The organism is Fervidobacterium gondwanense DSM 13020, assembly GCF_900143265.1.
Taxonomy (GTDB): Bacteria; Thermotogota; Thermotogae; order Thermotogales; family Fervidobacteriaceae; genus Fervidobacterium; species Fervidobacterium gondwanense.
On record NZ_FRDJ01000001.1, the window covers coordinates 1 to 230686 of the forward strand.

Below are 230686 nucleotides of genomic sequence, written 5' to 3' on the forward strand. Positions count from 1 at the left end.
AAACCTTCCAATAATGCCCTGATGGTTCCATGCCTAAGATTACGTTGTTTAACCCTTCCTTTTGCTTAATAATTCTTATTTTTTCCTCTAACATTTTAATACCATCTATGGTATTATTAATCTTGAAAGGGCTAATCAAATCAATTCCACGATAATCAGTCATCCTAACCCAATGATTTCTTTTAGCAACATCAATACCGACAATTAGAGTGTCTTGAGAAATTCTTGAAACTTTTGGATTAACATACTTTTGTTCCATGGTATCGCCTCCTGATTTTAGTGTGATGGGGTAATTATATATTATCAGGAGGCGATACTTTTTTCAAAATCTATTTTTCCTTACAGGAATGCTATTATTAAGGATATCATAAACACTATACTACAACCACAAGCTTAGAGAAAACTTAGAAAAATCCAGAATAATATTCTAAGGATTTTCTAAGAATATGGGTGTAGAATATAGTTGTGATTCTGAACGGAGGTGATAAATATGATGCGTTGGTGGTATGGATTTCCCGCTTTTGGTGCAGGTTGTGGTGGTTGGTTTGGAGCACTTTGGTGGTTGAAGCCTATAATTTCTTTCGGGCTTTTCATATTGGCTGTATACATAATTTACAGATTATTCTTTGCTAAGGGAGTGTTTTTGAGACATAAGTCAGAAGCAATCCAAATCTTAGACGAAAGATTCGCAAGAGGAGAAATCACAGAAGAAGAGTACAGGAAAATGAAATCGCTTTTGGAAGAAAATAACCACAGATAAAATTACAACTGAGACAATGCAGAACCGCCCCCCAGTACCCCTTTTACTTTCCCCTCCCAGTGGAAAAGAAAGAAAAGATGCCCCCAGCGCAAACATGGGGGCGTTTTTGTATTCAAAAACTTTTTTCATTAACGCTCTGCTTTCTTGAAACCAATTAAATCAAGCCCTTTTTGAACATATTTGTTCTTCATGACTATATCCCAAATCATACCGGTTTTGTAGTTCTCAATCATCAAGATCTCTATTCCCTTATCGATGCCTATATACATCTTAGAAACCCAACTTTTGTCGAGATTGTATGCGTCTTTAAAACCATACTCTCCCCATAGTTCAGGAACGTTGTCGAAGTAGTATTTGGCCGTGTCTTCAACGATTTCAGGTGTAAATATTATTGAACCGATTGCACCACACGGTGGAACTGTTCCATCCGTTTTGTGCTGGGTGTTGTTGTTTGCTGATGGTGGTGCACCGAAATCTCCCCTGTAACCTTGCGGTGAATCGCAAGCTGTCAACCCCCACGACTTTTCATGCAAGGTCTTGTAATGATCGTGCATGTCTTTACAGAATTCCCAGTTGGCGAGCGTTGCCTTCACCGAATTTTCAAACCAATTTACACCATCTTTGTCTGCGATTTCCTTGAAATCGATCCATGCGTGCGAGAATTGATAAGTGAAGAGAGAGCCAGTGTACGTGTAGATGAGTTCATAATCTTTGTACCTTCCGATTTTTCTTTCGAACGAATAGTACACAGATGGGTCGATCGAGTGAGTCGGTGAAGCTACTCCGAGGATATACATAATCAACTGCTCGGCGTATCCATCCCAATTCCCGAAAAATCCCCTCTCGTAAGTGTAGCCCATATAGTATTGGTTCTTCTTGATGTCAATATACCATGGAAAATCTACACGCGCGTATATATCCTCAAAAGTACTGTAAACACTTCCTCCGAAATATTCTCCGACCGTTAAAGCTCCCATCAAAAATAGTGCGGTATCGATGACGGATATTTCGGATTTCCACGCCCTCTTACCATCTTTCATGTTTACGAAGTGGATAAAGAAACCATTTTTCTGCTCAACTCTATCTCTAAACGTTTCGAGAGTTTTTAAAGCTCGTTGATAACCATCATTCTTCGAAATCCAACCACGTTCAACAGCAATTGGTATAGCGCTCAATCCAAATCCAACTGAAGCGATGCTTGATACAGACTTTTCTAAGGTGTTGTCCAGTATGAGCCCGTAACCTTCATCTGTCTGAGATACTTCATTCCAGAAAAAGTTGAACGATAATCTCTGCTCTAACTCAAGTATTTCGTTTTGTTTCATCGTCGAAATGTCCTCCCATTCCTTCAATTTTTCTTATAAACAAATCCCAAATTTTTCAGACCTTCCTTAACATATTGAATATCCATAAAAACCTTCCAAACAATTTCGTCTTTGTAATTTGCAATCATTACTAACGTGATCCCTTTATCTATGCCTATGTAATCCGTTGCGTACCAGTTTAAATCCAAGTTGAACGCATCCTTCAGTCCGTATTTTCCAACGAGATTCGGCAGTTTGTAGTAGTTTTCTACAGCCCAAAGGGTTTCCTTTGGCGTAAAGACGATCGAACCGAGCGCTCCAGCCGGCGCTAACGTTCCGTCTATCTGGTGCACCGTGTTGTTGTTTCCAGAAGGGGGGGTTCCAAGAAGCCCGTTGTAACCTCTATTTGTATCGCACGCAGTGACGCCCCAACCGATTGTAAAGCTTTTGAACTTTTCTGAGTTATCAATACAGTAATTGTAATTTGCAAGGCTTGCTTTGACAGAATTTTCGTACCAATTTACTCCAAGTTTATCATACCAGTTCCTGAAGTCTATCCATGCGTGGGAATATTGATATGTGAAAAGTGAACCGAACCAAGAGTGTATGAACTTTTCGCCCTTGTAGCTACCGTAATTTCTTTTAAATGAGTAATAAACAGCTGGATCTATTCGGTACTTCTCATTCGGAGTTCCAGCTCCAAGTATGTAGAGCATCAGCTGTTCAGCATAGAAATCCCAATGTCCTTCAAAACCTTTTTCCGGATAGTACGCCATGTAGAAATAGTTTTTCACAGGATGAACCATCTTGTTCCAGTTTATGCGTTCATAAAGTTGTCTTGCCTTATCCCAAACTTGTCCTCCAAAGTATCTTCCCGCTGTGAGCACACCACACATCAGTATCGCGGTATCTATCGTCGATACCTCACTGTTCCAAGCACGTTTTCCAGTGTTGATGTCTAAGAAGTGATAGAAGAAGCCATTGAAGTGCTCAAGTTTGAGTAGTGTCTCTAAAGTTCCTAAAGCCTTTTTGTATCCATCTTCCTTCGTTATCCATCCTTCCTCCACGCCGATTACAAGCGCTGTCAATCCAAATCCCGTTGAAGCGATGCTTGCAATCGTTGGGTTACCTGGGTACCTATCGCGCACCAAACCGTAACTAGGACTCTTTTCATTCCAGTTCGTTTGCTCAAGGAAGTACATGAACGAGCCTTTGTACTCTTGCAGCAGTACATCAGGCAGAACATTCCGAGCAAACGTTGATAAGCTCAGAATTACTAAAAAGAAAACAAGAGTGCTTTTAATCTTAGAAGCCGACATTTTCCTCACCCGCTTTCAATTAGCATCTAACTCTTCTATCTATATCTTACTCACGACATCTCACTCACCAGTTATTCCAGTCCTGTCTATACTTTCAACAAACCAGTCTTGAGCGAAGAAATAAATCAGGAGCAGAGGTACGATGCTCAAGAGCGTGCCCGCCATGACAACTGCCTCATTTATTGTTCTGCCTGTAGCAACGCCGGGCGTTGCTTGATATATCCTTCTGAACGTATCTTCGAATCTTTGAAGTTGCAGCGGCAGAGTCGTCCACTTTTCGCCCAAGTACAGCGCCGTAATAACCGTATCGTTCCAGTACCACACAAGCGAGAACAAAAACGATATCAGATATGCCGGCACAGCGGAAGGTGCGACGACTTTGTAGAAAACGGTGAAGGTTGATGCACCATCGATTTTGGCTGCCTCCTCAAGCGATTTTGGGAACATGTTGAAGAATTGGTAGAAAATAAGAATGAATATTGCACTCCTGATTCCTTGCGCAAACGTTGCGGGCAAGACCAACGACCATATCGTGCCGAGAAGATTCAAATCCTTAAACATGAGGAACTGAGGAATCATAGTTACTTGTGGCGGTAATATGAAAGTGGCAATAGCTATCGCAAGAAGGATATTCTTTCCTGGAAATTTGAATCTCGAGAATCCGTACCCCACTAACGATGCTGAGAACGTTTGGAGTACAGACGGCACTACTGATACAATTATCGTTTGAATAAGCACGTTTGCATAGTCTAAAACCTTAGCCGCATCTTTGAAATTGCCTGTGTACAATTTGGTAGGAATCCACTTCACTAAGGGGTTAACTAAATCTGAAACATCCATAAAACTGTAAGAGAGCATGTATATAACCGGATATACGAAGACGAATCCGATGAGAAGCAACAGAAAATATGTACTCGCAAGCTGAACTGAATTGACAGCTCTCTTCTTAATCAAGAGCAGTTCGTACTTGTTTGTCTTGCTCATGACACCCTAACCCTCTTTCTGTATATAGACGCTATCAACACAAAGGCACCGATTACTATCAGAATTGCGATGAAGTAAATCCAAGAAAGTGCTGATGCGTAGCCCAACCCTCTTTCCGGTCTGTACATATCTACAAGTATTTTTTGTATTATAGGGCTTGTTGCGAATGTTGATACAGTAACGATAGTGTAGATTATGTTAACGAGCGTAAAAGACGCAAGAACTGGCATAGTTATTTTCCAGAGCATCTGCCAGCTTGACGCACCGTCGATCTTTGCCGCTTCGTACATGCTCCTGTCTATCTTCTGCAAACCTGCAAGGTAGATGAGAATCTGTACACCAGAGTACCAGAGTATCATTATAAATCCTGAAATAAACATTCCAACTACCCTTGCAAACGCAGGTGGAAGGCTTGATTGCAGATCCCGTATAAACTGGAAATTAGCCAAACCAGAGAACGTCATCGCACCTTTATCCATAAGTTTACTAAAAACAGGACCGCTTGATATTACAACTGGTAGGAAATAAATCGTTCTGAAAAATCCCCTGCCCTTTATTTTCATGTTCAAAAGCAAAGATGTGACAAGTGCAAAAGATACGATGATCGGCACAAAAACAAACATCTGCATGAAATAATCTATAAGAAGCTGTGGATAATTTACGTCCGTCAAAAACGCATCTTTAAAGTTTTTTAATCCGACGAAAAACGTCCTCACACCCTCGGCTGTCACTTTCACCTCGTTGAGGCTGTAATAGAAAGTTCGTATCAGCGGTATTAAAGTAAAAATCAAGAAACCTACGATCCAAGGCGAAACAAAAATTAATCCCTTTATAGCTTCGCGCGTGCTGAGTTTCAATTTCACAGAACCACCTCTTCCTCACTGCTTATTAATTACCGCAAAGGACATAGGTTCTACGGTAATTCCATCTACATTTATAACCTTGTCCGTGTAATTGAAGACTACAACAGTTTCATTTTCATAGGTGACCTTATATACGCCTTTCGAAATCTCCTGCCTGTGCCTTGGAACAGATAAGAAAAATCCAAGCGCTTTGCTGTACAACTCTCGAGCTTCTTTGATCTTCTCGTACCAGTCAGTAAACTTAGTCGATATTAAATCTCTTGATTGCGTTTCAACAAGCTTTTCAGAATTCTCCCAAGTCAGGTAGAACGACGGAAGAACGCCGTATTCTATACATTTCAAAAGCTCGTAATTGTAATCTGAGGACAAATTAAGCGGTTTTGAAAACACAGGACCGAAATGCCTGAGAATATACGGAACAATCGGAAATTCTTCATCCTCAATTTCGTACATGGAATTGGAAAGGGGAGCATCGGATATCATACCTGCAACTTTTGTTACATACCAGTTTGTCCCATATACGATAGCCTTTGACATCTTCGAAAAAGCCTCGCTCAATACCTCGAAGACATCTTGCCGGTTATCGGTGTAAGTGGAGTACATAAGCTTACCAAAGGTTCCAATCGCAAAATTGCTTATACCGTACTCTGAAAACTCCGCCAATTCCTCATCTAAAATTCTTTTCACTGCGTACGGTGAGATTATGTAAGTATTTTCATACTCCATAAGCTGTTCTAATCTATTCTGTGCTATGTAGTTCTTTCGAACGCTTTTAGACTCTTTCGAAACACTGATATATTCAACGTAGAAATAATCTTTTGAAAGGTTATTTGCGTTATTCATAACTTTTTTCTCGAACGGAATATGGATAGGAGAATTAATCGACAAACCGCCCTTCGAATAACCGCGCAAAACAAAAATGTTTTCTTTCGATATTCTGTTCAACATCTCTTTCATCTTCGTTAAATCTTCTTCCGTCGTCATTTCGACCAAAGAGTATCCAAAAGTGGATTTTTTAGCCTCAGACATTAGGATGTCGAACTTAAACATTGGTGCTCTTGATTCTACAGCAGTTTTTTCCTCTACGTACTCTTCAACAAATCGTCTAAGTAAAGAATACTCAAGAGAGTATTCAGACGGCTGACTTATGAAGAAATATCGGACTGAAAAACTTGTCGTATTGATTTCCTCTTGAGGTATAGTTATACCTTCCCCAGCTTTGTTGAGCAACTTCTTGTGCATATCTCTCAAGACTATTCGCGGGGATATCCAGTTAAAAGGTGTAACAATACCTGATCTATACGCATTTATCTCTGCATAAAAGTCGCCTTTTTCGATAACACCCAAAAGCCCTTTCGAATTCTGGCCCTCGTTGTATATAATCCCATAAATTGGCAGAGCGTAGTTCTCGGGTGATTTTACGTTCTTGAAGTACTTGTAAGGGATAACTTCTTGGAACCCGATATCTTCACCATACATCCTCATCTTCAATGGAGCGGTAGCGGTAGTTGTTTTTGAAAGGTCAATCTTTGCCCCGACACCGTCCGCTACTAAGAAACTTCCAGCTACTGTTCCTTTTGACGCTCCAATGTATGGATATACGTAAATTCCCAAAATCTTGTATTCGCTTTCTTTGATATTATTCACGGAAATCCTTAGAGAATCATCTACGAGTTCGTAAATAACATCGAATGAGATCCCGACATTTCCGAATCTTACATGAGCTGTCAGCGATGAATCAGCATAAGAATATTTAGAAACCTCGCCATCTCTTGTCAAATACGCTCTCCTAACATTTTTAGAAGAGTCGTAAAATTCTACGCTGATACTTGAATTGAAGAACAGATTCCAAGTTTGGTTCAGTTCGCTATCTTCATTCGGCATAACGGACTTCCAGATAGCACCATTTCGTTTGTCCTCGACTATGAACGCGAGTGATCTTGGATCGATACCAACACTTAGAATGTTATTTTCGAGTTTCAGCAAATAATCCGGAACATGAAATCTGTAAGGTGCCTCCTCAAAGGTCTTTTGAGTGACCTGAGTAACAACCTCTGGTCCACTCTTAACCAAGAGTGCTATGAGCACTATTGTTAAGAACACCAAAACGCTTTTAAAGGCAATTCTTCTTATCGCAGAATACTTATCTGACTTTAGCACGGAAGATCAACTCCTCGAAGACAGAGGTGAAGAAAGAAATCTCTTCTCTCACTAATATCGAAACTATGGCTATCAAGATAGTTATCAGTATCATCGCGAAGATCGTAAGCAAAATGTTCTTAACTGTCTCACCAAATGAGAAGTTGTGTATCTGCGCTATTACGATGAAGAGTAATATGAGCGACCAACCCCAGATTACTTGCATAGAGAATGTGTAGATGAAAGACTCATTCAGTGTAAGTATGTTTGTGATTAAAGCTATAGGAACTGAGAATAGGATATACGGTAAGAACGATACTATAGTACCGATGAAGATATCCTTGAATCGCCCCTCACCTTCTGATATTTCACTCACGAGGAAGTTTCCAAGAACGAAAAGGAAGAAGAGCCTGTAAGTATCAACAAAGAGATTCAAGAAATCTATCCTCTTAGCTCCAAATCCAAAGAACAAAGGCGAACCTATGAGTCTGATAAGTATATTTTCCAAGTAAAGTATTAGATACAGGATAATCCCGGTTACAAAGGAAATGCTGTTATGTTTTTTCAATTCGTAAACGCCATCGAATGGATTTTTCAAGAATAAAATAGTGTATTTAATTTGCCTCAGTATCCAGTTGTCTTTCAATTTCTTTCTGCGTTCGCCTTTTTGTATTATCCCCTGTCTAATCAAAACCGTTCTTATCAAATCAAACAATGCGATTGCCACTACTAACACGAAAATTGGTCCAACTATTCTTTGAATCCACTGATTGCGTATGTACCAAAATGCGTCGGAATAGCCCTTTGAATCTTGTGCCAATCTGAAATATTCGAACGCTGTTGAATAATTCTCTTTCTTGAACTCTACATTTCCAAGCACCCTGTATGTAAGTGCGAATGCTGAGTTCATCTGTTTTATTTCTCGCCATATCTGTTCGCTTTCCATATACATTCCCTGGTTGTAGTAATGCACGCCTTTTAACACAAGACTGCCAAATTTCGTCGGTCTGAGTACGACAACGCTTCCATCCTCCTTATCCAGAACGAATATCTTTCCATCTTCGGAAACGGTAATGGCGGCTGGTGTTCTGAATAACCCCAACCGGTTCTCGTAGAAACTCTGCCCACCGAAGGCAAAAATTAAATTTCCAAGCAAGTCGTAAGTGTAGATCATCCCATTTGTCGAGAGCGCATAAACATTCCCGAGGCTATCAAGTGCGATATCAATGAAGTTTACGTCTGATACAGCCAGAGACGGATAGACATTCACACCGGCCACGTTGAATCTCTTAATTGCATCTTCAAATAACCCCTGTGTCACTGTCCAAACCGAATTGACCGAATCTATTGCCAAACTCGTTGGCGAAGGAGGTCTTATCCTCAGCAGCTGGGCTTTTTGAGATTCTGTAAAGACGAGCCTTTGGAGTACCATCCTGAGCGTAACCTTTGGCGTGTTTGCACCAAAAAAGCTTAGGAATCTACCTTCGCTATTGAAAACTGCAAGCCCGTTCGTCACGCCCTGACATACGACGTATATGTTCCCCCTCTTGTCAGCTGCAACTTTTAGAGGTATGAAATCGTTCGACTTTCCGTATATTGGAGACTCGGGTTTTGTAATCGTGAGCAACAATTCCCCATCATTTGAAAACTTGTAGACACTCTGTCCCCAGGAATCTGCAACGTAGACGTTGCCGTTATCGTCTACGTATATCCCCTCAGGGTTCAACAACTGTCCTTCCCCGATGTACGAATAAGTTCTGCTCCCCATATCGAACACTACAACTACAGCATTCTGAGTATCCGCAAGGTAAAGTTTGCCAAATTTCCAGAATATATCAGAAACTGAACTTGTATCGAAAATCAGCTTTTCGAAAGGTTCAAATGCGTCCTGTATGCGAACTATATTGTTACCCACACCGAGTGTGTAGGTATAATACGGCGTATTAGCAAAGAGTGTTAATGTAAAGAGTAATGAAAAGAGAAAACAAAAGATCAAGACAAATCTCATAGCTGACAACTTCATATTCTTGTCTCCTTCGTGATGGGTGATTATTATTTAATACCTGAGTGCGCCATAGTGTTCATTACTTTGCTCTGCGTGAATATGAATATTATCAAATTGGGCAAGAACATTATAGAAGCGGCTGCAGCTGCAATACCTGCACCGGCAACCGTACCGGCACTTCCACTTAGCGTCGACATGTAATACGCAAAATTCTTTAAACTCTCGTTGTTTATGTATATAAGTGATGCTTCTGTTGAATTCCACGCAGTCTGGAACGACAGAATCGCTACAGTGGCGACTGCGGGTCTTGTAAGTGGAAGAATAACCTTCAAATATATATACCAATCGCTCGCACCGTCGATCTTCGCAGCTTCGATCAACGAATCTGGAATTTGATCAATGAATTGCTTTACTAAAAACAATCCAACGGGCATTGCGAGGTTTGGCAGGATGTGAGCAAGGAAGTTATCGATGAGTCCGAGCCTCGCAATAATAACGTACCTTGGAATAGAGACTGCGATTGGGACAAACATAAGTGCTAACGTATTGATTTCAAATAATAATTTCTTTAGTCTAAAATTCTTCTTAGAGAGTATATATCCAGCCATCGTGCTGATGAGAATCGATAAAAACACTACGGCAATCGATATTAAAAAGCTGTTGAAAAGATACCGGCTGACAGGTATGCCGGACTGTGTCATCGAGCTGAACAAAAGCCTGAAGTTCTGCAGAGTCGGGTTCCTCACAAATATCCGTGGTGGAAATGCGAAGAGTTCACTGTACGGTTTGAATGCGTTTGAAAAGATGAAAACAAGGGGAATCGCCATAAAAATGGCGAGTGGTATCAAGAATACGTAAAATTTTATTTGACTCTTATCGAACCTCTCTGGATTTATCTTAGTACCTTTAAATGCCATCTACATCACCCCTTGAACAAGAAAAGCGAACCTTGTCAATCCTTCTCTAAAAACAGTGCCCAGACGAATTTTGAACTTACCCAAATCATGATTAAGAGGACGACGGAAATCGCAGCAGCGTACCCCATTTCGTACCTCATAAATCCGAAATCTTCGATGTGGTTCACTATGAGCTGACCGGAGTACTGAGGCGTCGGATTCGATCCTGAGAGCATGACTCCAATATAACCAGCCTGAAACGTCGAAACAACTGACATAACTGCACCGAATAGCATTTGCGGTTTCATCATTGGTATCGTGAGATAGAAGATTTCTTGCCACCTTTTCGATATCCCATCGACATAGCCAGCTTCGTATATCTGCGGGTCTGTGTTCAACACGCCTGCGAGCATCGCTAAGAAACCAACCCCCATACTGCTCCACAAAGTTACTATAACCATAGTGGTAAAAAGGTACTTTGGCGACTGCAGCCATTGGACGGGCTGATCAATCAGTCCAAGCCTTAACAAAAAGCTATTCAGATATCCAGACTTATCACCGCTAAAAATCGTCAACCATATAACCTGCATCGCAACGCCAACGGTCATTGATGGTGAGTATATTATTAGAGAAAGGATAGTTCTCGGCACCCTTGGAATCTGGGCTAACATCCATGCAAGGAAGAATGCCAAGAAATAACCCAACGGACCTACGATGATAGCGAATTTTATCGTATTCGGAAGAACGTACTGCATAAAGACACTGTCGGTCGTAAAAAGAGAAATATAGTTCTTCACGCCAATGAATCTTGGAAATTGTATAGTGTTGAAATTTGTGAACGACAGCAAAACAGCGAGTATCGTTGGAAGAATTATAAATATGCTGAAGAGCAAGATATAAGGAGAAAGGAATGTAATTATCCATTTGCGATCGTATTTTTTCATTCAACCACCTTCTCTATTTATACCAAGTGAGAATATCTTCCAGTTCGTAAATCTTGAACGGTCTAACCGGTTTACCGTTTTCGTAATATCCGAATTCTTCAAGCTTCCTTGCGAACTCTTTGTTAACAACATTGATGCCGTCGTCTACAGCAACCCTCAACGGTTTACCTTCGAGAACAACCTTGTTCCAGATATTACTGATTTCCCTCTCCAAGATATAGCTTGCCGGCATCTTTGGAACTTCCTGCAACCACTCAAACTGTGACTTTATAACTGACAAATCTGACTGTCTTATTGGCAACCAACTTACAGCATTCCTATTTGCAGGAATCATTAAAAACTCTATACCGTAAGTGCTCACTACTTGATTTATAAATTGCCTTTGGGTTTCTTCTGAAAGCCACCATTTTACAAATTCCCACGATTCCATAGGATATTTCGTGTCATTAAATATCGCAACCGCTTGAGCAGAACCAGTCTGCCATCTTTCGATCACACCGTTCCACTCAACACCCGGCGACGGCACTATCGACCACATGCCTTTCAATTCAGGAGCTGCGATGGTTAACTGGACATACGTTCCGAGGTTGCCAACACCGATCGGAATTTCACCTTTTCTAAAGCTTTCGAAGAAATTGGCTACTTGAGTTGGAATACCGTACATGGTGAAGAGTTCTGTCATCTCTTTTAACGCCCTTAAAGTTTTACTATCGCCTATCGCTGTTTTCAAACCATCATCTGTAAAGAGTTTACCGTGGTACTGATAGATGAACGGTGCGGTTGTCATCCAAGCTTTGAACGAAGTCGAGCCACCCAATGGTAAATAAAAATTCATCCCGTTCCTCTGAAGCTCTGGAAGTATAGTCTTTACATCTTCCCACGTGTTTGGTATCGGTATCTTCAAGTAATTAATAATATCTGTCCTGTAGAATAACACATAGAAATCGAGTGTTTCGGGCAACCCATAGCAATGTTCCTCGTACAAGTACGGAAGAAGTGATCCCGGATAGAAATTCTTTGAGTATTCCACAAAATCCGAGAACCTTCTCAAATCAAGTGCAGCTCCCCTTATTCCCATCTCAAAAGGAATCCAGTTGCTTATTCCAAGTGCGATGTCCGGTGATTTCTTCGCAGCATTCGCCAGGATCAACTTCCCTTCGTCCCGCATTATCGACAGGTCAACGTATATTCCCGTTTTAGGAGTGAACTCCTTGTCCACAAGTTGTTGGAGAATATCCACGTACTGTCTTGGCCTGTTCACCCAGACTTCCAACACCACTTTTGATTCAGCAGTTTCAGTGTACGATTTTTGCCTGATAAACGAATGTACGAACCGCTTCAAACCTTCCAAAAAGATCTTAAAAAACGAAACCTTCACAGTCCGGTCAATATCTTTCCCTTGGTAGATATAAATCTGATCGATCGTAAGTGGCATCTGCTGGAGTCCGTTGTACGCATTTGAAAGCTCTGACAATACCGACCCGGTACTTCCAACAAGCATCTCTATCCTGTTTGGAATCTTGTTTGGGTCCTTTCTCAAACGTTCCAAGAACATTTCAACTATATTCAAAGACACGTATTCGGTATTCGATGTATTTTTATTTATTTGAGCAATCTCTTTCTTTAGCTCTCTTGTCTTTGAAATCAAATATGCGAGTTTTTCATCTATATCTGGGAAATAATCTCTTATCTCCCACTCAATATTCCTATCTGTCTGCCCCCCGGATATGTATTTCACTTTTAAGGCGAGATCATTTATATAATCAATCATTGATTTCAAATCGTTTAGAACGTTCGAATAGACAGAAGCGTTAACTTCGAAAGAAACTGTATGGATCCCCTTCTTTAAATAGAAATACAATGGTTCTCCATTTCTTGCGTTCAAAGTTTCTATTTTCCAATTTGTCGTATACTTAAACGGTAAGTAAATCATATCTTCATAAAGAACTTTTCCATCGATATAAACGGTTCTAAAGCTTGTGAAGTCTGGTTTCGAATTCTGTAGATACTTCACAGCTAATTTATAATATCCATCCTGTGGCACTTCAAAAGAATACGTGACAATTTGCCCCGGCTGTTTCCAGTTATCTCCACCGAATGCGTTGAGAAGCAAGTTGTATGTGGTGTACGGAACTACCTCCGGCGTTCTTATCGATATCGCATTCGTCGAAGGATCACTCTTCATCTGTGGGCGCTCTGCCTCGATTATTACCTTACTATCTCCCGTGTTCTCTCTTGCACCTTTCGGTAATGTATAAGCCTGTGGCTTCACTGGCCTTTCCAAGACCACTCGTTTTAGATTTATACTCCCGCTTTTGAGAGTTATCTTAAGCCTCGTAATCGGCGGATCTACTTTGAAGAAAAGTGGTTCTTTCTCAATTCCCGTAGGGCTTTTCAAGTAATAAGAAAATACTTCACGAACGATATATTGGTTCGGTAAAACTTCATCGTTGTACCTGTTCTTTGGGAATTTACCTTCTTCGTATTTCCAAAATTGGATCAGCGGAATGCCTTGCGCTTCTATAAAAGGTACGCTGTCGTTTAAAGTTACAGAGATTTCTGGAGGTAATATCTGCTTTGATGTTACAACATAATCCAGTCGGATGTTCCAAACTCCGGAATTTTGACAAGGTATTTCAAACTCAATTGAACCACCGGCTTGCATATCAACAGATAACTGGGGAGAACCCCAAAGGGTTTCCCCAGTTACGAGAGGGGTCGTGAAGAATCTTGAGAGTGCTTTGTGATATGTCATATAGTTATCTATGTCACTTGCTTTTTCATAATCTTGTGCATATGTCGTTGTGAAAAAGATTATGGAAAACACTATCACTATTGCGATTAATACTTTTCTAATTATTTCAGTTCCCTCCTAAAAACTAAAGTCTGACAAATAGCTGTATGAATCGCCTGAGCTTACTTCGTCATCACAGCAATTTTCTTAACTGCATTTTGATACTGTTCGTTGGCTATTTTGTTGAGTTGTTTCACGTAATCTGCGATGTTGACGCTACCTCTCATTGCGTTCCAAATCACATCTCCGATGTTTGCATTTGGATTGTCTCCCACTTTGATACCCGTTGGTGCAGTCCATCTTGATTGGATGTAACCCGGAACGATTTTGACGCCCTCGATGATTCCAGTTCCAATCTTTGCATACGCTTCGTCAAGACCCGGGAAGAGCTTCTTCACTGCGAAGTACTTATCGAGTACGGCCTTTTCCGTTGTGAGGGGCAACGAAGACCACTGATTTTTCTTGTCTATTTCAAGTCTCTTGAGGATACCATCTCTTCCGAACGTTACGAATTTTGCGAACAAGAACGCTTCTTTTGGGTTCTTAGTTGTCTTTGATATAACGAAGAAGTCGCCGACAACCGGCGTTCTACCGCCGGGAACACCTATGAATCTGCTCTTGAAAGGCAGTGTTGCAAAGAATGTTGTATCCCATGTTCCAGACCATCTGATGGCTATCTTTCCCTGATTCCAAACATCGCCGTACCAACCTGCGTTGTACTGTTTCTTCTGCTCTTCCGGCAGAGCGTCGTAAACGTACTTACCTTGCCAGAGTTGCTTTGCAATGTTTACAGCTTCAAGGAACGACGGGTCATCCAAGTTGTACTGTTTTCCATCCCATGTGTACCATCCGAGCCTCAAGTTCTTCATCGCTGGATACCATTCAGGAATCTGTACTTCTTCGGCAAGACCGATGATTCCATCTTTTGGAATGGTGAGTTTCTTTACCGCATTCAAGAATTCTGCCCACGACGGTGCGAATTTCAATGGTTTGACGTTGTACTTCTCGAAGAGTTCGTCGTTTACAAAATATCCCATGAAGTAAAGACCTGCTGGCACACCGTAGATCTTGTTGTTGTAAACGGTAGCGTTTCTAAGAGGCGCTGGGATGTTCTTCCATTCTGGGTCAGCCAATGCCATTTTCGTGAGGTCAAGTGCCCAGTCGTTCGTCAACGCCATCGGTATGTTTGGAATCATTATCACATCTGGTAATTTACCAGCAGCCGCTTGAGCAATGAGCCAGTCTTCGTAGTTGCCTTCCGCTGTTACAATCTTCACTTCGATGTCTGGATAGAGCTTCATGAATTCCTGGACCATGTCCCTTTCGATATCAAGACCGAGGTTCCAGTTGACGTAAGTAATCGTTACTTTTCCAAACGATACTACGGCAAGAACTAAGAGTAAACCCGCCAAAAACACCTTTTTCATACAGCTTCCCTCCCTTTCATAAGGTAGTTGAAGGTAATTAACCGAGGATAACCTCAACCGTATGCTCTCTACCATCTTTAAGTATTGGAACTTTCTCAACTTCTTCTCCGTCTAATAAAAGCTTCTTAACTCCATAACTCACATTATTTGGGTTCTTCACTAAAACAGTGTAAAGCGTATTGCCAAAATAGCGCTTGTAAGTGAATCCAGACCAATTCGATGGAATGACGGGATCTATATCGAGATATCCATAGTTTGGCCTTATACCGAGAATCCAGTGAGTAGCTACTCTGTGCAACCACTGTGCAGAGCCTGTGTACCACGTCCAGCCCCCACGACCGTAGTGTGGAGATATCGGTCCGTCGGAATTGCCACACGTGACGTAGGGTTCTGCCCAGTATTTATCGATGTCCTCACTTCTGTAAGGCGGACATATACCTCTGTACGCTTTGTACATCGCCTCAACATCTCTCATCAAAGCAAACGCCCAGACAGCCCATGTTGCAGCGTGAGTATAAACTCCACCGTTTTCTCGCAATCCAGGTGCGTATCTTGTTATGTAACCTATATCGCTCCTTGGCTTCGTATAAGCTGGATATAGAAGTAGTGCACCGTAATCTTTGAGAAGATATTTCTTCACTGACTCCATAGCACGTATCTTTCTCTCTTCATCTGTAATATCGCTTATTACCGCCCATGTTTGCGCATTCAGGAAGATGAAACCTTCTTCGTTCTTCTTCGAACCTATCTCCTCCCCGTCGTCTTTCGTTGCCCTTATGAACCATTCACCATCCCATGCGTATCTATTGACCGATTCCTTTAAAACTTCCAATGTATCTTTGCATTTCGCTGCGAATCTCAAATCGCCTTTGAGTTCGATCAACGGTATGAATTCTTTAAGCAGCAAGTACATGAAGTGAGCGAGCCAGACACTCTCGCCTTTCCAGTCGGTACCAACGGCGTTCATCCCGTCGTTCCAATCGTTCTCTCCTATCAGCGGTAATCCCCTCGGTGAAAATCTTTTGAACGCTTTCTCTATTGCCCTCTTGCAGTGTTCATACAAAGTACCTTTTCCGCCATCAACGTAAGGTACAACTTCGTCGAGAATAGAATAATCCATCGTTTCCTTTATGTACTCTTGCGTGATGAATGGCAACCACAACAAGTCGTCCGAACAGTGAGTTCTTGGTCCGCCACCTCTGATAGTGAACCACCAGTGTAGTACATCACCCTCTTGGAATTGGTGCTCGGCATGTAAGAGTATCTGCTTTTTTGCGAGTTCAGGGTTAAGCGAGAAGAAAATCTGAGAGTCTTGAAGTTGGTCTCTAAAGCCATACCCTGCTGAAACTTGGTAATATCCCGACTTTGCCCATATTCTCCCAGAAATCGCTTGATACTTCACCCAATAATTCGTCATTATGTTAAGACCCTCGTCCGGTGTCTCGACCAATTCCTTTTCGAGCAAATCCAGCCAGAACTTTCTCACATTCTCGAATTCTTCCCTCGCTCTCTCCACATTTGTGTATCTTTTTGACAGTTCTTCAGCATCTTCTTCACCGATCTTAGCTGCTCCGACTGTGAAGACTATTTCTATTTCTTCCGTTGGTTCAAGCGTAAGTTCTACCTGCAAAGATGCACACGCATCGCCAAATCTATCGCACTTGTTGTCGAGCTTTTCGATCGTCATTGCAATTGGGAATTTTTCATCTTTGTACATACCAACAAAAGATTCCTTGTCGCACGTGAACGACTTTACAGGGAGGCTGACGCTGTGGAATGCTACATGGTCCCAATTCGTATTGTTCCATCTGCCCTTTTCATCGGGGAACTGACCCAAATACTTGCGCACGTATATCGTATTACCCTTGAACTCGGGGACTATAAAGAGCTTGTGAAACTCTCGATGTTCGTCTGGGAAGTTGCCAAGTACCCATTCAAAATAGGATGTAACGTCCAATCTTCGCGTCTTACTGCTGTCGTTTCTCAATCTTAGATGGATTATTTCAACTGGATCTTTAACGGTCACGAAGACTTTCATCTCTGAATAGATATCTTCTACCTTGTGTCGATAAACCGTATAGCCGATGCCGTGTGTTACTTCGTAAAGTTGATAATCCGACATGACTGGCTTCCATGCGGCGGACCAGTATTTTCCACTCTCAAGATCTCTGATGTAGAAATACTTTCCCCAGTTATCTTTTACGAGATCTTGGTAAAGTCTCGTGATCCTATTCTGACCAGCATTTCCTCTCCAAGAATATCCACTCCCCGTGTGCGAAGCTATGATGGAGTAGTCACCGTTACTTATCACATTCACCCAGGGTCGCGGTGTACGCGGGTTGGTTATAACATATTCCTTTCCATCTTCAGTGAAATACCCGTACTTACTCTCAAATAGCTTTCCCACACCAATCCAGCTCCCTTCGTTATCTTAGTTATTTATTCGCTATCCCCGTCTCAATCTTCTCTCTTAGTCCAAGTCAAGTGATATGATCTCCCCACTTCTTGCCTTTGACCTTACCTTCACATTCTGTCCATTAATCGAAACGATAGCATCTTTGTCATATTCATCGTAGTTATTTACAAATATGAAGCATTTACTGTCGCTCCTTCGAACGTACACATCCACAAAATCTTGACATTCAACCTCGAAGCTTCTTTCTATATTAAGCATTTCACAAACTCTTCTCACGACACCCAACTTGTATTCCCGTTCAAGTTCCAAACCAAATCCCAAGATAACAGCCTTCCCCTTCCCTATTTCTTTTGCAAATCCACAAACTTTTGAATCTTCATTGTGTGCAAAAGCAGTGTATTCACCTGAGAGTTTATACGTATCTACATGGAACGCGTTGATTTCTATACCGAAAGACTGAACCATATTCCATCCAGATTTTGCAATCTCTTCTATTTCAAGCACATCCATAAGCACTCTACATTCATTACCGAATTCATCCTCTACTGGAATCTCAGGAAAGATTACGAGCCTACCGCCGTGTATTATGTAATCTACGAGAGATTTTTGGATACGCAGTGGCATTCTTTTGTATGAAAATACCCAAAGGCTTTTAACCGAAGACGGATCTAACACACTTGCTGTATTACTTAAGTTAATCCCACCGAAGTTGTAATTTAACAACTTCAATCCCCTTATAACTCCATCGAATATGGACACATCCCTTTTAAATTCCAAATCAGAAATATCGAAGCCGTGTTCTTTAAAATGTTCTGTCGAATAATACTCTGGTATGAATCCAAAATAAGTATCAAAAACAGGGTTTGATTTCGCAATATCGGGCTCGAATTGCCGCACCTTAGCAATCAAATTCTTGAGAACAAAATACCCTCTTCTAAGTTCTCCGTTCAAGGATATAGGTGCTTGCCAATCGTGGTAACTTCCCATCAATGCAGAGCCTTCTGGATTAGTCCCACCAACGAACATGTAGTAATTAACCCCATTCATGCCGTTACCGATGCACTGCAACGATGTCAGTTCAAGGGTAGATGGCAAGAGCTTAGGCTTGTCCAGCTGAAACCCACTTTGGAACTCCGCTGAGAAAAGAGGCTGATTCCTATCTTGAACAGCGTACATAATGGCATTCGCTATAGCCAAATCACTGAAATTCTCATGAACTACATTCCCGATATAATAATCTCCTGATAGAAGGACGTTTTCTGACACGCCACACGAATAGAGCTGTGATACGCCGATTGGATACCTCTTGCCCCTTTTGGCGTACTCTACCATATCGAACCCGTGGATATTTACGATAACTGGCAAATCGATTCCGGATTCTTCCAGATACCGCTTAAGCGTTTCGAGGTATTCCTTGTAATACTGCCTGATAAAGACATGATACTCAATCATAAGCCTCTGTGAAAAAGCCTTGCCATAAGACCAGTTATCTATCTCATATACACATTCAACTAATCCTTTTTCTTCAAGATAATCACGAAATTTTCGAATAGTATTCTCATTGTAATCGCCATGTGTTGTGATCCACTGCAACATCCCGACCTCGTTGTCGACCTGCACTAACCAGACATTATTGAAAGCTCTTATAATCTCTGCAACGTTCTTGTACCATCTTTCAACAAATCTCAAGTAATCTGGATGGAGATATGAAAAGACTTTCGTCGGATGCTGTTTACCATCCATAGTTCTTGCAATAGCCTGCGGGACAGCATTGTAGATCCAAAATGGGAGGCCTTCGTTTTTAAGTTCCGACATTATATATGGTCCTGGCTTGAAGATTAAACCCAAATCGTATTTTTCTAACAATCGAAGAAAGCCGATTAAATTCCTTCTTGGATCAGTAACACCTGAAAAATCGAACCTTCTCTCTTCGTATTCATGCCAAAACCAAGGAACATAAGAACTTACGCTGTCAAATCCTGCGTCCTTTATCTTAATCACTCTATCTTCCCATTCTGATGGATTTACCCTAAAATAGTGGAGTTCAGCTGAGAAGAATACCCTTTCTTTCCCGTCGAGTACAAACTTTGCACCTTTAACTTCTAATCTTCGAGTTCTAACCTCTCCCAATTTTCTCAATGCTATCCACCCCATAGGCTAACCGCATGTTCAAATTGTTGAATTGAAATATCGATTAAACGTTTCACCATATTTCACTAAGATATAATAACACAATCCTTTTTATGAGCGAAAAGCAAATAGTCACTTCTGGAAAAGAATAAAGACTCGGACACTAATTATTCACCTTTTTTCTATTTTTTGCTACGATTTTCTACACTTATCCTCCTATCTTCTTTGTTGAATCTCTTATAACGAGGCTGACATCAAGGACAACGTTCGATATATCAGCTTCCTTATTTTGAATCACACTAAGAAGCATGTGGGCGGCAAATGATCCAAGCTGGTACATAGGTCTTCTGACTGTTGTTAGCGAAGGGATCACGTAAGATGCGAGCTCTATGTCATCAAATCCTACAATAGACACTTCGTCTGGTATCTTTAATCCATTCTCTTTAAGTGCTTGCATTGCCCCGATTGCCATCTCATCGTTTGAACAGAAAAACGCAGTTGGTAAGTCCTTTCTTTTCCTACTTGAAAGGTATTCAAGCATCGCTGAATAGCCAGATTCCTCTGTGAAATCACCCTCAAGCACATCGCTATCTCTTATCTCAAGCTTCAGCTCATTCATAGCCCGAACAAATCCTTTATACCTTTCCTTTGCATCCAAAGAATCCTTTGCACCTTTTATAAATCCTATCCTTCTATGTCCGCTTGAATAGAGATACTTCACAACCTCGTAAGCACCTTTTTCGTTGTCAACCCTCACACTCTTTACATTCTTTTCTTTAAGTGCCCTATCAAGTGTCACAATGCTGATTTCTTTGGACCACTTTACAATGTCCTCGTTCTTCACAGCAGGCGTCATCACCAGCAAACCGCCTACAATACCGGTTCTGAGAAACTTGTCGACATCTTGGCGCCTGTTTTCCAAAGTACAGTAAATCAAGAGGTTGTATCCAAACGAATGGAGCACGTCCTGTATGCCACGGACAAGTGCATCGTAAAAAGGACCCTTTATCTCATGAACGACAAGTGCAACCAAATCATACTGCTGTTTTTTGAGATGCTTTGCAAATTTGTTCGGTACATAATTCAGTTCTTCAATTGCTCTTAGAACCTTCTGCCGAGTCTCTTCACTTATTTTTCCCGTGTTGTTCAACACGTACGAGACTGTTGAAATCGAAACCCCCGCTCGTTTTGCCACGTCTTTTATGGTTGCCATACCTAATCCTCCCCACTGTTTTTTTCATTAAACGTTTCACTTAATTTTACCACATTGATTTGAAAAAGATTCAACAGAATTCTCATTTTCAAAAACATCCAATTCCGAAGTTTTGTAGTAGAATATGGTAAAATATATTACGAGCGGACTTAAGGAACTTCATTGAAATGTTTCAACAAACAATGTTCGAGGTTAAAACCAAATGCGAAGTTTATTAGAAATCATTAGAAAATTGGAAAAGAGGTGTGGAGATGATTAATAGGCAACAGAGGATATTGGGTGAGGAACTTATCGTATCGGCGGAGATTCATTACTTCCGCTTAGCACAAGAAGAGTGGGAAAAGAGGATAGAGCTTGCAAAAGACGCAGGTTGCAACACAATTGCATCTTACATTCCTTGGCTTGTTCACGAACAAAAGAGAGGTTCGTTCGACTTTTCTGGAAATTACGATGTAGCTAAATTCATAGACCTCGTGGCAAATTACGGCATGTATTTCATAGCGAGGCCAGGACCTTTCGTAATGGCGGAATTGAAAAACGAAGGTATACCGTACTGGATATACGAAGAGAAGCCTCACTTAATACCAGTTAGCTGGAATTCAAAGAAGGTTGAAAGTGCGATTCTTGTCTACAATCATCCCGACTTCATCTCTGAAGTTGAGAGATGGTACGCCGAGTTGTCAAAAATCATCAAGCCAAGATTGATACAAAATTGCGGCAATATAATAGCGATTCAGCTTGACAACGAGATAGGAATGTTGCACTGGGTGAACAACTCACCTGACCTTTCGGACTTCACGCTCGATAGGTTCATAGATTGGCTCACAGAAAAGTACCACGACAAGCTTAGATACGGTTTTGAACTTGAAAAGGATGATCACGTCTATTCTTTACTTAGGAGTCCTTCTCAAGAATATTCGGAAAAGTTCGTTGAAGATTATTCGATTTTCATTAGGCAGGAATATGCAATTTACGTGGAGAAACTGAAGAGCATCTTCGAAAATCTTGGAATCGATACTAACTTCATCGTAAACATTCATGGAACATCGGGTGGTCGTGGTCATACTTTTCCTATCGGCATATCACAACTAAAAGAAACATTCCCACTGTCTAATGTTTTTCCATCGACCGACATTTATCTTGGCGAGTACTCTCTACACAACTTCCACGACTTGTGGAACATAAACGAGATGATGAATGCTACCTCAGATAAGGTATACGGGAGTATGGAGTTTGAATGCGGCAGCGGTGACTACGGCGACAACTTCGGTCAGAGGATTGACCCGAATTCTACAATACAAAAGGCAGCTTTGTGCTATATTCAAGGTAACAGATTTCTGAATTATTACCTTTTCAGTGGAGGAACGAACTGGAAACTTGACACAGAACCTTTCGATGGAAATGGTAGGATAGCGTTCACAGGAGAATTGCATGGCTTTGCCGCTCCTGTATCTCCAGATGGCACACCAGACTATCCATACGAATACATCAAATTAGCAAACGAACCTTTGAAAAACATTGAGAAGCAGACAGCCGGCAATTTTAAATTGGTATACGATGACATTTACGTGGCATACTTGGACGAATATTACAGAACTGAGTACACGTTCCATAACAAAAAAAGACCGAACATAGAAATCAGAAGAGGTTACAACTTCTGGGACAGTTTCCTAAAATCTTTGTTGATTATGGGTTATAGGTACAGATTCATCGACTTAGAGAAAAAAGAACCCATAGGCGATGCACTCTTAATCATCCCTGCAGCAAGATACATGTCTTTTTCAATTCAAAAAAAGATTGTTGACTTTGTGAATAAAGGCGGCAAAGTACTCCTTTATGGTGATCTCCCGCTGTATTCTTCAGACGGTTCACCTTGCACATATTTGATCAACAATCTTGAAATATCTCCCGGCGAAGAATATAATGCTTCTCACAAGTTCTTCCTGTCGGTATATTCTCCTAAGGGGATTTTTAAAGAATTCAGAACATATTGGGCTAGAGAATTGAAATTTGAACCTACCGATAATGAAACTGAGAAACTTGCATGTATTTCACAGATTGAAAAGCCATGCGCAGTGAGAAAGGGAAACATAACAGTAATATCGACCGAATTCAATGGAAATTTGAAATTCTTCGAGTATATCTTACACAGTCTCGGATTTTATAGTAAAATAAAGCTAACAGGCACTCGAAAAGATGTTATAGGGACATTCCCGTTCTTGTTGGAGAATGAAAATAATAAGTTTTTAGTAGTCCTCAACAATGACAATTACGAGAAGAATGTTGAGATTTTGTTCGAAGGTAAAAATATAGGAAATTACAGAATCAAGCCAAAGGAAATCGTTTTTCGAGAGATCGCATTGAGGTGAAGAGGATGAACAAATACGGTTCTTTAATAAGTTGGTTGATTTTACTTCTTTCAATTCCATTGTTTGTGTTCATAACATGGGCTTACAGTCCTATGAAGGCACTACCAGAAGTCAGCGAGTATTTAAAATCATCAAATATGGTTGATGTCTTGGTCGATAAACATATTTACTTTATCCCTAAGACCGATGCACCTGAGGTAGGGGTTATAATCTATCCTGGTGGGCATGTTGAAAATAGAGCTTACACGCCAATCGGGTACAGATTAGCTGAGAAAGGTATAATTGCAGTTGTACTCGAAGCTCCGATGAACTTCGCCATATTTGACACAGAGGCCGCATCTGATGTGATAATGAAATTCCCTGATATAAAATGGTACGTGGCAGGGCATTCCTTAGGTGGCGTTGCTGCATCAGAATTTGTGTACAAGTACAAAGATGATGTTGCTGGGCTGATACTGATGGCATCCTATCCAGCGAAAGACGTTTCGAAACTGGACTTGAAAGTATTATCGATATACGCGTCAGAGGACGGACTTGCTACACCACAGAAAATAAAGGAAAAAAAGCCATTGCATCCAAGCATTACGAAGTATGTACTGATTGACGGTGGAAACCATTCTCAGTTTGGATATTACGGCTTCCAAAAAGGAGATAAACAAGCTAAAATAACAAAAGAAGAACAGATGAGCATTATTGTAAAGTCAATAATTGACTTTATAAAAGAATAACCACCAATATTGTATTTTTTTCATTCTATGCTATAATTTACGAGGTTTTCGAAAGAAAGCGAAAAAGACTTGGAAAGGGGTGTTCGAATGGCAAATATATTCAAAAAGCTGATACCCTATCAGTCACCTTTAGAAATGCTTAGTGAACACGCTGTGTTGTGCTCTCAAGCTTCTCAGATAATGAAAGATGCGTTGGGTAAATATCTCGATTTTCAGACTGTAGATGAAGAATCAAAAAGAATAGATGAGTTAGAGGATAAAGCTGATCATATCAAGGTTCAGGTTCGGGAAATATACGGAAAGCTCAAGTGGACTTATTTTAACAAATCGGATTTCTTAGATATTCTTCACAATGTTGATACAATCATAGATTTGACGGACGATATTGTGAAGATGCTTACGATGAATCGGGTTGAAAACGTTTCAGAAGAAATAAAAAATGATATTTTAAGGCTCGCAGATGTGGTTGACAAGAGTGTTGAGCACATGTCTGAAACCGTTAAAAGGCTCAGGACTATAGTTGAATCTGCATTTTCGCAAAAGGAAATAAAGCTTGAGGATGAAAGTGTTGCAGTCGTTGAAAGCGAAGAACATTCGTCTGATGAGCTTGGTTTATTGATTGGCAAGAAACTCTTTGCAAAGAAGAACGAAATGAATGCGGTGGACATAATGTTCTTGAATAGCGTCGTCATACTACTCATGAGAATAGAAGATAGGGCTAAGAATGCTGTCGAAAGGATAAGGATGATAACGCATTCTTGACACTCTTGATTATCTTCATGAACATCTTGATGAAAGTTTCTGAAATGTGAAAAAATCACTTTGCCCCCTCAAACGATTAGGTATATAAACATATAAAAACCCATAGGAGGTAAAGCAAAATGATAACATTCATTGCGATTCTCGTTGGGATGTTTATGGCTTTCGCAATAGGTGCGAACGATGTCGCTAATGGTATGGCAACTGCTGTTGGCGCAAAGGCTATAACGCCCAAGCAAGCTGCGTTCATGGCTTCCTTCCTTGAGTTCCTCGGCGCTGTTATGTTCGGTGCGGCTGTTACGAAGACAATAGCAAGCGGCATAGTCGCAATTGATCACCTTCAAGACCCAAAGCTCGTTATATACGGTGCTATATCAGCTCTATTTGCTGCTGGTATCTGGGTTATGTTCGCAACCGTTTACGGTATGCCCGTTTCGACGACACATTCGATAATCGGTGGTATGATCGGTTTCGGTTTGGCAAGTGGTGGAATGAAAGTTGTTTACTGGTCAAAGCTCCTTAAAATCGTCCTCTCTTGGTTCATATCCCCTGTTGTTGGTGGAATTCTTGCCTATCTCGTATTCAAAATCATAGTTGTGAGCATATTACACAGGAAAAGTCCACTGGAAGCCGCAAAAACTGTTGCCCCGATTATGATTGGATTTACCTTCTTCTTCATTTCCTTACTGTTCATAATAAAGACCCTGAAACAAACATACTCAGTTGCGTTCGTTTATTCGACAATTTTATTTGTTCTCTCGTTCGCAGTTTCTCTTGTCTTGATAAGGCGCTATATCAAGAAAAACTCATCCGATGAATACGATGCCGTCGAGAATATCTTCAAGAAGGTTCAAGTCATGACATCTGCGTACGTCTGTTTCTCTCACGGTGCAAACGACGTTGCTAACGCGGTTGGTCCAATCGCCCTCATATTCATGCTCGAGAAAGCGGAAATTACAAACATCCAAAGCGTCGAGATACCAAAATACATACTCTTCATTGGTGGGCTCGGTATAGCTCTTGGCGTGCTTCTTTACGGATACAAAGTCATGGAGACGATAGGGCATAATATAACCGAACTCAACAATACAAGAGGATTCTCTGTTGACTACGGTACAGCGACAACAGTGCTTCTCTCATCAATATTCGGCTTCCCAATCAGTACTACACACACCGTCGTCGGTGCTGTTACGGGCGTTGGACTTGCAAGAGGTATAGAAGTCGTTAACTTCGGTGTTCTTAAAGAAATTATCATATCTTGGTTCATCACCGTCCCATTCGCAGCAGGAGTAAGTGCGATAATTTACCTTACACTTTCAACGTTCTTCTAAGTTCTAAACCACCTTTTAACACACAATTCAGTAAAGAACTTATACTTAATTAGAAAAATCGAGGTCCCTCGCAAAAACGCAGGGACCATTTTTAACATGCTAATGTACGTATACTACTCGTATACTATGGTATAATAATCAAAGAACAGATAACAACTTCGTGCAAGGGGGAAGCATATGAAAATACTATTTCTTACCAAAATGCTTGATTACTTCAAAGAGCGGGTGATGGACCTCAAATCTGAATTTCCAAACGACGAATTTGTCATCCCAAAAGATAGGGAAGAAGCTGAGAAACACATCGAGGATGCTCATGTGATAGTAACCGGTTCACTTTCAAGAGAACAAGTCGAAAAAGCGAAGAATCTCAGATTTGTCCTCGTTCCATGGGCTGGTGTCAACGGGCTTCCGCTGGAGCTATTGAACGATCGAGGTATAATCGTAGCGAATAACCACGGAAACGGGAAGATAGTGGCTGAAAGGGCTGTTGCACTTGCACTTGCATTGCTCGGAAGGATTGTTGAGTTTCACAACGACCTGGCTGAAGGTGTTTGGCACGGATACGAGGCCGGTTCTCATCCTGAAGATTTTTGGTTTTCGCTCCAAGGCAAGAAAGTTTCAATTCTCGGGCTTGGAGCTATTGGAAGGAACATTGCAAAGCTGTTGTCCGGCTTTGACTGCCAGATTATGGGGTACAAGAAAACGGTTGAGCCCGTTGAGAATGTGCATTATGTGACGAACAACCTCGATGAAGCTATTAGCTTTGGAAAGATCATATTCGTTGCCCTACCGCTGACGAAGGAAACCTATGGACTGATAAACAAAGAACGTATTGAAATGATGCATGGAAAATTCTTAATAAATGTAGGCAGAGGACAAATTATAGACGAACACGCTCTGTATTACGGCTTGAAGAATGGAATTTTGGCAGGTGCTGGCATAGATACATGGTATCTCTACCCAGATGCTGTTCACACTGTTCAACTCCCATCTCACTACCCAATCCACAGATTTAAAAACGTGGTTATATCACCGCATGTAGGAGGATTTACAATAGAAGGGCAAGTTGGAAGGATAGATGAGACGGTAGAAAACATCCGGCTTATTCTCTCAGGTGGTCTTCCAAAGAATATCATAGACCCGAAAAGCGGGTACTGATGCACAAGTTAACTCTAAGAGAGGAGTACTTCGATGGCATTTGACGGCTTTGTCATGAGAATCACCGCTGGAAAGATTGAAGAACACATAAACGGACTGAACTTAAGAAACATATATTTAGAAGACAAAGTTCTCTACTTTTCATTTGACGCTGGTGATTTGAAGATTTCGTTGAATCCGAATTTTGCACACATCTCTTTCACAGAACATATAGTAAAAGAACCCGAAAAACAGACATTTGTAGACTTCTTGCGAAGCAGAATCAGAGGAGCAAAAGTTTCCAAATTCTCATCAATCGGATATGACCGAACGGTTGTTCTTGAATTAAAGAAGACTGACGAAATAGGTCAGAAGCACGAATATAAGCTCTACATAGACATCATGGGGAAACATTCAAATGTTATCTTAGTGGAGAACGGTGTTATATTAGACGCATACAAAAGAATTGAGACGCGATTTAGAAATATCAACCCTGGTGAGAAGTTTGTCCTCTTTGCGTCCAATAAGATGAATATAGAAGAGGTAACTGCTGATAGCCTTAGCGTTGCGTTAGAGCATTTTCCGAAACAGAAGGCAATTTCTGAGTTTATCTATTCTACCATCCAAGGCTTTTCGAGACTTACAGCTGAGGAGCTGCTTTTCAGAGCAGATTTGGATGATATGGCGCTAAGTCAGATAAGCGACGAGCATTTAAATGCACTCCTTGAAGCCATAGCCTCGATTAGACGGGAGCTCAGCGAAAACCAGCTGTATGTGTATTACGAAAACGACATGCCAATCGATATATCCGTTTTCAGATTGCACAAGTACACAGATTTCAAAAGATGCGAGAATCCCGTTGAGTGTGTAAACGAATATTTTGAATTCGTTGAGAAGAAAGATAAATTGACTCAAAAAAAGAACCAGCTGCTGAGTATAGTGAATAGCAAAATTGAAGCATACGAAAAGTTAATAGATAGCATCGAGAAGGAAGTCGAAGAGTGTAAGAATGCTGAAAAATACAGAAAATTCGGCGAGCTGCTCAAAGCGTACAGCTATCAAATAGGACACGGGCTTGAAGAAGTTACTCTCACCGATTGGGAGACGAACGAAGAAGTTAGAATACCGCTTGAAAAACACCTTTCAGCGATAGAAAACAGCGTAAAATACTTCAAGATGTACAACAAGCTGAAAAAGAAACTCGAAGGACTCAGCGAGAGAAAGGAAATACTCGAGCGTGAGCTTTCGTATTTGAGACAGCTTCAAAATACGATAGAGAACGCTGAGACACTTGACGATTTGCTCGATATCGAGGAAGAAATGGTTGAAGGTGAATTGATAAAGAAGCACAAAGGCAAGAAAAATACAAAGGTTGTGACGCATTCAGAACCAAGAAGGTATACATTCAATGGATTTACGATATTTGTCGGCAGAAACAACAGACAGAACGATGAACTCGTTAGGAAGGCGAGCGAACACGATTTGTGGCTACACGTCCAAGGCATGCCCGGTGCTCACGTAGTTGTAAAGACTAATGGAAAGCCCATTGATGATGAAACACTGCAGTACGCCGCAAAACTGGCCGCATACTACAGCAAAGGCAAATACTCGACCAAAGTACCTGTCGATTACACGCAGGTGAAGTACGTAAAAAAACCAAGAGGCTTTAAACCCGGACTCGTGCTGTACTCGAACTTCAAAACTCTCTTCGTCACTCCCACTGAATAATTGCCTGAATTAATCGAAACCAAAGAAGGTGGAAGTATGTTATACGAATTAGTGAGCGATTACAAACCTTCCGGTGACCAGCCTCAAGCGATAGAGAAGCTTGTTGAAGGCTTACGAAGAGGTCACAGATTCCAAACGCTCATAGGCGTGACTGGAAGCGGTAAAACATTTACAATGGCGAATGTGATAAAGGAGATAGAACGACCCGTCCTTGTTATTTCGCCAAACAAGACACTCGCAGCGCAGCTCTACACAGAGTTCAAATCGTTTTTCCCAAACAACAAAGTAGAATTCTTCATAAGCTATTACGACTACTACCAACCAGAAGCGTATGTACCAACGAAAGATTTGTACATCGAAAAGAGCGCAGATATAAATGACGTTATTGCAAGGATGAGAATGAGCGCGATTAAATCAATAATGACGAGAAGGGACGTAGTCGTTGTAGCGAGCGTCTCCGCAATCTATGCCTGCGGTGACCCGCGCGATTTCAACAAGCTCAACGTAAAGCTTTCCGTAGGTGAGCGCGTTAACCTCAACGAACTGCTCAAACACCTTGTAAGGATAGGGTACGAGCGTAAAGAAGACGTCGGACTTACGGGGAGCTTCAGAATCAGGGGCGATACGCTCGAAATCTTCCCAACTTATCAGGACGAAGGCATACACATTGAACTTTTTGGCGACGAAGTCGACAGGATTTATACATTCGATAGGTTGAACAGGGAAGTGCTCGAACGCCTCGACAGAATAACGATATATCCAACAAAAGAATACGTGACGACCGAAGAGAAGATTGCCGTTGCTGTGAAGAACATAGAAGAAGAGCTCCAAGAACGCATTGCAGAGTTAAGAAGGCAAGGAAAAGAACTTGAAGCTCAGAGGCTCTATCAAAGAACGATGAACGACATAGAGCTCCTCTCCACACTTGGGTACTGCACGGGTATAGAGAACTATTCGAGACACTTTGACGGAAGAAAACCTGGCGAGCCACCGTATTCGCTACTCGATTACTACGATGAAGACTATCTTGTAATAATCGATGAATCACACATAACGATACCACAGCTCAGAGCGATGTATCACGGGGAGATGTCACGAAAGAAGAGCTTAGTTGACTACGGGTTCAGACTCCCTTGCGCATACGACAACAGGCCTTTGAAATTCGAAGAGTTTCTGAGCAAAGTCAACCAGGTGATATTCGTATCCGCAACGCCGGGACCATTTGAAATGGAAGTCTCAGAACAGGTTGTGGAGCAGATAATACGCCCAACCGGATTGATAGATCCTCTCGTTGAAGTGAGACCAACAAGATATCAAGTCGACGACCTTGTGAAAGAAATAGTAGAAGTCAAGAAGCGTGGAGAGAGGGCGCTCGTAACGGTGCTTACGAAAAAGACCGCGGAGATGCTTGCAGAGTACCTTGTTGAATTCAACATACGCGCTCTCTATTTGCATTCAGAGCTCGATGCGATAAAACGCGTTGAGGTTCTTAAGAAGTTGCGTTCAGGTGAAATCGACGTTGTAGTGGGTGTTAATTTGCTCAGGGAAGGTTTGGACCTGCCGGAAGTTTCACTCGTGGCGATACTTGATGCTGATACAGAAGGCTTCTTGCGAAGCGAAACTACACTGATACAGATAATAGGTAGGACCGCTAGAAATGAAAATGGAAAGGTTCTGATGTACGCAGACAGAATCACACAGGCAATGCAAAAAGCTATAGACGAGACGAACAGGCGAAGAAAGATCCAGATGGAGTACAACGAAAAATACGGCATAAAACCGCAGACCATAATAAAACCGATGATGGAAGACATCTTTGCGCCGTTCAAAGACAAAGAAGAAGAGTACTACAAAGTTTACGAAGACAGCGTTTTCAGACTCAGAGAATCGCTTTCCTTGGAAGACTACGCTGCACTCTTAGAAGAAGAGATGTACAAGGCAGCATCGGAACTCAGATACGAAGACGCGGCTAAAATCAGAGATGAACTTTTTAAAGTGAAAGAGGAACTGAAGAACAAAAAATAAAAAGGGGCGAACGCCCCTTTATTCATTCTCAATCACATATGTATCGGTTTGTCTGTTACGCCTTCAAGTGCGCCCAAGAGTGTCTCACTCAGCGTTGGATGCGGGTGGATCGACTCTTCCAGCTGGTGTGCTTTCAATTTATTTCTCACTGCTATTACGCCTTCCATGATGAGTTCAGTTGCAACAGGCGAAACGATGGACATGCCCAGTACTGTTTCATCGTCTTTATCTGCAATCACTTTTACAAATCCTATATTTTCAAGCATAGTTCTTGCCCTTCCGTTCGCTGAGAGCGGGAATTTGTACACCTTTACCTTATCTTTGTCAACATCTTTCTCTCTTAAACCCGTCGAGGCAATTTCCGGATTCGTGAAGATAATCGATGGAATCGCCGAATAATCCATCTCTGCTTCAATTCCAGCGATATTTTTTGCAGCAACAACACCTTCGTACATTGCGACGTGTGCGAGCATAACTTGTCCGCGAATGTCACCTATCGCATAAACACCATCTATGTTAGTTCTCATGGCTAAGTCAGTTTTAACTCCCCTCTCGATTTCAACCCCGAGGTTCTTCACATCTTCCGGGATATTTGGCCTTCTGCCAATTGCAACGAGGACTCTGTCGACGGTGGAAATTTCTTCCTTACCCTCGCTATCAACAATAGTTACTTCGTAACCGTTGTCTACCTTCCTCACGCTTGTCACTTTCGACTTTTCTTTAATCTCAACGCCTCTTCTTGCGAACGACTTCTTAATCTCGTCTGCTACGTCGTCATCTTCGTAAGGTAGGATATGGTCTGCCAATTCAACTATTTTAACTTTGACTTCCAATGAGCTAAAGAACGTTGCAAACTCGACACCGATAACGCCACCACCGACTATCAACAGTGAATTTGGGAGTTCCTTCATCAAGAACACATCGTTGCTTGTCCATATCCCCTCAACATCACTGAATGGTGGGAATATCGTTGGCATAGAACCGTGTGCAAGGACGAGATTTTCTCCCTCTATCTCTTCGCCGGTTTCCTTAATCCTTACCTTGTTCTTATTTACAACCTCAGCAGTACCCTTTACAACAGTGATGCTATTTTTCTTCATCAAAAACTCGATACCCTTTCTCGACAGTGTGATGCTCTTATTCGCATGTGCCATAATTTGTGAAAGGTCGAATCCTTCAACGTTAATCTTTAGCCCCAACTTACTTGCTTTCTCTTTCGATTCATCGAGTAAATGTGTTGCTGTCAAAAGAGCCTTTGTAGGAATACAGCCCCAGTTTGTACAAGTTCCGCCGAGATTTTCCTTCTCGATGAGTGCCACTTTTTTACCATACTGTGCGAGCTTTATCGCACAGACATAACCGCCCGGTCCACCACCGATTACAATTGCATCGAAAGACATATAGCTCACTCCTTCTATTTCTAATATTTTTGCATACCACAAAATGATTATAACTTAGATGCCGGAAGTTTTCAAATTGTAAGATTTCTTAAATATCGGTACTTGCTTATAACAGAATTAACAAAACGTATTGTATAATAGATTTAGTTCGGTGATTTCATTTTTTTAAAGATAGGGGGGAGGCAAGTGAAATTCTCATTTAAAAGGTTATTGTTATTAGGTTTTGGGTTTTTCGGTATCAGCCTGCTCTGGCCGCTGTACAACTCGTACGTACCGATATTTCTCAAGGATTTCAACTTATCATCGACGGTTATAGGCTTTATTATGACTATCGACAATATCTTTGCGATCGTCATGTTGCCACTCTTGGGTGTACTCAGCGACCAGACGAGAACAAGACTCGGAAGGCGCATGCCATACATCTTCGTTGGTGCTCCGCTTGCAGCAATCACATTTTCGCTCATACCTTTGACGAGGTCCTGGCAACTGCTGTGGTTGATGATGCTCAACATCATTTTCATGAACTTCTTCATGGCACTGTTCAGATCTCCCGTCATAGCACTCATGCCAGACATAACCCCATCTGAGTACAGAAGCCAAGCGAACGGAGTTATAAACTTCATGGGCGGAATTGGCGCATTACTTGCATTTTTCGCAGGAAAACCTCTTTATGACAAAAACTACGCACTCCCGTTCTACGTTGGTGCTATCGTCATGGTCTTTTCGCAGATGTTTGTTGTGCTATTCATAAAAGAAGATGAAAAATACAGAATCAAAACGGGTGAGAAGATAAAATTCGAGAACGTTTACAAAAAGACGATGATTGAATTATCTGAGAATTTGAAAGACGTTTTCAAATCGAAAGAAAAGAGTCTTTTAATGATGCTCTTATCGATTCTGCTCTGGTTCATCGGCTACAATGGATTGGAAACTTTCTTTACAAGCTATGCGAAATTCCAAATGGGCATAAAAGAAAGCACGGGCGCTCTCGTGCTCGGGTTCTTCTCGCTAACGTTTATGCTCTTTGCAATTCCAGCTGGGTTCATAGGCTCAAAGATTGGCAGGAAGAAGACGATGACGATAGGCTTAATTGTTGTTCTTGCTATACTCGTCGGTGTTTTTGCTTCATCGTTAGTTATAAGAGATCCAGGAATGCTCACCAAGGTCTTTTTCGTCCTCTTTGCGCTCGGTGGTTTCGGCTGGGCTATGGTTAACGTGAATTCATTGCCCACGATTGTTGATATGACAGTAGAAGAAAAAGTTGGCGGATACACCGGGCTTTACTATTTCTTCTCAATGGCTGCGAATATAATAGCGCCGCCGCTTGCGGGTTTCTTCATAGACAAAGTCGGTTACAATACCTTGATTGCGTTCACTATAACATTCTTTGTATTGGCAACAATAACGCTGCAGTTTGTGAGAAGAGGGGATGTAAAGCAAAGTGGTACATACAGCACAAAAGAAACACGATAAAATGTCAAGAGGCGGTATTTTCAACCGCCTCTTTTCTTATTTAGAAATTGATATTCTCAATTCTCACTCTTTCTTCCTCAACTTCACCGCAGTACCGTAAGCCAAAATCTCGGCAGCGCTCTGCATCACCGACGAAGAACCGAACCTCAGGCCGATTACGGCATCCGCCCCGAGCCTTTCAGCCTCACTTATCATCCTTTTAAGCGCAATATTTCTGCTCTCTATTAACAAGTCAGTATAGCTCTTTATTTCCCCACCCGCAAGTGTTTTAAATGCTGCGGCTATATCTTTCCCAACGTGTTTTGAATTGACTATGCTTCCTGTAACTATTCCCAAGGTCTCAACAATCTCATAGCCGGGCACAAAATCTGTCGTTACAACCATCATTTTCTACGCCTCCCTTTTCAAATTTCCTTCTTATCGAATATAAGATATCCGAAGAAAATGAACACTGCACTCAAGATAACTATTCCTATCGTGTACTTTATATCAACTTTGTCGTGGTTGAAAATGCTCATTCCAAGAGTGTAGCTGAACGTATTAAGGAATTTCAACGACTTTATCAAACCAGCTGTCGTCGTCAAAGCAAGAAGCCCGAGCGAAGAGAGTAACGGTTTAACTTGGTCATTGAAAAGTACGGAAAAAATCACACTTAAAGTATACCATATCAACGCGCCGAAGATGTTATGAATTAGAAACTTTGGAACTACTGAGTATTCGTAAGACTTTTGTGCAATTGATGAAAAGATGGCAGGAAGAATCCCTCCTATCAATACAAGCAAGACTGTACCCACTAATCCCATAAACACCTTTGTTGAGTAAATCTCCTTTCTACTCCTTCTCACCAAAAGGAAAGCGATCGTTCCGTTTTCGTATTCACGAGCAAAGAGCGGAAATGCCATCAGTATGCCTATAATCGGAATGATCTGACCAAAATTCTTTCCGTACCATTGGGTGTTGATGTAGAAATTCCATTCTTTTAGCCTTTCAATCATAGAACCCGGCAGGAATTTTTCGACCTGCGGATTGCCCATATATCCTTCAAGCATCGAAACCGTGAATTTTTGGAAAGGTGCAAGTATGAAGAAAAGTCCGAGTATAACTATAAGAGTACCGAAGAACCTTACTTTCATATCGTTGAATTCTTTCCTAATCCCTTTAATCATAGCCAAACACCACCTTACTTATTCTGCGCTCTCTACTCTTTACTCAAATTAATATCGTTAAGCACTAGAGCCTCAAAAATTGCCTCAAAAGTTACTGGTGAACATTCGAAATTATTCGCCAGAGCGTATTCTTTATTAACTATATAAATATCTTCACTCTCAGTAGATTTGTATCTATATCCACTGATGCCTTGGAATTCTGTACTTGAAGGTACGCTTATAGCACAGTATCTTTCCTTTATATCGTCGAGATACCCAACTTCGAGGATCTTTCCTCTGTTCATAATCGCAACTTTATCAGCGACTTTTTCAACCTCACCAAGTATGTGACTTGTGTAAAGCACGCTTGCCCCTGCAATAGGAATTTCCCTTATCATGTCGAGTACCTGATTTCTCACTATCGGGTCGAGCCCCCAGGTTGGTTCATCGAAGATATAAAGCTCTGCTCTCTGTGAAAGAACTAACGCAAGGTACAGCTGAGTTGTCTGTCCGTTCGACAAGTTTGACACCTTCTCGTTGAGCGGAATTTGGAATTTATCGATATATGCACAGCATTTCTCTTTGTCGAACTCATCTGTCACATCTGCGGTGACTTCTATCATCTTCTTGACTGTATAGCTTCCATAGAGCTCTTTACCCTCAGGAACGTATGCAACGCTGCCTCGCAAGTTTATAGTCCCCTCGTCCTTTCTTCTAAGTCCAAGAATACACTTGATTGTCGTGGTCTTACCTGCACCGTTTGGACCAAGCAGTGCGAATATCTCGCCTTTTTCAACCTCAAAAGATATACCATCAACTGCATGAATGTTTCCATAATACTTTTTCAAATTCTTGATCTCCAAGACATTCTTACTTTCTAACTTCTCCATCCTCTCCACCTTCCTTACTTTCCATAGAAACTTCGTACACAGTATTGAGAATATCAATTATCTCTTTCCTTGTGATTCCAATATCTTTGCATTTGTGGAGCATATTCTCAAGTTCTCTTAGTTTTTCCGATTTCAATTTCTCGCTGTGCACCCCAACGACGATGTATCCTTCACCTCGTTCCGGCTTTATAATCCCTTCTGCTTCAAGCTCTCTGTACGCACGCGCTACGGTGTTCACATTAACACCTATATCTTTTGAGAGAACTCTTATCGAAGGCAGAAAATCGTTCTCTTTAAACTTCCCGCTCACTATTAGCTTTTTGATATTGTCTTTTATCTGGACATAAACTGGAACGTGTGAATGAAAATCAATAGCAAACCACATCCATACCTCTCCTCTTCTTCGTATTCAAGTCGAAAGGGCTGTATCCTTTATCTACTGTAATATTGTACTATTACAGTTAACACTTGTCAATATCCTTAGTTAAAAAAATAAAAAGGGCAGATAAAATCTGCCCTTCCGAACAATTTTAAAAGAGTTCCTGTCTTAATTTCTTCTGGTGATTAATCGAAAACTCGTAGTGCTTCTGAAGGTGGAATTTTCTGCGAGACATTTGCCGGTATCGATACGAATATCGTTGTTATAGCAAAAACACCCAAAAGCGTTGCGAGTACTTTCCAAACAGGAACTACGATTTTGAAAGACTGGAGCAGTGGTTCAATGAATGCGGAGAAATCTCTTACCACAAACACGCTTGCCAATATCGCAACGACTGTTGCCATAGATACTATCGCCAGTGCTTCGTAAATGAACATCCTGTAGACCACGCTACCTTCTGCTCCAACCGCTTTAAGCATACCAATTTCTTTTTTTCTCGCATACACGTTCCTGAAGGTTATTATCGCCAAGCCTGCAAATCCCGCCACAAATCCGAGCTGGAAGAGTTGGAGTGAAAGGTTAACAAGGTTGTTTATCGACGCGTAAATCTTTTCTATTTCGCCGGTTATGTAGAACGCCCCATCGAGTTTTCTCGTAACAAATTCTTGTGCTTCCAAGGCTTTCTTCGGATCCCTCACAACGCCAACATATCCGTTTATAGCTCCAAAAAATTTCTTGTTGCGCCATATGAGTACGCCATCCATGGGCAACAAAGCTTCTGTCGGATCGTATACATCTCTAATGAACAACGTTTCTACAGTTTTTGGCGAAATACCTGGTAGTACACCCTTAAGAACCATCGTTACTTCTTTTCCCGACTCTTTGACTATCTTATCAGAAAGGTACAACGATTTATCTGGAATGTTTTGTGCACTTTCTTTTCTAAGCTTTGCCATCAACTTCTCGTTTGGTAAAACAAGGTTTGCAAAAACCCGCTCGTCTGAGACTATAAACGTGTATTTCTCTTTCTTGTCTAAGAACGATGCCTCAACAAGCTGTACAGGAACAAGATTCTCAAAATAAGCCGTGAAAGATGCATCGTTGAGATATTTATAAGACCCAAAGAATGTCTTTATCGGATTTTCGATTATTATGAAGTTGTAACCAAAAGCTCCTTCTTCCTTTTTCGAAGCGATGTATTCTGAAATGCTTGTTGGAACAATTGCGCTGATCAGAATGAGTATAAGTGTGACGGAATATATGACAAACATCGTAAAATTCCTCATTTTGTGCCTGTCGATGTAGGATAAAGCAAGGACAACGGGTACACTTTTCATGCTCTCAAACAATCCTTTAATATATGGTATGAACGCAAAGATAGAATAAATACTTCCAGCAAGGATCAACCCGGCTCTCAAAAGCAGTTCTCGTGCACCACCTGTACCCAGCAGTGGATAAACGCCTGCAAGTATAGAAACGCCATAGACGAACACAACAAGATTCGTCACCGATTTTCTCAGCAACAAAGGTAATAGAGCGAGAATAACAAGCAGTGCATAAGAATAAGATATCCTTGATGTCAATCCGAGTATAATCAGTATCCCAATTATGAATAAAACTGTCTTGAATGTTATTCTCTTTCCTTTCTGTAACTTCGAACTCACATCTTCCTGACTTCTTCCAGTGTACAAGACCGATGCAGACGTCCTTGCAAAGTCCAAACTCCTGTAGATAAGGATAATCACCGGCACTATCATAGCGATAATTATCCCGATGATTATACTCCTGAAACTTATATCGAACGGTATCCTATCTTGCACAAATGCGAATAAGTCGTCTTCACGTCTGAAGCTGTTTATCTTATAAAGCAGATACCTGCCGAAGAATATCCCGGCGCCAGCACCTACTATTTCAGACGAGATTAAATACATAAATCCTTCTATGAAAAGTACGGAGAACATCTGTAAAGAGTTGTATCCGAGAGCTCTGAGAACACCAAGCGTGCGCTTTCGTTCCTCAACGATGATACCGAAGAAGGAAGAAACGAATAGGAAGCTTGATATAACGGTGAATCCGGAAAAACCAATAAACAAGTAACCTATTATCTTATTCAGCGGTGAAGTAAAAAGTCTGTATTTGCCTGCTACTACGCGCACACTACCTTCTTTTGCCAGTTTTTGTGCAAATTCTGCGTGTTTCTCAACAGGCAAATTAGATGCTATAAAAATAGCGTTCGCCTCTTTAAGCGGGTAAACACCGTATTCTTCGAACATACTTTCCGGAAGGAAGATAGTACCGTTTGCAGACGCTGTCTCACCGCGGAAATTCAGTAATCCTGTGCCGAGTGCTTGAATCTTCACTTTGAACGTTGTCTTTGCAGTTATTATCTCTATCTCTTCGCCAACATCAATTCCAAAACTCTTCGCTGTGTCAGAACTGATTGTAATTCCATCTATCCTCTTGCCAATGAATTTTTCAAGCTCATCCGTTGTTGCTATCGCAAATAAATCAACATATTTACCGTTTATCTTTGCGGTTACCGAGGCAAGTTTAACAGCTACAAATTTCTTGATCTCGGGATAATTCTTGAGAAATTCAGTAACTCGCTCCAAATCGAGAGCCTTAGGCAAGAAGATCGTATCCGCCTTGTCTTTCAGTATGAAATCAACCTCACCGAAGTTCTTGTTTATCTTCTCTTCCAAATAGCTACTGACCGAGTCATTCAAAGAAAGGCCACCGACTAAGAGCATGGTGGCCACCATCGTTCCAAGAATTGCCAATAATCCTATTTTCCAATGTTTAACAAAATTTCTAAAAGAGATTGTCCATATCATATTTTCAGTCCTCTTCACGCTATCAAATTCTTTCTCAATCTTCTTCCGTAAGTTTCTGCAACAACCTCAAGTACCTGCTTCTTGATGGATGTCTCAGTTTTCTCAACGCCTTAACCTCTATCTGCCTGATTCTCTCGCGCGTAACGCCGAAGTACTGACCGACTTCTTCCAACGTTTTCGACTTACCATCCAAAAGTCCGTATCTCATCTTTATTACCATTTTTTCCCTATCGTTGAGGGTTTCGAGCAGTTTGCTAATTTCTTCGTTCATCAACGTTCTGATTGCCTCTTTTTTTGGCGATGCGATGCTTTCGTCAGCTACGAAATCCGCCATCGAAGAATCGTCTTCTTCACCAACTGGTGTTTCCAATGATAAAGTCTCCGGTGTTGCCTGCAATATCTCTTCTATCTTCTCGACAGGTTTTCCAACCTGTTCAGCTAAGTATTCGATAGGTGGTTCTTCACCATGTTCTTGCATGTACTCTCTTTTTATCTTCTGTATCTTGTTGATCGTTTCAACCATGTGGACTGGCACCCTGATCGTCCTTGCTTGGTCTGCGATAGCTCTTGTGATAGCTTGTCTTATCCACCAAGTAGCATACGTAGAGAACTTGTAACCCTTCGACCAATCGAACTTTTCAACGGCCTTTATCAATCCCAAGCTACCTTCTTGAATGAGATCTAAGAACGAAAGCCCCTTACCGAGGTATCTCTTCGCCATGCTGACAACCAATCTTAAGTTCGAAATGATGAGCTCTTCTTTCGCCCTCTTATCGCCTTTTTGAGCTCTTTGTGCGAGCTTTCTTTCCTCAGACGGTGTTAACAATCTGATCTTTCCTATATCTCTCAAGTACATTTTGATCAAATCTTTTGGCTCGGTGCTATCGAATATCTCAGGTCCTTCGCTCAGATAAGCCTTAACCTCTTCTTCGATATTAGAAAAATCGCTCGTATCGCGAATTTCAATCCTATTCTTTTCAAGCGTTTCATAAACAACGTCTAAGACATTGCTTTCGGTCATATCTAGTTCCCCCGGTGGGAACGTGCGGTCGATATCATCGTAAGTTATATAACCCTTCCTCTTCCCAAGCTCCACCAATTTCTCGAGCTTCTTTTGAAGTTCCAAATCATCCTTAGAGAGAGTTTTAGACACCAAAAACACCTCCTCTTTATTTTGAGGACCTTTTCAATTTCTGCACTTGTTTGACTAATTCCATCCTTGCTTTCAAAAGCACCCTTTTCTCATCTTCACTCTTAGATGCAGAGATGAGATTGTCTATTTCTGCTATTCTCTTTTCAAGACGTTTCTCCTCTAAATTCCTCTTTATGTACTCCAAAACTTTATCATCAACTTCTATTTCGATCTTTTCAAATGCATCTTTGACAAAAGCTACCATATCTTTAGACAGTCCATCTAAAGAAACGTTCAAATCTTTTGCGATTAAAAAGAATTCTCTCGCTTTTCCTTCAAGTATGTCCGGCGAAAAATCAATCTGTTTGAAGAGCTCTGGGTAGTTGAAATATATGTAAACAAGATAATCTTCGGTTGTCGGTAGTTTCTTAGTTGATTTTCGTTCATTGAAGTGAGTTTGTTTATCGTATCGCGTTCCGACTTGAACACTTCTTTGAACATTCTGCTGTCCGCTTTTGCCTGATGATTCATTTCTAAGTATATCTTTAATTTGCTCACTTCTCATCCCCGAGACGTTCGAAATTTGTTCATAGAATGTTTCTAAACTCTTTGGGTTGTTAGAGAACAATTTCTCCCAGCTCTTCAGCGATTTAAAAAAGAGGTTGAATCCGCTTGGGTTCTTCAAATCGAATTGCTTGGATAGGCTTTGGACAACGAAAGTCTCAGAATTTATCGCACTTTCCAACACACTAACAAGCCCAGACGTTCCGAATTTTGAATACGTTTCGTCAGCATCTTTTGCATCTTTGAACTGCGCAACAGCAACGTTGAATCCTTCTGGAATCAGCATCTCTATGCTTCTAAACGCCGCCTTTATACCTGCACTATCGGAATCAAACGCGAGCACGATGTTTGTCGTGTGACGCTTGATTTTGAACATGTGTGAGCGCGTAAGAGCTGTCCCAAGCGTAGCTACAACGTTCTTTATACCTGCTCTGTGGAATGCGAGTGCATCGAAATACCCTTCACATATCACTGCGTAGTCCACTTCTTTGATGTGCTCCTTCGCATAGTTGTACATGAAGAATGTTGTGGATTTTTTGAAAACGAGCGTATCTTGCGAATTGAGATACTTCGGCACGCCTTCTCCTATCAACCTTCCACCGAATGCTATTACTCGTCCGTAATCGTCCTTTATTGGTATTATTATTCTTCCAGCGAACGGGTCAGTGCCGTAGAATCCGAACTTTTCGAGCTCTTCTTTTGAAATGCCAAGGCGTTGGGCAATAGATTGTGGAAGTTTAGAATTAGCTGGAGAAAAACCGAATTCGTATAGCAAAATCTCCCTGAGTGAGAAACCTCGATTTTTCAAATAATCGAGTGCTATCTGGCTTTTATTCAATTCAGACTTGTAAAGCTCGTGTAGAGATTTATAAAAATTGTAGTACTTATTTCTTTCCTCATCTTCCTCGGTGAAAGAAACGGCTATACCTACTCGCTCGCCAAGTTTTCTGATGGCCTCTACGTATGAGATATTCTCAATCTCCTGGACGAATTTTATCACATCGCCTGACGCTCCACACCCGAAGCAGTGATATATCTTTTTCGCAGGGCTTACGTAAAAAGACGGGGAAGTTTCGATATGGAACGGGCACAGACCACGATAATTCGAACCTACTTTTTGTAGGCTCACATATTCTGAAATGACATCAACAATGTCATTTTTATCTCTAATCTTTTCGACAGTATCCTTTGGGATCATGCATATTACTCCCAACACCTCATCTTCGCTGTCTCATCTTAGATGAGGTTTAATTTAAACAAAAGAGTGGGATTAAGACATGTACTTGGACTGAATTGTTGAACTCTGAGGTGAGGAGGTTGATATCTTAAAGTAACAATGAAAGATAATAAAAGGTAGCAGATGGAAACGACCATCCGCCACCTCGCGTTTGGATAATATTTGAAGACAGATTAACGTTTGGAGAATTGTGGTGCCCTTCTTGCTTTCTTAAGACCGTATTTCTTCCTTTCGACCATTCTTGGGTCTCTTGTGAGGAATCCTTTGTCTCTGAGAGTCTTCCTGAGGTCTGGGTTAAACGCGACGAGCGCTCTTGCCAAACCCAACCTAACTGCTCCTGCTTGTCCGTTCTTTCCACCACCCTCGACTCTGATCTGAACATCGAATGAACCTTCGAGACCAGTTACTTTGAGTGGTTCAATTGCATGCATTGTCCAAACTTTATTCTCAAAGTACTCATTGAAATCGTTGTAAACTTTGTCGTTTATCTCTATCTTTCCTGAGCCAGGTCTAAGGTAAACTCTGGCAGTTGACGTCTTTCTTCTACCTGTTCCCATGTAAATCTCTGCCATTTATTTCCCTCCCCATTAGAGAAGTTCTACCTTCTCAGGTTTTTGTGCTTCGTGTGGATGGTTCTCTCCAGCGTAAACTTTCAATCTCTTGAATTGGTGCGTACCAACTACCGTTTTTGGAAGCATTCTCTTAACTGCAAGTTCAATAACTCTTTCTGGGTGTTTCTCAAGAAGTTGCCTTGCAGTCTGTGCCTTCAAACCACCTGGGTAACCTGAGTGGTGATAGTAAACCTTTTGATTGACTTTCTTACCTGTTAATTTAACCTTATCTGCGTTTATAACAACAACGTAATTGCCGTTGTCGAGATGAGGTGCCCATGTTGGTTCATTTTTCCCTTGGAGTAAGAGAGCAATCCTTGTCGCAAGCCTTCCAAGAGGCTTGTCTGCCGCGTCAACAAGGTACCATTTTCTCTCTACTTTTGGAAAAGCGGTTTTTTGTATAGGTAATGGCCTTGCCATTTTCTTTCCTCCCTTCGCTTCTTTACTTATTCAATTCTATCAATTTTCGAATATCTTCGATATTCTCTCTCTTATTAACCCATTTACAACTGAATCGATCGAGAATTTGATTGCATTAAATCCAGCTATGTATGGTAAAAGTTTCACCGTTTCGCTCATCGGAATCTTCCAGTATAGCGGAACGACAAGCATGTTGAGGACCGTCATGATTCCAGTTACCGATAAGACTCCGACAACGTAACCCATGATCTCAAATACCCTATTTTTGCGTATTTTATAAATATATACAGCTGGAAGTAAAAAAGAAACGCCTGCTGCAAAGTTCATCGCTATTCCAACTATGTCGCCCGATTTTAGCAAGTAAAAGAGCAAATCTTTTATTAACAAAACGAGTATACCATCAAGTGGACCAAATATAAAACCAGAGAGTAGTGGAAGTATATCGCTTGGATCGAATTTTAAGAAATTTGCTGCCGGGAAAATTGGGAATTCTAAGAACATCAAGCCCGTTGCGAGTGCTGACATTATTCCGATCGTTGCTATCCTTGTTGCTTTTTTCATAGCTACACCCCCTTGGTCCACTTTCGATACCCATTAGAGATCCTCAAAGGTTACTCCTCAACGACTGTAACGTATCTTCTGTTGTTCTTTGCTACTATTTTGACTACACCATCTTTAAGAGCAAAGAGTGTGAAGTCTCTACCCATTCCAACGTTTTGACCAGGCCAGAACTTTGTACCCCTCTGTCTGAGAATTATATTTCCAGCTACTACTTGCTGTCCATCGTACTTCTTGAATCCCAAGTACTTTGGATTGCTGTCTCTTCCGTTTCTTCCTGCGCCGCTTGCCTTTGCAAACAATTGTATATTAATGCGCATCATCGCTCACCTCCACTCTTACATCCACCTTCACGTACCTTGGGTACTGTTCTTCGATATCTTTAAGCGTAACAACCAATTCTTCAACGAATCGCTGTGAAATTTCATTTTTCGAAATCCTCTCAACTCTTAAATACCCTTCCTCTATCTTAACTACTGCTCCTTCTACTTCTAAAACCCTTGCCGTATGCTGAGAAACACTACTCACCGCTGCACAGACTATATCTTTTCCTTTTTTCGCATATAATGCATGTCCGCTTATTTCGAATGATTTGTAGAGATTATCTTCCTTCACAAACTTGCAGCTTATCATCTCAGTCAATTACTTTACTTCAATTTTTTCAATCTTAACGGTGGTGTACCATTGCCTGTGGCCCTTTATAGTCTTGTGGCCCTTTCTTGGAATGAACTGACCAACAAGAACTTTTCTTGCTCTTGCGTGTTCAACCACTGTTCCTGTGATCGTTACATTCGTCAAGTACGGCTTGCCGACGAGCACTTTCCCATCGTCCGTCTTAACCATGACTACTTTGTCGAGTGTGACAGTTGCTCCCTGTTCTGCGTTGAGCTTTTCTGTGTGCAAGAGTTGTCCAACTTCTACCTTGTACTGCTTTCCACCGTTTTCCACGATAGCGTACACAAACTTCACCTCCCTGAATGATTTACAGGCACTAAAACAACGTAGGTTGGAGACGTGCGGGGTATCCCCAACCGTTTACGACGCGTTTTATGTGCCAATTCGTCTTACAATAAGACAATAAATTTTTACCACTTATTCTGAATTTGTCAAATAATTTTTTGTTAATCTATTTTTACTGTTCGTAACATTCAGTACCATAACATTAGACTTGAAAATTTGATTTTTCAAAAAATATGTGGTAAAATATATTTGAGAATTACCTTCAATGCTATCATATCACTTCATAGTACAAGGAGGATAGGTCTTATGGAAATTCTAAAAGTCAGCTCGAAGTCAAGCCCAAACAAAGTTGCGGGCGCTATCGTCGGTTCATTGAAAAAGAACGAAAAAGTTGAGATTCAAGCGATAGGTGCAGGGGCAGTTAATCAGGCATCTAAGTCCTTAGCGATCGCAAGAAGGTTTTTGGAGCAAGAAGGTTTGGACCTTTACGCAGTGCCAGCATTCATCGAAATCCAAATTGGAAACGAAACAAGGACAGGTATATCGTTCAAAGTCTTCTTGAAGAAGTAATCAACAAATGAAGGATGAGTGAACGTTTGGAGGAACTAAAAATCATCGCACAAACTTGTACAAACGACGAGAGAATATATGAAATCGTATCTTCCGTAGCACAGATGTCAGACGATGAATTATCACAATTTCGCACAAAGGTTATAAGCTATTTTATGACGAAGAATTCTCCGGAAGACAAGGAAGCTTACAGATTCTACAGGATCTTGCTTGAAGACCAGAACGCAAAGAAGGTTCTGGAATTTTATGAGGAGATAAAAAACAATAGCAATAATTCGATATAGGTGCCTTTCGGCACCTTTTTTCAACAGATTTTTTTATATCGATGTTAAAGAAGGTGAAAAGGATGAAAGTCGGTGGCCAAGCGGTAATTGATGGTGTTTTGATGATGGGTAAGAGAGTTGTTGTCGCTGTCAGAAAGTCAGACGGCAGCATCGATGTTAAAGAACTCGGCTATCCAAAGACGAACAGCAAATGGTTTAAAATCCCGTTCGTTAGAGGATTTATAAGTCTGTTCTATTCACTTTACTTTGGCATAAAGGCATTAAATCTAAGTGCTGAAATGTCAACAGGAGAGGAAATGAAGAAGGGAGAATCTTTTTTTTCTATCCTTACAGCTTTGACGTTGGCAATAGGTTTATTTATAGTGTTGCCAGCTTATCTGACAAAATGGCTCGGATTTAGAGATAACGAATTTATGTTTTCTTTTGTGGATGGTCTCATCAGACTTGCTTTCTTCTTGATATACGTTTACGTAATATCTTTGTTTGAAGACGTCAAGACCGTCTTCAGATACCACGGTGCAGAACACAAGGCTGTACACACGTTCGAGAACAACGAAGAATTAACTATCGAGAATGCAAGAAAATACTCGACAATCCATCCAAGGTGCGGAACAAACTTCGTAATGATATTCTTAATCATAGCTATCATTATCCACAGCCTTTTCGGCATATTTGGTCCATTGAATATGCTTTCGAGGATACTCCTGAGGATTTTAGTGTTGCCTGTAGTCGCAGGTGTGTCATATGAGCTTTTGAGAGCGTTTGACAAGTACCCAAAACTCAGACTTCTTGCATTACCGGGAATGATACTCCAAAAACTCACAACAGCTGAGCCAAACGATTCACAACTTGAGGTCGCTCTCGTCTCGCTCAGACACGCTCTCAACCTTGTCGAGGTTCCTGAACTTTCTGATACTCTTAATTTGGAAGGCGAAAATCAGAAGGGATATAGCAACGTAGAAAACCAGCCCGAATTCCTTGGATGACAACCTGCAAAAGCCAATGGTCAAGAATGCCGCGATAATCAAGAAATACGTGTGTCCAAAAAGTTTGGAACCTATGTGATGCAGATGAAACCTGTCGGGCTTAAATGGGTTTTGTTTAAATACAAGCCTCCTCAGAAATGAGGAGGCTATTTCATATAGCGGGTAACCGAAAAATACACCGATCTTAATTGCTTCATTTGGTAATCTATCGCTCGAAAGTAGCAGATAAGCTATCAAAAATGCTCCCGAATCGCCCATGAAGAGTTTTTCCGCCATGTTGAAGAGTAGTAGTATAAAGAGTATTTGAAGCATTGAAAAATTAAGAGTAAAGGCAAAGTATATCAGGGAAAGAGCTAACAACAAACCATTTATTCCATCTACCAAATTAAATGCGTTCATCAATGCTATGAACAGCAGGAAGGTTATTACCTTATCGAAAGCTACATTTCCAAATAGAACAAAGTGAGTTGATTGGATAAAAAGCAAACCAAGGAGGAACTGAAAGAGCAGTTTGGCATAGTAGTGTATCTCTAACAGATCATCTATTAATCCGATAGCAAAGGCTATATGTATCGGGAGGCTTTCTACCAAATTCCAGTTATTGATATTCTTGTAGATAACCCAAGTGTAAAGTACCAAACCTCCGACGAGCGGAACCGGTTTACTGTGGTTCTTTCTTTTGTCGGGGTATTCAAGTAATATTTTCGTTTTCTTGGAAAACATTATGAAGAAGATGGTTACTACTATAGCAAAGAAAAAATCAAACAGTATTCTGTCCATCCCATCCCTCTGAAAACGATTAAAACGTTAAGAAACTTGCAATGTAAAGTATTGCTATCGCCAAATTCCAAGCACTGAAGACTCCAACTATCTTCTCTTCTTTCCACCCGAGCAGTTCGAAATGGTGGTGAATAGGCGCCATTCTGAAAATTCTTTTATTTCTGAGCTTGAAAGAGCTTACCTGCAAGATAACGCTTATCGTTTCAAGGAGGAATATCGAAGTGAAGAACAACAGTGCAAGCTCATTGCTTGTCATGAGCGCGTAAGTTGAGATATAGGCGCCAAGTGCGAGCGATCCTGTATCGCCCATAAATACTCTTGCAGGTCTTGTGTTGTATACCAAAAATGCAAGAACTGGCATAACGAGTACGAATATAGCTCCAAGCTCAATTCTATTCTTTGCAAAGAGTGCGAAAGGTAGAGCGCTCGTTACAAAAACCCAACCTGCAAGTCCGTCGATACCATCTGTTAGGTTGGTGGCGTTAGAATAGCCGGAAATGAGGAGCATCGTGAATATGTAAAAAACCCACTTTGGCACGTCTATCCCAAAAATCGTACTTTCCCTATACTGCAAAACGCTGTATGCGACCCAGACTGAAAAAAGCATCTGCAATCCGAGTTTTTGCCATGCCTTTAATCCAAGCGACCTTTTTTTCACTATGCTCACAAAATCATCGAGAAATCCTATGAACCCGTAGAATATGAGCGTTAAGATAAGTTCCTTGGGTAAACCGAGCAAGAAACTCGTTATAATCGCAATTGAGAGGAAAACGATGCCGCCTGCAGTCGGTGTGCCTTCTTTGTAGTTGTGCAGATCCGGACCTTCCTGTCTTATGTACTGCCCGAGCTTTAGTTTTTTCATGTACTCGATGAATTTTGGATAAACTAAGAGCCCGACGATAAATTCAATAAAGAAGATTATGCTGTAAAGGACTACCATCCTTATTGCCTCCCCATTATATTTTCAACGACCTTATCAAGCTCCACTGCCCGAGATGCTTTGAAGTATACTGTTCCAGCGAAATCACTACGTAGGATCTTTTCCTCGATGAACCTTACAACTTCGTCGAAGCTTGTACTTCTAAATGTAAGGTTAGAAGGTGTAATATCTTTCGATTCTTCCTCTTTATCGTAAACTATAACACCGTCCATCCTTTCTAACAATTCTGATAGCATTTTATGATATTGCTTTGAAAATTCGCCAAGCTCTTTCATGGCACCGACCACAGCATAAATAGGTTTTGGAAAATTCTCAACCAATTCTTCAATCGCTATCTTGAAAGACTCATAGCTTGCATTGTATGTGTCGTCGATAAGATATCCATTTTGATAACGGTGGACGTTGAACCTACCCTTCAACGGTTTGAAACCGTACAGTGCAGTAGGATTGAAGAAGATATCCAGCATATCAGCAACGGAGAAGGCAACAAGAACAGACAGAGCCATAGCCTTTGTCCAGTAGCCTTTCAAAGAATAATAGAACTCACCCTCTGAAGTTTCAAATGTTAGAATTGTGGAATCGCCATCAAACTTCTTGTCTTTAAGGATGTAATCACCGCCAGAGGTTCCGAAATATCTGCACTTTTCACATCTCATTCGCTCGTCATCGTAATTCACCAAACTCTGCTTTGAATTCTCAACTATCTGCCATTTGCCTTTGAAGATGTTCTCTAAACTACCCGCAACACCAACGTGTGCACTACCAACATTGAGAAGCACCCCAATATCCGGTGGAAAGAGCTTACAAAGGTATTCAATATCACCAACAACTCTTTGAGCCATCTCAAGAACGAGCAGCGGCTCGCCTTTGTAATTATTTATTATCGCAAGAGGCAATCCTATCTCGGAATTAAGATTTCCCTCGTTTTTGAATGTTGGAACTTCCGCACCAAGAACTGCAGCAACAATTTCCTTAGTTGTTGTTTTTCCGTTCGAGCCCGTGATACCTACAATTCTGGGCTTAAAATTCTCTACAATCTTGCTCGCGTATTGTCCTAAGAATTCTACTGTATTTGGGACTACAACCTGATTTTCAAGTCCAACATCCCGTTCAACGACAACTGCAAATGCACCGGCATCGACTGCTTGCTTTGCAAAATCATGCCCGTCAACTCGGTTGCCTTTTATAGCGATGAAAACATCTCCTGGCTTAACTTCTCGGGAATCTATAACAAATCTGTGACCAACGAGTTCTTTGAGACTTATCATCTTTCTCAACTATCCCTTCCGTGATTTTTGTTGATTTTTGAAAGTATTATATCGAGCGTTACATCCCTATCCTTAAACGGTATCTTGAGCGTATCTGTGAAGATCTGATACGGCTCGTGGCCTCTACCGGTTATCAGGACTATATCTCCACGCGTTGCGAGAGTTATGGCAGTATCTATTGCCTCTCGCCTATCCATAACGGTTAAAGATAGTGAGTTCGGTTGAACTCCCTTTTCAACCTCTTTTATAATTTGCTCTGGATCCTCGCCGCGTGGGTCATCCGTTGTCAGAATTGCTATGTCTGCGAGTTTCGTGACGACCTCTGCCATCATGGGTCTTTTACCTCTATCAGCCTGTCCACCTGCACCGTATACTACTATTACCCTTCCCTTTGCAAGTTTACGAGCACTAAGAATTACCTTCTCCAGAGCATCTGGTGAGTGAGCAAAATCTATTATCACGTCAATTCCGAGTTTCTTAGCTTCAGGGACGGGTTCAAATCGCCCGTCGACCCCTCTGAAAGTCGAGATATAGCTTATTATTTCATCTATTTCATAGCCCATTTCAACCAATCCAGCAAGAACCAAGGTTACATTATAAGCATTGTACTCGCCAATCATCTGGGTGTAGACTTTTTTCGTGCCAAACGGGGAACTTAGCATGAAAGTCGTACCGTTTAGCGATGTTGTTACATCTGAAATCCTGTACTTAGCTTTTTCGCTCGTACCGAATGTTACGAGTCGCGGAACTGTCTTGGAAGCAGCCAAAGATGCGTAATCTTCGTTCACAACTGCTATTCCATCTTTTTTTAAGAGATCAAAAAGGTGCAGTTTCGCATTGACATAGTGCTCAAAAGTCGGGTGATAATCGAGATGGTCTCGAGTTATATTCGTCAAACCCGCAACATCGAATCTGATAGTTTCAACTCTCGCTTGATCAAGCGAATGCGAAGATACTTCCATTGAGTAATAACTCCCGCCGTTTTTCGCTGTTCTAACCATATTCTCCATGATCGTTAGTGCATCAGGAGTTGTGTTGTGTATGTAGAATTTATCCCCCATTATATCGTTAATCACAGTGCCAGAAAGGCTTCCAGTCAAGCCAAGTTGTTGCATCACGTGGTGGAAGAGGTGTGCACACGTCGTTTTGCCATTAGTTCCTGTTACACCAAAAACAATGAGTTTGTTGTACGGATGTTCGTAGAACGTATCGGCCAAGTAGGCCTCGGCAAGCCTCGAATCGTAAACCTGGACGTATGGAAATCTCGAATCTATCTCTTTCTCGGTAACAAAAGCCAGCACGCCGTTTTCACGATATATCGTATCAACAATCGTGTGCGAATCAAAAGACCTTCCCTGCCTACAAATAAAAAGTGAGCCAGGTTTTGCCTTAGTCGAGTTGTTGTAAATGCCCGTAACTTCAACGTTTTTAAGCTCTTCAGGAATATTCTCAAATACTATGAACTTACCTATCGATTTTAAAAGGTGCCCTAATTTCAAACTCCTCACCTCTTTGAAATACCGAGTAGTAGCTTACTCTAATATTTTATCATCCATGCTTTAATAATTCAACCAAGCTGTTGTAAAAATAAAAAGGGCAGAAAGTGTTCTGCCCTTTCTTAAAGAATATTATTCTTTTAAATACCCTATATGCACTTGATTATCTCAAAAAATCTTTTTATGTCGCCCTCATCTATCGATGTTCGTTTGTTTTCAAGAGCCTTTTGGATGTTTTCTAAATACCCGAGAGCAGTATTTTTCCAGCTGTACTTTCTTGCAGTTTCTAATGATTTTTGCGCATCGAACTGAGTTAAAGCTACATATATTTTGTGTCCGATATCGTGAGTATCTTCCGGATCTATAAGCAACCCCTCACCATTAGCGAATATTTCAGATGGACCTCCGTTCTTTGTAGCAACAACTTTAAGCCCACAGGCGGCAGCCTCGATTATTGCAAGCCCGAATGGCTCATATATCGCCGGAAGTACGAAAACAGAACCCCTCTGTGCGGTGGTTCTGTAAAGCCCTGCTAAGTTTCTTTGATCAGATATGTTCGCAAAAAATACACTAATACCTACTTCATTTCCTGCAACATTTAATATTTCCCTTAGGATCTCTGCTTCTTCGGTGCTGTGTGTGTCTACAAATTTAAAGGCATCGTCAACTCCTCGAACAACTATCAGCAAATTTGCGGAACCTCTGAGTTCTTCATTTTTCATAAACGCCTTCACGACAGCGATATGGTTCTTCTTTCTGTCCAACCTGCTTGACATGATTATAAAAGGCAATTTTTGCCTCTTTACAGGAGCCCTTGCAATTATACCATCTAAATACTTTTTCACATACTCGTCCTCTTGTTTGCTCTCAGTGTTGAATATAGAGCTATTAATCCCAGGAGGAATAACTTTAAACTTATCGCTGTACGGATCAGTATTATAAGCTTTGTGCGAATACTGGACGTATCGTTCCTGACTTGTGCTGCAAACAACGAAAGAAGCATACTTGATAGAGAGATTTTCTGCCAAGAGCCTTACAGAAAACCTGTATTTCTTCTCCGCCTCTTCAACAGAGACGCCGGAAGATAAGATTTTATCCATCTTCCAAGCGCCGAGCGAATGACCTGTAAACGAAAATGGAATGCCAGATTTTTCTAAGAACAACACTCCACTTATACCACCGTCACCGTAGTGTGTTGTCACAAAATCCGGAAATTTCCCTTCAGACTTGTAGAATTCGTATATCTTTTCAACATAGTCAGGCAAGAATTTCCACAAGTCTTCCTTCCTTAAGAACTTTTCACCGCCAAAAGGTATCCTCACAATTCGCACGTTCGGTGCATCCGGGTAGTAATCATACGGTTCTGAAAACTCTGGCCAATCTGGATCGATTATCTGCCTCGTTATGATATCCACTTCGATTCCAATGTCACCCATCGCTTTGGCAACTTCTTTTACGTATACCAGTTGTCCCCCGAAATCCGGGTGTTCGGTAAGGTGGCTGTCGTTTCTATCGAAATTACCTTGTGGATTAAAAAAAGCAACCTTCTTAATCATACTCAAACCCCTTTTCATGATAGTCCTTATCACTCGACCTTGAATTCATTCAAAGGCACATCTGCTCCTACAAATCCGACTATATGACCTGCTACCTTACTTCCAAATTCACAAGCCTTGAAAAAATCGTACCCTTTTGTTAAAGCGTAGTACATACCTGCCCAAAAACCATCACCAGCGCCCGTTGCATCAATAACCTTTTTTGCGGAAGGCGGTATATGAATAATCGTGTTTCCATCTGACGCGTAAGCTCCCATCTTGCCTGCGGTTAAAACAACATATTTCACACCTAACTGATGAAATCGCTCTATATAATATTTGACTTCGTTTTCAACAGGAGAGTTCACACTCAATTCACTCTTGAAAATCGCAATCGCATCATCAAGCGAAGGTTTTGAATATGTTGTGTACCGAAGCATATTCATTACCTTTTCGCTATCAATTTTCCCACATTCAAAAAGCTTATCACGGCAGTTTGGATCAAAACTTACCGATATCCCCTTTTCAAAAGCTGCTTTGACAATTCTCATCGTAAGCTCGTACAAATTGCACCTCGACAGCATCCAACAACTAAAATGCACTATCTTTACTCCTTCAAGGATCTTTTCGATTTCATCATTAGCCAACTCAAGATGTTGATCCGCACCACGAATAACGAAAAAGTCCGGACTGTCAGGCGTCTTCTGAACGAACACCAAAGTAGTTCCGTGGATATTATCTTCTTGAACAAAAGACACATCCACCCCGGACTCTGCGAGCCTTTTCAGAATTCTTCCTCCGATCGGGTCATTTCCCACCCTCGAAAGCATCCTTGAAGGTACGCCGAGTTGTGCACTGTATCGCGCTATATTCCCCGGAGAACCACCAATCTTCAAAACAAAATTCTCCGCATTTTGAAATCGCTCTTCCGTGATAAGGTCCGCAAGCAATTCACCGACAAATAGTACCATCAACAATCCCCCAGACTTAATCAACTCAATGTTCAACAATAGATTTTATCCTTTCACCGCACCCGAACTAAGACCGGCGATAATTCTGTTCTGGAATATAAGCACGAGTGCTACGAGCGGTACAGTGACGATAACAGCCGCAGCCATGAGCTGTCCCCACGGTTGCTCGTACTGACTTCTACCAGCGAACATCGCTATTGCGACAGGTACTGTATAAAAGTCAGGCTTTTGCATAAAGGTGAATGCAAAGAGGAACTCATTCCAAGCGGTTATAAACGTCAAAAGCCCAGTTGCAACAAGACCCGGAGCTGACATTGGAAACACAATCTGAAAGAGAGTGCGAAGTCTTGAACAACCATCTATAGCTGCAGCTTCTTCGATCTCTTTCGGAAGGTCTCTAAAGAAATTCTGCAATATCCAAGTTGTGAGCGGGAGTGTGATAGCCACATACGGCAATATCAAGCCTTGATATGTGTTTATAAACCCAAGCTTTCTCAAAATAACAAACAACGAACCGAGGATAGAAATCTGCGGGAACATACTGACTGCGAGGATCAAAGCCATTACTACAGCTTTCCCTCTCATGTGCAAACGTGCGATCGCATATCCTGCGAATGAGCCAAAGATAAGCGTCGTCAGTGTCGTTATACCTGATACAACAATGCTGTTCCATATGTTCTCGTGGAACGGTCTCTCTTGGAAGACCTTAACGTAATTAGAAAACGTTGGATTTCTTGGGAGAAACGTCGGATTAGGGTCGAAAAGCTCTATATTTGGCTTAAGTGATGAAATAATAGCCCAGTAAAACGGGAAGATACACCAGACTAAGATAAAAACAACTGATAGTATAAGCAAGAAATTCATGATATTTCTCTTTGCTTTAGTTGTCATTTTGATCACCTCTCGAATGCAAACCAATTAATCGAGCTTAAGCTTTAAAGATTTTATATATATTATTGCGAATATTGAAATCAGTAGGAATATAACCACAGAGAGTGCGGAACCGTAGCCAAACCACGCGCCAGTGAACGCCCTATCCATAAGCAGAACCCTGTTGTAGACAGCTAAGGTCTCAGTTCCGACGCTTCCGCGCGTCATTATGAACACAACATCGAATACTCTCAGAGCATCAAGCGTTCTGAATATCAGAGCAACCGCTATCGTTGAACTGAGCATTGGCAAAGTTATCTTTGTAAACCTCTGCCACAAATTCGCTCCATCGATTCTTGCCGCTTCGTAAAGCTCTTCTGGTATCAATTGTAGACCGGCTAAGATCAAAAGTGCCATGAACGGTGTTGTCTTCCACACGTCGACTGCTATTATCGCCCAAAGTGCAGTATCCGGCGAACCCAAAATCGGGAATCCGGGTTCTATTATTCGCAACGTTTCAAGCAATTTGGTCATAATGCCACCCTGGTCGTTAAACATCCACTTCCACATTTGCGAAGAAATCGCAGTAGGAATAGCCCATGGAATAAGCATTGCAGCTCTAACTGCACCTCTAAACTTGAAAGGTTGGTTAACCACGACAGCTATCAGCAACCCAAACAGAGTCTCAAGTGCAACAGAAACAACAGTAAAAACAATTGTTGTTTTCAATGCTGCTAAAAACCTATCATCGTGAAATAAATCCGCGTAATTTTTTAAACCAACAAACTCCTTCTCTATATCAGGCCTCAAACTAAATTCATAGAAACTATCGTAAAAAGTTTTAAAAAGTGGAAAAAATGCGATCACAGATATGACTATCAAAGCTGGCAGCACCATCCACCAAGCTACTACGGTTTCCTTAGTTTTGACCTTCAAAGAGATCCACCTCCCGGATTTAGAACAAAAGAACTTTTTTTGAAAAACCGGGGGTATTCCCCCGGTTATATTTTAGCACTCTTAAAGCTTTTTTTTGCAAGACTATTTAGGAAGATGTAGGATATGAGACTATCTTATTTTCCAAGCACCTTGTTAAGCTCTTTTGCCATGTCTTCAATTGCTTTTTGTGGGGTTGTCTGTTTTGTAAGTGCTGCGTGTACGTATTTCTGGATTACATCGGAAATTTCGCTGTATTTCGCTGTTCTTGGTCTTGGAGCTGCGTTAATGAACATACCGTACAATTCAACCATGAATGGAGCTGCTTTCTTGAGTGATGCGTCTTTGTAAACATCCATCATCGTTGGGTTCTGACCTGCGTTGACTGCCTTGTAGAGCTGTTGATCGTATCCTGTGAGGAACTTTACAAGTTTCTTTGCAGCTGCTTTTTCTTCTGGTGTTGCATTCTTGTTGATACCGAGCATCCAACCACCGAGCGTTGCAGCTGACTTTCCAGATGGACCTGCTGGAAGTGGAGCTACGCCGACTTTACCTGCAACTTTTGATTCTTTTGGATCGTTGAGGAGTGCCCATGCGTATGGCCAGTTTCTCATAAAGACTGCTTGACCGTTCTGGAATGCCCTTCTTGCTTCTTCTTCCATGTATGTTGTGACTGCTTGTGGAGAGACTTTGTGTGTGTAAATCAAATCGACCATGAACTGGAGAGCCTTTACAGCTGCTGGGCTGTTGACTATAACGTTTCCTGCATCGTCAAGGACATCTCCGCCAAAGGAAATCAAGTATTCCATAAAGTCACAGACTAAACCTTCGTATCTTGCACCCTGCCATACAAATCCTTGAATGTTCTTTTCCTTCGCTGTTATTGTCTTTGCAATAGTTACGAGTTCGTCCCATGTTTTTGGAGGATTCTTGAATCCATACTTCTCAAGTAAATCCTTTCTGTAGTAAAGCATACCAGCATCTGTGAACCATGGAACTGCGACGATCTTTCCGCCGACTGTTGCTGCCTTAACTGTTCCGGGGAGGAATTTACCAAGCTCGAAGTAATCCTTGTCTGCTGATAAATCTTCAAGGTATGGTGCAAACTCTGCTGGCCAGATAACGTCAAGCATAAGTATCGTTGGTTCCTTTTCACCAGAAGCTAAGTACGTGACATAAAGGTCGTGTCTTTCCGTTGATGAGTTTGGCATTGGCATGACTGAAACTTTAATATCTGGGTTCTGCCTCATGAAAGTATCGAGCTGAGCGTACAATACCTCAAGCTCCTTACCTACCGCACCCGCTGTCATTGTTATGGTTACTCTCGAAAACGCTACCACAGACAGTACCAATAGTAAAGCTACCAATAAAAACTTCTTCATACGTACACCTCCCAAAATGTGATGTGGGTAAATTCGAAATTCAAACTCAGTATATCACAGCCAATCTTGAATAACAAAATATTGCTTTTGTGAGAACGAAAAAACATTTAAAAGATTGGAAAAGATTTGTATCCTTATAGATAGTTATAAGAATTTTTTAGCCAATTTTCATCAAAATTAACCATCGATAATTTATACTAATGTGCGGTAAAATAAGATGAAAATAATATTCGAATTTCGAATATAATATGGAATATTTGAAATAATTTCCAATCTAATCACAAACAGAAGGAGGTAAGGCATATGACGGTAGAACTGCCTATTAAGAAGCTTTCAGACTACAGTATTTTTGCTAAAGAAGACGTTGATGCAATATTCGAACTTGGAAAAGAACTCAAAGGGCTCAAAGTTGTGCACGTAAACGCTACCGCATACGGCGGTGGAGTAGCAGAATTGCTCATGACGATCGTTCCGTTGATGAGAGATGCAGGAATAGATGCTACTTGGGAAGTATTGGAAGCACCTATGGAATTTTTTAACGTCACGAAGAAGTTTCACAACACATTGCAGGGCGCAGATATCGAAATAACCGATGAAGAGTGGGCGCTATATGAAAAAGTCAACGAAGAAAACGCTAAAAAACTCAATCTCGACGCTGACGTAGTGATAATTCACGACCCACAGCCAGCGTATGTACCGCTCTACAGAAATTCACCAAACACAAAATACATCTGGCGCTGTCACATTGACACAAGCACGCCGAATCTGAAGGTATGGGACAGGCTCACTTCGAAGATGACCATCTACCAAAAGGCACTCTTCCATATAATGGACTATGTAAGGGCTCCGTTCGACAAGATAGCCGTAGAATTCCCACCAAGCATCGACCCACTTAGCCCGAAAAATAGAGAGATGAGCCATGGAGAGATGATGGAGGTTGCTGACAGGTACAACATCAACACATCGAAGCCACTTATAACAGTCGTTGCAAGGTTCGACCCCTGGAAAGACCTTTTCTCATCCATCGACGTTTACAGAAAGGTCAAAGAGAAACACGATGTCCAGCTTGCAATCGTGTCTGCGATGGCAAAGGACGATCCAGAAGGATGGTTGTTCTTCGAGGATGTTCTCAGGTACGCTGGTACGGATAAAGATATACTCTTCTTAACTGACCTCAAAGGCGTGAGCCACCTTGAAGTCAACGCTATCCAAAGGCTCTCAACCATTGGCTTGCACACAGCAACGAGGGAAGGCTTTGGACTTGTAATCAGCGAAATGATGTGGAAAGAACACCCAGTCGTTGCAAGACCCGTTGGCGGAGTGAAAATACAGATAGATGACGGTGTCAACGGATACCTCAGAACCGAAGTGAACGACTTGGCGGACGCCATTTCGGAACTTTTGGAAAATAAAACGAAACTTGACGAATTTGGAAAGAAAGCGAAAGAAAAGGTCAGAAGAACATATCTGTCAACTGCCCACGTGAGGAGGTATTTGGAAGTTATAAAGTCTGTTGTTAAATGAAAAATATGATGTATAATAAACACAGCAGAAAATGAAGCAAAGTTTGTTCAAAACATATTGGAGGTATTTTGTTGAAAAACGAAGCCAAGATACTGCTGCAAATCTTGAGACACAAAAAAATAAGGCGCAAGGAGCTTGAGAAAATAATAGGTGTGAACCCCTCCACTATGACTTATCTTCTCGACAAATTGCAAGGATATATAGATATTGAGGAGGAGCTCCCTACTATAGGGAAGCCTCCTCAATTTGTTTCAATATCCAAAAACGCTTGGACTATACTTGCCGTCAGCGTAGGTAGAGAAAAGATTCGAGCAGTTGTCTACAATGGAAAAGGTGAAGAACTCGAAAGTGCTGAATATAGAGTTAAGAGTGAACACTTGAACAATGAAGCAATGAGTGAATTGCTAAAGAGAACAATAGAGAAATTCTACGACTTCGACAGTGTAGGCATCGCATTTTCTGGAAACGTTGTGGATGGAAAAGTGGAATCGCGGATACTAAAATTGAAGAATTACGACCCGGTTAAGTCACTGAAATTAAAATCACTTGGCATACCGTATGTTATAATCTCAGACGTAGAAGCCATCGCAGCGTACGAATCAAAAACCTCAGGCAAGGAAAGAGTCTTTGTTCTGAATTACGGAACGGGCATAGGTGCTTGTTACTACGAATATCATGCGCTCTTCAGCCGCGACGAGTTCAAAAACATACCGCTTGGCCACCTGTACTACGGCGGAAATGAAAAGTGCTATTGCGGAGCGGTCGGTTGTCTTGAAACTGTTGCTTCTGACTACGCGGTATTTAAGAAATTTACGAAACAAGACATTCGCTTCGTTGATTTCATAGAGCATGAGGAAGATTACTGGACAGAATTGAAGCAGATAAGAAACATTACTAAGAACGGTGATGAAAGCGCGATAGCAATTTATAGGAATCTATATAAAGAGGTTGTTGAAAAATTAGCATACGTGCTCGGCAACGCATCGATGCTTTTGGAAGTAGACGAAATTGCAATCTACGGAGAAGGCAGTTCTCCTCTTCTGGCTGAAGCGTTAGAAGAGAAGATTAATAGCCTTTCACCGAACTTCAACGTATCAGTAAGGCATGGTAGTGTTTCAGACGCTGTTGAAAGAGGCATATCCTTAGAAGCAGCGGTCAATCTCGTTAGACGGAAATTCTCAAAATAGAGACTTTGAAAGAATTTGGAGGTTTTGTTATGTACATCATCTTGGTTGGTGGCGGTACTGGTTCTGGTAAGACGACAGTTGCAAAACGCATAATGGAATCGATAGGTTCTGACAAATGCGTAATGCTCCCTATGGATAATTACTACAAAGACATGTCGCACCTTCCGTTGGAAGAAAGAAAAAAATACAACTACGACCACCCGGACATGATCGAGCATACGCTCATCGTAAAGCACGTAAAAGAACTGCTGACAGGCAAGTCAGTGGACCTTCCGGACTACGACTTCGCACAGTACACAAGAACGGAAAACAACATCAAAGTAGATCCGAAACCTATCCTTTTAATCGAAGGTATCTTCGCACTTTATTACGACGAACTACGTGCACTTGCAGACCTCAAAATATACGTCGACACTGAAGGTGACGAAAGATTCATCAGAAGACTGCAAAGAGATATCTTCGAAAGGGGAAGAACGATAGAATCCGTAATCAACCAATACTTGAACACCGTAAAACCCATGCACGATGCTTACGTTGAACCTACGAAGAAACATGCAGACATAATAATTCCACGCGGTGGTTACAACGACAAAGCGATTGAGGTAGTCGTCGAGTACATACAAAATCTCATCTGATATATAAACTAACGAAAACGAATGTGGGCAGGTTACCCTGCCCACTTTTTTCTTTAATTTATCTATTCTTATTAATCTCTTAACTTGGTAAATCATTGAAATTCGTTCGCAATTAGGCTATAATTACTTTGATAAATTGGGAGAAGTATAACGCGAGGAGGTCTTGCATGAAAGTACATATCTTCACCTACGGTTGCCAGATGAACGAAAACGACACGGAAATCGCAAAGCAATTGCTTCTAAATGAAGGTTTTGAAATAACAGACAGCGAAGACGACGCCGATGTTGTTATCCTCAATACATGTGCGGTTAGGAAGAAATCGGAAGAAAAGGTATATAGCCACATAGGCAAACTGAAGAAGAAGGGCAAGAAAATAGGAATAATGGGATGCGTTGCGGAGAAGGAAAAAGAGAACCTCTTCAAAAGAGGCGTCTCTTTCGTTCTCGGAACGCGCGCATTGGCTGAGATTCCGCAGGCAGTCCAAAATGCTAAGAATGGTAGTAGACACGCATACTTTGACGATACGTTGAGCGAAATAGAGTACCACAAAGTCGAAACGAGGAGCTCAAAACACCACGCGTGGATAACAATAATCTATGGCTGTGATAGATTCTGCACTTATTGTATAGTCCCATACACAAGAAGCAGGGAAAAATCAAGAACGTTAGAGAGTGTTTTGACAGAAGTTCGAGCACTGGTAGATAAGGGATACAAAGAATTCACATTCCTTGGCCAAAACGTAGATGCTTACGGAAAAGATTTGGGCGATGGAACATCACTTGCCAAATTGTTGAGAGAGGCTTCAAAGATAGAACGTATTAAAAGACTCTGGTTCCTCACATCATACCCGACGGACTTTTCACTCGAAATACCACAAGCCATGCTTGAGAGCGAAAAAATAGCAAGGTCAGTGCACTTGCCAGTCCAACACGGCAGCAACAAGATACTTAAGGCAATGAACAGGAGATACACCAGAGAAGAATACATACAACTTATCCAGGATATAAGGAAAATAGTTCCTGATGCCTCAATTTCGAGTGATATAATTGTAGGATTTCCGGGAGAAACCGACGAAGACTTCGAAGACACTGTTAACCTTGTGAAAGAACTAAAATTCGAAAGGCTCAACCTCGCAGTCTACTCTCCACGCGAGGGCACGGTTGCGTGGAAGTACTACAAAGACAATGTACCTTACAAAACAAAAGTTAGAAGGATGTCTTACCTTCTAAACTTGCAAAAATTCATCAACAAAGAGCTCAATGAGGCGTACAAAGATAAAACGGTGGAAGTGATTGTAGAAGCCCAAGCAAAGAACGGGCTTTTCTACGGACGAGATATCAGGAATAAAATCATCTCATTCGAAGGAAGTAATGAACTGATAGGGAAAAGTGTATTAGTGAAGGTAAACAAGATAACCGCAGGTCCTCTGTACGGCACTATCGAAAAAGTTTTGGATTTCTAAGCATTTTCTAAGTTTGTTGGTGTATCATATCTGCGGAGGTGGTAATATGCGAAAATACATCTTAAAACTCTTCCTACTACTGAACGTTCTCTTAGTTACTTCCGTATTCTTCGGTGCAGAATACGTTGCCCGCATCGGCGAAATGGAGCTTGGCAGAATCAAGACCCAGCTAACGAAGAATGGATGGGTAAGCGTTAGCGAAATACAGTACGGCGAGACGTACTTAGTTGAGACGCGAACGCTTTACGGTGCAAACGGAATGTTCCAAATCTACGAAGCTACTTTCAAAACAGGTGGAGAAATTGTTGCGAAGATACTCGCAACTCAAAAGATGATGAAGACTACAATAACGCTTTACGCTTACTATGATCCGAAGAACCCGTCGGTTAAAACGTTCAGCTTTTCGGAGCCTAATTTGGTGATCCTTGACAACAACTTCATAATACCGCACTTCGAGATGATGCTGAAAATGCCTCATCCGAAGTTCCAGATCCTCATCCCGCAAGCTCTCTTCAATCCATCGAAAACTGAGAAGGCTTCGGGCATCGCTGAACTCAAACGGTTGGAAAAAGATATTTACGTGCTGAGCTACGAAGGTACTGATATAAAGATAATAACTGATAAAGATGGCATAGTGAAGATGGAATATTCCAACGGCATCACTGTTGAAAGGGTGAAGAAATAACTGAAAACATCTGACTACTTGAAAAAGTACGGAGTAACGCTTAAAAAATCGCTCGGGCAAAACTTCTTGTCGAACGAAACATTCGCCGAAAAGATCGTTCAGCTGTCGGAAATCGAGAAAACGGATACCGTCCTTGAAATAGGAGCTGGAGCTGGAACATTAACGGTTGCACTTGCACAAACAGGTGCAACTATTTTTGCTATTGAAATAGATGAGAGGATGCGACCAATACTCCAAGAAAGATTACTCACATACGAAAACGTCCACCTCATATTTTCAGACTTTCTCGCGTTAGATACATCTTTCTTGCCTGATGGCTATAAATGCGTCTCGAACATCCCGTACTACATTACAGCGCCGATACTCAAAAAATTACTCTTCACAAATTTCAAATTCCTCACAATCATGATGCAAAAAGAAGTTGGCGAGAGATTGCTTGAAAAACCCGGTAGCTCAAACCGCGGATTTCTAACTGTCGTGCTCCAAACCGTCGCAAACGTACAAAAGGTGCTTACAGTTCCAAAGAGCGCTTTTGTGCCGAATCCAGATGTCGACAGCGTTGTACTGAAAATGACAAGAAAAGAACAGTTACCATTTTCAGACAATTATGAACTTGAATCTTACTGGAATTTAGTTTCGAACGCATTCTCTCAGAAAAGAAAGACAATCTACAATAATCTAAAGACGTTTATTGACGATAAACAAAAGATAGAGGAAATACTCTTAAAAGCAGGTGTTCAGCCGAACGAAAGACCGGAAGGACTGACTGAAGAACAGTTCGTAGCGCTGTGGAGAGAATGGAAAAGAATATAGGTGAAAATTTTTGGAGGGAAGCAGATTGAAAAGAACATTTGTCTTCGACTTAGACGGCACAGTGCTGAATTCAAAGAACGAATTTCCTCAAGAAACGAAGCGAATAGTTTTGAACATACTGGAAAACGGGGATAATGTTGTATTCGCAACTGGAAGAATGCACATCTCCGCAAAAAAACTCTTAGAAAACGTATTTGGAAAAGACATTTTCCCCATAATCTCATACAACGGAGCAGTAATATATCTTCCTGAAAAGGGATTTATATTTGAAAAAACGCTCGACATGGAAACCTCATACAGAGTCATCGATTTTCTCAGAGAAAGAAACACTCACGTTCAAACCTACGTTGATGACCTGCTGTACAGCGAAAAGGACGATGACGAAATAAAGCTCTACTCAAAACACGCGGATGTACCGTATTACGTGGTCGACGATTTGAAAGCTCTTCCACACCCTCCGATCAAAATATTGGCAGTTGGCGAGGCTGAGAAGCTTGACTTGATGATAGAACCACTGAAATCGATAGTCGATGGCAGAGCAAACGTATTCAAGAGCTTTTCCATATTCCTCGACATAGTACCGTCCGATGCTAACAAAGGTATAGCTTTGCAATTCTTGGCTGAGCATCTCAATTTCGATTTGTCGAAAACAATAGTCTTTGGTGACAATGAAAACGACATATACATGTTCAACGTAGCGGGCATGAAGATAGCGGTTGAAAATGCAGTTGAAAAATTGAAAGAGGTGGCTGATTTTGTCAGCAAGTCGAATGAAGAGAACGGTGTTCTTCACGCTTTTAATACTCTTTTCCCTGAGTATACACGGTAGGAATTTCCTGTGTACAAATAGATTGGAAGATTTCCTGAAAGACGTGAGCCTACTCACGCTCGGAAGTCTCGGGAACACTTCGTTAGCCCAAGAAGTTGGGCAGTATGTAGGAAGTGTTGCAAAACAAGATGGTTACAGCTACTATCTTATTGGACCACTCGACACACTGAGTGTTGATGACAACGACTATTTCTACCGAGTGAATAAATCGCCATTCATAACCGCTGACATATACGAAAAATTCGCAACTGGGCTTGGCAACGCAGGGATAATACCCGTATTCGACGGCAGAGGGAAAATCGACACAAACCTCGTCTCTTCCTTGGTAACACGAAAACTCACATATCCCGTCCTTGTCGAAGACGAAGGAAAGGCGAATTTGTTGCGCGCATTGGGATACAAGGCGGTATTCATTGTCGAAGAAAACGGCGAGTACAAATTTCTCAATAGTATTCCCGTGAGCTTGTACTGGAAAATCCCTGTTCAGAACCCTGAAGAGCTCCGGAAAAAAGTGTTACTGAACTCAATAATATACCTTGGACCGGGCGAGGTACAAATCAGAAAATCGTTCGTAACGTCCGGCGTTGTTGTCTTTTCAGATGAGGAATTTGTAATCTCAGAAGCTAAAAAGGCACTTGAAAAAAGAACAGCACCCGGTAGGGTGCCGTGGTGAATTAGTTTTTCTCGTTATCTTATATTGTCTATAACATACTCTATCGCACAGATGCTTGCACCGACTAAGTTTGAGCTGATATCTCGAAAGATGGAAGGCATGATGATGACTTTGGACGCAGCAGGTTTCAAAGCCTTCTTCCTGACAACAGAAATCAACTGCCGATAGAAATACTCAGGCATTCCTATAATCTCCCCGCCGAGTACTATAGCTTCTGCATTCACCGCGTTGATGATATTCACTATACCCTCACCAAGATTAGTAGCCATGTCGAGCAATATCTGTCTTGCTTCAGGCATCTTTGACAAGCTCTTAAAATCGGTGATTTGATGGTTTTTCAGTTCTTTTCTTGCTCTTCCCAAAGCGTATCTGATGGACGAGTACAGCTCCCAGCAGCCTGTCTTCCCGCAGTGGCAGGATTTATCGGAGTTAATATCCATCGTCATGTGTCCAAACTCGCCAGCCGAAAAGAACTTACCTCGGAAGAGCTTGCCGTTCAGCATAACCCCAGTACCTACACCTTCTCTTACCAGAACGAAGACTATGTCGTTCACATTGGACAAAGCCTTCGAATAATACTTTTCAGCGAGGACCGAAAGATTCGCCTCGTTGTCCGCCATTATCGGCACTTCGATATCCAAGTACTTACCAATCTCTACATCACGCCATTCCAAATTAGGCGCGGTAATTATTATACCCTTATCTGTATCGACGATACCTGGAATAGAAAGTACGACAAGCGATATATCGAACAGCTTCTTCAAATTGTGATAGTAATACTTCACTTTCTCAAAGAATTTTGAATAATCCTTTGGTGTCTTGAAAGTTTCAATAACCTTTATCGTTCCGTCGTAAAACCCGAGCGCAGCTGTTGAGTACGTAACGCCGACATCGAAGAGCAGGGCGATATGATAATCAGGATTTACCTTAAGCGATATCTTCTTTCTACCTGGAGAATCGCTCACCATAACACCCGCTTCGAAGATATGCCCTTCGGCTATGAGCTCGTTGACCAGCCTTGTGACACTGCTTGCCTTCAAGCCGGTCACTTCTGAGATGTCGTTCCTCGATATCGGCTTTCTTCTATGAAGGAGTCTCAGGATGATCTTCTTGTTCAGGATCTTTATATTACTGCTGTCGTACTTGCTGATCGACAAAGGTTATCACCTCGTTGTGTTTTCTGTTAGGTTATTCGTATGATCTTGCCACACTTTCGAACGCACCTTTCAATGAATGATAAAGCGATTTGAAAATCTCATAATTGCGCTCGTAAATCTCGTGCCTCTCCTTGTTAGGTTCTGTGCTATCTGTAATAGAAATCCACTCCTTAGCTACCTTATCGGGCGCATTCCCACTTACAGCTGAGTACGCAAGAATAGCCGCACCGTAAGCTCCGCCTTCTTTACTTGAAACTTTAACGAGTCTTTTTCCAATAACATCAGCGATTATCTGCGTCCAGACCTTGCTCTTTGACCCACCGCCCGTAATCCTAAACTCTTTTACGTTCGCTGATGGTATATGCACGTAGCAATCTTTCAATCCGTACGCAACGCCTTCATATATAGCTTTGTAAATCTCAAAACGGTTGTGCGCCGAACTCAAGCCGAAGAGCACACCCCTTGCATTTGGGTCTCTGTGCGGTGTGCGTTCCCCGTTAAGGTATGGCAAAAAGAAAAGGCCACGCGCCCCGGCGGGCACTCTATCAACCTCACTATTAATAATATCATAATCTCTGAAATCTGTGATATCGTTGAACCAGTCTAAGGAATTCGTAGCAGACAGCATAACTCCCATGTAGTAATTGACACCATCGACTACGTGTGCAAAGACGTGAACCCTACCTTCTTCATCCGGCTTTGCCGTAGGTGTTGGAACAAGCACAGTTCCAGAAGTTCCAACACTCACCATCGCCGTATCATAATCCGTAACACCTACACCCAGCGCTGCACAAGCGTTGTCTGCACCACCTGGCACTACTATAATCTCTTCATCCAACCCCAACTCATAGGCTGTTTCAGGCGTAATCTTGCCAACGATACTGTTTGATTTCTTGATTTCAGGAAGCTGTTCTACTTTTAAGTTAAGAATCTCCAAAATCTCATTATTCCATTCCCTTTTTCTTATATCGTATATCGCCGTTCCGGAGGCATCGGAATGCTCAGTTGAATACACATTCGTCAATTTGAAATTTATAAAATCCTTCGGAAGCATGAACATGTGTGATTTTGTAAAAACCTCCGGGTAATTTCTCGAGAGCCACAATATCTTCCCAGCTGTGAATCCTGTCAATATAGGGTTGCCTGTAATCTCTATAGCCTTGTGCTCCCCGCCAAGCTTTTGTGTTATCTCATCGCACTCTTTACCTGTTCTCTGATCGCACCAGAGTATCGAATTAAAGAGCGGCTCGCCCGATTTATCCACCGCAACGAGGCTGTGCATCTGCCCACTTGTGGAAATCGCACTGATTCTAATGCCGTGCTCTCTGGCATATGTCGAGAGGCTTTTCAATACAACCTTAACACCATTCCACCACTCGTTCGGATCTTCTTCTGCCCAACCTGGTTTTGGAGATATCAGCTTCAGAGGGTAATCTGATTTAGTCAATATATTACCGTCTTCATCTACCAAGATTCCCTTAATTGCGGTGGTGCCGACATCAAGCCCAACGACGCATATCTTGCTCACAGTATTACCTCCCGCCGAATATGACATCGTTAATTACCATCTCAAGCAATTCTTGCTTGAGAGATTTGACTCTCACATCGGTTAAATCCTCAACGTAGGAAGACAGCTCATCAAGAGTTGTTTTGCCTTCCAGAATCTTCATTCCGATTTCAGAATTATACTCCGAATACCTCTCTTCTATCATCGGTTTTACCTTTTCTCTCAATTTCACTGCAAGCTTTAAACCGAGTGCAAACGCATCCATGCTGCTAACGTGTGCGTAAACGATGTCTTCCGGATCAATGGAAGCGCGCCTTACCTTTGCATCGAAATTGAATCCGCAATCCAAACCGTTGTTTTCAAGAACTTCATACATTGCAAAAGTTGTTTCGTACACATCAGTTGGGAACTGATCTGTATCCCAGCCAAGCAGCAAATCTCCGCGGTTAGCATCTATACTGCCGAGTTTCCCATTCAGCCTTGCAACTCTAAGTTCATGGGCAAAAGTATGCCCTGCAAGTGTTGCGTGGTTAGCCTCTATGTTCAGCTTGAAATGCTCGAACAAATTGTGCTTTTTCAAGAAATACAGAACAGTTGATGCATCGAAATCGTACTGGTGCTTTGTCGGTTCTTTCGGCTTTGGTTCTATCATAAGAACTCCATTGAATCCTATCCTTTCTTTATACTCAACAACCATCTCCAAGAACCTTGCAAACAGCTTTTCCTCTAACGCACTATCTGTAAGCAACAAATTGTCGTACCCTTCTCTGCCGCCCCACAGAACATATCCAAGACCTCCCAATTCCTTTGTCACATCGAGCATCTTTTTCACCTGACTTGCTGCATACGAAAATACAAGAGGATTTGGCGAAGTTGCTGCTCCCTGCGCATAGCGTGGATGCGAGAAAAGATTCGCAGTACCCCACAACAACTTTACGTTGCTCGATTTCATATATTCTTTTATCTTCTCAACGACCTTGTCGAGAATCTTGTTAGATTCTCTTAGAGTTAAACCTTCGTGCGCCAAGTCCCTATCGTGAAACGTGAAATACTCGACGCCCGTCTTTTCGCAGAACTCGAACAAGGCATCTACCTTTGCAAACGCAGTGTCCATCGGATCTTTCTTAAACCAGGGTCTTTCAAACGTTGCAGAACCGAATGGGTCTTCTCCCCTGCTGTTGAATGTATGCCAATAAGCGACTGCGAACCTGAACCAATCTCTCATCTTCTTGCCAGCGATTTCTTCCTCTGGATTGTAAAATTTGTAAGCTAAAAGATTCTTTGAACTTGGACCTTCGTAGACAACTTTTTCAACATTGAAGTACATACACTTCACCTCCAATAGATATGATCAAAAATAATTAGAAAGTGTAAACTTTTGTAAAGAATACTCTATCTTCAAATACCTCTCTTCTCATTCCATCTACCTCAAAACTTCCTTTAAGCCTTATATCATCCGAAGAACTTCCAATCATGACGTTGTAAACCCCAGGCTCAACGCAGAGCTTCATATCGCGTCCGTAGAACGCGAGCACGTCCGTGTGGAGATTGAACAAAACTTTCCTCTTTTCGCCAGGTTTCAAATTCACCTTCGCAAAACCTTTCAGTTCCTTAACTGGCCGAGTTACTGAGGCACATTCTCTTCCGATGTAAAGCTGCACAACCTCTTCGCCTTCAACTTCACCAGTGTTCTCCACATAAAGTGAAATTTCGACGCTTCCTGCCATTGGCACTTTTGATGGAGAGATTTCTAACCCGCTGTAATCGAAATTAGTATACGAAAGTCCGTGACCGAACGGGAATAGTGGTTTGACACTCTCGTCAACGTAGTCACCATGCCAACTGGACCTTCCGCCAGACGGTTTGAAGTAGTGGAAGAGCGGAATCTGACCAGCACTTCTCGGGAAAGTCATTGGAAGTTTACCGGATGGATTGACTTTGCCGTAAAGCACATCGACTATTGCCTTTGCACCAATCTCACCTGGCAACCACGCCTCAACAATAGCAGAAACCTTGTCTACAACCCTGGTTAAAGAATAAGGTCTGCCATTCAGCAAAGCGAGCACCACAGGCTTGCCAACCTTTGAAACCTCAATGATAAGTTCTTCCTGAACTCCGGGCAACTTCAAATTCGCGCTGTCCCTCGACTCACCCGTTGTGCAATCCATGGTCAAACCTGACCTATCACCAACTACAACTATCGCCACATCGCTATTCTCGACTGCTTTGAGCGCCTCGTTGAACCCTTCTTTCGAATCTCCCAAGACATCGCAACCTTTCGCGTATGTGAATTGAACACTTTCTTCTTTGAGCAACATCTCTATACTCTTGATCTTGTTCATGCTCTCCTCAACCGATTTCTTCACGCTTGAAAGATTGAACTTAGGCGCATCAAAAGCCAAGTTAACGTTCTCGAGCATTATTTTTATATGTGCTAAGTACATGTAATCACCGAGCATGTTCCTGACATCCGCCGCATTTGGTCCTATGAGTGCTACTTTCATATCTTTTTTCAATGGCAAGATACCGTCGTTCTTAAGGAGCACTATTGACTTTCTTGCAACTTCAAGAGCAAGCTCTGTGTTTTTTACAACCTTCGCTTTTGAAGGTTCTACGTACGGTTTATCGAACAAGCCCAATTTAAATTTCATCTTCAAAATCCTTCTAACAGTTTGATCTAACAACTTTTCCGGAATAACCCCGCTTTTCACCAGGTCTAAGACATGTGCATAGCAATCGGTATTTGGTAATTCCACATCTATTCCCGCTTCAAGGGCGTATTTTGCTGCTTCGGCTTTATCCCTTGCTAATTTGTGATGTTCGTGGATCAACTTCACCGAGAAATAATCAGAGACAACGAGTCCATCAAATCCCCATTCTTTCCTCAGCACATCTGTTAAAAGCTCTCTGGAGGCGGCAAGAGGCACTCCGTCTATCTCGCTGTACGAATTCATAACAGAACCAACCTTCGCTACTTTCACGGCAGCTTCGAATGGGAACATGAAGATCTCTCTCAACTCGCGTGGCGGAATGTTAGTTGGAGCCCAGTTCCGCCCTCCTTCAGACGCGCTGTAACCGACAAAGTGCTTTGTAGTGGCAATGACTCCGTCTTTCAAGTCTTCTCCCTGCAGACCTTCGACATAAGCACACCCCATACTTGCGACAAGATAAGGCGACTCTCCGAATGTTTCCTCAACCCTTCCCCATCTTGGGTCCCTTGCAACGTCAAGTACAGGAGCGAGCCCTTGGTGAATTCCCATATTCCTCATCTCTTGCCTTATCACTTTCGTAACTTCCTTTACCAGTTCAGGCTCCCACGTACTCGCCATCGCGATAGGCACAGGAAAATTCGAACCGTTGAGTCCCATATATCCAGTTAGGCATTCTTCGTGCATTAATGCTGGTATTCCAAGTCTCGTATTTTCTATCAAGAATTTCTGTACTTTATTGTCGAATTGAGCAACTTCTTCGGGTTGAAAGTTTGTTGCTCCACCCGGTCTTGAGATTTGACCTATGCCGTCCTTCAACAGCTCAAATGCTTTCCCTTCATCGAAATTCCCGTTCTCGTCGAGTAATTGATAACTCCAAACAGAACCGAGCTGGCTAACCTTTTCTTCCAGCGTCATTCTCGAAAGCAGGTCCTCAACTCTCAATTCAATAGGCTTAGAAGAATCCTTATATATCTCCATAGCGCTCTCCCCCAATCTTTATCAAAATCATTTGTAAAGATAGCACATAACCTTACTACCATTTACATCAAAATAAGGCGGTCTTTCTTTTCTGCATATGTCCATTGCGTACGGGCATCTTCCCGCAAACTTGCATCCAGTCGAAACGTACTCAACCTCTTCTAAATCTGAGAGCTTTATCCTCGTGCTCCACTTTTTCTTTGGGTCTGGCTGAGGTATCGACTCCTTTAGCAGTTGCGTGTACGGATGTTTTGGTTCAGACAGCACTCGCTCTGTACTACCCGTCTCCACTATGTTGCCCCTGAACATGATGGCTATCCTGCCACCGAGGTAATAAGCCGTCATTAAGTCGTGAGTGATGTAGAGGATGCTTATTCCGAGCTCTTCGAGTTTCTTAAATAAATTAACGATCGACATTCTCAAAGAAGCATCGACCATCGACACCGGTTCATCGGCAACTAACAACTTTGGGTTTGTAAGCAAGCTCTTGGCTATCGAAATTCGCTGCAGCTGTCCACCGGAAAATTCGCTTGGATACTTGTGGTAAAATTCGTCGAACTCGATGCCCACCGTTTTCAACTTCTCTGTTATTATCGCAGTCGCTTCTTCCTTGCTTTTTGAAATCTCAAAATTCTTCAGCGTATCGTAGAAATAGCTCTCAACTCTCCTGAGCGGATTAAACGTTGTGAACGGATTTTGGAAAACAGCCTGTATCTCCTCAAAAATCTCACTTCTTTTCTTGAGGTTGTCTATCCTCTTTCCAGAATAATACACTTCACCGCGAGTAACATCTTCAAAACCCAAGACTATCTTTGCTATAGTAGTTTTTCCACAGCCACTCTCGCCGGCTAATGTAAAGATCTCACTTCCGTTTATTTCAAAAGAAACATCATCTACAGCTGTTATCTTCGTTCCGCCTATTATACTGCCTATCCTGTAGACCTTCGTTAGGTGTTCAATCCTCAAAAGACTGTTGCTCATACCTTCACCCCCGAATGCAACCAGCATGCCACTTTTTGTCCACGTTCAACCTCTGCAAGCTGCGGTACCGAATCTCTACACTGCTGCATTGCAAACGGGCATCTGGTATGAAATGCGCAACCTGAAGGCAGAGATGCCAAAGATGGCGGTGAACCTGGTGCGCTCTCCCTTTTTCTCTTTTCACCAAATTGAGGGAGAGATTCGATAAGGAACTTCGTGTACGGATGGAGCGGCTTTTCAAATATCTCTTCCGTTTTTCCTTCTTCGACGATCTTGCCGGCGTACATTATGCCTATTCTGTCAGTCATGTTAGCGTGAACACCCATATCGTGCGTCACTAACACAATAGTATTTTTGTACTTCGCTTGAACATCTTTCAAAACTTGTATTACACCTCTCTGGGTAACGACATCCAGTGCGGTAGTCGGTTCATCCGCAACAATTATCTTCGGAGCGAGTATCGTCGCCAAGGCTATCGTAACCCTCTGTCTCATCCCACCTGAGAGCTGATGAGGATACGCATCCAATATCTCTTTTCTAAGCCCAAGCTCGACAATATGTTGCAAGATATTGTCCCTCAATTCGCCTATTTTGAAGCCGTTAGCGTGCGGTTTCAAAAAGTCCTCAAACGTGTCCATTATCTTGGTTACCGGATTCAAGACATTCATAGAACCCTGTGGCACGTAGGATATGAACTTCCACTTAAACTTCCTGCGTTCACTTGGCTGGATCTTGTAAATCGAAACCGGTTTATTCTCATCTATATACAGCACATCGCCATCAACAACCCTCAATGGAGGCTCGACAGCGTCGAAAAGAGTTTTGAGAAGCGTACTCTTTCCGCACCCGCTTTCACCGGCGATGCCGTATATCTCGTTTTGATTGAACGAAATACTCACTTCGTCAACAGCCTTAACAACAATTTTCTTTCCGTACACATCGAGATGGTAATATGCCTTTAAATTCCTCGTTTCGAGCACAGCCACTGTTATCACCTCAAGCCTTTCCTATCCTCTGGATACGCATCCTTGGATCCAGGTACTCGCTAATGCTTAAAGACATAAGGTACAGAGCCACAAAAATTAGGATGGAGAACAAAACGGGTGTAAGAACCCACCACCAATATCCTAAGAGCAATGCCTGACTCGATATCGACCACTGTAGCATTGTACCCAGTGTTGGCGTTTCGAGGTTGAAAACCCCGAGTATTGCCAAAGTAATCTCCATACCTATTGCCCACGACATATTTCCAATTAGCGTGGCGAATATCAACGGAATCAAATACGGCATGTAATCTTTAAAAATAATGGAACTGGTAGATGCTCCCGAAAGAACTGATGTATATGTAAAATCCTGCTCACGGAGGCTGAGAACTTGAGAGCGCACAACGCGCGCATCCCAAGCCCAGCCAAAGACACCAAGCAGTAACCCGAGAGACGCGATTCCCATCCTTGCCTTAGCAATCATCGCGAAAAGCACAATTATCACGAAGAGAGGTATTACCAAGAAAGAATCGCTTAGGAACGTCAAAATCCTATCGGCAGCCCCACCCTTGAATCCTGCTATTATCCCGATCAAGACAGCTATAACGCGCGAAACTAATCCGGCGATGAGTGAAGCTATCAATGAATTTCTCACTGCAAACGTGAGTAGCCAAAAGACGTCCTGTCCCATAGATGTTGTTCCGAGGATATGCGGCCAGTGTGGTGGTAAATTCCTCTCCACTACATTCCACCTATACGGATTGTAAGGAGAAAAGAACGATAAGAACGAAAGTACAACGAGTAACAAGAAAATCACGAAAGAGACTTTGAACCTATTATCTTTAAGTAGCTCCCTGAAAGTTTTCATCATTTCACCCCATCTCACTTGCATCTCATCTATATCTCACGCGCGGGTCTAATAACGGATAAATGAGGTCTATCACGAGCACGCTTGTTGTGATGACTATGATAGATATGCTCGTTATGCCCATCAGCAAATTGTAGTCGCCTGTAAAAACAGCGTTGTAGAGCAGAGTACCGACACCGGGGTAAGAGAATGTCATCTCTGTGATTAGCGCACCGCTGAATATCTGACCAAGAGATAGTGCTAAACCAGTCGTCTGTGGCAACATCGCATTTCTAATAACATACTTGTAAACTATCTTCTTTTCCGGTACACCAGCGAGCTTTGCATACTTCACGTAATCTTCTGACTTAACCGTCTGAACGACAAGCTTCATCGCCTGGAACCAAACGAACATGCCTATCAAAAGCAATGACATCGCAGGTAGGAACGAGTGCTTTAGTATACTTACAATACTGTACCAACTGAACTTACTGGACATACCTGTCGCAAAAGCACTCCTAATTGGAAAGATAGGAAAGATATACCCAAGAATTATGAGTAACGTAAGTGCCAGTATATAGTAAGGCATAGGCCTTATTATCATCGCTATGAAATCGACAACCTTAACCCATCTCTTATTCGAGAAATATCCTGCAAAACCACCGACGATATTACCGATTATCCACGCCAAGAGCGTTGTGATGAGCATAAGTCCCAACGTCCAAGGAAGTGATTGTGCAATAAGAAGCTTTACAGGCGTTGGGAATTGATAGTAAGACGGTCCAAAATCCGCCCTTACAAACCTCTTAAGGAAACTAACATATTGCTCCCATAACGTACCCTCAAGACCATAAAGTTGCCTTAGGGTTTTAATCATCTGGTCAACCGACTTAGGATCCATATAGACCCCTTGCGTTGTGAAACGAGCGATGAACTGCTGAACTGGATCAGTTGGCAACAACCTTGGAATGAAGAAAACCATCGTTATGCCTACAAAAATTACAAGGAAATACACAATCAACCGAGGAATTAGATAGCTCTTTATAAACTTCAAAATGCATACCTCCCCTTGAGTTCAAACGTAAAAAATGACAATTTGAAAAAACCGGGGAGAGAGGCGTCTCCCTCCCCAATAATGAACTGCTTTATCTTATTTCTTCCCGGTAGGTTTCAAGAATGGTAACATATACTTGAAGTTTGGCCAGTGGTGATACGGCTGTGAGTACATATTTTCTGCGCCTGGGAAGTTCGTCCAGTAGTATTCGTCCCAAACTATAACGCCAGGATAGTTGAACGTTGGTATGCCAGGCATTTCCGCTACTAACAACTTGAGACCCTCAATTCCTAAACTAATAAGGTTTGAAGTATCGTCAGTCGAGGTGACTCTGAGTTTCTTTATAATCTCATCCATCGCTGGATTGGACCATCTCATGTAGTTACCCCACGGTGCATTCTCGCCAATAGCTGCCTTGTAATCAGACAAGAACGGTTCGAGAACGCGGAACAAATCGGCACCGGCACCCCACGGCTCTCCTGCGGGCCAATCTGTGCTGACTTGGAACTCACCTTTCTGCCCCATTGTTGCCAAGGCATCCGTTGTCATAACTGTTACATCGATTCCGAAGTTCTTCCAAGCTTGTGATGCAGCAAATGCATTTCTGTACGATGGGTGTGCCGGGTTAGTCGTAGTAATTATCGTTATCTTCCACGGCGTACCATCCGGTAAGAGCCACTTTCCATTCTTATCTCTCTTGAATCCATTCTTAATCAGCAGTTGCTCTGCAACGTCCGGTGCATATTTCCACCATCCAGGTCCGAATACTCGCCTGACCTCTGCTGGATCGCTTGGAACATTGTATCCCCTCTTTTTGGCGTACTCAGCCAATCTCGTTCCAGCAGTTGGGTCGTATGGTTTGAACTTCTTGCCGCCTCCGAGGTCAATTTCAAAATTCCTGAGCCATGAATCCATTCTCAGATAAAACATATCGTAGTATGCCTTTGTAAGTGGAATGTGAATTGGGCTCAACGTTACAGCGCCGTCGAATGAATTAGCAGCATATTCAACGATATCTATAGCCAAAGTTAGCGCCCAGCGCACATCCTTGTTGTCAAATGGTTTTACAGCAGTGTTGAAAGCAAGCCCCGTTATACATGGGTCAATATTGACAGTCCATGGAAAATCTTTTCTCCAAGCTCTTGCAGTATTCACACGTTGCATAACAGCCAGCATACCGGCGATCGTAAGGTCCGCTGCATCGAGCTGGTGCTGAGCCATGGAAAGGATCTGTTGCTCGACCGTACCGCTTGCAATGAACAGTACGTACTTTGGCTGTGGCATACCATAAATCATGCCCGTCGGTGTCCTCTGCCAGTCGCTTCTTCTTTCCCACAACGTCCAATAACCGCCTTGATCCACATCCTTAAGCACGTACGGACCTGTACCAACTGGAGGATAGAAATTAAACGTGAGTGGGTCTTTAACCTTCTCAAACACATGCTTTGGAAGTGGTCTCAAAGCACCCCACCTATCGAGCCAATACGTGTGGAACCTTCCGTTTGGTTCCTTCAATTTGAACTTCACCGTGTAGTCATCGATCTTAGTGATTTGAACAACCTGCATCATCTGGTCGTGATATCCCATACCCTCAATCTTTTTCGCAAGCTCAACTGTGTAAATAACATCATCGGCAGTAAAAGGCACTCCATCGCTCCAGTAAACGCCTTTTCTCAACTTGAACGTTACTTCAGTCAAGTCCTTACTGTACACTGGTCCACTCGCTGCGAGTGCGTTGATGATCTTTCCTGTAGCGTATTCAACACACCAGAGTGGCTCGAGCAACAAGTTCTGAATTCCCCTGTCCTGCCACACCCAAGTTGCCCATACGTTGAAATTCGTGGGGTTAGCTGCTCTTCCTGTTAATGCATTAGCTATGAATGTCTCACTTCTCGGAATTCCCCCTGGTAAGTCTGCAAACAATACAACTGCAACAAGAACCGCCAAAATAGCCAAGAACCGCCTCATATACACTCCCTCCTCTTCACAGGATAGAAAGAAATACCTTCCAACAAAACCCCTCTCTAAGATACTCACCGCGGATTCTAACAATCAGGCAATAATTTTATTAATTACTTCCAGAGTGTAATCAATTAGCTTTATAACACACTTGTAATTTTAGACAAAATTCGTTTAATAAAAGTAACGTTAAATGTCTTGAAGTTATAGTATGAATTCTTTTAATTTCTTAAGAATTCGAATTTTTTCAAAAAATATCTGTTATCTTTATCTACCGCAATTATAAAGCAATTAATTTTTGAGGATGGGAGAAAGTGAGGTCATGTCATTTACTTTGGGGTTATTTCCAAAGACCATAAAAAGAGGCTCTTACCATTCTTCTTAAGCCAATTTCTAAACAATCTGTAATCAGGTACAAATTTTCCAACGAATCGCCAAAACTCTGGGCTGTGATCAGGATGTGCTATATGTGCAAGCTCGTGGACTATCACGTATTCAACAATACCCACTGGCGCCATAATTAATCTCCAGTTGAGTGAAATCGTTCCTTTCGTGGAACAGCTTCCCCAGCGAGTTTTCGCATCTTTCACGACAACTTTTTTGTAGCTTATCCCCATAATCTCCGATATCTCGTTAACCTTTTTAGGCAGATATTCTTCCGCTTGTTTTCTAAGCCACCAAATTGCCAATTTGTTGGCGTCGTCCACGTACCGCGGATTTAAAAAGAACGTCCCATTGACGTACCGCAATGGGACATTTGAATCACCGTTTAAGATTATTTTTCTCTCTTCACCGAAATAGAGTATCGCATTTTTACTCGTGAACGCAGACTTCTGGGCGGAAAAACTTTCGACCAATTTCTTAATCTCAGACTCTTTCCTCTTCAAAAATTGTTCTAACTCTTTTTCGGTCATCGACTTCGGAACTGAGATTTTCAGCGTTCCGTCGTAGTCTATGTAGATGGAGATTTTTCGGGTGTTTTTGTGCACTATTTTGTACTCAAAGGAGGACGTACTCAAAAAAATCATCCTTTATAATAGCTTTGGTTTTCCAGCAATTGTTCAACCGGAACATCTTTGTATTCCTTAGCAGGAACGCCCATGTATATCTTTCTTGGAACAGTGTTCCGTGTTAGAACAGACCCGGCAGCAACGAGCGTATCTTCTGCTATCTCGATGCCGGGCAATATCGTAGAATTCGCGCCAATTCGAGCACCTTTTCTCAGCGTTGGACCTTTGAAGTATTTCTTTCTCTCCTCAGTCCTGCCTAAGAAGTTGTCGTTTGTAAACGTGACACCCGGCGCTACAAAACAATAATCTTCGATTGTCGAAATTGCTGTAATATATGCGTTAGTCTCTATTTTTACGTATTTCCCAATTTTCGTTTTATTCTCAACAGCAACTCCCCTACCAATGATCGTATATTCCCCGATCTCAACATCTTCCCTAATGCTTGCCAGATCACCGACGAAAACAAAATCACCCAGTGTCGCTCCTCTATAAATCACGCAATTTGCCCCGACTGTAACGTACTTTCCAAGCAACAAAGGTGGTAATTCTTTCTCATCGGTTGTCGCAGACGCACTTGCTTTGAAAGGTTTCTTTCCAAGGACTGTGTTGTCAGCTACAACGCACCCCTCACCAATGACTGTATCCTTTCGTATCACAACGTTGTGACCGATCACAGCGTTGTCCCCAATCACGACATTATCCTCAACAACAACATTCTCACCAAACACAACGTTTTTGCCTATCTTCGCACTGCTGGATATCATATCTCCACCTCCGTTAATTAATCTGCCAACCTGAATTCCGGACCTATTTCTTTTGCAATTTTAAGTACTTTTCTGTACTCTTCTATTGTTATTCTCCTTGCTATTTCAGGGTATTTATGCGCTTGATACGTCGGATAATACTGTGCCATGATATTAACATAAGCCTTCGGTGAGACGTTTCGGGCAATAAATCTCAGCACCTCTTCGCTTTTTGCAATATCGTTTGGCAACACAAGATGCCGAATTATCAGTCCTTTAACCGCTATGCCGTATTCATCGACTATCAAATCACCCACTTGCCTTTGCATCTCTATAAGCGATTCTTTCGCATATAAGGTGTAATTATTAACACCAGAGTACACACGAGCGTTTTCGTCGTCTCCGTACTTAAAATCTGGCATGTATATATCAATTATACCATCTAATAATGTGATAATTTCCTTTCTTTCGTACCCACCACAGTTGTAGACTATCGGTATTTTCAGTCCATTTTTTGCAGCAATGTTGATAGCACTCACAATCTGCGGAGCATAATGCGTTGGCGTAACTAAATTTATGTTGTGACACCCCATGTTCTGCAACCGAAGCATGATGTCTGCAAGTTCCTCAATGCTAATCTTCATTCCTTCTCCAAGCTGACTAATCGTAAAATTCTGACAAAACACACATCGCATGTTGCAATGCGTGAAGAATATCGTCCCTGAACCATTTCTCCCGACTAAAACAGACTCCTCGCCAAAGTGCGGTCCAAAGCTTGAAATCTCTACTTCGGCCTTTGCTTTGCAAAAACCCTTTTGCCCTGCTAACCGGTTTACACCGCAGACATGTGGACATATGTCGCACTTTTCAAGGCGAGCCATTAATTCTTTTGCAATTTTCTCAAGCGTTCCATCTTTCGACTTCTCAATATACAAAGGTGCGTACATACTCACCCACGCCTTACAATTTCGCAGAAATTACTTTCGCTTAAAACTAATTCTCCAAATGTAAAAATCCTTCTTGTCCGAGCTCGTGAACAGATAGTTATATGAATACGTATAATTCACACTGTTAATGTTTGCATAAATCAATGCATCATTCACCGCTCTTGAAAGATTACTGGCTATAAAATCTCCTTCACCTACTAAGAGTACTTCCTTCCCATTCTTAATCATATAGTAAATGTAATTCACCAGTTCGTCGTATTTCAAGACTAAATATCCATACAGCAAACTGAATGTTTCCCTCGCAGAGCTACTGTTGTACCTGACTATTTCCTCATACAACTTCTCTGCGTAACTCTTCGCAGAAATCGTGCCTGGAAGCTTTGTTTCCGGATAGTGCGAGTACTTTGCTTGATTCGTGCCGAAAAACAAATATGCATTTACTCCCATGCTGTCGTTCCACGTTGTGTCGACATAGAACAGCTCACTGCCTATCTTCACGACATTCCAAGCGTGCGATTGAAGAGCTGTCGCATCCTTTCCTGGTACTTTCCCCTGCCCGCTTACCAAATATGCCTGCAATCCAGCCGCTTTCGCTAACCGATAGAACAGCAGTGCGTAACCCTGGCACACACCCCTGCGGTTCTTGAGCGTTGCGTAAGCGCTTTTGTACGTATACGAACTATCGTATTCGATATTCAGCTTCATCCATTCGTTTATCATGAAGACCTTCTTTGTATCACTCTTATACCATTCAATATAGCTGAAATATTCTTCTGGATAAAATCATCTACAGCCTTTCGCTCTGCGGGTGTTTCGACGTAAGTGTACGTGATAGTCGTTGTTACGGTACCGAGCTGTTCAACTGAATTCTCTTCCCATCGCTGCAAAAATAAACTTTCACCGATGCTCTTAATAACCGAATCTACGACTTTGAGCATCGTTGAATTATTCGTCCCGTACGCTAACAAAACTGTTGTCGGTTCAAAGTTCAAAATATCGGTCACAATAACTTTCTCTATCTCATCTGCCGAGCGCACTTTGTACGTTTGACCAATGAGCATTGTGTCGATTGATATCAAAACAACAAAGCAAACTAAACAAACTTTTCTAAACAACCTTCCGCCTCCAATCTGGGAATGTTGCTGTTCGGATAACTTTCTCGACACCGTCGACAAGCTCGACAATTTCTGGACAGGCTCGACAGCAGTCTATTGAAATTATATCACAAGATTGTCGCCGGCTTATTTATGGTATAATATACTAAGCGTTATTATACTAATTTAGATTAGTATAATCACGATTATAATATCAAACCGCAGAGGTGATGAAAGATGTTTATTAACAGGTTTGAAGAGAAGGATTTCCTCAACAACCTTATAAGCTCAAACAAACGCGAAGTTGTGATACTATACGGTAGGAGAAGAGTTGGAAAGAGTGCGTTGCTGAAAGAAGTTACAAAAGACAAGAAGGTGTTTTATTACACGGCACGCAAGGTATCAAAAGCTGAACAGCTCGAAACATTTTCAAGAGTCCTTGGCTCATTTCTCAAAATCGGGAACGTGTCTTTCAAAACGTGGGAAGATGCTCTGAGATCGCTATTCACTCTCTCTACGAAGGAGAAAGTTATAGTCGTCCTTGATGAATTTCAGTACCTTGCAGAGAATAACGAAGAAATCCTATCTGTTTTGCAGATTCTTCTTGATGAGTATGAAAATTCAATGCTAAAGTTATTTTTTTGTGGCTCAAGCATAAGTTTCATGGAGGGTGTATTATCACACAACAACCCACTCTTTGGAAGAAAAAGTGCAGTTTTAAAGCTGAATCCTGTATCTTTCGAGCACCTCAAGCTTTTTATCCCACAGTACGATTATCACCAACTTTTAGAAACATACTCTATAGTCGGTGGTGTGCCTTACCACTTAACGCTATGGGATGGTACAAAAAGTGTGCTTGAAAATATACAGAACCTGTTTCTAAAACTCGGTGCCCCGCTTAAAGAAGAACCGAGCTTTATTCTCTTTCAGGAACTTCGCGAACCAGCAATGTACCAATCAATATTGGAGGCACTTGCAAGCGGAAGAAATAAATTGAGCGAGATAACCTCATTTATCGGCGAAACCGATTCAAGAAAACTCCAACCGTACATAAAGTCGTTGATGACACTAAAATTAATCAAACGCGTCTCGCCTGCGTTATTCAAGAATCCACACAGAACAAAAGATTTCCGATATGAAATTGAAGATGAACTATTCAGATTCTGGTATAGATACATATTCCCTTACAAAGAGAACGTCGACTTGAACGAGTATCAACATGTTTTAGAAAACATAAAAGCGGACTTGACACAATACGTCTCATTCGAATTTGAAAAGCAAAGCACTCAATATGTCAAGAAAGCCTTTAATCTTGTGCAAGCAGGAAGATACTGGGCGAAAGATATAGAGATAGACATTCTTGGAAAAGATAATAACGGGAGGATATATGCTGGAGAAGTTAAATGGAGAAACAAAAAGGTTGGGTTGAAGGAATACATCGGCCTAAAGACAAAAGCCGACAAGCTACGAATACCCGTAGACTATTTCATACTCATTTCCAAGAGTGGATTTGAAGAAGACCTCTTCAAACTAAACGAGAATCTCTATCTAATAGAATTCACAAAAGAAAATGGATGGGTTGTTAGATTTTCTCCTGATTCATCGGCAGAACGATAGCAGAAACTCGGTACTATCAAACAAGCGCAAAAACATATAGACTTTTGTGATTTTCGTACTAATGTGGAAATCCACTTCCATTTTAGTCCGAGAATTTAGGAAGTCGACTTCCAGAATTCTCGGATTATGGTATAATTGTACCTGAGCTGTCGAATCCTCAAGGGAGATGAGAGCGATGAGGTTAATAAAACGAGAAATCGTAAAGGAATTAAGACAGCATTTGCAAAAGCCAGAGATAACGTTTCTCGTTGGACCAAGGCAAGCTGGGAAGACAACTATTCTCAGAATCTTAGAAAACGAGCTGAAAGCTCAGGGAAAGAAAACACTCTTCCTCAACCTCGATATCGAGGAAGATAAGATGCATTTCTCCTCTCAATCCAGCCTTCTAAAGAAGATAGAGCTCGAAATTGGCAAAGAAGGTTTCGTGTTTATCGATGAAATCCAACGAAAAGAAGATGCAGGTGTCTTTTTAAAGGGTATATACGACATGGGTCTACCGTATAAATTCATCGTTTCTGGCTCTGGAAGTGTGGAGCTCAAAGAGAGGCTTCACGAATCGCTCGCAGGTCGAAAGCGCTTGTTTGAGATATCTACGCTATCTTTCGAGGAATTTGTTAACTTCAAGACGGACTATAGATACGAGATGAACTTAGAGACATTCTTTGACTTAGAAAAAGCCAAAACTCTAAGTCTACTAAATGAGTATCTGCACTTTGGTGGATATCCAAGAGTTGTATTAGAAGACCAATTAAAGGAAAAAAGACTAACGATAAGCGAGATATACAGAAGCTATGTTGAAAAGGACATAACGTACCTGCTCCGCGTTGTGCGAATTGAAGAATTCACCACACTTGTAAGAATCTTAGCTTCTCTGTCAGGAAGAATGCTTAATCTAACAAACCTGTCTTCTGAGGCGGGAGTATCGTCGAAAACCGTAAAGCAATACCTATGGTATCTACAACAAACATACATAATAGACCTGATAACACCTTTCTCAACAAACCGAATTAAGGAATTAACAAAAGCACCGACTGCCTATTTCACAGACTTGGGCTTGAGAAACTACGCTGCAGGTGTTTTTGGAAACCTTGCTGATTTTGGTTTCGTCTTTCAAAACTTCGTTTATTTGAAGCTCAAAAGACTTTCTAAAGAGCATGATTTCACCGTGCACTTCTGGAGAACGAAAGATAATGCTGAGGTAGATTTCGTCCTCACGAAAGAAGACAAAATCATCCCAATTGAAGTCAAATACAAGAGCATTGAAGAGCCAGCTGCGACAAGAAGCTTGCAGAGCTTTATCAACAGATACGACCCTGAGAAGGCAATATTGGTAAACATCTTCGGAAGACGAACAGAAAGAATAAAAGATACTACGCTGGAGTTAGTTCCGTTCTACATGCTTGACAAGTTGATATCGGGGTTATTCTCCTAAGAGTTTCTTCACTGTCTCGACACCGTCGACAAGCTCGACAAATTCTGGACAGGCTCGACAATCGCATAAAATCAAATAGATACGCCTAATCTCTCTAAGATATCCACAGGCATGCTGAACCTTGTGGTGACAAGCGGGTCCACAACCTGAGAAATCTCCGTATTCCCAACTATGCTAAACAACATCACCAATTCTTCGGGACTAATATTCGTTCGGCTCATTACGAACTCAAACATATCGCCCACAGCTTCTTTCACAGCTTCATCGAGCGTCTTTGATGAGACCAATGTGAATACTATTCCCTCGGACACAACCATGGGGTTCTTTAAACTCAAGTTCTTTCGTACACGCACTACTGTTCGAACTTCTCCTGCGACTTCTATTCCAGTACCGCAAACCTCCCCATCGCCCATGAGCGCATGCAAATCACCAAGTGCAAGCAAACCACCTTTGACGGAAACTGGTAAAAACACCCTTGCACCTTTCTTTATGTACCTCGTGTCCAAATTCCCACCGTGCGAACCCGGCGTTCCGCAATTTATCGTCCCTTCCTTCGGTGCAACACCGATTACACCTACCATGGGTTCTATATCGAGCTCCAAATCGTTGAAAATAGCCTTCGAATTCTCAACCTTGACTATTTTTGTATAATACCCCTCGAACTTCCCTCCAAGCGGTCCGAGTCCTTTTCCCGTTGCCATCACACCTTGATTATTCACTTTTATATCCACTATCTGTATTTCCAGCACATCTCCCGGCTCTGCACCGTTCACAAAGACTGGACCAGTTGCTGGATTTACCTGGTTCCAGTCGAGGCTCTCAAGCTTATCTTCGCAAGTCTTTATCTGGTTGGAAAAACAATCAAGCGTTTCGAAAACAACCTCATCACCGCTATTTACAGAAACAGCAGGAGCATTATCCGGCGAAAATGCGAAAACCTTCTTTTGCGTATCTACAAAATGCCTCACACCCATCCCCCCTACTAAGATCACTCTACAGGATGCCCCAACACTTTTTCAAGCTCTTCTTTCAAAACCCTGTAGTCGGTCAAGTGTATTACTGAAAATCCCAACCTACTTGCCGTCTCGATATTGTCCTTCCTATCATCTATAAACAGCGAATGCATCGGCACAACACCGTAGCGCTCCATAAGCTCGTAGAAGATATCCTCATTCGGCTTTATCTTTTTCACGTGGCTCGATATGACCATACCGTCGAAATACTTAAAGAATTCAAACGTATTGTACACATGCTCAAACGCTTTGTAGCTGAAATTAGAAAGCACGAGCAGCCTGTATCCCATCTTTTTCAACACCGGCAACAGTTTGGCATTCTCCTCAATCGGTTTCAAAAGGCTGAGCACCGCACTCTTCATGTGGCGAATGTACTCGCCATACTCGGGGTATCTTTCCTCAACCATCTTCCAAAACTGGGCTTCTGAGATCTCTCCCTTATCCATCAAGTTCCACTCTTCAATCGAGAAAACCTTCTCCGTTAGCACCTTCGCAACTTCTTCGTCGAAGTGCTCTACCATGTACCCGTAAGGGTCCCAGTGAATCAAAACTCTCCCAAGGTCGAAAACAATCGTATCTATCTGTTTAGCCCCCATAATATCCAACCTCCCTCTGCTTTCTTGGATTACATTTTATCACATCTTCATGATATAATAAATTCCGTCGAATTTCTAATCATCTTAAAAGGAGAGAAAATAAATATGGCTGTTCTACCACTCGTTTCGGTAATTCTCCCAACTCTCAACGAAGAAAAAACAATCGAAAAGACAATAATTAGCTTTATCGAATCGGATTACCAAAATGTTGAACTCATAGTCGTCGACGGCATGAGCTCAGACAGAACGAGAGAAATAGTCGAAAGGCTCAAAGAAAAATACCCAAACAAAATAAGATTGCTTGAGAATTCCAAAAAATATACGCCATCCGGTATAAACATCGGCATCAAGAATGCAAACGGAAAGTACATTATGCTTGCAAGCGGACATGCGTCTTACTCAAAAAATTACATCTCTGCCTGTGTCCAAGCGCTTGAAAACAACGAATGCGACGTAGCAGGCGGGGTTATGGAAGTCTTGCCAAGAAGTAGCAACGTAAAAGCCGTTGCTATAAGCGAAATATTGAAACACCCATTCGGAATAGGCGGTGCGAAATATAGAACAAACAACCAGAAGAAAGAATACGTCGACACCGTTGCGTACGGCATATACAAAAGGGAAATCTTTGAAAAAGTAGGGCTTTTCAATGAAGAACTAATAAGAAACCAAGACATTGAATTCAACATCCGATTAAAAAACGCTGGCTACAAGATATTGCTCATTCCAGAAGCTCGAGCATATTACTATGCGAGGGACACATACACAAAACTATGGCAAAATAACTACTCAAACGGCTTTTGGGTAACCCACAGCTCCAAATTCGTCAAAAGGGCATATCGACCAAGACATTTAGTGCCGATGCTCTTTGTCTTGTATCTCATTTCTTTGCTCTTATTGCTCTTGCCAGTGAATAGAGTTCTGAAGTTTTTATACGCACTCCCTGCTTCTCTGTACCTGGCTCTGAGCATTTACTTCTCATCACAGGTTGCAATCAAGCACAAAAAGATTGCGCTCGTTCCTTATACATTCTTTTCATTCTTAGTTTTGCACATCTCATATGGCATCGGTTCGATAGTGGGAATCTTTAAGAATAGGAGATGAGAAAGATATGCAAAATTTCTTGAAATTCATTGTCGCATTCTCGTTATCTTTGATAATAACAGCAATCATCGTCGGGGTATACCTCAACACAAGGCTTGAAAAAATTAAATTCACAGACTTGTTCAGTCTCGAAGAAGTTTATGCCGCAAAAGATACGAACAACCCGACAGCTCCAAGCAACGAAAAATTTGCGGCTGTGCTCTTTGGTCTTGACGCAAGGCAAGAAGGAGAACACGCAAGGAGCGATACGATAATGGTATTGCTAATAGACCATGCTAATAAAAAAATAAAGCTTGCTTCGATAATGAGAGATCTGTACGTTAAAATCCCCGGATTTGACAAAAGAAAGATAAACAGTGCATACGAACTCGGCGGTCCGAAACTTGCACTTGCAACGCTTAACAAAACGTTCCAGTTATCTTTAACAAGATACGCTACCGTCGATTTTGAAGGGTTCGAAAAGATAATAGACGCCGTCGGTGGCGTTGAAATAGATGTTAAACCAGAAGAAGTTGAACATATAAACATAAACATGCGAGAGGTAAAAAATTTGCTTGGCGGAAAACTTCCTGAAGTCAAAAAGCCCGGCTTGCAAAAACTGAATGGGCGACAGGCTCTTGCATATGCAAGGATAAGATACGTTGGCAATGCTGACTACGAGCGCGTTCAACGCCAACAGAGAGTCCTCGAGCAGGTATTTGAAAAGCTGAAGAGAGCTTCGGTATCTACAAAACTAAGGGTAATCAACATGGTGCTTCCATATATAGAAACCAACATTCCAAAGTCAGAGCTCATCTCGCTCGGAAGCAGGAACTACTCGACATACACACTCGAAAGATTCAGAGTGCCAATAAACGGTTCATTCCAAGAAGGACACGCAATGATAGATGGTGTGAATCAGTGGGTGTTTATAACAGATATACCCAAAAACATAAAAGCATTGCATGAATTTCTGGGAAAGTGATTACGATATCCCCCATTTAACGTTAGTCACTTTGGCTTTCAGGCTTTACAAAATGAAATACCGTTCCTGGCTGATCTACTCTATAAAAACCATGGTAGCCGAACCAGTCCCTTATGCCTTGCACAAGATTTGCTGGCAAATTCTCGGAGGTTACCGATAAGTAAAAGTCGATACTTGAATTAATGACAGGAATAGGTATTGCAGCTCCACGGCAGAGATTGCTCAACGCCATAGTACTTGGCAACAGCTTCTCTAAAACTGCTCTAAAATCCCCGTCTTCTATGAGACAGTTGCTGAAATTCAAGTTGTGCTTCAAAATGGAGTCAATTAACGAAGATTCAAGAATACTGCCTTTTCTCCAAACTTTAAGCACTTTCTCCAAGTCAGTTCCATAATTAAATATCTGCGACGCTTTTGTCAAAAGCCATAGCCCCTCGGCGTGTGCGATCAAAGATGAGAAGAACAAAGCGTCTCTTAATGTTTCGAAGCTCTCAATAACTTTAGAACTGCTAATTGTTTCCCTCTTTTCTGCCACAGAACGTCGAAGCTCCTTGTAGGTAGAGATTATCCTTGAATTTACTGATGCAGATATAGACATTGCAGGTACTCCTATTTCCAGTGCAGTTTGGGTAAACCAAAGCCCAGTACCCTTTTGCTCTGCTAAGTCTAAGATAACATCAACATAAGGTTTCCCTGTCTTCTCATCTACTTGTTTCAATACAGCCGAAGCAGTTCTTAGCAAAAAGCTGTCAAAATCCTTTTTATTCCATTCTTCAAAAACGTCTGCTATTTCTTCATGTGTCATTCTCATTAAGTTTCTCATTACATAGAAAACTTCCGAAATAGCACCGATTATAGCGTACTCTATCCCATTATGAACCATTTTCACAAAATGGCCAACCGACCGGTTCCCCATGTACTCTACACACGGTCCATAATGGCTCTTTGCAGCAACAAGTTTAAGTGAGTCTTCTAAGTCCTTGTAAGCAGAGAAATCTCCGCCGGGCATCAGTGCCGGTCCTTTACGTGCACCTTCAGAACCACCTGATATACCGAGTCCAACAAATCTAAGACCCTGAGACTTCAAATACTCGTATCTCCTCTCTGTATCCTTATAGTACGAATTTCCAGAGTCAACGATTATGTCTCCAGGTTCGAGGTAAGGCAGTAATTGCTCGATTGCTTCGTCCACGGGCTTTCCTGCTGTAATGAGCAATATTACTATCCTTGGTTTATCTAAAGAAAATACAAAATCCGACACGTTCTTAAAACCAGAAACCTTGCCAGTGTCACTGATTGTTTTTAACAACTCGTCAACAACTTCAATTTCCCTATTGAAAACACTAATTTGAACACCATTATCTGCAAAATTCAGTGCAAGATTCCTTCCCATCGTTCCAAGGCCAAAAATTCCAAGTCTGGATAATTTACCCATGCTAACACCTTCTTTAAATTCACATACTGCCTGATATTACCAGTACATTCCTTTTGGGAGAACAAGTTCAAACACCTTCTCGAAAAGATACCACAATCCAACAGTTATTACAAGCGAATAGATGATTGCAACCGGAAGATTCTTTGCATTGAAATCGTCTTTTAAAAGGACAAAATTGAAGAAAACAAGAATGACACTTGGTATAAGGAATCCAAAATATCTCAAAGAAAAGATGTACACTATAAAAACCGCCAAAAATACGAAAACATCTCTTACACCTTTCTTCAACCATGAACTGCTATTGTTCTCTGTTGCTGCATCAAAACCTTTCTTCTTAGCGGAGATTACAATTTCTCTTATCAGCCAAATAACGGAAATAACAAGCATCAAAATTGACAATACTTTCGGAAAAAAGTCCCCGCCCAAAGCTCCTCCAAACTTCAATGTTCTTATATTCAATGCTTGAAGATATACAATTATCGATACTATTATAAAAATCAAAGCAGGAAAAGCATTCTTAAATCTCGACACTTGGCATCCCTCCACATCTTGAAATACGGGGGCAGGGCTTTCCTACCCCCAAATCATGATCTGTTTATTTTACAGTTTCAGCAGCTTTTTTGTAGATAGCATCTTGCTTTTTCCAGAAGTCTTCAAGGTCCTTTCCTGTTTTGAAGAATGGTGTAGCGTAAGCAACTTCTGCTAACTTCTTCTTAAACTCAGGGTCTGCAACTATCTTTGCTATTATTTTATTGAACTCGCTAACTATACCCGGTAGAGTTTTTGGTGGGAAGAAGAATGTGTTGGTCATTGGGAAGTTCAACTCCGGAAGTCCCAACGAAGCAGAAGTTGGCGCATCTGGTATAAATGGATCAGGCTCATCATCGTGCAATGCAAGAACCTTTATTTGCCCATTCTTTATGTACTGGACAGCTGAAACTAATGCGAGTGGAACGACATCAACGTGCCCACCGAGTAATGCTGTAATCCTTTGAGCATCTCCACCCTCATTTGGTACTACCCTAAATGCACCAGGAGCAGCCATTTCGACGGGTGCATATTCCAGATACGCAATTCCGCCAGCGCCAGCACCGTAGACATACTTTTTCGGGTTTTTCTTGGCATCTTCTATGGCTTCCTTAAGGTTTTTCCAAGGTGCATCTGCACGTGCAGCAGTAATTCTAGCAGTTTTTGTAACCACACAAGCTGGTGTGAAATCCGTCCACTTAATATTCGCAACGCCTAAGTAGTAATTTCCAAGGATAGCCTGGTGGTACCAAAGGACTGTGTAGCCATCTGGTCTTGTAGTGAGCATCTGTTGTGCCGCAACTGCTCCTTCTGCTCCGACAACGTTTGTAACTACCATATCTTTCCCTGTATACTTCTTCCAGAACTCTGCAATGAGCCTTGCCATGATGTCACTTGCTCCACCTGCAGAATACGGAACAACTACTGTTACAGGCTTCTCTGGGTAAGCTGCAAAAAGCGATGCTGTTCCAACCAAAAGAACCACCAAAGTCAGAACTACCGTTAAGAACCTCTTCAACATACACCACACCTCCTAATATGGGGTCTTTACGCCCGCGCTCTTTTTGAAACGTATGTGTTAATGTACAGGCCTAACGCAAATAAGAAGACTGCAAGAACGATCAAAGTGAGTGATATTGGCCTTGTAAAGAGTGGAACCAAACTGCCTTGTGACAAGGACAGAGCTTGTCTCAAACTCTTCTCAACAATAGGTCCCAAAATAAAGGCAGTGATGAGTGGAACAAGTGGGAAGTTTATCTTTCTCAGAACGTATCCAAGAAACCCAAAGAATAACGCTACCCATATGTCAAATACCCTGTTGTAAAGTCCATATGAACCAATAATCATCGCTACCGTTATAATTGGGTACAGATAGTAAGATCTTATGCTCAGTGCCGAAATAAAGAACCTCATCAATAATATTCCAAGCACCACCATAATTATGTTGCTAAGTATCTGAGCCGAGAATACAGTGTAAACACTACTTGGATTTTCTTTAAACAACATCGGTCCTGGAATCATTCCATGTATCATGAACCCGCCGATCATCATAGCTGTTACTGAGTCACCTGGAATACCAAGGGATAGCAATGGAACAATAGCACCTGCAATAGTAGCGTTGTTTGCCGTCTCAGATGCAATAACACCATCAGGAATACCTGTTCCGAATTTCTCAGGATGCTTAGAATAAGACTTAGCTACACCATACGCTAACACGCTCGAAGTAGCGCCACCAACACCGGGGAAAACCCCAATAATGAACCCTATCACAAGAGACCTAATGAAGTTAATAGGTTGGGAGAAGATAGTTCTTATAGAATCTCTCAAAATTTGGAATCCCATCTTCATCTTCTTTGTCTCTGGTGGTACGACAAACTTTGTCTTACTTTCGATTGCAACAAAAACCTCACTTATGCCAAACAAACCTATCAGCAGCGGCAGGATGTCGATGCCTGCTATCATGCTATCTATACCAAACGTCAATCTCTTCACACCTGTCAAAGGATCCGCACCAATTGTGGATATAAGAAGTCCTAATACTATAGAAAGCGAATTTAAAAGTATTCCTCCCTCAAACATACCTATACATCCAGCAAACGCGAGGATCCCAAGGGCAAGGTACTCAAACGGTCCGAACTTGAGGGCTATCTGAGCAAGCGAATACGTAGCAACTATCATTAGAAAAACAGCAGTCAGCCCGCCAAAGAACGAACTCATCAGCGAAATTCCCATTGCAAGCGGAGCTTGACCTTTCTTAACCATTGGGTGCGCGTCGAATGTTGTGGCAATAGAAGACGGTGTTCCAGGTATGTTTATCAAACCTGCTGATATAAATCCGCCAGAAATTGCACCAACGTATATGGCACTCAACAAACTCAAAGCTGTGTACGGACTCATCCCATAAGTCAATGGAAGAGCCAATGCCACCCCCATCGTCGCTGTCAAACCGGGAATACTGCCAAATATCATGCCCCAGATAGTGCCGATTAGCAAAATCAACAAGTTCTGCGGACTGAGCACTATTGGCATTCCAACTGCGAAAGTTTTCAAGAAAGCCTCCACAACGACCACCTCCTATACATCTATTAACTCTCGTATTGCGGTTATTTCTTTTTCAGTCATTTTCTGAAGCCACCGAGAGTACAAGATTTCATAAAACTCAACCTTTTGTTCGAATGGTTCGAATTTGCTGGCTTGAGAGTTCTTTCTGACAAAAGCATCGAAAGCATCTCTGTTTGTTTCTCTCAGAGCGAAGAGCACATTTCCCAAAACTGCATCGAATCTGTCCTTTCTGTAAAGAACATCTGAATTAAGCACAGTTGCCAGCAATTTCCCAAAACCAGCTATTTCAAGCAATCCACCGGAGGCAACATATTTTGCAACAGTTTTGTGCTCTCTATCCATGCTTCTGACAGCTTCGACAGCCCTTCTAAACTTGAAAACCAATCCTTCGAGAACAGCCCTTGTCATATCCGATAGCTCTGAATTTGGAGTTAGATTGTAGAATTCTGCTGACTGCCTTGGCAACCACCTTGTAGAGCGCATCCCGAATACAGTAGGCCTAAAAAGAACTCTCTGATACGGAGATTCGCCAAGGTCTTCAAAAATATTACCCAAAACCTTCTCGTATTCGGAATAATCTTTTGATCTCAAATATCTATCTTTCCACCAATTTATCACATTCCCACAATTGTTTGTTGCACTGCCTACTATAAAGTTCTCCTTATCAAAAAAATAGCACCAAGGTCCATAACCCTTCATCAAGTGTTTACTCGGCGCTTCACCGCTAATTTTCCTAATAGCCGCACTTGTTCCCATCGAAATTGTTATCATCTGCTTGTCACCAAAAGTGGTTCCCATGCTCGAAGCTGCACCATCCGACGTGCCAGCGAAAACAGTTATTTTGAACTTCCTCTCATCAAATATACTTTTCAGAAAATCGCTTGGTTCGAACAACTCATCACCATGTACTACATCCGGAAATTTTGCTTTATCCACGTTTGCTAACTTTTTCAGCAAATCTCCAGCCCAACCTCTTGCCCTTATATCATAACAGCCGGAACCCGATGCGATCGATTCATCAACAACATGTTTGCCTGTAAAAATATATAGCAACCAATCCTTTATCGAACCAATCTTTGAAGCAGTATCAAGGAGTTCCGCTTCGTTTTTGTGAAACCACATGAGCTTGTACAGTGGATAAGTAGTTGCAACAGGACATCCAGTTCTGAAATGAACTTCCTGTGCCAGTTCAGGATTTTTCAACACCTCAACAGCTTCCTGGGTTCCTGTTTCGTCAAGCCACGGAACGAGATTCCCTATTGGATTCAACTCTCCGTCAAGGAAGAGCAATGAATGGAGCATCGTGTCAAGCGAAATCACGAGCTCACATCTGTCGATTAACAAATCCAGTAAAAAAGCTGACGCATTAATCAAAGAAACCTTCACAGCTTTCAAAACATCATCAGGAGCAACTGTTATACGCCCCAGTGAATCTACCTTAAATGAATAGTTATAGGCAAACTTGTATACCACATCCAATTTTTCTTCTGAGAAAACAACAAGTTTTGTCCCAGAAGTTCCAACATCTAATCCCACATAGAAGCGCTTCACAATAACACCACCATTATCAATTTTTTCAAACATCGCAAAAGATATGAAACTTCTTTTGCTCGACCTTTTTCAAAGCTATAACAATCCGCTATATGGTATAGTGGTCTTACCAATAATCGAAAAAGATTTTATCACCTTATGAGTTGCTTCTACAATATTGCAGAAATCACAAGAATGACTTCTAAGACTTTTATGCTCTTGATTTCAAAAGATTTCTACTGCTTGTTGATTATTGCTAATATCTCTGAGGAGTAACTTCAAGTTTGAGCAAGTGCATGTTTCTAAATATCGCATAGCGAGTCGGTATGACCTCACTAATGAAAAATGGCTTGCATGCGTTTGCATGCAAGCTACAAAGCAGCTATATATCTAATCAAAGAACCTCATTAATCAACGTCTTTCTAACTGCACCAGTTCCGGCTATCATTCTTTTGAAAAGCTCTTCAACACGTTCTCCAATACCTGCTTCGTACAGGTCGACTTTGAAAAGCTGTTTGCTGGACAAGATACTTTTCAGCTGATCTTTAAATGTTTCTGGCCTGCCGAATTCAATGGAACCCAATTTAGACCTTAATTCGTCGAGCAACGGATCTGGACTCAGCTCGATATGATTACCGTTATCATCGACAGCAAGCAGATATCTCAACCAACCAGCAATAACCAATGGAATAAATTTAAGACTTTTAGCCGATAAAGAATTCGCACTTGCATAAGCAGCGAGCGTTTCTCCAAACCTAATTGGTATTTTCTGAGATGTATCTGTTGCTATCCTCTGTGGGGTATCGGGCATATACCTGTTGGGCAATCTCCTTTTTAGAACTTCATCAAGAAAATCTCGAGGTTCTATTATGGACGGTTTTTCAACAACCCTTACCCCTTCTTCGCCAACGCCTTCGACAAGTTTAACCAGTAATGCATCTTGCATCTCGTCGCTTATTTTCTTATATCCCAAAAGACATCCAAAGACTGCCAGTGCGGTGTGCAGAGGATTCAAGCACGCTGTAACTTTCATCCTTTCGAATCTTTCCACATCTTCCCTGCCTGTAACGAATATATTGTTTTCCCCACACTCAAAAGCCGGTCTCGTACCTGCAAAATTGTTTTCAATTACTAAGTAATGAACTGATTCCATGTTTACGAAATTAGCCACAAAACTTTTTTTATCAGTCATTGTGGCATGCAAGACTTCTATTCCCATCTCTTTAAGAATCTGAGCTATTTCTTGAGATGGATTTGGCACTATTTTGTCTATCATAGTCCATGGATAAGCGACATTCGTTTCAAGATATTCCAAAAACTTTTCTTCAGCAAACTTGTTGTTTACCCAAGCTTGAGCAACTTCGATTATTGACTCTTTAAGTTTCAGGCCGTTCTTTGCAATGTTATCGAAACTCACTAATGTGATTGGATAACCAGTCGTTTTGAATCTGTGGTACAGCAAACTTGAAATCTTTCCTACAGTTGACTTCGGAGCAAGTGGCCCGCTTGTCATATCTGACGTAACAGCATCGAAATATTCTCCGCTTGCATTTTTCAGATTGTATCCTTTCTCTGTGATGGTTAGTGAACATATCTGCAATGACTCACTTTCGAAAATTGACCTTATTGCTTTCCAATCCTCAGAGACGGGATCTCCGTAGAAGACATCAACTAAAGATAAAACCAGTTCAATGTTGAAAGTTCCGTCTGGATTTATTGAAATAGCGAGAGTCTGATTGTTGAATTTTCTCAATGTGCTGACAATCCCTTCATCGTACAGTTCAATCCCGATTATTCCGGTATCATCTATCTTCTTTTCCACCAGGTGTTGTTGGATATTTGCTATGAATCCTCTGAATATATTCCCAACCCCGAAATGTACCCATTTTGGATTTCGAAAAGTATTTTCTCTTAAAGTCTGTGCATCAATCTCTGGAACTTTAACGCCCGCTTTTTTCAAAATGTCAATGTCGAACAAAGTTTCACTTCCTTTCAAAACAAGTTCAGATTAAAATCCTTAAGCTTAGGAAGTTGCTTATTCTTACAATTATATTGCCGTAGATCCTCCGTCCATGTTTAAGAAAGCGCCTGTCATGAAGCTCGCCTCATCACTTGCAAGGAAGAGTATTCCGAAGGCAATCTCTTCCTCTTTTCCTAATCTTTTAACTGGGATTCTTGAAATCATGTTATTCAAAAGCTCCTGAGGATTTGGTGCGGCGTTTATCCTATCTGAGAGCCCCTTAGAGTATGTGGTTCCTGGACATATCGCGTTCACGCGTATGCCGTACTCGGCATAGTCTACGGCCATTGAACGAGTTAAGCCAAGTAAAGCTGCCTTTGACATACTGTATACGCACCTTCTCTTTATGCCAACCAACCCAGCTTCAGACGAGACATTGACTATAACTCCGTATTTTTGATTTTTCATATATTCTACCGCATACTTTGAAAGCAGGAATGGTCCCTTCACATTTATATCGAACGTCTTGATATAATCTTGCTCTGTTGCTTCTTCGATGTTTCCGTAAGGCACGATGCCTGCGTTGTTAACCAAAATATCTATTTTTCCGAACTTCTCCACAACTTTCTCAATTATCGTCTTGGCATCAGTAGCAACATCACCTGGAACAAAGAATGCTTCCCCGCCATTTGCTAAGATCTGCCTCACCGTATCTTCGCCATTTTCAATTGACACATCGTTTACAGCAACCTTCGCTCCCAATTCTGCAAACATCATTGCGGTTCTACGGCCTATTCCGGAACCAGAACCTGTTATTAAGACTACTCTATCTTTGAAATTCATCATAACTCCACCTCCCGAAACTACTATCTTCCGAAAATCAGATTTGGCACAATCAGTGTCAAATGAGGAATAAGGATTAACAGTAGTATTACTAAGATAGTGCTGATAAGAAATGGAATAGAAGCTTTTGTGTATTCCTCTATGGAAGCATCAAGAACAGAGCAACCAGCATACATCGACGCTCCCACAGGCGGCGTTTGGTTACCCATAGCAGCTGACAAAATGAAGACTAAAGCAAAATGAATAGGATTGATACCAAGAACTTGCGCAACTGGATAGAAAACAGGCGTAAGCATGAGAATCATAGCCGTTGCATCAAGGAAGAGCCCGAGGAAAACCAAGAAGAACGAAATAAGAACCATGAGTAATACTTTACTGTCGGTTACGTTTAGCAAAATATTTGAAAGCTTCTCAGGAATTCTCTCCCATACAAGTCCGTAAGTAAAGACTTGCGACATCATCAAAATTGCCATTATGCTTCCTATATCTCCAAGAGAGTTATCAAGAGTCTCAGTAAAGAACTTCTTCAAGTTCATTTCCTTATAGACAAGCATTCCAATTGCTATCCCATAGAATATCGCCAGCGCACCAACTTCTGACGGTGTAAATATTCCACCGCGTAGGCCAACGATTAGAAGGAACGGAAATACGAGAGACCAGATATTAGCTCGCAAACTCCGTAACACTTCCGTAGCAGCTGCTCTCTTCTCCCTCTCGGGTTTCAACTTGAGTCTCATTGCACTTATCCAAATAACTATCATATAAACAACAGTAAGAATCAGTCCCGGCAAAATACCAGCCGCAAAGAGTCTTCCGATTGAAACTTGCGCTATGCTACCGTACAAGATAAAGGCAATTCCAGGGGGAATGATCGGCACAACCAACGACGTCCAAACGTTTACAGCAACCGCAAACCCCTTTGGATAGCCCCTCTTAAGCATCTCAGGTCCCAACATTCTAGTCTCCATTGCAGCATCGGCGATGCTTGAGCCCGAAACTCCGCCCATCAAAGCGGACAAGACGGCTGAAATTTGAGCAAGCCCGCCATGCATGTGGCCAACCAGCACTCCTGCAAAATCAAACAATTTCTTAGTAACGCCCGCGCTGTTCATTATGTTCCCTGCTATTACAAAAAGCGGAATTGCAAGAAGCGCAAAACTTTGAGTTTGCGACAGTGCCAACTGAATAGGAATCACTTTCGGTAAGTACGGTTGTTGAAGAAACCAAATAACACCAGAAATTCCTATCACAAAGGCAATAGGCATGCCCATCAACATTAAAATCACGAAAGCTAATATAGAAAACGTCATTTATTATTCCTCCCTTTTCGGAGCTCTTTGACGAACTTCATTATGCTTGTTCTAAGTAGCAATGCAGCTCCGATTGGAACGCTAAGTGCAACTATGCTGTAGCTCAGATTGTGAAAACCTCCCACTTTTCTAAAACGCATGCTGTAAGTAATGTAAATTCCCCAAACTAAAAAGTAAATATCGAATGCAATTATCAATAGATAATTTATCCTCTGAACCAAAGATTGTATTCGCTCCGGAAGTTTCTTAACAAACAAATCAACACGCATCATCTTATCTTCTGTCCACGCCACATCGGCCGCTATAAATGCCGAATACGCGAAAAGAATCAGCGAAATATCGACAGCCCAGTTCGCTGGATATCCAAGAAACCTCGAAATTGCTGAATAAAATATCAGAATCGACGTGACAGCCAAGAATATTTTCCCTATAAACTTCTCAACCTTGTATAGAACTGCGTTGAGTTTTTTCATATACAAATCCTCCTTGGAAGAGTTAAGTGCCGAGCAGAGCTTCAAATCTAGACCAAAATGCTGGAGGGCGAGCCTTACGCCCCCAGCAATCATGCTCATTTCACTTGCTTTATCTCCCTAATCAGCGTGTTTCGAGCAGTTTGAAGTCCTAATTTCTTGTAAGCCTCTTCTGCAGCTTTTCTGAACACGTCTTTATTAACATTTTCTACAATTATCATGCCTTTTTTCTTTACTTCTTCTTTCATCTGAGCGTTAATTTCCTTCATTATTTTCAGTGATACCTCAATACCAGCTTTGTCAGCTTCCTCAACCAAAATCTGTTGATATTCCTTCGGTAAACTCTTAAACCACTTCGCACTTACTACCTCAAAGTTTATGAGCAGTATGTGCCCAGTCTCTGAGACGTATTTGAGTACCTCATACAGAGAGCCGCCCATTACATTTGCGTAGGTAAGTTCAGCACCATCTATCGCTTTTGTCTGGACAGCGGAATATATCTCCCCGAAATTAACTGCTACCGGCTGAGCACCTAGTGCTCTAACGGACTCCTGCCAAATTGGAGCGCCGGGTGTCCTGATTCTAAGTCCTGATAAATCAGCAGGCCTCGTGATAGGCTTGTTGGTTATAAAATGCCTGTACCCTTGCACCCACATGAAGGATATGACCTTGAATCCATACTTTTCCTCAAGTTCGGTAAGCCATTTTTGCATTGTCGGTGTTTGCTTCAGTTTTCTCAGTACGTCAATGACTTGCTCAGGAGTTGTAGCCCCGAGATAGTCGATAACGTATGGCGCGTTCAAAACGGCGATATCCTTTACATACATTCCCATTCTCGCAGAATCTGTATTCTGACCAACGTTAGCCCCGAGTCTCATCTGTTCCAAAATATCTTCTTCCACGCCAAGCTGTGCGCTGTGGTAAACTTCAATTTTCAATTCACCGTTAGTTCGTTCTTCAACAGCCTTAGCCCATTTCAAGAACGCTTCATGGTACGGTTCCCTTGGAGAAAGCACGTGATTGAATTTCAGAACGTATTTTGGCGCCGCAAAGCTGAATACTACGACCGTCAAAACAAGAACAATCATGATCCTTTTAAGCATATCAACCCCTCCTTCATATGTTGTTCATCTTCCCCTCTAATGAATGAAACTTCCAGAAGAAATGTTCCCTTTCACCTCCTTTTAATAGCATTAATTAAAGCTCTAACGATTCGCAGATAATCTTTCGGGATTTGGGATCTATGAAGTTGAAGAGAATATTCCAAACTTCTAACGTTCATACTCCTATCTTCTTAAGCAGCGTTTCGATTCTGGCTTTTACCTCTTCCGTAGTTCCGGTTGTGAGAGAGCTCCCCATTCCAACGGCTGTAGCACCAACCTTAAACCACTCATCTAAGTTTTCTAAAGAGACTCCGCCAGTGACTATAAATTTCGCATCTGGAAATGGTCCTTTCATTGCCTTAACAAATTCCGGACCCAAGACTTCTCCAGGAAAGACCTTTAACAGCTCATGCCCATGCGACATTGCCTTAACAATCTCCGTTGGAGTCATGATGCCCGGAACATACAGTATATCCTTAGCCTGGCAAATTTCAGAAATCCTTTCGTCAAAATTCGGACCAACTATGAAACACGCCCCCGCATCGATTGCTTTCTCAAGCATATCAACGTTAATTACCGTTCCGGCCCCAACATACACATCTGGAAACTCCTTCCTAAGCGTTCGTATAATCTCATGGGCATTTGGAACGGTGAACGTTACTTCAACGAACTTCACACCTGAATTGCACAGCAGGTTCGCCTTGCTAAGAGCATCAGATACATCTTTGGTTCGTATGATAGTCACTAATCTGTACTTCTCAATTTCCTTAACCATATCCTTAGCTTCCATCTTGAATCCCCCTATCAGTGATTGAATTTTTCCTCCAAAATTTTCAGTCTCTCTGAAACTTCATCCTCCAATTTCTTCTCTGAGCCAAAGATTCTAACAATAGCTCTAATAATATGCTTTGCCATTTGGTTCCTTGCTTCTTCTGGATCTCCATCAACTATAGTTTTCACAATCCTTTCATGTTCCTCTTCAGTGTCTTTGTATGCAATTCCCACTCTTGTTGTGATCTTGATAACGTCAAAAACCTTTCCCATAATCGCGCCCTGCAAACTCTCGAGCATCTTATTTTTAGCTGCCTTTGAGATAGCACAGTGCAGTTCTTTATCGTACTCCACACGCTTCAAACTCATCCTGCTTGCATTTAAGTACTTTTGGAGAGCGCTCGTTATCGCCTTTATATCATCTTCCGTTCTTCTTAACGCCGCGAAAGCTGCTATTTCACTCTCCAAGGCAAGCCTTGCTTCCATAATTTCAAATATTTCCAGTTGCCTAGAGATTATAAGGTGTTTCGTAAAACTCTCCACGATTGATGAATTTAATTGCCGGGAGATGAAATTGCCCTTCCCCCATTTCTTCTCAACAATGCCAAGGAGTGCAAGCGATGTAATTGCTTCGCGCAGAGCAACACGACTAACCCCAAGCTCTTGCGCCAATTCTCTTTCGGGTGGAAGTGGGTCTCCTGGTTTCAGTTTACGATCAGAAAGCAACCTTATTATTTCCTCCACAATTCTTTCTGACGTCTGGACCTTCTCCAATTCTCTGAACAAAATACCACCTCCAAACGATTCATTTTCTCAAATAAAGTGTTTTGAGAATCTCCAAGAACCTGTCGTATTTAACATCGTATTTCTCAACAAGGTATTCATCTGGCTCGACAGATATCCGTACACTTTCCATGTACCTGTAGGCAGAGGAAATACCCTCGCTCCAACCGAGAGCAGCGCTACCTAAGAGAGCTGAACCAACAAGCGCCGGTTCATCGATTTGAAGAATCTCTATTTCAGTCTTCAATACATTTGCAAGTACCTTCATCCAAATGCCAAACTTTGTACCTCCGCCTGATGCGACAACTTTTGAAAAAGACACGCCGTACCCTCTCATCTCGTCAGCCATACTTCTAAGCGTAAATGCTACGCCTTCTAAACCAGCTAAAACTACATCCCTTTTTGAATGCCTCTGCTCGAGACCGTAAATAACGCCATGACTGTTGCTGCCAAACGAAAAACCGCGCTCGCCCGTCAGATAAGGAAAGAAAAGCAGATTATCTTCTACAACTACATCTTCGATATCGATTGATCGAGGTCCCATGAGAGTTTTTAACCATGCCACAACTGAGCCGGCATTGTTCACAGAACCACCTATGAACCAGTTCCCGTTGCAAAGATACAGAGTTTGGCAACTGACAATCTCGCCTTTCCCAATAACCGGTTTATCGTATGCAACCCTCAACATTGCGGTCGTTCCGAGGTTCATAATCGCCTTCTTCTTTTCGTCGAACACGCCACTTGCTAATGCTACTGCCCCACCATCGTACAATCCGGCAACCACCTTCACGTTATTCTTAAGCTTTAAAAAGCTTCTAACCTCATTGGCTACTGGAATCAACTCAGGAGCTGGGACTATTGTTGATAAATTATCCCTTGTTATTCCAACCTTTTGCAGAATCTCGTCATCCCAATCAAGCTTGTGAGTGTTGAAATATCCTGTGGAAGAAGCCGTACTCTCATCGGACAAGAACTTTCCTGAAAGCAAGTAGATTACGAAATCCTTTGATGAAAGAAATAACACGTCATTTCTCCTGAGTTCTTCAAATGTCTTTCTTAACCAAAAGACTTTGTACAACGAAGAGTGAAATGTAGGTGGCATGCCAGAGCGGTAGTATATCTCGTCTGGGTCAAAAATCCCAAGAAAATCGTTATGCACAACTCTGGATCTCGTATCTAACAGGGTGATTAAATTGGTGAGCGGCTTACCATTCGAATCAGCTGCCATAATCCCGAATATATACGTTGACGGAACTATGGCGGCGATGCGGTTTTCATATCCTTCTATAACCTTTTTAGTTGTCTTCAACAACAACTTAGACAAGGCATTAACATCATGCTCCGCCTTTCCAAAGCTGTCTGTTATGAGCTTCAGCCTTTTCCTCTCGGACTTCAATATCTTTCCCTTTTGATCTATTAACCCAACCTTGAGATAGCTCGTTCCCAAGTCGATAGCTAATATTAAATCCTGCGCCATCCTTGCGCCTCCAGCTTGATGATTACGTCTTTATTGACCACTTCATCAGGAATTATCTTCTGCACAGCTCTCAAAATATCTGAAACAACTTTATCACCCATGCCCTTCATGCTTTCGAACGTATACGCTGCAATATGCGGTGTAATGATTGCGTTATTGTATCTGAGCAGTGGATGGTCGCCTGTTATTGGTTCGCCTTCAACCACATCAACACCAATTCCACCAATCTTTCCTGACTCAAGAGCATTTATGAGAGCATCTTGGTCAATCAATTCTCCTCTTGAAGTATTAATGATGTATACTCCCTTCTTCATAATCTCAAACTCTCGTGCGGAAAGGATATGGTAATTCTCCTTTGTCAGCGAAGAGCAGATGAATATTATGTCTGAACTCTTCAAAAGTTCATCTAACTCGACCCTTTTTGCCTGAATATTCTTTCCCGCATCTTCTTTGGCATATGGATCATAGAAAAGCACACTTGCACTAAAGCCAAAATGGACTATTTCTCCAACCCTGCTGCCTATATTCCCATAACCGATGATACCTACCACCTTATCCTTGAGCTCTATTCCAAAGAAACTCTGCCGCTTGCTCCATTCCGAGTTCTTGACTGCGATATATGCCTGTGGAACCTTCCTGATGATAGACATACATAATGCAACAGCGTGCTCAGCGACAGCTTCTCGCTCCGTTCCCCCTCCTACTTTTGTAACAATAACCCCCTTTTCGGTGGCTTTCACAACATCTATATTGTCATATCCGAGCCCATGCCTTGAAATTATTACTGTCTCATCCTTGTACTCAAAGAACTCAGAATCGAAAAACGGCGAGGTACTTGCAATGACATATTTGTAGCCGGCTAAGGCATCTGCCAATTCCTTCCCATGAAGTTTTGAAGGAAAAGTGAAACTATCAACGTCCAAATATTCTCTAAGTTTCTGCAGATGTTCAGGAAAATACTTTCCAAAACTGCTTGAATTCACTATCGCCAGTTTATCTCTCATATCAAACACACACCCCTCTTATTATTCTGACTTTCACACATTGTGGTCTTATGGTATGGTGGTCTTACCACTTATCGAAAGGCATTTTATCACTTTGAATGTTTAATCTGCAATACCACTCTGCTGTCTTTTTTTCCAGAGAAATGGCTTTAGAATTCTTATTCTCATCTAAACTAAAATTTTCTCGTTTTTCTTGGATTTCTCACATTGCTTCTTGCAGACTATTGTATGGCTTCAACAAGCAAAAACTTAAGGAATTACGCTTGTTTCTTCAAAGTGCAGGAATGACATTCGAGGAAGGCATTCAAATTGTTAGAGGCGTGGCGTTTATTTGAGAGTGTCAGAGTAGCACATAAATATTCACAACTGACGTGGTGTGAAATGTCCTTAAGATCTTCTTTTGAATTCAAATAATCACCGTAATTTAAAATATTCTGGATACACTGCCCATCGTCCACCGATTTTTATGGCTATAACCGTCTTCCTCTCAATCATCTTCCTAACTGCATCGGCTGACTTGCCAATGATGCTTGAAAACTCATCTACACTCATCAGCTTTTCTTCATTAGTCTTACAGATAATTTTATCATATGTATCGATTAGCGCATATCCGATTATCTCAGCAAGTTCCTGTATATCTGATTCCCGAAAACAACTTTCGATGTTCTCGACTGTGAGCTTTTTCGGTGATTCTCGAAGAATTTTCCTAAGCCCTCTTTCTGCACTTTCAAGAGATTTTATGTACATATTTCTGTCTTCGTTTTCTACACCTTTTATTGTGACGTTCAGATATCCGTTATAGATCAGAAAGAAATTCATCAATAACCGTCCAGCTCTACCATTCCCATCCTCGAACGGATGTATCGATTCAAAAAAGACATGTGACATAGCTGTTGCTTCGTGCACAGGGAATTTTGAGTAGGCATATTTTGTAAACTCAAGCCACAATCTTATCCAGTCGTCCAAATCATATTCTGGAGGTCTGATTTTAGCGCCAGTTATCCTTATCGGTCCACTTCGAAAAGCTCCAAGCTTCTTTTCGTTTAACAAACCATCGAATAAAAATCTATGAACACTCTTAACAAACGCAAGAAAATATGGAGACTCACCTGTCTTCGAATACTCAAGCGCCATTCCATACAGCATCTTGGCAGTTCGGAAATAATTGCTAACCTCACTTGCGGCTTTATACCTTCCGCCAACTGCATTTTCAAGTTCTTCTTCTGTTGCGAAGATTCCCTCTATCATTATTGAGTTTCGAGTTTCTTCTTTGAGCATGTATAGCCACTCTTTGTTCGTCACTTCAATGGGTACAAAATTGCACAAGCTTTTTCTCCATTTTATTAGGTCATGTAACACATTATTCATTTGACATCACCTCATTTGTGTCCGGTTTTCAAAATAGTGCAAAACCATATTTGCGACGAATGCTTTACATAAATGCATATCAGAACATCGCAATTTGTCCAATTTCCGCCCAAAATAGCCAAACCGGACAACTGTTTACACAACAATAATCAAAAAGATACGTTGTAGTTACCTATTTCATCACTGACCTTATTATCCTCTCCGATGCATGTCCATCGCCAAATGGGTTTTTAAGCTCACCTGGCTGGAATTCAAAAGCTTTGTACATCGCATTTAATACGCCATCTGTCTGTGTGCCAGCAAGGACACCGAACCCGCTCTCAATGAGTTCCGGCCTTTCCGTTGTCTCCCTGCATACAACAACGAATTTGCCGAACGTTGGTGCTTCTTCTTGAATTCCACCGCTGTCAGTTGCAACAAATTTTGCTCCTTTAAGCAACGCAGTGAGCTGCACGTAGTCAACCGGCTCGGTCAACTTCGCATATTTACATCCGTCAAGTTCTGAGTATACAATCTCCCTCACCTTTGGATTCTTGTGAACAGGAAAGACGAGGTGTATCTTCTCGCTTTCAGCAAACTTTCTCAACGCTTTCAATATATTCCTCATTCTCTCCCCTATATTCTCTCTCCTGTGCAATGTGACCAAGAAATAATCTCCATCTTCAAATATCCTCTTTCTCTCTTTATCCAAATCGAAATGCTCGACAACATACATCTGCGCATCTATAACAGTATTCCCCGTCACCAATATCCTGCTTTCATCGAAACCTTCCTTCAAAAGTGTCGCTTTTGACTTTTCCGTTGGTGCAAACATCTTCTCTGAAACTTGGTCAATCACCCTTCTGTTCATCTCTTCCGGGAACGGGTCGTACAAATCACCGCTCCTCAAACCTGCCTCTATATGCCCCACCTTAACACCCTTATTGAAAGACGCAAGGGCTGCTGCCATAGCCGTCGTCGTATCGCCTTGGACGAATATCCAGTCGTACTTTCGCTCTTTGAAAAGCTCTTCAAAACCGTGGACTACTTTGTACATAACGTCGTTGAGTGTCTGATTAGCAGTCATGATGTTCATATCTATATCAGACTCAACGCCGAATATCCCCTTCATCATATCGACCATTTCCCTGTGCTGGCCCGTGCAGATGAAATCTGTATCTACACCAAGTTCCTTCGCTTTCAAATAAACCGTCGCAACCTTGATTATCTCGGGCCTCGTCCCAAACACTATCCCTATACGCACTACCATCCCACCTTTACAAATAATCTTTTGAAATCTAAAATTATTCTACCATACAAAACCATCCATTCAATTGCTAAACCTCTTCCTTGCATACTGCTCAAAAATCGGATCAACTATCTCATACCTGCCCCTTCCAAGCTTTTCCACAATCCCATACTCAGAAAGCTTTTTCAAAATCTTGCTCAGTACCGATGAACTTGGAATACCGTATCGCTCTAACGTCTCAGATGAGAACAAATCGCTCGACTGTTCTGCGATTAACTTAAGTGCGTTTTTTACATACTTGTACCCAAGGGTTTCAATTAACACATCGTAGTTGTAAGATTCCTTCTCGACAATCTCATAAAACGCATGCTCCACATCATCAAAACTCACCTTTCCATCAGCCCTGTTCCACAACTCGTATCCAAACAGTTGCAAATAATACGCATGTCCCTTCGTCCTGGCATAAACTTCTTTTGCCAAATCAGGAGAAATAACCTTCCCTGTTCTTCCGAACTGCCTCACAAGATATTCAACACAATCGTTTTCTGGCAATAACGAATTCAAATCGAATCTCAGACATGAATGGTACAATATGCCAGAACTTTCAAAAAACAACTGCTCGAGCATGTGCTTGAAAGAACCGGAGAAGATAAACACAACGTTCTCCCTGGACTGCAAATAACTCCTCAAACTCTCCGCCAAATTCTTGTGGATATTCTTGTAGGCTTGGAACTCGTCCAAGATAACGACCAGCCGCTCATTGAGCTCTCTTTGCGCTTTGTTCAGCAATTCGTACAATCCGTTGAGAAGCGCTTCATCGTCAACTTCCTTCGAAAAAGAAATTCCGACAAGACCAAGATTAAGCTCAATACTGAAAGGTAAACTTTTCAGATAATTCACAACAAACGCCATCAAATCCGTCCTTCGCAAAATCTCAAAAATCTGTCTAACTAATGCACTAACAAACCCATTAACCGAATAAACACCGAACAAATCAACATACAAACAATTAAACCCACTTTCTAATGCGAATTTCTGCAAAAACCAAGTCTTGCCAAACCTCCGAGGTGCGATAACTACAACATTGTTTCCACTCCTAACACTCTCCAACAACTCAGCGTACTCTTGTTCCCTATCAACGAAATTTTCAGGATTGTAAGACCTGCCAATCTTGAATGGATTCATCAGCATCCCCTCCCGCTTAAACAAATATCCAATAAGATGTATCCACGTATTAATAAACTTAAGTAGATACATATCTTTGGAATACGAATTCAGCCTCCCTTGACACGGGAGAAATTTTTTTGCTATAATTAGTATACATTTGTATACATATTTAAAAACCCAACACCTCAAACAGAGAAAAGAAGCATAAAGCCGTGGGGGGATTAATGTGGAACTTGCAAAAAGAATAGAAGACTTAGAACCACAAGCAGCGGTTGACAACAGTGCAAAAAGCACAAGAAAGTGGCACGAAAAGGTGCTCAGCTATGCACACCTTGTGCGCAGGTGGACAAGCTATTTCTGGAAAATCAACAAAGCTTACCTATATTCATACGAAGACTTAGAACAAACCATATGGTACATACTCATGGTAGGACTGCAAGAATTCGACGGCAGGGGAGATGAGGAGCAATTCCTTAACTGGTATATCAGAAACAAAATTGTTTCTGTAATCATGTACGGCAAAAAACCTCCGAAATGCACACATCTGCCATTCACACCTATAAGATTCGACTACGTCTCGCCAGATGATTTAGCAGAAGTCAATGGACTCTTCTACTCAGACTTGGATGGTGAATAATAAAAGCATACTTGAACAAAATGCCTCCGCAGAAGTTCTGCGGAGGCTTTTTTTATTTAAATCTTAAATTCTGACATGCATCATTCTAAATCGGAGAAAAAATATCTCCAACAAACCTTCCTTTTTCACTGTACTTGGAATGAGCTTGCCAGTTCGAGTTGGTAGGATTTTATAAATTATAATTTACAAAATCGGCCGAATTTATAAAGTGGACTTTACAAAAACCGACCAAGTGTGATGGAATACTTCTGAAGCGCATCAGAGAATTGGGGAATAAATATGCGGTTCTCAACGGATATTTCGCTTCTTCAGAACTTGAATCCATGGTGGTGCGAAAATGATGCATCACCAACAACACATGATGCATCATTGACGCAATATGATGCATCAATTTTGTACCGACAAGCCACCCTACCTTGGCGTTGTCTGTCCTAAAAATCAAACTTTTATTCCCGTGCCTCCTGTTTCCTGCTCCTTATTTTCATTAATATGACAAAACAACAAGAAGCACAATATTTAGAATACTTTTTGCACAATAATGACCTTCTTGACCTCTTCGTAGGGCAATATTTGCAATAATTGACCTTTTCAAAGGTCAGTTTCTTACCATCCTCACTGAGCACAAAACCGACGCTTTCGCACCAACTGATAAACCAAATACAAATAGGCACAAGTATACCATCAGATGAGTCTGTGTTGTTAGTCATCTAACCTCAAACCCCATCTATTGCGGTGTCTAGTTCCTCTTTTGAGTACTCTACTATCTCTCTATTTCCATCGAACCGGTCTACCCTGTAAACTTTCAAGTCATATTCTTCGACTTTTGAATACGCCTTGTGCGCAGCGACCAAACATTCGTAGCTATGCGTTGTTGCAAAGATTTGGACATTGAGCTTGCGTGTCAAGATTGATATGTGTGTCCAGTACTCCTCCAATATCGAATAGTGGATACCATCTTCCACTTCATCAATCAACAAAACTCCACCTTTCGCATTGTACATCGCCAAGGCTATATCGATAGTCCTAACCAACCCATCACCAAGATAATAAATCGGGATAAATTTCCTTATTCCAATATCGGCATGTATGATTGGAACGTTACCGATCACAAGTATTGCAAGGTCGTTAATTTTTGGTTCCACTGCCTGAATCATTGAGATGATTTCCACAAAACTCTCTCTGTCAGAAACAACAGTGCTGAAACGCTGCGCCATTTCCAAAGGAGCGCTTCTCCTTTTGGCATCAAGAAAAACGCAAGGAAATGGTGGTGGAGGCGGTGCAGGAAATCCTCTAACTCCAAACTGGTCAACAAGTAAATAAGTCTCCTGATAAGTCTCCTGTAATTCCTCATTGCTACGAGTGCTTTCCAGTTCCAAAACATGGACAGATTCGGCAGATACTGAGCCGATGTCAATTCCGGCATTCCTCATTCTTTGGAGAATACTGAGTTTTTTATTCGTATCTGCGTTTTTTAATACCGTCTTCTGGTGCGTATTCTGACCAGAACTGGTGATAATGATTGGTGTATCAGGATTTAGATTGTTGAACAATGAAGTCCACGGGGTCTCAGCTGACTGCAAAGGATCTATTTTAAACGCTTCGATTCCTCAAAAGACGTTAACTCTGAACGCAAGCTCCGGGTTGTACAACCCACTGTGAATAAACAAAGCTTCAAGCAACGTTGTCTTGCCTGAGCCGTTTTTCCCAACGAACAGATTAACCCTACCAAGATTTCCCACTGTTAAGTTGCTGAAACACCTAAAGTTTTCAATCTGTAATTTTTCGTATCTAAGCATTCCAGTCACCTTCTCAATTGCTTTTATTAAGACATATTAATTTTATCACAAGAGTACAACGTTCAGAAAATGATGAACTTTCGAAATCCTTTGGCGTAAGAAAAAAAGCATTAGTTTAACACATTTGATGCATCATTGACGCAATGTGATGCATCAGGCAACAAAAATGATGCATCAGTTCGGCATGGAGATACGAAGTATAAATTTGCAAAATCATTTGAAAACTTCTTATCTATGGTTTACATAACTGCCTTTCTTCTGAAAACTTCCCCTCTGAAGAAAACGACAGAAAAGCCGCATATAAAATAGTTTTCTAACAAGTTCTGCTCTGATGACCTATGAAAAAGTCAAAAGTTACAAAATTTGACCTTTTGATAGGTCATTTTTGTGGTACAATATCTGTGGATTTTACTACAGCAGTATCAAGGGGGCAAAAAAGATGACACGCGAAGAGATATTACAAGTTCTCATGAGATGGAACAACTGGGGAAGAGGAATGGCAATAAATACCATTCTTAGAACAACGAGCGAAGAAGCAAACATTTTAATAAATTACCAAGGCGTCGTTGTGATTAAAGGACCGCGTCGAGCAGGAAAATCGACGCTTCTGTACCAAGTTATGGACACTCTCTCAGCCGAACGAGAGCAACGAAGCCTTTTATATGTCAACTTCGAAGACTATGCGTTTTCTTCCGAAAGACTGACACCAAAAATGATTGAAGCCATAATCGATGTTTACAGGCAGGAGATATATCCGGAAGGTAATTTCGTACTGTTCTTGGACGAAATTCAAAACGTTGAAAACTGGCACAGATGGGTTCGAACGGCTATCGATTCTGGTCTGGTGAAAACGATTTTCGTGACTGGTTCTTCATCTAAATTACTCTCTGCTGAATTTGCAACGTTACTTTCAGGAAGACATGTAGACATCGAGCTGTTGCCTTTTTCGTTCAGAGAGTATGTCAACGCTGAAGGATATAACCCATCGGATAGAATTGAAGTGTTGTCAAATAGCAACTTGTACCTTTCTCTTCTCAAAAATTACCTTACGTACGGCGGATTTCCAGAAGTAGTTGTCGATGAAAAGAAAGAATTTCTTGCATACAAAATCCTGTCTCAGTATGCAGAAGACATGATCCTTAAAGATGTAACGGCAAGGTACAACATTCAAAATCTAAGGCTTTTGAAAGCACTTTCAAAAATAATCGCACAAAATGTGTCAAACAAACTCTCTATCCGGAAGCTTCAACGGGAACTTGAAGAAGTTTTCGGAGAGAAATCGTCAACGACGACTTTTTCCAATTACATCGACCACCTGGAATCCGCGTACTTCTGTTTTAGCGTACACAAATTCGACTATTCTGTGAAAGAAAGTACCAAGTCGCCCGCAAAATATTACCTTGTCGACACAGGTTTGAGGAACGCAATTTCACCGTCATTCACTCCCGACCGCGGACGATTACTCGAAAATGCAGTCTACCTAAAATTACGTGCAATTTATGAAGAAATATACTATTGGGAAGGGCGGAACGAAATAGACTTTGTATGTCGAAAAGAGAATAGGCTCGACCTCTATAACGTAGCATATGCTTCAAACGAGGATGAAATCAAAGATAGAGAATTAAAAGGCTTTGCTGAATTCCCATACCGCTCGAACGGAAATTACCTCATAACTTGGGATTTGTGGAAAGAAATCTCGTACAACGGCGTGAAGATACAATGCATACCTGCGCATTTGTTCTTGCTCAATATGTGGAAACAAGATTAAGTAGTCTCAGCAATGCCTCACTAAGTGTAAGAGTATGCTTTAAGAAGGTGTGAAAATGCTTGAACAATTGCTGAAAATGGGAGAAAACGAACGCGTTGAATTCAAATCCGATAAAGAAGGACGGTTGAAGATAGACACAATAGTTGAAACTATTGTTTGCCTTGCAAATCACAAAGGTGGGTATTTAGTCATTGGTGTAGAAGATGATGGAACTGTTTCCGGCACACAAAGGCTGAAAGGAGAAAGAATTCAAGAACTTAGAGCCAAGATATATGCCAAAACAGAGCCACACTTACCGGTACGAATTTGAGTTGAAGAGTACAGCGAAAAAGAAGTTATAATAATCGAAGTACCAAGACAAACACTAACAGCAACTTCTGATGGAAGGTATCTGAGACGTGGGATAAGACAAGACAACAAACCCATATGCCTTCCCCTTGAGCTTCACGAAATCCTGTCTTTACTCACTTTTGTAGGACAAAAAGACATGACAGCTGAGAAGCTTAACCTTGGAAAAGAAGCACTGGACGAACCATCTTTTGACTTACTGCTGAAAACCACGAAGGAAAACCAACCAGAACTCAGAAACCTTTCGAACGACGAACTGCTGAGAATACTTGGTGTCTTAACGACTCAAGGGAATATAACTTTAGCTGGCTTACTTGCATGTGGCATGGAAGACATCCTTCATGAATTCGTTCCATTCCACGAAGTTATACTAAACTACTTCGACGGAGCTGAACTAAAAGAGCAGAAAGTATATCATACTAATTTGATAAGCGTATTTACAGAACTAATAAATATATACAAGGTTTACAATAGAGGCATCGGAGAAGTGATAAAAGATGGGATAAGATACGAAATCCCGCTTATTGATAACGAGGCTTATAGAGAGGCTATCTCTAACGCATTGATTCACAGAGACTTTTCAATCGCCGGTTCTGTTTCGATAAATTGGTACGAGGATGGAAGATTGGTCATCTCAAATCCCGGCGGATTCGTCGAAGGCGTAACGGTGGACAATATACTATCTGTAACCCCATACCCAAGAAACCCGCTACTCTCTGAGCTATTCAGAAGAACGGGTATTGTAGAAAAAACAGGGCGTGGTGTTGATAAAATATCCGTTGGGCAGGCAAAATATGGAAAACCCCCTGCCCATATGGGATGTCGACAGCAAACACGTCTCGCTCACTCTCATCGGAACCCTGTGGAACAGACAAGTAGCCGAAAAACTCGTTGGAGAAACCCTCATTCCCGAAGAAATGCTTATCATGTACCATCTTTACACAAACAACGGAACAGCCATGCTCGACGAACTCGCAAGAACCATCCAACGAAGAAAAGAAGAGGTATTATACTTCGTCTGGCGTTTGGAGGAACGTGGGTTTGTTAAGCGAACAAACGGAAATGTATTTGTCAAAGAAAGACTCAAAGCCGCAACAGAAAATGCGGAGGACACAATCATCGAACATGTGAAATCGAAAGGGTTCATAACACGCTCAGAAGTAGCACAAATGCTCAATGTCAGTCCATCAACAGCGTTGAGAATACTCGTTCAAAAAGTATACTGAAACGCATCGGAACACATGGTGGAACAAGGTATGTACTCGATGAAAATCAACGATAACCCGGCTATTAGGACAATCGTTTCACGTTGAAACGATTAGGGGTGAAAAAAATGAGCATTAGTGAACTGATAGAAAAATTAGAGCTCCAAATGGAGAGGCTTATAAACTCAATACCTGAGAAGCTGAGACCGTATTTCCAGGAGCTGGACTCTATGTTCATAAGTAAAGCTATCCTACTCTACGGTCCAAGAGGAACTGGAAAGACAACGTATCTTTTGCTGCGTGCAAGAGAAAATAACATGCTGTACGTCTCAGGAGACGACATTCGCCTCTTGCAACACCCATTTTATGATTTAGCCGAAGAAATCTTGAAAAACTACTCTGGAATAATCATTGACGAAGTTCATGGAATAAAAGATTGGGGAACCATTATAAAGAACATGTACGACTCGTTTCCAAACAAAAAAATATGGCTCAGCGACAGCAGCTCAGTCCTTCTAAGAAAGAGCGTTGCTGATTTATCAAGAAGGTTTGTTATCATAAAACTCCCACTAATGTCTCTAAGAGAATACATCTACTTCGAAACAGGCAAGATTCTACCAAAGATTGAAAATGTGTTCGACCAAGCAAGCTTTGACATAGCAAAGCAGATTCTCAAGGAAGTCGATGCTATGACTTACTTCAATAAGTACAAAGAGCACGGCACAAGACCGCTCTACATTGAGGGAAATTTCAAAGAGAAGATGATGAACGTCGTTGAAAAGACGATATACTACGACATGCTCAGCATTTTGGAGAATGTCAGCGAAAACCACTATGGAACGATGAAGGCGATAATAACACACCTGCTCTTTTCCAAGATACCAACCGTGAACGTTGAAACAATGACAACAGAATGGGGCATCGGAAAACCGAAGTTCTACCAATTGCTTCAGAAATTGGAAGACGTTGAAATGATAAACACTGTCGACTATACAGAAATCAAAAAAGCCTACACAAAAGGTGCGAAAATCTTCCTCGCAGACCCGACGCTGTACTACGTGTACGAAGGCGAGGTTGAAAACTTCAGGGAAGCTTTTGTTGTGGCAATGCTCAAAGAGAAAGGAAAGATACTCGCCAGCAAAGATGAAACCAAAGGCGACTTCGCCTTCAACAACCTCATGTTTGAAGTTGGCGGGAGAAACAAAAAAACAAAAGAAAGCGACTTTGTCATCCGCGACGACGTCGATATACCGCTTAAAAATATCATCCCACTCTGGATACTCGGAATGATGTGGTGAGGGAGGCTACAATCCACTCAGAATGTTTTTCAGCTTTTCTAAAGCATCTTTCGATTCCCTAAGGAACGTCAAAATCACCCAGTCGTGAAACAAACCGTCGTACTCGAAATAATTGCATATAACTCCTTGCTCTTTGAGCTTATCGCTCAACTTCTGTGCATCTGGATTGAGGATATCATGTGTACCCGTGAAGATACTCACCGGAACAAAATCTTTGAAATCCCCATAAATTGGACTAACGTGCCAATCTTTCAAATCCAGCCCTGTGGCGTACTTCTCAGCTGCTGCTTTCAAACCCTTGACTGTCAAAATCACATCCTTACTCTCAACATTCGCAATCTCGGGATTCTCCATACTCACATCAACCCATGGCGAGAAGAGAACAATGTGTTCAGGCAATCTTCTATTCTCGTCTCTCAACTTTTGTGCAAATCCGAGCGCCAGTCCCCCGCCTGCCGAATCGCCGATGAAAACAAATTTTTTGCCTGAATATTTCTCGAGCAGCATTCCATAAAGCTTATCCACAAACTCGTAAGTTTCTCTCCACGTATTCTCAGGCGCAAGCGGATAATCCGGAACAACGACAAGTGCGTTCAACTTATCAACTAATTTTCCAACCAAATCCCAGTGCATTTTAGTTATATTGCCAACATACGCTCCACCATGCAAAAAAAGAACCACAGTACGTGGTTCTGAAATCTTCGGTGTAACTGCCCATACACAACCGGCCAAGCAGAGTAAATTCTTCTATGCTGAATTTTCTAAATAACTTCTTCATCGGCTTGGCAGGTTCCCTCTTCAACGAACCGTCAGCTATTCTCTTTTCAATGATATACTTAAATCTAAACGACCTTAGGAAAAACTGAATAGTTGATGTTTCAAAACTCGCCATAGTTTCAGTTACTCCTAATCTTTAAACACGAACTCTAAGAACTCTCCTTCCTTCTCTTCATCCCATACAAAAAGGTGCTTGCATTTCTCTACATTCTGCCTGTAATACTCATAGTTTTCAAACGCATCAAGTATCTTTTTCACCGAACCTTCCACATCACTTGGGTCAATCACAACACCAATTCCGTACTTCTCCACCAGTTTCACCATAGAGACGAACGTATTTTTGACTATTACTGGCGTTCCTGCAGCGATTGAATCGTAGAACTTATTTGGCAGCGAGAAGATGTCGTTCTTGTAAGTCTCATTTCCTGTAGTCGAGAAAGATATAAGGCTGAACATCGACTTTGAAAGCTCCATCATCATCTGCTCGTACGGCAGAAAGCTCGTGTATTCGTGCGGGATGTCTTTGAAAATGTCGGAATTAATACCAATGACCTTGAACTTGATTTCTAAATCATTCAGCTTTCTTAATATTTCTTTCTCTTTGGATATGCCTCTTTGAATCTTTCCCACAAAGACAATTTCCTTACGCTTCTCGGTCGGCTCAACTGATAAACTTGCGTAATTTGGAAGAACAAGTACCGGTTTCCTGAATTCAACTTTTTCGAAGATGTCGCTCATCGTCTCTTCGGAAACGAAAATCAACTTGTCAGATAGCTCTATCTGCTTCTTGAAGAAGTTCCAAGCTATCTTTTCAATTATTCTCTTGGAAAATCCCGAAAGTGTCTTTAGAAAATTCTCTGGATGGTACTCATGGATATCAAAAATTATCCTTTTTCCTCTTTTTTTAGCAATCTTAAAAGCTTTGACTGGCTTAGTTGGCAGGAAGTGATGAAAGTAAGCAATATCATAATCACTTTTTGCTATCAGTTCTAAAACAGCTTTGTCGAATCTCTGTCTCTTTGAAACCTCTTTCAAAAGCTCGGAGAAATTCTTTTTTTCACGTATCTTTCCATACAGTAAAGGCATATACGTAATATTTTTTTCCGTGTAACTATCTTCTTCTTTCGTTGATAGGTATTGATAAATGACTTCGTTCTCTTTCGCAAATGTTTGAACAGTTCTGAAAACACGCTTATCATATTTAGGATGTGTATAACCGATAACAAGTACCTTCATCTAAGAATTCCACTCCTATCAAATCATCTATTCAAAGTTTTACAAAGTATCTCGACTATCAATTCTGCAGCGTTACCTTTGCCATATACCCCACCTGAAAAATCTCTATAGTTATCTTCCATAACTGATTGGTACAAATTCTCTTCATCCGCCAATCTATTCCACCCAACTTCAACTAGCTCTCTCCATCCTGTATCAGGCATCAACACAACCGCTTGCTTTCCTGCAAAATACGCCTCTTTTTGCAACCCTCCGCTGTCCGTTATCACTTTCCAACATCTCTTCACCAAACCCATCAAATTCAAATAATCTACCGGCTCTATCACCGTTATATCTTTCAAGTATTCCTCTAAACCAAATTCTTGTACCCTTCTCTTCGTCCTCGGATGTATCGGAAAGACTATCTTCTTCTCTACTGCTATCTTACTCAGCTGCTTGAATATCTTCTCAAGCTTCTCCTTATTGTCCACATTGAAATCTCTGTGCAACGTAACAACTATGTATTTCCCTTCTTTCAACTTTAGCTCTTCGTATACGTCATACTTAAACCTCGGCTCCATCTCGAGGTATAAATCGTACGTCACATCTCCCACGAAATATACACTTTTCTTTATGAACTGTGGTCGTGCACCAACTATGGATATCTATTTCATTTTTGTTACTCCTTTGACTGAAGTATAAACTCATTTTGCCATAAACGTTTGATTATGTGAGAAATAAAAAAGATACGAATCGGTGGAGCATCCTAATTGCTTAGATACTTATTTAGATACCAACCAGAAACCACGGATGATATCACAAAAATAAGAGCTGTTGCTATTGCTGCTCCCACTGCTCCGTAATATTTTATCAGCAATATGTCTAAGATAACGTTTGCGATACCGCTGATAACCGCATTATAGAAATTAACTTTCACTTTTCCAAGACTTGCAATTAAGTTCCCTGAAGGTATTCTAAATGTGCCAGCTATCAGGTAACCGAACGACAATATTCTGAATGGAATAACCGCATCCAAATAGTTAGAACCAAAAACCAAACGAATGACAAAAGGAGCGAATGCTATCAGCAACAGACTAATCACTGAGTTTAATGCAAATAATCCCCATGTTAGTTTTCTATAATAATGTTTGACAAACATCTTGTCATCACTATACTTCGCAAAATATGGATATGCAAAAGTCATTATCGACGCGGGTATGAAGAATAGCGAGAATGGTATTAATGTGGATACCTTGTACGTTGCCACAATCGTCTCTGAGCGTATCATTAAACCTATCAGGAAAGTATCTATTAAGTATAAAGTCTGTGAGATACTGTTTGTCAACATACTTACTATGGAAAATGTCAAAAAGTTCCTTTGGATATTTTTTTCAGGAATATCTACATTCTTGAAGCCAGTGAGCTGATATCTCAGCAAGCCCAAAGCGAGAAAGATTGATAACACAAAAGCGGTATATCTTGCTACAACAAGACCGGTTACGTCAAACAATAATCCACATACTGTTGTAAAGACAAAAAGCATCATGGTATTGAAAACCGTTAAAATTGAAAATTGCTTATTCATTAACCTTGCTCTTGTAAAAGATTGGAAGACGTTAAAAATTACAGTGACAAATGGTATAAACGAAAGCATCTGTAAAAATCTCCTGCTTCCAGCTATAGGAAGGTCAAAAAAGATTGTAAAAGCAAATATCGAAAGAGCTAATAATATGTTGAAACTTGCTCCAACAAGTAATGAAAACTTAAGAAATGAAAGAGCTTCATTATTCTCCTTAGCCTTGCTTCCAAACTGAAGCAGCCCCGAACTAATGCCCAATCCATCTAACAATAGAAAGAAATTCAAAATATTCAACGCATATGAAAATTGACCAAACGATTCCTTTGAAATTATTCTTGCTATTACTACGGAAATACCGAACTGAATTATTCTATTTATGAGGCTTGCAGAAAAAATGTGGACAAAACCGTTCTTAATCAAAAACGCAAGCTCTCTGCCCCATTTTTTGTTAAACCAAGTCTTCAAAATAATACCTCCATGCCTCAAGTATTGTTAAAGCTTGTGTTTTCTCAACAACTCCATAGTTGTAAAACAATTTACCAATTAAATCTCTGAAATTGTGGTCAGGAAACACCTTAACACAGTTAGGTACGATCGAAATTACGTTATTGAATCTCTCCTCAAAATAGTTTCTTAAATCATCGTTTGTTCTATACCAGTACTCAAAAGGGTTCATATGCCATTTTGAGTTTAAAGAACTTCCGTAAAGCAACTTGCTTATAGCCCTTCTGTACAATCCTCTCAGTGTAAACTTGTAGCCCATCATGCTATAAACCCTTTCTGTTATTCGCCCTTGTATCTTCTCCCATACATACTCAGCTGCTTTAGGGTATTTTTTCAAAATCCACTTTTTGTAAATTCTGTGGTCATATCTATATTTCAACGGAATTTTCAGAGAGTATGTTAGAAAATCTACATCCAGAAAAGGTGAAGTAACCTCCGTCCATCTTTGTATCGGCAAATTTCCGGAAAGTGCCCCGTTAAAGCCTCGATTGTAAAATTTGAATATCTCCAGATTCTCATATTTCATTTTGAGGTAATTCTGCTCATTTTCTGCCACCAATTCTTTCGAATATGCACCTGCGCCGGGTACGTACGGCGCATTGGGAGTTTCAGCATCATAGAACGTTCCGAGAATCACATCTCCAATTTGCCCTGTGTGGTACAATCCGAAATTGGAAAAGTTAATGAGTTTTACACAACTATTTGTGTGCGCTGAACCTGAGTAAAGAACCAAACCACCAGTTATATCTATCATCTCTGTTGCAGACTTAAGATATATTCCATTATCCAGAGACTTGAATAGCCATTCGTGTTTCAAGTCGCTTGCTATTTTCTTTGGCACTGTCTCGTCCAAATAGTTGGTCTGCGAAAAAGTCACGTTCAGCTGTTCTGTGTATCCCATTTCATGCGCAACCCACACTACCATTCTTGAGTCCAAACCTGCGCTCAACGTAGCAATATGCTTGTAGCCATATTCCCTATCCTTTTCAAATTCCAGCTCAATTGCGCGTCTAAAAAGCCTATCCACATTTTCGATAATCTCTTCTTCGCTTTGCGTTTCGTCTGGCGTATTGTCAAGCTTGAAATACTGATTTACCGTTACTTTACCGTTTTCGATCTTAATATAGTGTCCAGGTAAAAGGCGCTTTACCTCTTTGATCAACGTATAATCTTCCAACATGTATCCGTACGTCAGAAGACAGTACGCTCCAAACTCATCAAAGCTATATCTTATCCCGTTTTTCTTCAAATACGAAGCAACCCACGGCAATTCAGAACCAACAACAATGCCGTCCTCCAATACAGAATAAAAGACCCATTTGTCACCCACGTGATTCGTGTAGATAAGCCACTTATTTAATTTCTTGTCATAGAGTACCCCCGAAAAGCTTCCTCTGAATTCGTTGAAAAATGCTTCTCCACTTTTCTCGTACATCTCAATCACTGTGTCTCTAAGATTTTCCTTCCCATATTTCTTGATCAGGCTTTTGGAATTCAAAATGACACCCTCGGTAAGAATTAAATACCTCTCATTATTCCAAAAAACTTTATCATTGAGAAACTTTCTAACAGTTCTCCTCTCAACGTGGAAACCATTTCCCTCGGTGCTTTCAACTAACAGATTTAGACTATCGTCAACTGGTGAAAATTGCTTATTCAACTTACCACTTCGTATCTCGCAAAAGAATCCCGGCATGTTATACCCTCCAAAGTTTAATTCTTAGTCAAGGCTATATTATCCATACTTCTCTACCAATTTTCAAAAAATCTTTTAACCAACTCGTAGTTTTCTAATGTTCTAAGGTACTTATCCCACTCACCAATATCAATCCACGAATTTTCACTGACTGGAAAATACGAGACTTTTTCCCCGGCACTTATCAGTGCTGTTACCAAGTCAGTCATGTTGAGATATCTATTTTCCGGTATAAACTCCAGAGCTCTTTTCTCGATGACGTACATACCAGAATTGAAAACATAACTTCTTGTTGGCTTCTCGTTTATCCAAATAACCCTTCCATTCTCATCACTCTCAATTAGCCCGTATGGAATAGTCTCGGTCTTAATCACTCCAACTATCGTAAGTAAGCTTTTGCTTTCAATATGGTAATCAAGTACTTCTTTGTAGTCCTCATTAACAAGAATATCGCAATTTGTGACAAAACATCTACCTTCGACTTTCTCTCTGAGTAGCGAGAGACTGCCCGCAGTTCCAAGTGGTGCCTGTTCTTCTAAATAGTGAATATTTATATCATTAAGATTCAAATTTCCCAAGTAGTACTTAATCATTTCACTTTTGTAGTTAAGAGAAATATAAAAATCTTTTACTCCATATTTGTGGAACCTATCTATTATCATTTCCAATATCGTCTTTTCACCAATTGGTATCAAAGGTTTAGGAATAACATTCGTTATTGGCTTTAAACGCGTCCCCTTTCCGCCTGCCATTATAACTACAGGAATATCCATCTCACCTTTTATCTTTGCTTGCAATTTACCAAATACATCCTCCCAAAAGTAAACATTGACAACGTCACCATTGTTGATAACTGGCAAAAATTCCGTTCTGTGCTCGAGCATCATCTCTCGTATCTTCTCAAAACTATCGGTAGGGTGCGCAATTCTAATGTTCTGCCTAACAATTCTATATACAGGCGTGTCTAAGCTAACATTTCGAATGATAGCACGCTGTATATCTCCAATACTTAGGAGAGAAAAGAATTTCCCATTCCTTTCAAGAATAAGAAGTTTTCTATTCGCTGAATCCATCCTTCTCAAAGCCTCGAATATCTTAGCATCATGTGGAATCGTTATTTCTCTAACTCTCTCGTCCTGCTTAATACTCAACCTATCACCTTCCATACCCTGCAAAGCTATCATTGATTTTGATCAATCTCGCTGGGTTGCCTACATACACTCCACCTTCAATATCCGCATCCTTTAATACAACCGCTCCAGCACCAATCAAAACATGGGGTGCGATTCGAACACCTTGTAACACCACCGCACCAGCGCCAATGAATGAATTTTCTCCGACATGCACTCCGCCAGACAATATCGCTCCTGGAGCAATATGACTGTGCGCTTCAATCACACAATCGTGTTCAATAATAGCCCCTGTGTTTATTATGCAATTCTCACCAATTCTCGCTCCAGCATTTACAACCGCATTCTTTCCAATAAATGTACCTGCTCCTACAAGGGAATACCTTGAAACACTTGCAGATTTAGAGACTATCACAGGCAATTGAAACCCAATCTCTTTCAGTCTTCTGTACAACTTAGCTCGCGCATGGCTTACACCAACCATACCGAGCGTAACAAATGCAAACTTCACTCCACTTTGGTAAATCTCTTCTAATTGCTCGTCGGTGAATTCTATCCTAACATCCAAAACCCGTTCCCCTATCTTACTTGGCATGTCGCTAATCATTACCTCATCAAACATATTCAGCTCTCTAATAGAGTCCAGCACCACTTCACAATGTCCACCGCCACCTAACAAAACGATTGCATTACGCAACATCACATTTGCACCACCATTAAAGAACTTCATTCAACGTTTTCACAACGTACTCTATACCTTTTTCTGTATTCAGTGTAGAAGCTGGAAGGTTCAGCCCTCTTTTGTAAATATCATATGCGTTCTTGTACTCTCCCTCTCTGTACTGCTGGTACATCGGGAACTCCACTATCGGCATGAATATCCTGCGCGTCGGTATTCCTTTCTCGGCAAGAAGTTTCTGGACTTCCTGAACAGATTTATCACCTTTCAACTTTATTGAGAAGAGCCAGTAAGAACTTTCAGCTCCGGGATAAGAGCCTTGAAATTCAACGTTGAGGTTATTTCTCAACCCCTCGGTGTAAATCTGTGCGAATCTTCTCTTCATTTCAAGAAATTGCGGAAACCTCTCGAACTGTGCAAGTCCTAAACTTGCTTCTAAATTCGTCATTCTGTAGTTAAATCCAATCTCTGGATGGTAGTATCCCCTCGATGTGTCTCTTGCCTGATTTGCAAGGAATTTGATGTGGTTTGCCTTCTTCTCGTCATCAGTTACTACCATACCTCCACCGCCGGTCGTAATTATCTTATTTCCGTTAAAACTGAAAACTCCCATTACACCAAACGTACCGGTAAATCTTTCTTTGTACGTTGCGCCGAGACTTTCCGTGGCATCCTCTATTACAGGAATTCCATATCTTCTTGATATATCCATTATCCTATCCATATCGCACGGATTTCCGTACAGATGGACCGGAATTATCGCTTTTGTGCGTGGGGTAATGTACTTTTCTATCTCATCAGGGTCGATAGTCCAAGTTTCAGGATCTACGTCAACGAACACAGGTCTTGCACCAACATACATTATTGGATTCACCGTGGCAATAAAAGTCAAAACAGGAACAATGACTTCGTCACCCGGACCTATACCCAGTTCGTACAGAGCCAAATGCAGTGCGCTCGTTCCGCTTTGTGTAGAAACAGCTCTCTTCACGCCAAGGTATTCTGCAAATCTATTCTCAAAAGTTCCAATATTTGGTCCTACTGACGACACGTAACCTGAATCTATGCACTCACACAGGTATTTCTTCTCCAATTCACCAACGTTTGGATCGTCAAGATATACCTTTACCATTCCACGCCCCTCCAATTAGACGTTATATATATCAGGTTTGTAATACTGAAGATTAGCCTTCAACCACGCTATCGTTTCCCTTAATCCTTCATCAAGGCTGTACCTCGCCTGCCATCCGGTTATTTCCTTAGTCTTTTGCGGATTTGACAGTAAACGCTCGACTTCAGATTTTTCAGGCCTCAATCTCTCTTTCTCTTGGATAATTTCAATCTCAACCCCCATAATATTTGCTATCTTCCTTACTAAATCGCCGATAGAAATTTCAGTTCCTGTTCCAAGATTATAAACATCCCCGATTGTATCTGGATGTAGCCCAACAGCCAAGAAACCTTCCACAGTGTCTTTTACATACGTCAAATCGCGTGTTGGAGCCAAATTTCCTAATTTAATCTGCCTCTTTCCAGAAAGTATCTGCGTTATTATGGTTGGAATCACAGCCCTTGCGGACTGCCTTGGACCGTATGTATTGAAAGGTCTAACTATGGTCACAGGCGTATCAAATGACCTATAATATGAAAGCGCAAGCAAATCCGCCGCCGCTTTACTTGCCGCATATGGTGATTGCGGGTTGTAAGGATGTTTTTCATCGATCGGCACATACTGAGCTGTTCCATATATCTCACTTGTAGAGGTTATCACTATCCTTTGCAGGTTCAACTTCCTTGCAGCTTCTAAAACGTTGTAGGTTCCTTCTATATTCGTCTTTATATATGCTAATGGTGAAATGTATGAATAAGGAATCCCAATCAGCGCTGCTAAATGGAAGACTACATCAACACCTTTCATTGCATCGTACACAGAATCAAAATCCCTTACATCGCCTGTATAGACCTCTATCTTGTCAAGGCATTCCAACGTCTCAAGCCATCCCCACTCATTTTTAAAATTGTACCTGACAAACGCTCTAACATCAAAACCTTTTTCTACTAAAAGCTCAACCAAATGAGAACCAATAAATCCTTCGGAACCTGTAACCAAAATTTTCATATTTTTCCCTCCAGTAGATTGTCATATATTGTCAAGAAGTTATTAGCTACCTCCTCCCAATCACATCTTTTAGCAATAATTTTCTTGTTGACGACTGTCTTCTCCTTAAGTTCATATAGATTTTCTATTACATATGCAATCTTTGAAGACAACAATCCTGGTCCAAGGCGTGGTATAGTTTCAAAATATGCGCCTTCTCTTTTCAGTTCACTGTAATCCAACCACTCACCATTTATAACAATGCTCCCAGCATACAAGCTTTCTTGCATGGAAGCAGACAAAGCGTCAGAAACTTGAACATTCACCATTATGTCTGTTGCTTTCCTCAAAACTGCCACTTCCCGATCCGACATTTGCTCTTCCAGAATAGAGTACTTTATACCCCTCGATTTAAACTTCTCCTCACAGTATTGCTTTACCTTTTCTCTGTGTTCGACATTGCCATAGGTCATTGGGAGGAAGACGAAAATGTTTTTAAAAGTATTGTAAAGTTTAACAACCTCGTCAATCATATACATATGATTCTTTCCTGGATCTGCTGAATATCCAAGCGTCAGAACAATGTTGTTCGCCGCTATCGAAAACCGCTTCTTAAATTTCTCAATTTCTTCCATACTCACTTGATCAATAACCTTCAAATCAATTGGAACTGCAAATTTTGTCAGAAAGACCTTCTTATCCCTAACATCAAAAATCTTATAGAAATCATCTATCATTTTCTCAGAAGTTACGGTAACCACATCAGCACGCTTTATTACACTCTTTTGAATGATTTTCTTTATCATTGGAGTTCCCGAAATCCTATAAAGATCCGAACCCCAAAAAGTAACTACCAGTTTGCCCTTTCTAAACAGTTTACTCCACATAACGTACAAAATAGTCGGAGCATTAAAATAGTGTATGTGAACAATATCTGGATGTTCAGCTGCAACTCTATCTATGATTTTTCTGGTATTGATAAGCTTTCTCAAGGAATTTTTCGTCTCAGGCAAAGCATAGATTTCAAGACCGTTATGTATATACTTTAGACCACTCAGCACATAAAAGTTCAAGCGTACATCTCCTGCGCGTGACAAGCTCTCTAATAGTTTTCTGATATATATGCTGTTGTAATTACCAATGATCAGCACTTTCTTATTCAAATTCCACCCACCCTCTTTCAAAGAATACTAAACGAGCAATAAGGTATATACTTTAAGAACAAGAACGTACCTTTTGGTTATTTGTTCCAATTCTCTGTGTTCGACATTGCCATAGGTCATTGGGAGGAAGACGAAAATGTTTTTAAAAGTATTGTATAGCTTAACAATCTCATCAATCATATACATATGCTTCTTTCCTGGATCTGCTGAATAGCCCAGAGTGATAATTATTTCATTTTCCCCGACAGAAAATCTTCTTCTGAACCATCGAAGCTTGTCTTCACTCAGTGAATCTATGATCGATAGGTCAATTGGTATTGCAAACCTGGTTAGTAAAATTGGCTTATCCTCGAATCCGAATATTTTCTGAAAGTCATTTTTCATCTTGGGAGAAACCACCGTAATAATGTCTGCACGTTTTATCAGGAACTTCTGAAGTAATTTTTTAAGTAGTGATCTTGTTGGGTATCTATAAAGATCAGACCCCCACAGCGTAATTATTACTTTAGCGTCTTTTAATAAACTTTTGTAGAAAACATTTAACGGATCAAGAAAATGTATGTGTACTACGTCAGGTTTTTCAGAAGAGATTTTTTTAGAGATATAAATCGCATTGAAAATCCTTTGGATACATTTTTTCGGAACTGAGCATTCGTCAAACTGATCACTACTATAAAGACGTTTACCATCGCTCACTAAGCCAAAACTATATCGCTTTTTTCCTGCGACTACGAGATTGTCAAAGAGTTTTCTTAAGAAAATGCCCCTGCAATCTCCAATAATCAATACTTTCCTCATAACTTTGCTTTCATCCTCTCCAGTCTATGAGATTTTGTTGCATGGAAACTCAAAACTTACGCGGAATCCATCATTCCATTTCCAACGAAGCGGTAAAATAAATCCTAAGTGGTTTATAACCCCATATTTAGCCACGTATTAGACATTTCATTCTCGAGCAAGCTACGGTTTCATGTTATAACGTCGACAGCCAGCACATAGTAAGAAGAATGCGTATATTATCGTTATAAAAACAACTCTGGGTACTAGAAATCCTATATAAAACGTATGGAGACTCCCCATGTAAAGCCCGGTTAAGATGAACAGTAAGAAGAAATTTTTTTCTACGTCGTCAAACAATCGCCTTTCAACAGCTATCCTAATAAAAAGTCTAAGGTAAAGTACAAAATAGAAAATAGCAAACCAATACCAAGCGTATACGTCAATATCGTAGAGGAAGGAGTACAAACTAAACCTTGGTACAAGTCCCTTAAACGCTGAATAAAGAATAACAGGGGTAAAATTTTGAGCAAGTATTATCGGTAAGCGATGAATGTTAAGTCCGTTGAGTGCGTAAAAGAGTCCGATAACACCGAAAGTAATCAAGACCGCCTTGAGATAATTCAGATTATTCTGTCTGACAGCGTGTTCGTCTTTCCCAAGAACACTATTATTGCTTGTTAAATGGCTACGTTGAGGTATCAATAACCACGCTAAAATATGAGGAACAAACATGTATAAACGAATTAACGATTGAACAATGGTAACACAAACGAACACCTTTATATCTTTTTTGTATGATGAAAGAACGGCAAGAAGCAAAAAGTTGTATATCCATATGTCCCTAAGCCAAGAAGCACCGCTCATTATAACATTAGGATTCAAAAGCATGATAAGCGTGAATGCAAGGCTTCTGTTGGGGTCTAACATAAGCACGCTGTTTAAAATTCTAAACAACAGTACAGAAAAAGTTAATAAACCCGGAAAACCGGTAAAAAAAAGAACTGACCACCAATTCCTGTCGTCCCTGACAAAAGTCTTCCTAATAAAGCTTGTATAATATCCCCAAAAATTCAAGTTTTCTGGTAATCGATACTTTACAAATCTATCAAACCGATACCTTAGCGCTTCAGTAAACCCTTCTTGAGGCGAAAAGTTAAAGTAAAAAAGCTCGTCGGTGTAAAAACTTGGCTCACGAGAAATTTCAGTGGTGTCAAGTAAAGTGACGTAATCAGGCAGCTCCTCATTCTTTTCTGAAATCTCGATACGTAACAAAATAAATACTATTCCTATTAGGGTGGACAAAAACAATAAGAAGAGATAGTACCCAATAATTCGTTTTTTTGCCATCATTTCACGCCCTCTTTATCCTTTAACTTTCAGAAAACTTGAACACAGCATATTCACAATGCAAAGCAGTATGTGTGATTCGCAACATCCAAAGGTTAACTGTTCAGTCGCACCTCTTCTCATAGGAATCATGCTTAGACTTCCTCACGAACTTGAAATGAGTTAGAATTTGGAACGCAAAATTTCTCCTACTATCGCTGCAGGGTCACCAGTCCCTGAAACTTCTTCATGATATTTCACTTTGCATTCACACATAACTATCTTGTACAATTCATCCTTATCAGCTAACCTGTTCAAACGAATATCGACCAACTCTTTGCAACCTGTATCATTCATTAATACCACCGCTTGCTTTTTTGCAAAATACGCCTCCTTCTGCAGCCCCCCGCTGCCCGTTATCACTTTCCAACTCCTCTTCACCAAACCCATCAAATTCAAATAATCCACAGGCTCTATCACCGTTATGTCTTTCAAGTAATTCTGCAACCCAAACTCCTCTACCCTCTTTCTTGTCCTCGGATGGATCGGAAAGACGATCTTCTTCTCTTTCGCTATTTTGTTCAACTGCTCAGGTATCTTTTTGAGTCTCTCCCTGTTATCAACATTGAAATCCCTGTGCAGCGTTACGACTATTTATTCCCTTTCTTTCAACTTTAGCTCTTCATATATTTCATATTTAAACCTCGGCTCCATCTCGAGGTATAAATCGTACATCACATCCCCTACAAAGTATACACCTTTCGTTATTCCTCCTCTTTCCAAATTCTTCACTGCCAGCTCGATTGGGCAGAACAATAAACTTGATACATGGTCTGTTAATACCCTGTTTATTTCTTCCGGCATATCTTTTGGCTCTTGCCTTATCCCCGCTTCAACATGCGCTACTGGTATCTTCAGCTTCGCCCCAACTATTGCACCTGCAAGTGTTGTGTTTGTATCACCATACACCAATATCATATCTGGCTCTTCTTTCAATACCACCTTCTCAAACTCGATCATTATCTTCCCTGTCATCTCACCATGTAATCCTGAACCAACGTTCAAAAAGTAATCAGGCTTCTTTATCTCAAGTGTTTCAAAATCTCAAGTGTTTCAAAAAACACATCCGACATGTTGAAGTCGTAGTACTGTCCGGAATGTACAAGCACCTCGGTTATGTCAGGATATTTTTTCAGTTCCCTGTGTACTACTGCTTCCTTGATAAATTGTGGCCTCGCTCCGACTAATGAAAGTATTCTCATTTTATTCCTCTTTTATTCCTCTTCAAGACTACCATTACATCCAAGTTCTTCACTCCCCACCTGTGCTTATTGATTCTTGAATCCTTTCTATTACCTGATGTAGTTTCATATCCCACGTGAGGTTTTCCTCAGCATACTTCCTCATTTGTTCTGGATAATCTGGATATTGCTCGCGGATTCTCTCGTAAAACCTTATAATTTCAAGCACATCGATTGGCTCTTCATTAGATTGTACTTTGAGTGCAAACGGGAACTGTTCAGGAAAATCTGAATCAGATGTTGCATGCAGAAACGGCAAACCGCACGCACAGTATTCCCTTAGCTTAAGTTCTGACGTAGTAAACATATTCTTACGATGATTGCCAAGCGAACCGATTCCAACATGTCTTTTCTTATAAACTTCGTACAATTCGTTGCCAGACTTCCTTCCGTGGAAAAACACGTGAGAATCAAGCTTCAGCTTCTCGGTAAGATTCCTGAGAGCGCTAAGTTCAGGACCATCTCCAACCACATGAAAATTCACTTCAAACCCCTTTGACGAAGCGTAATATTCTGCAAGACCTCTAAGAAGTCTGTCGTATCCATGCCAGTAGGAAACGTTTGCTACACCAATGAGATTCAGTTGTTTAGTAAATGCAGGTGGGCCGATCAGCGGTACCTCCGAAAGATCTATTCCGTTTGAGGTTTCAAGTACTTTGTGCTCAAACCCTTTCAACGATTCAGATATTTCACCGATTGCCACAATCAGATCAGCAATTGAATAGATAGCTTGATGATATTTTGCGTAACTCAAGTACAAGTATCTTCCTGCTACGCCTTTGTTAGAATACTCTTTAAGAAAAGTTGAGGTAGGTATTTCTATGGCAACTTTATAATTCTCTTTTTTCAGGCAACTCAGTAAGTTTAAGAAAGATTTATTATAAAGTGTACATCTTAGGTATGCTATTCTCTGCCCTGAATCGTAGGATATGACAAATGGTAAGACCTTTCGAAGTTTCTTATAGTATAGAAGCTTATCAAACTTGTTTCGCAACGCAAACAAATTGGCAGCAAGTTCATACGTCCTACTTCCCTCAATATGACTTACTCTGACGTTTCCACCAGAGTTCCAAACAAGGATTGTTGGACTATTCAACAGATTTGAAAACGCTTTGGCTTGTGCGAATACTTTTTTCTTAACCCCGACCAGTCGTTCAAGATCCTCTAAAGTTGAAATATACAACATGTACTGGAATGTCGCCTCCTTCTTAGATAACAGAATGTTTTCTGTGTCCACTAATTGTGGTCGAGTTACCTTACAGATAGGAAAATGGATGATAACGGCATTAGTAAAAGCAAAGCATATTCGAGCATGAACCAGTTTTTTCTATGAGTATCTTGCAAATTAAGACTCTCTCTTAAGTTAATTCCAAAAAGCACAAATGTAGTTAAACAGTAGATAACTCCCCTAAAACGAAGTTCTGTTGATCCACCGTATAAATAACCACACACGCAAGCGATACCGAACGGTAAAATGTGAATGCGAAACCATATTTCCTTTTCTTCGCACTAGGTGAAAGTGCAGTAATTATGGCTAACAAATAGAGTGGAAACAAGAAATACCGTACAAGTGTTCCAAAGAATGCTGGTAAACTTCCAATATAGGTAAAATAGGAAAAGTACGACGCTCCGAAGAGTCCCTTATTGGTCAGAATAGATGACAGAAATTCCAATGAACATGTTTACTCCCATTTTGTGATCACCTGTCTCGTTTACAGCGTTTGTAATTCTGTAGGCAATCTCAAACAAGAGTGTGAAAATAAGCATTAAAAGATTCGAATAAATAATCCGATCGTTCGCGAGTAGCTTAGTATTTGACCAGGGAAATTTGTCTGCCAAATACTGGAGTAGCGGAGCGTAAAACATAAGCATAAGCATAAAAATATAATAAATTTCCCTCAGACTGTATCCTATAGGTGATACCGTGGACAGCTGAAACAAAAAGATAAAACCATTGATGAGAAATGCCAATATAACAAAAACATTATCTCTGTATAACTATCCGCAGTTGAGAAAAGCTGTTGTACTTAAAACAAATAATACAGCTATATTCATAAGGTCTTTAAGACGATACACAGGTCGATTGGTTGCGGTTGTGTACAGATACCTTTCAGTCCTCTAGATTCACTCCAAAAATATAGATTGTATATCTTCGTAAAGATTTATATAGTTTAAGGTAAGGCTTTCCTTAGACATTATTTTTCCATTGCATTCCCGGATATTAACTTCTTTCATACTGAAATTTCCCTGAAAGATTTTCCTGCTTCTTATAATTTCGAGGATTGACATAACGCTTCTACTTCTCAAACATATACCTGTTTTCTCTGAGATTAGGGTTTCACAAGCCCCGCCTGAATCAAAAGTTATCGTAAATGTTCCACACGCCTGAGCTTCTAAATTGACTGTTGGATAATTGTCTTCCAACGTTGGATTGAGGAAAACATCCGCAGCTGTATATATTTCAGCAAGTTCCTTAGCACTGTTCGTTCTTCTTATGCCTATAAAATTCTTCGGTAGTTTTTTTATTTGCCTTTCTGATAGACCCACCAATACTATCACTTCATCGTCATTTAGATAATCTGAAAGTTCTAAAAAGTAGTGTAATCCTTTTCTTTCCTCCCATTTGTTTGCTACGCCAAGAATAATGAATTTTCCTTCAAGCCCGTATTTTTTTCGAAATTCTCCAAAAGTTGGTTTGAATACATCTGTGTCTATCCCATTGTGAATGACTCGAATTGGATATTCTGATAAGAACGATTGCTTGACGATTTCAGCAAGCCATTTCGATGGTGTCACAATTGTAAGGTTCTTCAATCCAGTGAAGAGTTTTTTCTTTTTTTTGTGACTGTATGCAGAATTGTCCAAAAGAACACTTTTCGGATACTTACTCTTCTCAGGACACCTGTAACATCCCGTCTTCCACTTTTCGCATTGTGCAAACGTGAAATGTGCACAGTGCCCAGTAATAGGCCAGCAGTCATGGAAAGTCCAAACAATAGGTTTATGAAAGTCCTTTAGAAATGAGAAAAGAACTTCTATGTTAATGTAATAACCATGTATATTGTGAAGATGCACTATATCTGGATTTGTACGTTCAAGCCATTTTATAAACTTTCTTGTTGCACTTTTAGAACCAAAGCCATGAAGGTCGAAAAATCTTGTGAGAAAAACGTGATAGTAGACGTCCAGTTTATTACCAATCCGTACTGCGGCGTCACAATTTGCTGATCTTCCACGTCCGTATGTAACATAACTTTCATGTCCAGCCTTTGTTAATGCTTCGTGTATTTGCCAAACAATTCTTCCAGTGCTTCCAGCTCCGCAAACACTATTTATTTGAAGAATCTTCAACTTTATCTCCTCCAAGCATTAGAAGCTGAAGCTATTACGTTCGTAAATATGAGAGATCACCAAAGAACCTGCTTTATCCTAGCCTGACACATATCATTAGATAGCAGACACGTATTTCGTAAGATTTTGTGGAGATTGTTGAAAGTAATAAGAAAACACAGTGTTGGATGACTATTAGAATATCGATACAGAACCTTTTCGGTCTGTAATGCCAAAACATCTGGCATTAAGCCAATTTAGGTATTTATCATAGGACATGTTATCATCTTTTAAGAATTATAATGACGAGATTCATGAACCAGAAATCCACTTATGTGGTGATAGCTGCTTCATGTCTGTACGTATTTGTTTCCGTATACGTGAAAGAAAGATCTAAAATGAGCCTATCTGATATTTACAAATCTCTTATGGTTTAGTGCGAGCAATGAATAACTCTCAGACTGTTTTGTATAACATCTCTATATCAATATCGTGTTGTGTACCTTTATAGGTCACCTAACAATTCTCCTAAGCAATTACTATAAAACTGTCCATCGAACGCTTACTTCAGCATAATACCATAGACACAATAACATGTACAACCAAGTCAATGACTTTCCTCCACGATACTCCGAAAGCTAACAGCAAGACTTCTTAACCAATTAATCAAGTGTCTAACAATGGTCAACTAAAAACTGCCCTTTTACCTATTAAGCCACACAACCCTGTTCACATAGTCTGTATACGAAAGAATTATTCTCAACACCTTTTCTGACACATTTGGCACAAAGTAGTCTCTAACTGGTTGAATTGACTCACCACTCTGATTTTCCAAAATCGCTAATCCTTGCAGTATTCGTTCTTTTTTCACGCCAACCATCATAACAGTTCCTTCTTCCATTGCTTCTGGGCGTTCGTGAGCTTCTCTGATGTTAAGCGCTCTGAGTTTTAGTATAGACGTTTCCTCACTAATCGTTCCACTGTCACTGAGAACACATTTTGCGTTCATTTGAAGTTTTACGTAATCTATAAACCCCAGAGCAGGCAAAACCCGTACAAGTTCAGAGAATTTTATGCCTTTCTTTTCAAGCCTTTTGCGAGTTCTTGGATGAGCACTGAAAATGATTGGAAGCTTGTAGATATCTGCGATAGTGTTGATCGAATCAGCCAGTTCCAATAATTTCTCATCAACATCAACATTCTCTTCTCTGTGTGATGAAACAACAAAGTATTCTCCTGGCTCCAATCCGAGTCTTTTTAAAACATCTGATTTTTGTATCTTTGGCATGTTTTTCATTAGAACTTCATACATCGGGCTTCCAATCTTTATAACCCTATCAGGTGGGAACCCTTCCCTTATCAAGTACTCTCTGGAAATTGTGCTATAAGTTAGATTAATATCGGCAATATGATCAACAATACGCCTATTTATTTCTTCTGGAACTCTCTGATCAAAACACCTATTCCCTGCTTCATAATGGAAAACTGGTATATGCCTTCTCTTCGCAGCATACGCACTTAAACAGCTGTTCGTATCGCCGAGCACGAGGAATGCATCAGGTTTTTCTTTTTCTAAAACCGGATCGATGTTCTTCAAGATGTTTGCAACAGTTTCTACTGCATTCTCGCCGGCTGCGTTTAGGAAGTAGTCTGGTTTTCGTAATTCTAAATCCCTGAAGAAAACCTCATTTAGCTCATAGTCATAATTTTGCCCTGTGTGAACAAATATATGCTCTATCGCCTCTGACTCATCAAGCTTCTTTATTATCTCAGACAGTCTTATTATCTCTGGTCGTGTTCCAACAACTGTCATGACTTTGAGTTTTTTCATATCTTAGACCTCCTACGTAAAATTATGGTATAAATATTTTAGTCAAAAGATAGGCAAGGGCAGGACAACTTTTTTCACCTTGGCTTTCAAGCCATTTTTGGAGTCTGTTGCCTGCCTTTAACCATGATAAGTTGATTGGGTTTGAAACCCTTGTCATCATGGAGGTTTGGTTCAGCAGGCACCTGCCCTCGCCTTTCTATCAAACAAAAGGAGGTCATATCATGCATACCAAAGTTTTCTCCATTTTCGTTGGCATTGACGTTTCCAAAGAAAAGTTCAACGTCTGTGCCATTTCCAAGCCTGATTCCATCATTTTCGAGAAAGTTTTCGAGATGTCCAAGCAAGGATTTGCCTCCTTTGTTGACAGTCTTTCTTCTTTCCCCAAAGACTCCATCGTTTTGGCTATGGAGTCTACCGGATGTTATCACCTCAATTTGCTTTCCTTCCTTGCCCTTAACGATTTCTCTTGCATCGTCCTTAACCCTCTTATTGTCAAAGATTCCCCTTCTATTTCTCTTAGAAAGACCAAAACCGACAAAATCGATGCTCGCTCTATCGCTTGCACTTTATTTTACCTTCAACACCAGCTTCCTTCTTCCCCATTCCTCAATCCTGAGTTCCGGGATATTGTTAGGGAACGTGAAAACATCATACATGATATTTCAAGAATCAAGAACAATATCGAAAAGCTTCTTAATCTCCTCTTCCCTGAGCTTGAAAGATTTACCAATATATACAACGATGCTATCTTAGACCTGCTTTCCTCTTTCCCTTCTGCTAAAGCTATTCAAAAGGCTTCTATCAATACTCTGAATGCCTTCTTCTCAAAACCTGCCGGAAGAAAGCCGAAACTTTCTGTTGCTTTTCTAAAAGAACTTGCAAGTAATTCTATCGCTCAATATTGGCCTGTGAATGAGAAGTTACTTATCCAGAGTATCAGAGAGCTCAGATTTTTTCAACAGCAGCTCAAAGAATGCGATGAAATACTTACTCAATATTGCAAATGTTCTTCAATCGATGTAGATATTGAACTACTCACTTCAATTAAAGGCATCGGTCAAAATAGTGCGATGCATTTCTTGGCAGAAGCAAGATTTCAAGGTTCAGTTCCTACAAAAAGCTTATTGCATACTGTGGACTTGATCCAAGCATATATCAATCAGGTAAAAGCAAAATTGAAAGTCATATTTCGAAAAGAGGTAATGCACATTTAAGACGAATAATTTGGCTAATGTCAGTGAGTGTTGTAATACACAACGAATACTTTAGAGAATACTTTGAGAGAAAAAGAGCCCAAGGAATACCGTACAAGAAAGCGATAATGGCAGTAGCGCACAAGCTGTTGAGAACGATGTATGCGATGTTGAAAAAGCGTGAAAAATTCAATGTTGGTTTTGCATTAGCTACTTCTGAATAAATTTTTAATTTTACATAGTTGACTCCAAATAGTATGTATCTGGTCGCTGAGGGTCAAATGGTTCATTTGCCCAGATTATGAAAACCACATCGGAATTGCCAATGTTCGTAATATTGTGCGTATATCCTGGTGGTATGTCAACAACCTCGAGTTTGTTACCGCTTACACGGTATTCTATAACTTCACTACAATCTATTTTTCGGAATCTTATTATAGCTTCTCCGCTTACTACAAGAAATTTCTCAACTTTCGTATGGTGCCAGTGGTTGCCTTTTGTAATTCCAGGCTTTATAACATTCACTGATATTTGACCTCTGTCTTCAGTTTTCAGGAATTCTGTAAAAGAACCTCTTTCATCAGCTTTCATATTCAGCTGGTAGGAAAATTGCTCTTCCGGAAGATAGCTAATGTATGTGCTATAAAGTTTCTTTACAAAATCGTCACCAACATTTGGAACAGAAAGATTCTCTCGTCCCTTTTTGAATGAGTATAGCAAGTCAACTATATCACCTAACTTTACTGTATATTGAGTAGCCACTTCGCAGAACTTACCATCTCTATTTTCACAACCATTTAGTGCGTTTATGAATTCATTGACAACATCGTCTATGTAAACAAGCTTTAAAACAACATTTGGATCGTTCACTGTTATCGGTAGGTCACGAGCTATGTTATAACAGAATGTTGCGATAGCACTATTGTAATTTGGACGGCACCATTTTCCAAAAACGTTCGGTAATCTATAAACAAAAACTTTTGCTCCAGTCTTCCTGCCGTAGTCGAATATCAAGTCCTCTGCCATTCTCTTTGTTCGACCATACGGATTATCCTTCTCTGCTTGAATTGATGATGTGAAAAGAACAGGAATTGGCTTTTCTCTCTTTTCCAATTGAGTGAGAAGATGCTTTGTAAACTCTACGTTTCCTTCTACAAACTCAGACTCTTCTTTGGGCCTGTTAACGCCTGCCAAGTGAAAGACAAAATCACAATCCCGGATGAATTTCCCCAACGAAAGCTCATCCGTTTCTTTGTCAACTTCGTAAATGTCATTATATCCCCTATTTCTAAGTTCTACTATAAGGTTCTTACCTATAAACCCCTTTGCTCCTGTAACAAGAATTCTCACTACATCCACCTCTATTTAGAATGATGGTTCATTGTATGTTGAGGTTTCAAGCTCTCTTCGCACGTATTCAAGGGTCAATAGTTTTTCCTTCACTTCTTCAACGTTGAGTCTCCTCGTGTTTTCTGAGGTATAGTCGTAGTACCTACTCAAATCTGGATCTCCATCTTCAAAGTATTTTTCGTAAAGTAAATCCCTTGTGTCCATTGGTACCCTAAAGAAGTCGCCTAAATCTTCAGCGATCATATGCTCTTCCTTACTAAGTAATGTTTCATGCATTTTTTCACCGTGCCTTATTCCAATTACCTGAATCTCGTTCTGTGCATTGAACAACTCAATCATAGCTTTTGCAAGGTCCCCAATCGTTGCCGCAGGTGATTTCTTTACGAATATATCACCAGGATTGCCGTTTTGGAATGCATACAATACGAGTTCCATAGCTTCGTCTATGCTCATAAGAAAACGAGTCATATTTGGATTGGTTATTGTAATTGGCTGCCTAGTTTTAATTTGTTTGATGAATAACGGAATAACTGACCCACGAGATGCCATGACGTTGCCGTATCTTGTTCCGCATATTAACGTTTTTTCCGGGTCGGCTTGCCTTGATTTTGCACGGATTACCTTTTCCATGAGAGCCTTCGACATTCCCATGGCATTTATTGGATACACCGCTTTATCCGTGGAAAGACAGACTACTTTTCGAACTCCAAATTCAATTGCAGCGGTAAGCACATTATCCGTTCCAATTATGTTAGTCTTAACTGCCTCCATTGGAAAGAATTCGCAGGAAGGAACCTGTTTTAACGCAGCAGCATGGAATATGTAGTCCACGCCTCTCATTACTTTTCGTATGCTTTCCAAATCTCTAACATCGCCAATATAAAACTTAAGCTTTTCGTTTTTGTAAAATCTTCTCATATCATCTTGCTTCTTTTCATCACGCGAGAAAATGCGTATTTCTCGGATCGGAGTGTTCAAAAATCTTTTGACAACAGCATTACCAAATGTTCCTGTTCCGCCTGTTACGAGTAATATCTTATCCTTGAACATCTCGTTTATTTGCTCGTCAGTTAAGAACATCTTATTCCCTCCCGATGATATCTTTGACTAACTTAACGTACTCTGCGGTACATTTCTCTTTTGTGTACTTTTGAAGGTACAACTGCTTTGCATTCTCACCCATTGATTTTCTCTTTTCTGGATTATTATACAATTCTTCAATAACACTCACCAACTGCTTTACGTCTCCATTCTTAATCCAGTATCCTGCATTATACTGAATGAGTTCGCTTGTTATATCCGAAGGTTCATTCATAATAGCAATTATTGGTCTACCAGCCCACATATATGAATATGTCTTGCTTGGTACAGCAAGTCCGACTACACCTGGGGACAAACTCACTACCAAACAATCGCTAAGTTTAAGTGCTTCTTCAAATTGCTTTCCATGTAAGAAATCTAAAATTATGACGTTTTCGAGCTTCTCGGACTGAACAATGGATTTTATCTCAGTCATCTTCACACCATGACCTGCAAGAAGAAACTTTATGTTCTCATGATTCTTAAGAGTTCTTGCAGCTTCAATCAGTGTATCCATATCCTGAGCAATTCCCATATTGCCAAAGTATCCAACTACAAGAGTATTCTCACTTTTTATCGTCTGAATTTTTCCTTCTATTTCTTTATCGTAGCTATCCATTTGGTCCTTACTTTCAAACCAATTAGGGATTATCTCCACCTTTTCTGGCAAAAGCGTAGGTCTGCTTTTCAGGAGGAACTCCTTCATCTCACTGGACAGAACTACAACCTTTTCAACATGTCTAAAAACAATGTTATTAACCCAATTTGCAGCTTTAGCAATCAGACTTCTTTTTGACAATATACCAGTAACATGTGCTATCTCTGGATAAACATCATAGCACACATAAACAAACTTATTCTTAAAAAACACTGAGGACAAAGCTGGGACTATAGGAAGAACAGGTGGATCGGAATAAACGATGATAAGTTCATAATTTCTCAAAGTGAATAAACGAGATAACACAGCAATAGTAAAGGAAAAATAGTTAACCAACCTTCCGATAAAGCTTTTACGATTTGCTTGGATGTACCTTATTCGTCGTATTTTCATACCATTATGTTCTTCTCGTGTTGGTACTTTCTCAAATGCTGTATATTCTTTGGGATACCCGCACAAGACAGAGACATTAATACCATCTTTAACCAACGCTTCAGCAACGTCATATGCCAGGCTTGCAGAAGTTACATATTCTGGATAAAAGTACCTGTGCAAGAACAAGACTTCATGTTTTTTGTTTTTCATTCTACTATGTTCCTCCAGCAATTCTTTCATTAGCACGTTTGGTAGTTTCTACTTCGCCCCTCTTCTAAACAACATCGTCTCAGGCGTTTTCATGATTATCTTTACATTCAACCAAAAGTTCTTGTTCTTCACATACCACAAATCGTACTCTAACTTTTTTGCCGCCTCGTCTACTGATGACGAATATTGGTACGTTATTTGCGCCCAGCCGGTTATACCAGGTTTTACCTTGAGTCTGTATTCGTAATAAGGTATGTCCGCATGTGAATATATCTCGTGGAGCTCTTTTTGCTCAGGTCTTGGACCAACAATACTCATATCACCCTTAAGTACATTTATCAGCTGCGGTAATTCATCTAATCTGTATTTCCGAATTATTTTACCCACCTTCAATATACGGCCCTTTTCCTGATCCGGATATTTTGGCTGTGAATCGTTCTGCGGAAGGTTTCTCATACTTCTGAATTTGTACATTGTAAACAACTTCCCGTCTTTTCCTGCACGCTTCTGCTTAAATATCACCGGTCTTCCATCTTCTATGAGTATCGCCAATGCGATAATTAGCCATAGTGGTGATGTCAAGATTATCGCCACTATTGAGACGAATATGTCAAGCAGCCTTATCGCAAGCGTGTCTTTCGGTTTTGAAAATTCAAGGATGTAATATTGTTCGTATTTTTCAATTAGATTCAAAGGAATCCGCTTAAGTTTTTGTTCGATAAAATCTGGCAAATATTTGATTTGTTTGTTTGAATAGTTGGCGTTGAAATCGTTTTCTATCGTCTTTGCGAATTTGAGATTACCTATAAGCACGCCGTTTGATATTTGCATCAGTGCCCTAAGTTGTGATAAATCTGGGTTAACGTAGCCTGAGATTGAAAACATTGAGCCACTGTTTTTTGTAAGTTCATCAATTATATCACTGTATTCTTCCTGCTTTCCTATTATAACATATTTCTGCGGTTTAAGTAAAGATTTTATGCCAACAAACAACACAACATTCAAAATGGAAACTGAAAGACTTGCCGATAGGGTGAACCATACGTATCGAGGCGAGAATGTGAACTCCGAGATTAAATCAAGAAAGTAAAACAGCACAATGTCTATTGTTCCTGCAATGAACGTCCTAAAAAGCTGCGACTTAAAAGAAGAGAGGTATTCTGTGTCGTATAATCTGAACGAATAGTACGCAAGCAATAATATAAGTAGATAAACTAAGGTTGAAAATGTGGTATTTTTTGGAATAATATCTGACAATAGATATAGCAAAGCTACGTTAGAGGCGAAGATCCCTATCTTTATCCTTTCCACAAAATACCCCCTTACGTTCAGATATTCTACATTTTAGACTGCGTAACCAGAAAATTCGTTCTATACTTTCGCAAGTCTTAAAATCCTATGCCCTTTTTCAATAAGGCTCTTGTAATCTTTAAGTCTTTCCCAATCTAGTTTTCCCCTTTTCACTCCATGGTAATCTGTCGCGATGAAATCAACGTAATCGTTCTTGATAAAGTAGTTTTTCTTGTCAAGTGCGCTGATGTTCATTTGGAAATAAACATTCATTTCTTTCAATTTGCGAACAACATGTCTGTTGTTCTCAAGCCACGCGTACCGCTCAACGTGAGCAAGGATGACATCATAGCCTTCAAGTTGCAGTTCAAATATTTGGTCAAAGAGATATAGAGGGTAATTTAATGTGTCAAGCTCGACGAGCACAAACCTATCAAGTATAGGTATGAAATCTTGGAATTTTGGTTTCAAGTAGAGTTCGCTTCCAAGCTCGCAGCGAATTCCAATCCTATTGCACTCTTCCTTCAGAATTTGGAAGTGCTGTTTTATTTTTTGAATGTCACTTTTTACTGTTGGGTGGTTTACGTGGGGAGTGAATACCACAAAATCTATTCCATGCCTTTTGTAATCTTCCAGAATTTCTATTGACTCTTCCAGCGTTTCAACCCCGTCGTCTACCCCAAAAAGAATGTGGTTGTGAATGTCGTACATACACACGCCCCCCAAATTGGAAGTTAAAGCAAGAATTAAAGAATATATGTATTAGTCAGAAATATCATACCACAAAAGATACACTATCGCAATCGTGTTAGTATATATTTTCTTCCAGTGCACATTAATGTTTCGGAACTTCAACCAAATTTAACCTCAAAAGTCTGTCTCCTGGCATAATTCGTAAGTGTAGTATTTAAGCGATTCTGGACAATACTTCTCCTGTCTGCATGCCGATTACCTAACTTATTCAGAAACAAGATTCACATTCGTTCAGACTGCTTAACAAAATGACTTAAGAGTTGTTTGATTGAACAAAGCCTTTGGTGTTAAATTCGTTTTTTTTGATGAACTTAGGCCAATTCTCGATACATATTTGTGTAATCAAAATTTCACCTTATTTACACATGATGTATAATATTAAAAATAAAGCTCCGCATTTGATTGCGGAGCCTTGAGAACTATTTTTCTTTACTTTTCCTTCGTTTTTTCTTCTTTTTGCCTTCTGTCGTGTAATAGTAGTAATAGTAGTAGTAGTAGTAACCCATCTGGTTTGCTGTTATGTCGTTTATAACAGCGCCGAGGAGTTTTGCCGACGACGTCTGTATATTTTCATATGCAACTCTTAAAGATGGTTTTTGCGTTTTACCGGCACGCACTACAAGAACAATGCCATCGGTATATTTGGAGACTATCAATGAATCTGCTGCTGCAAGGATTGGCGGAAGGTCGATAACGATTCTTTCGTATTTTTCACTCAATTTCTGGATAAAATCTTCCATCTTTTTCGACGTTAGTAATGCCGTTGGATTTGGTGGTATCGGTCCAACTGGGATTATATCTATATTTTCACCATAATTCACAATAATTCTTTCAACTGGAATGTCCTTTAGTAGATGATTCGTTACACCTATGTTTATCCTTTCAATTCCAAGAACCTTCTCGATTCTGGGTTTCCTCATATCCAGATCAAGCAGGAGCGTTCTATTTCCATTTTGAGCGTACGCCAGAGCTATGTTAGCTGCAATAAGTGTTTTACCCTCACCAGGTCCTGAGCTTGTAACAGCAACAATTTTCGGTGCCGGGGTGTTTGAATATTCGATATTTGTTGCAGTTAGCTTCAGAGCTTCTGCTTGCGGCGATGTTGGTGAGTTTACGACAACAAGCTCTGGTGATTCGCTCGTTTCTGGAAATTCTATGTTCGGTATCCTTCCGAGCACTGGCGAACCTTTAAGCATGTGCTTTATGTATTCCTCATCAGATATCGTTTTGTCAAATGCTTCGAGGAGGAAGACAAGGAGTATGCCTAAGAAGATTCCAAGCACGCCTCCGATTGCAAGTGTAAGTTTTTTGTTCGGTTTCACCGGTTGGGTTGGCGTAATCGCTGAATCCACAAGTGTTGCCCTTCCAACAACGCCGGCTTCGGATATCCTTGTTTCTTCAAGTTTTTCAAGAAGAATGCTGTAGAGGTTTTCTTTGACTTTTCTGTCCCTTTCAAGTTCGAATAGTTGCTGCTCAAGCATTGGCAGCGTACTGATTTTTTGCTCGTATTTACTCTTGATGCTTTCAATTGAGCTTATTGTTGATTGGTAAACTAACAATTCCGTATTGCTCTGGATGAGTTCGGAGTACATTGATGCATAGTTTGGGTCTGTTGTTTGAACTTGGGATGTTACTATGCTCTCGACTTGGTTTTTTAACATCTTCTCTGTTTCCTCGATTTGTTTTCGGAGAGATTTGACTTGTTGGTCGTTCTCTGAATACGTATTCAGCAATGCTGAAAGCTGGATTTGTAAGTCGACAAGCTTTGCTTTCAATTGACTCACAACTGGGTTGACTGATATTGTCTCTGAAGAGACTATCTTTTGATTCATAGATTTGAGCTGCTGAGTCAATGCTGAAATTTTTGCTTTGACTTCTTCAACTTTGATTTTGTAAGTGTTGATTTGCGTGTCAAGGTTGTAGAGCGTGTTGAGAAGGTTTTGAGACTCTACATTTAACACGTAGACTTTGTTCGTCTGTTTGAATTTCTTGAGTTGGTCTTCTACCTGTTTGAGTTCTTCTTCTACTTTTGGTATCTGCTGTTCGATGAACTCCCTTCGTGCAGTGTATTCGTTCCTTGAGAGTCTCTGAAGAAGCTCGTTGTAGACGCTTGCGAGTTCGTTTGCAATGTTCTTTGCAAGTTCTGGGTCTGGGTTTTGCACGCTTATTTTGACTATACTCGTATCTTTAACCGGTGAAACGGTTATCATATTTGAAAGAGATTTGATCACATCGTATGTGTCTATTTCACTGTTTTTTGATTTATTCTTGAAATATTCAACGAGGTTAAGGTTCTTTACCACTGTTTCAATGTTTGTTCTGCTCTTTATCAATTCCACTTCTGTCGATATATCAGGCCTTGATGAAGTGTATCCTGTTGCTGAGAATAAATCTGTAAGGCTTCCTTTTGATTTCGGCTCGATGTTTATGGTCACGCTTGCTTCATAAATCGGTGTTGCAAGCATGAGGTACACGATTGTTACAGCAAAAACAGCTATAACTGTTGCAAAGAACCACCAGAAGCGCCTTTTGAATATTCTAAGAAGATCCTCTAACGTGATTTCGTCTCTTGTCATTTCCTGATCCATCATTTATTCCTCCTTGATGCCATTATTTGAAAAGTCCGGATACGTTGTTGTAGAAGGTTATTAGGTTATTTATAACCGGTATCCATTCAAGTGCACTTCTGAATATATCAGACGGCACGAAGATTATGTCTCCGCTTTCAATCACAGGATTGTATTCTATCTTTCCACCGCTCATTGCACCCGCAAGGTTTATCTGTTCCGCTTTTCCATTGATTCCACCTTTGTAGAGCCATACGCTTGATGGCGCTGCTTTTGTGCTGAAGTATCCAGCCTGGATTATCGCTTGCAGCACCGTTGTGCCTTCTGTCAGCTGGACTATTCCTGGCCTGTTCACTTCGCCAAGCACGTACGCGTAGTTCTGCGGCGCGTCGATTATCCTTACGATGTCCCCTGGATTGATGTTGTACCCTCTTGCCTGGGTAAGGTCCTTGAGCTCGATTGTTTGTTTTTCCGTTCCTTTTGTAATTTCAAGTCTTCTGTAATTTTTGTCTATTCCTGCTTTTGTGAGTATTTCGTAGAGCGTTACTGGTTTGTCTGAGTAAATCATGCTCGGATTTCCGTTTGCGTTGATTACGTATATGTAGTTTTCTTTGTCGACGTCAAAGAGGAGTATGCTGTTATTAGTAAGCTTTGCGTTTGCAAATTCGCTCCATTCTATCTGCTCAACTTTTTCATCGTCTATCACAGTAATCTTGTTGCTTATGCCTTCTTTTAACCCTCCAAGTTTTCCCATGAGCGTTCTTAAGTCAAACTCTTCGCCTTGGGTGAATCTCACAAGTCCATTCGGTACGCCTTTACCGAACACATAGACTTGGTTCGGTTCTTTCTGCGTGACGTATACAAAGTCTCCATCTTCAACTTGCGCGTTCTCTATGCCTTTGAATATTTTCTCTGCATCGTACTGTCCAGCCAACGCACCGTTTCGAATAATTAAAACTTTGTCAGATGCGTAATAGAGTTCCGGTCCGATGATGAGCCCGCCGAGTTTAGCAAAGAGCGTTTTCAAGTCTGGCGTTTCGTAGTAGTCGAACTGCACTCTGCCCGTGCTTCTTATGTACCCCATCGCCGTTACGTAGACCGGCTTTTTGAGCTGGACGTTGAGTATCGCGCCTTTTTGAATCGGCGTGTCTTTTGTGAAGTCTATCGCTGTTGCATTGTCGGTGATTTTATCTATCTTTCTTAAATCGCTCAGTCCTACTTTTGCAAGTATTTTCTGGATGGTTATCGGTTCGTTGAGTGCGAACGTGACGTATGAGGAGACATCTCCAACAAGGTACACGGCATTGACGTCGGATTGTTTGAAGATCAATGTGTCGTGTTTTTCAAGTATTTGGTCTTGTTTACCGTAGATGAGTTTTTCAGGTTCGTATTCGAATTGTTTTCCATTTCTCAAGAGTGTTATCTTTTCAACGGTTTCTGGCTGGGTTATGAGTTTTTTGACCACATAGCTCAGCGTTTTCGGTTCGTAGTATGAGAGCTGGAGTACGCCTGGTCCTGATATGCCTGTGGTGTAAATCAGGAACGGTTCGTACGATACAAGCACTGTATCGCCAAGCGACAGGTTGACGTCTTTCTTGTTGTATATTATATCTCTGAGGTTGACTTCGATTTGGTTATTTATCAGTGCTTTTCCTTCGTTTTCAACATCTGAGTTTGGCAGTCCGATTTTGTTCAGCAATGTTTTGAGTGTCCTTGGCTCTTGCGGTTCGAATGGTATTTTACCTTTCTGGTTTGCAAAGCCTTGGACGTATACGTAGAATTCGTCGAATTTCTTTATCTCGACTTTGTCACCGTTGCTGAGCGTGTATTCCTGAGCTTTTGATATGTCGACAGCTTTTCCGTTTATCTTCACCGATTCGATCCATTTCAGTTGGTCTGTCGGAATGCCGCCTATTTTTGTAAACAAGCCTGCGAGTGTCTTTGGCTCGTCTGGTTCGAACGTGACTATGCCAGGTTTGTAATCACCCGTGAGGTAGATTTTGAATTCTGGGTATTTTTTTATTTGAACTGTGTCGTTGTTCTTGAGAGAGTATGTGTCTATCTTTGAGAGGTCAACAGTAGTATCGTTTATCTTTATCGATTCTATCCATTTGAATTGTTCAGTTTTGAGACCACCGATTTTCGTGAGTAGCGTCTTTAGCATCTTTGGTTCATTTGGTTCGAATGTGATTATTCCAGTTGAGAAATCACCCGTTAAGTATATTTTGAACTCTTCGTATTTTATTACGTTCACTATCGCACCGTTTGGAAGGATGACGTTCGCTGCCATGGTTAGTATTGTGGGTGAGAATTCTTGAGTCTTTCCATCCGGTGTGGTGACTGTGATTTTTTCTATCCACTTTTCGTTGTCTTTCGATATCCCTCCAGCTTTCGCTATCGCAAGTGCAAGGTTTTGTGGTTCTTCAACTGCGAATGTTTTGACTCCCGCACTCGGAACGAAGCCAAGAACGTAAACATATCTATCGTCTCTTTTGGGGATGTACAAAGAAGTTCCCTGTGTGAGAGAATAATCGGTTTTTCCGCTGAGAACGTCTTTGAGGTTTACGGTAACTGTCTTGTTTGCTGTTGTAAGGTAAGAATTCTCTATCACAGCGATTTGTTCGTTGAGTGTGCCGAGGCGCAGAAGTAGAGTTTTCAATGTCAAACCGGGTTCGTATTTGAATATGGCAGAGTATGCGCCACTTACTTGAATCGTCTGACTGTATTTCACCGGTGGGAAGTAGATTACATCTCCTTCTTGAAGAAGAACATCATTATCTATCTTGCCTTCGTAGAAGAACGGGAGCATGTTTATCGTCTGTGTCTTACCTGCTCGTTTGAGCTGGATATTCTCAAAATCGATTTCTGTTGTTGGCGAAAGGTTGAGAATTGAGAAGAGTTTTGAGATAGTGAGATTTTGATAATTCGAAATGTCAAAAGTGCGGTTCATTGCACCTTGGAAGTAGACATACATCGGTGCGTAGTCGACGATATAGACGGTTATGACAGGGTCTTTTATGAATTTTCTGACAGTTTGTTCGATTAGGTTCTTCACTTGATCAACTGTTAATCCTTCCACTTTGATATTTCCTGCATACGGATATGGAATCGTTCCATCAAATGCGACTTTCACTGTTCGGGAGAATTGTGGTTGACCAAACACTTCAATGGCGATAGTATCACCAACACGGAGCGTGTACCCAAAGATACTCAGCGCAAAAATAATACTTAGAAAGCCGATAATCCACTTTCTCATCACTTTCTTACCACCCCTTAATATTCAATTTGTTTTTCCACTTCATTTGAATTATATCATACCACAACTCAGAGATTAATAGTTAAAATTTCCAGTTTTGTTACAATCATAGCAGCCCACTGCACTATAAAGCCACTTCCAGCAACCGAAAACATTCCAAAAATAATGGACGGAATATATCCTTCGGTTACACTAAACTTTTCCCTTTGACTTCCGATAATAGATATGGTAAAATTCATTCAGTGAATGAATGATTGGGAGGGATGGAGAATGAGTTTGTACGAAAAGATATTAAGCAAAAATGCGGTAATAGGCGTTATTGGGATGGGATATGTTGGGCTGCCTTTGGCTGTTGAGAAGGCGAGGGCAGGTTACAGGGTTGTTGGGTTTGATATACAGCAAAAGAGGGTTGATATGATCAACCGCGGGGAGAATTATATAGGAGATGTGGATGATGCTGAACTCAAAGAGCTTGTCCAGTCGAAGGAGTTAAGAGCGACGGCGGATTTCGATGAATTGAAAAGTTGCGATGTAATAAGTATATGCGTGCCAACACCGCTTGATAAATTCAAGCAGCCAGATTTGAGCTATATTATCAACAGCGCAAATGAGATAAAGAAGAGGTTGAGAAAAGGACAGCTTGTCGTTTTGGAAAGTACAACGTACCCAGGGACAACGGATGAGGTAGTACTGCCAATTTTGGAAGAAACTGGCTTGAAAGTTGGTAAGGATTTCTATCTTGCGTTCAGCCCTGAGAGAGTTGACCCAGGAAATCCACGATACAAGACGAGAAATACCCCTAAGGTTGTCGGCGGTATGACTCCTGAGTGTACGAAGCATGCGGTGGCGCTGTATGAGAACGTGCTTGAAGCTGGCGTGTTCCCAGTTTCTTCGCCGAGGGCTGCTGAGATGACGAAGATTTTGGAGAATACGTTCAGGCTTGTGAATATAGCCCTCGTGCAGGAGATGACGAAGGTAGCGAATAAGATGAATATAAACATCTGGGAGGTTATAGATGCGGCTGCGACGAAGCCGTTCGGTTATATGCCGTTCTATCCTGGACCCGGCATCGGCGGGCACTGTATTCCGATAGATCCGTTCTATTTGGTCTACAAGGCGAAAGAGTACGATTTGCACATGATGCTCGTTGAGGTTGCGGGCGAGATTTCGGATAATATGCCGTACTATGTTGTCGACAGGCTTTCGGATATTTTGAACGACAGGATGCAGTGTTTGAACGGAAGGAATATCCTTTTGCTTGGCGTGACGTACAAGGGGAATATAGATGATTTGAGGGAGAGTCCTGCGTTGAAGGTGATTGAGATTCTTGAACGAAAGAAAGTGAATGTGTTCTACTACGATCCGTTTGTTCCTGAGTTCACGCACAACGGGAAGCACTACAAGAGAATTGAATTGACTGAGGAGAATTTGAAGAAGATGGATGGGGCTATAGTTACATCAGGCCACACAATCGGAATAGACTATGAATTCGTCGCGAAGAACGTGCCGTTTTTGTTCGATACGAAGAATGTGACGAAAGGAAAATACGAGAACGTGATACTGCTCTAATAGTGAATTGTGATGTTATGAAAGCATCTCCGAACCAATTCGGAGATGCTTTTTTTGTATAGGATTTTGGGGAGAAGGTGTGGTATAATGATTTTTGAAAGGGTTTGAAAGAAAAATACAGAATTTCAGGGAGGGGTTGTATGAGATTTACAAAGATAAAGAAGGCAAGCTCTTTGCTTTATTTCGCTTTGGCTTTATATTCTGCATTCCTGCTTGTTAGTTGTGTGCCAACGAATAATAACGGCGGTGCGAACAGCAACAAGCCGTTACTTCTGAGCCCTCAGGATGAGGCTGTGAATGTCGAATTCAATAATGCAGTTTTGAAGTTTAGAACGCCCACTAACGAAAAGTACGAATTGGTAGTTAAGGAAGCAGTTAATAATGTAGAGGTTTATAAAACCGTTGTTGACGGTAACGGAGACGAGGTATCAGTTGTTGTTCCAAAAGGAAAGCTCAAGCCTACAGTAAGATATAAGTGGTACGTAAGGTTGAGGGATGACGATTCAGTTGCAAGTGACGTATGGTATTTCAATACAAAAAATAATACACCACCTTCTGTGAGCAACCTGAAACCTGATAAGACTTCTGATCATCCTTTTGGAGCTCTGGCGTTAACTTGGAGCGCAACTGATCCAGATAACGACGATTTGACTTTTGAGGTAAAGGTGTATTTACTTGGCAAGACTGAACCTGTTTTCACAACTACAGTTGCAACAAATTCTGCTGTTGTAAAGAATTTAGAACAGCAGAAGGATTATGAATGGACTGTTAAAGCCAAAGATCCATGGGGAAGCGAGAGCTCTCTGACAAGGGCAACTTTCAGAACGAAAACAAATGAGGCACCGCAAAATATTGAGCTTTTGAACCCAAAGAACGGGCAGGTTGGTGTTAAGTTCAACAACTTGCTACTACAATGGGAAGGATACGATAAAGATTACGAAGAGCTAAAGTACAACGTCTCGCTGAACGATAGTCAGAATTTGCTCAGCGGTTCGACGCTTACTCAGTACAGGGTAACTGGGCTGAAACCAGATACTCTCTATAGGTTAAAGATAACCGCTATCGATACGTACGGCCTTTCGAAAACTCAGGAATTCACGTTCACAACGAAGCAAAATTCGCCACCAAACAAACCAACGTTGTTAGAACCTGCTAACAATTCAAGGGTGAATTTTGCAAAGATAACGTCTTTGACGTTTAGATGGCTTAATTCAGTTGATCCCGATGAAGACACAGTTTCGTACGATTTTGTTATTGAGTCGGAAGGAAACGTTGTGGTGAGCAGGGAGGGTATAAATTCAACTTCTCAAATCTTTTCTGACCCAAAAAGTATCTTAGACGTCGGCAAGACTTATGCATGGTATGTCGTCGCTAAGGATCCGCATGGCGGAAAGACGCAGAGCGAAAAGTTCACATTCGAAACGTATGAGAATAATCCGCCGACAAAGCCAACATCGCCGTATCCGGCTAACGGTGCGATAAATCAGCCGAACAGAATTCCAAAGTTCTCGTGGCAGTCTTCAGATCCAGATGGTGATCCGCTTAAGTTCGACGTATACATCGGTAACTCGCCGTCAAACCTGAGCTTAGTTACCGCAACTGACTTAACGACAACTTCTTTCGAAACGGGTTATCTTTTTGAATTTGGAAAGACGTACTACTGGAAAGTCGCAGTAAAGGATGGTTATAACCCTCCGGTTGAAAGCGATGTATGGAGTTTCACGATAACTAATAAGGATAATCCGCCAACGCAACCTGTTCTGGTCAACCCAGCAAATGGAAGTACTGGCATAGCTTTGAATAATGTTACTCTGAAATGGAACGCGAGTTCAGATGTTGAAACATCAAAAGAGAATCTCGTTTATTATCTATACTTTGGACGTGCTGATAACATGACGCTCTTGGCAACAATTACTGGAAGAACAACAGCCGAAATCGAACACATCGCAACAGGGCTTAAGCCAGTTACGACATATTACTGGCGCGTAGAAGTTAAGGATAGCTTTGGAAATTACGCATACAGCACGACTTGGAATTTCACAACAAAGCAGAACGAAGCACCTAATTTTCCAATAAATCCAAGTCCGTCTGACGGAGGTTCCATCACTTCCTCAAGTACGCCTGCAACGATAACACTATCTTGGAGCTGTTCGGATCCGGATGGAGATGCTTTGACGTACGAAGTATACGTCAGCAGGACGACTGATTTTACAGGCGTGGCACCTATCAGAACAAACATGAATTCAGTTCAGTACACTGCTCCAGATTATGGATGGTATTACTGGTACGTGGTAGCAAAGGATCCACACGGTGGAGCAACTAAGGGTAAGACATGGAAGTTTGAAATCAAGAAGTGAAATAAGTCAAAGTAAAAGACCGTGGTTTTCTGGTCTTGCCCCCGAAAGTGTGGTATGTAAAAAAATCGATTTATTCTTTTTCACACCGCATGGCTTCGGTACTCCACCGGAGCCATGCCTTTTAATCTTACCTGATATCTCTCTTCATTGTAGAACCTTTCATATTCTTTTACTGTCTTTTCTCCGTGTATCTTCACCAATTCTTCCTTAAAATGGCTAAAGAAGCTTTCTGCTGGTCCATTGTCTTGTGGTATCCCTTTCCTTGACATGCTTTGGATTATACCTTTTTCTCTTAACTTCCTTACTGTCAATATATGTGTGAATTGGAATCCTCTGTCTGTATGAAATATGTTTCCTTCTTTGTACTTACCACTCTTCAACCATTCATCTATTACCTTATGCGCTAATTCCATCCCATTGCTTTTTCTTATCCCATAGCTTACTATTTCGTTGTTGTACAAGTCTTGTATTATCATTAAGTACAATTTCCCTTCTTTTGTCTTTATCTCTGTTATATCACTTACAAACTTTTCATACTTACTTTCACTTCTAAAGTTCCTTCTTAGTATGTTATCACTTACATACAATGTTTCTTTTGCTGCTCTGCTTATGTAGTTCTTCTTCCTTATCCTTGCATACAGCCCCACATTAGCCTGTATACCTTTTTGTGATTTACTATCTTTCCTTCTCTTCTTAGCACCATCGTTATCCTTCTGTATCCGTAGATTCCATTGTACTTGAAGTATATCTCTCTTATCCTTTCTTTTATCTGCTTATCTTTATCCTTCTTATTTATCGCTCGGTAATACCCATTTGTTGATATGTCCGCTATTTCACACAATAGGCTAATGCTGAATTCACTGCTTAATTGCTTGATTACTTCAATCTTTGTTTTTTTTATCACTCTCTTCAAACAACTTTTCAATCAATAATTTCAAGTATGCATTCTCTGCTCTTAACCTTTCAAGCTCAAGTTCATGTGCTTCTTTCTTCGGTCTGCCTTTTTTCAGTTCGACACTTCCATGAGTAAGGTAGTTCTTTATCCACAATCGTACTCTACCTTCGTCGATGCCCAAAAGAGATGCAATTGTCCTTTTTGGAAGATGCTCTTCCAAGTAGAGTCTAATGACTTCTTGTTTCAGTTCAGCAGAATACTTCTTGAATTTCTGTCCTTTCTTTGCCAAGAAAAACACCCCCTTGTTGGTTTTATTTTACCATACTCGGGGGTGCTTTTCTTTTTCATTTTTCGTTATTGGGACTCAGTGCATTTCCGCCACGGTCTTTTTTATTTGAATTGTTCGGCTTCTTCACGGTTAGGTATGGAAGGCTGTGCACCTTTTCGTGTTACTGATATTGCCGCACAGGTGTTTGCAAATTCGATTGCACTCTGTATGTCCTTTCCCTCACTTAGTGCAACGGCTAAAGCACCGTTGAAGACGTCGCCGGCTGCGGTTGTGTCCACGGATTGAACCTTGATAGTCGGAACTGAGATCATCGTTTTCTCATCTATATACGTTGCACCCTTTTCACCTTGTTTTACAACCATAGTTCTTAGTCCTTTTTCTTTGAATGCTTCGAACGTTTTCTCTATTGATTCGTATCTGCCGATGATGTTTTCTGAGAGTGTTTTTAATTCTTCTTCGTTTGGTGTGAGTATATCTACGTAAGGGAATATCTCTGGGTTAATTCCTATAGCTGGTGCAGGGTCGAAGATTACTAATTTTCCAGCGTCTTTTAATAGCTTTGCTGCAAGGAGGGTTGATTCGAAAGGTATTTCGTTTTGTAAAAGGAGAATGTCACTTCTCAGTATATCACTCTTACACTCTTCGATAACCTCTGGTGTAAGATATGCGTTCGCTCCATATGTGATCATTATCCTGTTTTCACCAGAAAGCGTTACTTCGATGAACGCAAGGCCTGTGTTCGTGTCGACAAATTTGTAACCTGATATTCCAAGTTTTTCATAGCTTTTTGCAAGTGCGCTTCCGTATGAATCGTTTCCAAGCATAGTTAAAAAAAATACGTTGCTTTTAGAAAGTTTAGCAACCGCAACTGCTTGGTTGGCACCTTTTCCGCCAGGGAAGTATTCAAGATTTAAGATTTTCTGTGTTTCACCGGGTTTGGTAAAGTGCTCAACTGTTAAGACTATATCCATGTTCGAGCTTCCGATAACGGCTATCATTTTATTTCCTCCTTGTAGATTCTCTGACAACGAGTTCTGGTTCGAGGACTATGCCTTCAATGGTGGTCATCTCGCCGTTTATGAGTTTCAACAATATTTCCGCTGCTGTTTTTCCCATTTCGTACGTGGGCTGATGGACAGTTGTCAACGCAGGCTTGTAGTATTTGCTGAATGGTATGTCGTCATATCCAGTCACGCTGACATCGTCGGGTATACGTACTCCTTTCTCTTCTAAAGCATCCAAGAGACCGAATGCTATTAAGTCGTTTCCACACAAGATCGCATCTGGCAAACTTTTTGTTATGTTCTTTCCAAATTCGTACCCTGCGTCGTACGAAAAGCTTGCGTAATGATGTTCGTGTTGCAATCCGTATTCGCGCATTTTAGAAATAAACGCGTCGTGTCTTTGCTTGGCGCTGAATGTGTTTTTGTCACCGTTGATGAATATGAAATTTCTGTGACCGGTGTCTACTAAATAGTCAACGAGCATGGTTATGCCTTTGAAGTTGTCAACAACCACGTAGGATACGTTGACGTCCTTTATGAGCCTGTCTAAGAAGACAACGTTGAGTCCGTGTTGTATGCTCCGCAAAAGTTTCGGGTTCGATTCTCCCGTGCCCGTAAATAGAAGACCATCTATGTGTTTTGATAAAAGCGTATTAAGTATTGTGTCTTCTTTTTTTCTGTTCTGGTCAGAGCTGCCAAAGATCAGCGTGTATCCGTGTTCCCAAAGATAATCTTCGGCACCTCGGACTATTTGGACAAAGAACGGGTTTGAGATATCCGGTAGTATGAATCCTATCGTTTTTGTTCTACCGTGTCGCAAGCTGCGTGCAAGCATGCTCGGGGAATATCCGAGTTCTTGGACGGCTTCTTCTACTTTCTTTTTTAGCTCCTCAGAAACGGGTGCTGAACTGGTTAGTACACGCGAAACTGTTGAGATGGATACACCTGCTTTTCTTGCTACATCTTTAATGCTAACTTTCGCCATTCGTCCACTCTCCAAATTAAGATTTCAAAAGGCCAGGAGGGATTTTCCCCCTCCCGGCTGAACCATTGTATCTATTTTACTTAGTAACGAGTTCCAATTCAACTGGGATGAAAACCGTTTTGTTTGTTAAGTATTCGTGAGCTTTCTGGACGGCGAGTTGTCCCATAAGATATGGCTGTTGTGCAACTGTTGCAGCCATTTCGCCTTTCTTCACAGCATTAAGTGCGTCAGGTATTGCGTCGAATCCAACAACGATTATCTTTCCAAGTTTTCCTGCTGCTCTAATGGCTTCTATTGCCCCGAGTGCCATTTCATCGTTCTGAGCAAATACTGCGTTGATATCAGGATATGCTTGGAGAAGGTTTTCCATGACTCTCATGCCTTCTGCTCTGTTGAAGTTCGCAACTTGTTCCGCGACAAGTTTGATGTTTGGGTATTTTTTCAATTCGTTCTTGAAACCCGCACCTCTGTCACGCGCTGCAGATGTTCCTGGGATACCAACTAACATAACGACTTTGCCGGTTCCTTTAAGCTGTTGAGCGATGAACCTTGCTGCCATCGCACCACCTGCGACGTTGTCAGAAGCTATGTGCACAACAACTTGTCCACCTGCAGCACCACGGTCAACTGTTATTACAGGAATCTTCGCCTTGTTCGCTGCTTCGATAGCTGGGACTATCGCTGCACTGTCTGTTGGGTTGATTATTATCAAATCTACTTTCTTTTGAATGAGGTCTTCTATGTCGTTGAGCTGTTTTGCTGGCTTGTCTTGAGCATCAACCACTAAGAGCGTTATGCCAAGTTCCTTTGCCGCTGCTTGCGCACCATCCCTTAATGTGACAAAGAACGGGTTGTTAAGTGTCGATAATGAAAGTCCGACCTTGAAGCTGAAAACTGAAACCGCAAAAACAACCATCATCAGTACGAGTATCCACCTTTTCATACCTTCCACCTCCTGAAAGAGTTTGTCAACCCTCACGTTCGACCAAGACTGCCGTTAGAATAACTATGCCTTTGACTGCATCTTGATAGAATGGCGAAACATTGAGGATATTCATTCCGTTGTTCAAAATTCCCATTATGAGTGCCCCGAAGAATGTGCCTATAATCGAGCCCTTACCTCCTGAAAGGCTCGCACCACCAAGAACAACAGCAGCGATAGCGTCGAGCTCGTATCCAACACCAAAGGTAGGCTGGGCACTGTTGAGCCTCGATGTTAAGATAATCGCACTTACGGCGCTTAAAAGACCGCTCAGCATGTAAAAGCTGATTTTGTAGACATCAACCTTGACTCCGCTGAGACGTGCTGCTGTTTCGTTTCCACCAATTGAATAAGCGTACAGACCGAACTTGGTATAAGTTGTTATGTAGAACATCAGTGCCAAAAATCCGAACATGATGAGTATAGGAACGGGGATACCGACAATGTCGCCTGAACCGATGAATCTGAAAGCATCAGAAAAGCCAGTGATGGGCATTCCTTCCGTGTAAGCCAGTGTCAAACTCCTTGCAATCGCCATCGTTGCCAACGTCACTATGAACGGCTGTAGTTTTGCTTTCGCAATGATGAAGCCGTTCACAAGCCCAAAGCCAGCTCCGGTTGCAAGTGCAGCGATGATGCCCAGTGCTATTGAATTTTTGCTAACAATCGAAGCGAGTATGGCGGCTGAAAGTGCAAAGACCGAACCTACGGAAAGGTCTATTCCTCCAGAAATGATGACAACGGTCATTCCAAAGGCGATAATAGCCTGCATCGAGACTTGCCTGAGAACGTTGATGAAGTTCGAAACCGTGAAGAATCTGTCTGAAAGGATAGAAAAGAGTATGACAAGTCCGATAAGTCCAACTATTGCAGGATAGTCTTTCAGTTTCCTGAGTACCTTCTTAGATGCCATTACATATCAACTCCCGTAGCTAGTTTTATTACGTTCTCTTCGTTAACATCTTTTCTCCCCAATATTCCCATAGATTTACCCCTGTGCATCACTAAGACTCTATCGCACAAATTGACGATTTCGGGCAGTTCCGATGAGATGAAAATCACGCCAACTCCAGAATTCGCAAGCTCGTTGATTATGTTGTACACCTCAACTTTTGTGCCAACATCTATACCTCTTGTTGGCTCTACCAAAATCACAAGTTTCGGAGTCTTTCTAAGTACTTTTGAGAGCACTACCTTTTGCTGGTTTCCCCCTGAAAGAGTCTTCACCTTTTGCTTTATCGAGCTGACCTTAATCGAATATTTCTTCACCTCATCTGCGGATATCGACTTCGCCTTTTTCCAGAGTATATGCCAAAGTTTAGATACTTCGTCTGTATTTTGCAAGGTGATGTTCTTCACGACATCGAGATCAAGAATCAGTCCCATCTTTTTCCTATCTTCCGGTACGAGCGCTATTCCGTGTTCTAACATGTTCTTCTGTGGCTTTAGGTCTTCACCAAGCAAGGTCATCTTTTCCCATTTCGCTGGTAAGTACCCAAAGATACCTAAGGCTATTTCCGATTTGCCTGAGCCGACAAGCCCTGCAATGCCGAATATTTCGCCTCTCTTAACTGAGAACGTCACATCTTCCACCAAACCTTCGATTGTAAGGCTTTCGACGGAGAATAGCACTTCGTCTGTGGGTTTATTGAACTTGGGATACATCTCTTCGATCTTTCTGCCAACCATAAGGCGTATGAGCTCGTCTTTGCTGATTTCATCAACTCTACCTGTGGTGATATATTCTCCATCACGAAGTACAGTAACCCTATCTGCTATTTCGTATATCTCTTCTAAGCGATGGGAGATGAAAATAACGGATACACCTTTCTTTTTAAGATTTTTAATAATTCCAAAGAGTCTTTCCGTTTCGTATTCGGTTATCGTTGCCGTCGGCTCGTCCATTATGAGTACCTTTGAATTCAAAAAGAGTGCTTTTGCAATCATCACGAGTTGCTTTTCTGATGTGTTCAAATTCTTGACTTTCTCGTCTGCACGGAGATTGAAGTTCAGTTCATCGAGAAATCCTTGGACAATGGCAATTGCCTTCCTCTTTGAGAAATTGAAAGTTTCCAACTTTCCAACAAAAACGTTCTCCGCAACGGTCAGTTCTTCGAATAGGTTTAGTTCTTGGTGGATTGTGGAGATGCCCTTTGCTATTGCCTCCGTTGGACTTTTGAACAACAAGTGCTCTCCGTTATACACTATTCTTCCAGCATCTGGTTGGTGGACACCACTTATTATCTTGATAAGTGTGCTCTTTCCTGCGCCATTTTCGCCGATGAGTGCATGGACCTCACCGGAATACAGGTCAAATCTCACATTCTTTAGAGCTACCACACCTGGGAATGACTTCGTTATGCCCTCGAGTTCTAAAATCTTTTCATTCATTTTAGAATATCACTCCAGAAACGAATATTGCATTGTTGTACGGCTTTACATCACCTGTTCTTATAACTGCTTTGCATTTCTTGCTCAGTTCTTTCAGCTCTTCGTGGCTGGTTCTCTTGATCTTGGCATTTGGAAGCCTTTTTTGAATTTCCTGCACAAACTCGTCCTTTGATTCGTTGGCGATTATTACTTCTTCCACTTCGAGCTCCTTCAAAATCTGTTCAAGGACTTCAAAGAATGTGGGTTTTCCATAGTCTAACACCAGGTCTATCCGTTCCGTTGAATCAGGCACGGGAAAACCCATATCGACTATCGCTATCGTATCTTTGTGCCCCATGGAGGCTACAACTTTAGCTATCTGCGAGTTAAAAATACCTGATTTTTTCAATATCTATCACCCCTTTTTCTGAACTCTTGTTCTTTCTGAAAACGTTTTCGAAAACGTTTTCAGTAAAAAGATAACACATATATTTTGGAAAACAAAATGATGCTATCACAAGTTTTGTGAAGTTCCGTAGAGAAGAGAGAAGTTTATGAACTATCGTGAAAATTTCCGAATCTTTCCTTCGATTTTCTACAATATTTAATGTGGTATAATGAATTAGCGTTTGCTCATTTTGTTTATCATGCCGGTGTCCACATGATGGGGAGGCTGAGTTCTTGAAAATTTCCATAATCGGCGCGGGTCCTGCAGGGATTGCTTGCGGGGTTTTGTTGAAAAGATACGGTGTTGATGTTAGAATTTTTGAGAAAGGCAAAATTGCAGGGACTATACGGAACGCTTGGCGGGTTGAGAATTTTCCGCCGCTTGGTTTTATCTCTGGAGAGCAATTTGTAAAACAACTTGAATGGTATGCTGAACAGTACGGTTTAGAAATCGTACACGATGAGATTTTAAGGATTGAGGATTTAAAGTTGCGTGGGCGAAGTGGGACGTACGATTGCGATATCGCAGTTGTCGCAACGGGGACAAAGCCGAGAAGGATTCCTGAGTTCGAAGTAAGCGAGCGGGTATTGTACGAGTACATTAATCTTCCAAAAGATACTAAAAGAGTTGCGGTTTACGGCGGTGGGGATGTGGCGATTGATTATGCTATCCACGCTTTTGAGGATGAAATAATGCCTACAGTGTTCGTGAGAAATAACGAGTTGAAGGCGGTAAGTAAGCTTGTTGAGTATGCGAAAGAACGAAATATACACATCAAGCTTGGGGATGCTATTAAGCGTGTTGAGGAAGGTAATAGCGGAATAGTCATCTTCTCAGATAGTGGCAGATACGAGTTCGATGCGCTGTTGATAGCTATCGGAAGGGAGTTGAATGTGCCCGAGATAGATGTTTCGAAGATGAAGGTCTACGCAATCGGCGATTGTGCGCATCCTGATTTGAGGCAGTCTTCGATAGCGATAGGCGATGGGGTAAGGTGTGCGATGGAGATTTTAAGAGAGATGAAATAGATAATCAGAAGACTTGTGGAGGTGTGACGTGGATATGGGTAGCCTCATGAACGATTTGAAGGAATTTAAAGTAATCGAAAGCTATGGACGAGAAGATATAGCGATGGTGTATCTGGCTGAGAGTAAAGACGGCGCATTGATCGAGTTCGTAGAGTCAGTTCAGCCCCCCATTCCAAGAGAGAAGAAGTGGGTACTGATAGTTTCAACGATGGACGGATGTCCTGTTGGTTGTATGATGTGCGATGCTGGAGGATATTATCGAAGAAAGTTATCAAAAGAGGAGATTTTGAGCCAGATTCTGTATCTTACGAATAAGAGATTTGGAAGTTATATTCCCGTCGAGAAGTTCAAGATTCAATTTGCGCGCGTTGGGGAACCTGCTTTGAACGACACGGTTCTTGACGTGCTTGAAGAGCTGCCAAGCATTTTGAACGCACCAGGTCTTATGCCTTCAATAAGCACAGTTGCTCCAATAGGCAGGGATAGCTGGTTTGAAAGGTTGTTGGAAATTAAGAATAGGTTGTACGTTGGGCGGTTCCAAATGCAGTTTTCAATCCACAGCACGGATGCAGAGCAAAGAGATAAGATAATACCGGTGAAAAAGTGGAATTTCGAGCGGATGGCAAGTTACGGCGAAAGGTTTGTTTGTGAAGGTGATAGGAAGGTTACGCTCAATTTTGCGTTAGCTCAGGAGAATGTGGCTGATGCTGACGTTATTATCAAGTATTTTAATCCTGAGAAGTTTTTGATAAAGATAACGCCGGTGAACCCGACGTACAGAGCAGTTGAGAATGGGTTGAATTCGGATGTGGATGATAACGGTTTGGTTTTAAAGCACAGGACTTTTGTTGAGAAGTTAAGAGAAAACGGATTTGAAGTTATTATCAGCGTTGGAGAGCTTGAGGAAAATAAGATAGGGAGCAACTGCGGTCAGTACGTGCAAAGACACTTAGCAGCGCAAAGAAAGCTTGATGGAGCATATTTGTTTGTGAATGCGAAAGGGGAGTAGGGTTATGGAAAGAATAAAAGTTGCGCTTATCGCGCATGATAAGAAGAAACTAGATCTTGCGATGTTCGTTAAGGAGTGGAAGGATGTCTTTTCAAAGTGCGAGCTTTTTGCAACGAGCACGACAGGGAAGGTTATAGAAGAGAAAATCGGGCTTAAGGTGAATAAGTTCCAGTCAGGTCCGTACGGTGGGGATTTGCAGATCGGTTCAATGATCGTGAATGGCGATATAGATTTCGTGATATTCCTCAGAGACCCACTCACTGCCCAGCCACACGAACCAGACGTGAGCGCGCTCCTTAGAGTGTGCGACGTACACAACGTACCACTCGCAACAAATCTTGCTACCGCTGAAGCGCTCGTGCTGGAAATAGAAAAGAAGATCACGAAAGGGCAGAATGCTGATGGGGAAGAAGAGTGAGAGGCAGAATAAGATACACGATGAAAGGCCAGAGATGACTGAGGGTATAGCTGAGAGGAAGAACGGGATTTTTAAGAATCGCGATGCAGTTTTGGTTTTGATATACTTTTTTGTTTTCATCTTCTTTGCTGCCAAAGTGCCGTTTGTGGTCGGCGCTTTAGTGCTGGGGTATTATTTTTCGACAGTTCTCAGCGTGCCGTACGATTACGTTTTGAGAAAGACGAATAAGAAATATTTGGCTGTTGCATCTTATGTTCTGGTCGTTCTTGTGTTCGTGTATGCTGTTGTGTCTTTCTTTCCGATGATAATAAACCAGATTAGAGAGATTGTAGCGAGTGCAGAGAAAACGCATCTGAACTTTGAACTGCCAAAGTGGGTTTCGGAGCTTTTAAACGAGGTTAAAGCCAACATTTCGTCGTTTTTGGGTTCGATAGTTAAGTACGTTGTCGGAATCGTGCCGTCGTTGATAACGATGGTTATGCTTCTGGTTGTGACGATGATCGGAATAGAGAGTATACGTGCGTATTTCGGAAGGAAAGTGAATTTGCTGTTCGTTGATGATCCAAAATACGGCGAGTTGTTTGCAAGAACGTTCTTTTCTGAAGTCAAACGTTATCTGCGAGGGCAGGTGCTTGTGTCGTTTATTAGCGCAACGCTGACAACAATAGGGCTGTACGCTATCGGTGTGCCTTCGGCATTCACATTGGGCGTGCTGAGTTTCATCGGTGGGTTCTTCCCGTTCGTCGGCTTGCTCTTCACGGCTGTTCCGATGTATTTACTCGCGTTCACTTCACGAGGGTTGATTGGTATTGTGTGGCTCACAGTTCTTCTTGTAGGTGTCAATCAAACGGAATCCTGGCTTTACGGTCCAAGGATTCAGGGGAATAATTTGAAATTACACTGGTTCGTGATACTGATTTCGATTTTCCTGCTCGGAAGCATTCTCGGGTTTGTGGGTGTTTTGATTGCGCTACCGATATTGTTGTTCATTCGTAGTTTTTGGAGGTTCTATGTCCTTGGTGCGTCAGATATGAAAAGTAATGCACGTTAATAATATATGAGAAGTAGAGCAAACTGTACAGGAGGGTTTCAGTATTTTGAAAGATAACGTTTGTTTGAAAGCTTACACCGATGGGAGTTTTAAAGATGGAGTAATCGGTGCTGGGGGAATTATCAGTGATGGACGTACTGTGATTGTAGAATTTTCCTTTCCGCTTTATTCCGAACCTCTTGCACAACACAGGAATGTTTCAGGCGAGATTTATGCGGTGATGTATTCGATTTTCTGGGCGTGGAAGAATGGGTACAAGTGTATTAAGATATTCCACGATTATTCTGGATTGGCTCACTGGGCAAATGGAGAGTGGAAAGCGAATACGGAAGTGACAAGGTTATACAAAGCTTTTGTCGAGCATTTAAAAAAAGCGATGAAAATAGAGTTTGTCAAGGTTGAAGCGCACAGAGGAAATGCGCTGAATAATTTAGCTGACAAGCTTGCTAAGATGGCTTTAGAAGAAAAGAAAGAAGCCCCGTTATTTGAGGAATTTGAAGATCTTGTTGAGAATTTTCAATATTCATAGCGAATTTTTAGACAATAAAGAAGGGCGGTTTTATCCGCCCTTCATTTTTGGAATTACTCGAGTTATTTCACACCCAGAGCAACGGGGATATTCCTTGGTGTACCGCTTGTTACATACTTTCCTGCGTAGACCATCGCAGTCGAGCCGCCACCGTCGAGCATCATCGCTGAAATATAACCTTTCGATTTGAGGAACTGGGCAGCTTCGTCGAAGTTCATACCTGAACCGCTGAGACCTTCTATGGTTATGAGGTGCACCTTGTTGTCTTTTATGGCTATTATAGTCCTCTCCGTCCTTGTCGTTGGGATTCCTCCGCCGTATCTGAGTTTTTCTTCAGCAGCGTCCGGGATTATGTTGCCGTCCTGTAAGAGCAGAGGACCTGCACCTACTGCGTTCTTAACTTTGTAACCGTTGTCGGTGTAGAGCTCTACAGAAACAGTTTGACCAACAGCAAGGTTTGGAAGGAGTTTTTTTACCAATTCTGTGCTGAGCATTATCACTTGAGATTTGTCCGGTACGTACTGAACATATCCGATTGAGGATATCTTTCCACTTTTGACAACAACGTAGGTTTTTGTCCTGTCGTTCGGGATTTTTAAGTTGAACTCTTCGGTGTATATATTAACTTCTCCCAGTGCGGTTGTGTTTACGCCTTTGACAAGTAAGAGAACATCACCGATTCTGACAGTTATATCAACATACGCTTTCTTGATGAAGACTTGGTTGTCTGTCGTCTGGATGAACATGGGCCTCAAACCGTACCTGTGAGATAGCACTTTTCCATTCGCGATGATTATATCTATCGGCAGTCCAGTTGCAGGATCGAAGTAATTCGCATTGACACCGTTGGAATATCCGTTCTGTGAAAGAATAGTCTGCAGTGTAGCTGTCGAGCCTATGCCTTTTGCAGGAAGGAGTGGTGTGATGTTTACATATTTTGGCTCAACGATGATGTAGTTAACAGTGAACGTTCTGCCAGCAAATGATTCAGTGCGTTTTAGGTAGTCAATCTTTTTTATTACTGGCACGTATGAGATCCTCAGCACACCATTTGAAATGCTTACATCGTATTCTGAGATTGGTTTTGAAAAGGATATAGAAATCGTGTTGTTAGTTTTTGAAAGCGTTAACCCTTCAGGAAGTTTTGCAGTGCTTGTTGCCGGGAAGAATTTGATAGTAAGTGTGTTGTTCGACAATGATGTTGTGAAGAACTCTTTCCTCATCGGAATGGACGATGTTATCCACAACTCGTCTTCTGTGTACGTGACAGAGGTTATGGTAATTGGTTTGTCGTAGTATATGTCGTTTTGCTTTGAGAGATTCAGGAAATTAGCTATGAAATCGGCTTTCACGAGTATTTGGCCGTTCGAGACGGTGTACGCGTTCGGTACGAATTGGTCAAAGTCTACGATAAAATCACCTGAAGAGCCTATAACGAGTCTCTTGCCGTATATGAGATATACTTTATCGTTCTTAACTATGCTGAACCCTATTTCGCGCAGTTGTTGTTCTGTGAAGTATCCGTTAGCAGGTTCTATGATTTTGTCAGAAATTAAAAAAATCTGGGCAACCGACAAGGATGCCATCGCTATCAATATTAAGAAAACAAAGCTGAAGGCTACTTTTTTGTGCACCGCTTACACCCCTTTGCGCTCTTTTCTTCGTCTTTTCTGTGATTATTATAACATCTATAAGGCCGTTATACAACTGAAAAAATAAGAGGGCACATGCTTAGGTTGTGCCCTCGTTTTTTCTCGTAAATTGTTGTTATTTCACAATACCGAGGATTATCGGCTTGTGTTCAGGCTTTTCTGGGCTGAATTTGTAGCTTTCTAAGAGCAATTTTCTCGCGGTTTCTGTGTCGCTTTTTTCTGATACGTACATCTTTGCAATCGGTTCGCCTTTCTTGACGTAATCGCCAAGTTTCTTGATGATTTCTATTCCGACACTGTAGTCTATCGTGTCTTCCTTCGTCTTCCTTCCAGCACCAAGGTAGTTCGATGCAATGCCTATTTTTTCAGTATCTATCGCTGTGATGTATCCATCTTCAGGCGCGGTGAATTCGACTATTTTGTCTGTCATCGGGAGTATCTCTTTTGGTTTGTCGACAACTTCAGGATTTCCGCCCTGGTATTTTACGAATTCTCTGAACTTTTCAAATGCTTTTCCGCTTTCAAGTGCATTCTTTGCAAGTTGTACGCACTCTTCGTAAGTGCCTTTTTCTGCAAGGTGGCACATCCACGCAGAGAGCGTGATGCACAGCTGGGTGAAATCTTCTGGTCCGTTGCCTTTCAATGTTTCAATCGCTTCAAGGACTTCGAGTGAATTTCCGACCATCTTTCCAAGTGGCACATCCATGTTGGTGAGAACAGCGACTGCCTTTTTGCCGTGCGATTTGGCTATGCCGACCATCGCTTCGGCAAGCTCTGTTGCCTGTTCGATGGTTTTCATGAATGCACCGCTTCCAACTTTGACATCGAGCACGTAGCCATCTGCACCGCCTGCGAGTTTTTTGCTCATGATGCTCGCAGCGATGAGCGAGACTTCGTCAACTGTTGCTGTTGCGTCTCTGAGAGCGTATATCTTCTTGTCCGCTGGAACCAAGTTCGCAGTTTGTCCTACAACAGCAATGCCTATTTTCCTGACGTTTTCGAAAAATTCTTCTTCTGTTAGCGATGTGCGAAATCCCGGTATCGATTCGAGCTTGTCTATCGTACCGCCAGTGTGCCCAAGTGCACGCCCTGACATCTTTGCAACCGGTACGCCGAGAGATGCGACAATTGGTCCAACGACGAGCGTTGTCTTATCTCCAACACCGCCTGTCGAGTGCTTGTCTATCTTTATGCCAGGGATAGATGAGAGGTCAACTTTGTCTCCAGAATTCGCCATGACTTCTGTGAAGATTGCCCTTTCCTCTGTGTCCATGTGCCTGAAATAGATAGCCATGAGGAACGCGGACATCTGATAATCAGGAATTTCACCTTTGACATAGCCGTTTACCATAAACTCAATTTCTTCTTTCGTGAGTTTTCCGCCATTTCTTTTTTTGAGGATTATATCGTAAGCTCTCATTTTGATACCTCCAAGATTTTATCTACTTTCTGTTATTCTGAAGAGCTTCATTTGATTTTTCTGATTGCTCTTTGAGGTCTTCCGTGTACTTATTGAATATTACCCTAAACGTGGTACCTTCCCCAACTTTACTTTCAAATGTCACCTTTGCATTGTGTTTTTCTGCAATCATCTTTACAATCGACAACCCGAGACCAGTTCCGCCTACCTTTCTGCTGCGCGCTTTGTCAACTCTGTAGAACCTTTCGAAGAGCCTTCGCTGCGCATCTTCAGGTATGCCCGGACCTGTGTCTTTTACTTCGAAGATTATCATGTTTTCTTTTTCATAACATCTTGCAACGACCTTCTTCTCGCCTGCCTCTTTTATAGACGTGTATTTAACAGCGTTGTCGACAAGGTTGAGAGCAAGTTGCACAAGCCTGTCGAGGTCACCGTAGACAGTCTTTGGCTCGTCGCACTCTATTTGAAGCTCTACGCCATAGTCCTCTGCGAGAGGTTCTAAGATGTTGTAAACTCTGTCCATGACGTGACACATTTCAACAGGACCGAATATGAACTTCGCATCGCCGGATTCAAGTTTTTCAAGGTCGAGTAGGTCGTTTATGAGTCTTGTCATCCTTGCAGATTCGCTCTCGATAACAGCAAGAAACTTTCTAACAAGCTCTTTGTTTGAGAGGTCGTCGTCGAGCAACGCTTCAGCATAACCGTGAATTGATGTAAGCGGCGTTCTCAGTTCGTGCGATACATTGGAGATGAATTCTCGTCTAAGCTTGTCGAGTTGTTTTTCTTTCGTTGTGTCGTGCAAGACGATGATGTATCGCTCGCTTTCTTCGTCGAACTTAATCGGGACGATTTTTGCATCGTAATGACGTGTCTCAGCATCGACGTTCAGCGCAACGTCACCGCTCTGCAGCTCGCCAGTTTGGAGAGCCTTTTCAAACATCTCGAGAAGGACATAATTCTCTATGATTTCGAAGACTTTCCTTCCCTCAACGCCGGGGCGCGTGATGTCTCTACCGGCTATGTTTGCAAATGTTATCGTTCCATCACCACGAGCGATGATTATTGGGTCTGTTATGTTGTTGAGTATCGTAAAGACATTTTTCCTCTCGCGCTCGCTGTCGGCTATCTTTTTCTCGAGCTCTTCGAGGCGCTTCCTTAATCGCTCATAGATATATAGGGGAGGAGTGCCAGCCTCCTCTCCTATACTTATCGCTATCTTGTCGAAGTATTTGGAATATACTCTTTTCTTACGCTGCTCGTTAATAAACAGCACTAAGAAAACAAGTGCAAGTAGTATAGACGCAATTAAAAGTGCCATCTATAAATTATTCTTCCTTTCCTGGGTCTCTGAATTTGTAACCTTTTCCTCTAACCGTGACAACGTATCTTGGATTTGATGGGTCATCTTCTATCTTCGTTCTGAGCCTTCTGATGTGCACGTCTACAGTCCTTGTGTCACCAAAGTAGTCGTAACCCCAGAGTTTGTCAAGCAGAACGTCTCTTGAGAAGACTTTACCTTCGTTTTCGGCGAGGAACCTTAGAAGGTCGAATTCAAGCGGCGTGAGAGATACTTTCTTGCCCTTGACGCGAACTTCGTACTTGTCGATATCGATTTCCAAGTCTTTTGCAACTATCTTCTTCGGTTTTTCTTCTTTGACAACTGTTCCGAGCTGTATTCTTCTGAATACTGCCCTTATTCTTGCGAGGAGTTCCCTTATGCTGAACGGCTTGACGATGTAGTCGTCAGCTCCGAGTTCTAATCCGAGCACTTTGTCAAATTCTTCTCCCTTTGCGCTGAGGAATATTACGGGAGTAAGTTTGTGCTTGTCGCTTGCGCGGATGTTTCTTACAAATTCAAAACCATCCATATTTGGGAGCATGATGTCTACGATGAACATGTCCACGTCTTTTTCTTTAAGCTCTTGGAGTGCTTTTTCCGCGTCTTCAACGGGTACGACTTCGTATCCTTCTTTTTGAAGAGTAAAGCTGACCAGTTCGAGTATCTCGGGTTGGTCGTCAATTACCATAATCGTCTTTTTTGCCATCCTTGTTCCCTCCTTAAATTGATGTTGAATTTCTTTAAAATTATACCACAAAAGTTTACCATTTGTAAAGTGTTTTTTCGAAAGGATTGAAAGTGGCTTAAATGTTACAATGTTACGAAAACAGATAAAAAACCGGGTAGTTTCACACCACCCGGTTGTTATCTAGATATTATTTTGTATTTCTTCAGAAATTATAGCTGACTTGTGCGGAGAGGAAGTATTTTTCAAAGTCGATTGTCTTGTACAAGAGCGTAATGTTTTTCCAATTCGCTTTCACGCTGAAAATGTTGTAAGTTCTTTCCCCAGCTTTTTCAGGAGTGGTTGCACCCGATTCTGAAACATTCCCAGCCCAGCTGTCCCAGAACCATTTCCATCTAATCGTACCGTTGTCGTCAACAAGGCCTTTTGTAAGCATGTTATACACAACTTCAAAGCTTAAATCCTGGATTTTTCCATTAAGCCCTGCGGAGAACATCTTCGCATCAGGTCCGTAGGTGAAACCGAGTGGGTAATCGAACATGAACCTGCCACCGAGATTGTTTTCAAGATCGAAGTGTCTTACGTTGATTCTGAGGTATGGCAAATAGTTCGTTACGTACATCCACTCTCCTATTTCATCGTACTCAGCCCAAATGGAAAATTCACCGAAATCGTATTGAGCACCTATGTTGTAAGATGAAGCACCGGGTTTGTAACCGGAGCCAGTTTCGGTAGGACCCACGACGTCATCTAAAACGTATTCTCCGTAAATTTTCAGTGAGTTCCACAAAATCGAAAAGTCCAAGCTCCCTGTCACGTTCCTGTAACCTTCGCCGTATGTGTTGTGGAAGATAAGTATTGGATTTATATCTATCAGATCAAGATGCTTTCCACCTACAACGTTTAGTTCACCCAGACCAAATCGTGTTTTCACATCTCCAACATTGCCGTAAAAATCAAACCTGTGTGCGATTATGTACTTCGACGGTTCGTAGAAATATCTTCCAGATGTGTGCTGGTCTGAGTAGTTCCTCTGAATATCATATTCTTGGTTCGAAAGGAGCGGATAAGAGGCTATAGCGTGGAACGTATAAATCATCGTTGGGAATTTGATCGTGAATGTCAAGTTGTCCTGATATGTCGTCGGTGAGATGTGGACAGGATATTTCGCATCTCCCCATTTGAGCGGGAATCTTCCGATTGAAAGGTAGAGATTATCGTTCGAGTAATAAATGTAACCCATTCGTGGAAAGTTCAGATCAACCGAGAGCTTTGAGATGTCGAGTGGATTTAGTGGATTGAACGGTACATTTGTGTGGTCTGATAGGGTAACGAGCTTGTTTGTGTATTCCTTTTCGAACGGCAGTTCGAGATACAGTGCGAAATCTCCAACTTTGTAGTCCAAAATTATGTTTATGAACGGTGGAATATCTTCTGATAAGTAGAACACGTTCTCAGCTGGATTGGCAGGAACACCCCACCAACCAGAGTACTTTGTCACAATCGAGCTCGACCAGTCGGCTGTGTAGAGTGCGAAGTTGATTTCAGTCTTTACGATTTCTTTTGTGCTTTGTTGGTTATCTAGATTTAGCCAATTGGCAGGAACAGGAAGTGAGCCGTAAGATGTTCCAATATTAGTATCGTAGATTAGATTTGCAAGAGATGTTTGAAAGAACAATAAAATTAACAAAAAAGCTGTGCACTTTTTAGTGCACAGTTTTATTCTTTGATTTGTCATTTTACAATCTTCTAAATGCATCGAGAACCGCCTCCGCAACTGCGCGTTCGTAATTTCCTTCAATTACAGCTGTACCTATAATGCCTTCTTCAATGTTGTTGTACTGTTTAGTGATGTGGACAAGTATGTATTTTTTGCCAACGAAGTACACTTCGGCGACATCGTCAAACGAGAGTGCAAAGTCATGGATTTCAGAAAGCGCATTTAAGACAGCATTGCCTATAATCCTCGGGATGTTGCGAGATGTCTTTGGACCTGAGAATTCGCCGTAGAATTCTTCTTCGCCATGTTCTATGGTCACGTTTACCCGTATGTTTCGCTCGTCTATGTTTTCTATTTTTAAGTTTGCTATCTGGTACGGTAGGATTTTTTGGGTCTTGACATCTGCTTCAACTTGTGCGATCGATATGATCTTTCTATCAAGTCTTATGCCCGTACTTGCAAGGACAACTGTCTCAATGTCTCTGACGAGCTGTTTGGGACTCTTGTCGCTTGTTGTGATGACGTGAATTTCATGGAGTGTCGAGTTGTCTCCCACAACTTTGACAGCCTTCACGCCAGGCACTTTCGATATCAGCTCTTCTACTTTTATGGCATCTAAGGTAGGCATACAATCCCCCCATTTTCACCCTTTACCATGTTAATTATACCACAATTTCCTTAGTGCAATACTAATGGTATAATTTTATGAAAATGATTGAAAAATATTTCAGGGAGGTAGTCGTATGGGGAAACTAATCCACGGGACAGCTTACAGCGGAATGCTAAGGTTTTCATTGATAGATTCTAAGGATATTGTCCAAACGTCTAAAGAGAAGCACGGCCTTTCCTATCTGCCGACCGTTGTTCTCGGACGGTTCATAACAGCATCAGGTCTGGTCGTGCCTTGGCTCGGTGAACGCGAGTCGATTACTTTTGTGTTGTCAGGAGATGGACCTGCGGGCAATGTTGTCGCACAATCGAATGCCGCAGGTCATGTGAGAGGATATATATCAAACACGAATTTTGAGTTGCAGCCGAATGAGATTGGTAAGTTCGATGTTAGACAAGCTGTTGGAAATGGCGAATTAACAGTTGTGCGAGATGTTGGGTTGAAGACACCGTACGTTTCAAAAGTACCAATAATCTCTGGCGAGATCGCAGAGGATGTGGCGTATTACTATACAAAATCTGAACAGATCCCTTCAGCATTTGCACTCGGTGTGCTGATGGACGCTTCCGGTGTCGTTCACGCAGGTGGGCTCGCGATACAGATATTGGACAGAAATCTACCGGAAGATGTAATTTCAGGTATAGAGAAAAGGTTGAATGGGTTTTCAATCAGTCATGAGCTTGAAAAGGCGAGTTTGGAAGATATAGCGAGATATGTTATAGGCGACGAAGGGCTACTCTTCGAAGAGAAAAACGTTGTGTTTAAGTGCTCGTGCAGTAGGGAGAAGGCCTACGAAGCGCTCAAGTTATTCGAGTTAGGTGATTTGTATGAGTTGTTAGCCGAAGGTAGAGCAGAGATCACGTGTAAGTGGTGCTCTGAAAGGTACGAGTTTGGATCAGATGACATTAAGGATGCAATCGAGCTGAAAAAATCAATATCAAAACAGGAGTGATTTTATTAGTTCAAGCGCTGAGTGCTCTTCTCCCTGGGTCCAAAGCTCCATCGCTCGATTGACCATTTCTTCTATTTCTGCATCTTTCACTTTCAGGTTATTGTATCTCACCCTCGAAATCTTTGGGTGATGTGTAGGTTCCGGAGTTTCATAGTCGTAAAATAGTTCTTCTTCAAGCTTTTCACCGGGCACGGCTCCTGTGTAGGTAATTTGTATGTCCGGCTTGCCCATGAGTTTTGCGAGGGTTTTCGCGACGTTCTCCACTGGTATTTGTTCTCCCATGTCGAGTACGTAGAGTTCTTTTTTATTCGCGTATGCCCCCGCCTGGATGACGAGTGAGACCGCTTCCGGAATACTCATCCAGTAGCGTTTCATCTTTGGATCAGTGATCGTGATAGGCCCACCTTTTTCGATCTGTTTTTTGAATTTCCAAAGGACACTGCCGCGACTACCAATCACGTTACCAAATCTGACAATTGAAAATCGTGTTGGACAGTCATTACTGATTGATAGAAGGTAGAGCTCTGCAATTCTCTTGCTCAAGCCCATATAGGATGTTGGGTTGACAGCTTTGTCAGTTGATATGAACACTAGTCGCTCTACACCGTATTTGCAAGAGAGCTTGGCTAGATTTATAGTTCCGATTACGTTCACTCTAAGCGCTTCATAGAGGTTATTTTGCATGAAGAAGACGTGCTTGTGCGCGGCGGCATGGAAGATTATTTCCGGATGGTTGGTTGATATAATGTGCTCGACGAATTTCGAGTCGGTCACATCTGCGATTATCGGGATGATTTCTACATTTTGGTTTCTTTCCCTCAGTTCGTTGTATATTTCATATATGCTGTTTTCGCCCCTGCCAAGTATGAGTAGTCTTTTCGGTGCAAAGTTTATAACTTGCCTTGCAATTTCTGAACCGATGCTCCCGCCTGCGCCGGTTATAAGCACAACTTTTCCGGAGATGTAGTCGCTTATCGATGACAAGTCAACTTTCACAGGCTCTCTACCGATGATGTCTTGTATCGATAGTTCTCTCAAATCTTCTATCGTTGGTTCTCTTGTCAAAAATTCCGAGATCGAAGGGAATGTCTTGACCTTCACCCTGCTCGTATCTACTTTTTCAGAGATCCGCGCAAGGACTTCTTTTGAAGCGGAAGGAATAGCTATCAGTATTTCATCAAGTTCAAGTTCAGCAATGTATTTGTCGAGCTCATCTATTCTACCGACAACTTGCACGTTCGCTATGGTCTTGTTTATCTTAGCTGGGTCATCGTCGAAGAACACAACAACGTTGCCGTAATTCGTTCTTTTGATTTCGTTGAGTAAAATAACTCCAGCATCGCCGGCTCCGACGATTCCTATTCTTTTGCCTGAAGATTTTCTGATGCTTAAAAGGTATTGGTACATCGTTCTTGCACTGAAGAGTAAAAAGTAACTACCGAGGAACGTGAGCATTCCAACAGACCTCGGCAGTACTGCGATTCTTGTAAAATGCAAAAACAGTATCGTCGATGCGTAGCCTATGAATAAGCCACGAAGAAGTTTAAGAAATTCGATAGGCTGTGCGTAGCGCCAAACAATTTTGTATGTGCCGTTTAGTAGGTTCGCCACGGCTGTTATGCCAATTAGCACAAAAACACCGGCTGCGTATTTTCGCATCTCTTGAAAATCCCATCCGAACCTCACAAAGAGGGCGGTAACACCAGAAAGGATTAAGAGAAGAGTGTCTATCAGAAAGAGCCAGGAATTTCTTCCTAAAGTGAGTTTATATTTCAAATCTCTGGGACACCTCCGGGGACGTATCTTAGTTTACCTCCGATTTTGCTGAATTTTTCAACAACATGCTCGTATCCTCTGAATATGTGTTCTACTTGTGTTACCTCTGTTGTCCCCTCTGCTGCCAAGCCTGCAATGACAAGGGCGGCAGTTGCCCTTAAGTCAGTACCCATTACTGTTGTGCCTTCGAGCTTCTCAACACCGTTAATGAATACCGTGTTCTCCATTATCTTCATGTCAGCACCCATTCTAACAAGTTCCCCAACATGCGCGAAGCGAGTTTTGAATACGTTCTCCGTAACTGTGCTCGTACCTTGTGCCAAAGCAAGATAAACAATTATCTGTGGCTGTAAATCTGTTGGGAAGCCGGGATAAGGCAGGACGTTTATGTCGCACGATTTCCATCTGTGCCAGGATTTCAGCTCTACAAAATTTGAGCCCTTCTTAACAATAGCACCCGTTCGTTCAAGTACGAACCAGAGTGCGTCGAGGTGTGATGGTTCAACGTCTGTTATCACACCTTCGCCACCTGTCGCAAGGAAGGCGATAGCGTACGTTCCCGCTTCTATCCTATCTGGAATCACTGTGTGCTCACATCCGTGGAGTTTGCGAACACCTTCCACAACTATCCTGCTCGTGCCTGCACCAGTTACCTTCGCACCCATTTTATTTAATAAATCTTGCAGATCGTTTATTTCGGGTTCCATTGCAGCGTTCTCGATTATCGTAATTCCAGGCAGTAGTGCAGCTGTGCTCATCACGTGTTCTGTTGCCCCTACGCTCGGGAATGGTAGATAAACGGTCACTTCCTCAGGTTTTGTTCCTCGTTTTGCCAATATTTCGCCATGATCGTACGTTACGTCGAACCCAATTCGTTTTAGACCCTCGATGTGGAAATCTACCGGGCGAACACCAATCGCACAACCACCGGGAAGCGGTGTGCTTGCTTCACCCATCATTACAGCGATTGGACCAAGCACGTTAAAAGATGCGCGCATCTTGCGCACAAGGTCATATGAAACGTGGGTGTGCAGTATAGGACCTGAGATTCTGATAGTGTTAGTATCCTTTTCAAAGATTACTTTTTTGCCAACCGTTCTGAGTATATCTACCATCGTCTCTATGTCAGCAAGGACTGGAACTTTATGGAGAACTACTTCTTCTTCCGTCAATAACGTGGCAGCCAAAAGTGGCAATGCGGAATTCTTAGCCCCAGATATCTTAACTTCACCACTAAGAACGGATTTTTCGGTGATTATCGAACCCATCGTCTTTTTTTCTCCTCTCCGAAAATCTATTCAACTGTTCTGACCAGTTCTTCAAGATTAGTCGAGTCGTCTGGATAGCTTGCAAATTTTATTGTTACATCGATATTATGTAGCGCCATAGCGTTTTCGATTCTTTCTCTAACCTTTTCAGCTTGTTCTTTTGTTATTTCTGTGAGCAATACCATGAACTGGTTTTCCGCGTACCTTCCAACGCTGTCAAGTGGCACCCTGACAAGCTCCTTGAGTAATTTCCCTATTCTCAAGAGAGTGTGTTCTTTCTCCATCTGGTCCATTTTCTCAAAGTTGTTGATGGTTATCGTCACGAGGGCATATCCGAAGTTCTCTTCAAATGCTTTCTGGTGATAATACGAGATGAGTTTTAAAAGGTGCTCCTGCGAGTACACCCTTGTAAGTGGGTCTATCATTCGTTTTGTTCCGACGTCTTTAATGAAATCGTCGAAAACTTCGAACTGTTTTTTCATAATCGAGGAATACTCATTCAAAAGTATCTCAAGTTCTGACTCCCGCATTTTTAATCTCGTCACTTCATCTTCGAGCTCCATGACTTTTCTGAGAAGTTCTTCTCTGCTTAATTCTTCGTAACCCATCTTCAGTCCCCCTCACTTTTGAGGATTTTCCTCACTACCTGTGTAATCTTCCAGCAAGATTACTTTACTTCTTATTTTTGGTATATTTATTAAAAATTCGCCCTCCTTGAATACACCTAAGTTGATCCCACGTTCTTTGAGCAACTTTCCGTATGGCATATATTCGGAAAGATAAACCATGCCTGAAAGTTTATCGACATCGATTGTTGGGTCTGGTATCGTTATTCTGTATTTCTTGTAATACCCAACTACGCTGAGGTCCGTCGCTGATATTGTGACAGGGAACTCGCTCTCCCACCATTTCGTCACATACCCAACTTGTCCCGTCTTTTCAACAAAGCCTATCAACTTGCCTTCCTCGTTGATTATTATACCTCTTTTTTTCAAATTGCGAACGTACAGCCCTCTGAGTTCCACGCTTAACACATCTAATAACTCTGGCTTTTTATTTTCAAATATCGTTATGTATTGAACTGTTACGTTTTTTTCAAAATAGTTTTCGAGACTTGTCTTCGCGATATAAAGCGGATATGCTGCATTTGAAAATACTGAATGTAGCAATTTTGCTATTCCGTTGTCTGTAAAAACATCAAGAAAGAATATTGTAAGAATAATTATGAACGTTAACGTCAGTTGATTAATCTTCATTCTGCAGTTTTCAACCTCGCCAGTATGTCGATTTTGTCAAGCACCATTCCGGCACCTTTCGCAACGCACGTCATCGGGTCTTCAGCCTGGTAAACTTTGATTCCTGTTTCTTTGGACAACAGATCTGTTATGCCTCTTAAAAGTGAGCCACCACCAGCTACAACGATTCCTCTTTCCGTTATGTCCGCAACGAGTTCTGGAGGCGTATTTTCAAGCGTAACTTTCGCAGTCTCAACTATCTGCATCGCTGTCGGTCTTATCGCTTCACGTATTTCACCACCAGTGAGTATGAGGCGCTTTGGAAGTCCACTTGAAAGTTCTATTCCAACAACTTCCGTTTGGAGTTCATCAAATTCTTTTAGTGGATAGACATTACCTATTTCTATCTTAACGCGCTCTGCTGTCCTCACTCCAATCGAAACTCTGTATATCTCCCTGACGTACTGTATTATCGCTTCGTCGAATTCGTCGCCCGCAATCCTTGTTGAGGTTGACGTGACTATTGAGCCGAGCGATATGACGGCTGCTTCTGTTGTTCCACCACCTATGTCTATAACCATGTTTCCCTGAGGTTCTTCAACCGGTAAACCCGCACCAAGTGCTGTTGCCATCGGCTCTTCTATCAAAAACACCTTCTTCGCGCCGGCTTCTTTTCCAGCAGTAAGCAATGCTCTGCTTTCAACTTCCGTAACGCCGACTGGAACGCCGATGACTACCCTTGGTCTGAAGAAAGAGAATTTTTCCTGTGCTTTGTTTATGAAGTACGTAAGCATCGCAAGTGCAACGTCGTAATCTGCGATAACTCCGTCTTTTAACGGCCTTATCGCTTGTATGTAACTCGGCGTTTTTCCAAGCATCTTCTTAGCTTCGACGCCAACTTTTATTATCTCATTCGTTTCTACGTTGATCGATATGACGGAAGGTTCGTTTATTACAATCCCCTTCCCCCTTACGTACACGAGCGTGTTCGCCGTGCCAAGGTCTATTCCGAGATCAGACCTGCCAAACATCATTGCACTTCCCTTCTGATTATTTTTTCAAACAATTCAAGTGCTTCAGGTATCTTTTCCTGCAACTTTCCGCCTGCTTGTGCAAATGTTGGACTTCCACCACCACCGCCGCCAAGGACCTTTGCAACAGCTTTGGCTATGTTACCTGCGTTGTATGTGCTTGTCAGTTCTTTTGGTACTTTGATTGTGAAGACGATTTTTCCTTCAAGTTTGGATATGAGCAGGACGATACCCTTTATCCTTTCAGAGACATCGTCAGTCAGGTCTTTCAGCACTTCAGGCTCGACGGAATCAAAGACAAACGATAGGTAATTGATTCCTTCGAAGCTCTTTGAACTGCTGGCTATCGTTTCCGGGTTTATGAGCTTTATTTTGAGGCTTGCAAGTTCCTTTTCGAGAGCTTTCTTTTCTTCTATTATCTTTTCGACTTTTACACTTATTTCGCTCATCGGCACTTCAAGGCGTTCTTTCAAGCTTTCCAAAATCGATTCGCGATTTCTCAAGTATTCGAGCGAGTTCATTCCAGTTATCGCTTCTATTCTCCTCACACCGGCACTAACCGCACTTTCGGAAATTATTTTGAAAAGTCCAATCTCTCCCGTGTTTCTAACGTGCGTACCTCCGCAGAGCTCTTCGCTGAAGTCTGCCACTTTTACGACCCTGACGAAATCTCCGTATTTTTCTTCGAAGAGAGCCATCGCACCTTCTTTAACCGCTTCGTCGTAGCTCTTCACTTCAGTGACAACCGGAATGGCTTGCAGAATTACTTCGTTTACCATATCTTCTATTTGTTTGATTTCTTCTTTTGTCAGTGCCTGGTAGTGAGTAAAGTCGAATCTCAATCTTTCCGGTTCAACAAGAGAACCTGCTTGGCGCACGTGTGTTCCCAATACCTTCCTAAGTGCTGCGTGCAACAAGTGGGTTGCAGTGTGGTTTCGCATTGTCCATCTTCTTTTTTCATCAACAGCGGAAAGTATCTTTTCTCCTACCTTTATCTTACCATACAGTTTACCTTTGTGGACAATTATACCCTCAACTGGATTGTACACGTATTCAACTTCAAATCTTCCGTTTGACCAATTTATAGTGCCCCTGTCTGCAACTTGTCCACCTTTTTCTGCGTAGAATGGTGTTATGTCAAGAACTAACTCACATTCCATGCCTTCTGTTTCGAGTTCTTCGACAAATTCGTTGTCCTTCTTGATCTTCAGGACAGTGCTTTCAGACTCCATCGTGTCGTATCCGACGAATACTGTTTCTAAATCAAGCGTTTCGTACCCCGTTTTTTGAGCAAATTCCACTTCGCCCTGGGCTTTTCTTGACCTTTCGCGTTGCTGCTGTAAGTATTTCTCAAACCCTGCCTCGTCGAGCTCGTAGTTGTTCTCCTGTGCGATGTCTCTGAGTATATCTATTGGAAAGCCGTATGTGTCGTAGAGCTTAAACGCGTCCTCAGCTGAAATCTTTCCGCTTGCAGAGACTATTTTCTGCACTAATTCAAGACCTCTCGAAAGGTTTGTAATGAACTTCTGCTCTTCCGCCTTAATGATCGTTTCTACAAAGCTCTGCTTCTCAACAATCTCAGGATAGACGTGCCCCATCTTTTTCACTACGCTGTCGACTATTTTGTAAAGGAATGGCTCTTTTGCACCGAGAAGTGCGCCGTGCCTGAGCGCTCTTCTAAGCACCCTTCTAAGTACGTAACCTCTTCCTTCGTTTGAAGGAAGCACTCCGTCTCCTATCATGAACGTGACTGCTCTGACATGGTCGGCGATAACCCTTATCGATACGTCTTTTTTCGGATCTTCTTTGTATTTTACGTTTAGCACGTTTTGGATGGTGTCAATTATAGGCTTGAAGAGGTCAGTATCGAAGTTCCACAGTACGCCCTGCATCATTGCGCTGATACGTTCAAGTCCAGCGCCGGTGTCTATGTTCTTTCTAGGTAGCGGATGTAATTTGCCCTCTTCGTCTTGGTAAAATTCGGTAAAGACGAGGTTCCAAATTTCAATGAATCTGCCATCGGTGTTTCCCGGATTCGGTGTTCCGCCATCTTTCACGGGAACTTCTATACCTGTGTCATAGTGTATCTCAGAGCAAGGACCACAAGGACCGGTTGGACCAGCAGGTCCCCAGAAGTTGTCTTCTTTACCCATCCTAATTATTTTGTATTCCGGCACACCTATGCTCTTCCAGATTTCGAACGATTCGTCATCGTATTCGTATATGGTAACCCACAATTTTTCTTCCGGCATTTCAAGGACTTTAGTGACGAATTCCCAAGCCCATGCGATAGCTTCTTTTTTGAAGTAATCACCAAATGAGAAGTTTCCAAGCATCTCAAAGAACGTGTGGTGCCTCGGTGTGCGCCCAACGTTCTCTATGTCGTTAGTCCTAACACATTTCTGGCATGTTGTGACTCTCGGATATATCGGGTCGACTTTTCCCCAAAATATAGGTTTGAACGGTACCATACCTGCAACTGTGAACATGAGCTGCGGGTCGTCTGGAATGAGCGAAGCACTCGGGAGTCTCTTATGGCCTTTGGTTTCAAAAAATTTCAGATACGCTTCTCTAATCTCATCGCTAGTCATGTATTTCACAAAACTACACCTCCGCAATTATCTTGTATTATCATTTTCACTCGTCTTAGATTTTAGTAAAAAAACTTAAATAAGATATAGAGAATTGGTGTCATGAAGAGTAATCCATCGATTCTGTCGAGCATTCCGCCGTGTCCTGGCATCAGGTTGCCCATGTGCTTGACATTGTAGTGGCGTTTTATGGACGATTCGAATATGTCACCAAATGTATCCATAATGCCCGTTGTGATTGCAATTACGACAGCAAAAATCGGAGTTATGTGCATGTTCGATTTGAAGAGGCTGTTAGCAACGAATTGGTAAATCAGTATGTAAACAAACGTTCCGAAGATTCCTCCGTAGAATCCTTCCCAGCTTTTGTTTGGGCTATAGTAACTTCCGAATTTGTGCTTTCCCATAGTCATGCCAAACGCGTAAGCAAAACTATCGTATGTCCAAGAAAGCGTTAGCGTAAGCAGTGCTATAGCAGCTCCATATACATCGTACAGCGGGATAAAAAACGAAAGCAAAAAGCTTATGTATACAAGCGCCACTGAGTAAGCAAAATAAACTTCGGTTATTATCTCCCTATCTCTAACTTTGCTGAGTGCAACGATTATTCCTACCATGAATATAACGGAAAGTAATTCCATCGGGTATTTTCTAAAAGCTACGCCGTAGAGTATAGGATACGTTGTAACGATAGCAGAGTACGTTATCGCGAGCCAGCTGTTTATTCTTTTGATAGTCGTAAAAAAGAATTCACTCGAGCTTATTAAGACAATCGCAGCGACGAGTCCAACTAAGCTCTGGTACGAGACAAAGCAAAATACGACAAACGGTGCAACTATTAGAGCACTTATAATTCTTTGAATAGTCTCTTTCTTTAAAGAGCTGTTTTTCTTGCTCTCCACTTTACCCATTCCCCCTGATACCCCCAAATCTGCGTTCGCGCTTTCTGTAGGATTCTATGGCCCTGTCAAGCTCTTCTTCGCTAAATTCAGGCCAAAGCAAATTGGAAAAGTATAGCTCACTGTAGGCAATCTGCCAGATTAAGAAGTTGCTTATCCTCATTTCACCCGAAGTGCGCACAACAAGGTCCGGGTCTGGAACATCCGGTGCGTAGAGGTAGTTTTTGAAATTTTCTTCGCTGATTTCAGCTTTTTCTTCGAATATCTTTTTCACAGCATCGACTATCTCAGTCCTGCCGCCGTAGTTCAACGCCATGATTACTTGTATTTTTGTGTTATCTTTTGTCTTTTCTTCATACTCAATGCACTTTTCTCTAACGATGTCCGGAAGTCCGTCGAGCCGTCCAATGAATCTGAGCCTCACGTTTTCTTTCGACATGCGCTCGTAAAACTCACCTATTTTTTCAACAAGAAGTCCTAAGATGAATTCAACTTCTTTCGGCGGGCGTTTCCAATTCTCCGTTGAAAATGCATAAAACGTGGTGTATTTTACACCACGTGCTGCACACCATCTAACAACTTCTTCTATTTTGTAAGCTCCCACGTAATGGCCGTAGGTTCTCGGTTTGCCCTGTTTCTGCGCCCAACGGCCATTACCGTCCATTATGAACGCTATATGGGTTAATGGCTTGTCCATCAGAATTCCATAATCTCCTTTTCTTTCTTTTCAAAGAGTTTATCGAGCTCGGCTATGTATCTATCAGTCAAATTCTGAATCTCTTTTTCTAATCTTTTTTCATCATCTTCCGATATCTTTCCATCCTTTTTGTCGTCTTTCACATCTTTTAGTACATCACGTCTTATGTTCCTTATCGCTATCTTGCCCTCTTCTACTATTTCTTTTGCCTTCTTTACCCACTTTTGTCTCTGTTCGGTTGTTGGTGTTGGGAAGTTGATTCTCACAACCGTTCCATCGTTTACAGGTGTCAATCCGAGGTCGCTTGCAAGTATCGCTTTTTCAATGGCAGACAACAGGTTTCTCTCCCAAGGTTTAACTATGAGTTGGCGTTCTTCTGCCGTTACTTGGGCAACCTGGAGAACAGGCGTTGGTACTCCGTAGTAGTCTATTTTTATTTCTTCAAGAACTGCAGGCGTTGCCCTTCCAGTTCTTAAATGCTTTAGCTCTTCTGCGATTTTTTCGACGGATTTTTTCATCTTCTCTTCAGTTGACTTTATGTAGCTATTTACCATCTCCCACACCTCCATCGTTTTTGCAATTTTTATGATATCTTATCCACATTGCTCACGCAGATCGCAGTTATTCCTTTCATCTGCGATTCAGGGTATACGTCGTTTCCGCTCTTGAACTTCACAGACACAGGACATCGGAGTATATCTTCAAGTTTTTGAGATATATCCTTTCTGTAGTTTTTCAGTCTTATCGGTGAAATTATAACACAATCCACTGAAGATGGAAAGAATCCGCTTTTGTTAATCGTTCTTACAACTATATCGAGCATCTCTATACTGCTGCGTCCCCTGTTCTCGTCATTTTCTGGGAATATAGACCCGATGTCGCTTTTCAGCGTTACTCCAACAAGACTGTCTATTATGGCGTGAGAGAGAACATCGGCATCGGAATGCCCTTGGAGTCCCAAGTTCGAGTCTATTTCAACACCGCCGATGATGAGTTTCCTCCCCTCAACGAGTGGATGTGTGTCCCAGCCGATTCCACCCATATTTTCGTAGTCACAGAATTTTGAAAATCGCCTCAGTTTCGGGTGCACCGGTCTTTCTTCTGTAAAATTAAAACGAGCGAAGATATCGCTATCCAACGCATCGACTATTATTTTTCTGTAACGGCTTGATTTAATGTACTTATAAAGTAGCCACTCTTTTAATTCCCCCGCTAACGAAACTATGTACAGATCATCTATAGCAAAATCCATCAGCAGTCTTTGGATGATGTAGATCATCTTCGATCCAACTGGAACAATTTTGAAACCAAGAACGTTAAACCAGCGCTGGTATCCGTGTCGAAATTCAGCTTTTGTGGCATATAGAAGAACCCCTTTGACGTCACCATCACTCTCCAACACGATGCAGTTGCGCTTAATAAAAGGTGGTACATCCATGTCAAATGCCTTCTTTATATATTTCTGAGCATTCGAACCAAAAAGTTCATCGTAGAATTCTTTCTTTTCTTCGTAGACGAGGCTTACAACTTGTTTTATGTTATTTTCATTCAGCTGTGTTTTCCTCAATGTCTTCCACCCCGTAGTTCAAGTTATTTTTGCGCTGAACTTTATTTCATAAACAAGTATATGATTATCAGCAGTGCTCCAGTAACGAGGAGTGTGGTCATGAAAGATATTAGAAGCTCCGAACCGGTTGTTGGTGGTATCTCAACTTTTATAGACCTTGGAACCTTTTCAATATGCTCTTTTTGTTCAGTCTGCTGCCTTCTCTTTTTGATAAAATAAGTTTCATCACTGAGAATCTTAAGTGCTGGACTGATAAGAGCTTTAGCAATTAATCCTTCTGAAAGTTCCACTTTTACTAAGTAAAGGCTCCCGCCGCCTACTCTCACAAGTTCTTTGCTAAGAAGCGTTGCTTCAATTGAAAATTTGTCAGAATCGAAGTTTGGATAGAGCTCCCTCAGCTTTTTTTCGTATTTTCCGGGGTTTAAAATGACGACAGGAATTTTATCACCTATGTCAAACTGGACAATTGAAGTTCCGTTAATTGGGTCTATTACGGGAAATGCTTCTGGCAGATCCACTACATCCGCTCTTGTGTAAACCTTTACAACATTTTCATCAGAAAAATCTTCCTGCATGCTGAGAAACGTGTATGCAGAATATTCTTCAAGAAACATACCTTGAGCCCGTACGTCAACTTCCATCTTCGGGCTCCATTCTTCGAGCAGATCAGATATTATGACCTTCATAACTTCTGTATCCGACTCCTTCACGGCAGTCGAGAACTCAATACCAAGTGGAATTTTCCCCCTCCTGTTCAGCATGTTGTTAAGGTACGCTAAGAATGCGATAGTTACATCGTGCCCACCCGGTATTGCTTTTATCTCTTGTTTGGCTTTTTCGAGCTTTTCCTTAAATTCTCTAAGGTCTTCATTCAGTGTGATGCTGTCGATTATATTTGAATAACGCAAAGGAACAACCAAGAAATCAAAATCGGGTGCGCTGTTCGTTTTTCCAAAAAAATATCCAACTATGTCTTCTGCTGTTCCTTTACTTCGAGCACGAACTTTTATAAAATAAAGATCCACCTACTATTCCTCCCAGCAAGATTGCAAAGTATATTAAACATATCAAAGAAATTAAATGTAGTATCCGCCACTCTCTATCTGCGTTCCTTTCGGTACTATCCGGTCGTTGCCAATCACAACGTTCTTACCGAAGACACATTCTTCCTCCACAACGGTGTCCATTCCGATAACTGTTATGTGTGAATCGTAGACCTTTTTGTCGTATTTGCTCTCGGCAAATTCACCTATGCCTATCTTGCAACCGTTTTTGATTATGGTATTTTCCGCCACAATCGCATCTTCAATGTACACGTTATCTCCAATCTCAACTTTTGCCATTATGACGCTGTTTTTAATGACGCTGCCTTTGCCAAGTTTTACACCCTGAGCTATAACGCTATTTTCAATAGTTCCGTAGATTTCACAACCCTCGCTCACTATTGAATTCCTTACTTCGCCTTCAGGAGCTATGTATGCCGGTTGCATTTCTTCAGACCTTGTGTAGATGCGCCAATTCGGATCATGGATGTTAAACGGAGGAATGGGCCTCACGAGTTCAAGATTCGTTTCCCAATACGATCTTATAGTTCCTACATCTTGCCAATACCCTTCGAATGGGAATGCATACACACGGTCTGTTGTGAGGATATTCGGTATTATGTTTTTTCCAAAATCATGGTCGCTCGATTCGTTTTTCGCATCTTCGATGAGCACATCTTTTATGAATTTCCAATTGAAGACGTAGATACCAAGAGAAGCTAAGTTCGATTTCGGTTCTTTCGGCTTTTCTTGGAATTCAACGATCTTGTTGTCGATGTCCGTTATCATTATCCCGAATCTGTGGGCTTCGCTGAGCGGCACTTCCATACAGGCTATCGTCGCCAGTGCATTCTTCGATATGTGGTAGTAAACAAATTCGCTGTAGTCCATCGAGTATATGTGGTCACCAGAAAGAACGACAATGTATTCTGGTTCGTATTCGTCTATGAATTCGATGTTTTGGTAAACCGCATCGGCTGTTCCTTTGTACCATACGCTCTCAGTAAGCGTAGAATATGGCTGGAGTATCGTAACTCCTCCACCCTTTCTATCTAAATCCCACGGTTTGCCGATACCTATGTGTTTGTTGAGCAAGTGTGGTCTGTACTGTGTAAGCACACCTATTCTGTATATTCCTGAGTTGACGCAGTTGCTCATGGTAAAATCTATTATCCTGTATTTTCCACCAAATTGAACGGCGGGTTTGGGTATTTTTTCCGTCAGTACTCCGAGCCTCGTTCCTTGACCACCTGCGAGTATCAAACCAAGCACGTTCTGCATCCCCTTCACCCCCCGCTATATAACCATCCATTTTTCTAAGACCACAGGCTCAAAATCGCCGATCAGCATCTGCTCTGCGCGAACTACGCAGTTCTTGTCTATTATTGCATTTCTCACTATAGCCCCTTCTTCAATAACGCTATCTTGCATAATTATCGAGTTCTCAACTCGAGCACCTGCGCGTACTACAACTCCCTTGAAGAGCACAGAATTTTTGACATTTCCAGATATAATACAGCCATCAGCGACTATCGAGTTACTTACCTTCGCAGTACCCGTGAATTTGGCAGGTGGATAGTCTTTCAATTTTGTATACACCTTTCCGTACTTCACAAATAATTCTTCGCGAATTGCAGGGCTGTTGAGAACTTCCATGTTCATTTTGTAGTACTCTGCTATTCCTTTCTTGACATTTCTCCAGTATCCGCTGAACTCGTACGCGTATACTTTCAGCTTGGAAAGGTTTGGTATTATCACGTCAAGCAAAAGGTCGTATTTACCAGCTGGTACTGTATCATAAAGGAGCTCGAGCAACAAATGCTTGTTTATGAAGTAAATACCTAAAAATGCTTTTCTTGTCGAAGGATTCTGAACTTTTTCCTGTATCTGTGTTATCCTACCGTCTGGCTCAGTTGTTACAACCCCATATTGTGTGATGTCGTATGTTTCATCGAGTTCTTTAACTACGAGTGTTACATCGGCACCTTTGGCGAAATGGTAGCTGTAAATGTCGTTGTAAAGCATTTTATAGATATGGTCGCCGGAACCTATTATTACGTAGTCCTCATCGCCTCTTCTGAGCATCGTGGTGTTTTGGAATAGAGCATCCGCTGTACCACGATACCAGTACTCTCCGGTCATTCCAAGGTAAGGTTGAAGTATGTACAATCCACCGTGTTTTCTATCAAGATCCCATTCTTTACCTGAGCCGAGGTGGTCCATAAGACTGCGCGGGTTGTACTGGGTTAAAACACCTACTTTGTATATGCCGGAATTGACCATGTTGCTTAGCGTGAAGTCTATTGCACGGTACTTTCCAAAGACCGGTACGGCGGCACTTGCTCGTTTGTAAACGAGCTTACCAAGCGCATCGCTCTTGCCCCCTGCCAAAATTAGACCCAAAACTTTCATGCGGACCACCCCCTATTTATAGTGTTCAAATAACGATTTAATCAATATCCTCCCGAGGTACTCGTCTTTCTCGTGACGATAGCAACTCCCGAGCTCGTGCCTATTCTCGTTGCGCCAGCAGATAACATCTTTAATGCATCTTCGTAAGTCTTTACTCCACCTGATGCCTTAACTTCTATTTCACCATCAACCGCCCAGCGCATCAATTGAACGTCTTCGAATTTGGCACCGCCTGTGCCAAAACCTGTAGACGTTTTTACGAATTTTGCACCTGCAAGTTTTGAAATTACCGAAGCTGCAACTTTCTCTTCATCTGTGAGGAAGCATGTTTCGATTATCACTTTAACAGGTACTTTCGCCGCTTCAACAATTGATTTTATGTCATTGTACACGTATTCGTAATCGCCTTCTCTGAGTTTTCCGATGTGTATAACCATATCGATTTCCTGAGCGCCATTTTCAACCGCCCATTTTGTCTCTTCAACTTTCGAGTGCGTGCTCGTTGCACCGAGCGGGAATCCAACAACCGTCACTGTGAGCACATCCGAGCCTTTAAGCATCTGCGAAACCATAGGAACAAAGGATGGATTTATGCATACGCCTTTGAATTTGTATTCCAACGCCTCTTTGCAGACCGCTTTAATTTCCTCTGTCGTTGCGGTAGGTTTGAGATTTGTGTGATCGATGTAGGTGTTGATGTTGATTTTACTTGGATCTATATCTATGACGTCTGGTTTGTAACTTTCTTTGAATGATCTGAGTTTTTCTTCGACCTTTTTTCTTATATCCATGTTATCACTCTCCTTTTGTAATTTCATCTATTTTCAAATTCTTCAATCTCTCAACTTCATTTTTAATTTCTTCGACTACCTCAGGATTGAAAATCTCCTTCTTATCATTATTTTTGATTGAAAACACGATGAAAACTTTCCCCCCAAACTTTTCCCTAAATCTCTCGTGGCTTTTGTTCATTAATTCCTTCCACTTGTATATCTGTTGACTCTGTTGATAAGTTATCGGCTTTATTTGAATACCTATGTAGCTTCCTGAAACGTCTACATAGAAATCAACGTTGTACTTTCTGTCCCATTCGTCGGGTGCAGGTTTTATTGCAACATCGAGATGTTTTAACTCTAATTGGATTTTCTCGTGAATTGTATCAATCTCTGTAAGATACCCATCAAATGTTTTTTTCAAAACCAAATCTTCTATATACAAAATGCAGTCTTCTTCTGTTATTTCCTTCAACTCGGCTTGCATAACTTCCGTTATCTTTACATACAGTCTCTGTCCCAAATCTTTTATATACTCGTGAGCATTTTGTGTGTTGCCATTAGGCTCTAAAATTTCCTTTTTTATCTTATCGAAATAGAATAATTTCCATTCCTCGAGAGATTTTGGTTTGCACTCTCTAATCCATTCCGAAACAGGTCCAACTTTGCTTTTCTTATTTAAACCCCACCGGTTTGTAGCTATGTTCAGAATCCATTCTTTTGACACTTCGGATTTCCTCCCAAAGTCCTAAAAATTTGTTCTTATATCTGTGCTCAACTTCGAAATCTGGTACTGCAATACCTGATTTTATAAGGTAAGCGTTGATGAAGATCTTGTTTTTGAGATAAATGTATGCTATCAAAGTTCCTGAATCAACAATAACAGCACTTTCAAGCTTTAAAAACACATTCTTACCGAGCACATACTTTTGAAGGTATTCGATGGCTTCTTTCTTTTTTTCTATCTTTATTCCGAGAAACCTTACAGCAAGGCCCGTATCGAGTTTTAGTGTACATTCGTCAATGATATCAACTACTCTATACAGTCTTTCACCAGTGAATTTTAACTTATTTGGCTCTATCTGAGGTTTTGCATCTTTGATTCTTGGAACGTAATTGTTCGTACTTTGCTCTTTAAATTCTTGCTCCCTTTCAATTATCTGGATATTTTCCGACGTTAAGAAGATGTTTTGTCCTATGCCTATCTTTGTCTTTATCATCTCTAAAAAATCTTTGTTAATTTCGTATCCAATTACATTTCTATTAAGTTCCAAAGCAACCTTTGCGGTAGTTCCACTGCCTAAAAATGGATCTAAAACCGTATCCCCAACAAATGTGAACATTTTTATAAGCCTTCTGGGAAGTTCTTCCGGAAACATAGCTTCGTGACCTATCTGCTTTGTTCCACCAAATGTCCAGTGTCCTGAAAAGTATTCTTTCCATTCTTCCTTAGAAAGTTTCGAAGCTTCTTTTACCTCTTTTGGTACCTTTTTGTTATCGCCGGGTTTTTTGAATATGAGAATGTATTCGTAATCCAATTCTACAATACCGTTTGGGGGATATGGATATGAGCCCATTACATTGGCTCCGCCTGTCGTATTCATTGTGGTCTTTTTCTGCCAGATGATAGATCCCATGAAATCAAAACCTATATCTTCACACTGGGCAATTATCTCCGCATGTATGGGAATTACTTTGTAGCGACCATACACCACCGCTCTTGCGAATTGGTCTCCAACGTTTACACATAACCTTCCACCATTTCTCAACACACGGTAACTTTCTGACCACACACAGTAAAGCGAATTAAGATATTCGTGAAGTGTTTGACCATAACCTATCTGTCCATTCACACCGTAGTCCTTTATGTGCCAGTAAGGTGGAGATGTGACGATTAAGTCTACTTCTTCGTCGTTAACTTCCCTCATTTTTCGACTATCGCCGATTATTATTTTTGCTCTGGGTACGAAGTTGTTTTTCTGTGTCGACATAAAATCCTCAACTCCTGCATAGAAACGTGAAAAAGATATACGAGCTTATACTATCGTTTAATATATTCTTTTATTCTCTTTTCAATTTCCTTCTTCTTTATCTCTTCTCGCTTATCGTGGCTCTTCTTACCCTTCGCCACTGCGATCTCTACTTTAACCCTACCTTCGTTGTTGAAGTATATTTTCGTTGGTATCACCGTATATCCTTCTTGACGGATTTTGCCCCAAATTCTGTCTATTTGTTTTCTGTGGAGCAACAACTTCCTCGGTCTTTCTGGATCGTGGTTGTAGATGTTTCCAAATCTGTAAGGAGGTATGTGCAGGTTCAACAAAAATATCTCCCCGTCTTTGACCCTGCAGAACGAGTCTTTGAAACTGGCGCCGTGTTCCCTCAACGATTTGACTTCCGTTCCAACGAGCACTATGCCAGCCTCGTAAGTTTCATCTATTATGTAGTCAGTGTATGCTTTTTTGTTAGTCGCTATTACCTTCACACGAAATCCCACCCAATATTTTCGTAATGTGTTATCTTGCCATCGATTATCTCTATCACATCAATCCGAGTCTTGTAAAGAAAATCATCCCGCCTTTTTTTCTTCAGTTCTCTATGGATATAATATTCTGCTACTTTGCAGATTCTCTGGTGCTTGTTTTCGTCAACTCTTTCTGATGGTCTTATCTTTCGACCAGTACCGGATTTTACTTCAACAAAGACATACATGTTTCCTTTCTTTGCGATTATGTCGATTTCTCCGAAAGGTGTGCGGTAATTTCGACTTTCGATCTTGTATCCTTTCTTTTTAAGGTACTGTGCCGCAAGTTCTTCAGATTTCTGCCATTCTTTTACCTTTGAATTATCCGTAAATACCCGGGACTTTGATAAGCCTATTATCTTTTTCAGGAAAGTTCTCAATAATTCCATCGATGTTTTCAAACTCCACTGGTTCTTTTTCTCTTAAAATGCACGGTTCTTCAATAGGTGTGTACATTGGTTCAAGACCTTCGGTGTTGACTTCGGAAAGTATTTCGAAGTAGTTTATGATCTTTTGCAGATCGTTCTTCAGCCTGTCTTTGTCATCGAACGTTAGTCTTGATAGCTTTAGGAGATGTTCAACTAGTTTGTCATCTATCTTTATCATTTCTGAGTGCCTCCTTCAGTTTCATCACATTTGTCAATAAGTCCGCCGTACCTAAGGCAGCTTTATTGTGTGCAGCCACCGTGGAATAAATCTCCTCGCGATATATCTTAACGTCCGAAGGAGCCATTATGCCTATCTTGACGACGCCGTTTTCGATCTTAATCACCTTCACTTGTATGTTATCACCTATCAGTATACTCTCGCCAACTTTTCTCGATAGTACAAGCATAATTTTCACCACTTTCAAGTTTTTTACTCTTTGAGTGCCTATTCTTCTTTCTTTTCTTCGTCGGATTTCGTTGCATCCATTAGCGGGTATCTCATGTCGTAATTTTCAAGTATCGCTTGTATCCCTTTTGCTTTTTTGACGTTTATGACAATTGGTGCTTTCAAATTCACCGTTGCCTCTTGCGGTTTGCCAAGAGGTATCGTAACAATGCACCAGATTATCAATTCTGAAGGGTCTTCAACTTCAAGCTCCGCCACTTCCTGCTGGGATAGTTCTATCTCGTAATCTTCTTTGACAATCCATGGATCAATTATCGGGAAAGATACTTGTTCATCTTCAATACTCACAAGCCAGCTTATCGGAGCTGTTTCTTGCAATGATAATATGAAGAACTTTCTCAAATTCTCAAATCCCGGTATTCCGCCTGGAAATGTGATTATTTCATCATCGTTTATATCAAACTCGCCTAACCTTGTTTTGTAGATAGCCATGCTCTCTCCATTCCTTTCTATGACCTTCGCTTATCGCTCTTCAGATTTCCAATCTTTTATGTAGTAGAGAATTTTCTCATGGAAGCCGTCGGCATGTTCCGGATCTTCAAATAATTCGTGGTACCCTCCCAAAAATTCCTCAATCCTTTTTTCTGTTTGGAGCTCTTCGAAAAATCTCTTTGCGCCTTCCGGTGGTGTTACTCTGTCTTCTGTACCTATGAGCACAGCAACCGGACATTTTATTCGCTGGGCTTGTTCGTGAGCGAGTTCAACGTTCTTGAGCATGCTTTTTCCGAGTTTAATCGATATCCTGTCGTGAACCAATGGATCTGAGATGTACTTTTCAACGGCTTCTTTGCTTCTAGATAGATGATTTGGGTCTATACCGTTCTTCACCGTCATGAATGGTGCTAAGAATGAGAATATTTTGAGCATCATAACCTGGCTCGGCTTAGGTTCAAGATGTAGTGCCGGTGATGAGACCACAAGCTTTGAAATTTTTTGTGGTCTAAGCTCTGCATATCTTATTGCTATCAGCCCACCAAGGCTGTGGCCAAAGATCGCGAATTTCTGCGTCGATTTTGTTAGGTCGTCTATTAGCTCTATAATCTCCTCAATAGACGTGTGCCCCTTTATCCCCCCGCTCTTTCCGTGTCCCGGTAAGTCAAAACCGAAAACGCCAAAACCGTTTTCAGTAAGCAAGTTGATTAACCGTTCGTACCGTCCGATGTGTTCACCAAGACCGTGGACGATAGTCACCCATCCGTTTTTCGGCTCTCCCTTTTTGAATGTGTAAACCATTCAACCATCCCCCTCACGGGTTTTCTTTAAGCTCTTTAAGAATTTAGTGGCTCATTTATGTTGTCACTATGCCAAGATTGCACGGTTGCTCTTTTAACATCGATTACTTCAATTTTGTATTTTTTGTCATAAAGTCTCGTGAGCAGTGCGCCAACACCAGCAAATCCAATCCCAAGCACAAAGGAAATCAAATCTTGGAGTTTGAGGATGTATCCAATCAATACTCCTATTAGAAATCCGGCAAGTGGTATGCCATACACGATAAGTGATAAGATAGCTTCGTTGTGTTTCAAATCAACGATGACGGTGTCACCTGGCAAGACTGTTTTGAATTCTTCCTTCATATCGTCCTTCCGCACTCTAAGTGTGCCCTTTTCACCTTTTACCGAGCATGAGCCTGCCAAAGCGCAGGCAGAACAGCCTGCTTCATTGACCATTAAAGATAAATATACGTATTTATCATCAACGTTTACAACATTCATTACTTCCCTCATCCTATGCTCCTCTTTTCAATACGATTTTTAAAAACTTACTCAACTAACATTAAGAAAGGATAGTGTGGTTGCCCACCATCTAAAAATTCTATCTGCACATTCGGATATTTCTTCTTAGTATACTTCTCAACTATGCTCTGTTCGATAGGCGTTGCGTCCGAACCAACGAACACCGTTAGCACTTCCCGATCTTTTAAGTTGCATTTTTCGTACAGTTTGTCCAAAACGTTTACCAAATTTCTGTGATGCGCTGCTAATTCTTTGTTAAGAAATCCGAGGTATTCGTTTTTCTTTATCTTTTCACCAGCATATTTCGAGTCTCTAACCGCGATTGTAATTGATATGGCAGTCGTTTTAGCAATGGCTTCGTTTATGCTGTTTTTTATCTCTTCAATTTCTTCTCCCATCTTGTAAATCATTGCACTAACACTCTGCTGGACATTCACAGTTTTTATTACTATTACATTGATCCCTTCGTTCTGAGCCACTTTCGCTGCTTGATCAGCCGCTAAGATTATGTTTGAGTTGTTTGGAAATACGAATATGTTGTCCGCATTCGCTCGCCTGATCGCATCAAGTATGTCAGCCATGCTCGGGTTCATCGATTGACCACCCGAGATTATTTCATCTACGCCAAGGTCTGTTAATACCTTTGATATGCCTTCTCCTGGCGAGACTGCAACAAATGCAATCTTCTTGCGTTCTTTCTTTGTATATTCTCCAACAACGTGTTCATGCTGTTCTTTCATATTGTCGATTTTAACCTTCAATAGTTCACCATGCTGGAGGAAAGTTTCAATTACTTGTCCCGGGTTATTTGTGTGAACGTGCAGTTTAATTACGTCGTCCTGAACAAAGAACACCACGGAATCGCCCATTGAATTAAGGTAACTTTCAAGCTCTTTTTTCGTCGCGTCTTTGATATCTTTTCTCGCTCTCACTATTAGTTCGGTACAGTACTGGTACGTTAATTCTTCGTACGCTATGGTGATTTCTTCCGAAGGCCTTGTCTCAACGCCTTGGAGGTTTATCGTTTTGTCACCAAGGATGTACATTTTGAACCCCTGAATTATGTAGTAAAGCCCCTTGGCGCCAGCGTCCACAACGTTCGCTTCCTTGAGCTTTTGCAGCAAATTAGGCGTCATTTTAACCGTATCTAACGCTATCTGTTCCATTTTCTCAAAGAGTTGCTCAAAACTTTCGCATGCGGCAAGTTCTTTTGAATGTTCGTCTAAAACTCTCACAACTGTGAGTATCGTACCTTCAACAGGCCTCAGGACAGCTTTATAGGCAACTTCTTTTGCACCTTTGATTCCCTTTACAAAATCTGCGACTGTTATTTTGTTCTTCTTCGATAAGGTATCGCAGAAACCTCTGAATATTTGAGAGAGTATAACTCCAGAATTTCCTCGAGCTCCCATCAGTGTACCGCGTTTAATAACATCAAGAACGTTCGACAGTTTTTCTTCTGTGGTGTTTTCGAGGTATTTACAAGCTTCAAGCATCGTTGAGCTCATGTTAGAACCGGTATCACCGTCCGGTACCGGGAAAACGTTCAGTGCGTTTATTTCGTCTCTATGTGCCAGCAAATTTTCGGTACCTTTCATGAAGATACCTTTCATCTCAACTCCATTTATTGTTGTAATCAAGCTACCACCTCATTTCATCTAACGCCAATTATGTGCACGTCAACTTCTGCGTTTTCACAGTTTGCAAAGGCTTTGAGTTTGTGCACCACGTTTTCTTCTATGTTTTTGCCAACCTCGGTGACTTTCGTGCCATATTCCACTTCGACGAATATATCAATTTTTAGGTGTCCGTATTCATCTTCTTCGACTCTTATCTTTCCTTCATCAGAAGAAAACCACCTGTTGAACCAGTTATCCGAACCAATGCTAATTGGTCCGTACGTTTCGAGGACAGCAAGGTAGACAAGTTTTCTAATTGCATTTACTGTAATCTCAATCTCTCCATATTGAGTTTGAAACTTCATACAATCACTCCCTTCACTTTTGTTATCTCTCTAACTCTTCTCTCAACACTACTACTGTCAAGTCCTACCAATTCGAGCAATTTTCCCCTTGGTCCATGCGTTATAAATTCGTCCGGTATTCCAATGTTGTATATATACGGCTTATTTGAAATTTCAGCCTGGCAATTCAAGTATTTGGAAACACTTTCTCCAAAACCGCCACTGAGGCTTCCTTCTTCCACTGTGAAAATATGGCTGTGTGTCGATATTATATGCCTTAGAAGTTGTTCATCAAGCGGCTTAACACTTCTCACTCCTATCAATGTCCAGTTGTTCCTTTTAGAAATTTCCAAGTACTTTTCTGCAAGAGTTCCTACGACAAGTAGCGCAATGTCTTTTCCTTCGTTCAGAATCTGCCAGCTAAATGGATTTATCTTCTCTATTTTACCACAGATTTCGTCCAAATTGCCAAATTCTGTATCCCTCGGGTACCTGATCGCGATCGGTCCAGTGTATTCGCTACTGTTTGTAAGTATGGTGTAGAGTGTGTTTGCCAAATCTTGTCCGCTGAGCGGCGTTAATATTTTCACGTTTGGAATAGGTCTCAAGTATGCTATGTCAAAAACTCCGTGGTGCGTAGGTCCATCTGTTCCCACTAATCCTGCCCTGTCTATTGCAAAAATAACGTTCAGGTTCTGCAAGGCGATGTCGTGAATTATTTGGTCATATGCTCTCTGCAAGAACGTTGAATATATTGCAACAACGGGCTTGTAACCCATTGTTGCAAGACCACCTGCGTACGTCACAACAGATTGTTCTGTTATACCGAGATCGATGAATCTTTCGGGAAATTGTTTGGCAAATTGTGTCAAGCCTGTTCCGTCTGGCATTGCTGCGGTGAGTGCTATTATTTTGTCATCTTTCTCAGCTATCTTTGTTAGAATTTTGCCAAAAAGCTCACTGTACGAATACGCAGCTTGCGGCTTTTCGAAAACCCCAGAGTCGGGATCAAACTTTTCAACACCGTGGTACTTCGTCGGGTTTTCCTCAGAGTGCGGATAACCCTTCCCCTTGATCGTGAATACTGTCAAGACTGTCGGGTATGGATAGTCTTTGATTTGCTTGAACGCTTCTTCGAGCGATTTTATATCGTGACCATCAACAGGACCGAAATGTTTTAATCCGAGCGATTCAAAGAAATCTTCGCCTACAAGTGCTACTTTGAGTGCTTCTCTTATTTTTCTCAGCTCAAATTCTACATTTTCGCTCATTCCGTGCTTAATTCTTTCTTTAATCGTAACGTAAATTTTGCTCGTTCTGAGCGATTCGAGGAGCATCGAAAGGCCACCAACGTTTTTTGAAATGCTCATCCCGTTGCTGTTGAGTATGATTTTTATCTTTGAATGCTGAGCTTTTACTTGATTCAAAGCTTCCAAGGCTTGCCCGCTTGTTAATGCGCCATCACCAATAACCACAACAACGTTAGCCTTTTCACCTTTCAGTTTTAAAGCTTTCTCTATTCCAAGCGCAGCTGAGATAGACGTACCCACATGACCTGCTCCGAATCTGTCAACTGGAGATTCGAATATGTTCGTGAATCCTGATATGCCACCGTAAGTTCTTAGTGTTTTGAACTCGTTCCATCGGCCTGTCAATAATTTGTGCGTGTACGCTTGGTGGCCAGTATCCCAGATGATGTAGTCTTTGTACGGGTCGAAGATCCTATAAAGTGCGAGTGTCAATTCAACTGTACCAAGATTGGAAGCCAAGTGACCTCCGTTTGCGGAAGTCACTTCTATCATGTATCTTCGTATTTCATCGGCAAATTTCTCCAATTCTTCGTAGCTCATTTCCCTAATTTTTTGTATCAGGTTCTCTTCCATTTTTGCCATTATTTGACTTATCTCCCTTTGCAGTGCACTTCATCACATCGGTCTAATTATGTCCGTTCCCATGTACGGTCTCAAGACTTCGGGAACGGTTATTGTTCCATCAGGATTTTGATAGTTTTCCATAATCGCTACCAATGTCCTTCCGATAGCAAGACCTGAACCGTTCAGCGTGTGAACGTAGTTCATCTTTCCATCTTTGGTTCTGTAACGCATGTTTCCTCTTCTCGCTTGGAAGTCTGTGTCGTTGCTGCACGAAGATATTTCTTTGTAGGCATTGTAAGACGGCAGCCAAACTTCTATGTCGTACGTCTTCGCAGCTGCAAAGCCGAGGTCACCCGTGCAGAGCATGACCACTCTGTATGGCAGTCCGAGGAGCTGGAGTATTGTCTCGGCATCGCGTGTGAGTTGTTCAAGGTCGTCGAAGGACCTCTCTGGTGTCGTGTACCATACGAGTTCAACTTTCTCAAACTGGTGTTGTCTTATTAGTCCCCTTACATCCTTTCCATAGCTTCCCGCTTCTCTTCTATAACATGGAGTAAATGCCGTATATTTCTTTGGAAGTTGATTTTCTTCCAATATCTCGTCTATGTGGAGCGCAGCGAGCGAGACTTCGGCAGTTGGTATCAAGAAGAGGTCGTCTTTTTCACATGTGTAAAGTTCTTCCGCGAATTTTGGAAGCTGACCTGTTGCTGTTATGGTCTCTCGTTTCACAAGATGTGGAACGTTAACTTCTATGTATCCATTCTTTGCATGCGTGTCGAGCATGAATTGTGCAATCGCTCTTTCAAGCCTTGCGATTGCGCCGAACATAACCGTGAATCTCGAACCGCTCAATTTCGCGCCTCTGTCAAAGTCGAGCATACCGAGTTCTGGTCCCAAGTCCCAGTGGGCTTTCGGTTCAAAATCGAACTTTCTCGGTTCTCCCCATCTGCGAACTTCGACATTTTCCATCTCATCTTTTCCTACTACGACACTTTCGTGCGGTACGTTCGGTATATATAGAGCGAGTTTGTACATCTCTTCTTCGAGTTCTTTTTGTTTTGCCTCGTGGAGCGCAATTTCATCGCCAAGTTTCTTGCTCTCGGCGATTATTTCGTTCGCTTCTTCGTTTTTGCCTTCGGCTTTCAATTTTGCAACACTCTTTGATAATTCATTTCTCTTTGCCTTGAGATTGTTCACAAGATTTACATAATTCCTCCATTCTTTGTCAAGTTCAACTATCTTGTCAATTAGTTCGGTTGAGTAATTTCTTTTGTTCAGCGCTTCGTAGAATATCTCCGGTGATTTTCTTAAAAGCTTAAGGTCTACCATATTGTTCACTCCTCAAAAAGTTTTTTAAGGTTCTCTTCGTAAGGTGGATACACCACGCCTTTTTCAGTGATTATAGCAGTTACGAGCTCGTGTTCGGTAACATCGAAAGCAGGGTTGTATATGTTAACGTTATTCGGTGCAATTCTCTTTCCACCGCATGTTGCGACTTCTTCGTGTGATCTTTCTTCTATCGGTATTTCTTTTCCACTCTTAATAGATAAATCTATCGTGCTCAATGGTGCTGCAACATAGAACGGGATTCCGTGCTTTTTGGCAAGCACAGCAACCATGTAAGTGCCTATTTTGTTGGCGACATCTCCGTTTGCCGCAATCCTGTCGGCACCGACTATTACGGCGTTTATTTTGCCCTGCTTCATTACCCATCCTGCCATGTTGTCGCTGATCAGTGTCACGTCGAAACCGTCTTTCATAAGTTCCCAAGCTGTCAATCTCGCACCTTGCAGGTAAGGTCTTGTTTCATCAGCATAGACTTTTATTCTTTTGCCCTGTTCTTTCGCAGCACGCAGCACGCCAAGAGCTGTACCATAGTCAACGGTTGCAAGCGCACCTGCATTACAGTGTGTCAAAACTGTGAAGCCATCTTCCAAGAGTGCAGCACCGTGCCTACCTATCGCCTTGTTCGTCTCTATATCTTCTTTTGCTATCTTAATCGCTTCGTCTTCAAGTGCTTTTGAGAGTCCTTCGAACTTTCCATGTTCAATTAGCCTTTTTTCCATTCTGTCGAGTGCCCAGAAGAGGTTAACAGCTGTCGGTCTGGTCTTAGCAAGCGTTTCTTTGACGCTTTTCATCTGAAGGACAGCTTGTTCGTAATTGTATGTTTTTCTTGTAATTTCCTTAGCCCCTAAAACGTAGCCAAACGCAGCTGTTGCTCCTATCGCTGGAGCTCCGCGCACAACCATTTCTTTTATCGCGAGTGCAACTGCTCTATAGTCAGCGCATGTGACGTAAACTTCTTCGAACGGAAGCCTCCTTTGGTCAATTAAAACTAACGTGTCACCAGTCCATTCCATCGTCATCGTCTTCAGCTTCATTTTTGTCCCTCCTGTCTATGTTTTCTGATTACTTTATTTTGCTTGCAAAAAGTCGTTTCTAAATCTGCTCAGACCTTCTTCTTCTCCAAATGCAATGAGTTTGCAATCTTTGCAGATTATCTCGTTTTTCGAAGGTCCAAGTACGAATTCTTCACCTTTTAACAACGCAACTATGTACACGTTATATTTTTCTTTGAGCCGTAATTCTTCTATCCGCTTGCCTTCGAGGTTTGTAGAACTGACGTCCACTATCTCCACTCTGAATCTCTTATCTCGTATGTTCAAAACGTCAAGGACGTTTTCCCGTTGTTTTCTTAATATGATTGTCTCAACCATTTTCACTCCCGCAATCTCTGCGGTTGCAATCGGATGGTCAACACCTGCGTATATGAACTTTGTTAAATTGTTTATATTGCTTATATTAGATACCACGTATATATTTGGGTTCATGTTCTTCGCAGTTAGCGTGACAAAGATGTTTAATGCGTCGTCAGGTAGTGTTGTAATCAGCGCACGTGCTTGTTTTATGCCAGCTTTCAGCAATACATTCTCATTCGTTGCATCGCCGTTTATGAATACAAGCTTTGAACCATCTTCGATTAGTCTTTCTCGAATTTCTTTTTCCGTGATATTCGCATCGATGCCAACTACATCTTCTTTGAAACGCAAAAGCTGATTCACTACCTGAGTTCCTATGTTTCCGATTCCAACAACGATAATATGATTATTCATCTTCGACACCCTTTTCTCAGTTCGCCTCACCTTAAAAAGTTGCGTTAGTTCGCCTTCTACCAAAAGTGCTGTAATGTAAGAAACACTGTACAGAACAACGGATAACCCAGCTAAGATTAGAAACAACGTAAATATTCTTCCGGTACTTGAGATCGTGTCGGGCATTCCGTATCCAACTGTAGATATAGTTATGCCCGTAAAGAACAGTGCGTCGAGAAATGAAAGATCTTCAAAAACCCAGTAGTAAATAGTCCCGACAAAAAAGACTGCGAAGATACTTATAAGATGCTTTATTAGTCTCCTCTTAATTTCATTTCTCAACACTTGTGCTTCTAAGATATTCTTACCAGTCCCAGTTCCCATCCACGCTTCCCCAGATATTTACCAGGCGTATTTCCACCACTCAGTTCTTTACGATACTGCTCTTATAAAGGATATCTATCTTCGCTTTCTTGCTGAATGCATCAAAATCGGTCAATACTTTTTGTTTAGCCTGCTCCTGTTTTTGGCTGAGTAGAGCATTCTTGATTTCTTCCTTGACCTGATCCAGCGATTTGGTTCCTCCAACTTTTATGTCGCGCACTTGGATAACATAGTACTCGCCTGAAACTTGCTGGACTGGTAGTGCCGTACCTTTTATTGCGCTGTTCACGTAGATCCAGAGTGCTTGCGGTAGCTTCGTCGTATCGTTCTGACTTACCATTCCATTCACTGTCACAGTTATGTTGTATTTTTTGCTGATCTCTTCAACCGCAGTTTTTTTAACAAGCTCTTGCCTTATCGAATCAGCTAAGGCTTTGTCTTTTGTCTTAAACACTACTAAGTCGTACTGCGTGCTTACGGTGTATTTGTCTTTGTTCTTATCATAATACGCCTTGATTTCATCGTCTGTGACTGCGATATCTTTCAAATAGAGAGCATAAACATTCGCAAGGCTGAGTGCGTACGTTCTTTGGAAATATAGTTTCTGCCTGTAATCGCTCAAAGTTCCCATGCCGAACTGCATGAGGTAGTCGTTGAACTGCTGTTCTGTCATTTTTAGGTCAGTTAGTAATTTCTTTATTTCGTTTTCTACGTCCGCTTTTACCGTTTTTTCATCGGGCTGTACTTTCAAGCTTTCAGCAAATTGTATGAAGAGTATCTTTTTTATAAGTGTATCGAGTACTTTCAGCTTGTACCTTTCGAGGAGAACTAAACCCTCTTGTGATGTTGTCAGCACACTGTAGAATATTTCGTTCGAACTCTGGATTTCCATTAAGAGTTTTTGGATGTTCGCTTCCCTGTTCCATTCGTCCATCGTTACGTTTCTTCCATTTACTATTGCCACCACGTCTTGCTGAGCTAAAGATATGCTACTTAAAACGATTGTTGTGAAAACAACAACTAGCAGGAGTTTCTTCATCCGTTATCCCCCTTTCGATATCCACCTGAATTTGAATCTTTCTTATTTTATAACTATATTCACCAGCTTGCCAGGAACGTAGAACGTATTTACGATTTGTTTTCCTTCGAGTTGTTTTTTCGCACTTTCAATAGCCATCTGTTTTATCTCTTCTTCATTCGCATCGGCTGGTACAACTACTTTGCCTCTTACTTTTCCATTCACCTGAACGACAACGGTTATCTCTTCTTCCTTCAGTGCGCTCGGATCGTATTCAGGCCATCTTTCCTCCACGATAAGCGACTCTTTTCCAATATCGTGCCACATCTCCTCTGCCATGTGCGGTGCGAATGGGGAGAGTATTAGTGCCAATTTTTCTGTAATCTCTCTGAGAAGTTCTTTGTTCGGTGTTGCAGTCTTTTCAAGGTAATCAGAGAGCTGGTTGTTGAACTCCATCAATCCTGCAATCGCCGTGTTGAACTTGAATCCGCCTTCTATGTCTTCTCTTATCTTCTTTATCATCGCGTGGAGTTTTCTTCTCAGGCTCTTTTCCTCTTTGCCGAATTCTTTTGTTCCAGCACCTTCAGAGTTAATTAATTCAATCATTTTGTAGTAGTTATTCCACAAACGTTTTATAAATCTGTGTACGCCTTCTATACCAGCATCATTCCATTCTGCGTCTTTTTCCGGTGGAGCCATAAAGAGTATGTACATCCTCAGCGTATCTGTTCCGTACTTTTCGATCATTTCGTCAGGCGAAACAACGTTGCCTTTAGATTTACTCATCTTCCATCCATCTTTGTATATCATTCCCTGCGTGAAGAGGTTCTTAAACGGTTCGTCGAATCCAACGTATCCGAGATCATAGAGTACTTTCGTGATGAAACGAGAGTAGAGCAGGTGAAGAACAGCATGTTCAACTCCGCCGATGTACTGGTCAACCGGCAGCCAGTAGTTGACGTCTTTGGTGTCAAATGGTTTGTCGTCGTCTTTCGGATTCACGTATCTCAGGTAGTACCATGAGCTGTCTACGAACGTATCCATCGTTTCAACTTCTCTGTGCGCAGGTCCCCCACATTTCGGACATGTTGTGTGTTTGAATTCTTCGCTGAGCGTGAGTGGTGATTGACCCGTTGGCAAGAATTCTACGTTTTCAGGCAGTTTCACCGGCAAGTCTTTTTCCGGCACAGGAACGATTCCACATTTTTCACAATAGACAACCGGAATTGGTGCTCCCCAGTATCTCTGCCTTGAGATGAGCCAGTCTCTGAGTTTGTATTGTACGCTTCTTTTTCCATAGCCTTTTTCTTCTATGTATTTACTTACTTCTTCAATTCCTTTCGTGCTTTCCAATCCGTCGAATGGACCGCTGTTAACCATTATGCCTTCTTCTTCGTACGGTTTTTCTTCTACGTTCCATTCCCCATCTTTCGGTTTTATAACCTGCTTAATCGGTAAGCCGTACGTCTTAGCAAAATCGAAATCCCTCTGGTCGTGTGCAGGGACTGCCATTATCGCACCAGTTCCGTATTCGTAGAGTATGTAATTGGCTACGTAGATCGGTATTTTCTCGCCGTTGAGTGGGTTTATGGCATATCTTCCAAGGAATACGCCTTCCTTTTTGGCTTCAAGGCTCGTTCTCTTGAACCTGTCTTCGAGCGCAACTTTAGCCAAGAATTCTTCGACCTCTTTTTTCTTGTCTTCTGTAACAAGTTCAAGCACGAGCGGCGATTCAGGAGCTATAGCCATGAATGTAACACCATATATCGTGTCGGGTCTTGTTGTGAATATCCTTATCTTCTTATCAAGCCCATCGACTGGGAAATCCACTTCCGCCCCGGTGCTCTTGCCTATCCAGTTTCTTTGCATCGTCTTTACGTGTTCGGGCCAGCCTGGTAACCTGTCGAGTCCTTCAAGCAGTTTTTCGGCATAGTCAGTAATTTTGAAATACCACTGCTCAAGATACTTCATCGTCACTGTCGTGCCACATCTTTCACATTTTCCATCTTTTACTTGTTCATTCGCAAGCACTGTTTGACAGCTCGGGCACCAGTTAACTGCGCCGGGTTTCTTGTAAGCAAGTCCTGCTTCGTAAAGCTTCAGAAATACCCACTGCGTCCATTTGTAGTAATCTTCCGTACATGTAATAACTTCTCTATTCCAGTCATACGTAATTCCAAGTTTCTTTATCTGCCCTCGTATTACCTTTATATTATCGAGTGTCCATTTTTTCGGGTGAATTTTATGTGCGATCGCTGCGTTTTCTGCTGGAAGTCCAAATGCGTCGTAGCCAAACGGATGTAGGACGTTGTAACCTTGCATTCTCTTGTACCTCGCAACGATGTCGCCAATTACGTAGTTCTTGACATGTCCTACGTGTAATGTTCCGGACGGATAAGGGAACATGACAAGGGCATAATACTTGGGTTTATCAGAATACTGAGGCGTGTCGAAAACTTTCTTTTCCTCCCATACTTTCTGCCATTTTCCTTCTATCTCTTGCGGTCTATACTCCTTCATCTGCTTTCCCTCCATTTGCGATTTTCTCAAATTGCAACTCAGTTCTTGATATATTATAACATATCTTCGATTTTTTTCACTTATTGTCACTGAAATAGTTGGATGTCGGAATTATGTTGTAGATGTCCACAAAATTATACATTTGTTTACAGAAAATTCATTGATAAAAAGTTCTAAGTAAAGCATTATTTTGATATAATTAAGTTGCAATAATTCTTCCATTTGTTTGACCACCAGAACAGCTTTATAACCGCAAAAAAACTGTATATGAAGGAAGGTGATTCTCTGTGGAATATCCGAGTTATTCCAGTAACAAGCCACCATAAACCAACAAATCTATAAGGAGGAGGTACTCACGATGAAGGTCAAACTACAGGTAGACCTCAGGAAACTCATCGAACGCGGCGATTTTCGCACCCTCAAGATGCTACTGGAAGACCAGGACGCCAATGTAGTTTACGAGATGATAGAAGAACTGCAGACATCGGAAAAGGCGATTGTCTTCCGCTTACTTCACAAAGAGTTAGCAGCGGAGGTCTTTTCCAAACTTGAGCCCGATGAACAAATTGAACTTATCAGAATGCTCACCGACGACGAGATTAAGTCCCTCTTTAAGAACATGGATCCCGCCGATAGAGCCGACTTGTTAGACGAGTTGCCCGCTGATGTTGTTACTAAACTGCTTTCTTTCTTGCCAAAGAGCGAGAGGGAACAGACAATAGAAGTACTGAATTACCCTGAAAATTCCGCAGGGCGTTTGATGTCGCCTTATTTTGTGTACGTGACAAAGACGATGACAGTCGAAGAGGCTCTGACTAAGGTGCGCAAGTTTGGAAAAGATGCTGAGACTATTTACACTATTTTCGTGGTCGAAGAGGATAGAACTCTGCTTGGGACTCTCCAGCTTGAGGATTTGATCTTTAGTGATCCAGATACTCCGATCGAAGAAATCTACTCGCCGGATCCCGTTTATGTCAAGACGACAACAGACCAAGAAGAGGTTGCAACAATTATGAAAAAATACGACCTCAACGCAATAGCTGTCGTCGATAACGATTTGAGGCTTGTGGGTATCGTAACAGTCGACGATATAGTTGACATCATAGATGAAGAAGCAACTGAGGATATTCACAAGATGGCCGGTATGAGCGCTATTCAAACATCTTATTTTCACACGCCAATATTAGTGTTTATTAAGAACAGGCTACCGTGGCTGATTGGATTGTTACTACTGCAGAGCGTAAGCGCTTTTATTATCCACAAATTCGAGAGTGTTTTGGCTGCGATACCTATCATCGCCGCGTTCATGACCACGATGGTAGATGCTGGCGGAAATGCTGGTAGTCAAAGTAGTACGCTCATTATAAGAAGCATGACGCTTGGAGATGTCGATCTGAAAGATTGGTTCAAGGTTTTTGTGAGGGAACTCATAATCGGCTTAATTATAGGCGGTGTCTTGGGTGTCGTTTTGTTCGTTCGAGGTCTTTTGATTTCAAATAATCTCTTAGTTAATCTCTCAGCTGGTATATCGATATTGCTCGTCATAATCTTTGCTAACGTTATCGGAGCTATGTTGCCGTTTCTTGGAAGGCTCATGAGGATAGACCCAGCAGTTATGGCAGGTCCACTGATTACCACAATCGCAGACCTTGGGGGTATATTGATTTACTTCTTGACTGTTAGCGCTATAGTCAACATTAAATAATATTCATAAGCTCTTACTGGGGGGAGCTGTATGGAACGTGAAGAGATTGAAAAGAAACTTCTGGAATCAATTGGAAAATTTGAAGAACACATCGAAAGGTATGAAAAGGAAATCGAGCAGTTGAACAACAAGCTCGAAAGGTTTGAAAGCGAACTTGACGATACATGGAATACTTTTCGAACGATCTTTTTAACATTGGTCATAATGTTCGTGATAGCAGCGATCACTTGGTTTTTCCCGTTCCAAGCCCGTGCGTACGGTTATCTTTCAACCGATGATGTGCAAAGAAAATTGGTAGCTCTAAGTGTAGAAGTACTGCTATTCGGTATTTTAATATTGTTAATGCTGGGTTCGGCACTTTCAAGGAGGTTTAGAAGATAGTAGATGGATAAATTGATAGTTAAGGGTGCAAGAGTACACAATTTAAAGAATATAGATGTTGTGATTCCAAAGAACAAGCTCGTTGTAATTACCGGGCTTTCCGGTTCTGGCAAGAGCTCTTTGGCAATGGATACCATCTTTATAGAAGGACAAAGGCGATATTTGGAGAGTCTATCAACGTACGCGAGGCAGTTCATAGGCGAATTGAAAAAGCCAGACGTTGATAGCATTGAAGGGCTTTCTCCAACAATTGCGATAGACCAAAAGAGCGTATCTCACAACCCGAGGTCGACAGTTGGAACCGTAACAGAGATATACGATTATCTGAGGGTACTCTACGCACAAATTGGAGTACCTCATTGTCCAAATTGCGGTAGTGAGCTTCAAAAGATGTCTGTTGATGAGATAGTTTCGCATGTTGTTAAGCATTTTCAAGGCAAGAGAGTGCTGATACTGTCTCCAATCGCTCGAGAAAAGAAGGGGACTTTTAAGGAAGAATTCGAAAGCTTCCTCAACAGAGGGTTCACACGCGTAGAGGTAGACGGGCAAGTTTACAGGCTCGAGGAGGTACCCGAGCTCAATAAAAACGTCAGGCACAATGTGAGTCTTGTGATAGATAGAATTGAAGTTTCAGGAGAAGACACACATAGGCTATTTCAATCGATCGAGCTTGCGTTAAAAGAGGGAAATGGCTTTGTTTTGGTTAGATCCGAAAGCGATGAGCATCTGTATTCTGAGAAACTTTCATGTCTTTCTTGCGGATTTTCGATGCCGGAGATCAATCCAAAGCTCTTTTCTTTTAACGCTCCATACGGAGCGTGTCCTGACTGTCACGGGCTCGGTTTTAAGCTTGAGGTCGATGAGGATTCTCTATTCGAAGAGGAACTTCCAATCATTCAGGGTTTGAGGATCGGCCACAAAGCTGATGGATGGCTACCCAGAAGGCTGGAACGCATCGTCAGAGAATACGGCGGAAATGTGGATAAACCCTTCTTTGAACAGCCATTAGAGGTTAAAGAGGCTGTGCTTTACGGCACTGAATATTTCGAAGGAATCGTTAGACTTGTTAAAGAGAGGTATGAAGAGTACACATCTGAAGAGATGCGCGAGTGGATCGTTGACAATTTCTTCGTTGAGCGCACTTGCCAGACGTGCAAAGGCAAAAGGCTTAGAAGGGAAGCGTTGAGCGTTACAATCGATAACTTAAGCATTATCGATTTCACCGAACTGCCGATATCAAAAGAGCTAAAAATAATCAGGAATCTGCCTGAAAAAATTACGCCAAAGCAGTATGAGGCAATAAGGGAACTATTACAAGAAATCGAAAAGCGCCTTGATTTCCTTGAACGCGTAGGACTTGGGTATCTTAGTCTTTCGAGAAATGTGAGAACTCTTTCAGGTGGTGAGGCGCAGAGGATAAGGCTCGCGACACAGATAGGCTCAAAGTTAACCGGAGTGATATACGTTTTGGACGAACCAACAATCGGGTTGCATCAAAGAGATAATAGTAAATTGATTTCAATGCTTAAAGAATTGCGGGACCTTGGCAACACGGTTATAGTTGTGGAGCACGATGAGGAAGTAATAGAGAGTGCAGACTATATTGTCGACATAGGTCCGAGAGCTGGTGTGAACGGCGGAAATGTCGTGTTCCAAGGTCCTGTCACGGAGATATTGAAGAGTGAAAGTTCGTTGACCGGCAAGTATCTTTCTGGAAGGTTGAAGATAGAGGTTCCAAAGGAAAGGCGGAGAGGAAACGGTAATCACATACGCATAGTAGGGGCAAGGCACAACAATTTGAAAGATTTGACCGTCGAGTTCCCGCTCGGAACTTTCATCTGCGTGACTGGGGTGAGCGGTTCTGGGAAGAGCTCTTTGATAATCGATACGCTTTACCCAGCAATCTCCAATAAGCTCCACAGGACAAGGCACGAGGTTGGAGAACACGACAGGATAGAAGGGCTCGAGAATATAGATAAGATTATTGCGATAGACCAGTCGCCAATCGGCAGAACCCCTCGCAGCAACCCAGCAACATACACGAAGGTTTTCGACGCTATAAGAGAGCTTTTCGCGATGACACCAGAGGCAAAAGCAAGAGGATACGATAAAGGACGGTTCAGTTTCAACGTTAAAGGTGGCAGGTGCGAGGCTTGTACAGGTCAGGGCGTTGTGAAGATCGAGATGATGTTCCTGCCCGAAGTTTACGTTGAATGTGAAGTTTGTAAAGGCAAAAGATACAATTCGGAAACACTTGAGGTCACGTATAAGGGAAAGAACATCGCAGATGTCCTCGATATGACAGTCGAAGAGGCACTCGAGTTCTTCAAGAACATACCCACAATAAAAGACACACTACAGGTGCTTTATGATGTGGGACTCGGATATATCAAACTCGGACAGCCTGCTACAACTCTCTCCGGTGGTGAGGCGCAGCGCGTTAAGCTCGCTTCTGAGTTGAGGAAGAAAGCGACTGGAAGAACGCTTTATATATTGGACGAACCAACAGTTGGGCTACACTTTGAAGATGTCAAAAGGCTCATTGAGGTTCTAAATAGGCTCGTTGATAAAGGAAACACCGTAATTGTTATCGAGCATAATCTTGACGTAATAAAGTCTGCTGATTATATAATCGACCTCGGACCTGAGGGTGGAGATGCTGGCGGCTATTTAGTAGCGTCAGGCACGCCCGAAGAGGTCGCGAAAGTCCAGAATTCTTGGACTGGGCTTTACTTGAAAAAGATTTTGAATTCTGCGAAGATGGGGGAAGAGGCTTCATGATAATCTACGTAGCATCGAAAAACGCACATAAGGTTCTTGAAATCAAGCAGATAGCACCTGAGTTTGTAACGTTGGAACCTATCAACACAGAGCTCGATGTTGAAGAAACAGGGGAGACTTTTACAGAGAATTCCATTATAAAGGCGCTTGATTACGGAAAGGAAATACGCAAGCCAGTGATAGCTGATGACTCCGGGCTTTCAATAGATGTACTCGGCGGTTTTCCCGGCGTGATGAGTGCACGATACATGGAAGGTGCACCCTATACTGAGAAAATGGAGAGTATTCTACAACTGATGAGAAATTACGACGACAGGCACGCAAGGTTTGTTTGTAGCGCCACATATTTTAATCCTGAAACAAATTTTCTTCTTTCCGTTGAGGGTTACGTAGAGGGTACGATAGCATATGAGATACGCGGAGATAAAGGTTTTGGATACGACCCTATTTTCATACCAAACGGGTACGATAAGACATTCGGAGAGTTGGGGGAAGAGGTTAAGAATGTTATTTCCCATAGAAGTAGAGCTTTCAAGAAATTGTTTAGTCTGCTCTTGAAAATAGGAGAGATTAAGTATGAATAGCATGTTTGTAATACATGCCGAGCGAATTCTAACCCCTTCATCGCCCGGTCCAGTTAGAGGAAATAATATGATGAAGATTTCGGAGTTCTTCGATAGTGATATAGTTATCGAAGATGGCGTGATCGCGGATATTCGAAAGCACAAGTCTGCAGATGTGAAAGCCAACCTTGTAACCCCTGGTCTTTTCGATGCGCATACGCATATTCCGTTCGTTGGTTCACGCTCGAAGGAGTTCTACATGCGCTCAAGGGGAAAGACATACATGGAGATTCTTCAAGCCGGCGGAGGGATCCACTACACGTCTTCTCTTGTTAAAAATGCAAGCCTCGAAGTACTTGTTGAAATTTCCAAGGATTTTGTAAGAAAATTCACTGAACACGGGGTTGTTGGTATAGAGTGCAAGAGCGGATACGGGCTTGATAAGGAAAATGAGATAAAGCAGTTAAAAGCGATAAAATTGTTGAGAGATGTTGTGCCTAACAAATTGTCAGGAACTTTCTTAGGATTGCACGCAAGACCAAAGAATATACCTATCGATGAATATATAGACGAAATGAAAGCGTTGTTAAAGTACATAAAAGAAAATTCGCTTGCTGAAAGCGTTGATGCATTCTGCGATAAAGACGTGTTTCTGCCAGATGAAATCGAAGATTTTCTTTTGTACGCGAAGTCAGTTGGTTTGAAAATAAGATTACATGCAGACGAGATAGAGAATGTCGGAGCCACGAAGCTCGGTGTTAAAGTCGGAGCTGTTAGCGTTGACCATGTTTTGAAGATAGGCAGCGAAGATATATATGTGCTCTCGAATTCAGACACAGTTGCTACGCTTATGCCTTCAACGAGTTTCTATCTCGGTGAGAGCTATGCGCCGGCAAGAGATTTAATCAGTGCAGGTGCCGGTATAGCTCTGGGATCAGATTTCAACCCAGGGTCATCGCCGATATATATGCCAAGTTTCGTGATGCACCTTGCGATAAGGTTCTTGAGGATGGAGCCTGAGGAAGTATTGAACGCGTATACTGTTAATTCTGCATACGTGGTTGGTTACAAATCTGGACTGATTGCACCAAACTATCCAGCCGATTTGGTTATTTGGAAGACCAGCGAGTTTTTGGACATACCATACATGTGGCAGGAGAATTTCGTAGAACATGTTTTAATCAACGGAAGGATGGTAGCTTGAGAACAAAGAGCCGCAGCAGACCGTTTTTCTCAAAAACAGATTTTTTGATAATCGCTATGCTATTAATCTTTTCAACCACTGGATATATGTTTTCAAAGTATGCGGAAAAGTCAGTTGGTTTTTCCAAAAGTGTTGTTGTTCGAATTAGCGGTGAAGAGGTGTATAAGTTTTCCAAGCCTGGCGAGTGGAAGATTTACAATAAGAGCGGCAAGTATGTAACAACGCTTCATTTCGACGGTGAGAAGGTCTGGGTTACAGATTCAGATTGTCCTGATAAGATTTGTGAAAAGACTGGGAAGGTTGGACCGGGAGGTAGTATCATTTGCGTGCCGAACAGAACGATAATAGAATTCGAAAAGTCAAAATTCCAGAAGGATCTAATAGACACAGAAAGCTGGTAATTTTCTCCTTAATGGTGGCTCTGAGCAGTGTGGTGTACGTAGTGGAGAGCGTTATTCCATTTCCTGTTCCGGGCGGCAAGTGGGGATTTTCCAACTTTCTTGTTTTATACCTTTCGGCATTTTCAACGCTTTCAGATGCCGTTCTGCTTGCGGTTTCAAAATCACTACTCGGCTCTGTTCTGTCCGGTAGTATTTTTACACCCGGTTTTTTCATGGGATTCTTTGGTAGCATCACAGCAGCTTTAGTGCAGAGCGTTCTCTCAAGACTGACACCATTTAGTGTGCTTGGTTTAAGCATTGTCGGGATGGTAACGAATAATCTAGTACAGTTCTTAGTTGGGAGTGTCTTGATAGGTTCGAGGGCGATATATGTGCTGTTGCCGTTAGTGCTGGTACTCGGAACGTTTTCTGCGGTAGCTAATGCATACCTCGCAGTGCAAACAAGTAAGATTGTCGATAATAGGTTCAGTTAATATTTCAAAATACAATATTGCAGAGGGGGGAATAAGTATGATAAAGAGATCCGATTTTCCGAAAAATTTTGTTTTTGGAACCGCAACGGCTGCTTATCAGATAGAGGGGGCAGCAAACGAGGATGGAAAAGGTCCTTCGATTTGGGATATTTTTTCGCATACCCCGGGCAAGATCATGACTGGTGAAAACGGGGATGTTGCCTGCGATCACTATCATCGTTTTAAAGAAGATGTCCAGTTAATGAAAGAGATAGGTTTAGACGCGTACAGGTTTTCAATCTCGTGGCCCCGAGTCATGCCCGACGGGAAAAACATCAACCAAAAAGGTGTGGATTTTTACAACAGGTTAGTCGACGAGTTGCTTGAACATGACATAACCCCGTTCATAACACTGTACCACTGGGATTTGCCATACGCACTGTACGAAAAAGGCGGATGGCTAAATTCAGACATCGCAATGTACTTCCGCGCCTACGCGACTTTCATGTTCAACGAACTCGGAGATAGAGTTAAACACTGGATAACTCTCAACGAGCCATGGTGCTCTTCGTTCCTTGGATATTTCACCGGCGAACACGCTCCCGGGCATAAAAATCTTCAAGAAGCGATTGTAGCAGCTCACAATTTATTGAGATCACACGGTCACGCTGTCCAATCTTTCAGAGAAGAGGTAAAAGATGGAACTATCGGACTTACTAACGTCGTTATGAAAGTAGAACCCGGCGATTCAAGGCCAGAGAGTTTCCTCGCAGCTTCGCTAGTCGACAAGTTTGTAAACGCTTGGTTCCATGACCCTGTTGTCTTTGGAAAGTATCCCGAAGAAGCCGTCAAGGTTTATCAGGAACGAGGGCTTCAGGTAATGGAAAACGACATGGACATTATATCTACTCCTATTGATTTCTTCGGTGTAAATTACTACACGAGAACGCTTGTCGTATTTGATACAACTAATCCGTTGGGATTTTCGTACGTCCAAGGCGACTTGCCGAAGACCGAGATGGGCTGGGAGATTTATCCGCAAGGCTTATTTGATATGCTTGTCACACTGAAAGAAAGATACAGATTACCTCTTTATATAACAGAAAACGGAATGGCTGGACCAGATAAGATAGAAAATGGAAAGGTAAAAGATACCTACAGAATTGAATATTTAGAAAAACATTTTGAGAAGGCATTGGAAGCGATAAACGCAGGAGTGAATTTGAAAGGTTATTTCATCTGGTCTTTGATGGATAACTTCGAATGGGCTTATGGGTATTCGAAACGCTTCGGAATAATATACGTCGATTACAACACGCAGAAACGTATTTTGAAAGACTCTGCGTACTGGTTGAAAGATTTCCTCATATCGTAAACCAAAAGAGCCCCATTAGGGGCTCTTTTCATATTTTTCATTTCTCATTTCAGTCCGTACAACCTCTCTTTTGGGCTGACTATCTCTGTTATCCTTACGCCGAAGTTTTCGTCGATAACAACAACCTCACCACGTGCGATAAGTTTGTTATTCACATATATGTCAACCGGTTCACCTGTGAGTTTATCAAGCTCGATAAGTGAGCCGATTCCAAGTTCCATGACTTCTTTGAGTGTTAATTTTGTTCTGCCAAGCTCAACTGTTACATTGAGCGGTACATCGAAAAGCAGCTGCAACCTTTCATCTATAACTTGCGGTTTTTCTGCCTCTTCTGCTCTTCCAAAGTCTTCAAATTGCACTGGCCTTGCAGCAACCGTTGGTTGTTCCCTCCTTGGTTGAGCAAATGTCTGAGCTTGTGCTGAGGCTTGTCTTTGGGTTTCAACTTTTTGTTTAGATTTTTCAGGTTGTTGCGTCGCACCAAAGATCATATCGTACAATTTTCTGACAAACGGGATAGGCATTGCCATGAAAAATCTTGCTTCTTTCAGTCCTTCTATCGTCATGGTAAAGGTTGCCTTTGCAACTTTATCACTTTCATTTCCAATTGGTGGAAATTTGATGTTTTCGTCGTCAAAATTCATTATTTCAGTATTTGGTGGCGTGATGCTTACGGGTTCCTTAATCATGTCAGAAAGTGAAGTCGCGGCTGAGCCCATCATCTGATTCATCGCTTCACCAACCGCACTCAATTTAAATTCATCGAGTTCCTCATTTTCTACTTGCCCGACGCCACCCATCATGATGTCTGCTATTTCTGCAGCCAGTATTTTTTCTAGAACTAATGCATTCAGCCCTTCAACACTTCCTTCAAAGTGAATTGTAACGCAAACTTTTTCCCCTCTGATTTCGTTTCTAAGTTCTCTTAGTGTTTTTACTTCAACTTCTGGCGTGGAAATATCAACTTTTCTTCCCAATATATTCGATAAAGCAGTAGCACCGGCACCGAGGATTATATTTCCAACCTCGCCAACCATGTCTTTTTCTATGTCTGTAAGAGCTTCAACTTGTCCAAGCAGCGCGTCTAATTCTTCTTGGCTCAAAAAATCGTTTCCCATCATTCTTCTTCACCTTCCTCGATTACCTCGGTAACTTTAACAGCATAATTCCCCTTATACTGTCCTGGTTTGCCGAGGAATTTCGTTCTTCCGTTGATTTCAACGCGAATTGGATCCGTGTAGTGTTCTCTAAGCCTTATGACGTCGCCAACTTCCAAAGTTAGCACTTCACCAAGTGTCAATGTAGTTTCACCTATTACAGCGATAACTTCGAGTTTTGTCTTTTGCAGGTTTTCTTTTAAATTATCTATATGTTCTTTCGTAATTTCTTTCTGCTTGATTTTAAACCAGCTCTGCGTTGTGAGTTTCTCACCAATCGGTTCAATAACCGATGATGGCCAGCAGATGCTCATGTACCCTTCAACTTTTCCAAAATTGACGAAGAATGTTATCGCCAAAACCATCTCGTTACTCGGTACAATCTGGACAAACTGCGGGTTGGTTTCCGTTGATTCGACAACCGGAATAAATGGGTGAATGGAGATCCAGGCTTGAGACAGTGAAGTAAGTATATTTACAATCTCCTTTTTGATTATTCCCGTTTCTATTTCAGTTGGCACACGTTTAACATCGGCAACTTCTCCAGGTCCTCCGAGAAGAACATCCAGAATGCCGTAGAATATCTCAAGGCTCATGTTAAATATGGCGCTACCGACAAATTCACGTGCTGTATATATCGTTATGAACGACGGATTGCTTATGGATTTCATGTATTCATCGTACGTGAGCTGATCGATACCAACAACGTTTACGGATGTAAACGACCTCAATTTTCCAGAAAGATATGTCGAGACACTTCTGGCAAAGTTCTCGTGAATCATCTGAACAGTTCTTATCTGCTCTTTTGAGAATTTTTGAGGACGCAAAAAATCATACGTGCGAACCTTTTTCTCTTCGCCCTCTTTCTTTACTTCTTCTATATTCACTTCTCCTTGAGAAAGCGCAGATAATAACCTATCTATTTCCTCTTGGCTAAGAACATCGGACAAGGTTTTTTCCTCCCGATAAGTCGTATAGTTTTTGAGATGTTCATCACTGGACAGTACTTATCGCTTTTATGTATATATATACATTAAGTACTCCTAACTTCTCTTTTTCGCCAGTAAAACCCGTAATTTGATTAACAGCTTCCCTTATTTGCTTTTTCAAAAGATCTAATCCCGCCGGGGTAACTAAATCGAATCGTTCTTTACTCAAGAATATGGTACTTAAAGCATCCATTATTTCGTCATTTTTCTCACCGACAGCTGCCCTACACGGCTCGCTGCCGACAAGCAATGTTAGTGAGTCTACAACAACAACATCACGCCCACCTTTAAGCATGAAGGTTTGGTATTTTCCAGCGGTTATAACAACCGCTTTAATCTGTGTAGGTGCGGCTTGCTCAGCTTGTTGTTGTTCTTCTTGGCTTGGTTGCTTATTTGATCCCAAAACAAAGAAAACTGCCAAACTTACAACCAAAGATATGACAAGTGGAATTGCCACTAATTTTATTATGTTAAATAACCCGCCTTTCTTTTTTCCACCTTGCTCTTGTTGTTCCATTTCTTCAGGCATCTTTTCTTCCTCCCTTTTATCAACTACCCCTTGTTTCTCGTTTAATTACTATTTCTATCTTTCGATATCTGGCTCTGGTGTTTTCGACATCTCTGTTATACTTTGACGTTAGTTCTGACCGTTTTGTTTGATATTCTTCCGTAGATATTTTACCACTTTCGTAGTCACTTTGAAGTTTTGAAATATCGTAATCGTAATTAGCTTTAATAGATTTCAATTCTTTGTTGACATCAACGTCGCCTCTTCCAATTGGGACAAACCTGTCTGGCGAGTAAAAGTAGTCTATATCAAATAGTCCAGAACGAACCTCTGCATATCTTAAGACGTATCTTTTTTGCTTCAGTTCAGTGAGCATGAAGTTAACAACACTCGATGCTCTGGCGCTGCTAAGGTGCCAGTTGGATGGATATATCGAGTCTGGTGTCGTGGGTCTATCGTCGGCATATCCTCTAACTTCAATTATGTTCGAAGTATACTCAAGTATCACCGCTCCGAGTTTCTCTATTATCTCTTTCGCCTCAGCAGTGAGTTTAGCACTCCCTGTTTCGAAAATCTTGAAGTTTGTTAATGTAATGAACGTCCCCTCGTCACGCTCTTCAATTGTTACCTTTCCTTTGTATTCTTCGGAAATCCTGAGTAACTCTTGGTATACGCCGGGTTTTTGAGATATGAGCGCCTCTTCGCTAACAGTTTGACCACCTGTTAATACGCTGGGCGGGTTGCCGCTCAGAGCTAATGTTAAACCCACAACAATCTGTTGAAACTTACCTGGGCTTATGCTCGACATCGCAAATAGCAAAACGAAAAATGTCAGTAACAACGTGACCATGTCGCCATATGTATTGAGCCATTCAGGGACGGACTTGCAAACACACTTTTCCTTTTTAGCCATTATGCACCAGCCCCTTGAATCTGGGCTTCGTATTTCACTTTTTCTGCACTTGGTAAGTAAGACTTGAGCTTTTCTTCGAGCACTCTTGGGTTTTCACCAGCTTGTATGGATATTACACCTTCAAGTATCATGCGTTTAGATAATTCCAAATCTGCCGCTCTTTTTGCAATTTTTTCTGCAATTGGAATTCCAACGATGTTCGCAAGAATTGAACCATACAATGTTGTTATGAGAGCAACTGCCATTGACGGTCCAAGTGTTTCAGGACTGTTCAAGCTCTTCAACATCTGGATCAAACCAACGAGCGTTCCGATCATACCGAATGCCGGTCCAAATGTACCGAGTGAGTCGAAGAAACCTTTCTGGTCCATCATCTCAGCAGTGGCCATGTCTATTTCAATCTCCATCATAGTTCTCAATACTTCTGGCTCTGTACCGTCCACAACAAGTTGTACAGCTTTTTTGAAGAAAGGATCCTGGATTTCTTCTAAATTCGCTTCAAGTGAGAGTAAACCTTCTCTTCTCGCTTTTTCAGAGAATGAAACGAGTGTACGAAGATTTCCGACGTAATCGATCTTCGGTTCTTTTATCGCACCCATTATAACCTTGACTATACCAAAAACAACGTTTTTCTTGTTTGCCGTTATTGCCGAGGATAGCGCCCCACCGACTGTAATGACCAAAGATGGTATGTTAATGAACGTCGCAAAGTCGCCTTGACCACTTATTATACCGTAAACCATCATTCCGAAACCAACGACAACACCTAAAATAACAGTTATGTCCACTATTCATCACCTACCAAAGGTGGTAAGAATACTTTTTTCTTGTATTCCATGATCCTGTTCACCACTTCTTGAACTGGTTCGAGAACGATGTACTTTCTACCGTTGTACAACGTTATCGTTGTGTCAGGATTCGCCTCAATTTTTTCTATGTATTCGGCATTGAGGTAGAACTCTTTCCCGTTCATCCCAGTTACTTTTATCAATTATCTCACCTCGAATTTCGCGTGAAGTTCACACTATTATCTTCTGAGGTTCACCACTTCTTGGAGTATTTGGTCCGCTGTTGTTATCGTTCTCGCGTTCGCTTGGAAACCTCTCTGTGCAATAATCAATTTCGTAAATTCTTCCGAAAGGTCAACGTTAGACATCTCAAGCGCACCTGCGACAAGCGAACCAAATCCGCCTTTTCCTGGTTGTCCAATGCGCATCGTTCCGCTGTTTGCACTTTCACCGTACAGCGAGTTGCCAAGTTCAAGTAAACCAGCTGGGTTGTTGAATGTAGCAAGTGCTACCTTTCCAAGCACGTCAACAAGCCCGTTTGTGAATGAACCTATGATGTCGCCATTTTCTGATATGGAGAACGACTCAAGAACACCCTGCGCATTCCCATCTTGCGATTTTACAAATGCATCTGCCAATGCGGCAAATTGTGTCATGCTGTTTAGGTCTAACTTTATCTTAACTATACCATCACCATTTTCACCTGCGTTGAAAAGAATTGCATCTATGTTCTCGCCTTCCGAAATCTCTCCAGTTGCCGGGTCAAACGAATTGACGCCAAGCAACCTTCCAGTCTTGTCGAATCTCAATACCCCGAAGCTGCCATTTGTTATTTCTGTCGCCGTATCATAATTAGATAGGTATTTGATGTTTTCACCGGAAGCGCTTCTGATTCTAAATGCCCAGGCATTCTCATGTTCACCATAAACGGAGGCAAGTTTTACAAAATCAATGTATAGCGTGTACGGATTTCCAAGAGAGTCGTAAACCTGGGTTGATGTCGTGTAGAAGGGTGATTTAAACGATACAACAGAGAAGTTCGTCGGGTTGTCCGCTTCGTAGAACCTCGGCTCGCCAGATCCCGGGATTGTCACCAAATCAACTTTCGATGGCTGGTAAATTTCGTCGATGTATGAATTTCCGTTCACGAGGTTTGAGTCGTATATTGTGTTATCCCCATTTGTAAGCAGTACGTTATACGTACCTATCGAATCGCCCGTAACAGAGTCTCTAAGCACTCTTACCACACCGTATTTTCCCTGCGTGTATTCGAAGGAAACTTTTCCATTAGCTCCATCTTGAACCGCAGTAACTATTTCTGACCCAAATGTCTTTCCGTTTATTTCAATCCTTATCCTGTACTGCCTTCCAGCAACGAGAGATGCGTCAGATAGGCTCTGAGTACCGGCAGAGTTTATGTCAGCTGAAAGGCCTGTCGATGTTCCATCTAAATTTTCTATGTAGTACCTTACTGTATAATTTCTTGTGATTTGGCCATTAACTGTTGATGCAACGTTGGAAGAATCGAATTCCAAACCGATCGGGGCAACCTCTTGCGTTGAAGCTGCGATTTCAACTGTATAAGTCTGTCCGTTGATGAGTTTTTCAGATGTGATTGCTTCAGTTACCGCACCGTTCAGAACGTTTCTCGAAAGCGTATCAACAATCTTTCCCGAGCTGTCCCTGATTATGAAAAGGTAATTTCCATCCTGCTGTTGAATTGGATCTGTTAGGGAGATGGCGCCACTTGATGCCGTACCAGTGAGTTTCTGCTTTATAGCGCCGGCGTTAACAATATTGCCAAATTTGTCAAACTTCATGTATATCTTTCCATCTATTTTATCGTCTATATTAGCATCTATCTTACCCTGGTAAATCTGGTAGTCACTAAACGTATCTTCAAGCCCTCCAAAGTCCCTCTCAAACGTTACCTTAGTATTGATAGTTCTGCCTCCATAACCATTTATAGCAATCACAAATTTTTCAGGTCCGACGCGCGCATCGAGGTTTCCAGCAAGTGACATGCGAGATGTTTGTTTCGCTGGCATGCTCAAACCAGAAGATATCTGGATGCTATCAATTGGTTTGTTTGTATCAACAAACCTTCTGCCAGACATCGGATCTACTTCCGCTATCCAACCTTGGAGTTTCAAACCAGTCGTCGGCTGGACTATAGTACCGTTTAAGTCAAGATCAAAGTTGCCAGCTCTTGTGTAGAAGTATCTCTGACCATTCGAAAGGATGAAGAAACCTTCACCTTGGATAGCAAGGTCCGTCTTCTTACCTGTGTTCTGGAAACTTCCTTGATTCATTATTTTGTCTATCGATGCGACCCTTATACCGTAACCAATCTGCTTTGGGTTCGTACCACCAGTGCTGTCTGACGCCCTTCTTGACATATCGAGAATCTGAGAGAAGTTCGTCGCGTAGGTTACCCTTGCACCTTTAAAACCTATCGTGTTCACGTTGGCAATGTTGTTGCTAACAACGTCTATTTCCTGTTGAAATCCCTGAAGTCCAGAAACACCGCTGTAAAGTGACCTCATCATATATTATCACCCCTAAGCATAGATTTCTGATATTTCTGATATATCGTAGATCTTGCTGTTCACGACAACATTGATGTTGCTCCCGTCAAACTGCACACCTGAAACAACACCGCTCTCAACGCTCGGGATTTCTTCGAAATCCCCATTGCCAGTTGATTTAAGGATTTTGAATACGTATTTTCCGTCTTTTACCTTGACACCTGTCTCGTCTTTTCCATCCCAAGCAAGAAGTTGCATACCTGCTTCTACGTTACCTAGTTTTTGTTCTTTAACGAGCTTCCCGTCCTGGGTGTATATCCTCACAACGATGTTCGCTGGTTCGTTCAAAGTAAACGTTTTGGTTTCAGGAACGCCGTTTGATACCATTATCGTGTTCGTCTTTACAACGGCAGTCTTTCCAATCATGGAGACTGCTTGCGTTCTGTAAAGTTGCGCTGCTGTGTCTACGAACGTTTGAACGGATTTGCTCATGTTCATTATCTGTTCAAGCGACGAGAGCTGGGACATCTGAGCTATAAAGTCCCTATCTTTCATTGGCTCGAGTGGGTCCTGATTTTTGAGTTGAGTTGTCAACAACCTCAAGAATGCCTCTTTGTCTAAGTCCTTTTTCGTCGTGCGCTCAGTCACGCTTGAAAAGAGGTTAGACGTTGCGTTCACGTTCATCATCATCTGCACTCACCTCTTGTTTGTAACTTTTCCTTCTATTTTCCTCTTGATTATTTTGATCTTCACCCTGGTTCCTCTGATACCTTCCCTGCTCGTAATTGTTGTCTTCTTCTTTCATCTTGATTTCAACATTTCTCACTTCGAAATCGAGCGATGTAAGCCTGTCTCTCAAATAGCTCGCGTTCTTTTCAAGCAGCTCCTTACTCTTTTCATTTTCAGCCACAAAGACTATGCTTAAAATCCTTCCTTCTTTTTTTAGTTCAACGTCCAAGTTTCCAAGATGCTCCGGATGCAGTTTCATACGTACGTTCTCTTCTAATCTTGTGGACAAACCGAATTCTCTTATCCTTTGGTATATCTCTTCAAGGTTCTGAGCATTCTGCAAGCGCTCTGCAAGTTCGAATCTGTTTGTACTTTGGTACGTCTGCTCTATTCTCGTTTCTCCATTCTTGTACGTCAGCTCAGCAAGTCGTTCAACAAATTTGTTCGAAACGTTCGGCTTTTCAATATTCCTGCTCTGTCTTTCCTCTTCTTTAAGTTTGTATTCAACTTCGAAGGATTTTATCTCTATTTTATTTTTCGATGGTTCCTGCATATTATTCCTAATTGTGATACTATCATTTTTTCCAGTAATATTTTCGTTATTTGAATTCTGTAAATTTCCTTGGTTTTCAATATTCGAGCCCCTCAGTTCTCTAACTGTGGAGTCACCAACTGCTTTGTCCGATTCGTTTCTTTTCATAAGTGTGATTGTGGCTACAACTTCGGACAGTTTTTTCACATCAGTGTTCGTGTCGTCTTTTGTTGTGCTTTTTTGAACGGGTGAATCTACATCTTTTGGCAAGTTCTTTTTAACGATGAGTTCACCATTTACCAATGCAACTACGGTATTTACTTCAGCCTCATTTCCAACTGATCCAGTTTTTTCACTACTTAGTAGTGGAAAACCAACACTATCCGCTTGTGAACTTTTCGGATTTATTGATAATGCCGACAAAATTATCGATTTCTGATTATTGGGCTGACTTATGATGCTGTGATCCGTTCCTTTCTTATCTTCCTTTTGGAATTCCATAAGCTTAGTGGAAATTGCTTTCGCCAAGTTTCCAATTTCAGGACTCATTAAAGGAGAATACGAGATAGTTTCAGTTTCACCAAAGGCTTTATTGTTCGATTTAATCATTGACTTAATGGATTTCTCGTCTTGCACGCTTATTTTTTGCGTTCCATCGTGTGTTTTTAAATGACTCGAGCTGAATAGTAGAGTAACATCTTCAGCAAATTGCAAGTTTGTAGTGATTTCTTCGATCTGCGTTAGTACTGGGTTCCCAACAGTTAGTGCACCACTGTTCCTATGAACCTCTAACCTGGAATTGGTTTCGAAAATCTTTTGATCTCTATCCGGAATGTTAGTTTCACCATTGCCATAATTGTGAACGTTACTTACACCGTTATTCTTTCCATTTTGATTAGTTTGACTACTTATCGGAGACGTGTGCGCGTACTGAACACCGCTCAGAGAATTGTCTTGACCAACGTTTTTAGACAACCTACTTGATGCCAAATCGCTCGCATTTTTTTCTGTGCCTTTTTGAACCTCTCCATTTGTCTTATCATTATTCCCAACAAAACCGCGCTCTACTTTAGATTCGTTCTTCGGCTCGTTCTGTGTAATCTTCCCGGTAGCAGAAATGCTATTATCGACTAATTTACTCCTGTTCTGATCTGTATCTTGTGAAATGACAGTTTTAGAGGTTATTGTTTCTTTGACATCTTCTTTTGCTGGGGAAGTCATTGAAGTATTATTTGTCCTCTGTTCAACCGAAGTATTCACTACCTTGTTTTGAAGATTAGCTTTTGAATTATCAGTTATAGTTTTCTTGAGCTCGCTCTCAATGGTCGGTTCAAGATTTTCCGCTACATTTTTTGCAGTTTTTTCGACATTACTGATAATATTTTTTTGAGGGGTACCGGACAAGAGTTCCTCCGATTCGTTTATATTCTCGCTTTGCGTGGAGCGTTTAGTCCCCTGCTGGATAGTGGGGACGTCTGTAACACTCTTAGTCTGTGCGTTGGCAACGGTAATTGTTTGTTCCTCGTGCAGAGTTTCTTTGAACTTTTCAGTCAGGAATTCTTTCAACTTGGATTTTAGTTCCTCAGTGTTAGATAAATCTTTGTCAACGATTTCAGAATTATTGAGAGAGCCTGTATTATCATTCATCTTTTGAGCTTCCAATGAATCTGAAGAGTTTTCAGAATCACCTGCTTGTAGTTTTTTAAGTTCAATTATTTGTTTTTCTGGCTCACCTTTATTATCTGCATCACTTATTCTCTTGTCTCTTAGAGGTGCCAGTAACATCTCTCTAACCAAATTCGACTTTTCACTCTTTGAAGTTAATACATTGGTTTGATCTGTTGATTTGTCCGTTTCTAATTCTGATATATTTGGGCTATCAACATTCATTTCTTTTGAATTTTGAGTTCTATCTAACACTTTACCGGGCTGAACAACTTTTGCATTATCAGGTTTAATATTTTGTTCAATTTTAAGATTTGCGCTTTCAGAACTACTATCTTGTGTCAGGTTGTTTATTAGCTCATTAGTAACGCGTTGCAAAACGACTTCAAAGGGCTCTCCATTTTGGAGCCCTTTATTAATTTCTCCAATTACGCTTTGTACTTTCTCTGAACTTCCCAAAATCTTCGTTAAATTTATGAGGTCAATCAAAACTTCACCCCCAGGTTCAAGACTTCTATAAATAGTTTTTCGTCTTTATCCTTAATATCTTTTAGAAGTCTTACTCTTGTTTGAGCATCTACCTTTGATAGTATGTACAAAACCAATTGTGGCTTTGAACTAACTTTGCTTATCACATTCCAGATCTCATCGTAGCTCAGTTCGCTCAAATACATGACAAGCCCTTTGTTGAAACCGCTGACATCTATCAGCTGTGCTTCAAAGTTTACAAGTTCTGAAATTTTCGATTCCAGCTCTTGAATCTTCATCTCTATATCGCTTACAATCTGGTCGACTCCACCTATTTTTTCAATCACCTGTGCTGCTTTCTGCGGATTCACGGCGGTGAGTTCTTGAATCATCTCTGCTCTTGTGTCGGCCGGTAATTTAGAAAAAACCAGCGCCAGTGTTTCAATCGACATGTTTTCCGCGTTCATTAACCTGCGCAGCTGCACGGCATCTGAATTTAGGAAAGTTTCCACTATATCGTTTAAGCGTTTTAGTGAGGTTGTATCGGCAACTTTTGTCATCTCCTCTTTCAGTCTCTGTTCCTTCCAACTTTCTTCAATAGATTTGAGAGCCTCAAAGAGCTTTTTCGTTTCTTCTTCTTTCTTATTTAGCTCTTGTTCTTTTGTTTCAAGCTCTTTTATTTTTTCTTCAAGTGCTTGCGAATACGCTTGGTAATTCTTTTCGAAGTACTCTCTCGCAGTCAACACTTCTATCGGTTCGTATTGCACAAAATTCTTCACGAAAGGAACCTTAGAAAACAGCAAACTCATGTAATTACGCCACGCTTGAAATGGAGAAGCTTTTTCTCCATAGATTTGTTTTGTCAGGAAGTTGGAGTATCCGTACAAGAATAACAATGCCAAAACAGATAGCGCAATTAGAATTCCAATCGCTATAAACTTTATTTTTCTTGTTTTCATCGGTCCACCTCCATTTTAAGTATTCTCCAAATGTGTTTAATATTCCTACATAAAAAGAAAAAGTCGGAGGTTTTGCCCTCCGACTTATCTCGTTGTATTGCTGTTTGGTTATTATTCTTCCGCTTGTTCTTCGAGGTACTTCTTGCGCTCTGCAATTATCTTTTCTTGGATGTTTGGTGGAACTACATCGTACTTTTCAAATCTCATCGTGAAGTAGCCTCTACCGCTTGTGATAGATGAGAGTCTGCCTTGGAAATCGAGCATTTCAGCGAGTGGCACTTCAGCCTTGACAACTGTTATGCCTTTACCGGCTGGTTCCATACCCATCGGTCTACCTCTTCTTGAACTTATATCTCCCATTACGTCACCTGCGTTTTCGTCTGGTGTGAATACTTCAACGTACATCACTGGTTCAAGGAGCACCGGTTTTGCCTGTTGCATACCTTTCTTAAATGCTTGAATTGCAGCGATTTGGAATGAAATATCGGAAGAGTCAACTTCGTGGTATGAACCATCAAAGAGCGTGACTCTGACATCAACAACAGGATACGCTGCGAGAACACCTTTCTTCATTGCTTCCCTTATACCTTTTTCAACAGACGGAATGAAGTTCCTCGGGATAACTCCACCGACTATCTTGTCGACAAATTCAAACCCTGTACCTCTTTGAGCTGGTTCTATTTCAATTTTAACGTGACCATATTGTCCGTGTCCACCGCTTTGTTTCTTGTGTTTGTGTTCAGAAACTGCCTTTGACATTACCGTTTCTCTGTAAGCAATCTTTGGCTTACCTACTTCGACGTCAACGCCAAATATGTTCTTGAGTCTTTCAACCATGACATCAAGGTGCATTCCACCTATACCGGAGATAACCGTCTCGGATGTCTCAGGATCGAATTCCCATCCGAACGTTGGGTCTGAGTCTGCAAGTCTGCTGAGACCGTTGCTTATCTTGTCAATATCTGATTTCGATTTCGGGTTGACGCTCTTTGAAATCATTGGTTCCGGATATTCTGGCGAGATTATTGTAAGTTTTCTATCTTTGTGCGTTACGGTGTCTTTTACAGCACTTTCTTTTAGTTTTGGAAGAACGACGATGTCACCGCAGGATACTTCTTCAACTTCGTACGTATCCTTACCTTTTGCAAAGTAGAGGTGACCTGCTTTTTCCTGTGTTCCGCGTGATGTGTTGTTGAAAGCGTCTCCAGGTTTGAGATTACCAGAGATGACCTTTATGTAGCTCAGTTTTCCAACAAATGGATCAACAACTGCTTTGAAAGTGTATCCGACGAATGGATCCGTTTCTGATGGAATGACCTCAACTTCATCTCCACTTTCAAGAGTTGACTTGTACGGTTTACCTTCCAGTGGCGATGCACCGATGTTGTTTATAACTTTCAAGAGAACATCGACGCCAATGTTCTTTTCAGCTGAGCCAGCAAGGACAGGCACTATCTGTCTTTCGACGAATCCTTTCCTGAGTGCTACCCAGAGTTCCTCTGGTGTTATTGGTTCTTCTGCAAAGTATTTTTCCATCAAGGCATCGTCAAGAGAAACGATGTCTTCCATGATTGACATCTTTATCTCTTCAACCTTGTCTTTCACTTCTGCTGGTATGTCTGTTTCTTTTGCCTTTCCGCCTTCATAAACGTATGCTTTACCAGAGATCAAATCGACAACACCTTTGAAACTTGCTTCTTGACCAATAGGATATACTATCGGTACTATCTTAGCTTCAAATCTTTCCTTTAACGATGCAATTGAATTTTCAAAACTTGCCCTTTCTTTGTCCATCTGGTTTACAAAGACCATTATCGGTCTTTCCATCTGAGTAGCAAGAGCCCATGTCCTTTCCGTTTGGATCTCAACACCGGCTGTTGCGTTAACTACACTGAGAACGTTCTCTGAAACAAAAATCGCACTGATAACTTCGCCGATAAAGTCGCTGAAACCAGGCGTGTCTATGAACGTAATCTGTTTTCCTTCGTATTTAAACGTACCAACATGTGAGTTTATACTTGCACCACGCTGCGCTTCGATTGGGTCGAAATCTACTTCCTTTTTCGTTACACCCATGCCACCAAGGTTTAAAGCAGCAACCATTAACATAGACTTACCGGAACCGTTATGACCTACCAACGCTACTGTGCGTTTGTCCTTCGCAACCATTTCCCCACCTCCAAATCTATTAGAAAATCACACTGATGTATATTTTACCAGAACATTTCATTTTTTCAAACCTGATATTCCGCTTCCAAATCACTTTATCTTATAATGTATATGAATACTACCAATATCATTTAATAGTTGAACTTTTTCAAGCTTTAAACTGTAAATGCGCTCTATTTTGTCGAATATATTAATACCACTTGGAAGGATAATCGGTTCTATAGTTATATACACATCAGTGACGACTTCAGCGTTGATAAATTGAGTGAAAATTTCTTGACCTCCTATAACACATACGTCTTGATATCCTCTTTCTTTAAGACTTTTCAAAATCTCTCTTGGTTCTCCTGAAAGTACGATATCCGGCTTTTCATTTTTAAACTGTCCAGCTCTACTTAGCACCACATTCAGACGTCCAGGAAGTTTTTTGCCGATGGTTTCAAATGTTCTTCGCCCCATTATTACGACGCCAGAAGAGGTAGTTATTTCTTTAAATAATTTTTTGTCTTCAGGGCTTCCCCATTCCGTTCTATCGTTTTCATCTATCGCTATCATACCCCGTATGTCGGTAACTGCTATGAGTCTGACGCGCAACATGAACACCTGCCCAGATATTTCTAAGTTGGAGAACGTGACAAGAGTTATTATAGCACACAATATAAAAAAGGCGGTATCTTTTAAAAAGATACCGCCTTTGTATTGTTTTTCCATTTATTAATATTCAGGCATTTCAGGTGCTGCTGGCTTCTTTTCTTCTGGTTTTTCAACTACGAGAACTTCTGTTGTGAGGAGCATACCTGCAATCGATGCAGCGTTCTGGAGTGCGCTTCTTGTAACTTTTGCTGGGTCGATTATACCACGTTCGTACATGTTGCAGTATTCACCTTTGAGCGCATCGAAACCATATGCTACTTCATCCTTGCTCATCACGTTGTGAATGATTATTGCACCATCGTAACCTGCGTTGAGAGCTATTTGTCTGATTGGTGCTTCGAGTGCGTTGTAAACTATCTGTGCACCGAGCTTTTCATCGTCTGAGAGTTCTTTCAAGAGTGGTTCAACAACTTTTCTTGCTCTCAAGAGCGTGATTCCACCGCCAGGAACGATACCTTCTTCAACAGCTGCCCTCGTTGCGCTGAGTGCGTCTTCGATTCTGTGTTTCTTTTCTTTGAGTTCTGTTTCTGTTGCAGCACCGACTTTGATGACTGCAACTCCACCTGCGAGTTTCGCCATTCTTTCTTGCAATGTTTCTTTTTCGTATTCACTTGTTGTCTGTTCTATTTGAGCTTTAATCTGGGCTATTCTCTTTTTAATTTCTTCTGGTTTACCCTTACCGCCGACGATTATCGTTTCGTCTTTCTTAACTCTCACAACGTCTGCTCTTCCAAGATCCTGGAGTGTGAGGTCTTCGAGGTTGATTCCAACTTCTTCGCTTGCAACAATACCACCTGTGAGGATTGCGATATCTTGGAGCATAGCTTTCCTTCTGTCACCGAATCCAGGAGCTTTGACTGCAACCGTGTTGAGTGTTCCTTTGAGTTTGTTAAGAACGAGTGTTGTAAGAACTTCACCTTCGACATCTTCTGCGATGATTACGAGTGGTCTGCCTGTTTGTGCAACTTTTTCAAGGATTGGAATGAGTGGTTTGACGTTTGAAAGCTTCCTGTCTGTGATGAGTATGAATGGCTCATTGTAAACAACTTCCATCTTTTCTGGGTCTGTTACGAAATATGGAGAAATGTAACCTCTGTCGAATTGCATACCTTCTGTGAACTCAACGTATGTATCGATTGTTTTGCTGTCTTCGACTGTGATAACTCCATCCTCACCGACTTTTTCCATTGCCTCAGCGATGAGTTTACCGATTTCTTCACTGTTTGCACTGATGGATGCAACATGTGCGATATCATCTGTGCTTGAAAGTTTCTTGGAAATCTTCTTTATCTCTTCAACAACTTTTACAACAGCCTTATCGATTCCTCTCTTAACAAGGATTGGGTTTGCTCCTGCTGCGACCATTTTGAGTCCTTCTTTGATCATTGCTTGAGCAAGAACTGTTGCTGTTGTCGTACCGTCACCGGCTACGTCATTTGTCTTGCTGGCAACTTCTTTAACAAGCTGTGCACCAAGGTTTGCGAATTTGTCTTCAAGTTCGATTTCTTTTGCGATTGACACACCGTCATTCGTAATCGTTGGGCTTCCCCATGATTTTTCGATAACAACATTTCTACCTTTTGGACCAAGAGTAATCTTCACCGCGTTTGCAACTGCGTCAACACCTGCTTCGAGCGACCTTCTTGCTTCTTCACTGTATCTCAACAACTTTGCCATATCTCACACCTCCTTGATTTCTCTACTTTACTCTTCGATTTTTGCGAGAATATCGTTTACATCAATGATGATGTAATCTTCATCGTCTATCTTCAATTCTGTTCCCGAGTACTTGTTGTAGATAACCTTGTCTCCAACTTTCAGTGTGCAATCTTCTGGAAGCTTACCAACTTCAACTATCTCAGCCTTCATGGGTTTTTCTTTTGCAGCATCTGGAAGGACAATTCCACCTGCTGTCTTTTTTTCTTCAATGATGGGCTTAATAAGTAACCTTTCACCGAGTGGTTTCACTTTCATACTCTTACCCCCTCCTGTCTAAGATTTGGTTTGATTATCACTCTAATATTCCGTTTGCTAATTTTAGTATAACAAAAAAGGGCAGTTTGTGAATTGCCGTTTTGACTGAATATAGCTTAATGTTAAAATCTAAACAGAAATATTTGCACATTTCTTCTTTTTTCTTATTCTTTCTTTGGATAAAATTTTCAGATGTTCATCGTGCAGATAAATTCATGACATTTTGAGAAACTCAACAACATATTTGTACCTTAGTTTCTTAATACTCGATATATGAGTCACATCATCATTCAAATACGTCTTTGATATTTTCATGAAACTCCTCAAAATCTTCAACTTGCTTCTCAACAAAGTCCTTCCACCTTTCAAAATCGCTTACAGCCAACTCTATACGTTTTTTCCAATCAACTAAGTGACTAACAAGCTGTTTCATGTTCGATAACGATTGGACATCAACCTCATTTTGAAGTTTACTGACGGTCAAAAACATCTCTACAACTTTATTGTTTCCAGTTTTTACAAGTTCCATCAACTGAGAAAACTGTTTCTCCCAGGTTTCAAATACACTTACAACTTTTTCAGCTGTTTCTTCAAAATCGTACTCTTCATTATCATCTTCATCGTACTCACCGATTTGGTCTATTGAATTCTGTGCCATATCTATAAATTGATCAACCATGTCGTAGAACTCCTCGAGCCAGTCGTCCATGTTGTCGGCTAAATCAGATACGTAATCAAGCCAGTCTTCTACCTTCTCAGAAACTTCTGAAACCATATCTGAAAGTTCGTCTAAGACCTCATTCAAAGAAGAGAGATAGTTGTTTTTTTGATTAACAACGAAGAGCTTTTTCTCAAGCTCGGTATGTTTGTTAATAATTTCTGAAATACGCTCATTAATAGCTTCAAAATCCATATACGTCCCCCCTTGTAGCTGTTAAATATAGGCTCAAATGAAAGTGTTCAACTGTCTTAAGCAGTACCTGTAAATTTCTTCGCTTTATTATATCACAAATCTAAGAGGTCACATTTAATCTTGCTTCTAATCGACAAATTAATAAACAAAAAGCCCTGAGAAGAATTCAGGGCTTTTTCACGATCTATTGAAATTTGGTGGAGCCGATGGGATTTGAACCCACGACCTCTACCGTGCCATGGTAGCGCTCTCCCACCTGAGCTACGGCCCCACAAAAGAACACAACAGACCAAACTGCAATGAGATTATACCATAACCTATAGAAAAATCAAGATAGTTAACTATGTTGGTCATAAGTCGATAATACTAAATGTCGTTAGAAAAAACTTGCCCAAGAAATCAAAGAGCAGTGAAGAGTAATACTGAATGCTCTTAAAATAAGGAAAATCGAAGCAGGCTGTAGAATTATTCATTGGTGGCTTTCTAAAATCAAAATTGCACTTAGGAGGTGCTTTGTTATGTATAAGTTCCGTAGGAAAGCAAGGATAACAAGACTTGTTAGTTTTTTGCTTGTTATATTGACCATTTTCTTCTTTACTTCATGTTCAACAACTACAAGCACGGATACTGACAAGTTCGTGGTCTCATATCCGAATGTTTCAAAAGTAAATCAAGACATCGGAATCCGTGTTGACCCGCTTGAACCCGGGCTTTCAAACATACGGATAAGGATTAAAAATGAATCATTCGAAAAGGTAAAGGTTCTGACAAAATATCCATATGTGGATACATGGAAACCGGAAAAAGGTGGATTTTACAAGGTAACGGTATCGGGATACTCACTAACAGAAGGGAAATGGTATACAAAGGAAGGCACAATAACCGTCTTTGACGTGATACCGCCATATATTGAAGATATCAAGATGATCCCTGAAAAACCGTACGTGGGAGATGAGGTATTACTGCAGTTAAAACTGAAAAGTGAAAACCCTGTTGTTGACCTCTCTCTGTCGGGAAAGACACCGTCATCAACTTGGCTGAGTTACACTACAACCTCGAAACCGGGATACGTTTACATGCGATTACCACAGCTGAATGCTTCTGGAGATGTCGAACTGTTCGTCAAATCAAGAGCGTACGATTCAGAAGATGCGACAAAGCTTGTGTTCAACGTAAGGCAGATAGACAGAGCAGCTCCAACGATAAACGTTTATACAAAAACATTTTACCCAGAGAATGGCGATATATCTTTCACAGTAAAGCTGTTTGATAACGAAGAACTATCAAGGTATACCGTGGAGTTCGACGGACAGAAAATTATCGACGAAAGCATAAACGGGAAGACATTTGAGAAAGCAGTACTTATCGGTAAGAGAGAGCTCGGAACACACACGCTAAATATCGTTGCGTACGACAAAGAGGGAAATATGGCGCACTTTGCAAAGACGATTTTGGTAGGTTCAGCTGCGCTGAGCTTTGAAGTTGAAATCAGTCCTGCAAACCCGACCGCAGGTAGCACAGCGGTTATAGCCATGGTGCCTCAAGAAAAGAATGTGACTTACACAAAGGTAGTCTTCTTTGTGGATGGTAAGGCGATAAGAACAAACTCTGGAACCGAAGGTTCACCAGCTATAACATACGCACTGTGGGACGTCGAGGAGGGACCTCACACGATAACTGTATATGCAGAATCTGCTGATAGAAGGGCTGGAATTGCAGAGACGGTTGTGAGTGTGCCAGATAGGAATGGTCCGAAATTTATAGGACTATTTGCAAATGATATCGAGTTGAAAAGGACTGGTTCTAATTACATATTCCCCGGGCTTGTGAACTTCAAAATAAAAGTGTATGACCCTGGAGGTGTGAGTACCACAGTTCTTCCAAGGCTACTTATAAAAGAAAACGAATTCTCAGGTTTTTATCGTGACCTTCAGATGGAGCCAGAGGATATTTCCTCTGATGGTAAGACTGTAACGTTCTCAGTTTCTACGTTTATGTCTCTTGGTTATTATTACGTCACGGTTATAAACGTTCAGGACTTGAGCGGTAACTTGATGAGAGATATTGGACAATTCCTGCTTTATGTGCAATAAGATTCAGCTAAAGGATGTGCAATTTCTTCCGATAAAAATATATGAAAAAGATAGATAAACTTCTTGTAAGGATATAAGGACAACACCATACTTGTAGAACTGAATTAGAACTGTATCTAACTTGTTGGTGTGAAAAGGTGATAATGAACGAAAACATTTTACCGAATGTCTAAATATAGATATGTATAAATATTGACTAATTCCAATTTTTCAAAAGGATTCTTTCAGTGTTTGTCCCAGGAGTGAAATCTCAATAAGCTTTTTAAAAGAGAAAAAAGACCGAAAGGAGGGATAAAAAGTATCGTTGAATTCCAGAAAGTGTATTTTCCTTTGAGGTTGAGGTCATGACATGAATTTGCGGCAGTGCGGTGTTTTGAAAAATTGACCTGTATAGTCTTATGACTGGCTAAAACGGATAGTTAAGGAGGGGAGAGTATGAAAACATATTATTCAAGGAAATCAAGCCATATAATTTTAAGCTTTTTTGTCTTGCTTTTAATCGCATCCTCAGCATTTGCTGGTTTAACACTGCAGGGCCTGTGGAATGGTGGAACTTACAGCCGACAAGTACCTAACAAATTTGGACCCGCAGTAATCACAAAGTCTCAAGGGAACATAATATTCCTCTCAAAAGATGGAGCTGCGTATGAACTAACAATTCAGGGAGGATTAATAAACTACGGCCAAGTTAGCGGAGCATTCAATGTTGTTGCACCACCGACGTACATTGAACTTGGCTCTGACAAATATTTGGTTTACGTCTCTGCTCAAGCCGCGAATAACAAGATAATAGTTCATGAATTGGCAACCGGTGGTAATATAGAAGAAGAAGATTTAGACGGGGCCGCGTATGGAGTCGTGGCTTACGTAAACAGCTCTGGCGAAATCGAAATTATAACTGCAGATATGACTGGAAAGATTTATAAATTTGTCTTTGATGGGTCTAGCATTTCATTAGTTAATAGTGCTTACATCGCTTTACCAATTAAGGCACCTCCAATTTTGAATTTTGATAAAAGCTACTTCTATATAATGACCCAGAGCGGAAAACTATATGAAGCACAGAACATCGTCGATGGTAGTTTTACTTTGTCATCCGCACCACTTGAAAATTATGGAGGATCAGGTAAAGAATTCACAGTTCCGATGGCTATGGATGAAAGCGGTTACTTGTATGCACTGAGGTCAGACGGTACTTTATTCAAGATAGATCCTTCGACTGGTGAAGAGGAACATGCAAGTGGGTTCCTCTCCTACTCGAACTCATCAGGTCCACTTATCGATGGTGAAGGAAACATATTCATTTTTGGAGATGACGGGAAGGTTGTTGCCTTGAATTCTTCGCTGGCTAAAATGGGAGAGTATACTGTTGGACAAAGAATAACATCTACCCCGGCTATTATAAGAGGGAACGATGGTGTGACTTATCTTATAGTTCCATCTTCTCACCAAAGCCTAAACGCTGGTAAAATTACAATACTATCGTACAATTCAACAACGGGAAATTTTGAAAAAGTTTGGGATTACACTACAAATGCTTCAATTCCTATAAGTGGAGCGGTAAACGTCGCACCTACCGGTGCATTGACGAATGACTATTATTTTGCAGTTCCTGCAAACGATGGAGCAGTCTACGCTTGGAAATTCAACGGCTCAGGACCTTATGGTTCTTGGCCAGTGTATGGGCAGAACCCTTACCACACAGGATTCGTTGATCAAAGTGCAATGCTCTTCAAAACAAAGATCTATCTTGTTGCACTTGATGGTTATTACGGTCAAGAGCTTAGTAAAACTTTATTGGGGAGCACTACAAATTATGGTATCCTTTATGATGCAACGATATTGCTTAACGATGGAACAGAAGACGCGACTTACGTCAACTTACGAACGAATTCTACAAATTCAGGTATCGTCTTAGAAGCAACACCAACATCACAAGCCAGGGTTACGTTTGCAACACCGACAGAAGCTCAGTTGCTTCTTGGAAGGTAC

At 41.4% G+C, this 230686-nt stretch carries 204 protein-coding genes, 1 tRNA gene and 3 pseudogenes (1 of these 208 cut by a window edge); 50 read left to right on the forward strand and 158 right to left on the reverse strand.

Annotation, left to right across the window (positions count from 1 at the left end):
- Window positions 1-259 (reverse strand): IS110 family transposase (locus tag BUA11_RS00005; RefSeq protein WP_143145227.1); only part of this gene is annotated, 259 nt, incomplete at its 3' end.
- Window positions 260-490: 231 nt separating this feature from the next.
- Between BUA11_RS00005 and BUA11_RS00010 the strand changes: the two genes are divergently transcribed.
- Entirely contained in the window at window positions 491-760 is a 270-nt protein-coding gene (locus BUA11_RS00010) for an SHOCT domain-containing protein (protein WP_072757060.1), read from the forward strand.
- A 128-nt stretch (window positions 761-888) separates the two neighbouring features.
- Here BUA11_RS00010 and BUA11_RS00015 read toward each other — a convergent pair whose 3' ends face one another.
- From BUA11_RS00015 to BUA11_RS00075, 13 genes are all read right to left on the reverse strand, one after another.
- The gene (locus BUA11_RS00015; RefSeq protein ID WP_072757062.1) at window positions 889-2085 is read right to left on the reverse strand and encodes a glucoamylase family protein; all 1197 of its coding nucleotides are present in this window, start codon (window positions 2083-2085) and stop codon (window positions 889-891) included.
- Window positions 2086-2108: 23 nt separating this feature from the next.
- Complete coding sequence (locus BUA11_RS00020; RefSeq protein ID WP_072757065.1) at window positions 2109-3383, reverse strand: glucoamylase family protein; 1275 nt, start codon at window positions 3381-3383, stop codon at window positions 2109-2111.
- 60 nt (window positions 3384-3443) lie between these two features.
- Window positions 3444-4367, reverse strand: coding sequence for a carbohydrate ABC transporter permease (locus BUA11_RS00025; protein WP_072757067.1), 924 nt, complete (start codon window positions 4365-4367; stop codon window positions 3444-3446).
- Window positions 4364-5230 (reverse strand): carbohydrate ABC transporter permease, encoded by an 867-nt coding sequence (locus BUA11_RS00030; RefSeq protein WP_072757069.1) that lies wholly within the window; start codon window positions 5228-5230, stop codon window positions 4364-4366. The genes BUA11_RS00025 and BUA11_RS00030 overlap by 4 nt, the downstream gene beginning before the upstream one ends.
- A gap of 15 nt (window positions 5231-5245) precedes the next feature.
- Window positions 5246-7390: a DUF5696 domain-containing protein gene (locus BUA11_RS00035; RefSeq protein ID WP_072757071.1), complete on the reverse strand. Its 2145-nt coding sequence runs from the start codon at window positions 7388-7390 to the stop codon at window positions 5246-5248.
- Window positions 7374-9392: a gluconolactonase gene (locus BUA11_RS00040; RefSeq protein ID WP_143145228.1), complete on the reverse strand. Its 2019-nt coding sequence runs from the start codon at window positions 9390-9392 to the stop codon at window positions 7374-7376. The genes BUA11_RS00035 and BUA11_RS00040 overlap by 17 nt, the downstream gene beginning before the upstream one ends.
- Before the next feature lie 29 nt (window positions 9393-9421).
- Window positions 9422-10291 carry a carbohydrate ABC transporter permease gene (locus tag BUA11_RS00045; protein WP_072757073.1) on the reverse strand — a complete coding sequence of 290 codons (870 nt, stop codon included), beginning with the start codon at window positions 10289-10291 and terminating at the stop codon, window positions 9422-9424.
- Between the two features lie 35 nt (window positions 10292-10326).
- Window positions 10327-11214 carry a carbohydrate ABC transporter permease gene (locus tag BUA11_RS00050; protein WP_072757074.1) on the reverse strand — a complete coding sequence of 296 codons (888 nt, stop codon included), beginning with the start codon at window positions 11212-11214 and terminating at the stop codon, window positions 10327-10329.
- Window positions 11215-11227: 13 nt separating this feature from the next.
- A complete protein-coding gene (locus BUA11_RS00055) occupies window positions 11228-14041 on the reverse strand; it encodes an extracellular solute-binding protein (RefSeq protein ID WP_245789384.1) in 2814 nt (937 codons plus the stop codon).
- 89 nt (window positions 14042-14130) lie between these two features.
- On the reverse strand, window positions 14131-15435 hold the full coding sequence (locus tag BUA11_RS00060) for an ABC transporter substrate-binding protein (protein WP_072757078.1): 1305 nt from the start codon (window positions 15433-15435) through the stop codon (window positions 14131-14133).
- Window positions 15436-15472: 37 nt separating this feature from the next.
- Window positions 15473-17842, reverse strand: a complete 2370-nt coding sequence (locus BUA11_RS00065; RefSeq protein ID WP_072757080.1) for a glycoside hydrolase family 94 protein — start codon at window positions 17840-17842, stop codon at window positions 15473-15475.
- 63 nt (window positions 17843-17905) lie between these two features.
- Window positions 17906-19990, reverse strand: coding sequence for a beta-galactosidase (locus tag BUA11_RS00070; RefSeq protein ID WP_072757082.1), 2085 nt, complete (start codon window positions 19988-19990; stop codon window positions 17906-17908).
- 199 nt (window positions 19991-20189) lie between these two features.
- Window positions 20190-21194, reverse strand: coding sequence for a LacI family DNA-binding transcriptional regulator (locus BUA11_RS00075; RefSeq protein ID WP_072757084.1), 1005 nt, complete (start codon window positions 21192-21194; stop codon window positions 20190-20192).
- Window positions 21195-21445: 251 nt separating this feature from the next.
- On the opposite strand from BUA11_RS00075, the gene BUA11_RS00080 reads away from it, so the two are divergent.
- From BUA11_RS00080 to uvrB, 7 genes are all read left to right on the forward strand, one after another.
- Window positions 21446-23563, forward strand: coding sequence for a beta-galactosidase (locus BUA11_RS00080; protein ID WP_072757086.1), 2118 nt, complete (start codon window positions 21446-21448; stop codon window positions 23561-23563).
- A gap of 5 nt (window positions 23564-23568) precedes the next feature.
- On the forward strand, window positions 23569-24291 hold the full coding sequence (locus BUA11_RS00085) for an alpha/beta hydrolase (RefSeq protein ID WP_072757088.1): 723 nt from the start codon (window positions 23569-23571) through the stop codon (window positions 24289-24291).
- A gap of 87 nt (window positions 24292-24378) precedes the next feature.
- On the forward strand, window positions 24379-25053 hold the full coding sequence (locus BUA11_RS00090; RefSeq protein WP_072757090.1) for a DUF47 domain-containing protein: 675 nt from the start codon (window positions 24379-24381) through the stop codon (window positions 25051-25053).
- 119 nt (window positions 25054-25172) lie between these two features.
- Window positions 25173-26381, forward strand: coding sequence for an inorganic phosphate transporter (locus BUA11_RS00095; RefSeq protein ID WP_072757092.1), 1209 nt, complete (start codon window positions 25173-25175; stop codon window positions 26379-26381).
- Window positions 26382-26558: 177 nt separating this feature from the next.
- Window positions 26559-27539, forward strand: a complete 981-nt coding sequence (locus BUA11_RS00100) for a 2-hydroxyacid dehydrogenase (RefSeq protein WP_072757094.1) — start codon at window positions 26559-26561, stop codon at window positions 27537-27539.
- Between the two features lie 33 nt (window positions 27540-27572).
- Window positions 27573-29246, forward strand: coding sequence for an Rqc2 family fibronectin-binding protein (locus BUA11_RS00105; protein WP_072757096.1), 1674 nt, complete (start codon window positions 27573-27575; stop codon window positions 29244-29246).
- 36 nt (window positions 29247-29282) lie between these two features.
- Entirely contained in the window at window positions 29283-31271 is a 1989-nt protein-coding gene (uvrB, locus tag BUA11_RS00110) for an excinuclease ABC subunit UvrB (RefSeq protein ID WP_072757098.1), read from the forward strand.
- A gap of 32 nt (window positions 31272-31303) precedes the next feature.
- Here the strand turns inward: uvrB and lpdA are convergent, their stop codons facing one another.
- Window positions 31304-32671 carry a dihydrolipoyl dehydrogenase gene (gene lpdA, locus BUA11_RS00115; RefSeq protein ID WP_072757100.1) on the reverse strand — a complete coding sequence of 456 codons (1368 nt, stop codon included), beginning with the start codon at window positions 32669-32671 and terminating at the stop codon, window positions 31304-31306.
- Window positions 32672-32857: 186 nt separating this feature from the next.
- Between lpdA and BUA11_RS00120 the strand changes: the two genes are divergently transcribed.
- Complete coding sequence (locus tag BUA11_RS00120) at window positions 32858-34144, forward strand: MFS transporter (RefSeq protein ID WP_072757102.1); 1287 nt, start codon at window positions 32858-32860, stop codon at window positions 34142-34144.
- A 63-nt stretch (window positions 34145-34207) separates the two neighbouring features.
- Here the strand turns inward: BUA11_RS00120 and BUA11_RS00125 are convergent, their stop codons facing one another.
- The 13 genes from BUA11_RS00125 to rplU form a co-directional block, all read right to left on the reverse strand.
- Window positions 34208-34531, reverse strand: a complete 324-nt coding sequence (locus tag BUA11_RS00125) for a YbjQ family protein (protein WP_072757104.1) — start codon at window positions 34529-34531, stop codon at window positions 34208-34210.
- A gap of 17 nt (window positions 34532-34548) precedes the next feature.
- Window positions 34549-35310, reverse strand: a complete 762-nt coding sequence (locus tag BUA11_RS00130; protein ID WP_245789387.1) for an ABC transporter permease subunit — start codon at window positions 35308-35310, stop codon at window positions 34549-34551.
- A 32-nt stretch (window positions 35311-35342) separates the two neighbouring features.
- A complete protein-coding gene (locus tag BUA11_RS00135) occupies window positions 35343-36179 on the reverse strand; it encodes an ABC transporter ATP-binding protein (protein ID WP_072757106.1) in 837 nt (278 codons plus the stop codon).
- A complete protein-coding gene (locus BUA11_RS00140; RefSeq protein WP_072757108.1) occupies window positions 36160-36564 on the reverse strand; it encodes a GntR family transcriptional regulator in 405 nt (134 codons plus the stop codon). The genes BUA11_RS00135 and BUA11_RS00140 overlap by 20 nt, the downstream gene beginning before the upstream one ends.
- 179 nt (window positions 36565-36743) lie before the next feature.
- A complete protein-coding gene (locus BUA11_RS00145; RefSeq protein ID WP_072757110.1) occupies window positions 36744-39392 on the reverse strand; it encodes an ABC transporter permease in 2649 nt (882 codons plus the stop codon).
- A gap of 34 nt (window positions 39393-39426) precedes the next feature.
- Window positions 39427-40545, reverse strand: coding sequence for an RNA polymerase sigma factor RpoD (gene rpoD / locus BUA11_RS00150; protein WP_072757111.1), 1119 nt, complete (start codon window positions 40543-40545; stop codon window positions 39427-39429).
- 16 nt (window positions 40546-40561) lie between these two features.
- Window positions 40562-42286 (reverse strand): DNA primase, encoded by a 1725-nt coding sequence (gene dnaG, locus BUA11_RS00155; protein WP_072757113.1) that lies wholly within the window; start codon window positions 42284-42286, stop codon window positions 40562-40564.
- A gap of 212 nt (window positions 42287-42498) precedes the next feature.
- Window positions 42499-42897, reverse strand: coding sequence for a 30S ribosomal protein S9 (gene rpsI, locus BUA11_RS00160; protein ID WP_072757115.1), 399 nt, complete (start codon window positions 42895-42897; stop codon window positions 42499-42501).
- Window positions 42898-42912: 15 nt separating this feature from the next.
- Entirely contained in the window at window positions 42913-43356 is a 444-nt protein-coding gene (rplM, locus tag BUA11_RS00165) for a 50S ribosomal protein L13 (RefSeq protein ID WP_072757117.1), read from the reverse strand.
- A 39-nt stretch (window positions 43357-43395) separates the two neighbouring features.
- Window positions 43396-43917 carry an ECF transporter S component gene (locus BUA11_RS00170; RefSeq protein ID WP_072757119.1) on the reverse strand — a complete coding sequence of 174 codons (522 nt, stop codon included), beginning with the start codon at window positions 43915-43917 and terminating at the stop codon, window positions 43396-43398.
- 50 nt (window positions 43918-43967) lie between these two features.
- A complete protein-coding gene (rpmA, locus tag BUA11_RS00175) occupies window positions 43968-44234 on the reverse strand; it encodes a 50S ribosomal protein L27 (RefSeq protein WP_072757121.1) in 267 nt (88 codons plus the stop codon).
- The gene (locus BUA11_RS00180; protein WP_072757798.1) at window positions 44224-44547 is read right to left on the reverse strand and encodes a ribosomal-processing cysteine protease Prp; all 324 of its coding nucleotides are present in this window, start codon (window positions 44545-44547) and stop codon (window positions 44224-44226) included. The genes rpmA and BUA11_RS00180 overlap by 11 nt, the downstream gene beginning before the upstream one ends.
- Before the next feature lie 9 nt (window positions 44548-44556).
- The gene (gene rplU, locus BUA11_RS00185; protein WP_072757123.1) at window positions 44557-44874 is read right to left on the reverse strand and encodes a 50S ribosomal protein L21; all 318 of its coding nucleotides are present in this window, start codon (window positions 44872-44874) and stop codon (window positions 44557-44559) included.
- A 306-nt stretch (window positions 44875-45180) separates the two neighbouring features.
- Here rplU and BUA11_RS00190 point away from each other — a divergent pair, with 306 nt between their 5' ends.
- The 3 genes from BUA11_RS00190 (at window position 45181) to BUA11_RS00200 (ending at window position 46714) form a co-directional block, all read left to right on the forward strand.
- On the forward strand, window positions 45181-45444 hold the full coding sequence (locus BUA11_RS00190) for a stage V sporulation protein S (protein WP_072757125.1): 264 nt from the start codon (window positions 45181-45183) through the stop codon (window positions 45442-45444).
- 26 nt (window positions 45445-45470) lie between these two features.
- On the forward strand, window positions 45471-45728 hold the full coding sequence (locus tag BUA11_RS00195) for a hypothetical protein (RefSeq protein ID WP_072757127.1): 258 nt from the start codon (window positions 45471-45473) through the stop codon (window positions 45726-45728).
- 62 nt (window positions 45729-45790) lie between these two features.
- The gene (locus BUA11_RS00200) at window positions 45791-46714 is read left to right on the forward strand and encodes a DUF1385 domain-containing protein (RefSeq protein ID WP_072757129.1); all 924 of its coding nucleotides are present in this window, start codon (window positions 45791-45793) and stop codon (window positions 46712-46714) included.
- 231 nt (window positions 46715-46945) lie between these two features.
- On the opposite strand, the pseudogene BUA11_RS10405 reads toward BUA11_RS00200, so the two are convergent.
- From BUA11_RS10405 to BUA11_RS00245, 9 genes and pseudogenes are all read right to left on the reverse strand, one after another.
- Window positions 46946-47494, reverse strand: a pseudogene (locus BUA11_RS10405) (undecaprenyl/decaprenyl-phosphate alpha-N-acetylglucosaminyl 1-phosphate transferase); the annotation flags it as partial.
- A gap of 19 nt (window positions 47495-47513) precedes the next feature.
- Window positions 47514-48434, reverse strand: coding sequence for a phospho-N-acetylmuramoyl-pentapeptide-transferase (gene mraY / locus BUA11_RS00210; protein WP_072757133.1), 921 nt, complete (start codon window positions 48432-48434; stop codon window positions 47514-47516).
- 2 nt (window positions 48435-48436) lie between these two features.
- Window positions 48437-49702 carry a UDP-N-acetylmuramoyl-tripeptide--D-alanyl-D-alanine ligase gene (locus tag BUA11_RS00215; protein ID WP_072757799.1) on the reverse strand — a complete coding sequence of 422 codons (1266 nt, stop codon included), beginning with the start codon at window positions 49700-49702 and terminating at the stop codon, window positions 48437-48439.
- Between the two features lie 5 nt (window positions 49703-49707).
- Complete coding sequence (locus tag BUA11_RS00220; RefSeq protein WP_072757136.1) at window positions 49708-51201, reverse strand: UDP-N-acetylmuramoyl-L-alanyl-D-glutamate--2,6-diaminopimelate ligase; 1494 nt, start codon at window positions 51199-51201, stop codon at window positions 49708-49710.
- A gap of 146 nt (window positions 51202-51347) precedes the next feature.
- Complete coding sequence (locus BUA11_RS00225) at window positions 51348-52754, reverse strand: glycosyltransferase (protein WP_245789389.1); 1407 nt, start codon at window positions 52752-52754, stop codon at window positions 51348-51350.
- Between the two features lie 29 nt (window positions 52755-52783).
- Window positions 52784-53704 carry a carbohydrate kinase family protein gene (locus BUA11_RS00230; protein ID WP_072757138.1) on the reverse strand — a complete coding sequence of 307 codons (921 nt, stop codon included), beginning with the start codon at window positions 53702-53704 and terminating at the stop codon, window positions 52784-52786.
- 45 nt (window positions 53705-53749) lie between these two features.
- Complete coding sequence (locus BUA11_RS00235; protein WP_072757140.1) at window positions 53750-54595, reverse strand: carbohydrate ABC transporter permease; 846 nt, start codon at window positions 54593-54595, stop codon at window positions 53750-53752.
- 27 nt (window positions 54596-54622) lie between these two features.
- A complete protein-coding gene (locus tag BUA11_RS00240) occupies window positions 54623-55471 on the reverse strand; it encodes a carbohydrate ABC transporter permease (RefSeq protein WP_072757802.1) in 849 nt (282 codons plus the stop codon).
- A 173-nt stretch (window positions 55472-55644) separates the two neighbouring features.
- Window positions 55645-56889, reverse strand: a complete 1245-nt coding sequence (locus tag BUA11_RS00245) for an ABC transporter substrate-binding protein (protein ID WP_072757142.1) — start codon at window positions 56887-56889, stop codon at window positions 55645-55647.
- Window positions 56890-57192: 303 nt separating this feature from the next.
- Between BUA11_RS00245 and BUA11_RS00250 the strand changes: the two genes are divergently transcribed.
- The 8 genes from BUA11_RS00250 to BUA11_RS00285 all read left to right on the forward strand — a co-directional run bounded on the left by BUA11_RS00250 (window position 57193) and on the right by BUA11_RS00285 (window position 64698).
- The gene (locus tag BUA11_RS00250; RefSeq protein WP_072757144.1) at window positions 57193-58413 is read left to right on the forward strand and encodes a glycosyltransferase; all 1221 of its coding nucleotides are present in this window, start codon (window positions 57193-57195) and stop codon (window positions 58411-58413) included.
- Window positions 58414-58484: 71 nt separating this feature from the next.
- A complete protein-coding gene (locus tag BUA11_RS00255; protein ID WP_084634266.1) occupies window positions 58485-59600 on the forward strand; it encodes an ROK family transcriptional regulator in 1116 nt (371 codons plus the stop codon).
- Window positions 59601-59629: 29 nt separating this feature from the next.
- Window positions 59630-60235: a uridine kinase gene (udk, locus tag BUA11_RS00260; protein WP_072757149.1), complete on the forward strand. Its 606-nt coding sequence runs from the start codon at window positions 59630-59632 to the stop codon at window positions 60233-60235.
- A 167-nt stretch (window positions 60236-60402) separates the two neighbouring features.
- Entirely contained in the window at window positions 60403-61698 is a 1296-nt protein-coding gene (miaB, locus tag BUA11_RS00265) for a tRNA (N6-isopentenyl adenosine(37)-C2)-methylthiotransferase MiaB (protein ID WP_072757151.1), read from the forward strand.
- 46 nt (window positions 61699-61744) lie between these two features.
- The gene (locus BUA11_RS00270) at window positions 61745-62383 is read left to right on the forward strand and encodes a hypothetical protein (RefSeq protein WP_072757153.1); all 639 of its coding nucleotides are present in this window, start codon (window positions 61745-61747) and stop codon (window positions 62381-62383) included.
- An 18-nt stretch (window positions 62384-62401) separates the two neighbouring features.
- Window positions 62402-63196 (forward strand): 16S rRNA (adenine(1518)-N(6)/adenine(1519)-N(6))-dimethyltransferase RsmA, encoded by a 795-nt coding sequence (gene rsmA / locus BUA11_RS00275; protein WP_342742940.1) that lies wholly within the window; start codon window positions 62402-62404, stop codon window positions 63194-63196.
- A 25-nt stretch (window positions 63197-63221) separates the two neighbouring features.
- Window positions 63222-64025 carry a Cof-type HAD-IIB family hydrolase gene (locus tag BUA11_RS00280; RefSeq protein WP_072757157.1) on the forward strand — a complete coding sequence of 268 codons (804 nt, stop codon included), beginning with the start codon at window positions 63222-63224 and terminating at the stop codon, window positions 64023-64025.
- 43 nt (window positions 64026-64068) lie between these two features.
- Window positions 64069-64698: a hypothetical protein gene (locus BUA11_RS00285; protein ID WP_245789391.1), complete on the forward strand. Its 630-nt coding sequence runs from the start codon at window positions 64069-64071 to the stop codon at window positions 64696-64698.
- A 14-nt stretch (window positions 64699-64712) separates the two neighbouring features.
- Here BUA11_RS00285 and BUA11_RS00290 read toward each other — a convergent pair whose 3' ends face one another.
- The 14 genes from BUA11_RS00290 to BUA11_RS00355 all read right to left on the reverse strand — a co-directional run bounded on the left by BUA11_RS00290 (window position 64713) and on the right by BUA11_RS00355 (window position 80690).
- The gene (locus BUA11_RS00290; RefSeq protein ID WP_084634268.1) at window positions 64713-65855 is read right to left on the reverse strand and encodes an ROK family transcriptional regulator; all 1143 of its coding nucleotides are present in this window, start codon (window positions 65853-65855) and stop codon (window positions 64713-64715) included.
- A gap of 31 nt (window positions 65856-65886) precedes the next feature.
- A complete protein-coding gene (gene xylB, locus BUA11_RS00295) occupies window positions 65887-67383 on the reverse strand; it encodes a xylulokinase (RefSeq protein ID WP_245789392.1) in 1497 nt (498 codons plus the stop codon).
- A gap of 4 nt (window positions 67384-67387) precedes the next feature.
- Window positions 67388-68689, reverse strand: coding sequence for a xylose isomerase (gene xylA / locus BUA11_RS00300; protein ID WP_072757164.1), 1302 nt, complete (start codon window positions 68687-68689; stop codon window positions 67388-67390).
- 34 nt (window positions 68690-68723) lie between these two features.
- Entirely contained in the window at window positions 68724-71051 is a 2328-nt protein-coding gene (locus BUA11_RS00305) for a glycoside hydrolase family 3 N-terminal domain-containing protein (protein ID WP_072757167.1), read from the reverse strand.
- Window positions 71052-71078: 27 nt separating this feature from the next.
- Window positions 71079-72032 carry an ABC transporter ATP-binding protein gene (locus BUA11_RS00310; protein ID WP_072757169.1) on the reverse strand — a complete coding sequence of 318 codons (954 nt, stop codon included), beginning with the start codon at window positions 72030-72032 and terminating at the stop codon, window positions 71079-71081.
- The gene (locus BUA11_RS00315; protein ID WP_072757171.1) at window positions 72029-73027 is read right to left on the reverse strand and encodes an ABC transporter ATP-binding protein; all 999 of its coding nucleotides are present in this window, start codon (window positions 73025-73027) and stop codon (window positions 72029-72031) included. The genes BUA11_RS00310 and BUA11_RS00315 overlap by 4 nt, the downstream gene beginning before the upstream one ends.
- A 1-nt stretch (window position 73028) precedes the next feature.
- Window positions 73029-73883, reverse strand: coding sequence for an ABC transporter permease (locus BUA11_RS00320; protein ID WP_072757173.1), 855 nt, complete (start codon window positions 73881-73883; stop codon window positions 73029-73031).
- 25 nt (window positions 73884-73908) lie between these two features.
- Complete coding sequence (locus tag BUA11_RS00325; protein WP_072757175.1) at window positions 73909-74916, reverse strand: ABC transporter permease; 1008 nt, start codon at window positions 74914-74916, stop codon at window positions 73909-73911.
- A 96-nt stretch (window positions 74917-75012) separates the two neighbouring features.
- Entirely contained in the window at window positions 75013-76884 is a 1872-nt protein-coding gene (locus tag BUA11_RS00330; RefSeq protein WP_072757177.1) for an ABC transporter substrate-binding protein, read from the reverse strand.
- A gap of 320 nt (window positions 76885-77204) precedes the next feature.
- A complete protein-coding gene (locus BUA11_RS00335; protein WP_072757179.1) occupies window positions 77205-77864 on the reverse strand; it encodes a M48 family metallopeptidase in 660 nt (219 codons plus the stop codon).
- Window positions 77865-77899: 35 nt separating this feature from the next.
- The gene (locus BUA11_RS00340; RefSeq protein WP_072757181.1) at window positions 77900-78649 is read right to left on the reverse strand and encodes an acyltransferase; all 750 of its coding nucleotides are present in this window, start codon (window positions 78647-78649) and stop codon (window positions 77900-77902) included.
- A 17-nt stretch (window positions 78650-78666) separates the two neighbouring features.
- Window positions 78667-79575 (reverse strand): radical SAM protein, encoded by a 909-nt coding sequence (locus tag BUA11_RS00345; protein WP_072757183.1) that lies wholly within the window; start codon window positions 79573-79575, stop codon window positions 78667-78669.
- A 30-nt stretch (window positions 79576-79605) separates the two neighbouring features.
- Window positions 79606-80295, reverse strand: coding sequence for a transglutaminase domain-containing protein (locus tag BUA11_RS00350; protein ID WP_072757185.1), 690 nt, complete (start codon window positions 80293-80295; stop codon window positions 79606-79608).
- Window positions 80292-80690, reverse strand: coding sequence for a hypothetical protein (locus BUA11_RS00355; RefSeq protein ID WP_072757187.1), 399 nt, complete (start codon window positions 80688-80690; stop codon window positions 80292-80294). Before BUA11_RS00355 ends, BUA11_RS00350 begins: the two co-directional genes overlap by 4 nt.
- Before the next feature lie 216 nt (window positions 80691-80906).
- On the opposite strand from BUA11_RS00355, the gene BUA11_RS00360 reads away from it, so the two are divergent.
- Together BUA11_RS00360 and BUA11_RS00365 are read left to right on the forward strand one after the other, a co-directional pair.
- On the forward strand, window positions 80907-82286 hold the full coding sequence (locus BUA11_RS00360) for an ATP-binding protein (RefSeq protein ID WP_072757189.1): 1380 nt from the start codon (window positions 80907-80909) through the stop codon (window positions 82284-82286).
- Between the two features lie 175 nt (window positions 82287-82461).
- A complete protein-coding gene (locus BUA11_RS00365; protein ID WP_014451296.1) occupies window positions 82462-83718 on the forward strand; it encodes an ATP-binding protein in 1257 nt (418 codons plus the stop codon).
- A 71-nt stretch (window positions 83719-83789) separates the two neighbouring features.
- Here BUA11_RS00365 and BUA11_RS00370 read toward each other — a convergent pair whose 3' ends face one another.
- On the reverse strand, window positions 83790-84692 hold the full coding sequence (locus BUA11_RS00370; protein ID WP_014451297.1) for an acetamidase/formamidase family protein: 903 nt from the start codon (window positions 84690-84692) through the stop codon (window positions 83790-83792).
- A gap of 14 nt (window positions 84693-84706) precedes the next feature.
- Window positions 84707-85327 (reverse strand): HAD family hydrolase, encoded by a 621-nt coding sequence (locus BUA11_RS00375; protein ID WP_014451298.1) that lies wholly within the window; start codon window positions 85325-85327, stop codon window positions 84707-84709.
- 105 nt (window positions 85328-85432) lie between these two features.
- Between BUA11_RS00375 and BUA11_RS00380 the strand changes: the two genes are divergently transcribed.
- Window positions 85433-86428 carry a glycosyltransferase family 2 protein gene (locus BUA11_RS00380; RefSeq protein ID WP_014451299.1) on the forward strand — a complete coding sequence of 332 codons (996 nt, stop codon included), beginning with the start codon at window positions 85433-85435 and terminating at the stop codon, window positions 86426-86428.
- A gap of 7 nt (window positions 86429-86435) precedes the next feature.
- On the forward strand, window positions 86436-87392 hold the full coding sequence (locus BUA11_RS00385; RefSeq protein ID WP_072757192.1) for an LCP family protein: 957 nt from the start codon (window positions 86436-86438) through the stop codon (window positions 87390-87392).
- A gap of 22 nt (window positions 87393-87414) precedes the next feature.
- Here the strand turns inward: BUA11_RS00385 and gndA are convergent, their stop codons facing one another.
- From gndA to BUA11_RS00470, 17 genes are all read right to left on the reverse strand, one after another.
- Window positions 87415-88827 (reverse strand): NADP-dependent phosphogluconate dehydrogenase, encoded by a 1413-nt coding sequence (gndA, locus tag BUA11_RS00390; protein WP_072757195.1) that lies wholly within the window; start codon window positions 88825-88827, stop codon window positions 87415-87417.
- 36 nt (window positions 88828-88863) lie between these two features.
- The gene (locus BUA11_RS00395; protein ID WP_072757197.1) at window positions 88864-89358 is read right to left on the reverse strand and encodes a tripartite tricarboxylate transporter TctB family protein; all 495 of its coding nucleotides are present in this window, start codon (window positions 89356-89358) and stop codon (window positions 88864-88866) included.
- Between the two features lie 64 nt (window positions 89359-89422).
- Entirely contained in the window at window positions 89423-90376 is a 954-nt protein-coding gene (locus BUA11_RS00400; protein WP_072757199.1) for a tripartite tricarboxylate transporter substrate binding protein, read from the reverse strand.
- A gap of 26 nt (window positions 90377-90402) precedes the next feature.
- The gene (locus BUA11_RS00405; RefSeq protein WP_072757201.1) at window positions 90403-91917 is read right to left on the reverse strand and encodes a tripartite tricarboxylate transporter permease; all 1515 of its coding nucleotides are present in this window, start codon (window positions 91915-91917) and stop codon (window positions 90403-90405) included.
- Between the two features lie 12 nt (window positions 91918-91929).
- Window positions 91930-93468, reverse strand: a complete 1539-nt coding sequence (locus tag BUA11_RS00410) for a gluconokinase (RefSeq protein ID WP_072757202.1) — start codon at window positions 93466-93468, stop codon at window positions 91930-91932.
- A 373-nt stretch (window positions 93469-93841) separates the two neighbouring features.
- Window positions 93842-95425, reverse strand: a complete 1584-nt coding sequence (locus tag BUA11_RS00415) for a mannitol dehydrogenase family protein (protein WP_245789395.1) — start codon at window positions 95423-95425, stop codon at window positions 93842-93844.
- 69 nt (window positions 95426-95494) lie between these two features.
- On the reverse strand, window positions 95495-96250 hold the full coding sequence (locus BUA11_RS00420; RefSeq protein ID WP_072757807.1) for an SDR family NAD(P)-dependent oxidoreductase: 756 nt from the start codon (window positions 96248-96250) through the stop codon (window positions 95495-95497).
- A 23-nt stretch (window positions 96251-96273) separates the two neighbouring features.
- Window positions 96274-97560, reverse strand: a complete 1287-nt coding sequence (locus tag BUA11_RS00425) for a TRAP transporter large permease (RefSeq protein ID WP_072757206.1) — start codon at window positions 97558-97560, stop codon at window positions 96274-96276.
- Complete coding sequence (locus BUA11_RS00430) at window positions 97557-98033, reverse strand: TRAP transporter small permease (RefSeq protein WP_072757208.1); 477 nt, start codon at window positions 98031-98033, stop codon at window positions 97557-97559. The genes BUA11_RS00425 and BUA11_RS00430 overlap by 4 nt, the downstream gene beginning before the upstream one ends.
- Before the next feature lie 95 nt (window positions 98034-98128).
- Window positions 98129-99118 carry a C4-dicarboxylate TRAP transporter substrate-binding protein gene (locus tag BUA11_RS00435; RefSeq protein ID WP_372589812.1) on the reverse strand — a complete coding sequence of 330 codons (990 nt, stop codon included), beginning with the start codon at window positions 99116-99118 and terminating at the stop codon, window positions 98129-98131.
- 190 nt (window positions 99119-99308) lie between these two features.
- Complete coding sequence (locus tag BUA11_RS00440; protein ID WP_084634272.1) at window positions 99309-99923, reverse strand: bifunctional 4-hydroxy-2-oxoglutarate aldolase/2-dehydro-3-deoxy-phosphogluconate aldolase; 615 nt, start codon at window positions 99921-99923, stop codon at window positions 99309-99311.
- A gap of 14 nt (window positions 99924-99937) precedes the next feature.
- Window positions 99938-100690 carry a FadR/GntR family transcriptional regulator gene (locus BUA11_RS00445; protein ID WP_072757211.1) on the reverse strand — a complete coding sequence of 251 codons (753 nt, stop codon included), beginning with the start codon at window positions 100688-100690 and terminating at the stop codon, window positions 99938-99940.
- 19 nt (window positions 100691-100709) lie between these two features.
- Window positions 100710-102164, reverse strand: a complete 1455-nt coding sequence (locus tag BUA11_RS00450; RefSeq protein ID WP_072757213.1) for a gluconokinase — start codon at window positions 102162-102164, stop codon at window positions 100710-100712.
- Window positions 102149-103168, reverse strand: a complete 1020-nt coding sequence (locus BUA11_RS00455) for a D-isomer specific 2-hydroxyacid dehydrogenase family protein (protein ID WP_072757812.1) — start codon at window positions 103166-103168, stop codon at window positions 102149-102151. Before BUA11_RS00455 ends, BUA11_RS00450 begins: the two co-directional genes overlap by 16 nt.
- Before the next feature lie 414 nt (window positions 103169-103582).
- Window positions 103583-104536 carry a Fic family protein gene (locus BUA11_RS00460; protein WP_072757215.1) on the reverse strand — a complete coding sequence of 318 codons (954 nt, stop codon included), beginning with the start codon at window positions 104534-104536 and terminating at the stop codon, window positions 103583-103585.
- A gap of 172 nt (window positions 104537-104708) precedes the next feature.
- Window positions 104709-105779 carry a non-hydrolyzing UDP-N-acetylglucosamine 2-epimerase gene (gene wecB / locus BUA11_RS00465; protein ID WP_072757217.1) on the reverse strand — a complete coding sequence of 357 codons (1071 nt, stop codon included), beginning with the start codon at window positions 105777-105779 and terminating at the stop codon, window positions 104709-104711.
- A gap of 66 nt (window positions 105780-105845) precedes the next feature.
- Window positions 105846-106949 (reverse strand): AAA family ATPase, encoded by a 1104-nt coding sequence (locus BUA11_RS00470; protein WP_072757219.1) that lies wholly within the window; start codon window positions 106947-106949, stop codon window positions 105846-105848.
- Between the two features lie 208 nt (window positions 106950-107157).
- Here BUA11_RS00470 and BUA11_RS00475 point away from each other — a divergent pair, with 208 nt between their 5' ends.
- A complete protein-coding gene (locus BUA11_RS00475; protein WP_084634273.1) occupies window positions 107158-107568 on the forward strand; it encodes a hypothetical protein in 411 nt (136 codons plus the stop codon).
- Window positions 107569-108281: 713 nt separating this feature from the next.
- On the opposite strand, the gene BUA11_RS00480 is transcribed toward BUA11_RS00475, so the two are convergent.
- Together BUA11_RS00480 and BUA11_RS00485 are read right to left on the reverse strand one after the other, a co-directional pair.
- Window positions 108282-109118 (reverse strand): AAA family ATPase, encoded by an 837-nt coding sequence (locus BUA11_RS00480; protein ID WP_072757221.1) that lies wholly within the window; start codon window positions 109116-109118, stop codon window positions 108282-108284.
- 57 nt (window positions 109119-109175) lie between these two features.
- Window positions 109176-109364 (reverse strand): AAA family ATPase, encoded by a 189-nt coding sequence (locus BUA11_RS00485; protein WP_072757223.1) that lies wholly within the window; start codon window positions 109362-109364, stop codon window positions 109176-109178.
- 439 nt (window positions 109365-109803) lie between these two features.
- Between BUA11_RS00485 and BUA11_RS00490 the strand changes: the two genes are divergently transcribed.
- From BUA11_RS00490 to BUA11_RS00510, 4 genes are all read left to right on the forward strand, one after another.
- The gene (locus tag BUA11_RS00490; protein ID WP_072757225.1) at window positions 109804-111132 is read left to right on the forward strand and encodes an ATP-binding protein; all 1329 of its coding nucleotides are present in this window, start codon (window positions 109804-109806) and stop codon (window positions 111130-111132) included.
- Between the two features lie 55 nt (window positions 111133-111187).
- Entirely contained in the window at window positions 111188-111442 is a 255-nt protein-coding gene (locus BUA11_RS00495; protein WP_072757227.1) for an AlbA family DNA-binding domain-containing protein, read from the forward strand.
- 177 nt (window positions 111443-111619) lie between these two features.
- Window positions 111620-112528, forward strand: a complete 909-nt coding sequence (locus tag BUA11_RS00500) for an ATP-binding protein (RefSeq protein WP_072757229.1) — start codon at window positions 111620-111622, stop codon at window positions 112526-112528.
- Between the two features lie 285 nt (window positions 112529-112813).
- Window positions 112814-113983 (forward strand): ATP-binding protein, encoded by a 1170-nt coding sequence (locus BUA11_RS00510; RefSeq protein ID WP_072757233.1) that lies wholly within the window; start codon window positions 112814-112816, stop codon window positions 113981-113983.
- Window positions 113984-113989: 6 nt separating this feature from the next.
- On the opposite strand, the gene BUA11_RS00515 is transcribed toward BUA11_RS00510, so the two are convergent.
- The 15 genes and pseudogenes from BUA11_RS00515 to BUA11_RS00580 form a co-directional block, all read right to left on the reverse strand.
- Window positions 113990-114652, reverse strand: a complete 663-nt coding sequence (locus BUA11_RS00515; RefSeq protein ID WP_245789396.1) for an alpha/beta hydrolase fold domain-containing protein — start codon at window positions 114650-114652, stop codon at window positions 113990-113992.
- Window positions 114618-114875, reverse strand: a complete 258-nt coding sequence (locus BUA11_RS10310) for a hypothetical protein (protein ID WP_167843743.1) — start codon at window positions 114873-114875, stop codon at window positions 114618-114620. Before BUA11_RS10310 ends, BUA11_RS00515 begins: the two co-directional genes overlap by 35 nt.
- Window positions 114876-114889: 14 nt before the next feature.
- Window positions 114890-115996, reverse strand: a complete 1107-nt coding sequence (locus BUA11_RS00520; RefSeq protein ID WP_072757237.1) for a glycosyltransferase — start codon at window positions 115994-115996, stop codon at window positions 114890-114892.
- 23 nt (window positions 115997-116019) lie between these two features.
- Window positions 116020-116610 (reverse strand): annotated as a pseudogene (locus BUA11_RS00525) (UDP-N-acetylglucosamine 2-epimerase); the annotation flags it as partial.
- A 131-nt stretch (window positions 116611-116741) separates the two neighbouring features.
- Window positions 116742-118019, reverse strand: a complete 1278-nt coding sequence (locus BUA11_RS00530) for an oligosaccharide flippase family protein (protein ID WP_084634275.1) — start codon at window positions 118017-118019, stop codon at window positions 116742-116744.
- Window positions 118003-119754: an asparagine synthetase B family protein gene (locus BUA11_RS00535; RefSeq protein WP_072757241.1), complete on the reverse strand. Its 1752-nt coding sequence runs from the start codon at window positions 119752-119754 to the stop codon at window positions 118003-118005. Before BUA11_RS00535 ends, BUA11_RS00530 begins: the two co-directional genes overlap by 17 nt.
- Before the next feature lie 53 nt (window positions 119755-119807).
- Complete coding sequence (locus BUA11_RS00540) at window positions 119808-120905, reverse strand: nucleotidyltransferase family protein (RefSeq protein WP_218587302.1); 1098 nt, start codon at window positions 120903-120905, stop codon at window positions 119808-119810.
- A gap of 4 nt (window positions 120906-120909) precedes the next feature.
- Window positions 120910-121584: an acetyltransferase gene (locus BUA11_RS00545; protein WP_072757820.1), complete on the reverse strand. Its 675-nt coding sequence runs from the start codon at window positions 121582-121584 to the stop codon at window positions 120910-120912.
- Between the two features lie 16 nt (window positions 121585-121600).
- Window positions 121601-122695 carry a LegC family aminotransferase gene (locus BUA11_RS00550; RefSeq protein WP_072757243.1) on the reverse strand — a complete coding sequence of 365 codons (1095 nt, stop codon included), beginning with the start codon at window positions 122693-122695 and terminating at the stop codon, window positions 121601-121603.
- Window positions 122696-122710: 15 nt separating this feature from the next.
- Window positions 122711-123682 (reverse strand): NAD-dependent 4,6-dehydratase LegB, encoded by a 972-nt coding sequence (locus BUA11_RS00555; RefSeq protein WP_072757245.1) that lies wholly within the window; start codon window positions 123680-123682, stop codon window positions 122711-122713.
- Window positions 123679-124824: a glycosyltransferase family 4 protein gene (locus BUA11_RS00560; RefSeq protein WP_072757248.1), complete on the reverse strand. Its 1146-nt coding sequence runs from the start codon at window positions 124822-124824 to the stop codon at window positions 123679-123681. Before BUA11_RS00560 ends, BUA11_RS00555 begins: the two co-directional genes overlap by 4 nt.
- A 27-nt stretch (window positions 124825-124851) precedes the next feature.
- Window positions 124852-125622 carry a glycosyltransferase family 4 protein gene (locus BUA11_RS00565; protein ID WP_072757251.1) on the reverse strand — a complete coding sequence of 257 codons (771 nt, stop codon included), beginning with the start codon at window positions 125620-125622 and terminating at the stop codon, window positions 124852-124854.
- A 162-nt stretch (window positions 125623-125784) separates the two neighbouring features.
- Window positions 125785-126954, reverse strand: coding sequence for a hypothetical protein (locus tag BUA11_RS00570; protein ID WP_072757254.1), 1170 nt, complete (start codon window positions 126952-126954; stop codon window positions 125785-125787).
- 159 nt (window positions 126955-127113) lie between these two features.
- A pseudogene (gene wecB, locus BUA11_RS00575) lies at window positions 127114-128192 on the reverse strand (non-hydrolyzing UDP-N-acetylglucosamine 2-epimerase).
- 49 nt (window positions 128193-128241) lie between these two features.
- Complete coding sequence (locus BUA11_RS00580; protein ID WP_072757256.1) at window positions 128242-129417, reverse strand: glycosyltransferase; 1176 nt, start codon at window positions 129415-129417, stop codon at window positions 128242-128244.
- A gap of 771 nt (window positions 129418-130188) precedes the next feature.
- Between BUA11_RS00580 and BUA11_RS10315 the strand changes: the two genes are divergently transcribed.
- A complete protein-coding gene (locus tag BUA11_RS10315) occupies window positions 130189-130353 on the forward strand; it encodes a hypothetical protein (RefSeq protein ID WP_178137728.1) in 165 nt (54 codons plus the stop codon).
- A gap of 2 nt (window positions 130354-130355) precedes the next feature.
- Here the strand turns inward: BUA11_RS10315 and BUA11_RS00590 are convergent, their stop codons facing one another.
- Together BUA11_RS00590 and wecB (BUA11_RS00595) are read right to left on the reverse strand one after the other, a co-directional pair.
- Window positions 130356-131582 (reverse strand): glycosyltransferase, encoded by a 1227-nt coding sequence (locus BUA11_RS00590; protein WP_072757260.1) that lies wholly within the window; start codon window positions 131580-131582, stop codon window positions 130356-130358.
- A gap of 682 nt (window positions 131583-132264) precedes the next feature.
- Window positions 132265-133392, reverse strand: coding sequence for a non-hydrolyzing UDP-N-acetylglucosamine 2-epimerase (gene wecB / locus BUA11_RS00595; protein WP_072757262.1), 1128 nt, complete (start codon window positions 133390-133392; stop codon window positions 132265-132267).
- Between the two features lie 221 nt (window positions 133393-133613).
- On the opposite strand from wecB (BUA11_RS00595), the gene BUA11_RS00600 reads away from it, so the two are divergent.
- Entirely contained in the window at window positions 133614-134606 is a 993-nt protein-coding gene (locus BUA11_RS00600) for an IS110 family transposase (RefSeq protein WP_245789398.1), read from the forward strand.
- On the forward strand, window positions 134543-134809 hold the full coding sequence (locus tag BUA11_RS10410; RefSeq protein WP_245789443.1) for a transposase: 267 nt from the start codon (window positions 134543-134545) through the stop codon (window positions 134807-134809). The genes BUA11_RS00600 and BUA11_RS10410 overlap by 64 nt, the downstream gene beginning before the upstream one ends.
- A gap of 10 nt (window positions 134810-134819) precedes the next feature.
- On the opposite strand, the gene BUA11_RS00605 is transcribed toward BUA11_RS10410, so the two are convergent.
- The 7 genes from BUA11_RS00605 to BUA11_RS00635 form a co-directional block, all read right to left on the reverse strand.
- Window positions 134820-135935: a capsular polysaccharide biosynthesis protein CapF gene (locus BUA11_RS00605; RefSeq protein WP_072757264.1), complete on the reverse strand. Its 1116-nt coding sequence runs from the start codon at window positions 135933-135935 to the stop codon at window positions 134820-134822.
- 15 nt (window positions 135936-135950) lie between these two features.
- A complete protein-coding gene (locus BUA11_RS00610) occupies window positions 135951-137015 on the reverse strand; it encodes a polysaccharide biosynthesis protein (protein ID WP_281246557.1) in 1065 nt (354 codons plus the stop codon).
- 1 nt (window position 137016) lies between these two features.
- Entirely contained in the window at window positions 137017-138258 is a 1242-nt protein-coding gene (locus tag BUA11_RS00615; RefSeq protein WP_072757266.1) for a glycosyltransferase family 4 protein, read from the reverse strand.
- A gap of 48 nt (window positions 138259-138306) precedes the next feature.
- Window positions 138307-139569, reverse strand: coding sequence for an exopolysaccharide biosynthesis polyprenyl glycosylphosphotransferase (locus BUA11_RS00620; RefSeq protein WP_178137729.1), 1263 nt, complete (start codon window positions 139567-139569; stop codon window positions 138307-138309).
- 60 nt (window positions 139570-139629) lie between these two features.
- The gene (locus BUA11_RS00625; RefSeq protein ID WP_072757268.1) at window positions 139630-140259 is read right to left on the reverse strand and encodes a CpsB/CapC family capsule biosynthesis tyrosine phosphatase; all 630 of its coding nucleotides are present in this window, start codon (window positions 140257-140259) and stop codon (window positions 139630-139632) included.
- 461 nt (window positions 140260-140720) lie between these two features.
- The gene (locus tag BUA11_RS00630) at window positions 140721-142889 is read right to left on the reverse strand and encodes a GumC family protein (RefSeq protein WP_072757270.1); all 2169 of its coding nucleotides are present in this window, start codon (window positions 142887-142889) and stop codon (window positions 140721-140723) included.
- Window positions 142890-142911: 22 nt separating this feature from the next.
- On the reverse strand, window positions 142912-146124 hold the full coding sequence (locus tag BUA11_RS00635) for a polysaccharide biosynthesis/export family protein (protein WP_072757826.1): 3213 nt from the start codon (window positions 146122-146124) through the stop codon (window positions 142912-142914).
- 270 nt (window positions 146125-146394) lie between these two features.
- On the opposite strand from BUA11_RS00635, the gene BUA11_RS00640 reads away from it, so the two are divergent.
- Window positions 146395-147693, forward strand: a complete 1299-nt coding sequence (locus BUA11_RS00640; protein WP_072757271.1) for a nucleotide sugar dehydrogenase — start codon at window positions 146395-146397, stop codon at window positions 147691-147693.
- A 140-nt stretch (window positions 147694-147833) separates the two neighbouring features.
- A complete protein-coding gene (locus BUA11_RS00645; protein ID WP_072757274.1) occupies window positions 147834-150050 on the forward strand; it encodes a fibronectin type III domain-containing protein in 2217 nt (738 codons plus the stop codon).
- Window positions 150051-150130: 80 nt separating this feature from the next.
- Here BUA11_RS00645 and BUA11_RS10415 read toward each other — a convergent pair whose 3' ends face one another.
- From BUA11_RS10415 to rbsD, 9 genes are all read right to left on the reverse strand, one after another.
- Entirely contained in the window at window positions 150131-150697 is a 567-nt protein-coding gene (locus BUA11_RS10415; protein ID WP_245789400.1) for an IS3 family transposase, read from the reverse strand.
- On the reverse strand, window positions 150676-150954 hold the full coding sequence (locus BUA11_RS10420) for an IS3 family transposase (RefSeq protein ID WP_245789402.1): 279 nt from the start codon (window positions 150952-150954) through the stop codon (window positions 150676-150678). The genes BUA11_RS10415 and BUA11_RS10420 overlap by 22 nt, the downstream gene beginning before the upstream one ends.
- Window positions 150932-151234, reverse strand: coding sequence for a transposase (locus tag BUA11_RS10425; protein WP_072757276.1), 303 nt, complete (start codon window positions 151232-151234; stop codon window positions 150932-150934). Before BUA11_RS10425 ends, BUA11_RS10420 begins: the two co-directional genes overlap by 23 nt.
- Before the next feature lie 101 nt (window positions 151235-151335).
- Window positions 151336-152232 (reverse strand): ribokinase, encoded by an 897-nt coding sequence (rbsK, locus tag BUA11_RS00660; RefSeq protein ID WP_072757278.1) that lies wholly within the window; start codon window positions 152230-152232, stop codon window positions 151336-151338.
- 1 nt (window position 152233) lies between these two features.
- Window positions 152234-153223 carry a LacI family DNA-binding transcriptional regulator gene (locus tag BUA11_RS00665; RefSeq protein WP_072757280.1) on the reverse strand — a complete coding sequence of 330 codons (990 nt, stop codon included), beginning with the start codon at window positions 153221-153223 and terminating at the stop codon, window positions 152234-152236.
- Window positions 153224-153299: 76 nt separating this feature from the next.
- A complete protein-coding gene (locus tag BUA11_RS00670; RefSeq protein WP_072757282.1) occupies window positions 153300-154166 on the reverse strand; it encodes a D-ribose ABC transporter substrate-binding protein in 867 nt (288 codons plus the stop codon).
- A 25-nt stretch (window positions 154167-154191) separates the two neighbouring features.
- Window positions 154192-155118 carry an ABC transporter permease gene (locus tag BUA11_RS00675; protein ID WP_072757293.1) on the reverse strand — a complete coding sequence of 309 codons (927 nt, stop codon included), beginning with the start codon at window positions 155116-155118 and terminating at the stop codon, window positions 154192-154194.
- A complete protein-coding gene (locus BUA11_RS00680) occupies window positions 155118-156596 on the reverse strand; it encodes a sugar ABC transporter ATP-binding protein (protein WP_072757295.1) in 1479 nt (492 codons plus the stop codon). Before BUA11_RS00680 ends, BUA11_RS00675 begins: the two co-directional genes overlap by 1 nt.
- A 1-nt stretch (window position 156597) precedes the next feature.
- The gene (gene rbsD, locus BUA11_RS00685; RefSeq protein ID WP_072757297.1) at window positions 156598-156984 is read right to left on the reverse strand and encodes a D-ribose pyranase; all 387 of its coding nucleotides are present in this window, start codon (window positions 156982-156984) and stop codon (window positions 156598-156600) included.
- A gap of 272 nt (window positions 156985-157256) precedes the next feature.
- Between rbsD and BUA11_RS00695 the strand changes: the two genes are divergently transcribed.
- The 5 genes from BUA11_RS00695 to BUA11_RS00715 are packed head-to-tail and all read left to right on the forward strand — an operon-like array spanning window position 157257 to window position 161058.
- On the forward strand, window positions 157257-158051 hold the full coding sequence (locus BUA11_RS00695) for an NAD(P)/FAD-dependent oxidoreductase (protein ID WP_072757301.1): 795 nt from the start codon (window positions 157257-157259) through the stop codon (window positions 158049-158051).
- A gap of 34 nt (window positions 158052-158085) precedes the next feature.
- Window positions 158086-159060: a radical SAM protein gene (locus BUA11_RS00700; protein WP_143145240.1), complete on the forward strand. Its 975-nt coding sequence runs from the start codon at window positions 158086-158088 to the stop codon at window positions 159058-159060.
- A 4-nt stretch (window positions 159061-159064) separates the two neighbouring features.
- Entirely contained in the window at window positions 159065-159478 is a 414-nt protein-coding gene (locus BUA11_RS00705; protein ID WP_084634281.1) for a methylglyoxal synthase, read from the forward strand.
- Entirely contained in the window at window positions 159462-160529 is a 1068-nt protein-coding gene (locus BUA11_RS00710; protein WP_245789404.1) for an AI-2E family transporter, read from the forward strand. The genes BUA11_RS00705 and BUA11_RS00710 overlap by 17 nt, the downstream gene beginning before the upstream one ends.
- A 46-nt stretch (window positions 160530-160575) precedes the next feature.
- Window positions 160576-161058, forward strand: a complete 483-nt coding sequence (locus BUA11_RS00715; RefSeq protein WP_072757305.1) for an RNase H family protein — start codon at window positions 160576-160578, stop codon at window positions 161056-161058.
- A 62-nt stretch (window positions 161059-161120) separates the two neighbouring features.
- Here BUA11_RS00715 and BUA11_RS00720 read toward each other — a convergent pair whose 3' ends face one another.
- From BUA11_RS00720 to BUA11_RS00745, 6 genes are all read right to left on the reverse strand, one after another.
- The gene (locus tag BUA11_RS00720) at window positions 161121-162692 is read right to left on the reverse strand and encodes a phosphodiester glycosidase family protein (protein WP_245789406.1); all 1572 of its coding nucleotides are present in this window, start codon (window positions 162690-162692) and stop codon (window positions 161121-161123) included.
- 133 nt (window positions 162693-162825) lie between these two features.
- Window positions 162826-164130 (reverse strand): pyrimidine-nucleoside phosphorylase, encoded by a 1305-nt coding sequence (locus tag BUA11_RS00725; protein ID WP_072757307.1) that lies wholly within the window; start codon window positions 164128-164130, stop codon window positions 162826-162828.
- Window positions 164131-164152: 22 nt separating this feature from the next.
- On the reverse strand, window positions 164153-165451 hold the full coding sequence (locus BUA11_RS00730) for a sensor histidine kinase (RefSeq protein WP_072757309.1): 1299 nt from the start codon (window positions 165449-165451) through the stop codon (window positions 164153-164155).
- A 7-nt stretch (window positions 165452-165458) separates the two neighbouring features.
- Window positions 165459-166178 carry a response regulator transcription factor gene (locus BUA11_RS00735; RefSeq protein ID WP_072757311.1) on the reverse strand — a complete coding sequence of 240 codons (720 nt, stop codon included), beginning with the start codon at window positions 166176-166178 and terminating at the stop codon, window positions 165459-165461.
- A gap of 184 nt (window positions 166179-166362) precedes the next feature.
- Window positions 166363-167916, reverse strand: a complete 1554-nt coding sequence (locus BUA11_RS00740; RefSeq protein ID WP_178137730.1) for a hypothetical protein — start codon at window positions 167914-167916, stop codon at window positions 166363-166365.
- Complete coding sequence (locus BUA11_RS00745; RefSeq protein WP_072757312.1) at window positions 167897-168505, reverse strand: BTB/POZ domain-containing protein; 609 nt, start codon at window positions 168503-168505, stop codon at window positions 167897-167899. The genes BUA11_RS00740 and BUA11_RS00745 overlap by 20 nt, the downstream gene beginning before the upstream one ends.
- 115 nt (window positions 168506-168620) lie before the next feature.
- Between BUA11_RS00745 and BUA11_RS00750 the strand changes: the two genes are divergently transcribed.
- Window positions 168621-169499 carry an Hsp33 family molecular chaperone HslO gene (locus BUA11_RS00750; RefSeq protein WP_072757313.1) on the forward strand — a complete coding sequence of 293 codons (879 nt, stop codon included), beginning with the start codon at window positions 168621-168623 and terminating at the stop codon, window positions 169497-169499.
- Here BUA11_RS00750 and BUA11_RS00755 read toward each other — a convergent pair.
- From BUA11_RS00755 to leuS, 31 genes are read right to left on the reverse strand one after another with little or no spacing between them, the layout of a single operon-like run.
- The gene (locus tag BUA11_RS00755; RefSeq protein WP_245789408.1) at window positions 169485-171275 is read right to left on the reverse strand and encodes a polysaccharide biosynthesis protein; all 1791 of its coding nucleotides are present in this window, start codon (window positions 171273-171275) and stop codon (window positions 169485-169487) included. The genes BUA11_RS00750 and BUA11_RS00755 overlap by 15 nt on opposite strands.
- Complete coding sequence (murA, locus tag BUA11_RS00760; protein ID WP_072757315.1) at window positions 171272-172543, reverse strand: UDP-N-acetylglucosamine 1-carboxyvinyltransferase; 1272 nt, start codon at window positions 172541-172543, stop codon at window positions 171272-171274. The genes BUA11_RS00755 and murA overlap by 4 nt, the downstream gene beginning before the upstream one ends.
- 26 nt (window positions 172544-172569) lie before the next feature.
- Window positions 172570-173151, reverse strand: a complete 582-nt coding sequence (locus tag BUA11_RS00765; RefSeq protein ID WP_072757316.1) for a diguanylate cyclase domain-containing protein — start codon at window positions 173149-173151, stop codon at window positions 172570-172572.
- A gap of 12 nt (window positions 173152-173163) precedes the next feature.
- Window positions 173164-173799, reverse strand: coding sequence for a hypothetical protein (locus tag BUA11_RS00770; RefSeq protein ID WP_072757317.1), 636 nt, complete (start codon window positions 173797-173799; stop codon window positions 173164-173166).
- Window positions 173796-174809: a rod shape-determining protein gene (gene mreB, locus BUA11_RS00775; RefSeq protein ID WP_072757836.1), complete on the reverse strand. Its 1014-nt coding sequence runs from the start codon at window positions 174807-174809 to the stop codon at window positions 173796-173798. Before mreB ends, BUA11_RS00770 begins: the two co-directional genes overlap by 4 nt.
- The gene (gene alaS, locus BUA11_RS00780) at window positions 174809-177409 is read right to left on the reverse strand and encodes an alanine--tRNA ligase (protein ID WP_143145230.1); all 2601 of its coding nucleotides are present in this window, start codon (window positions 177407-177409) and stop codon (window positions 174809-174811) included. Before alaS ends, mreB begins: the two co-directional genes overlap by 1 nt.
- A 53-nt stretch (window positions 177410-177462) precedes the next feature.
- The gene (locus BUA11_RS00785) at window positions 177463-178311 is read right to left on the reverse strand and encodes a phosphatidate cytidylyltransferase (RefSeq protein ID WP_072757318.1); all 849 of its coding nucleotides are present in this window, start codon (window positions 178309-178311) and stop codon (window positions 177463-177465) included.
- Window positions 178304-178996, reverse strand: coding sequence for a polyprenyl diphosphate synthase (uppS, locus tag BUA11_RS00790; protein WP_072757319.1), 693 nt, complete (start codon window positions 178994-178996; stop codon window positions 178304-178306). The genes BUA11_RS00785 and uppS overlap by 8 nt, the downstream gene beginning before the upstream one ends.
- On the reverse strand, window positions 178996-179550 hold the full coding sequence (frr, locus tag BUA11_RS00795; RefSeq protein WP_072757320.1) for a ribosome recycling factor: 555 nt from the start codon (window positions 179548-179550) through the stop codon (window positions 178996-178998). Before frr ends, uppS begins: the two co-directional genes overlap by 1 nt.
- A 29-nt stretch (window positions 179551-179579) precedes the next feature.
- Complete coding sequence (locus BUA11_RS00800; RefSeq protein ID WP_072757321.1) at window positions 179580-180563, reverse strand: 2-C-methyl-D-erythritol 2,4-cyclodiphosphate synthase; 984 nt, start codon at window positions 180561-180563, stop codon at window positions 179580-179582.
- Between the two features lie 41 nt (window positions 180564-180604).
- Window positions 180605-181588 carry a DUF4899 domain-containing protein gene (locus BUA11_RS00805; protein ID WP_072757322.1) on the reverse strand — a complete coding sequence of 328 codons (984 nt, stop codon included), beginning with the start codon at window positions 181586-181588 and terminating at the stop codon, window positions 180605-180607.
- Window positions 181589-181639: 51 nt separating this feature from the next.
- The gene (locus BUA11_RS00810; protein WP_072757323.1) at window positions 181640-182887 is read right to left on the reverse strand and encodes a glucose-1-phosphate adenylyltransferase; all 1248 of its coding nucleotides are present in this window, start codon (window positions 182885-182887) and stop codon (window positions 181640-181642) included.
- Window positions 182888-182902: 15 nt separating this feature from the next.
- The gene (glgD, locus tag BUA11_RS00815) at window positions 182903-184018 is read right to left on the reverse strand and encodes a glucose-1-phosphate adenylyltransferase subunit GlgD (RefSeq protein WP_072757324.1); all 1116 of its coding nucleotides are present in this window, start codon (window positions 184016-184018) and stop codon (window positions 182903-182905) included.
- Between the two features lie 41 nt (window positions 184019-184059).
- Entirely contained in the window at window positions 184060-184809 is a 750-nt protein-coding gene (deoC, locus tag BUA11_RS00820; protein ID WP_072757325.1) for a deoxyribose-phosphate aldolase, read from the reverse strand.
- Window positions 184810-184813: 4 nt separating this feature from the next.
- The gene (locus BUA11_RS00825) at window positions 184814-185518 is read right to left on the reverse strand and encodes an MjaI family restriction endonuclease (RefSeq protein WP_072757327.1); all 705 of its coding nucleotides are present in this window, start codon (window positions 185516-185518) and stop codon (window positions 184814-184816) included.
- Window positions 185466-186782, reverse strand: coding sequence for a DNA methyltransferase (locus BUA11_RS00830; protein WP_072757329.1), 1317 nt, complete (start codon window positions 186780-186782; stop codon window positions 185466-185468). Before BUA11_RS00830 ends, BUA11_RS00825 begins: the two co-directional genes overlap by 53 nt.
- A 50-nt stretch (window positions 186783-186832) precedes the next feature.
- The gene (smpB, locus tag BUA11_RS00835; RefSeq protein ID WP_072757330.1) at window positions 186833-187276 is read right to left on the reverse strand and encodes an SsrA-binding protein SmpB; all 444 of its coding nucleotides are present in this window, start codon (window positions 187274-187276) and stop codon (window positions 186833-186835) included.
- Window positions 187273-187704, reverse strand: coding sequence for a YraN family protein (locus BUA11_RS00840; RefSeq protein WP_084634283.1), 432 nt, complete (start codon window positions 187702-187704; stop codon window positions 187273-187275). The genes smpB and BUA11_RS00840 overlap by 4 nt, the downstream gene beginning before the upstream one ends.
- The gene (gene gatC / locus BUA11_RS00845) at window positions 187637-187921 is read right to left on the reverse strand and encodes an Asp-tRNA(Asn)/Glu-tRNA(Gln) amidotransferase subunit GatC (RefSeq protein WP_072757332.1); all 285 of its coding nucleotides are present in this window, start codon (window positions 187919-187921) and stop codon (window positions 187637-187639) included. Before gatC ends, BUA11_RS00840 begins: the two co-directional genes overlap by 68 nt.
- The gene (gene csrA, locus BUA11_RS00850) at window positions 187905-188150 is read right to left on the reverse strand and encodes a carbon storage regulator CsrA (RefSeq protein WP_072757334.1); all 246 of its coding nucleotides are present in this window, start codon (window positions 188148-188150) and stop codon (window positions 187905-187907) included. Before csrA ends, gatC begins: the two co-directional genes overlap by 17 nt.
- A 38-nt stretch (window positions 188151-188188) precedes the next feature.
- Window positions 188189-188641: a flagellar assembly protein FliW gene (fliW, locus tag BUA11_RS00855; protein ID WP_072757336.1), complete on the reverse strand. Its 453-nt coding sequence runs from the start codon at window positions 188639-188641 to the stop codon at window positions 188189-188191.
- A gap of 30 nt (window positions 188642-188671) precedes the next feature.
- Window positions 188672-189442: an alpha/beta hydrolase gene (locus BUA11_RS00860; RefSeq protein WP_072757338.1), complete on the reverse strand. Its 771-nt coding sequence runs from the start codon at window positions 189440-189442 to the stop codon at window positions 188672-188674.
- Window positions 189443-189477: 35 nt separating this feature from the next.
- Window positions 189478-189936, reverse strand: a complete 459-nt coding sequence (locus BUA11_RS00865) for a SoxR reducing system RseC family protein (RefSeq protein WP_072757340.1) — start codon at window positions 189934-189936, stop codon at window positions 189478-189480.
- A gap of 35 nt (window positions 189937-189971) precedes the next feature.
- Window positions 189972-191582, reverse strand: coding sequence for a DAK2 domain-containing protein (locus BUA11_RS00870; protein ID WP_372589813.1), 1611 nt, complete (start codon window positions 191580-191582; stop codon window positions 189972-189974).
- A 17-nt stretch (window positions 191583-191599) separates the two neighbouring features.
- Entirely contained in the window at window positions 191600-191929 is a 330-nt protein-coding gene (locus BUA11_RS00875; protein WP_072757342.1) for an Asp23/Gls24 family envelope stress response protein, read from the reverse strand.
- Window positions 191926-193791: a 1-deoxy-D-xylulose-5-phosphate synthase gene (dxs, locus tag BUA11_RS00880; RefSeq protein ID WP_072757844.1), complete on the reverse strand. Its 1866-nt coding sequence runs from the start codon at window positions 193789-193791 to the stop codon at window positions 191926-191928. The genes BUA11_RS00875 and dxs overlap by 4 nt, the downstream gene beginning before the upstream one ends.
- Before the next feature lie 42 nt (window positions 193792-193833).
- Window positions 193834-195111 carry a serine--tRNA ligase gene (serS, locus tag BUA11_RS00885; protein WP_072757344.1) on the reverse strand — a complete coding sequence of 426 codons (1278 nt, stop codon included), beginning with the start codon at window positions 195109-195111 and terminating at the stop codon, window positions 193834-193836.
- Window positions 195112-195116: 5 nt separating this feature from the next.
- Window positions 195117-196163: an S-methyl-5-thioribose-1-phosphate isomerase gene (gene mtnA, locus BUA11_RS00890; RefSeq protein WP_072757346.1), complete on the reverse strand. Its 1047-nt coding sequence runs from the start codon at window positions 196161-196163 to the stop codon at window positions 195117-195119.
- Between the two features lie 33 nt (window positions 196164-196196).
- Window positions 196197-197258 carry a potassium channel family protein gene (locus BUA11_RS00895; protein WP_084634285.1) on the reverse strand — a complete coding sequence of 354 codons (1062 nt, stop codon included), beginning with the start codon at window positions 197256-197258 and terminating at the stop codon, window positions 196197-196199.
- Between the two features lie 40 nt (window positions 197259-197298).
- Window positions 197299-198297, reverse strand: coding sequence for a peptidyl-prolyl cis-trans isomerase (locus BUA11_RS00900; RefSeq protein ID WP_072757348.1), 999 nt, complete (start codon window positions 198295-198297; stop codon window positions 197299-197301).
- A gap of 42 nt (window positions 198298-198339) precedes the next feature.
- On the reverse strand, window positions 198340-200796 hold the full coding sequence (gene leuS / locus BUA11_RS00905) for a leucine--tRNA ligase (RefSeq protein WP_072757350.1): 2457 nt from the start codon (window positions 200794-200796) through the stop codon (window positions 198340-198342).
- Between the two features lie 358 nt (window positions 200797-201154).
- On the opposite strand from leuS, the gene mgtE reads away from it, so the two are divergent.
- Genes mgtE through BUA11_RS00945 form a run of 8 tightly spaced genes read left to right on the forward strand, consistent with a single transcriptional unit; the run spans window position 201155 to window position 209658 of the window.
- Entirely contained in the window at window positions 201155-202501 is a 1347-nt protein-coding gene (gene mgtE / locus BUA11_RS00910) for a magnesium transporter (protein ID WP_072757352.1), read from the forward strand.
- A 30-nt stretch (window positions 202502-202531) separates the two neighbouring features.
- Window positions 202532-202882, forward strand: a complete 351-nt coding sequence (locus BUA11_RS00915) for a hypothetical protein (protein ID WP_072757355.1) — start codon at window positions 202532-202534, stop codon at window positions 202880-202882.
- Between the two features lie 3 nt (window positions 202883-202885).
- Window positions 202886-205663, forward strand: a complete 2778-nt coding sequence (uvrA, locus tag BUA11_RS00920; protein WP_072757357.1) for an excinuclease ABC subunit UvrA — start codon at window positions 202886-202888, stop codon at window positions 205661-205663.
- Complete coding sequence (gene rdgB, locus BUA11_RS00925; RefSeq protein ID WP_072757359.1) at window positions 205660-206247, forward strand: RdgB/HAM1 family non-canonical purine NTP pyrophosphatase; 588 nt, start codon at window positions 205660-205662, stop codon at window positions 206245-206247. Before uvrA ends, rdgB begins: the two co-directional genes overlap by 4 nt.
- Window positions 206240-207430, forward strand: a complete 1191-nt coding sequence (gene hutI, locus BUA11_RS00930) for an imidazolonepropionase (RefSeq protein WP_245789411.1) — start codon at window positions 206240-206242, stop codon at window positions 207428-207430. The genes rdgB and hutI overlap by 8 nt, the downstream gene beginning before the upstream one ends.
- A complete protein-coding gene (locus BUA11_RS00935; protein WP_245789413.1) occupies window positions 207427-207831 on the forward strand; it encodes a NusG domain II-containing protein in 405 nt (134 codons plus the stop codon). The genes hutI and BUA11_RS00935 overlap by 4 nt, the downstream gene beginning before the upstream one ends.
- A gap of 11 nt (window positions 207832-207842) precedes the next feature.
- Window positions 207843-208304, forward strand: coding sequence for a Gx transporter family protein (locus BUA11_RS00940; RefSeq protein WP_072757360.1), 462 nt, complete (start codon window positions 207843-207845; stop codon window positions 208302-208304).
- Window positions 208305-208344: 40 nt separating this feature from the next.
- Window positions 208345-209658, forward strand: a complete 1314-nt coding sequence (locus BUA11_RS00945; protein ID WP_084634305.1) for a GH1 family beta-glucosidase — start codon at window positions 208345-208347, stop codon at window positions 209656-209658.
- Window positions 209659-209702: 44 nt separating this feature from the next.
- Here the strand turns inward: BUA11_RS00945 and fliY are convergent, their stop codons facing one another.
- From fliY to BUA11_RS01025, 16 genes are all read right to left on the reverse strand, one after another.
- A complete protein-coding gene (gene fliY / locus BUA11_RS00950; protein ID WP_072757363.1) occupies window positions 209703-210776 on the reverse strand; it encodes a flagellar motor switch phosphatase FliY in 1074 nt (357 codons plus the stop codon).
- On the reverse strand, window positions 210773-211762 hold the full coding sequence (fliM, locus tag BUA11_RS00955; protein ID WP_072757365.1) for a flagellar motor switch protein FliM: 990 nt from the start codon (window positions 211760-211762) through the stop codon (window positions 210773-210775). The genes fliY and fliM overlap by 4 nt, the downstream gene beginning before the upstream one ends.
- Window positions 211763-211805: 43 nt before the next feature.
- Window positions 211806-212330 carry a flagellar basal body-associated FliL family protein gene (locus BUA11_RS00960; protein WP_072757367.1) on the reverse strand — a complete coding sequence of 175 codons (525 nt, stop codon included), beginning with the start codon at window positions 212328-212330 and terminating at the stop codon, window positions 211806-211808.
- Between the two features lie 19 nt (window positions 212331-212349).
- The gene (locus BUA11_RS00965; RefSeq protein WP_072757369.1) at window positions 212350-213222 is read right to left on the reverse strand and encodes an OmpA/MotB family protein; all 873 of its coding nucleotides are present in this window, start codon (window positions 213220-213222) and stop codon (window positions 212350-212352) included.
- The gene (locus tag BUA11_RS00970; protein ID WP_072757371.1) at window positions 213222-214010 is read right to left on the reverse strand and encodes a motility protein A; all 789 of its coding nucleotides are present in this window, start codon (window positions 214008-214010) and stop codon (window positions 213222-213224) included. Before BUA11_RS00970 ends, BUA11_RS00965 begins: the two co-directional genes overlap by 1 nt.
- Window positions 214010-214213 (reverse strand): flagellar FlbD family protein, encoded by a 204-nt coding sequence (locus BUA11_RS00975; protein WP_072757373.1) that lies wholly within the window; start codon window positions 214211-214213, stop codon window positions 214010-214012. Before BUA11_RS00975 ends, BUA11_RS00970 begins: the two co-directional genes overlap by 1 nt.
- A gap of 36 nt (window positions 214214-214249) precedes the next feature.
- A complete protein-coding gene (locus BUA11_RS00980) occupies window positions 214250-216559 on the reverse strand; it encodes a flagellar hook-basal body complex protein (protein WP_072757375.1) in 2310 nt (769 codons plus the stop codon).
- A 12-nt stretch (window positions 216560-216571) separates the two neighbouring features.
- Window positions 216572-217228, reverse strand: a complete 657-nt coding sequence (locus tag BUA11_RS00985; protein ID WP_084634286.1) for a flagellar hook assembly protein FlgD — start codon at window positions 217226-217228, stop codon at window positions 216572-216574.
- Window positions 217200-219953 carry a flagellar hook-length control protein FliK gene (locus tag BUA11_RS00990; protein WP_072757377.1) on the reverse strand — a complete coding sequence of 918 codons (2754 nt, stop codon included), beginning with the start codon at window positions 219951-219953 and terminating at the stop codon, window positions 217200-217202. Before BUA11_RS00990 ends, BUA11_RS00985 begins: the two co-directional genes overlap by 29 nt.
- Complete coding sequence (locus BUA11_RS00995; protein ID WP_072757379.1) at window positions 219950-220891, reverse strand: hypothetical protein; 942 nt, start codon at window positions 220889-220891, stop codon at window positions 219950-219952. Before BUA11_RS00995 ends, BUA11_RS00990 begins: the two co-directional genes overlap by 4 nt.
- Before the next feature lie 111 nt (window positions 220892-221002).
- Window positions 221003-223060 carry an elongation factor G gene (fusA, locus tag BUA11_RS01000; protein WP_072757380.1) on the reverse strand — a complete coding sequence of 686 codons (2058 nt, stop codon included), beginning with the start codon at window positions 223058-223060 and terminating at the stop codon, window positions 221003-221005.
- A 90-nt stretch (window positions 223061-223150) separates the two neighbouring features.
- Window positions 223151-223654, reverse strand: a complete 504-nt coding sequence (locus BUA11_RS01005; protein ID WP_072757382.1) for a dihydrofolate reductase family protein — start codon at window positions 223652-223654, stop codon at window positions 223151-223153.
- 120 nt (window positions 223655-223774) lie between these two features.
- A complete protein-coding gene (gene groL, locus BUA11_RS01010; RefSeq protein ID WP_072757384.1) occupies window positions 223775-225391 on the reverse strand; it encodes a chaperonin GroEL in 1617 nt (538 codons plus the stop codon).
- 27 nt (window positions 225392-225418) lie between these two features.
- A complete protein-coding gene (gene groES, locus BUA11_RS01015; RefSeq protein ID WP_072757386.1) occupies window positions 225419-225688 on the reverse strand; it encodes a co-chaperone GroES in 270 nt (89 codons plus the stop codon).
- A gap of 286 nt (window positions 225689-225974) precedes the next feature.
- Window positions 225975-226601, reverse strand: coding sequence for a hypothetical protein (locus BUA11_RS01020; protein ID WP_011994693.1), 627 nt, complete (start codon window positions 226599-226601; stop codon window positions 225975-225977).
- A 195-nt stretch (window positions 226602-226796) separates the two neighbouring features.
- Window positions 226797-226872: transfer RNA gene (locus BUA11_RS01025), tRNA-Ala, on the reverse strand.
- 247 nt (window positions 226873-227119) lie between these two features.
- On the opposite strand from BUA11_RS01025, the gene BUA11_RS01030 reads away from it, so the two are divergent.
- Both BUA11_RS01030 and BUA11_RS01035 read left to right on the forward strand, forming a co-directional pair.
- On the forward strand, window positions 227120-228694 hold the full coding sequence (locus BUA11_RS01030) for a hypothetical protein (RefSeq protein WP_072757398.1): 1575 nt from the start codon (window positions 227120-227122) through the stop codon (window positions 228692-228694).
- A gap of 435 nt (window positions 228695-229129) precedes the next feature.
- A protein-coding gene (locus BUA11_RS01035) for a PQQ-binding-like beta-propeller repeat protein (protein WP_072757400.1) crosses the window boundary here: on the forward strand, window positions 229130-230686 show its 5' portion. The gene runs 1149 nt beyond the window's last position; the window shows 1557 of its 2706 coding nt (coding positions 1-1557); it begins with the start codon at window positions 229130-229132; its stop codon lies beyond the right edge, outside the window.

What these genes read in the sequence shown, in the direction of transcription:
- BUA11_RS00670 (WP_072757282.1), bottom strand. Translation starts at nt 154,166, where the DNA reads ATGAAAAGGTGGATACTCGTACTGATGATGGTTGTTTTTGCGGTTTCA.
- BUA11_RS00745 (WP_072757312.1), bottom strand. Translation starts at nt 168,505, where the DNA reads ATGCCTACCTTAGATGCCATAAAAGTAGAAGAGCTGATATCGAAAGTG.
- BUA11_RS00710 (WP_245789404.1), top strand. Translation starts at nt 159,462, where the DNA reads ATGGGGAAGAAGAGTGAGAGGCAGAATAAGATACACGATGAAAGGCCA.
- BUA11_RS00675 (WP_072757293.1), bottom strand. Translation starts at nt 155,118, where the DNA reads ATGGCATCTAAGAAGGTACTCAGGAAACTGAAAGACTATCCTGCAATA.
- BUA11_RS00810 (WP_072757323.1), bottom strand. Translation starts at nt 182,887, where the DNA reads ATGCAGAACGTGCTTGGTTTGATACTCGCAGGTGGTCAAGGAACGAGG.
- BUA11_RS00345 (WP_072757183.1), bottom strand. Translation starts at nt 79,575, where the DNA reads ATGTACGCACCTTTGTATATTGAGAAGTCGAAAGATGGAACGCTTGAG.
- BUA11_RS00140 (WP_072757108.1), bottom strand. Translation starts at nt 36,564, where the DNA reads ATGTGGTTTGCTATTGATTTTCATTCACACGTTCCAGTTTATGTCCAG.
- mgtE (WP_072757352.1), top strand. Translation starts at nt 201,155, where the DNA reads ATGAAGGTCAAACTACAGGTAGACCTCAGGAAACTCATCGAACGCGGC.
- BUA11_RS00490 (WP_072757225.1), top strand. Translation starts at nt 109,804, where the DNA reads ATGACACGCGAAGAGATATTACAAGTTCTCATGAGATGGAACAACTGG.
- BUA11_RS00730 (WP_072757309.1), bottom strand. Translation starts at nt 165,451, where the DNA reads ATGGCACTTTTAATTGCGTCTATACTACTTGCACTTGTTTTCTTAGTG.
- gndA (WP_072757195.1), bottom strand. Translation starts at nt 88,827, where the DNA reads ATGGGTAAATTATCCAGACTTGGAATTTTTGGCCTTGGAACGATGGGA.
- BUA11_RS00080 (WP_072757086.1), top strand. Translation starts at nt 21,446, where the DNA reads ATGATTAATAGGCAACAGAGGATATTGGGTGAGGAACTTATCGTATCG.
- BUA11_RS00010 (WP_072757060.1), top strand. Translation starts at nt 491, where the DNA reads ATGATGCGTTGGTGGTATGGATTTCCCGCTTTTGGTGCAGGTTGTGGT.
- BUA11_RS00240 (WP_072757802.1), bottom strand. Translation starts at nt 55,471, where the DNA reads ATGGTGCTGCCAGCTTTGATAGTCATATCTGTGATCGCATTTTTTCCA.
- BUA11_RS00550 (WP_072757243.1), bottom strand. Translation starts at nt 122,695, where the DNA reads ATGGTAAAGGTATATCTTGACGATCCAAACGTTGGTGAATTGGAGAAG.
- BUA11_RS00680 (WP_072757295.1), bottom strand. Translation starts at nt 156,596, where the DNA reads ATGAATGAAAAGATTTTAGAACTCGAGGGCATAACGAAGTCATTCCCA.
- BUA11_RS00895 (WP_084634285.1), bottom strand. Translation starts at nt 197,258, where the DNA reads ATGGGAACTGGGACTGGTAAGAATATCTTAGAAGCACAAGTGTTGAGA.
- murA (WP_072757315.1), bottom strand. Translation starts at nt 172,543, where the DNA reads ATGGGTTCGATAATCACCGAAAAATCCGTTCTTAGTGGTGAAGTTAAG.
- rdgB (WP_072757359.1), top strand. Translation starts at nt 205,660, where the DNA reads ATGATAATCTACGTAGCATCGAAAAACGCACATAAGGTTCTTGAAATC.
- BUA11_RS00135 (WP_072757106.1), bottom strand. Translation starts at nt 36,179, where the DNA reads ATGGAGAAGTTAGAAAGTAAGAATGTCTTGGAGATCAAGAATTTGAAA.
- rbsK (WP_072757278.1), bottom strand. Translation starts at nt 152,232, where the DNA reads ATGATAGCCGTTATCGGAAGCTCGAACATGGATATAGTCTTAACAGTT.
- serS (WP_072757344.1), bottom strand. Translation starts at nt 195,111, where the DNA reads ATGGTAGACCTTAAGCTTTTAAGAAAATCACCGGAGATATTCTACGAA.
- BUA11_RS00235 (WP_072757140.1), bottom strand. Translation starts at nt 54,595, where the DNA reads ATGACAACTAAAGCAAAGAGAAATATCATGAATTTCTTGCTTATACTA.
- dnaG (WP_072757113.1), bottom strand. Translation starts at nt 42,286, where the DNA reads ATGATCCCAAAGGATACTGTCGAAAAGATTAGAGATAAAAATGACATT.
- BUA11_RS01020 (WP_011994693.1), bottom strand. Translation starts at nt 226,601, where the DNA reads ATGGATTTTGAAGCTATTAATGAGCGTATTTCAGAAATTATTAACAAA.
- BUA11_RS00050 (WP_072757074.1), bottom strand. Translation starts at nt 11,214, where the DNA reads ATGAAAAAATACGATCGCAAATGGATAATTACATTCCTTTCTCCTTAT.
- BUA11_RS00430 (WP_072757208.1), bottom strand. Translation starts at nt 98,033, where the DNA reads ATGAAAAAACTCAACGCAGTTCTATACAAGGTTGAGAAGTTTATAGGG.
- fliY (WP_072757363.1), bottom strand. Translation starts at nt 210,776, where the DNA reads ATGATGGGAAACGATTTTTTGAGCCAAGAAGAATTAGACGCGCTGCTT.
- BUA11_RS00020 (WP_072757065.1), bottom strand. Translation starts at nt 3,383, where the DNA reads ATGTCGGCTTCTAAGATTAAAAGCACTCTTGTTTTCTTTTTAGTAATT.
- BUA11_RS00385 (WP_072757192.1), top strand. Translation starts at nt 86,436, where the DNA reads ATGCAAAATTTCTTGAAATTCATTGTCGCATTCTCGTTATCTTTGATA.
- BUA11_RS00045 (WP_072757073.1), bottom strand. Translation starts at nt 10,291, where the DNA reads ATGGCATTTAAAGGTACTAAGATAAATCCAGAGAGGTTCGATAAGAGT.
- BUA11_RS00535 (WP_072757241.1), bottom strand. Translation starts at nt 119,754, where the DNA reads ATGCCGGGATTCTTTTGCGAGATACGAAGTGGTAAGTTGAATAAGCAA.
- BUA11_RS00320 (WP_072757173.1), bottom strand. Translation starts at nt 73,883, where the DNA reads ATGAAAACTTTCAGGGAGCTACTTAAAGATAATAGGTTCAAAGTCTCT.
- BUA11_RS00250 (WP_072757144.1), top strand. Translation starts at nt 57,193, where the DNA reads ATGACGGTAGAACTGCCTATTAAGAAGCTTTCAGACTACAGTATTTTT.
- BUA11_RS01030 (WP_072757398.1), top strand. Translation starts at nt 227,120, where the DNA reads ATGTATAAGTTCCGTAGGAAAGCAAGGATAACAAGACTTGTTAGTTTT.
- BUA11_RS00860 (WP_072757338.1), bottom strand. Translation starts at nt 189,442, where the DNA reads ATGGTTTACACATTCAAAAAGGGAGAGCCGAAAAACGGATGGGTGACT.
- BUA11_RS00995 (WP_072757379.1), bottom strand. Translation starts at nt 220,891, where the DNA reads ATGAAAACAAGAAAAATAAAGTTTATAGCGATTGGAATTCTAATTGCG.
- BUA11_RS00215 (WP_072757799.1), bottom strand. Translation starts at nt 49,702, where the DNA reads ATGATAAGTCTCAAAGAACTCGTTGGTCACAGATTTGTTATAGATTCC.
- BUA11_RS00740 (WP_178137730.1), bottom strand. Translation starts at nt 167,916, where the DNA reads ATGCATTTAGAAGATTGTAAAATGACAAATCAAAGAATAAAACTGTGC.
- BUA11_RS00075 (WP_072757084.1), bottom strand. Translation starts at nt 21,194, where the DNA reads ATGGCAACCATAAAAGACGTGGCAAAACGAGCGGGGGTTTCGATTTCA.
- uvrA (WP_072757357.1), top strand. Translation starts at nt 202,886, where the DNA reads ATGGATAAATTGATAGTTAAGGGTGCAAGAGTACACAATTTAAAGAAT.
- BUA11_RS00420 (WP_072757807.1), bottom strand. Translation starts at nt 96,250, where the DNA reads ATGAATTTCAAAGATAGAGTAGTCTTAATAACAGGTTCTGGTTCCGGA.
- uppS (WP_072757319.1), bottom strand. Translation starts at nt 178,996, where the DNA reads ATGGACAAGCCATTAACCCATATAGCGTTCATAATGGACGGTAATGGC.
- BUA11_RS00865 (WP_072757340.1), bottom strand. Translation starts at nt 189,936, where the DNA reads ATGAGGGAAGTAATGAATGTTGTAAACGTTGATGATAAATACGTATAT.
- BUA11_RS00985 (WP_084634286.1), bottom strand. Translation starts at nt 217,228, where the DNA reads ATGATGATGAACGTGAACGCAACGTCTAACCTCTTTTCAAGCGTGACT.
- BUA11_RS00520 (WP_072757237.1), bottom strand. Translation starts at nt 115,996, where the DNA reads ATGAAGGTACTTGTTATCGGTTATACACATCCTAAATATGATAAGCGT.
- BUA11_RS10315 (WP_178137728.1), top strand. Translation starts at nt 130,189, where the DNA reads ATGAGAAATGCCAATATAACAAAAACATTATCTCTGTATAACTATCCG.
- BUA11_RS00635 (WP_072757826.1), bottom strand. Translation starts at nt 146,124, where the DNA reads ATGAGAAAGTGGATTATCGGCTTTCTAAGTATTATTTTTGCGCTGAGT.
- BUA11_RS00700 (WP_143145240.1), top strand. Translation starts at nt 158,086, where the DNA reads ATGGGTAGCCTCATGAACGATTTGAAGGAATTTAAAGTAATCGAAAGC.
- BUA11_RS00565 (WP_072757251.1), bottom strand. Translation starts at nt 125,622, where the DNA reads ATGAGGAAAGTATTGATTATTGGAGATTGCAGGGGCATTTTCTTAAGA.
- BUA11_RS00900 (WP_072757348.1), bottom strand. Translation starts at nt 198,297, where the DNA reads ATGAAGAAACTCCTGCTAGTTGTTGTTTTCACAACAATCGTTTTAAGT.
- BUA11_RS00365 (WP_014451296.1), top strand. Translation starts at nt 82,462, where the DNA reads ATGAGGTTAATAAAACGAGAAATCGTAAAGGAATTAAGACAGCATTTG.
- BUA11_RS00425 (WP_072757206.1), bottom strand. Translation starts at nt 97,560, where the DNA reads ATGACGTTTTCTATATTAGCTTTCGTGATTTTAATGTTGATGGGCATG.
- BUA11_RS00665 (WP_072757280.1), bottom strand. Translation starts at nt 153,223, where the DNA reads ATGGCGAAAGTTAGCATTAAAGATGTAGCAAGAAAAGCAGGTGTATCC.
- BUA11_RS00245 (WP_072757142.1), bottom strand. Translation starts at nt 56,889, where the DNA reads ATGAAGAAGTTTTTATTGGTAGCTTTACTATTGGTACTGTCTGTGGTA.
- BUA11_RS00545 (WP_072757820.1), bottom strand. Translation starts at nt 121,584, where the DNA reads ATGTTGCGTAATGCAATCGTTTTGTTAGGTGGCGGTGGACATTGTGAA.
- BUA11_RS00090 (WP_072757090.1), top strand. Translation starts at nt 24,379, where the DNA reads ATGGCAAATATATTCAAAAAGCTGATACCCTATCAGTCACCTTTAGAA.
- BUA11_RS00360 (WP_072757189.1), top strand. Translation starts at nt 80,907, where the DNA reads ATGTTTATTAACAGGTTTGAAGAGAAGGATTTCCTCAACAACCTTATA.
- BUA11_RS00510 (WP_072757233.1), top strand. Translation starts at nt 112,814, where the DNA reads ATGAGCATTAGTGAACTGATAGAAAAATTAGAGCTCCAAATGGAGAGG.
- BUA11_RS00190 (WP_072757125.1), top strand. Translation starts at nt 45,181, where the DNA reads ATGGAAATTCTAAAAGTCAGCTCGAAGTCAAGCCCAAACAAAGTTGCG.
- BUA11_RS00555 (WP_072757245.1), bottom strand. Translation starts at nt 123,682, where the DNA reads ATGAAAATTTTGGTTACAGGTTCCGAAGGATTTATTGGTTCTCATTTG.
- miaB (WP_072757151.1), top strand. Translation starts at nt 60,403, where the DNA reads ATGAAAGTACATATCTTCACCTACGGTTGCCAGATGAACGAAAACGAC.
- BUA11_RS00500 (WP_072757229.1), top strand. Translation starts at nt 111,620, where the DNA reads ATGACAGCTGAGAAGCTTAACCTTGGAAAAGAAGCACTGGACGAACCA.
- BUA11_RS00610 (WP_281246557.1), bottom strand. Translation starts at nt 137,015, where the DNA reads ATGTTCTTAACTGACGAGCAAATAAACGAGATGTTCAAGGATAAGATA.
- BUA11_RS00375 (WP_014451298.1), bottom strand. Translation starts at nt 85,327, where the DNA reads ATGGGGGCTAAACAGATAGATACGATTGTTTTCGACCTTGGGAGAGTT.
- BUA11_RS00960 (WP_072757367.1), bottom strand. Translation starts at nt 212,330, where the DNA reads ATGCCTGAAGAAATGGAACAACAAGAGCAAGGTGGAAAAAAGAAAGGC.
- BUA11_RS00330 (WP_072757177.1), bottom strand. Translation starts at nt 76,884, where the DNA reads ATGAGGCGGTTCTTGGCTATTTTGGCGGTTCTTGTTGCAGTTGTATTG.
- BUA11_RS00400 (WP_072757199.1), bottom strand. Translation starts at nt 90,376, where the DNA reads ATGTTGAAGAGGTTCTTAACGGTAGTTCTGACTTTGGTGGTTCTTTTG.
- BUA11_RS00310 (WP_072757169.1), bottom strand. Translation starts at nt 72,032, where the DNA reads ATGAGCAACAGTCTTTTGAGGATTGAACACCTAACGAAGGTCTACAGG.
- BUA11_RS00640 (WP_072757271.1), top strand. Translation starts at nt 146,395, where the DNA reads ATGAGTTTGTACGAAAAGATATTAAGCAAAAATGCGGTAATAGGCGTT.
- BUA11_RS00765 (WP_072757316.1), bottom strand. Translation starts at nt 173,151, where the DNA reads ATGGGTTACGAAGAATTAAGCAGAGAAGAACTTCTCAGAAAAGTCATG.
- BUA11_RS00370 (WP_014451297.1), bottom strand. Translation starts at nt 84,692, where the DNA reads ATGGGTGTGAGGCATTTTGTAGATACGCAAAAGAAGGTTTTCGCATTT.
- BUA11_RS00965 (WP_072757369.1), bottom strand. Translation starts at nt 213,222, where the DNA reads ATGGCTAAAAAGGAAAAGTGTGTTTGCAAGTCCGTCCCTGAATGGCTC.
- BUA11_RS00095 (WP_072757092.1), top strand. Translation starts at nt 25,173, where the DNA reads ATGATAACATTCATTGCGATTCTCGTTGGGATGTTTATGGCTTTCGCA.
- BUA11_RS00625 (WP_072757268.1), bottom strand. Translation starts at nt 140,259, where the DNA reads ATGTACGACATTCACAACCACATTCTTTTTGGGGTAGACGACGGGGTT.
- BUA11_RS00145 (WP_072757110.1), bottom strand. Translation starts at nt 39,392, where the DNA reads ATGATATGGACAATCTCTTTTAGAAATTTTGTTAAACATTGGAAAATA.
- gatC (WP_072757332.1), bottom strand. Translation starts at nt 187,921, where the DNA reads ATGATAAAGATAGATGACAAACTAGTTGAACATCTCCTAAAGCTATCA.
- BUA11_RS00455 (WP_072757812.1), bottom strand. Translation starts at nt 103,168, where the DNA reads ATGAGAGATAAACTGGCGATAGTGAATTCAAGCAGTTTTGGAAAGTAT.
- rpsI (WP_072757115.1), bottom strand. Translation starts at nt 42,897, where the DNA reads ATGGCAGAGATTTACATGGGAACAGGTAGAAGAAAGACGTCAACTGCC.
- csrA (WP_072757334.1), bottom strand. Translation starts at nt 188,150, where the DNA reads ATGCTTGTACTATCGAGAAAAGTTGGCGAGAGTATACTGATAGGTGAT.
- BUA11_RS00100 (WP_072757094.1), top strand. Translation starts at nt 26,559, where the DNA reads ATGAAAATACTATTTCTTACCAAAATGCTTGATTACTTCAAAGAGCGG.
- BUA11_RS00440 (WP_084634272.1), bottom strand. Translation starts at nt 99,923, where the DNA reads ATGGAAGCTAAGGATATGGTTAAGGAAATTGAGAAGTACAGATTAGTG.
- BUA11_RS00980 (WP_072757375.1), bottom strand. Translation starts at nt 216,559, where the DNA reads ATGATGAGGTCACTTTACAGCGGTGTTTCTGGACTTCAGGGATTTCAA.
- BUA11_RS00380 (WP_014451299.1), top strand. Translation starts at nt 85,433, where the DNA reads ATGGCTGTTCTACCACTCGTTTCGGTAATTCTCCCAACTCTCAACGAA.
- groES (WP_072757386.1), bottom strand. Translation starts at nt 225,688, where the DNA reads ATGAAAGTGAAACCACTCGGTGAAAGGTTACTTATTAAGCCCATCATT.
- mtnA (WP_072757346.1), bottom strand. Translation starts at nt 196,163, where the DNA reads ATGAAGCTGAAGACGATGACGATGGAATGGACTGGTGACACGTTAGTT.
- BUA11_RS00230 (WP_072757138.1), bottom strand. Translation starts at nt 53,704, where the DNA reads ATGGTACTATTTGTCGGTGAATTGCTTGCGGACCTTATCACGGAAGAG.
- BUA11_RS00130 (WP_245789387.1), bottom strand. Translation starts at nt 35,310, where the DNA reads ATGATTAAAGGGATTAGGAAAGAATTCAACGATATGAAAGTAAGGTTC.
- wecB (WP_072757262.1), bottom strand. Translation starts at nt 133,392, where the DNA reads ATGAAAAAACTCAAAGTCATGACAGTTGTTGGAACACGACCAGAGATA.
- rplM (WP_072757117.1), bottom strand. Translation starts at nt 43,356, where the DNA reads ATGGCAAGGCCATTACCTATACAAAAAACCGCTTTTCCAAAAGTAGAG.
- BUA11_RS00600 (WP_245789398.1), top strand. Translation starts at nt 133,614, where the DNA reads ATGCATACCAAAGTTTTCTCCATTTTCGTTGGCATTGACGTTTCCAAA.
- BUA11_RS00040 (WP_143145228.1), bottom strand. Translation starts at nt 9,392, where the DNA reads ATGAAGTTGTCAGCTATGAGATTTGTCTTGATCTTTTGTTTTCTCTTT.
- BUA11_RS00060 (WP_072757078.1), bottom strand. Translation starts at nt 15,435, where the DNA reads ATGAAAAAGGTGTTTTTGGCGGGTTTACTCTTAGTTCTTGCCGTAGTA.
- BUA11_RS00270 (WP_072757153.1), top strand. Translation starts at nt 61,745, where the DNA reads ATGCGAAAATACATCTTAAAACTCTTCCTACTACTGAACGTTCTCTTA.
- BUA11_RS00830 (WP_072757329.1), bottom strand. Translation starts at nt 186,782, where the DNA reads ATGTCGACACAGAAAAACAACTTCGTACCCAGAGCAAAAATAATAATC.
- dxs (WP_072757844.1), bottom strand. Translation starts at nt 193,791, where the DNA reads ATGGAAGAGAACCTGATACAAAAAATTAGGGAAATGAGCTACGAAGAA.
- BUA11_RS10310 (WP_167843743.1), bottom strand. Translation starts at nt 114,875, where the DNA reads ATGGCGAGTTTTGAAACATCAACTATTCAGTTTTTCCTAAGGTCGTTT.
- BUA11_RS00170 (WP_072757119.1), bottom strand. Translation starts at nt 43,917, where the DNA reads ATGAAAAAAGCAACAAGGATAGCAACGATCGGAATAATGTCAGCACTC.
- glgD (WP_072757324.1), bottom strand. Translation starts at nt 184,018, where the DNA reads ATGAAAGTTTTGGGTCTAATTTTGGCAGGGGGCAAGAGCGATGCGCTT.
- BUA11_RS00630 (WP_072757270.1), bottom strand. Translation starts at nt 142,889, where the DNA reads ATGGATCAGGAAATGACAAGAGACGAAATCACGTTAGAGGATCTTCTT.
- BUA11_RS00485 (WP_072757223.1), bottom strand. Translation starts at nt 109,364, where the DNA reads ATGCTTAGATACGAAAAATTACAGATTGAAAACTTTAGGTGTTTCAGC.
- lpdA (WP_072757100.1), bottom strand. Translation starts at nt 32,671, where the DNA reads ATGTCTTTCGATGCAATTGTAATCGGTGGTGGACCGGGCGGTTATGTC.
- mraY (WP_072757133.1), bottom strand. Translation starts at nt 48,434, where the DNA reads ATGGTAGTCCTTTACAGCATAATCTTCTTTATTGAATTTATCGTCGGG.
- deoC (WP_072757325.1), bottom strand. Translation starts at nt 184,809, where the DNA reads ATGGATATAAGAAAAAAGGTCGAAGAAAAACTCAGATCATTCAAAGAA.
- BUA11_RS00580 (WP_072757256.1), bottom strand. Translation starts at nt 129,417, where the DNA reads ATGTTGTATATTTCAACTTTAGAGGATCTTGAACGACTGGTCGGGGTT.
- BUA11_RS00735 (WP_072757311.1), bottom strand. Translation starts at nt 166,178, where the DNA reads ATGGCAAAAAAGACGATTATGGTAATTGACGACCAACCCGAGATACTC.
- BUA11_RS00645 (WP_072757274.1), top strand. Translation starts at nt 147,834, where the DNA reads ATGAGATTTACAAAGATAAAGAAGGCAAGCTCTTTGCTTTATTTCGCT.
- BUA11_RS00435 (WP_372589812.1), bottom strand. Translation starts at nt 99,118, where the DNA reads ATGATTGTTCTTGTTTTGACGGTCGTAGTATTCAGCTTTGCGGCGCCA.
- BUA11_RS00305 (WP_072757167.1), bottom strand. Translation starts at nt 71,051, where the DNA reads ATGGAGATATATAAGGATTCTTCTAAGCCTATTGAATTGAGAGTTGAG.
- BUA11_RS00015 (WP_072757062.1), bottom strand. Translation starts at nt 2,085, where the DNA reads ATGAAACAAAACGAAATACTTGAGTTAGAGCAGAGATTATCGTTCAAC.
- BUA11_RS00615 (WP_072757266.1), bottom strand. Translation starts at nt 138,258, where the DNA reads ATGAAAAACAAAAAACATGAAGTCTTGTTCTTGCACAGGTACTTTTAT.
- BUA11_RS00840 (WP_084634283.1), bottom strand. Translation starts at nt 187,704, where the DNA reads ATGGAATTATTGAGAACTTTCCTGAAAAAGATAATAGGCTTATCAAAG.
- mreB (WP_072757836.1), bottom strand. Translation starts at nt 174,809, where the DNA reads ATGTTTGGCAGGTCTGATCTCGGAATAGACCTTGGCACGGCGAACACG.
- fliW (WP_072757336.1), bottom strand. Translation starts at nt 188,641, where the DNA reads ATGGCTATCTACAAAACAAGGTTAGGCGAGTTTGATATAAACGATGAT.
- BUA11_RS00180 (WP_072757798.1), bottom strand. Translation starts at nt 44,547, where the DNA reads ATGATAAGCTGCAAGTTTGTGAAGGAAGATAATCTCTACAAATCATTC.
- BUA11_RS00025 (WP_072757067.1), bottom strand. Translation starts at nt 4,367, where the DNA reads ATGAGCAAGACAAACAAGTACGAACTGCTCTTGATTAAGAAGAGAGCT.
- rpmA (WP_072757121.1), bottom strand. Translation starts at nt 44,234, where the DNA reads ATGCGCATTAATATACAATTGTTTGCAAAGGCAAGCGGCGCAGGAAGA.
- BUA11_RS00570 (WP_072757254.1), bottom strand. Translation starts at nt 126,954, where the DNA reads ATGATGGCAAAAAAACGAATTATTGGGTACTATCTCTTCTTATTGTTT.
- BUA11_RS00460 (WP_072757215.1), bottom strand. Translation starts at nt 104,536, where the DNA reads ATGAATAATGTGTTACATGACCTAATAAAATGGAGAAAAAGCTTGTGC.
- BUA11_RS00340 (WP_072757181.1), bottom strand. Translation starts at nt 78,649, where the DNA reads ATGATATCCAGCAGTGCGAAGATAGGCAAAAACGTTGTGTTTGGTGAG.
- BUA11_RS00785 (WP_072757318.1), bottom strand. Translation starts at nt 178,311, where the DNA reads ATGGGTAAAGTGGAGAGCAAGAAAAACAGCTCTTTAAAGAAAGAGACT.
- BUA11_RS00875 (WP_072757342.1), bottom strand. Translation starts at nt 191,929, where the DNA reads ATGAAGTTTCAAACTCAATATGGAGAGATTGAGATTACAGTAAATGCA.
- BUA11_RS00085 (WP_072757088.1), top strand. Translation starts at nt 23,569, where the DNA reads ATGAACAAATACGGTTCTTTAATAAGTTGGTTGATTTTACTTCTTTCA.
- xylA (WP_072757164.1), bottom strand. Translation starts at nt 68,689, where the DNA reads ATGTACTTCAATGTTGAAAAAGTTGTCTACGAAGGTCCAAGTTCAAAG.
- groL (WP_072757384.1), bottom strand. Translation starts at nt 225,391, where the DNA reads ATGGCAAAGTTGTTGAGATACAGTGAAGAAGCAAGAAGGTCGCTCGAA.
- BUA11_RS00705 (WP_084634281.1), top strand. Translation starts at nt 159,065, where the DNA reads ATGGAAAGAATAAAAGTTGCGCTTATCGCGCATGATAAGAAGAAACTA.
- frr (WP_072757320.1), bottom strand. Translation starts at nt 179,550, where the DNA reads ATGGTAAATAGCTACATAAAGTCAACTGAAGAGAAGATGAAAAAATCC.
- BUA11_RS00770 (WP_072757317.1), bottom strand. Translation starts at nt 173,799, where the DNA reads ATGAAGATTAATCAACTGACGTTAACGTTCATAATTATTCTTACAATA.
- BUA11_RS00495 (WP_072757227.1), top strand. Translation starts at nt 111,188, where the DNA reads ATGCTTGAACAATTGCTGAAAATGGGAGAAAACGAACGCGTTGAATTC.
- BUA11_RS00350 (WP_072757185.1), bottom strand. Translation starts at nt 80,295, where the DNA reads ATGATAAACGAATGGATGAAGCTGAATATCGAATACGATAGTTCGTAT.
- udk (WP_072757149.1), top strand. Translation starts at nt 59,630, where the DNA reads ATGTACATCATCTTGGTTGGTGGCGGTACTGGTTCTGGTAAGACGACA.
- BUA11_RS00450 (WP_072757213.1), bottom strand. Translation starts at nt 102,164, where the DNA reads ATGGCGCAGGATTTAATATTAGCTATCGACTTGGGAACGAGCTATCTC.
- BUA11_RS00125 (WP_072757104.1), bottom strand. Translation starts at nt 34,531, where the DNA reads ATGATGGTTGTAACGACAGATTTTGTGCCCGGCTATGAGATTGTTGAG.
- BUA11_RS00915 (WP_072757355.1), top strand. Translation starts at nt 202,532, where the DNA reads ATGGAACGTGAAGAGATTGAAAAGAAACTTCTGGAATCAATTGGAAAA.
- BUA11_RS00105 (WP_072757096.1), top strand. Translation starts at nt 27,573, where the DNA reads ATGGCATTTGACGGCTTTGTCATGAGAATCACCGCTGGAAAGATTGAA.
- BUA11_RS00725 (WP_072757307.1), bottom strand. Translation starts at nt 164,130, where the DNA reads ATGAGAGCTTACGATATAATCCTCAAAAAAAGAAATGGCGGAAAACTC.
- BUA11_RS00470 (WP_072757219.1), bottom strand. Translation starts at nt 106,949, where the DNA reads ATGAATCCATTCAAGATTGGCAGGTCTTACAATCCTGAAAATTTCGTT.
- fusA (WP_072757380.1), bottom strand. Translation starts at nt 223,060, where the DNA reads ATGGTTGCGAAGGACAAACGCACAGTAGCGTTGGTAGGTCATAACGGT.
- leuS (WP_072757350.1), bottom strand. Translation starts at nt 200,796, where the DNA reads ATGAAGGAGTATAGACCGCAAGAGATAGAAGGAAAATGGCAGAAAGTA.
- BUA11_RS00225 (WP_245789389.1), bottom strand. Translation starts at nt 52,754, where the DNA reads ATGATTAAGAAGGTTGCTTTTTTTAATCCACAAGGTAATTTCGATAGA.
- BUA11_RS00750 (WP_072757313.1), top strand. Translation starts at nt 168,621, where the DNA reads ATGGGGAAACTAATCCACGGGACAGCTTACAGCGGAATGCTAAGGTTT.
- uvrB (WP_072757098.1), top strand. Translation starts at nt 29,283, where the DNA reads ATGTTATACGAATTAGTGAGCGATTACAAACCTTCCGGTGACCAGCCT.
- BUA11_RS00200 (WP_072757129.1), top strand. Translation starts at nt 45,791, where the DNA reads ATGAAAGTCGGTGGCCAAGCGGTAATTGATGGTGTTTTGATGATGGGT.
- hutI (WP_245789411.1), top strand. Translation starts at nt 206,240, where the DNA reads ATGAATAGCATGTTTGTAATACATGCCGAGCGAATTCTAACCCCTTCA.
- BUA11_RS00940 (WP_072757360.1), top strand. Translation starts at nt 207,843, where the DNA reads ATGGTGGCTCTGAGCAGTGTGGTGTACGTAGTGGAGAGCGTTATTCCA.